This is a genomic window from Lentzea sp. CA-135723, from assembly GCF_050936595.1.
In the GTDB taxonomy this organism is placed as follows: domain Bacteria; phylum Actinomycetota; class Actinomycetes; order Mycobacteriales; family Pseudonocardiaceae; genus Lentzea.
In genome coordinates this window covers 5735671-5961072 of the sequence record NZ_JBNJMK010000001.1, presented here as the reverse complement: position 1 = coordinate 5961072, position 225402 = coordinate 5735671, and the positions used below count along the sequence as shown (strand labels likewise).

216 protein-coding genes, 4 tRNA genes and 1 pseudogene (2 of these 221 cut by a window edge) are annotated in these 225402 nt (G+C 68.7%); 120 read left to right on the top strand and 101 right to left on the bottom strand.

Annotated features, from left to right (window positions below):
* Both ACQEU1_RS27475 and ACQEU1_RS27470 read right to left on the bottom strand, forming a co-directional pair.
* A protein-coding gene (locus tag ACQEU1_RS27475) for a serine hydrolase domain-containing protein (protein ID WP_433207551.1) crosses the window boundary here: on the bottom strand, positions 1–920 show its 5' portion. Its footprint begins 49 nt before the window's first position; only the first 920 of its 969 coding nucleotides appear in the window; the start codon lies at positions 918–920; its stop codon lies off the left edge, out of view.
* Between the two features lie 58 nt (positions 921–978).
* Positions 979–2184 (bottom strand): acetyl-CoA C-acetyltransferase, encoded by a 1206-nt coding sequence (locus tag ACQEU1_RS27470; RefSeq protein ID WP_433207548.1) that lies wholly within the window; start codon positions 2182–2184, stop codon positions 979–981.
* A 53-nt stretch (positions 2185–2237) separates the two neighbouring features.
* On the opposite strand from ACQEU1_RS27470, the gene ACQEU1_RS27465 reads away from it, so the two are divergent.
* Both ACQEU1_RS27465 and ACQEU1_RS27460 read left to right on the top strand, forming a co-directional pair.
* A complete protein-coding gene (locus tag ACQEU1_RS27465) occupies positions 2238–3473 on the top strand; it encodes a 3-oxoacyl-ACP reductase (RefSeq protein ID WP_433207545.1) in 1236 nt (411 codons plus the stop codon).
* Complete coding sequence (locus ACQEU1_RS27460; RefSeq protein ID WP_433207542.1) at positions 3473–4234, top strand: MaoC family dehydratase; 762 nt, start codon at positions 3473–3475, stop codon at positions 4232–4234. The genes ACQEU1_RS27465 and ACQEU1_RS27460 overlap by 1 nt, the downstream gene beginning before the upstream one ends.
* On the opposite strand, the gene ACQEU1_RS27455 is transcribed toward ACQEU1_RS27460, so the two are convergent.
* Positions 4223–4858, bottom strand: coding sequence for a TetR/AcrR family transcriptional regulator (locus ACQEU1_RS27455; protein WP_285636962.1), 636 nt, complete (start codon positions 4856–4858; stop codon positions 4223–4225). The two genes, ACQEU1_RS27460 and ACQEU1_RS27455, sit on opposite strands and share 12 nt — an antisense overlap.
* A gap of 102 nt (positions 4859–4960) precedes the next feature.
* Between ACQEU1_RS27455 and ACQEU1_RS27450 the strand changes: the two genes are divergently transcribed.
* From ACQEU1_RS27450 to ACQEU1_RS27440, 3 genes are read left to right on the top strand one after another with little or no spacing between them, the layout of a single operon-like run.
* The gene (locus ACQEU1_RS27450; RefSeq protein WP_433207538.1) at positions 4961–5590 is read left to right on the top strand and encodes an SCP2 sterol-binding domain-containing protein; all 630 of its coding nucleotides are present in this window, start codon (positions 4961–4963) and stop codon (positions 5588–5590) included.
* Between the two features lie 19 nt (positions 5591–5609).
* Positions 5610–6824 (top strand): acyl-CoA dehydrogenase family protein, encoded by a 1215-nt coding sequence (locus ACQEU1_RS27445; protein WP_433207535.1) that lies wholly within the window; start codon positions 5610–5612, stop codon positions 6822–6824.
* 46 nt (positions 6825–6870) lie between these two features.
* Complete coding sequence (locus ACQEU1_RS27440; RefSeq protein WP_433207532.1) at positions 6871–7332, top strand: hypothetical protein; 462 nt, start codon at positions 6871–6873, stop codon at positions 7330–7332.
* Between the two features lie 7 nt (positions 7333–7339).
* Here the strand turns inward: ACQEU1_RS27440 and ACQEU1_RS27435 are convergent, their stop codons facing one another.
* Complete coding sequence (locus ACQEU1_RS27435) at positions 7340–7666, bottom strand: hypothetical protein (RefSeq protein ID WP_433207529.1); 327 nt, start codon at positions 7664–7666, stop codon at positions 7340–7342.
* A gap of 62 nt (positions 7667–7728) precedes the next feature.
* Positions 7729–8649 (bottom strand): MerR family transcriptional regulator, encoded by a 921-nt coding sequence (locus ACQEU1_RS27430; RefSeq protein ID WP_433207526.1) that lies wholly within the window; start codon positions 8647–8649, stop codon positions 7729–7731.
* Between the two features lie 192 nt (positions 8650–8841).
* On the opposite strand from ACQEU1_RS27430, the gene ACQEU1_RS27425 reads away from it, so the two are divergent.
* Complete coding sequence (locus tag ACQEU1_RS27425) at positions 8842–9468, top strand: hypothetical protein (RefSeq protein ID WP_433207523.1); 627 nt, start codon at positions 8842–8844, stop codon at positions 9466–9468.
* Between the two features lie 30 nt (positions 9469–9498).
* Here ACQEU1_RS27425 and ACQEU1_RS27420 read toward each other — a convergent pair whose 3' ends face one another.
* From ACQEU1_RS27420 to pdhA, 4 genes are all read right to left on the bottom strand, one after another.
* On the bottom strand, positions 9499–9672 hold the full coding sequence (locus ACQEU1_RS27420) for a hypothetical protein (protein ID WP_433207520.1): 174 nt from the start codon (positions 9670–9672) through the stop codon (positions 9499–9501).
* A 96-nt stretch (positions 9673–9768) separates the two neighbouring features.
* The gene (locus ACQEU1_RS27415) at positions 9769–11142 is read right to left on the bottom strand and encodes a dihydrolipoamide acetyltransferase family protein (RefSeq protein ID WP_433207517.1); all 1374 of its coding nucleotides are present in this window, start codon (positions 11140–11142) and stop codon (positions 9769–9771) included.
* Positions 11143–11156: 14 nt separating this feature from the next.
* Positions 11157–12182, bottom strand: a complete 1026-nt coding sequence (locus ACQEU1_RS27410; RefSeq protein WP_382441226.1) for an alpha-ketoacid dehydrogenase subunit beta — start codon at positions 12180–12182, stop codon at positions 11157–11159.
* Positions 12182–13378, bottom strand: a complete 1197-nt coding sequence (gene pdhA, locus ACQEU1_RS27405; protein ID WP_433207514.1) for a pyruvate dehydrogenase (acetyl-transferring) E1 component subunit alpha — start codon at positions 13376–13378, stop codon at positions 12182–12184. Before pdhA ends, ACQEU1_RS27410 begins: the two co-directional genes overlap by 1 nt.
* 354 nt (positions 13379–13732) lie before the next feature.
* Here pdhA and ACQEU1_RS27400 point away from each other — a divergent pair, with 354 nt between their 5' ends.
* Positions 13733–15151, top strand: coding sequence for a M20/M25/M40 family metallo-hydrolase (locus tag ACQEU1_RS27400; RefSeq protein WP_433207511.1), 1419 nt, complete (start codon positions 13733–13735; stop codon positions 15149–15151).
* On the opposite strand, the gene ACQEU1_RS27395 is transcribed toward ACQEU1_RS27400, so the two are convergent.
* Positions 15102–17129 carry a hypothetical protein gene (locus ACQEU1_RS27395; RefSeq protein WP_433207508.1) on the bottom strand — a complete coding sequence of 676 codons (2028 nt, stop codon included), beginning with the start codon at positions 17127–17129 and terminating at the stop codon, positions 15102–15104. The genes ACQEU1_RS27400 and ACQEU1_RS27395 overlap by 50 nt on opposite strands.
* Before the next feature lie 147 nt (positions 17130–17276).
* Here ACQEU1_RS27395 and ACQEU1_RS27390 point away from each other — a divergent pair, with 147 nt between their 5' ends.
* The 7 genes from ACQEU1_RS27390 to ACQEU1_RS27360 all read left to right on the top strand — a co-directional run bounded on the left by ACQEU1_RS27390 (position 17277) and on the right by ACQEU1_RS27360 (position 27875).
* On the top strand, positions 17277–19931 hold the full coding sequence (locus ACQEU1_RS27390) for an MGH1-like glycoside hydrolase domain-containing protein (RefSeq protein ID WP_433207505.1): 2655 nt from the start codon (positions 17277–17279) through the stop codon (positions 19929–19931).
* A gap of 241 nt (positions 19932–20172) precedes the next feature.
* Positions 20173–20985, top strand: a complete 813-nt coding sequence (locus tag ACQEU1_RS27385) for a basic amino acid ABC transporter substrate-binding protein (protein WP_433207502.1) — start codon at positions 20173–20175, stop codon at positions 20983–20985.
* A gap of 78 nt (positions 20986–21063) precedes the next feature.
* Positions 21064–21864 (top strand): amino acid ABC transporter permease, encoded by an 801-nt coding sequence (locus ACQEU1_RS27380; protein WP_433207499.1) that lies wholly within the window; start codon positions 21064–21066, stop codon positions 21862–21864.
* Entirely contained in the window at positions 21861–22628 is a 768-nt protein-coding gene (locus ACQEU1_RS27375; protein WP_433207496.1) for an amino acid ABC transporter ATP-binding protein, read from the top strand. The genes ACQEU1_RS27380 and ACQEU1_RS27375 overlap by 4 nt, the downstream gene beginning before the upstream one ends.
* A 4-nt stretch (positions 22629–22632) precedes the next feature.
* Positions 22633–24741: a hypothetical protein gene (locus tag ACQEU1_RS27370; protein WP_433207493.1), complete on the top strand. Its 2109-nt coding sequence runs from the start codon at positions 22633–22635 to the stop codon at positions 24739–24741.
* Between the two features lie 54 nt (positions 24742–24795).
* On the top strand, positions 24796–26964 hold the full coding sequence (locus ACQEU1_RS27365) for a hypothetical protein (RefSeq protein WP_433207490.1): 2169 nt from the start codon (positions 24796–24798) through the stop codon (positions 26962–26964).
* 11 nt (positions 26965–26975) lie between these two features.
* Complete coding sequence (locus ACQEU1_RS27360) at positions 26976–27875, top strand: ROK family protein (protein ID WP_433207487.1); 900 nt, start codon at positions 26976–26978, stop codon at positions 27873–27875.
* A gap of 631 nt (positions 27876–28506) precedes the next feature.
* On the opposite strand, the gene ACQEU1_RS27355 is transcribed toward ACQEU1_RS27360, so the two are convergent.
* Positions 28507–29286, bottom strand: coding sequence for a LamB/YcsF family protein (locus ACQEU1_RS27355; protein ID WP_433207484.1), 780 nt, complete (start codon positions 29284–29286; stop codon positions 28507–28509).
* A gap of 108 nt (positions 29287–29394) precedes the next feature.
* Between ACQEU1_RS27355 and ACQEU1_RS27350 the strand changes: the two genes are divergently transcribed.
* The 5 genes from ACQEU1_RS27350 to ACQEU1_RS27330 all read left to right on the top strand — a co-directional run bounded on the left by ACQEU1_RS27350 (position 29395) and on the right by ACQEU1_RS27330 (position 34245).
* Complete coding sequence (locus ACQEU1_RS27350) at positions 29395–30081, top strand: GntR family transcriptional regulator (protein ID WP_433207481.1); 687 nt, start codon at positions 29395–29397, stop codon at positions 30079–30081.
* Between the two features lie 105 nt (positions 30082–30186).
* Complete coding sequence (locus ACQEU1_RS27345) at positions 30187–30453, top strand: DUF3311 domain-containing protein (RefSeq protein ID WP_285636871.1); 267 nt, start codon at positions 30187–30189, stop codon at positions 30451–30453.
* Complete coding sequence (mctP, locus tag ACQEU1_RS27340; RefSeq protein ID WP_433207477.1) at positions 30453–32087, top strand: monocarboxylate uptake permease MctP; 1635 nt, start codon at positions 30453–30455, stop codon at positions 32085–32087. The genes ACQEU1_RS27345 and mctP overlap by 1 nt, the downstream gene beginning before the upstream one ends.
* A gap of 71 nt (positions 32088–32158) precedes the next feature.
* Positions 32159–33406: a hypothetical protein gene (locus ACQEU1_RS27335; protein ID WP_433207474.1), complete on the top strand. Its 1248-nt coding sequence runs from the start codon at positions 32159–32161 to the stop codon at positions 33404–33406.
* Entirely contained in the window at positions 33403–34245 is an 843-nt protein-coding gene (locus ACQEU1_RS27330) for a septum formation family protein (RefSeq protein ID WP_433207471.1), read from the top strand. Before ACQEU1_RS27335 ends, ACQEU1_RS27330 begins: the two co-directional genes overlap by 4 nt.
* Before the next feature lie 176 nt (positions 34246–34421).
* Here ACQEU1_RS27330 and ACQEU1_RS27325 read toward each other — a convergent pair whose 3' ends face one another.
* The 3 genes from ACQEU1_RS27325 to ACQEU1_RS27315 all read right to left on the bottom strand — a co-directional run bounded on the left by ACQEU1_RS27325 (position 34422) and on the right by ACQEU1_RS27315 (position 37512).
* Positions 34422–34628 carry a hypothetical protein gene (locus ACQEU1_RS27325; protein WP_433207468.1) on the bottom strand — a complete coding sequence of 69 codons (207 nt, stop codon included), beginning with the start codon at positions 34626–34628 and terminating at the stop codon, positions 34422–34424.
* 75 nt (positions 34629–34703) lie between these two features.
* Positions 34704–36515, bottom strand: coding sequence for a phosphoenolpyruvate carboxykinase (GTP) (locus ACQEU1_RS27320; RefSeq protein ID WP_433207465.1), 1812 nt, complete (start codon positions 36513–36515; stop codon positions 34704–34706).
* 310 nt (positions 36516–36825) lie between these two features.
* Positions 36826–37512: a hypothetical protein gene (locus ACQEU1_RS27315; RefSeq protein WP_433207462.1), complete on the bottom strand. Its 687-nt coding sequence runs from the start codon at positions 37510–37512 to the stop codon at positions 36826–36828.
* Between the two features lie 186 nt (positions 37513–37698).
* Between ACQEU1_RS27315 and ACQEU1_RS27310 the strand changes: the two genes are divergently transcribed.
* Entirely contained in the window at positions 37699–37833 is a 135-nt protein-coding gene (locus ACQEU1_RS27310; protein WP_433207459.1) for a hypothetical protein, read from the top strand.
* 97 nt (positions 37834–37930) lie between these two features.
* Positions 37931–38122 carry a hypothetical protein gene (locus ACQEU1_RS27305; protein WP_433207456.1) on the top strand — a complete coding sequence of 64 codons (192 nt, stop codon included), beginning with the start codon at positions 37931–37933 and terminating at the stop codon, positions 38120–38122.
* On the opposite strand, the gene ACQEU1_RS27300 is transcribed toward ACQEU1_RS27305, so the two are convergent.
* Genes ACQEU1_RS27300 through ACQEU1_RS27290 form a run of 3 tightly spaced genes read right to left on the bottom strand, consistent with a single transcriptional unit; the run spans position 38119 to position 41818 of the window.
* Positions 38119–39939: a dynamin family protein gene (locus ACQEU1_RS27300; protein WP_433207453.1), complete on the bottom strand. Its 1821-nt coding sequence runs from the start codon at positions 39937–39939 to the stop codon at positions 38119–38121. The genes ACQEU1_RS27305 and ACQEU1_RS27300 overlap by 4 nt on opposite strands.
* Positions 39936–40301 carry a nucleotide exchange factor GrpE gene (gene grpE, locus ACQEU1_RS27295; RefSeq protein WP_433207450.1) on the bottom strand — a complete coding sequence of 122 codons (366 nt, stop codon included), beginning with the start codon at positions 40299–40301 and terminating at the stop codon, positions 39936–39938. The genes ACQEU1_RS27300 and grpE overlap by 4 nt, the downstream gene beginning before the upstream one ends.
* Positions 40298–41818, bottom strand: a complete 1521-nt coding sequence (locus ACQEU1_RS27290; RefSeq protein WP_433207447.1) for a dynamin family protein — start codon at positions 41816–41818, stop codon at positions 40298–40300. Before ACQEU1_RS27290 ends, grpE begins: the two co-directional genes overlap by 4 nt.
* A gap of 36 nt (positions 41819–41854) precedes the next feature.
* Here ACQEU1_RS27290 and ACQEU1_RS27285 point away from each other — a divergent pair, with 36 nt between their 5' ends.
* Positions 41855–42307 (top strand): hypothetical protein, encoded by a 453-nt coding sequence (locus tag ACQEU1_RS27285; RefSeq protein WP_433207444.1) that lies wholly within the window; start codon positions 41855–41857, stop codon positions 42305–42307.
* Here the strand turns inward: ACQEU1_RS27285 and ACQEU1_RS27280 are convergent.
* Positions 42289–42660 carry a GntR family transcriptional regulator gene (locus ACQEU1_RS27280; protein ID WP_433207441.1) on the bottom strand — a complete coding sequence of 124 codons (372 nt, stop codon included), beginning with the start codon at positions 42658–42660 and terminating at the stop codon, positions 42289–42291. The genes ACQEU1_RS27285 and ACQEU1_RS27280 overlap by 19 nt on opposite strands.
* Complete coding sequence (locus tag ACQEU1_RS27275; protein ID WP_433207438.1) at positions 42657–43325, bottom strand: hypothetical protein; 669 nt, start codon at positions 43323–43325, stop codon at positions 42657–42659. The genes ACQEU1_RS27280 and ACQEU1_RS27275 overlap by 4 nt, the downstream gene beginning before the upstream one ends.
* Before the next feature lie 117 nt (positions 43326–43442).
* On the opposite strand from ACQEU1_RS27275, the gene ACQEU1_RS27270 reads away from it, so the two are divergent.
* Both ACQEU1_RS27270 and ACQEU1_RS27265 read left to right on the top strand, forming a co-directional pair.
* Positions 43443–44618 (top strand): sensor histidine kinase, encoded by a 1176-nt coding sequence (locus ACQEU1_RS27270; protein ID WP_433207434.1) that lies wholly within the window; start codon positions 43443–43445, stop codon positions 44616–44618.
* Positions 44619–44627: 9 nt separating this feature from the next.
* Positions 44628–45284, top strand: a complete 657-nt coding sequence (locus ACQEU1_RS27265) for a response regulator (RefSeq protein WP_089918409.1) — start codon at positions 44628–44630, stop codon at positions 45282–45284.
* On the opposite strand, the gene ACQEU1_RS27260 is transcribed toward ACQEU1_RS27265, so the two are convergent.
* The 3 genes from ACQEU1_RS27260 to ACQEU1_RS27250 are packed head-to-tail and all read right to left on the bottom strand — an operon-like array spanning position 45281 to position 47191.
* On the bottom strand, positions 45281–46177 hold the full coding sequence (locus ACQEU1_RS27260; protein ID WP_433211805.1) for an SDR family oxidoreductase: 897 nt from the start codon (positions 46175–46177) through the stop codon (positions 45281–45283). The two genes, ACQEU1_RS27265 and ACQEU1_RS27260, sit on opposite strands and share 4 nt — an antisense overlap.
* Before the next feature lie 7 nt (positions 46178–46184).
* The gene (locus ACQEU1_RS27255; protein WP_433207430.1) at positions 46185–46664 is read right to left on the bottom strand and encodes a pyridoxamine 5'-phosphate oxidase family protein; all 480 of its coding nucleotides are present in this window, start codon (positions 46662–46664) and stop codon (positions 46185–46187) included.
* On the bottom strand, positions 46664–47191 hold the full coding sequence (locus ACQEU1_RS27250) for a TetR/AcrR family transcriptional regulator (RefSeq protein ID WP_433207427.1): 528 nt from the start codon (positions 47189–47191) through the stop codon (positions 46664–46666). Before ACQEU1_RS27250 ends, ACQEU1_RS27255 begins: the two co-directional genes overlap by 1 nt.
* Positions 47192–47239: 48 nt before the next feature.
* Between ACQEU1_RS27250 and ACQEU1_RS27245 the strand changes: the two genes are divergently transcribed.
* Positions 47240–48025 carry an HAD family hydrolase gene (locus ACQEU1_RS27245; RefSeq protein ID WP_433207424.1) on the top strand — a complete coding sequence of 262 codons (786 nt, stop codon included), beginning with the start codon at positions 47240–47242 and terminating at the stop codon, positions 48023–48025.
* Here the strand turns inward: ACQEU1_RS27245 and ACQEU1_RS27240 are convergent.
* On the bottom strand, positions 48022–48888 hold the full coding sequence (locus ACQEU1_RS27240) for a LysR family transcriptional regulator (RefSeq protein ID WP_433207421.1): 867 nt from the start codon (positions 48886–48888) through the stop codon (positions 48022–48024). The genes ACQEU1_RS27245 and ACQEU1_RS27240 overlap by 4 nt on opposite strands.
* A gap of 74 nt (positions 48889–48962) precedes the next feature.
* Here ACQEU1_RS27240 and ACQEU1_RS27235 point away from each other — a divergent pair, with 74 nt between their 5' ends.
* The gene (locus ACQEU1_RS27235) at positions 48963–49319 is read left to right on the top strand and encodes a darcynin family protein (RefSeq protein ID WP_433207418.1); all 357 of its coding nucleotides are present in this window, start codon (positions 48963–48965) and stop codon (positions 49317–49319) included.
* Here the strand turns inward: ACQEU1_RS27235 and ACQEU1_RS27230 are convergent.
* Complete coding sequence (locus ACQEU1_RS27230) at positions 49316–50314, bottom strand: IS481 family transposase (RefSeq protein ID WP_433211802.1); 999 nt, start codon at positions 50312–50314, stop codon at positions 49316–49318. The two genes, ACQEU1_RS27235 and ACQEU1_RS27230, sit on opposite strands and share 4 nt — an antisense overlap.
* Positions 50315–50435: 121 nt before the next feature.
* Entirely contained in the window at positions 50436–50870 is a 435-nt protein-coding gene (locus ACQEU1_RS27225) for a PPOX class F420-dependent oxidoreductase (protein WP_433207415.1), read from the bottom strand.
* 131 nt (positions 50871–51001) lie between these two features.
* On the opposite strand from ACQEU1_RS27225, the gene ACQEU1_RS27220 reads away from it, so the two are divergent.
* The 3 genes from ACQEU1_RS27220 (at position 51002) to ACQEU1_RS27210 (ending at position 53662) form a co-directional block, all read left to right on the top strand.
* Entirely contained in the window at positions 51002–51913 is a 912-nt protein-coding gene (locus tag ACQEU1_RS27220; RefSeq protein WP_433207412.1) for an ABC transporter ATP-binding protein, read from the top strand.
* A gap of 5 nt (positions 51914–51918) precedes the next feature.
* Positions 51919–52668 carry a hypothetical protein gene (locus ACQEU1_RS27215; protein WP_433207409.1) on the top strand — a complete coding sequence of 250 codons (750 nt, stop codon included), beginning with the start codon at positions 51919–51921 and terminating at the stop codon, positions 52666–52668.
* Positions 52669–52759: 91 nt separating this feature from the next.
* Positions 52760–53662 (top strand): ABC transporter ATP-binding protein, encoded by a 903-nt coding sequence (locus ACQEU1_RS27210; protein WP_433207406.1) that lies wholly within the window; start codon positions 52760–52762, stop codon positions 53660–53662.
* Here the strand turns inward: ACQEU1_RS27210 and mycP are convergent.
* Complete coding sequence (gene mycP / locus ACQEU1_RS27205; protein ID WP_433207403.1) at positions 53628–54773, bottom strand: type VII secretion-associated serine protease mycosin; 1146 nt, start codon at positions 54771–54773, stop codon at positions 53628–53630. The two genes, ACQEU1_RS27210 and mycP, sit on opposite strands and share 35 nt — an antisense overlap.
* A gap of 173 nt (positions 54774–54946) precedes the next feature.
* On the opposite strand from mycP, the gene ACQEU1_RS27200 reads away from it, so the two are divergent.
* From ACQEU1_RS27200 to ACQEU1_RS27180, 5 genes are all read left to right on the top strand, one after another.
* Positions 54947–55438, top strand: coding sequence for a hypothetical protein (locus ACQEU1_RS27200; RefSeq protein WP_433207400.1), 492 nt, complete (start codon positions 54947–54949; stop codon positions 55436–55438).
* A 68-nt stretch (positions 55439–55506) separates the two neighbouring features.
* A complete protein-coding gene (trmB, locus tag ACQEU1_RS27195; RefSeq protein WP_382441367.1) occupies positions 55507–56151 on the top strand; it encodes a tRNA (guanosine(46)-N7)-methyltransferase TrmB in 645 nt (214 codons plus the stop codon).
* Positions 56152–56283: 132 nt separating this feature from the next.
* Positions 56284–57390 carry a nitric oxide synthase oxygenase gene (locus tag ACQEU1_RS27190; RefSeq protein ID WP_433207397.1) on the top strand — a complete coding sequence of 369 codons (1107 nt, stop codon included), beginning with the start codon at positions 56284–56286 and terminating at the stop codon, positions 57388–57390.
* 293 nt (positions 57391–57683) lie between these two features.
* Entirely contained in the window at positions 57684–58841 is a 1158-nt protein-coding gene (locus ACQEU1_RS27185; RefSeq protein WP_433207394.1) for a sensor histidine kinase, read from the top strand.
* A gap of 428 nt (positions 58842–59269) precedes the next feature.
* Positions 59270–60577 carry an amidohydrolase family protein gene (locus tag ACQEU1_RS27180; RefSeq protein WP_433207391.1) on the top strand — a complete coding sequence of 436 codons (1308 nt, stop codon included), beginning with the start codon at positions 59270–59272 and terminating at the stop codon, positions 60575–60577.
* A gap of 104 nt (positions 60578–60681) precedes the next feature.
* Here ACQEU1_RS27180 and ACQEU1_RS27175 read toward each other — a convergent pair whose 3' ends face one another.
* The 6 genes from ACQEU1_RS27175 to ACQEU1_RS27150 form a co-directional block, all read right to left on the bottom strand.
* The gene (locus ACQEU1_RS27175) at positions 60682–61359 is read right to left on the bottom strand and encodes an SDR family oxidoreductase (RefSeq protein ID WP_433207388.1); all 678 of its coding nucleotides are present in this window, start codon (positions 61357–61359) and stop codon (positions 60682–60684) included.
* 31 nt (positions 61360–61390) lie between these two features.
* Positions 61391–61840 carry a DUF3455 domain-containing protein gene (locus ACQEU1_RS27170; protein WP_433207385.1) on the bottom strand — a complete coding sequence of 150 codons (450 nt, stop codon included), beginning with the start codon at positions 61838–61840 and terminating at the stop codon, positions 61391–61393.
* A 139-nt stretch (positions 61841–61979) separates the two neighbouring features.
* Entirely contained in the window at positions 61980–62519 is a 540-nt protein-coding gene (locus ACQEU1_RS27165) for a DUF3455 domain-containing protein (protein ID WP_433207382.1), read from the bottom strand.
* 134 nt (positions 62520–62653) lie between these two features.
* Positions 62654–64753 carry a PhoX family protein gene (locus ACQEU1_RS27160; RefSeq protein ID WP_433207379.1) on the bottom strand — a complete coding sequence of 700 codons (2100 nt, stop codon included), beginning with the start codon at positions 64751–64753 and terminating at the stop codon, positions 62654–62656.
* A 129-nt stretch (positions 64754–64882) separates the two neighbouring features.
* Complete coding sequence (locus tag ACQEU1_RS27155) at positions 64883–66895, bottom strand: PhoX family protein (RefSeq protein ID WP_433207376.1); 2013 nt, start codon at positions 66893–66895, stop codon at positions 64883–64885.
* 57 nt (positions 66896–66952) lie between these two features.
* Positions 66953–68119 (bottom strand): MFS transporter, encoded by a 1167-nt coding sequence (locus ACQEU1_RS27150; RefSeq protein WP_433207373.1) that lies wholly within the window; start codon positions 68117–68119, stop codon positions 66953–66955.
* Between the two features lie 67 nt (positions 68120–68186).
* Here ACQEU1_RS27150 and ACQEU1_RS27145 point away from each other — a divergent pair, with 67 nt between their 5' ends.
* Positions 68187–68813, top strand: a complete 627-nt coding sequence (locus ACQEU1_RS27145; RefSeq protein ID WP_433207370.1) for an HAD family hydrolase — start codon at positions 68187–68189, stop codon at positions 68811–68813.
* Here ACQEU1_RS27145 and ACQEU1_RS27140 read toward each other — a convergent pair.
* Positions 68762–69343, bottom strand: a complete 582-nt coding sequence (locus ACQEU1_RS27140; protein ID WP_433207367.1) for a hypothetical protein — start codon at positions 69341–69343, stop codon at positions 68762–68764. The genes ACQEU1_RS27145 and ACQEU1_RS27140 overlap by 52 nt on opposite strands.
* A 94-nt stretch (positions 69344–69437) precedes the next feature.
* Here ACQEU1_RS27140 and ACQEU1_RS27135 point away from each other — a divergent pair, with 94 nt between their 5' ends.
* Positions 69438–70172 (top strand): SDR family NAD(P)-dependent oxidoreductase, encoded by a 735-nt coding sequence (locus ACQEU1_RS27135; protein WP_433207364.1) that lies wholly within the window; start codon positions 69438–69440, stop codon positions 70170–70172.
* Positions 70173–70220: 48 nt separating this feature from the next.
* Here ACQEU1_RS27135 and ACQEU1_RS27130 read toward each other — a convergent pair whose 3' ends face one another.
* Both ACQEU1_RS27130 and ACQEU1_RS27125 read right to left on the bottom strand, forming a co-directional pair.
* Entirely contained in the window at positions 70221–71306 is a 1086-nt protein-coding gene (locus ACQEU1_RS27130; protein WP_433207361.1) for an inositol-3-phosphate synthase, read from the bottom strand.
* 29 nt (positions 71307–71335) lie between these two features.
* Positions 71336–71875 carry a PadR family transcriptional regulator gene (locus ACQEU1_RS27125; RefSeq protein WP_285636748.1) on the bottom strand — a complete coding sequence of 180 codons (540 nt, stop codon included), beginning with the start codon at positions 71873–71875 and terminating at the stop codon, positions 71336–71338.
* A 164-nt stretch (positions 71876–72039) separates the two neighbouring features.
* Here ACQEU1_RS27125 and ACQEU1_RS27120 point away from each other — a divergent pair, with 164 nt between their 5' ends.
* From ACQEU1_RS27120 to ACQEU1_RS27110, 3 genes are all read left to right on the top strand, one after another.
* A complete protein-coding gene (locus ACQEU1_RS27120) occupies positions 72040–72438 on the top strand; it encodes a DUF5318 domain-containing protein (RefSeq protein WP_433207358.1) in 399 nt (132 codons plus the stop codon).
* Positions 72439–72788: 350 nt separating this feature from the next.
* Positions 72789–75317 (top strand): transglycosylase domain-containing protein, encoded by a 2529-nt coding sequence (locus ACQEU1_RS27115; RefSeq protein WP_433207355.1) that lies wholly within the window; start codon positions 72789–72791, stop codon positions 75315–75317.
* A gap of 103 nt (positions 75318–75420) precedes the next feature.
* Positions 75421–77034 carry a glycosyltransferase family 87 protein gene (locus ACQEU1_RS27110; RefSeq protein WP_433207352.1) on the top strand — a complete coding sequence of 538 codons (1614 nt, stop codon included), beginning with the start codon at positions 75421–75423 and terminating at the stop codon, positions 77032–77034.
* On the opposite strand, the gene ACQEU1_RS27105 is transcribed toward ACQEU1_RS27110, so the two are convergent.
* Genes ACQEU1_RS27105 through ACQEU1_RS27095 form a run of 3 tightly spaced genes read right to left on the bottom strand, consistent with a single transcriptional unit; the run spans position 76946 to position 80143 of the window.
* The gene (locus ACQEU1_RS27105) at positions 76946–77953 is read right to left on the bottom strand and encodes a GDSL-type esterase/lipase family protein (protein ID WP_433207349.1); all 1008 of its coding nucleotides are present in this window, start codon (positions 77951–77953) and stop codon (positions 76946–76948) included. The genes ACQEU1_RS27110 and ACQEU1_RS27105 overlap by 89 nt on opposite strands.
* 19 nt (positions 77954–77972) lie before the next feature.
* Positions 77973–79349 carry a glycosyltransferase family 87 protein gene (locus tag ACQEU1_RS27100; RefSeq protein WP_433207346.1) on the bottom strand — a complete coding sequence of 459 codons (1377 nt, stop codon included), beginning with the start codon at positions 79347–79349 and terminating at the stop codon, positions 77973–77975.
* Between the two features lie 23 nt (positions 79350–79372).
* Positions 79373–80143, bottom strand: coding sequence for a deoxyribonuclease IV (locus ACQEU1_RS27095; protein WP_433207343.1), 771 nt, complete (start codon positions 80141–80143; stop codon positions 79373–79375).
* Positions 80144–80274: 131 nt separating this feature from the next.
* On the opposite strand from ACQEU1_RS27095, the gene ACQEU1_RS27090 reads away from it, so the two are divergent.
* The 7 genes from ACQEU1_RS27090 (at position 80275) to ACQEU1_RS27060 (ending at position 86112) form a co-directional block, all read left to right on the top strand.
* The gene (locus ACQEU1_RS27090; protein WP_433207340.1) at positions 80275–81207 is read left to right on the top strand and encodes a hypothetical protein; all 933 of its coding nucleotides are present in this window, start codon (positions 80275–80277) and stop codon (positions 81205–81207) included.
* Between the two features lie 101 nt (positions 81208–81308).
* Entirely contained in the window at positions 81309–81617 is a 309-nt protein-coding gene (gene rpsF, locus ACQEU1_RS27085) for a 30S ribosomal protein S6 (RefSeq protein WP_433207337.1), read from the top strand.
* Between the two features lie 29 nt (positions 81618–81646).
* The gene (locus ACQEU1_RS27080; RefSeq protein ID WP_089918350.1) at positions 81647–82156 is read left to right on the top strand and encodes a single-stranded DNA-binding protein; all 510 of its coding nucleotides are present in this window, start codon (positions 81647–81649) and stop codon (positions 82154–82156) included.
* A gap of 59 nt (positions 82157–82215) precedes the next feature.
* Positions 82216–82455, top strand: a complete 240-nt coding sequence (gene rpsR / locus ACQEU1_RS27075; protein ID WP_030480165.1) for a 30S ribosomal protein S18 — start codon at positions 82216–82218, stop codon at positions 82453–82455.
* An 18-nt stretch (positions 82456–82473) separates the two neighbouring features.
* Positions 82474–82929, top strand: coding sequence for a 50S ribosomal protein L9 (gene rplI / locus ACQEU1_RS27070; RefSeq protein ID WP_433207333.1), 456 nt, complete (start codon positions 82474–82476; stop codon positions 82927–82929).
* A 535-nt stretch (positions 82930–83464) separates the two neighbouring features.
* Positions 83465–85492 carry a replicative DNA helicase gene (gene dnaB / locus ACQEU1_RS27065; RefSeq protein ID WP_433211799.1) on the top strand — a complete coding sequence of 676 codons (2028 nt, stop codon included), beginning with the start codon at positions 83465–83467 and terminating at the stop codon, positions 85490–85492.
* 251 nt (positions 85493–85743) lie between these two features.
* Positions 85744–86112, top strand: a complete 369-nt coding sequence (locus ACQEU1_RS27060; RefSeq protein ID WP_433207330.1) for a hypothetical protein — start codon at positions 85744–85746, stop codon at positions 86110–86112.
* An 81-nt stretch (positions 86113–86193) separates the two neighbouring features.
* Here ACQEU1_RS27060 and ACQEU1_RS27055 read toward each other — a convergent pair whose 3' ends face one another.
* The 3 genes from ACQEU1_RS27055 to ACQEU1_RS27045 form a co-directional block, all read right to left on the bottom strand.
* The gene (locus ACQEU1_RS27055) at positions 86194–89208 is read right to left on the bottom strand and encodes a beta strand repeat-containing protein (protein ID WP_433207327.1); all 3015 of its coding nucleotides are present in this window, start codon (positions 89206–89208) and stop codon (positions 86194–86196) included.
* Between the two features lie 201 nt (positions 89209–89409).
* Complete coding sequence (locus ACQEU1_RS27050; RefSeq protein ID WP_433207324.1) at positions 89410–90180, bottom strand: hypothetical protein; 771 nt, start codon at positions 90178–90180, stop codon at positions 89410–89412.
* Between the two features lie 150 nt (positions 90181–90330).
* Positions 90331–92508, bottom strand: a complete 2178-nt coding sequence (locus ACQEU1_RS27045) for a hypothetical protein (RefSeq protein ID WP_433207321.1) — start codon at positions 92506–92508, stop codon at positions 90331–90333.
* 79 nt (positions 92509–92587) lie between these two features.
* On the opposite strand from ACQEU1_RS27045, the gene ACQEU1_RS27040 reads away from it, so the two are divergent.
* Entirely contained in the window at positions 92588–93739 is a 1152-nt protein-coding gene (locus tag ACQEU1_RS27040) for an AI-2E family transporter (RefSeq protein ID WP_433207318.1), read from the top strand.
* Between the two features lie 2 nt (positions 93740–93741).
* Entirely contained in the window at positions 93742–94182 is a 441-nt protein-coding gene (locus tag ACQEU1_RS27035) for an SRPBCC family protein (RefSeq protein WP_433207315.1), read from the top strand.
* On the opposite strand, the gene ACQEU1_RS27030 is transcribed toward ACQEU1_RS27035, so the two are convergent.
* Complete coding sequence (locus tag ACQEU1_RS27030; protein ID WP_433207312.1) at positions 94179–95381, bottom strand: diguanylate cyclase; 1203 nt, start codon at positions 95379–95381, stop codon at positions 94179–94181. The two genes, ACQEU1_RS27035 and ACQEU1_RS27030, sit on opposite strands and share 4 nt — an antisense overlap.
* 117 nt (positions 95382–95498) lie before the next feature.
* Between ACQEU1_RS27030 and macS the strand changes: the two genes are divergently transcribed.
* The 11 genes from macS (at position 95499) to ACQEU1_RS26975 (ending at position 105054) form a co-directional block, all read left to right on the top strand.
* Positions 95499–96659 carry a MacS family sensor histidine kinase gene (macS, locus tag ACQEU1_RS27025; protein ID WP_433207309.1) on the top strand — a complete coding sequence of 387 codons (1161 nt, stop codon included), beginning with the start codon at positions 95499–95501 and terminating at the stop codon, positions 96657–96659.
* Positions 96656–97318: a response regulator gene (locus ACQEU1_RS27020; protein WP_382432622.1), complete on the top strand. Its 663-nt coding sequence runs from the start codon at positions 96656–96658 to the stop codon at positions 97316–97318. The genes macS and ACQEU1_RS27020 overlap by 4 nt, the downstream gene beginning before the upstream one ends.
* Positions 97319–97338: 20 nt before the next feature.
* On the top strand, positions 97339–97851 hold the full coding sequence (locus tag ACQEU1_RS27015; protein ID WP_433207306.1) for a DUF1707 SHOCT-like domain-containing protein: 513 nt from the start codon (positions 97339–97341) through the stop codon (positions 97849–97851).
* Between the two features lie 36 nt (positions 97852–97887).
* The gene (locus ACQEU1_RS27010) at positions 97888–99330 is read left to right on the top strand and encodes an SDR family oxidoreductase (RefSeq protein ID WP_433207304.1); all 1443 of its coding nucleotides are present in this window, start codon (positions 97888–97890) and stop codon (positions 99328–99330) included.
* A gap of 48 nt (positions 99331–99378) precedes the next feature.
* Entirely contained in the window at positions 99379–100410 is a 1032-nt protein-coding gene (gene tdh / locus ACQEU1_RS27005) for an L-threonine 3-dehydrogenase (RefSeq protein WP_433207301.1), read from the top strand.
* Positions 100410–101588, top strand: a complete 1179-nt coding sequence (locus ACQEU1_RS27000) for a glycine C-acetyltransferase (RefSeq protein ID WP_433207298.1) — start codon at positions 100410–100412, stop codon at positions 101586–101588. The genes tdh and ACQEU1_RS27000 overlap by 1 nt, the downstream gene beginning before the upstream one ends.
* Positions 101589–101684: 96 nt before the next feature.
* Positions 101685–102509 (top strand): Scr1 family TA system antitoxin-like transcriptional regulator, encoded by an 825-nt coding sequence (locus tag ACQEU1_RS26995; protein WP_433207295.1) that lies wholly within the window; start codon positions 101685–101687, stop codon positions 102507–102509.
* A gap of 13 nt (positions 102510–102522) precedes the next feature.
* Positions 102523–102690 carry a DUF397 domain-containing protein gene (locus ACQEU1_RS26990; protein WP_433207292.1) on the top strand — a complete coding sequence of 56 codons (168 nt, stop codon included), beginning with the start codon at positions 102523–102525 and terminating at the stop codon, positions 102688–102690.
* A 29-nt stretch (positions 102691–102719) separates the two neighbouring features.
* Positions 102720–103193: an RNA polymerase sigma factor gene (locus ACQEU1_RS26985; RefSeq protein ID WP_433207289.1), complete on the top strand. Its 474-nt coding sequence runs from the start codon at positions 102720–102722 to the stop codon at positions 103191–103193.
* Entirely contained in the window at positions 103178–104188 is a 1011-nt protein-coding gene (locus ACQEU1_RS26980) for a hypothetical protein (protein ID WP_433207286.1), read from the top strand. The genes ACQEU1_RS26985 and ACQEU1_RS26980 overlap by 16 nt, the downstream gene beginning before the upstream one ends.
* The gene (locus tag ACQEU1_RS26975) at positions 104185–105054 is read left to right on the top strand and encodes a LysR family transcriptional regulator (protein WP_433207283.1); all 870 of its coding nucleotides are present in this window, start codon (positions 104185–104187) and stop codon (positions 105052–105054) included. The genes ACQEU1_RS26980 and ACQEU1_RS26975 overlap by 4 nt, the downstream gene beginning before the upstream one ends.
* Here ACQEU1_RS26975 and ACQEU1_RS26970 read toward each other — a convergent pair.
* A complete protein-coding gene (locus tag ACQEU1_RS26970) occupies positions 105051–105500 on the bottom strand; it encodes a MarR family winged helix-turn-helix transcriptional regulator (protein WP_433207280.1) in 450 nt (149 codons plus the stop codon). The two genes, ACQEU1_RS26975 and ACQEU1_RS26970, sit on opposite strands and share 4 nt — an antisense overlap.
* A 74-nt stretch (positions 105501–105574) precedes the next feature.
* Here ACQEU1_RS26970 and ACQEU1_RS26965 point away from each other — a divergent pair, with 74 nt between their 5' ends.
* Positions 105575–105979: a RidA family protein gene (locus tag ACQEU1_RS26965; protein WP_433207277.1), complete on the top strand. Its 405-nt coding sequence runs from the start codon at positions 105575–105577 to the stop codon at positions 105977–105979.
* Here ACQEU1_RS26965 and ACQEU1_RS26960 read toward each other — a convergent pair.
* The gene (locus ACQEU1_RS26960) at positions 105976–106641 is read right to left on the bottom strand and encodes a hypothetical protein (protein WP_433207274.1); all 666 of its coding nucleotides are present in this window, start codon (positions 106639–106641) and stop codon (positions 105976–105978) included. The two genes, ACQEU1_RS26965 and ACQEU1_RS26960, sit on opposite strands and share 4 nt — an antisense overlap.
* A gap of 51 nt (positions 106642–106692) precedes the next feature.
* Entirely contained in the window at positions 106693–108324 is a 1632-nt protein-coding gene (ptsP, locus tag ACQEU1_RS26955; protein ID WP_433207271.1) for a phosphoenolpyruvate--protein phosphotransferase, read from the bottom strand.
* A gap of 159 nt (positions 108325–108483) precedes the next feature.
* Here ptsP and ACQEU1_RS26950 point away from each other — a divergent pair, with 159 nt between their 5' ends.
* Complete coding sequence (locus ACQEU1_RS26950; RefSeq protein WP_433207268.1) at positions 108484–109596, top strand: right-handed parallel beta-helix repeat-containing protein; 1113 nt, start codon at positions 108484–108486, stop codon at positions 109594–109596.
* A 4-nt stretch (positions 109597–109600) separates the two neighbouring features.
* Here ACQEU1_RS26950 and ACQEU1_RS26945 read toward each other — a convergent pair whose 3' ends face one another.
* From ACQEU1_RS26945 to ACQEU1_RS26925, 5 genes are read right to left on the bottom strand one after another with little or no spacing between them, the layout of a single operon-like run.
* A complete protein-coding gene (locus ACQEU1_RS26945; RefSeq protein ID WP_433207265.1) occupies positions 109601–110464 on the bottom strand; it encodes a ribokinase in 864 nt (287 codons plus the stop codon).
* On the bottom strand, positions 110461–111375 hold the full coding sequence (locus ACQEU1_RS26940) for a substrate-binding domain-containing protein (RefSeq protein ID WP_433207262.1): 915 nt from the start codon (positions 111373–111375) through the stop codon (positions 110461–110463). The genes ACQEU1_RS26945 and ACQEU1_RS26940 overlap by 4 nt, the downstream gene beginning before the upstream one ends.
* Positions 111376–111405: 30 nt before the next feature.
* The gene (locus ACQEU1_RS26935; RefSeq protein ID WP_433207259.1) at positions 111406–112311 is read right to left on the bottom strand and encodes an ABC transporter permease; all 906 of its coding nucleotides are present in this window, start codon (positions 112309–112311) and stop codon (positions 111406–111408) included.
* The gene (locus ACQEU1_RS26930; RefSeq protein WP_433207256.1) at positions 112308–113708 is read right to left on the bottom strand and encodes a sugar ABC transporter ATP-binding protein; all 1401 of its coding nucleotides are present in this window, start codon (positions 113706–113708) and stop codon (positions 112308–112310) included. Before ACQEU1_RS26930 ends, ACQEU1_RS26935 begins: the two co-directional genes overlap by 4 nt.
* Positions 113705–114670 carry a LacI family DNA-binding transcriptional regulator gene (locus tag ACQEU1_RS26925; RefSeq protein WP_433211796.1) on the bottom strand — a complete coding sequence of 322 codons (966 nt, stop codon included), beginning with the start codon at positions 114668–114670 and terminating at the stop codon, positions 113705–113707. Before ACQEU1_RS26925 ends, ACQEU1_RS26930 begins: the two co-directional genes overlap by 4 nt.
* Before the next feature lie 112 nt (positions 114671–114782).
* Between ACQEU1_RS26925 and ACQEU1_RS26920 the strand changes: the two genes are divergently transcribed.
* Both ACQEU1_RS26920 and ACQEU1_RS26915 read left to right on the top strand, forming a co-directional pair.
* The gene (locus ACQEU1_RS26920; protein ID WP_433207253.1) at positions 114783–116747 is read left to right on the top strand and encodes a DUF2339 domain-containing protein; all 1965 of its coding nucleotides are present in this window, start codon (positions 114783–114785) and stop codon (positions 116745–116747) included.
* 122 nt (positions 116748–116869) lie between these two features.
* A complete protein-coding gene (locus tag ACQEU1_RS26915) occupies positions 116870–117946 on the top strand; it encodes a cytochrome D1 domain-containing protein (protein WP_433207250.1) in 1077 nt (358 codons plus the stop codon).
* Here ACQEU1_RS26915 and ACQEU1_RS26910 read toward each other — a convergent pair.
* Positions 117877–120000 carry an MMPL family transporter gene (locus ACQEU1_RS26910; RefSeq protein WP_433207247.1) on the bottom strand — a complete coding sequence of 708 codons (2124 nt, stop codon included), beginning with the start codon at positions 119998–120000 and terminating at the stop codon, positions 117877–117879. The genes ACQEU1_RS26915 and ACQEU1_RS26910 overlap by 70 nt on opposite strands.
* Positions 120001–120112: 112 nt before the next feature.
* On the opposite strand from ACQEU1_RS26910, the gene ACQEU1_RS26905 reads away from it, so the two are divergent.
* Positions 120113–120823, top strand: coding sequence for a TetR/AcrR family transcriptional regulator (locus tag ACQEU1_RS26905; protein WP_433207244.1), 711 nt, complete (start codon positions 120113–120115; stop codon positions 120821–120823).
* Between the two features lie 41 nt (positions 120824–120864).
* Positions 120865–121602 carry a hypothetical protein gene (locus ACQEU1_RS26900; protein WP_433207241.1) on the top strand — a complete coding sequence of 246 codons (738 nt, stop codon included), beginning with the start codon at positions 120865–120867 and terminating at the stop codon, positions 121600–121602.
* A 52-nt stretch (positions 121603–121654) separates the two neighbouring features.
* Here the strand turns inward: ACQEU1_RS26900 and leuS are convergent, their stop codons facing one another.
* Both leuS and ACQEU1_RS26890 read right to left on the bottom strand, forming a co-directional pair.
* Positions 121655–124432 carry a leucine--tRNA ligase gene (gene leuS, locus ACQEU1_RS26895; RefSeq protein WP_433207238.1) on the bottom strand — a complete coding sequence of 926 codons (2778 nt, stop codon included), beginning with the start codon at positions 124430–124432 and terminating at the stop codon, positions 121655–121657.
* Positions 124433–124584: 152 nt separating this feature from the next.
* A complete protein-coding gene (locus ACQEU1_RS26890) occupies positions 124585–125541 on the bottom strand; it encodes an esterase-like activity of phytase family protein (protein WP_433207235.1) in 957 nt (318 codons plus the stop codon).
* A 65-nt stretch (positions 125542–125606) separates the two neighbouring features.
* Here ACQEU1_RS26890 and ACQEU1_RS26885 point away from each other — a divergent pair, with 65 nt between their 5' ends.
* Positions 125607–126011 (top strand): SdpI family protein, encoded by a 405-nt coding sequence (locus ACQEU1_RS26885; RefSeq protein WP_433207232.1) that lies wholly within the window; start codon positions 125607–125609, stop codon positions 126009–126011.
* 61 nt (positions 126012–126072) lie between these two features.
* Here the strand turns inward: ACQEU1_RS26885 and ACQEU1_RS26880 are convergent, their stop codons facing one another.
* Positions 126073–126651 carry a YqgE/AlgH family protein gene (locus ACQEU1_RS26880; RefSeq protein WP_433207229.1) on the bottom strand — a complete coding sequence of 193 codons (579 nt, stop codon included), beginning with the start codon at positions 126649–126651 and terminating at the stop codon, positions 126073–126075.
* Between the two features lie 238 nt (positions 126652–126889).
* On the opposite strand from ACQEU1_RS26880, the gene ACQEU1_RS26875 reads away from it, so the two are divergent.
* Positions 126890–128230, top strand: coding sequence for an MFS transporter (locus ACQEU1_RS26875; RefSeq protein WP_433207226.1), 1341 nt, complete (start codon positions 126890–126892; stop codon positions 128228–128230).
* Here ACQEU1_RS26875 and ACQEU1_RS26870 read toward each other — a convergent pair.
* Positions 128159–128413: a response regulator transcription factor gene (locus ACQEU1_RS26870; protein ID WP_433207223.1), complete on the bottom strand. Its 255-nt coding sequence runs from the start codon at positions 128411–128413 to the stop codon at positions 128159–128161. The genes ACQEU1_RS26875 and ACQEU1_RS26870 overlap by 72 nt on opposite strands.
* 98 nt (positions 128414–128511) lie before the next feature.
* Positions 128512–129945, bottom strand: a complete 1434-nt coding sequence (locus ACQEU1_RS26865) for a CCA tRNA nucleotidyltransferase (RefSeq protein ID WP_433207220.1) — start codon at positions 129943–129945, stop codon at positions 128512–128514.
* 42 nt (positions 129946–129987) lie between these two features.
* Between ACQEU1_RS26865 and ACQEU1_RS26860 the strand changes: the two genes are divergently transcribed.
* The 9 genes from ACQEU1_RS26860 (at position 129988) to ACQEU1_RS26820 (ending at position 140337) form a co-directional block, all read left to right on the top strand.
* Complete coding sequence (locus ACQEU1_RS26860; RefSeq protein WP_433207217.1) at positions 129988–130503, top strand: NUDIX hydrolase; 516 nt, start codon at positions 129988–129990, stop codon at positions 130501–130503.
* The gene (locus ACQEU1_RS26855; RefSeq protein ID WP_433207214.1) at positions 130500–132797 is read left to right on the top strand and encodes a DUF6049 family protein; all 2298 of its coding nucleotides are present in this window, start codon (positions 130500–130502) and stop codon (positions 132795–132797) included. The genes ACQEU1_RS26860 and ACQEU1_RS26855 overlap by 4 nt, the downstream gene beginning before the upstream one ends.
* Positions 132794–134443 carry a murein biosynthesis integral membrane protein MurJ gene (gene murJ, locus ACQEU1_RS26850; RefSeq protein WP_433207211.1) on the top strand — a complete coding sequence of 550 codons (1650 nt, stop codon included), beginning with the start codon at positions 132794–132796 and terminating at the stop codon, positions 134441–134443. Before ACQEU1_RS26855 ends, murJ begins: the two co-directional genes overlap by 4 nt.
* Positions 134444–134480: 37 nt before the next feature.
* Positions 134481–135998 carry a protein kinase family protein gene (locus ACQEU1_RS26845; RefSeq protein WP_433207208.1) on the top strand — a complete coding sequence of 506 codons (1518 nt, stop codon included), beginning with the start codon at positions 134481–134483 and terminating at the stop codon, positions 135996–135998.
* Positions 135999–136192: 194 nt separating this feature from the next.
* Entirely contained in the window at positions 136193–136810 is a 618-nt protein-coding gene (gene sigM, locus ACQEU1_RS26840) for an RNA polymerase sigma factor SigM (protein WP_065915504.1), read from the top strand.
* Positions 136807–137553: a hypothetical protein gene (locus tag ACQEU1_RS26835; protein WP_433207204.1), complete on the top strand. Its 747-nt coding sequence runs from the start codon at positions 136807–136809 to the stop codon at positions 137551–137553. The genes sigM and ACQEU1_RS26835 overlap by 4 nt, the downstream gene beginning before the upstream one ends.
* A gap of 78 nt (positions 137554–137631) precedes the next feature.
* The gene (gene trxB / locus ACQEU1_RS26830; protein ID WP_285636563.1) at positions 137632–138612 is read left to right on the top strand and encodes a thioredoxin-disulfide reductase; all 981 of its coding nucleotides are present in this window, start codon (positions 137632–137634) and stop codon (positions 138610–138612) included.
* 33 nt (positions 138613–138645) lie between these two features.
* On the top strand, positions 138646–138975 hold the full coding sequence (trxA, locus tag ACQEU1_RS26825; RefSeq protein WP_285636560.1) for a thioredoxin: 330 nt from the start codon (positions 138646–138648) through the stop codon (positions 138973–138975).
* Between the two features lie 222 nt (positions 138976–139197).
* Entirely contained in the window at positions 139198–140337 is a 1140-nt protein-coding gene (locus ACQEU1_RS26820) for an N-acetylmuramoyl-L-alanine amidase (protein ID WP_433207199.1), read from the top strand.
* A 55-nt stretch (positions 140338–140392) separates the two neighbouring features.
* On the opposite strand, the gene ACQEU1_RS26815 is transcribed toward ACQEU1_RS26820, so the two are convergent.
* A complete protein-coding gene (locus ACQEU1_RS26815; RefSeq protein ID WP_285636554.1) occupies positions 140393–141025 on the bottom strand; it encodes a GNAT family N-acetyltransferase in 633 nt (210 codons plus the stop codon).
* Between the two features lie 135 nt (positions 141026–141160).
* Between ACQEU1_RS26815 and ACQEU1_RS26810 the strand changes: the two genes are divergently transcribed.
* Both ACQEU1_RS26810 and ACQEU1_RS26805 read left to right on the top strand, forming a co-directional pair.
* The gene (locus tag ACQEU1_RS26810; protein ID WP_433207195.1) at positions 141161–142477 is read left to right on the top strand and encodes a PLP-dependent aminotransferase family protein; all 1317 of its coding nucleotides are present in this window, start codon (positions 141161–141163) and stop codon (positions 142475–142477) included.
* Between the two features lie 15 nt (positions 142478–142492).
* Positions 142493–143437 (top strand): D-alanine--D-alanine ligase family protein, encoded by a 945-nt coding sequence (locus ACQEU1_RS26805; RefSeq protein WP_433207192.1) that lies wholly within the window; start codon positions 142493–142495, stop codon positions 143435–143437.
* Between the two features lie 138 nt (positions 143438–143575).
* Here the strand turns inward: ACQEU1_RS26805 and ACQEU1_RS26800 are convergent, their stop codons facing one another.
* The 3 genes from ACQEU1_RS26800 to rsmG all read right to left on the bottom strand — a co-directional run bounded on the left by ACQEU1_RS26800 (position 143576) and on the right by rsmG (position 146177).
* Positions 143576–144544: a ParB/RepB/Spo0J family partition protein gene (locus ACQEU1_RS26800; protein WP_433207189.1), complete on the bottom strand. Its 969-nt coding sequence runs from the start codon at positions 144542–144544 to the stop codon at positions 143576–143578.
* Positions 144541–145416, bottom strand: coding sequence for a ParA family protein (locus ACQEU1_RS26795; protein WP_433207186.1), 876 nt, complete (start codon positions 145414–145416; stop codon positions 144541–144543). The genes ACQEU1_RS26800 and ACQEU1_RS26795 overlap by 4 nt, the downstream gene beginning before the upstream one ends.
* A gap of 113 nt (positions 145417–145529) precedes the next feature.
* A complete protein-coding gene (gene rsmG / locus ACQEU1_RS26790; RefSeq protein WP_433211793.1) occupies positions 145530–146177 on the bottom strand; it encodes a 16S rRNA (guanine(527)-N(7))-methyltransferase RsmG in 648 nt (215 codons plus the stop codon).
* 204 nt (positions 146178–146381) lie between these two features.
* On the opposite strand from rsmG, the gene ACQEU1_RS26785 reads away from it, so the two are divergent.
* A complete protein-coding gene (locus ACQEU1_RS26785) occupies positions 146382–146822 on the top strand; it encodes a protein-tyrosine phosphatase family protein (protein WP_433207183.1) in 441 nt (146 codons plus the stop codon).
* Between the two features lie 859 nt (positions 146823–147681).
* On the opposite strand, the gene ACQEU1_RS26780 is transcribed toward ACQEU1_RS26785, so the two are convergent.
* From ACQEU1_RS26780 to rpmH, 5 genes are all read right to left on the bottom strand, one after another.
* Positions 147682–148239 carry a protein jag gene (locus ACQEU1_RS26780; RefSeq protein WP_382441337.1) on the bottom strand — a complete coding sequence of 186 codons (558 nt, stop codon included), beginning with the start codon at positions 148237–148239 and terminating at the stop codon, positions 147682–147684.
* 29 nt (positions 148240–148268) lie between these two features.
* Positions 148269–149312 carry a membrane protein insertase YidC gene (gene yidC, locus ACQEU1_RS26775; RefSeq protein ID WP_433207179.1) on the bottom strand — a complete coding sequence of 348 codons (1044 nt, stop codon included), beginning with the start codon at positions 149310–149312 and terminating at the stop codon, positions 148269–148271.
* A gap of 5 nt (positions 149313–149317) precedes the next feature.
* On the bottom strand, positions 149318–149575 hold the full coding sequence (gene yidD / locus ACQEU1_RS26770; protein ID WP_030480223.1) for a membrane protein insertion efficiency factor YidD: 258 nt from the start codon (positions 149573–149575) through the stop codon (positions 149318–149320).
* Positions 149572–149865: a ribonuclease P protein component gene (gene rnpA, locus ACQEU1_RS26765; protein ID WP_433211790.1), complete on the bottom strand. Its 294-nt coding sequence runs from the start codon at positions 149863–149865 to the stop codon at positions 149572–149574. Before rnpA ends, yidD begins: the two co-directional genes overlap by 4 nt.
* A 74-nt stretch (positions 149866–149939) precedes the next feature.
* A complete protein-coding gene (gene rpmH, locus ACQEU1_RS26760) occupies positions 149940–150083 on the bottom strand; it encodes a 50S ribosomal protein L34 (protein ID WP_030465619.1) in 144 nt (47 codons plus the stop codon).
* 348 nt (positions 150084–150431) lie between these two features.
* Between rpmH and dnaA the strand changes: the two genes are divergently transcribed.
* The 11 genes and pseudogenes from dnaA (at position 150432) to ACQEU1_RS26705 (ending at position 163230) form a co-directional block, all read left to right on the top strand.
* Entirely contained in the window at positions 150432–152042 is a 1611-nt protein-coding gene (gene dnaA, locus ACQEU1_RS26755) for a chromosomal replication initiator protein DnaA (protein ID WP_433207174.1), read from the top strand.
* Between the two features lie 873 nt (positions 152043–152915).
* Positions 152916–154040, top strand: a complete 1125-nt coding sequence (gene dnaN / locus ACQEU1_RS26750; RefSeq protein ID WP_433207171.1) for a DNA polymerase III subunit beta — start codon at positions 152916–152918, stop codon at positions 154038–154040.
* A 44-nt stretch (positions 154041–154084) separates the two neighbouring features.
* Positions 154085–154999, top strand: a complete 915-nt coding sequence (gnd, locus tag ACQEU1_RS26745) for a phosphogluconate dehydrogenase (NAD(+)-dependent, decarboxylating) (protein ID WP_433207168.1) — start codon at positions 154085–154087, stop codon at positions 154997–154999.
* Positions 155000–155003: 4 nt separating this feature from the next.
* Entirely contained in the window at positions 155004–156110 is a 1107-nt protein-coding gene (gene recF, locus ACQEU1_RS26740; RefSeq protein ID WP_433207165.1) for a DNA replication/repair protein RecF, read from the top strand.
* 118 nt (positions 156111–156228) lie between these two features.
* Positions 156229–156762, top strand: coding sequence for a DUF721 domain-containing protein (locus ACQEU1_RS26735; RefSeq protein WP_382441344.1), 534 nt, complete (start codon positions 156229–156231; stop codon positions 156760–156762).
* 249 nt (positions 156763–157011) lie between these two features.
* Positions 157012–158982 carry a DNA topoisomerase (ATP-hydrolyzing) subunit B gene (gyrB, locus tag ACQEU1_RS26730; RefSeq protein WP_433207161.1) on the top strand — a complete coding sequence of 657 codons (1971 nt, stop codon included), beginning with the start codon at positions 157012–157014 and terminating at the stop codon, positions 158980–158982.
* 55 nt (positions 158983–159037) lie between these two features.
* The gene (gyrA, locus tag ACQEU1_RS26725) at positions 159038–161581 is read left to right on the top strand and encodes a DNA gyrase subunit A (protein WP_433207158.1); all 2544 of its coding nucleotides are present in this window, start codon (positions 159038–159040) and stop codon (positions 161579–161581) included.
* Positions 161582–162008: 427 nt separating this feature from the next.
* Positions 162009–162650: a DUF3566 domain-containing protein gene (locus tag ACQEU1_RS26720; RefSeq protein WP_433211787.1), complete on the top strand. Its 642-nt coding sequence runs from the start codon at positions 162009–162011 to the stop codon at positions 162648–162650.
* 70 nt (positions 162651–162720) lie between these two features.
* Positions 162721–162794: transfer RNA gene (locus tag ACQEU1_RS26715), tRNA-Ile, on the top strand.
* A gap of 195 nt (positions 162795–162989) precedes the next feature.
* A pseudogene (locus tag ACQEU1_RS26710) lies at positions 162990–163109 on the top strand (DLW-39 family protein); the annotation flags it as partial.
* 48 nt (positions 163110–163157) lie between these two features.
* Positions 163158–163230, top strand: a tRNA-Ala gene (locus ACQEU1_RS26705).
* 418 nt (positions 163231–163648) lie between these two features.
* On the opposite strand, the gene ACQEU1_RS26700 is transcribed toward ACQEU1_RS26705, so the two are convergent.
* Positions 163649–164041: a DoxX family protein gene (locus ACQEU1_RS26700; protein ID WP_433207155.1), complete on the bottom strand. Its 393-nt coding sequence runs from the start codon at positions 164039–164041 to the stop codon at positions 163649–163651.
* 107 nt (positions 164042–164148) lie between these two features.
* Here ACQEU1_RS26700 and ACQEU1_RS26695 point away from each other — a divergent pair, with 107 nt between their 5' ends.
* Positions 164149–164682, top strand: coding sequence for a DUF2020 domain-containing protein (locus ACQEU1_RS26695; RefSeq protein ID WP_433207152.1), 534 nt, complete (start codon positions 164149–164151; stop codon positions 164680–164682).
* 72 nt (positions 164683–164754) lie between these two features.
* Here ACQEU1_RS26695 and ACQEU1_RS26690 read toward each other — a convergent pair whose 3' ends face one another.
* Complete coding sequence (locus tag ACQEU1_RS26690) at positions 164755–165321, bottom strand: hypothetical protein (RefSeq protein WP_433207149.1); 567 nt, start codon at positions 165319–165321, stop codon at positions 164755–164757.
* Positions 165322–165414: 93 nt separating this feature from the next.
* On the opposite strand from ACQEU1_RS26690, the gene ACQEU1_RS26685 reads away from it, so the two are divergent.
* Together ACQEU1_RS26685 and ACQEU1_RS26680 are read left to right on the top strand one after the other, a co-directional pair.
* Positions 165415–165963, top strand: coding sequence for a peptidylprolyl isomerase (locus tag ACQEU1_RS26685; protein WP_433207146.1), 549 nt, complete (start codon positions 165415–165417; stop codon positions 165961–165963).
* A complete protein-coding gene (locus ACQEU1_RS26680; protein WP_433207143.1) occupies positions 165960–166874 on the top strand; it encodes a rhomboid family intramembrane serine protease in 915 nt (304 codons plus the stop codon). The genes ACQEU1_RS26685 and ACQEU1_RS26680 overlap by 4 nt, the downstream gene beginning before the upstream one ends.
* Positions 166875–166881: 7 nt before the next feature.
* Here the strand turns inward: ACQEU1_RS26680 and ACQEU1_RS26675 are convergent, their stop codons facing one another.
* Positions 166882–167277, bottom strand: coding sequence for a PH domain-containing protein (locus ACQEU1_RS26675; RefSeq protein WP_433207140.1), 396 nt, complete (start codon positions 167275–167277; stop codon positions 166882–166884).
* Positions 167278–167511: 234 nt separating this feature from the next.
* Complete coding sequence (crgA, locus tag ACQEU1_RS26670; RefSeq protein WP_030465604.1) at positions 167512–167778, bottom strand: cell division protein CrgA; 267 nt, start codon at positions 167776–167778, stop codon at positions 167512–167514.
* A gap of 238 nt (positions 167779–168016) precedes the next feature.
* On the opposite strand from crgA, the gene ACQEU1_RS26665 reads away from it, so the two are divergent.
* Together ACQEU1_RS26665 and ACQEU1_RS26660 are read left to right on the top strand one after the other, a co-directional pair.
* Entirely contained in the window at positions 168017–169141 is a 1125-nt protein-coding gene (locus tag ACQEU1_RS26665; RefSeq protein ID WP_433207135.1) for a class E sortase, read from the top strand.
* Positions 169142–169146: 5 nt separating this feature from the next.
* Entirely contained in the window at positions 169147–169302 is a 156-nt protein-coding gene (locus ACQEU1_RS26660) for a hypothetical protein (protein WP_433207132.1), read from the top strand.
* A gap of 63 nt (positions 169303–169365) precedes the next feature.
* Here the strand turns inward: ACQEU1_RS26660 and ACQEU1_RS26655 are convergent, their stop codons facing one another.
* Entirely contained in the window at positions 169366–170709 is a 1344-nt protein-coding gene (locus ACQEU1_RS26655; RefSeq protein ID WP_433207129.1) for an FAD-dependent oxidoreductase, read from the bottom strand.
* A 77-nt stretch (positions 170710–170786) separates the two neighbouring features.
* Between ACQEU1_RS26655 and ACQEU1_RS26650 the strand changes: the two genes are divergently transcribed.
* Positions 170787–171428, top strand: a complete 642-nt coding sequence (locus tag ACQEU1_RS26650) for an aminodeoxychorismate/anthranilate synthase component II (RefSeq protein ID WP_433207126.1) — start codon at positions 170787–170789, stop codon at positions 171426–171428.
* A 59-nt stretch (positions 171429–171487) separates the two neighbouring features.
* Here the strand turns inward: ACQEU1_RS26650 and pknB are convergent, their stop codons facing one another.
* Genes pknB through ACQEU1_RS26615 form a run of 7 tightly spaced genes read right to left on the bottom strand, consistent with a single transcriptional unit; the run spans position 171488 to position 181169 of the window.
* Positions 171488–173494, bottom strand: coding sequence for a Stk1 family PASTA domain-containing Ser/Thr kinase (gene pknB, locus ACQEU1_RS26645; RefSeq protein WP_433207123.1), 2007 nt, complete (start codon positions 173492–173494; stop codon positions 171488–171490).
* Between the two features lie 55 nt (positions 173495–173549).
* The gene (locus tag ACQEU1_RS26640; RefSeq protein WP_433207120.1) at positions 173550–175025 is read right to left on the bottom strand and encodes a protein kinase domain-containing protein; all 1476 of its coding nucleotides are present in this window, start codon (positions 175023–175025) and stop codon (positions 173550–173552) included.
* Positions 175025–176497 carry a peptidoglycan D,D-transpeptidase FtsI family protein gene (locus ACQEU1_RS26635; RefSeq protein ID WP_433207117.1) on the bottom strand — a complete coding sequence of 491 codons (1473 nt, stop codon included), beginning with the start codon at positions 176495–176497 and terminating at the stop codon, positions 175025–175027. Before ACQEU1_RS26635 ends, ACQEU1_RS26640 begins: the two co-directional genes overlap by 1 nt.
* A complete protein-coding gene (locus tag ACQEU1_RS26630; RefSeq protein WP_433207114.1) occupies positions 176494–177966 on the bottom strand; it encodes an FtsW/RodA/SpoVE family cell cycle protein in 1473 nt (490 codons plus the stop codon). The genes ACQEU1_RS26635 and ACQEU1_RS26630 overlap by 4 nt, the downstream gene beginning before the upstream one ends.
* Positions 177967–177969: 3 nt before the next feature.
* A complete protein-coding gene (locus ACQEU1_RS26625) occupies positions 177970–179400 on the bottom strand; it encodes a PP2C family protein-serine/threonine phosphatase (protein ID WP_433207111.1) in 1431 nt (476 codons plus the stop codon).
* Entirely contained in the window at positions 179397–179858 is a 462-nt protein-coding gene (locus tag ACQEU1_RS26620; protein WP_030480247.1) for an FHA domain-containing protein FhaB/FipA, read from the bottom strand. The genes ACQEU1_RS26625 and ACQEU1_RS26620 overlap by 4 nt, the downstream gene beginning before the upstream one ends.
* 51 nt (positions 179859–179909) lie before the next feature.
* Complete coding sequence (locus ACQEU1_RS26615; protein WP_433207107.1) at positions 179910–181169, bottom strand: DUF3662 and FHA domain-containing protein; 1260 nt, start codon at positions 181167–181169, stop codon at positions 179910–179912.
* A gap of 118 nt (positions 181170–181287) precedes the next feature.
* Here ACQEU1_RS26615 and ACQEU1_RS26610 point away from each other — a divergent pair.
* From ACQEU1_RS26610 to ACQEU1_RS26595, 4 genes are all read left to right on the top strand, one after another.
* Positions 181288–181370: transfer RNA gene (locus tag ACQEU1_RS26610), tRNA-Leu, on the top strand.
* 73 nt (positions 181371–181443) lie between these two features.
* Positions 181444–182271 carry an NADP-dependent oxidoreductase gene (locus ACQEU1_RS26605; RefSeq protein WP_433207104.1) on the top strand — a complete coding sequence of 276 codons (828 nt, stop codon included), beginning with the start codon at positions 181444–181446 and terminating at the stop codon, positions 182269–182271.
* A 315-nt stretch (positions 182272–182586) separates the two neighbouring features.
* Positions 182587–183204, top strand: a complete 618-nt coding sequence (locus tag ACQEU1_RS26600; RefSeq protein WP_433207101.1) for a hypothetical protein — start codon at positions 182587–182589, stop codon at positions 183202–183204.
* A gap of 14 nt (positions 183205–183218) precedes the next feature.
* Entirely contained in the window at positions 183219–183875 is a 657-nt protein-coding gene (locus ACQEU1_RS26595; RefSeq protein ID WP_433207098.1) for an NAD(P)H-binding protein, read from the top strand.
* Between the two features lie 388 nt (positions 183876–184263).
* Here ACQEU1_RS26595 and ACQEU1_RS26590 read toward each other — a convergent pair whose 3' ends face one another.
* Positions 184264–185544 (bottom strand): D-arabinono-1,4-lactone oxidase, encoded by a 1281-nt coding sequence (locus ACQEU1_RS26590; protein WP_433207095.1) that lies wholly within the window; start codon positions 185542–185544, stop codon positions 184264–184266.
* Positions 185545–185630: 86 nt separating this feature from the next.
* Here ACQEU1_RS26590 and ACQEU1_RS26585 point away from each other — a divergent pair, with 86 nt between their 5' ends.
* Entirely contained in the window at positions 185631–186812 is a 1182-nt protein-coding gene (locus ACQEU1_RS26585; protein WP_433207092.1) for an amino acid deaminase/aldolase, read from the top strand.
* Between the two features lie 161 nt (positions 186813–186973).
* Here ACQEU1_RS26585 and ACQEU1_RS26580 read toward each other — a convergent pair whose 3' ends face one another.
* Positions 186974–187618, bottom strand: coding sequence for a TetR family transcriptional regulator (locus tag ACQEU1_RS26580; RefSeq protein WP_394614705.1), 645 nt, complete (start codon positions 187616–187618; stop codon positions 186974–186976).
* Positions 187619–187700: 82 nt separating this feature from the next.
* On the opposite strand from ACQEU1_RS26580, the gene ACQEU1_RS26575 reads away from it, so the two are divergent.
* Genes ACQEU1_RS26575 through ACQEU1_RS26560 form a run of 4 tightly spaced genes read left to right on the top strand, consistent with a single transcriptional unit; the run spans position 187701 to position 191216 of the window.
* Positions 187701–188948 carry a GH1 family beta-glucosidase gene (locus tag ACQEU1_RS26575; RefSeq protein WP_433207087.1) on the top strand — a complete coding sequence of 416 codons (1248 nt, stop codon included), beginning with the start codon at positions 187701–187703 and terminating at the stop codon, positions 188946–188948.
* Between the two features lie 40 nt (positions 188949–188988).
* Entirely contained in the window at positions 188989–190149 is a 1161-nt protein-coding gene (locus ACQEU1_RS26570; protein WP_433211784.1) for an MFS transporter, read from the top strand.
* Positions 190149–190931 carry an SDR family NAD(P)-dependent oxidoreductase gene (locus tag ACQEU1_RS26565; RefSeq protein WP_433207084.1) on the top strand — a complete coding sequence of 261 codons (783 nt, stop codon included), beginning with the start codon at positions 190149–190151 and terminating at the stop codon, positions 190929–190931. Before ACQEU1_RS26570 ends, ACQEU1_RS26565 begins: the two co-directional genes overlap by 1 nt.
* Positions 190932–190970: 39 nt before the next feature.
* Positions 190971–191216 (top strand): three-helix bundle dimerization domain-containing protein, encoded by a 246-nt coding sequence (locus ACQEU1_RS26560; RefSeq protein ID WP_433207081.1) that lies wholly within the window; start codon positions 190971–190973, stop codon positions 191214–191216.
* A 251-nt stretch (positions 191217–191467) separates the two neighbouring features.
* Here the strand turns inward: ACQEU1_RS26560 and ACQEU1_RS26555 are convergent, their stop codons facing one another.
* The gene (locus ACQEU1_RS26555) at positions 191468–191827 is read right to left on the bottom strand and encodes a hypothetical protein (RefSeq protein WP_030480258.1); all 360 of its coding nucleotides are present in this window, start codon (positions 191825–191827) and stop codon (positions 191468–191470) included.
* Between the two features lie 13 nt (positions 191828–191840).
* Complete coding sequence (locus tag ACQEU1_RS26550; protein WP_433207077.1) at positions 191841–192131, bottom strand: hypothetical protein; 291 nt, start codon at positions 192129–192131, stop codon at positions 191841–191843.
* Positions 192132–192322: 191 nt separating this feature from the next.
* Between ACQEU1_RS26550 and ACQEU1_RS26545 the strand changes: the two genes are divergently transcribed.
* Together ACQEU1_RS26545 and ACQEU1_RS26540 are read left to right on the top strand one after the other, a co-directional pair.
* Positions 192323–193705 (top strand): helix-turn-helix domain-containing protein, encoded by a 1383-nt coding sequence (locus tag ACQEU1_RS26545; protein WP_382442200.1) that lies wholly within the window; start codon positions 192323–192325, stop codon positions 193703–193705.
* Between the two features lie 154 nt (positions 193706–193859).
* Positions 193860–194141 (top strand): hypothetical protein, encoded by a 282-nt coding sequence (locus tag ACQEU1_RS26540; protein WP_093596166.1) that lies wholly within the window; start codon positions 193860–193862, stop codon positions 194139–194141.
* Positions 194142–194226: 85 nt separating this feature from the next.
* Here ACQEU1_RS26540 and ACQEU1_RS26535 read toward each other — a convergent pair whose 3' ends face one another.
* Positions 194227–194931, bottom strand: coding sequence for an SDR family oxidoreductase (locus ACQEU1_RS26535; protein WP_433207072.1), 705 nt, complete (start codon positions 194929–194931; stop codon positions 194227–194229).
* Between the two features lie 87 nt (positions 194932–195018).
* Between ACQEU1_RS26535 and ACQEU1_RS26530 the strand changes: the two genes are divergently transcribed.
* Positions 195019–195837 (top strand): LysR family transcriptional regulator, encoded by an 819-nt coding sequence (locus tag ACQEU1_RS26530; protein ID WP_433207069.1) that lies wholly within the window; start codon positions 195019–195021, stop codon positions 195835–195837.
* On the opposite strand, the gene ACQEU1_RS26525 is transcribed toward ACQEU1_RS26530, so the two are convergent.
* From ACQEU1_RS26525 to ACQEU1_RS26510, 4 genes are read right to left on the bottom strand one after another with little or no spacing between them, the layout of a single operon-like run.
* Positions 195830–196849, bottom strand: coding sequence for a copper resistance D family protein (locus ACQEU1_RS26525; protein ID WP_433207066.1), 1020 nt, complete (start codon positions 196847–196849; stop codon positions 195830–195832). The two genes, ACQEU1_RS26530 and ACQEU1_RS26525, sit on opposite strands and share 8 nt — an antisense overlap.
* A complete protein-coding gene (locus ACQEU1_RS26520; RefSeq protein WP_433207063.1) occupies positions 196846–197370 on the bottom strand; it encodes a copper resistance CopC family protein in 525 nt (174 codons plus the stop codon). The genes ACQEU1_RS26525 and ACQEU1_RS26520 overlap by 4 nt, the downstream gene beginning before the upstream one ends.
* Positions 197367–198104, bottom strand: coding sequence for a YcnI family copper-binding membrane protein (locus ACQEU1_RS26515; RefSeq protein ID WP_433207060.1), 738 nt, complete (start codon positions 198102–198104; stop codon positions 197367–197369). The genes ACQEU1_RS26520 and ACQEU1_RS26515 overlap by 4 nt, the downstream gene beginning before the upstream one ends.
* Before the next feature lie 50 nt (positions 198105–198154).
* Positions 198155–198670: a hypothetical protein gene (locus tag ACQEU1_RS26510; RefSeq protein ID WP_433207057.1), complete on the bottom strand. Its 516-nt coding sequence runs from the start codon at positions 198668–198670 to the stop codon at positions 198155–198157.
* A gap of 59 nt (positions 198671–198729) precedes the next feature.
* Here ACQEU1_RS26510 and ACQEU1_RS26505 point away from each other — a divergent pair, with 59 nt between their 5' ends.
* Positions 198730–200379: a BCCT family transporter gene (locus ACQEU1_RS26505; protein WP_433207054.1), complete on the top strand. Its 1650-nt coding sequence runs from the start codon at positions 198730–198732 to the stop codon at positions 200377–200379.
* Here the strand turns inward: ACQEU1_RS26505 and ACQEU1_RS26500 are convergent.
* Positions 200357–200791 carry a DUF6474 family protein gene (locus ACQEU1_RS26500; RefSeq protein WP_433207051.1) on the bottom strand — a complete coding sequence of 145 codons (435 nt, stop codon included), beginning with the start codon at positions 200789–200791 and terminating at the stop codon, positions 200357–200359. The genes ACQEU1_RS26505 and ACQEU1_RS26500 overlap by 23 nt on opposite strands.
* Positions 200792–200874: 83 nt before the next feature.
* Between ACQEU1_RS26500 and ACQEU1_RS26495 the strand changes: the two genes are divergently transcribed.
* Positions 200875–202521, top strand: a complete 1647-nt coding sequence (locus ACQEU1_RS26495; RefSeq protein ID WP_433207048.1) for a TM0106 family RecB-like putative nuclease — start codon at positions 200875–200877, stop codon at positions 202519–202521.
* On the opposite strand, the gene ACQEU1_RS26490 is transcribed toward ACQEU1_RS26495, so the two are convergent.
* On the bottom strand, positions 202518–203276 hold the full coding sequence (locus tag ACQEU1_RS26490; RefSeq protein ID WP_433207045.1) for an SDR family NAD(P)-dependent oxidoreductase: 759 nt from the start codon (positions 203274–203276) through the stop codon (positions 202518–202520). The genes ACQEU1_RS26495 and ACQEU1_RS26490 overlap by 4 nt on opposite strands.
* 373 nt (positions 203277–203649) lie before the next feature.
* On the opposite strand from ACQEU1_RS26490, the gene ACQEU1_RS26485 reads away from it, so the two are divergent.
* Entirely contained in the window at positions 203650–205431 is a 1782-nt protein-coding gene (locus ACQEU1_RS26485) for a gamma-glutamyltransferase family protein (protein ID WP_433207042.1), read from the top strand.
* Here the strand turns inward: ACQEU1_RS26485 and ACQEU1_RS26480 are convergent.
* The 3 genes from ACQEU1_RS26480 to ACQEU1_RS26470 all read right to left on the bottom strand — a co-directional run bounded on the left by ACQEU1_RS26480 (position 205428) and on the right by ACQEU1_RS26470 (position 206426).
* On the bottom strand, positions 205428–205649 hold the full coding sequence (locus ACQEU1_RS26480; protein WP_433207039.1) for a hypothetical protein: 222 nt from the start codon (positions 205647–205649) through the stop codon (positions 205428–205430). The genes ACQEU1_RS26485 and ACQEU1_RS26480 overlap by 4 nt on opposite strands.
* A gap of 88 nt (positions 205650–205737) precedes the next feature.
* Positions 205738–206085, bottom strand: a complete 348-nt coding sequence (locus ACQEU1_RS26475; protein ID WP_433207036.1) for a hypothetical protein — start codon at positions 206083–206085, stop codon at positions 205738–205740.
* Positions 206086–206150: 65 nt separating this feature from the next.
* Positions 206151–206426, bottom strand: coding sequence for a hypothetical protein (locus ACQEU1_RS26470; protein ID WP_433207033.1), 276 nt, complete (start codon positions 206424–206426; stop codon positions 206151–206153).
* A 55-nt stretch (positions 206427–206481) separates the two neighbouring features.
* Here ACQEU1_RS26470 and ACQEU1_RS26465 point away from each other — a divergent pair, with 55 nt between their 5' ends.
* Both ACQEU1_RS26465 and ACQEU1_RS26460 read left to right on the top strand, forming a co-directional pair.
* On the top strand, positions 206482–207294 hold the full coding sequence (locus ACQEU1_RS26465; RefSeq protein ID WP_433207030.1) for a helix-turn-helix domain-containing protein: 813 nt from the start codon (positions 206482–206484) through the stop codon (positions 207292–207294).
* A gap of 17 nt (positions 207295–207311) precedes the next feature.
* Positions 207312–207491 (top strand): DUF397 domain-containing protein, encoded by a 180-nt coding sequence (locus tag ACQEU1_RS26460; protein ID WP_433207027.1) that lies wholly within the window; start codon positions 207312–207314, stop codon positions 207489–207491.
* Between the two features lie 9 nt (positions 207492–207500).
* Here the strand turns inward: ACQEU1_RS26460 and ACQEU1_RS26455 are convergent, their stop codons facing one another.
* On the bottom strand, positions 207501–207875 hold the full coding sequence (locus tag ACQEU1_RS26455) for a hypothetical protein (RefSeq protein WP_191302224.1): 375 nt from the start codon (positions 207873–207875) through the stop codon (positions 207501–207503).
* Between the two features lie 348 nt (positions 207876–208223).
* On the opposite strand from ACQEU1_RS26455, the gene ACQEU1_RS26450 reads away from it, so the two are divergent.
* The gene (locus tag ACQEU1_RS26450) at positions 208224–208967 is read left to right on the top strand and encodes a class I SAM-dependent methyltransferase (protein ID WP_433207023.1); all 744 of its coding nucleotides are present in this window, start codon (positions 208224–208226) and stop codon (positions 208965–208967) included.
* A 20-nt stretch (positions 208968–208987) separates the two neighbouring features.
* Positions 208988–212143 (top strand): glycosyltransferase, encoded by a 3156-nt coding sequence (locus ACQEU1_RS26445; RefSeq protein ID WP_433207020.1) that lies wholly within the window; start codon positions 208988–208990, stop codon positions 212141–212143.
* Positions 212144–212197: 54 nt separating this feature from the next.
* On the opposite strand, the gene ACQEU1_RS26440 is transcribed toward ACQEU1_RS26445, so the two are convergent.
* Together ACQEU1_RS26440 and ACQEU1_RS26435 are read right to left on the bottom strand one after the other, a co-directional pair.
* Positions 212198–213346 carry a hypothetical protein gene (locus tag ACQEU1_RS26440; RefSeq protein WP_433207017.1) on the bottom strand — a complete coding sequence of 383 codons (1149 nt, stop codon included), beginning with the start codon at positions 213344–213346 and terminating at the stop codon, positions 212198–212200.
* Between the two features lie 175 nt (positions 213347–213521).
* Positions 213522–214586 carry a DUF418 domain-containing protein gene (locus ACQEU1_RS26435; protein WP_433207014.1) on the bottom strand — a complete coding sequence of 355 codons (1065 nt, stop codon included), beginning with the start codon at positions 214584–214586 and terminating at the stop codon, positions 213522–213524.
* 367 nt (positions 214587–214953) lie between these two features.
* Here ACQEU1_RS26435 and ACQEU1_RS26430 point away from each other — a divergent pair, with 367 nt between their 5' ends.
* Entirely contained in the window at positions 214954–216840 is a 1887-nt protein-coding gene (locus ACQEU1_RS26430; protein ID WP_433207011.1) for an SdrD B-like domain-containing protein, read from the top strand.
* Positions 216841–216887: 47 nt separating this feature from the next.
* Entirely contained in the window at positions 216888–217181 is a 294-nt protein-coding gene (locus ACQEU1_RS26425) for a hypothetical protein (protein WP_433207008.1), read from the top strand.
* 145 nt (positions 217182–217326) lie between these two features.
* On the opposite strand, the gene ACQEU1_RS26420 is transcribed toward ACQEU1_RS26425, so the two are convergent.
* The 4 genes from ACQEU1_RS26420 to ACQEU1_RS26405 are packed head-to-tail and all read right to left on the bottom strand — an operon-like array spanning position 217327 to position 221608.
* Positions 217327–217683, bottom strand: coding sequence for a septal ring lytic transglycosylase RlpA family protein (locus ACQEU1_RS26420; protein WP_433207005.1), 357 nt, complete (start codon positions 217681–217683; stop codon positions 217327–217329).
* 45 nt (positions 217684–217728) lie between these two features.
* The gene (locus ACQEU1_RS26415) at positions 217729–218121 is read right to left on the bottom strand and encodes a contact-dependent growth inhibition system immunity protein (protein ID WP_433207002.1); all 393 of its coding nucleotides are present in this window, start codon (positions 218119–218121) and stop codon (positions 217729–217731) included.
* 28 nt (positions 218122–218149) lie between these two features.
* Positions 218150–218779, bottom strand: coding sequence for a hypothetical protein (locus tag ACQEU1_RS26410; RefSeq protein WP_433206999.1), 630 nt, complete (start codon positions 218777–218779; stop codon positions 218150–218152).
* Between the two features lie 39 nt (positions 218780–218818).
* Positions 218819–221608 (bottom strand): BTAD domain-containing putative transcriptional regulator, encoded by a 2790-nt coding sequence (locus ACQEU1_RS26405; RefSeq protein WP_433206996.1) that lies wholly within the window; start codon positions 221606–221608, stop codon positions 218819–218821.
* Between the two features lie 312 nt (positions 221609–221920).
* Between ACQEU1_RS26405 and ACQEU1_RS26400 the strand changes: the two genes are divergently transcribed.
* Positions 221921–222712: a cytochrome P450 gene (locus ACQEU1_RS26400; protein WP_433206993.1), complete on the top strand. Its 792-nt coding sequence runs from the start codon at positions 221921–221923 to the stop codon at positions 222710–222712.
* Here ACQEU1_RS26400 and ACQEU1_RS26395 read toward each other — a convergent pair.
* From ACQEU1_RS26395 to ACQEU1_RS26385, 3 genes are all read right to left on the bottom strand, one after another.
* Positions 222687–223115 (bottom strand): OsmC family protein, encoded by a 429-nt coding sequence (locus ACQEU1_RS26395; RefSeq protein WP_433206989.1) that lies wholly within the window; start codon positions 223113–223115, stop codon positions 222687–222689. The two genes, ACQEU1_RS26400 and ACQEU1_RS26395, sit on opposite strands and share 26 nt — an antisense overlap.
* A 165-nt stretch (positions 223116–223280) precedes the next feature.
* Positions 223281–223353, bottom strand: a tRNA-Gly gene (locus ACQEU1_RS26390).
* Positions 223354–223386: 33 nt separating this feature from the next.
* Complete coding sequence (locus ACQEU1_RS26385) at positions 223387–223785, bottom strand: DUF7674 family protein (RefSeq protein ID WP_433206986.1); 399 nt, start codon at positions 223783–223785, stop codon at positions 223387–223389.
* 159 nt (positions 223786–223944) lie between these two features.
* Here ACQEU1_RS26385 and ACQEU1_RS26380 point away from each other — a divergent pair, with 159 nt between their 5' ends.
* Positions 223945–225276, top strand: a complete 1332-nt coding sequence (locus ACQEU1_RS26380) for a sigma-70 family RNA polymerase sigma factor (protein ID WP_433206983.1) — start codon at positions 223945–223947, stop codon at positions 225274–225276.
* Positions 225277–225370: 94 nt separating this feature from the next.
* A protein-coding gene (locus ACQEU1_RS26375; RefSeq protein WP_433206980.1) for a DUF983 domain-containing protein crosses the window boundary here: on the top strand, positions 225371–225402 show its 5' portion. Its footprint extends 406 nt past the window's final position; the window shows 32 of its 438 coding nt (coding positions 1–32); its start codon is at positions 225371–225373; its stop codon lies beyond the right edge, outside the window.

The window sequence follows — 225402 nt, the reverse complement described above, 5'->3', positions numbered from 1 at the left end:
GGACTCGTCATGGCCGTGCGGGTCAGCAGGATCGTGACCGCGTTCTGGTCGGGGATGACGTGCGCCGCCGTGCCGGAGCCGCCCACCCAGCCATAGCGACCTGGGACGTTCCACGGGTCTCGCGCGGTGATGTCGACGCTGCCGCCCCAGCCCCAGCCCTGTCCCTCCAGGAAGATCTCGGCGGCTTCGCGTTCCTCGGCGGAGGTCGTGTCGGTGGTGAGTCGGGGCAGCAGGTCGCTGGTGAGCAGGTAGCGGTTGAACGCCAGCAGGTCGTCCACTGTGGACTGGAGGCCGCCCGCGCCGGACGGGAGGACGTCGCTCACGAAGCTCGTGCTCGTCATGCCGAGCGGGGTGTGGAAGCGATCTGCGAGGAACGTCGGCAGCGAGCCGGTGGCGCGGTCGATCAGGAGGCCGAGGACGTCGTACGACGTGTTGTAGAGCCAGCCCTCGCCCGGCTGGTGCAGCAGCGGGACGGTGGCGAGGCCCTTCAGCCACTCGTCCGGGGTCGGGAGATCGGGGCGGCCGTGCAGGTGGGCCTCCGCGAAGAGCTTCGTGGTGGCGGGCAACGAGAAGTCCGCCGTGAAGCCCCAGCCCGAACGCGACGTCAGCAGGTGGCGGACCGTGACCGGGCGCGCGAGCGGCACCAGGTCGTCGATCTCGCTGACCGGCGTGCGGACGACGAGCGGGGACTCCAGTTCGGGGAGCCAGCGGGCGATCGGGTCGTCCAGGCCGATGTCGCCGTCGCGCACCAGGAGTGCGGCGGCGGTGGCGACGATCGGCTTGGTGATCGAGGCGATCGGGAAGACCGCGTCCCTGGCCTCGCCGACCGCCGCGAACTCGACGTCGTCGCCTCTCGCGATCAGGGCAGCCGAGGCCGGGACGGTGTCGCGATGGGACTCGAGCACTGCCTGCAAGGTCATGGTCGCCATCCTTCTCCGGAACGGGTTCGGAGGTGCAGACCGCGCGGGCCGCCGGAACTCATCGCTCCAGGATCGCCGTGATGCCCTGACCGCCGGCGGCGCAGATGGACACGAAACCGCGGCCGCTGCCCTTCTGGTGCAGCAGTTTCGCCAAGGTCGCCACGATTCGGGCACCGGTGGCGGCGAACGGGTGGCCCGCGGCGAGCGAGGAGCCGTTGACGTTCAGCCTGGACCTGTCGATCTCGCCGAGCTCCTTCTCCCAGGCCTTCAGCGTCGCGAGCACCTGCGAGGCGAACGCCTCGTGCACCTCGTAGAAGTCGAAGTCCTGCAACGTGAGGCCCGCCTTGTCGAGCATGCGCGGCGCGGCGTGCACCGGGGCCATCAGCAGACCCTCGTCGCCGTGCACGTAGTCGACGGCGGCGGTCTCGGCGAACGTCAGGTAGGCGAGGACCGGGAGGTTGCGGGCCGCAGCCCATTCCTCGGTGGCGAGCAGGACCGCGGACGCGCCGTCGGAGAGCGGGGTCGAGTTGCCGGCGGTCATCGTGTCGCCGAAGACCGGCTTGAGCTTGGCGAGCTTCTCGGCGCTGCTGTCAGGGCGGAGGTTCTGGTCGCGGGTCAGGCCCAGGTACGGGGTGACGAGGTCGTCGAAGAAGCCCTCGTCGTAGGCGCGCGCGAGGTTGCGGTGGCTCAGCGCGGTCAGCTCGTCCTGGGACTCGCGGGTGATCTCGTACCGGGCCGCGGTGACAGCCGCGTGCTCGCCCATGGACATGCCGGTGCGCGGTTCGCCGTTGCGCGGCAGGTGCGGGACGACGTGGCTCGGGCGCAGCTTGGCGAGCACGCTGACCTTGCGGGTGCGGTTGAACTCCAGCAGGAGCTTGCGGAAGTTCTCGTTCACGCCGATCGGGGCGTCGCTGGTGGTGTCGACGCCGCCCGCGATGCCCGCCTCGATCTGGCCGAGCGCGATCTTGTTCGCCACCGCGATGATCGCCTGCAGACCGGTGCCGCACGCCTGCTGGAGGTCGTACGCGGGGGTTTCGGGGCTGAGCCTGCTGCCCAGCACCGACTCGCGAACGAGGTTGAAGTCGCGCGAGTGCTTGAGGACGGCGCCCGCGACCACCTCGCCGAGCCGTTCGCCCTGCAGGCCGAAGCGGCTGACCAGGCCGTCCAGCACCGCCGTGAACATGTCCTGGTTCGAGGCGGTGGCGTACGGGCCGTTCGAGCGGGCGAACGGGATGCGGTTGCCGCCGATGATCGCTACGCGCATGCCGTCATACTACCTACTAGCGGGTAGACTTACTAGCGAGTAGGTTGTCCGACGTGGACAGGTACCAGAAGTTCGCAACGTCGGGGCTCGGCCGCCAGCTCGTCCGCAGGCTCGGCCTGCCGAACCCCCACCCGCTGCGCCGCGACGCCGCACTCGCGACATCGGTGCTGGTCGGTGGTGCTGCCAGGCTGCCCTTCCTGAAGCAGCTCGAAACAGGCACAGCCCCGCACGGCGCGCTCGTGTTCGACGCGTCCGAGATCACGACCGTGGGCGAGCTGAAGCAGCTGCACGAGTTCTTCCACCCCACGATCGCGCAGCTCGGTCCGTGCGGCCGGGTGATCGTCATCGGCCGGTCGCCCGACTCCGTGGCACAGCGAGCGCTCGAGGGGTTCGTGCGCTCCGTCGGCAAGGAGCTGCGCCGCGGCGGCACGGCGAACCTGGTCTACGTGGCCGACGGTGCCGAGGACGGCGTCGAGTCGACGCTGCGGTTCTTCCTGTCCGGACGGTCCGCGTACGTGTCGGGCCAGGTCGTCCACGTCACCGGCGCGACGCCCGCGGGCACGTTGAAGGGCAAGGTCGCGCTGGTCACGGGCGCGTCGCGAGGTATCGGCGAGGCGATCGCGGCGACGCTGGCCCGCGACGGCGCGCACGTGGTGTGCCTGGACGTGCCCGCCGCGGGCGACGAGCTGTCGAAGGTCGCGAACGCCGCGGGCGGGTCCGCCCTGCAGCTCGACATCACCGGCGACCCCGCCCGGCTGACCTCCTACCTGCTGGAACGGCACGGTGGCGTCGACGTCGTCGTGCACAACGCGGGCATCACGCGCGACAAGACGTTGGCGCGCATGGACTCCGCGAAGTGGGACGCGGTGCTGGAGGTCAACCTCGCCTGCCAGGAGCGGGTCAACGACGCGTTGATCCACGGAGGCGTGCTGCGGGAGGGCGGGCGGATCGTCGGGGTGTCGTCGATCGCGGGCATCGCGGGCAACGTCGGCCAGACCAACTACGCCACGTCCAAGGCCGGCGTGATCGGGATGGTGCAGACGCTCGCGCCCGTGCTCGCGGCGCGCGGGGCCACGATCAACGCCGTGGCGCCCGGTTTCATCGAGACGAAGATGACCGCGGCCGTGCCGTTCGCGACGCGCGAGGTCGGGCGGCGGATGAACAGCCTGTCGCAGGGCGGGCTGCCGTCGGACGTCGCGGAGACCGTGGCGTGGTTCGCGTCGCCGGGGTCTGGTGGCGTGAACGGCAACATCGTGCGCGTGTGCGGCCAGATGCTGCTGGGGGCCTGATGCTGCTGCGTGCCGCCCTCACGTCGTTCCGGCGCGGGGAAACGCTTGCCGCCCAACCGGTTTCGGCCGCTTTGGACGTTTCGCTGAAACACCTGGCCGCCTACAACGCGGTGTGCGGGTTCGGGTTGCGCGACGCGTTGCCGCTGACGTACCCGCACGTGCTGGGCTTTCCGTTGCAGATGAAGCTGATGTCGGGTGCTGGGTTCCCGTTCCCGTTGCCCGGTCTGGTGCACGTGGCGAACCGGATCACGCAGTCGCGGCCGTTGACGTTGGACGAGCCGCTGGAGATCACGGTGTCCGCGCGCGACCTGCGGCCCCATCCGCAGGGCACCCAGGTCGACGTCGTGACGTCGGTTTCCGGGGTGTGGGAAGGGGTTTCGACCTACCTGCGGCGCTCTGGCGGTTCTGGCGGCTCGGGCGGGGAGCTGGAACGGCCGGCCGGGTCCGCGGTGTGGAAGGTGCCCGCGGACATCGGGCGGCGGTACGGCGCGGTGTCCGGTGACCGCAACCCGATCCACCTGCACCCGTTGGGCGCCAAGGTGTTCGGGTTCCCGCGGGCCATCGCCCACGGCATGTGGACGAAGGCGCGCTGCCTGGCCGCGCTGGAAGGGCGCCTGCCCGAGGCCGTGACGGTCGACGTGCGGTTCAAGAAACCGCTGTTCATCCCCGGTCGTGTCGAGTTCTCGGCCGTGGAGAACGTTCACGGCTGGGAGTTCGCCGTGTGGGGCAAGGGACCCCACCTGGTCGGCTCAACGTCGTGACGGCGGGTGCCAGACGTTCCCGTCGACGAGGTTGCCGAAGCCCATCCAGACGAGGTTCATGAGGCGGGCGGCGACGACGCCGGCGGGTTCCTCGGGGTGGTCGAGCCACCAGTCCGCGAGCGACTCGCCGGCCCCGACCAGCGCGGCGGCCAGCGACTCGGCCTCCAGCTTGGTCGCGGGCGCCTTCGTCGACTGGGTGAGCAGCGCCGCGACCAGCGACACCGCCCGGCCGCGCATGTCCGTGAGCTCGACCGCGAACGGACCGCCCTGCGCCGACGCCTGGCGGTGCAGCACCTGCCAACTCGCCCGGTTCTCCCCGACGAACCCGAAGAACGCGCGCAGACCGCTCCACAGCTGCACGTCGGGTTCCTGGTCGGGCTCCACGCCCGTCGCGATGGCCTCCATCATGCGCGTGGCCTCGCGCCGGATGCACGTCGCGAACAGCTCTTCCTTCGAGCCGAGGTACGCGTAGAGCATCGGCTTGGAGATGCCCGCGACCTCGGAGATCTCGTCCATCGAGGCCGAGTGGAAGCCGAGCCGCGAGAACACGTCCACGGCGGCGTCCATGATCTGCCGCTCACGCACGGCGCGTGGCAAGCGCTTGGCTCGACCTTCTGTGCGCATCACTACCCCTCGGTTCGGAGCAGCAAGATTATCCGATCGGCTTGCCGCCCAATCTACTGGCCAGTAGTCTTACTCGCGAGTAGGTACCAGGAGGTGTTCCGCATGACGCTCGACCTCACCACCGAGGCGATCGCGAAGCTCAGCCCGGCCGAGCTGATCAGCACGTTGCAGCAGATCTCGCCGGACGACCCGGCGCTGAAGGACGTGAACATCGACGTCATCGCCCGCGGCATCGACCCGAAGAAGCTGGGCCGCGACGACTTCGCGGCGTTGCTGAACGCCCTGGGCGCTCTGGCCGACGGCGGCGCCGACCTCGACCTGGCGAAGATGGACCCGTCCAACTTCGCCCGCATCATCTCGCGCGCCTCGAAGGACCAGATCGAAGCCGTGGTCGCGGATCCCGCTCTGCGCGTGCGGGTGCTGGACGAGGTGTTCCGCCGCATGGAGGTCCACTTCCGCGCGGACCGGGCAGGCGCCACTCGTGCCGTCGTGCACTTCCACGTGCTGGAAGACGTCTACGAGGCCATCATCGAGGACGCCACGTGCGTGATCAACAAGGGTGTGACGCGCGAGGCACGCGCCATCGTGACGCTGACGCCCGCCGACTTCCTGAAGCTCGCGACCGGCAACGCCTCCGCCCCCGTGCTGTTCATGACGGGCAAGCTGAAGGTGAAGGGCGACCTGGGCTTCGCGGCCGGGTTCATGAGCCTGTTCAACATCCCGAAGGCCTGACGGAGAAGGGTTCTGCGCTGTGGGTGGCTTCTCGCTCGAACTGAACGAAGACCAGACCGACCTGCGCGACTGGGTGCACGGCTTCGCTCGCGACGTCATCAGGCCGGCGGCCTCCGAGTGGGACGAGCGCGAGGAGACGCCGTGGCCGGTCATCCAGGAGGCGGCGAAGATCGGCCTCTACGGCTTCGAAGCCCTCGCGACCTGGTTCGCCGACCCGGTCGGACTTTCTCTGCCGATCGCCACCGAAGAGCTCTTCTGGGGTGACGCGGGAATCGCGTTGTCCTTGATGGGCACGGGTTTGGCGGTGGCGGGCATCTTCGCAGGAGGTGAGCCGGAACAGCTCGCCGAGTGGGTACCGGAGTGCTTCGGCGACGAGTCGGACCCGAAGCTGGCGGCTTTCTGTGCTTCCGAGCCGCAGGCGGGTTCCGATGTCGCCGGGTACCGGACGCGGGCTCGTTATGACGAGGCGACCGACGAGTGGGTGTTGAACGGGCAGAAGGCCTGGGCCACCAACGGCGGCATCGCGAACGTGCACGTGGTGACCGCCGTCGTAGACCCTGCTCTGGGGTCCCGCGGGCAGGCCGGGTTCATCGTTCCGCCTGGTACGCCGGGGTTGTCGTCGCCGGGGAAGATCAAGAAGCACGGGATGCGCGCTTCGCACACGGCCGACGTGTTCCTCGACGACGTCCGGGTGCCTGGCCGGTGTGTGCTGGGTGGCCGGGAGCGTCTTGAGGCTCGGCTCGCCCGTGCTCGCGAGGGGTTGAAGGCCGGCGGTCAGGCTGCGATGGCCACCTTCGAGACGACGCGTCCGACCGTTGGGGCGATGGCTGTTGGTGTTGCGCGTGCCGCCTACGACTACGCGTTGGAGTACGCGAAGGACCGCGAGGCGTTCGGGCGCAAGATCATCGAGAACCAGTCGATCGCTTTTGATCTCGCGAACATGCGGATGGAGATCGACGCCTCGCGGTTGCTGGTGTGGCGGGCGGCTTGGATGGGGCGCAACAACGTGCCGTTCACCGCCGGTGAGGGGTCGATGTCGAAGCTCAAGGCTTCCGAGGTGTCGGTGTGGGCCACCGAGCGGGCCATCCACATCCTGGGTGGGGCCGGGTACACCCGTGATCACCCTGTCGAGCGGATGCACCGGGACGCCAAGATCTTCACCATCTTCGAGGGGACTTCGGAGATTCAGCGGCTGGTGGTGTCGCGGATGATCTCCGGCATGCAGATCAAGTGAGCTGAGTGATCGAGGACAAGGGGTCTTGGCCCTAAGGTCGTGAGGCATGAGACTGGTGCCGGTGCAGTGGGCCGCGCTCGTGGTGATCTTCGTCGACGCCGTGGTCGTCTTGTCCGGGCTCGTGACCGGCAACGCGTTGCTGCCGCGGTCGGCGAACGTCGTGCTGACGGTGATCTCCGTGGCGGTTCTGCTGACGGCGACCGGGTTGATGCGGGGCGGCTACAACTTCGAGAAACCGACGTTGCCGTTGTGGGCGGTGGTGGTGGCGGTGATCGCGTTCTTCGGCGGGGCCTTCCTGTTCGCCTACCCGCTGGTGACCGGTACCTCCGCTGGGAGTTTCGAGCAGCAGAACGGGAAGTACGTCGAGTCGAAGGACGGTGTAGTCCGGGAGCTCACCGAGGAGCAGTACGACGCGGCGATGGCGGCGAACCAGCGCGGGTGGGCAGGTCTCGCCGGCGCGTTCGCGGGAGTCACCGTCCTCTACGCCGGGGTTCGCCGCCGGAAGTAGGTCCTCGTCAGAGGGGCAGGGTCAGGACTGCGCCCACTCGCTTGAGCTCGCGGCGGTGCACTGCCAGCAGCACGGTGTCGTGCGGGCGGCGGAAGTGCAGCACCACGAAGTGCGGGTGCGGCGGGTCCTGGTCGACGATCAGCTCGACGCGGCCCTCGGCGTCGCTGAAGATGATGCGTTCGTCCCAGATGATTTTGGTGGGGCCGAAGAACAGTTCGCCCTCGTGCCACTCGCCGTCGATGAAGACGTCGCCGTCGCCGCTCGTGCGGTCCTCCTCGGTCTTGCCCAGCGTCTCGCCGAGGAAGGCACCGAAGATCTCGAACAGAGCGGACATGACGAACCCCCTTCGTTGCCACGGAAACGAGCTGGGCGCCCAGCTGGTTCCCGCGGTGCTGTCTAGCCGAAGGGCTGGCCGGCTTCGCGCAGCCAGGCGCGTTCGCGCGAGTGGTCGGGCATGGCGGGCCAGCCGTTGACCTTCGCGATCAGCACCCAGTAGCGCTCGGCACGCGGGTCGGCGAAGTCGGAGAGCTCACGCAGCTTCGCGACGAGGGTCTCGTCGTTCGGCAGGTTCAGCGCCTCCGCCCAGTTGGCGTTGACGCGGTCCACCACGGCCCGTGCCTCGGCCGACTGCGGCGCGATGCCGGCGTCGAGCGCTTCCCGGGCCTGGGCGATGGCGAAGTTGAACGCCTCCATCTGCCCCTCTCCCGGCGGGCTCATGTCCGCGCCGCCACGCCGCTGCTCCTCGTGCTGCTGCGACATGCGCTTCACGACAGCGCGGAAGTCCGGGTCCTGCACGAGCTTCGCGAGCTCGACCCACGCCTCCAGCTGCTCGGTCGACGGGTCGTCCGGCAGCTCGATCCGCACGGACCGCATGTGCTGCTCGAACTGCGGATCCAGCTCGTACGGTCCGAACACCTCCTCGAAGAAGTCGTCGAGGATGCGCTGCCGCTCCTCGTCCGACATCCGTGCCAGTTCGTTCATCAGTTCCATCTCCCCTCCTTTGGCGACGGCGCGCAGCACGGCTCGCCTGAGCCGCAACGTCCTCATCTGCGCGTCGATCGCGTCCGCGTGTGCCCGCGCCACGTCCGTCACCGACACCTCCCGCGCCAGCACGCGGCCGGCAGTCGGCAGGTCCACGCCCAGATCTCGCAGCGTGCGGACCAGCTTCAGCCTCGCGACCGCGTCGGCGTCGTAGGTGCGGTAGCCACCGGTGGTCCTGTCCGCGGGCGGGATGAGGCCCGAGTCGGAGTAGAACCTGATGGTGCGGACGGTGAGTCCGGTCATCCTGGCCAGCTCACCGATCTGGTAGCGCGTCACGAGAACTACTGTGAACCCTCCAGTTGCTGGAGGGTCAACCTGAACAAGGCACGATCACCTGTGTGGGGTCGATCACCTGGCAGTACTGGGCGCTGGGGGCGCTCGTCGTGGTGTGGCTGTTGCTGCTCAACCGTCGCCTCGGCCTGCGGTTTCGCAGGCGGCGGGCTGTTGTGGTTGCTGGGCTGGCCGACGATGCCAAAGCAGGCCGCGTTCACCACGACCGAGGCGCTGGACCTGCTGAAGATCGGGCTCGCGGTGGTCGCCGGGTTCGGCGGTGTGGTGGCGCTGGCGGTGAACTACCGCAAGCAGCGCGTCACGGAGGCGGCGCACACGCACGCGCTCAACCAGGAGGAACGCGAGCGCACCAAGCTGTTCAACGAACGCTTCAAGGTCGCGGCCGAGTTGCTGGCCGGTGAGCAGGCGGGGCTGCGCATCGCGGGCGTGTCGGCGATGGCCGGTCTCGCGGACGACTGGGAAGCACAACGGCAGATGTGCGTGGACGCGTTGATCGACACGCTGAAGCTGCGGCAGGACGACACCGAGGTGGCGAACAAGATCTTCCGGACCTTGCGCGACCGGCTCGGAACGTCCAAGGAGGCCGGACTCTGGTCGAAGCTGAACTTCGACTTCACCGGCATGGGGTTCGTGGACGCCGACTTCAGCGAGCGCACGTTCGCCGGCGCTCTGATCTTCGACGGTGCCGAGTTCACCGAGGAACGCGCTGGTGAACTTCCAGGACACCTACTTCCTCCGCGGTGCCGTGGAGTTCGTCGGAGCCTCTTTTGCCGCGGCGGCTTCACCGGCGAGACATGGTCCTGAACCGCAAGGCGCTCCGCAACGACGGGGCGGTCACGCCGTCTTCGGAGGGCCCATGACGACGATCAGGAACGTCGCGATCGGACCGAGGAGCAGCGAGATCAGGAACCAGGCGAGGCCGCTGCGGCCCTTGGCCTGCGCCAGGCCGGCGTTGATCAACGTCAGCGTGCCCCAGCCGGCGAAGTACGAACCGTTCGTCTCGATCATGGCGGCAGCGTTGCACGACGTCAGGCGGGGTGCCGGGAAAGACGAAGGGTCCCTCGCCCGCTTCACGCGAACGAGGGACCCCGTACAGCACGTGCCTCAGTAGGTGATCGCGATGCCCGGCTCGGCCAGGAGTGCGCCCACGTCGGCCAGGAACTGCGAGCCCTGCTGGCCGTCGACCACGCGGTGGTCGAAGGACAGGGCGAGCTGGCAGATCTTGCGGACCTTGATCTCGCCGTCGACCACCCACGGCATGTCGCGGATCGCGCCCAGCGCGAGGATCGCGGACTCGCCCGGGTTGAGGATCGGCGTGCCGGTGTCGACGCCGAAGACGCCCACGTTGGTGATGGTGATCGTGCCGTTCATCATGTCGGCCGGGGACGTCTTGCCGTCTCGGGCGACCGTGGCGAGCTCGTCGAGTGCGACCGCGAGTTCCTTCAACGACATGCGGTCTGCGTCGCGGACCTTCGGGACCACCAGGCCGCGTGGCGTGGCCGCCGCGATGCCCAGGTGGACGTAGTCCTTGTAGACGATCTCGTTGGCGGCGCTGTCCCACGTCGCGTTGACGTCGGGCGTGCGCCTGGCCGCGAGGATGACCGCCTTGGCGCAGAACGCCAGCGGGGTCAGCTTCACGCCGCGGAACTCCGGCGCGTTCTTGAGGCGCGCGCGCAGTTCCATCATCGGGGTGACGTCCACCGTCAGGAACTCGGTGACGTGCGGTGCGGTGAACGCGCTGTCCACCATCGCCTGCGCGGTCGCCTTGCGGACGCCCTTGATGGGCACCCGGCGTTCGCGCGTGCCGTTGTCCACAGAGGACACGACAGGGGTAGCGACAGGTGCGGAGACCGCGGTTTCGACGTCCTCGCGGGTGATCACGCCGCCGGGGCCGGAGCCCGTCAGGGCGTGCAGGTCGACGCCGAGGTCCTTGGCTAGCTTGCGGACCGGCGGCTTCGCCAGCGGGACGTACCCGCCCGGCGCCTGCACCGGAGCGGCGACGACGACCGGAGCCGGAGGCGCCACAACAGGAGCAGGCGGGGCCACTACAGCAGCAGGGGCTGCGGGCGCGGCGTCCTTGCGGGCACGGCGCTTCGCGGCACCGGACTTCGGGCCGTAGCCGACGAGCGTCGCGATGCGGCCGCCCGGCATCTCCTCGCCGATCTTGCCGGACGAGGTGCCGTTCGCCTCTGCCGCAACAGGTGCAGGGGCAGCGGGTGCGGCCGCGCCACCGGGGTCGGTGTCGATGGTGATGATCGGGACGCCCACCTCAACGGTCTGGCCGGGCTCGGCCAGCAGCTCCGTCACGACGCCGGCCCACGGGCACGGCAGTTCGACGGCGGCCTTGGCCGTCTCGATCTCGACGATGATCTGGTTGACCGTGACGGTGTCACCGGGCTTGACGTGCCAGGTGAGGATGTCGGCCTCGGTCAGCCCCTCTGCCGTGTCGGGCAGGGGGAACTGCTTGTACTGCGGCATTTCCGGTTGTCCCCTTACCAGGCGAGAGAGCGGTCGACGGCGTGCAGCACCCGGTCGAGGTCGGGGAGGAACTCCTCCTCGAGCTTCGACGGCGGGTACGGGGTGTCGAAACCGGTCACCCGCAGCACCGGTGCCTGCAAGGAGTAGAAGCACTCCTGCTGGACCTTCGCTGCAATCTCGCTGCTGATCGAGGACTCGGACGGCGCCTCGGACACGACGATCAGACGGCCGGTGCGGCGCACCGAGTCGTAGACCGGAGCGAGGTCCAGCGGCGACAACGTGCGCAGGTCGATCACCTCGAGCGAGGTGCCGTCCTCCGCTGCGGCCGCGGCGGCGTCCAGCGACGTGCGGACCATCGGGCCGTACGCCACCAGCGTCGCGTCGGTGCCGGAACGCAGCACGCGCGACTCGAAGAGCTTGCCGGGCTGGGTCGTGGTGTCGACCTCGCCCTTCTCGTAGTAACGGCGCTTCGGCTCGAAGAACAGCACCGGGTCGTCGCAGTCGATCGCCTGCTGGATCATCCAGTACGCGTCGGCCGGGTTCGAGCACGAGACGACCTTGAGGCCGGCGGTGTGCGCGAAGTACGACTCCGGGGACTCCGAGTGGTGCTCGACCGCACCGATGCCGCCGCCGAACGGCACGCGGATCACGATGGGCAGCTTGATCTTGCCCTGGGTGCGGTAGTGCAGCTTCGCGACCTGCGACACGATCTGGTCGAAGCCCGGGAAGATGAAGCCGTCGAACTGGATCTCGCACACCGGGCGGTAGCCGCGGATCGCGAGGCCCACGGCGGTGCCGATGATGCCGGACTCGGCGAGCGGCGTGTCGAGCACGCGCTGCTCACCGAAGTCCTTCTGCAGGCCGTCGGTGATGCGGAAGACGCCGCCGAGCTTGCCGATGTCCTCGCCCATCATGATGACCTTGGGGTCGGCTTCCATCGCCGCCCGCAGGCCCAGGTTGAGCGCCTTGGAGATCGTGAGCGTCTGCACCGGGGACGCCGGGGCAGCGGCCGTGGAACGGTCCATGGTCGGAGCAGCCATCAGTGCTCACCTCCAGCAAAACCCGAGACGTAGTCGAGGAATTCGTCGCGCTGCGCGTCGAGGGCGGGGCTGCCCTCCGCGTAGACGTTGCTGAAGATCCGTTCAGCGGGCGGGTCGGGCATGTTCGTGCAGAACTCGCGCAACTCCTCGCCCAGCTTGTCGGCCTCGGCCTCGACGCCGTCGAAGAAGTCGTGGTCGGCCCACTGCTGGCGGACCAGGTAGACCTTCACGCGCTCGATCGGGTCCTTGAGCTTCCACATCTCCAGCTCGTCCGACAGCCGGTAGCGGCTCGGGTCGTCGGAGGTGGTGTGCGCGTCCATCCGGTAGGTGAACGCCTCGATGAGGATCGGGCCGTTGCCGTGGCGGCACTCGTCCAGCGCCCACTTCGTCACGGCGAGCGTCGCGAGGACGTCGTTGCCGTCGACGCGGATGCCGGGGAAGCCGTAGCCGCGGGCGCGCTGGTAGAGCGGCAGGCGCGACTGGCGTTCGGTGGGCTCGGAGATGGCCCACTGGTTGTTCTGGCAGAAGAAGACGAGCGGCGCGTCGTAGACCGCGGCCCACACGAAGCCCTCGTGCACGTCACCCTGGCTGGTCGCGCCGTCGCCGAAGAAGCACATGGTGGCTTCTCCCTCGTCGTCGCCGACCTTGCCGTCGAACTTCTGGCCCATCGCGTACCCGGCCGCGTTGAGGACCTGGTTGCCGATGACGATCGTGTACGGGTGGAAGCGCTTCTCGACGGGGTCCCAGGTGCCCTGGTCCGTGCCGCGGAAGATGCCGAGCAGCTCCGTCGGGTTGATCCCGCGGGTCCACGCGATGCCGTGCTCGCGGTAGCTCGGGAACGCCATGTCCGTCTGGCGCATCGCGCGGCCGGCACCGATCTGCGCGGCCTCCTGGCCGAGCAGCGGCACCCAGATGCCGAGCTGGCCCTTGCGCTGCAACGCGTTGGCCTCGCGGTCGACGCGGCGGATCAGGACCATGTCGCGGTACAGACCGCGCAGCTCCTCCGCCGTGATGTCGATGTCGAAGTCGGGGTGCAGGACCCGTTCGCCCTCGGGGGTGAGGAGCTGGACCAGGTCGGCACCGCCCTCGTCGGTCGCTCGCAAGCCTGCGATCACCTGTTCCGCCGTCGGTTTGGCGGCAGTGGCGGCCGGCGCTGCATCCGGCTCAGGGTGCGTCCATTGCTCAGGGGACGACATGCGCCTTCTCCTCTGTCTACTCCGACCGCCTGATCGCTCGTGACGACCTCGTGCGGCGACGTCGGCGGTCGCCGCCAACCCTGTGGGGCCGGAGGCAGCCGTCGACGGTGACGGTGGCTTACGACCACATCCTGACACGGCCTCACCCGAGTTGGTGAGACCCGTCCCACTTCGTAACACACGAGTCAACGTTCTGATCAGCGACAACAGTCGGAAGTTCGACCTTTTGTCCTCCGACTAGGCCGTCCGATTATCGGACGACGCTGTCCCGGTTACCGATCGTTAACTTCGTTCGAGGTCTCAGGGAAGAGGCTACGGACGCGGGCGGAGGCGGAGTCGTGACAGGATCGAGAGGTGGACCGCTCAGTTGTGACCAGCACCGTCAGGACGCTCTGGGACGACGACATCGTCCCGAGCCTGTCTCAGCTCGTCGCCGTGCCGGCGATCTCCCCCGCGTTCGATCCCGCCTGGGAGGAACACGGAGAGTTGGCGGCCGCGATCGAGCACGTGCGCCTCTGGATCGAGTCACGTTCGATCCCCGGCGTGCAGCTCGACGTCGTCCAACTGGCGGGACGCACGCCGCTCCTGCTCGTCGACGTGCCCGCGTCCGGTAACTCCTCCGACGACACGGTGTTGCTTTACGGACACCTGGACAAGCAGCCTCCGGTCGGCGGGTGGGGTGAAGGCCTCGGCCCGTGGACCCCCGTGCTGCGTGACGGACGTCTCTACGGACGTGGCGCGGCCGATGACGGCTATTCCGGTTATGCCGCAATCGCCGCGATCGAGGCCGTGCGCACGGCGGGCGGTGCGCACTCCCGGTGCGTCGTGCTGCTGGAGACCGGCGAGGAGTCGGGCTCGCCCGACCTGCCCGCGTACCTGGAGCACCTCTCGGACCGGCTGGGCCAGGTGGCGCTCGTCGTGTGCCTGGACTCCGGCGGCTCCGACTACGAACGGATGTGGCTGACGACGTCGCTGCGCGGGCTGGTGCAGGTCACGGCCACCGTGCGAGTGCTGGAGGGCGGCATGCACTCCGGCATGGCGTCCGGGATCGTGCCGTCGTCGTTCCGGATCGCGCGGATCCTGCTGGACCGCCTGGAGGACTCGGCCACCGGCGAGGTGCTCGTGCCGGAGATGCACGTCGAGATCCCGGCCGTGCGGCAGACCGAGGTGCGGGAGGCCGTCGAGGCCGCGCCCGGCGCGCTGTGGGGGTCGGTGCCGCGGGTCGGTGAGCTGCGGCCGATGTCCGACGACGAGGTCGAGCTGGCGCTCAACTCCGGGTGGCGGCCGACGTTGTCGGTGACCGGCGCCGAGGGGCTGCCGTTGCCCGACGACGCCGGCAACGTGCTGCGGCCGTTCACGACCCTCGTGCTGTCGTTCCGGCTGCCGCCGACCGCCGACGCGGCCGCCGCGCTGGAAGCCCTCCAGCAGCGGCTGACGACGGACGTGCCGTACGGCGCGACGGTCGAGCTGTCCCGGGTCGAGTACGCGGACGGGTGGAACGCGCCCGAGCTGGCGCCGTGGCTGTCGGCGGCGCTGGACGACGCCGGCAAGGAGGTGTTCGGGTCGCCGTGGCGGACGGTGTCGCTGGGCGGGTCGATCCCGTTCATGGGGCTGCTGCACGAGGCGTACCCGGACGCGCAGTTCCTGGTCACGGGCGCGGTCGGGCCGGACTCGAACTGCCACGTGCCGGACGAGTGGCTGCACCTCGCGCACGCGGCTCGGGTCACGGAGGCGGTCGCACTGGTGCTGGACGCGCAGTCCAGGCAGAGCTGAACTCCTCCAGCAGCGCAAGGCCTGTCGCCGGGTTGCTCCCCGCGTAACGGCGCGCTCTCGCGAGTGCGTCGACCTGCGCGGGGACGACCTCGGTCAGATCGTTCGTGAAGTGGTCGCGGACGACGGCGAGGAACGCGATCCGCGCGGCCGCCCTGTCCCCGAGGTCGCCGATCGCGGTGTGCTCCTTCGCGTAGGACGCCTGCACGCGGTCGCGCAGCACGTGCAGGTCAGGGCCGGGATCAGCGAGCACGCGCAGCAGTTTCGTCACGCCGTCGCGGTCGTCCAACGCGGTCAGCGCGTCGCTCGTCGTCTTGCACACGCGGTCCAGCTCGTCGGCGACCAGCTTCTCCGCGACGTCGGCCAGCGACGTGCCGCGCGGCTGCCGGACGATCGCGCGGGCCGAGCGGGTGAGCTGCCGGGCGAGTCCCCCGGAGAACGCGTAGGCGAGCGCCACGAACACCTCCGGCAACCCGTCCACCGACCTGCTGATCAGGCCGCGGGCCAGCTCGAAGTCCAGGTAGTCGACCCGGACGACCTCGTCGAACGAGCTGTCGAAGACGCTGCGCAGCCCCATCCCCGCGAGTTCGAAGTCGTGCTGGGCCTCGGTGGACACGGACATCAGGTAGTAGCAGCCTGGCACGTCGAACACGGCCTTGATCTCGTTGAGGAACTTGCGGGCGGGCTCGCCGGCGCCGATGCGGTCGATCTCGTCGATGGCGATCACCACCCGCACCGGGTCCAGCGTGCGGGCGACAGCGCGGACGAACTCGCGGAAGTCGTCCACCACCTCGGGGTACGTCGGCGGGCGGCCGGCCAGGCTGGTCGCGCGCTTGTGGGCGAGCTCGGCACCCCGGAACCCGAACTTGCCGCTGGTCTCCCGGGTGAGGGTCTGGACGTACGCGATGTCGCGCAGACCGCGCTGGGCCGACCTCGCGAGCCTGCCCCGTTCGCCTCGCCGGACCCGCCAGCGGCGCCAGACGCCCTTGCCGGCGGTCTCGCGGAGGTGGGCGAGCACCGCGTGGCAGGCCTGCGCGTAGAGGTGCAGCACGAACTCGCGCGGGACGTAGTCGACCGGTGCCGCGACCAGCACGCTCAGGTCGGCTGCCTGGTCCTGCCTGCGGTAGGCGCCTCGGCAGAACGCCCGCAACAGGTTGGTCTTGCCGGAACCGCGCGGGCCGGCGAGCGCGAAGCTGCCGCCGTCGAGCGTGTCGACCAGCTCGGCCAGCTCCCTGCCCGCGGGCACCGGCTGGTGGCTGATCAGCGACCCGCCCCGGTGCAGGCTCTTCGCGTCACCGAACGCCAGCGCGGTGCCGGGCACGATCCGGGTGCCACCCGACTCGGCCCGCAGCGCGGGCAGCACACCCTCGTTCAGCATCGCCGACCTCCACTCGTCGAGCGCGTTCCGCGCCGCGGCGGCCCTGCCGGCGATCATCGCCGGGGGCAGGAGCGCGGTGAGGGCCTCGGTCAGCCGGACCACGCCCCACAGGAGTCCGAACCCGAGCGGCACGGTGGCGAAAACCGCCGGCCAGGCGCCCGTCACCAGCACGCCGATGTTCGCGGCGACCACGGTGAGGCTGATGAAGCCCAGCCCCGCGAGCCCCCACCACCACGCGACCGTCCTTCCGATCACGTTCGTGTAGGACACCGCGAGCATCACCGCGGCGGTCCCGGCGACGGGCGCCGTGTAGCCGACGACGGGGATCGCCGGGTTGCCGTTGACGCCGTACTTGAACAACAGCACCGCGAGCACCCACTCAGTCACCGGAAGCACCACGAGCAGCAGGAAGCGCCACAGGAACGGACGCCTCGCCGCGAACCCCGATGTGCCGACGGCGAGCTTCGCGTAGCGGTCGTGCTGGACCCGCGCAGAAGCGACGATCCACGGCTTGGCCCCGCGCAGCACCGCCCGCAACGACTCCGGGTCGCCCGGCTCCAGCGCCGTCGCCACGGCCTGCTCGAAGACCTCGTCCTCGGTCACCCGTGCATCGTGCGCTCGTTCGGGCACGACCCAAATGGGCCGAACAGGTCACACCCGGCACCCATTCCAGTCGACTTTTAGTGAGGAAACACTCAGACAAGACGTGGGCCCGACCGGCCGTCCTCGCTGGTGTCCCACACTGGGGCGATGGGCGAACAAGCGGAACGGGCGCGTCTCGCGGAGTCGGATGCACCGACTTCGCCGTGGCGGCTGTGGGGGCCGTACCTGTCGGGTCGCCAGTGGGGCACGGTCCGGGAGGACTACTCGCCAGAGGGGGACGCCTGGGCGTCGTTCCCGTTCGACCACGCCCGTTCCCGTGCCTACCGCTGGGGTGAGGACGGCATCGCCGGCATCTGCGACGTGCACGGGTTCATGAACTTCGCGCTCGCCCTGTGGAACGGGAAGGACCCGATCCTCAAGGAGCGCTACTTCGGTCTCGCCAACGAAGAGGGCAACCACGGCGAGGACGTCAAGGAGCACTGGTGGATCACCGACGGGACGCCCACCCACTCGTGGATGCAGATGGTCTACCGGTATCCGCACCGGGAGTTCCCGTACGGGCAGCTGCGGGAGATGGCGCGCAACGCCGGCCGGGAGAACCGCGAGCCCGAGCTGAGCGACACCGGCGTGCTCGACGAGAACCGGTTCTTCGACGTGCAGATCACGTACGCGAAGGCCGAGACGGACGACATCTGCGTCGAGATCAGCGCCACCAACCAGGGGCCTGAGGACGCGCCGCTGCACCTGTTGCCGCAGCTGTGGTTCCGCAACACGTGGGCCTGGGGCCGCGACCAGCGGCCGTGTCAGCTCGTGGCCAGCACCACGACCGGCAGGAAGGTGACGGCGGACCACGGGAACCTGGGGCGGTACACGCTGCACCTGGGCGACTCGCCGACGATGCTGGTGACGGACAACGAGACCAACGAGATGGCGTTGTTCGGGGCCGAGCGGAACCCGTCGCCGTGGACGAAGGACGGCATCTGCGACTACGTGGTGCGCGGGAGCACGTCCACGTGCCAGGTCGTGGGGCCCGACGACGCCGGGGTGGCCGGCACGAAGTTCGCGGCCTGGTACTCGTTCGACCCGGTGGAGCCGGGCGAGACGGTGACGATCCGGCTGCGGCTGATCGGCGGGGACGGGCACCTGGACCCGTTCGGGCCGAGCTTCGAGGAGACGATGCGGCAGCGGAAAGCCGAAGCCGACGAGTTCCACGACGCGATCGCGCCGCAGACCGGCTCGGAGGAGAAGCACGTGCTGCGGCGTGCGCTCGCGGGCCTCATGTGGACCAAGCAGCACTACCGGTTCCGCACGCGCGACTGGCTGGACGGCGACCCGACGAAGCCCGAGGCGCCCAGTTCACGCCGCACCCCTGAGGCTCGCAACGTGCACTGGCGGCACCTCGACGTGGCCGACGTGATCTCCATGCCGGACGAGTGGGAGTACCCCTGGTTCGCGGCCTGGGACCTGGCGTTCCACACGATTCCGTTCACGCTCGTGGACCCGGCGTTCGCGAAGGAGCAGCTGCTGCTGTTCTGCCGCGAGTGGATGATGCACCCCAACGGGCAGATTCCGGCCTACGAGTGGGAGTTCGGGGACGTCAACCCGCCGGTGCACGCCTGGGCGGCGTTGCAGGTGTACCGGGCCGACGGGAGCAGGGACCGCGGGTTCCTCGCCAAGATCTTCCACAAGCTGCTGCTCAACTTCTCGTGGTGGGTCAACCGCAAGGACGCCGACGGCAGCTACCTGTTCGAGGGCGGGTTCCTCGGCATGGACAACATCGGGCCGGTCAACCGGTCGGAGCCGATGCTCGGCGAATGGCGGCTGGAGCAGTCGGACGCCACGTCGTGGATGGCCGCGTACAGCCTGCACCTGATGCAGATCGCGCTGGAGCTGGCGCGCGACGACGAGTCCTACGAGGACGTCGCGACGAAGTTCGTCGAGCACTTCCTGTCGATCGCGGGGGCGTTCACGCACTTCGGTTCACACGGCGGCGGGATCTGGCACGACGAGGACGGCTTCTGCTACGACCGGGTGTCCCGCCGGCACCACGACGGGTCGGTCGAGTCCGAGCCGGTGCGCGTGCGGTCGATGGTCGGGCTGATCCCGCTGCTGGCGTCCGCCGTCCTGGAGCCGTGGGTGCTGGAGGAGCTGCACGGGTTCACGAGCCGGCTCGAGCACCTGCTGAAGCGCCGGCCCGAGCTGCGGCAGTTCATCACGTTCCACTACGAGCGCGGCGCGTTCGTGTCGCTGCTGGACGACGACAAGCTCAAGCGCGTGCTGCACCGGATGCTGGACGAGCAGGAGTTCCTGTCGCCGCACGGGATCCGCTCGCTCAGCGCCGCCCACCGCGAGGGCCTCGAGGTCAAGGTCGCCGGCCAGGACCACCGCATGGGCTACGAGCCCGGCGAGTCGCACACGCCGATGTTCGGCGGCAACTCGAACTGGCGCGGGCCGATCTGGCTGCCGACCAACGCGCTGCTGGTCGAGGCGTTGCGCACGGTCTGCGCGTTCCACGACGGCATGTTCCAGGTCGAGATGCCGACGCGCTCCGGGCGCTGGGTCACCGCGGGCCAGGTCGCGGACGAGCTCTCGGATCGGCTCGTCGGACTGTTCCTGCCCGACCACGACGGGCGCAGGCCGGCGGACGGCAAACGGGTGGAGGCCTCCGAATCACCCCTTTGGCGCAAGCACGTCACCTTCAGCGAGTACTTCGACGGTGACACGGGTGAGGGTCTCGGGGCGACCCACCAGACCGGCTGGACCGCACTGGTGGCGGGTCTGATGGTCGACAGAACACGCTGACCAGCACTGTCGTGATCAAATCCTGATCAAGAAAGTACTAGCTGGTAGTAATCATTCGTGCGCAATACGTGCAGATGTTGTGTGATCTGAGCCAAATCACGCAAGATTCTGCGTCCAGAACACTCTTTTGACAGAAGATCGTTGCAAGGGAGTGGCCTGTAACACGCACGTGCTGTCCAGGGCGTCACCCGAGTGGCAGGATCCCGTTCACTCGTCCGCGACAGTTACGAGGAGTGACGCAGTGGCTCGTCGAACCAGGCAGTTGATGGCCATGATCCCGGCCTTGGGACTGGCCGTGATGGCAGCTTCAGGCTGCGCGACTCCCGTGAACCAGCCCGCTGGCGACTCGGGCGTCTCGCTGGTGCAGAGCGGCAAGCTCGTCACCTGCACCCACCTGTCCTACAAGCCGTTCCAGTTCAGCGAGGGCGACAAGACGGTCGGCTTCGACGTCGACCTCGTCGACCTGGTCGCCAAGGAGCTGGGTGTCACCCAGCAGATCTTCGACACGCCGTTCGAGACGATCACGTCCGGCACGTCGTTCAACGCGAACCAGTGCGACCTGGCCGCGGCGGGCATGACGATCACCGAAGAGCGCAAGCAGGCGATCGACTTCTCCGACCCGTACTTCGACGCCTCGCAGGCGCTGCTGGTCAAGAAGGGGTCGAACCTCAAGGCCCTGGCCGACCTCAAGGGCAAGAAGCTCGGCGTCCAGCAGGACACCACGGGTGAGAAGTACGCGAACGACAACGCGGCCGCCAACGGCTACACCGTCGTGCAGTTCGAGGACCTCCCGCTGTCGGAGACCGCCGTGCGCACCGGCGCCGTCGACGCCGTGATCAACGACAACGGCGTGCTCTACGACTACGCCAAGGAGTTCCCGGACACCGAGGTCACCACGGAGTTCGCGACCGGTGAGCAGTACGGCATCGGCATCAAGAAGGGCAACACCGCCCTGCAGACCAAGGTCAACGACGTGTTGAAGAAGGCCAAGTCCGACGGCCGCTACGACACGATCTACGAGAAGTGGTTCGGCAAGAAGCCGACGTCGAAGTAGTCGCGGTTCTGGGGGCCGGTGCGAGCTCGAACGCGCCGGCCCCGCCGCTTGTCCGAACCACCTCCGGTAGGAGCCGCAATGGCCATGTCCAAGCGCAAGCGCGCGGAGTACATCCGCTACGCGCAGTACGGACTTCTGGTAGTCATCGCCGCCCTGGTCGCCTTCCTGGCCGACTGGGGGCAGATCAAGGGCGCGTTCTTCAACACCGAGATCGCCGCCTCGATGTTCCCCAACGTCATCACCGTGGCGTTGAAGAACACCATCATCTACACCGCGCTCGGCTTCGCGTTCGGACTCGCGCTCGGCCTCGTTCTCGCGCTCATGAAGCTGTCCTCGGTCGCTCCGTACCGGTGGATCGCGACCGTCTACATCGAGTTCTTCCGCGGCGTGCCCGCGCTGCTGGTGTTCATCGGCATCTACTACGGCGTGCCGATCGCGTTCCAGATGCAGTTCCCGCCGCTGACCACGGTCATGCTGGCGCTCGGTGGCGTCGGTGCCGCGTACATGGCGGAGACGATCCGCGCCGGCATCCAGGCCGTGCCGAAGGGCCAGGTCGAGGCCGCCCGTTCGCTCGGCATGTCGCAGGGCCGCGCGATGATCACGATCGTGATCCCGCAGGCGTTCCGGATCATCCTGCCGCCGCTGACGAACGAGCTGATCCTGCTGACCAAGGACTCCTCGCTGATCTACATCCTCGGCCTGTTCCGCGAGCAGTACGAGCTGACCAAGTTCGGCCGGGAGACGCTGAGCCGCAGCCCGTCCCTCACGCCGATCCTCATCGCGGGTCTGTGTTACCTGATCATCACGCTGCCGCTCGGCTATCTTTCGCGGTACCTGGAGCGTCGTGGCACCAGCGGTAAGAAGAAGGTGTCGGCATGAGCGATGTCGCCGTCGAGATCACCGGGCTGAAGAAGTCGTTCGGCCCGCTGGAAGTCCTCAAGAACATCGACCTGCAGGTCAACCGTGGTGACGTGGTCTGCATCATCGGCCCGTCGGGTTCCGGCAAGTCGACGTTGCTGCGGTGCGTGAACATCCTCGAGGAGCCGAACGGCGGCAAGATCGTCGTCAACGGCACCGAGCTGACCGATCCGGACGTCGACATCGACAGGGCCCGGACCAAGATCGGCATGGTGTTCCAGGGCTTCAACCTGTTCTCGCACCTCAACGTCCTCGCGAACCTCACGGTGGCGCAGCGCAAGGTCCTCAAGCGCTCCGAGGAGGAGGCGAAGAAGGTCGCGCTGCACAACCTCGAACGCGTGGGGCTGAGCGAGAAGGCGCACTCGATGCCCGCGCAGCTCTCGGGCGGTCAGCAGCAGCGCGTCGCCATCGCGCGGGCGTTGTCGATGGACCCCGAGGTCATGCTGTTCGACGAGCCGACGTCGGCACTCGACCCCGAGCTCGTCGGTGACGTGCTCGGCGTCATGCGCCAGCTCGCCGACGAGGGCATGACGATGCTGGTCGTCACGCACGAGATGCAGTTCGCCCGCGAGGTCGCCGACAAGGTGATCTTCATGGACGGCGGCTACATCGTCGAGGAGGGCCCTGCGGCCGAGGTGATCGGCAACCCGCAGGAACCGCGCACCCAGGAGTTCCTGGCGCGCGTCCTGGACCCGACGCACCACGGCCCGAGCGACCCGGTCTAGTCGCGTGGCGAGGGGGAGGGTCTCCGCGGCGGACGTGCTGCGGGGGCTGTTGGGGGAGAACGACAACTCAGGTGGTGGCGGGTGGAGGTTGCCTCGGCGCAAGCCGAGCACCCCACCCGTCATCCGCGTGGTGGACCGGGTGGTCACCGACGTCCTCGACCTGCGCGCGGTCGAGGTGCCGTACGTGCTGGAGTTCGAGCGGTGCGTCTTCGAGGCGGCGCCGGACGTGCGTCAGGCGAACCTCGCGGGCATCTCGTTCACCGACTGCGACCTGCCCGGCTTCGAGGCGCGGAACCTGAGCAGCAGCAACGACGTCTCGTTGCTCGACTGCCGCGTGTCCGGCCTGACCGACCTCACCGACGCGGAGATCGCGGGCTCGGTGTTGTTGCGGGACACCAGGTTCAGCGTGCCCGGCGCGCTCTGCCTGCACGGTGACCGGCTGACGGTCGCCGGCGCGTTGCTCGGGTTCGGCATCATCACCGAGGGCGAGGTGCGGCTCGCGGGCGCGCGGATCGGCGGCAACGTCAACCTCGGCAGCGCGGTGCTGGAGAACGGCGACGGCTTCTCGTTGAACGGCAACGGGATGCAGGTCGGTGGCAACCTGCTCGGCGCGTTCACCTCGCACGGCGTGGTGTTCCTGTCCAACGCGCGGATCAGCTCGACGTTGTCGCTGAGCGGCGCGACGCTCACGCGCGGCTCGGACTTCGAGCCGACCAGCGACCCGCACGCCGACCCGTCCGCGACGCTGGTCCTCGACCGCGTGGACGTCACCGGCGACCTGGAGCTCGACCGCGGGTTCACGAGCCAGGGCACGATCCGTGCGGTCAACGCCAAGATCGGCGGCACGTTGTCGCTGGCGGAGGCCGTGCTGGACGCGGTGTCGCCCAACTCGGTCGGCACCGACCCGACCGGTTCGGGGCGCGCGTTGCACGTCGACGGCGCGGAGATCGGCGGTGACGTCGTCGGCCGCGGTGTGAAGATCAAGGGCCAGCTGCGCATGGTCGACACGCACGTGCGCGGCAGCATCACGATCGAACGGGCCGCCGTGGACAACCCGGCCGCGGACGCCGTGCTGGCCAACCGTTCCCAGATCGGCAGCAACTTCGTGGTGCGCGAGTCGGAGGTGTCCGGCGGGCTGGAGCTGCGCGGCATCACCGTCGGCGCGAACCTCGACCTGCGCGGCAGCCGGTTGATCAAGCCGGGCAAGTACCGGCACCAGCCGCGCGAGAAGCCGTCGCTCGACATCGGTGGCGCGACGATCGGCCGTGACCTCATCTGCGCGCGCGGCGACAAGGAGTTCGTCGCTCATGGCGGCGTGCGCTGCCGTCGTGCCGTGATCGGTCGCATGGCGAACTTCAACGGCGCGGTGCTCGGCTACAAGCTCGACAGCCACGCGTTGAACGCCATGGGCATGCAGGTGCAGGAGCTGATGCTCAACGTCGTGTCGCCGCCGAAGGGGCTCGTGACGTTGCGGCAGGCGCGTTGCACGTCGTTGGACGACAACGAGAACTTCTGGAACGCCACCGGTTACATCGACCTCGACGACTTCCGCTACGACTCGCTCGCGTACCCGATCGACCTGCGCGACGACGACCAGGTGCAGCAACGGCTGCGCTGGCTGCGGCAGGCGATGCGGCGCAGCTACCACCCGCGGCCGTACGACCAGTTCGCCGAGATGCTCACCGCGGCCGGCAACGAGGAGCACGCCTCGACCGTGCTGATCGAGAAGCAACGCCTGCGGTACAAGGCGGTCGCCGAGGGCATGCGGTTCTTCGGGCCGTTGGTGCTGGTGTGGAGCTTCCTGCAACGGTCGATGGTCGGCTACGGGTACCGGCCGGCACGTGCTCTCGGGTGGCTGATCGCGGCGTGGGTCGTGGGCAGCCTGTGGTTCCAGTTCAAGGGGCCGTTGATCGAGATCAACGACGACGACCACCTGCCGTGGAACGCGTGGATCTACACGATCGACCTGGTGGTGCCGATCGTCGACTTCGGCAACAAGAACCGCTGGCAGACGCCGGGCGCGTCGCAGTACATCGCGTCCGGGTTGATCGTGACCGGGTGGATCCTGGCGACGACGGTGGCGGCTGGTCTCACGCGGATGCTCAAGCGCTAGTTTCGCCACCATCGGGGAATTCCGCCCGGTGGTGATCAGTGGTGCGATTCTCCGGTGATCGTCGCCGAGTCGACCGAACTGTTCGTCGGACCTCGGACCGCGCTGCTGCAGGTGGTGCGGCTGACCTCGCCTGGGTCGGCGGGGCCGGTGCGCGCCCACGTGTCGGGGCCCGGCCTGCACTCGCCGCGGCACGGCGGGTCGTTGCGGCCGGGCCCGTTCGGGTACGAGGTCGCGGTCGACGTGTCCGAGCACCAGCCCGGCGCGGTGGTGCCGGCGGTCGCGGTCGTGCGGTCCGACGCAGGCGAGGAGTCGTGCGCGTTCTCGCTGGTCGTGGGCTCGCCGGGGTGGACGGTGCATCTCGTGGCGCACGTGGCCGGGGACGCCGCTTTCCCGGTGCTGCGGGCTCATCTGGATCTCGCGCTGACCGATCCCGCGTACCGGTTCGCGGTGACGTCGGTGGAGTTGGTGCAGCCGTACTGGGACACGTTCCCGGAGCACCGGTCGTTGTGGCTGCGGCTGATCTCGGAGGGACGGATCGAGGTCGTCGGGTCCGAGTCCAATGTGGTCGGTGTGGCGCCGGTGCTGTTCGTTCTGCCTGACGGGCCTTCGCTGGCAGCGTCTTCGTTGGGTGAGGCTTCGCGGTCGGTGTACGCCGCATTCCTGGAGATGCGGTCTGCTGCTTCGGCGCCGCACGTGATGATGCCTGTCGGTGCTGCTTCGGAGGCTCCCAGTCCGTGGGTGACTGCTCTGCACCACGACTGGAGCGCGCGCTACACGTGGCCGCGGGTCGTCTGTTCGTTGCCTCGCGACTACTACGTGCGCGGCGGTGTGCCCGTGCCTGCTGGCGTTGCTGATGACTCGCCTGCTGCCGTGTTCGCCTCGCACGCCGCACGGTTGAGCGGGGCGGCGTTTCCTGCTTCGGCGTTGGCCCGTGCTGCGGTGGCGCATCCTCGTGAAGCCTTTGACCTGCGGTCGGAGGTCGTGTCGCGGTCTCTGGCGGCGCTGACGTCCACTGTGGACTCGTCGGTTGTGGTGTGGAACCCGTTGACCGTGGCGTGCACCGACGTCGTGTCCGTTCATCTGCCGTGCGAGCGCAACGTGCACGTGGAGGTTGACGGGGTCGTGCTGCCCACGCTGGTGGATGGCGTGACGGTGACGTTCTTGGCGCGTGACGTGCCTGCGCGCGGGTGGCAGACGTTCTCGTTGGTCGAGGACTCCGTCGACCACGGCTGGAAGCGCGGCCACGGCACGGAGATCGCGTCCACTCACTACGTGCTGTCCTACGACCCGATCCCGTCGCTCGTGGCCGTGGACGGGCGCGCCGTGGAGGCACCTCGGCTGGTCGGGCCGGTTTCCGTGTGGCACAGCGAGGTCGGCGAGAAGATGGTCGGCTCCTCCACCTTCGTGCTCTGGAACTCGGTGGACCACCTCGGGCCGTCCCGGTTGTTCGCTGTTCTGGGATCGCGGTCGCCTTCGTGCGGGGTGCTGAGCGCCGTGCCCGCGCGCCGGGCGGCGGCCGGGGAACCGCTGGGACCGGTTGAGCCTGCGGTGACGCCGGTGTTCGGTCGGTACTGGCTGCACGAGCCGGCGCCGTTGGGAGGCTTGGGCGCGAACGTGCTGGTCGAGGTGCTGGGACCGGCGCGGTTGCGGGTCGTGGCGGTGTCGGACGGGGACGCTTTCTCCGGTGTCGTGCGGCTGGTGCTGCCTGCCGGCTGGTCAGCGTCGTGGGACTCGTTGCCGGTGTCGTTGCCCGCGGGTGGCCACGTCTCGGCCGAGGTCCGGCTGGCCGGACCGCTGACGCCGGGGTGCTACCCGGTGCGGGCGGTGCTGGAGGGGTTGCCGTTCGAGGTCTACGACGTGGCGTTGCTGACCGTGCCGGAGTGGGACTCGTCCGATCCCGTCGAGGTGTTGTGGGTGGCGTCCTCGCCGTCGGTCGTGTCGGTGCGGCCCGGGGAGACGGCTTCGGTGCGGGTGGTGCTGGCCTCCGGTGCGCTGGGCGACCTGCCCGTCGAGGCCAGGCTGCTGTCGCCGCGGTCGTCCTGGGAGCTGGTGGGACCGTTCCGCGTGGGCGGCCTGCTGCCGGCGCAGGGCAGGCTGCCGCTGGACTTCACGTTGTCGGCACCCGCCTGGGCTCCTGCCGGCGAGTGGACCGCCGTGGTGCGGGTGACCGCAGGGGACCTGGTTCGGACCACTGCACCCATCAGGCTCGAAGTGGCTGGTTAAGCTGGGTCACCGTGACTGATCTGGTGCTGGCACTGGACTTCGGCGGCACCAAGATCGCCGCCGCCCTGGTGGACCCCTTCGGCGCTGTCGTGCGTTCGTCGCGCGTGCCGACCCCCGCTGTTTCGCCCTGGGACGCCGTCGTGTCGGTGGTGTCGTCCGTGGTGCAGGACTCGGCGGTCGCCGGCGTCGGGATCGCGTCGGCAGGGCCGGTGGACACCGTCGCGGGCACCGTGTCGCCGATCAACGTGCCCTCGTGGCAAGCGTTCCCGCTGCGGTCGTCGGTGGCCTCGCTGTTCCCCGGCGTGCCGGTAGAACTGGCGGGCGACGGGGTGTGCATGGCGCTGGGCGAGCACTGGCGAGGGGCAGGGCAGGGCGCGCGGTACATGGTGGGGCTGGTCGTGTCGACCGGCGTCGGCGGTGGGCTGGTGCTCGACGGACGGCCGTTCGGCGGGCGGACCGGCAACGCGGGACACATCGGTCACATCGTCGTCGAGCCGGACGGGTTGGCGTGCAGCTGCGGCGGTCGCGGGTGCGCGGAGACCGTGGCCGGCGGGCCGCGGATGGTGGAGTGGGCGCGGCGGGCCGGGTGGCAGGCGCCGGACGACGCCGACGCGGCTTTGCTGGCCGCCGCTGCTCTGGCCGGGGAGGAGATTCCCCTGGAGGCGTTCGAGCGGGCCGGGCGGGCTGTGGGGATGGCGATCGCCGGGGCTGCCGCGGTGTGCGATCTCGAGCTGGCCGTGGTCGGGGGTGGGGTGGCTCAGGCCGGGGAGCTGCTGTTCGAGCCGGTTCGGCGGACTTTGAAGACGCACGCCGGGTTGTCCTACCTGGACGGGCTGGAGGTGCGGGCCGCGGAGCTGGGTGGGGAGGCCGGGCTGGTGGGGGCGGCGGCGCTGGTTCGGCCGGCGGGGTGAGCTGAGCTGCAGGTCAGGGCCTGTGGATAACTCGGGAACCAAAACCGGGGTTCGCGCGTTGCGTCATGAGGAATCGCGCGGGGGAAGCTGCGGGCTGACGGACTGGGCGGGCTGGGGCGGCGGGCTGGTTGAGCCGGTGTGCTGGAGCGGCGGGCCGGCTGGTCGGGCCGGTGTGCTGGAGCGGCGGGCTGGCTGGTCGGGCCGGTGTGCTGGAGCAGCCAGCTGACAGACCAGGACCAGCGGGCTCGAGTGGCGGGCTGGTCAGGCCGGTGTGCTGGAGCAGCAAGCCGGCTGATCAGGTCAGCGTGCTTGAGCGGCGAACTGGCTGGCCGGACGGGCGTGCTTGAGCGGCGGCCGATGGATCAGGCGGGCGTGCTTGAGCCGCGGGCTAGCGGACCAGACCGGCGGGCTGGAGCAGCGAGCCGACGGTTCAAACGGGCGCGCTGGGATGGCGGGCTGGCTGCTCAGGCGAGCGTGCTCGACCAGCGGGTCGGCTGGTCAGGGGCGTGCTCGAGCGGCAGGCTGGCCGGCCAGGCGGGTGTGGTTGAGCAGCAGGCTGGTCAGGCAGGTGGGCGTGCCTGAGCAGCAGGTCGGCTGGTCGGGCGGCTTGCTTGAGTTGCGGGCTGGCTGGTCAGGCTGGTTGGCGGGTGTGCCTTAGGGGCGACTCGACCCTTGCCACCGCCACTCCTGCCGCCTCCAGTGCCGCGCGGACCGTGCGGGCGATGTGCACGGCGCCTGGGGTGTCGCCGTGCACGCAGATCGAGTCCGCCTGGATGCGGACCGGCCTGCCCGTGACGCTGCGGACCCAGCCTTCGGTCGCCAGTTGGACGCACCTCGCGGCGATCTCGGCCGGGTCGCGCAGGACGGCGCCTGGTTCGGTGCGGGGGACCAGGGTGCCGGACGAGGTGTAGGCGCGGTCGGCGAACGCCTCGTGCCAGACGCGCAGGCCCGCTACCGCGGCTCGTTTCAGCCAGACGGCTCCTGGTGGGCCCAGGACTGCGAGGGTTGGGTCGAACATGCGGACGGCGTCCACCACGGCGTCGGCCTGGGCCTCGTGGCGGACCAGGGTGTTGTAGAGGGCGCCGTGCGGTTTTACGTAGGAGATTCGGGTGCCGGCGATCTTGGCGAACGTCGAGAGGGCGGCCAGTTGGGCCAGGACCTCGTTGGTCAGGGTGTCCGGGGCCACGTCCAGGAAGCGGCGGCCGAAGCCCGGCAGGTCGTGGTAGCCGACGTGGGCTCCTACTGCCGTGCCCGCGGAGGCGGCGGAGGCGCAGGTGGCGCGCATCGTGTCGGCGTCGCCGGCGTGGTAGCCGCAGGCGATGTTCGCGCTGGTCACCACGGAGAGCAGGGCTTGGTCGTCGCCGAGGGTCCAGTGGCCGTAGCCCTCGCCCAGGTCCGCGTTCAGGTCCATGTCGTTCTCCCCCTCCGGTGGTGCGCGGGTGGTCGATTGTTGGATCGTGGAATTGTTGAACGATTCTACGATAGGGCAATTGAACGATCCTGGGAATAGACTGCCCTGGTGACCGAGTCGTGGGTGTCGACGCTGGCCCAGAGCAAGTCCGACCTGGAGCGCGCGAGCACCGCGCAGAAGGTCGCCGACATGCTCAGGGAGCGGGTGCTCGACGGCGAGCTCGCGCCGGGGCTGCGGCTCAGCGAGGAGGCCATCGGCGGCGCGCTCGGCGTCAGCCGCAACACGCTGCGCGAGGCGTTCCGGCTGCTCACGCGCGATCGGCTGCTGGTGCACGAGCACAGCCGCGGCGTCTTCGTCCGGCGTCCCAGCGGCGACGACGTGAGGGACCTCTACGCGGCCAGGCGCGTGATCGAGTGCGGGTCGCTCCGGCTGTGGACCTCCGTCACCGAAGCGCAGCGCGAGGCGGTGCGGGCTCCGGTCCGGCAGGCGGTCGCGCGGGCCGAGAAGAACGACTGGACCAGGGCCGGGCAGGCGAACATCCAGTTCCACCGGGGCATCGTCGGCCTCGCGGGCAGCGGCCGGTTGAGCGACGAGTCCGACCGGCTCTTCGCCGAGCTCATGCTGGCGTTCCGGGTCGCGGCCGAGATCAACGACTTCTACCAGACGTACGTGCCGTGGAACCGCGAGATCGTCGAGCTGCTGAACAACGGCGAGGTCGGCCAGGCCGTCGACCAGCTCTCGGAGTACTTCGACGCGGCCGAACAGGACCTCGTCGCCCGCCTTGAGGCCTATTAGTCCAAAGGGAACGTTAAGGCGAAGGCAACGATTGCGATCACGAGGCTGACGGCGAGGACAACCAGGCCTAACATCCGCGCAACACCGCGTACACGGAGGGCCACCATGCCGTCGGATCACAAGACCGGCTTGCGCTGGAGCAACTGGAACCTGCTGCTGATACTTCCGCTGTTCATGCTCATCACGCCGTGGTTCAACATGGACGAGCCCAGGATCTTCGGGCTGCCGTTCTTCTACTGGTACCAGTTCCTGTTCGTCCCGCTCGGCGTCGCGTGCGTCGGGATCGTCTACGTCAAGACCAAGGACGAGCCCGTGGTCACCGGCAAGCCCGACAAGCTCGGCGTTGACGACCTGGACGAGGGAGCGAACTGATGCAGTGGACCGAGCTGATCGTTTTCAGCGCCCTCTTCCTGCTCGTCACGGTCATGGGCTTCGTCGCGGCGCGGTGGCAGAAGGGCGAGACCCTCGACCACCTCGACGAGTGGGGTCTCGGCGGCAGGAAGTTCGGCAGCTGGATCACGTGGTTCCTCGTCGGCGGTGACCTCTACACCGCCTACACCTTCGTCGCGGTGCCGGCGCTCATGTTCGGCGCGGGCGCGCTCGGCTTCTACGCGCTGCCGTACACGATCATCCTGTACCCGCTGGTCTTCCTGCCGCTGGTGCGGATGTGGTCGGTCAGCCGCGTGCACGGGTACGTGACGCCCGCGGACTTCGTGAAGGGCCGTTACGGCTCGCACTGGCTGGCGTTGATCATCGCGGTCACCGGCATCGTCGCGACCATGCCGTACATCGCGCTGCAGCTCGTCGGTCTCGAAGCGGTGCTGAGGTCCATGGGCCTCAACGGTTCCGGCATCCTCGGCCACCTGCCGCTGTTCATCGCGTTCCTGATCCTCGCGCTCTACACCTACCAGTCGGGTCTGCGGGCGCCGGCGCTGATCGCGTTCGTCAAGGACATCCTGATCTACCTGGTGATCCTGGTGGCGATCATCTACCTGCCGTCGAAGTTCGGTGGCTGGGGCGAGATCTTCAACGACGCGCAGGCCAAGTTCGACGCGACGCCCAGCAAGGCCGACGGCATCCTGCTGACCGGCACGAACCAGCTGCAGTACGCGACGCTGGCGCTCGGCAGCGCGCTCGCGCTGTTCCTCTACCCGCACTCGCTGACCGGCATCCTCGCGAGCCGTGGCCGCAACGTCATCAAGCGCAACATGGTGGCGCTGCCCGCGTACTCGCTGCTGCTGGGTCTGCTGGCACTGCTCGGTTTCGTCGCGATCAGCGCGGGCACCAAGCCGATCGTCAACCAGGCGACGGGCCGTCCCGACACCAACACGATCGTCCCGGAGCTCTTCGGCGCGAACTTCCCGTCGTGGTTCGCGGGCATCGCGTTCGCGGCCATCGGCATCGGCGCGCTGGTGCCGGCGGCGATCATGTCCATCGCGGCGGCGAACCTGTGGACGCGCAACGTCTACAAGGAGTACATGAAGAAGAACGCCACCCCCGCGGAGGAGGCCAAGCAGGCCAAGCTCGCTTCCCTGGTGGTGAAGTTCGGCGCCGTCGCGTTCATCGTGTTCGTCGACCCGCAGTTCTCGATCGACCTGCAGCTCATGGGTGGCGTGATGATCCTGCAGACGCTGCCGGCGGTCGCGATCGCGCTGTACACGCGCTGGTTCCACGTCTACGCCCTGGTCGCCGGCTGGATCGCGGGTATGGGCTACGGCATGTGGCTGCTCTACACGATCGGCAACCCGGCCATCGGCAAGGCGCACTTCGCCGGTTCGGCGCTGCCGCTGGGCAACATCTCGCTCCTCGGGTGGCACCCGTTCGGCGGTTCGACGACGCAGATCTACGTCGGCATCGTCGCGCTGTTCGTCAACCTGCTGGTCGCGGTGGTCGTCACGCTGATCGCCAAGAAGGCCAAGTGGTTCAACGGCACCGACCAGACGGACCCGTCCGACTACCACGTCGACGAGGACAACCCGAGGGTCAAGCCCATCGCGGCCCACTGAGACGCAGTCGGCAACACTATGGGCCACCCGTCGGTTACGGCGGGTGGCCCTTTGCGTTGAGGATCGAAGTCGTGAAAACCATCGCCGGACTGGTCGGACTGACCGCACTCGCCCTCGCCCTGAGTCCCGCCGTCGCCCACGCGCAGGACGCGAACTGCTACGACACCACCGTCCCGCTGACCGTCGAGGAGCAACGGCTCGACGACACGCTCGTCACCGGCGGCCCCGCCGTCGGGCCCTCGCTGGTGAAGCTGGCCGGGTTCGACGGCCGCGTCGCGGACTTCACCTCGAAGCTCTGCCGCCAGGTCGTGTCGAAGCAGGCGCAGCAGTTCGTGGAACGCGAAGGCAACGCGCTGTGGAAGGCCGCCGTGGCCCGCGCGCAGAGCACAGCGCCGACAGCGCACGACGCCTACGACGACCGCCCGCTCTACTGGGCTCGGCTGCAGCTCAGTTCCGCGCTGCGGCAGTGGAAGCCGCGGTTCGCGATGGCGCCGAACGACCGCGCGAAGCTGATCCAGCAGTTCGACTGGGCGTCCCGGGGGCTGAGCGACGCGAAGTTCCCTGCCAAGTCCGGCGTGCGCAAGATCGCGGTCACCGGCTTCGACCCGTTCCAGCTGCAAGGCGTGAACGTGCGCCGCGCGAACCCGGCCGGCGCGGCGGCGTTGCAGCTCGACGGACGCGAGATCACCACGCCGACCGGCAAGGTCGTGCTCCAGGCCGCTGTGCTTCCCGTGCTGTGGGGCGGTTTCGACGAGGGCGTCGTCGAGAACTTCTACGGGCAGGCGTTGCAGCAGAAGCCCGACGCGTTCGTGACGATCAGCCAGGGCAGGCCCGGCAAGTTCGACGTCGAACGGTGGGCGGCGCGCTGGCGCGGTGGCTTCGCGGACAACAACAACGTGAACTCGTACGGCAGCGTCCCGGACGCGGCGGGCTGGCCGCAGCCCACGACCGAGTTCATCGAGACGTCGCTGCCGTTCCAAAAGATGATCGACGCCGGCACCGGGCCGTTCCCGGTGAACTACAACCTGGCGTTCTGCGAATGGGTCGTCGTCGGCTCGCAGCAGTCGTGCCGCGCCGACACCCCGACGCCGGGCAGGATCGCGGCGTCCGGTGGCGGCGGTGACTACCTCTCCAACGAGAGCATGTACCGGGCGAACCGGCTGCGGATCGGTTACGGCGCAACGAACGTGCTCGGCGGACACCTGCACACGCCGGTGCTCGGGCAGCCAGCCGATCCGGCCGCGTTGACCGATCCGGCCTTCGAAAAGCAGCGTCGGGACATCGCGGATCAGGTGAAGGCCCTAGTCTCTGTGGTGTGAATCGTGTGCGGCTGGCGGTGGCAATTGTCCTGAGCGCGTTGACGCTGTCCGCGTGCGCGATTCAGGTGGGAGGGCAGGCGGTCCCCGGGCCGTTGCCCTCCACTGCTTCCGCCTCCGCGCCGACGCTGCCGAAGGCCGGGCAGTGCATGAACGCGTACGAGCTGAAGACGCTGCAGTGCACCGACTCGCACGAGGCCGAGGTCATGAGCGTCGGCGAGATGTCCGGCCTGCCGTCGACCTACCCGGACACGCAGGCGCTGCGCAAGGCCGCGCTGCCGCCGTGCCGTCAGGCGCTCGGCGACTACCTGGGCAGCGGCGACTCGGACTCGACGCGCCTGCGGGTGTGGGCGTTCTGGCCGAACGAGCAGGGCTGGAAGGACGGTCAGCGCTGGCGGCTGTGCACCGTCGTGGAGATCAGCCCGGACGAGAAGCCGTTGGCGCGCAAGGGTTCTGTGAAGGACACCCTGAAGGGCAACGGGTTCAGCACCTTCCAGACGTGCACGCAGGGGTCGCCGTCGAAGGACCAGGAGGTCAAGGTCGTCGCGTGCAACACGGCGCACCTGTCCGAGGCCGTGCCCGCAGGTGTCGTGTCGCTCGGCAAGTCGACCAACCCCGCGCCGTCCAAGGAGCAGATGAACTCCATCGCCAAGGACAAGTGCACCAAGGCCGTGCACGACTACCTGGGCTCGGAGAAGCGCAGCGACGTGTTCCCTGCGTGGCGGAACCCCGGTTCGCAGGCGTGGTCGGAGGGGTGGACGAACGCCGTCTGCTACGCCGAGGCGACCAGGGCGTTCACCGGGACGTTGCTCGGCATCAGGGAGAACCCGCTGCCTGCCTGATCCAGTCCCAGGCTGGACGTCAGCTGCCAAGAGCGTGCCGTCGACGTCGAGGAAGAGCAGCGGACGGGCGCTCACGAGTTGCCCCCAGGCTTGTCCACAACTATCCACAACATGTGCACAAAACCGTCCACACCTGTGGACAACTTCGTCTCAAGTGGACGATGAGCTGCGCGGACTCACAGAAAATTGCTGCACAGGACCACTCCGGCGACCACGCCGACGGCTAAACCCACGCCGAACACGAGCACGAACCGCCACCACGGCGTGCGGACCGGTGGGGCGGGCGGGACCGGGTAGTAGCGCACGATGCCGGTGGTCGGGCCGACCTCCACATCGCGCGTCGAACCGTCGTAGTTCAGGCCGCCCGGGAGATCGTTCGTCACACGACTAGTAGTACCTCAAAAAGATGACCCAGCGGTCGCCGTTGACCGCTGGGTCATCTCCGAAACACCTCAGATCTAGCCGAGGCGCTGCTTCAGGGCCGCCAGCTCGTCGCGGAGCGTGGTCGGGACCTTCTCACCGATCTTCGCGAACCACTCCTCGACGAGCGGGATCTCGGCACGCCACTCGTCGGCGTCGAACTCGAGCGAGGCCTCGATGTCCTCGCGCGACGCGTCCAGGCCCTCCAGGTCCAGGTCGGCCGCGGTCGGCACGTAGCCGATCGGGGTCTCCTGGGCGGCGGCCTTGCCCTCGATGCGCTCGATGGCCCACTTCAGGACGCGCGAGTTCTCGCCGAATCCGGGCCACAGGAAGCGCTTGTCGTCGCCGCGGCGGAACCAGTTGACGTAGAAGATCTTCGGCAGCTTGTCGGCGTCGGCGCGCTTGCCGAGGTCGACCCAGTGCTGGAAGTAGTCGCCGGCGTTGTAGCCGATGAACGGCAGCATCGCCATCGGGTCGCGACGAACGACGCCGGTCTTGCCGACGGCGGCGGCCGTGGTCTCCGACGACAGCGTGGCGCCCATGTAGGTGCCGTGCTGCCAGTCGCGCGACTCGGTGACCAGCGGGATCGTCGTGGCGCGGCGGCCACCGAAGAAGATCGCGCTGATCGGCACGCCCTTCGGGTCGTCCCACTCGGGCGCCTTGATGTCGCACTGCTCGATCGGCGTGCAGTATCGGGAGTTCGGGTGCGAGCTGAGCTCTTCGCTGTCCGGCGTCCAGTCCTGGTGCTTCCACGAGGTGAGGTGGGCCGGGGGCTCGCCCATGCCCTCCCACCAGATGTCGCCGTCGTCGGTCAGCGCGACGTTCGTGAACAGCGAGTTGCCCTTGGCGATGGTGCGCATCGCGTTCGGGTTGGTGTGGTAGTCGGTGCCGGGCGCGACGCCGAAGAAACCGTTCTCCGGGTTCACCGCGTACAGGCGGCCGTCCTCACCGAAGCGCATCCACGCGATGTCGTCGCCGAGCGTCTCGACCTTCCAGCCGGGGATGGTCGGCTCGAGCATGGCGAGGTTCGTCTTGCCGCAGGCCGACGGGAACGCGGCGGCGATGTAGTACGCCTTGTTCTCCGGCGAGGTGAGCTTGAGGATCAGCATGTGCTCGGCGAGCCAGCCCTCGTCGCGCGCCATCGCGGACGCGATGCGCAGCGAGAAGCACTTCTTGCCCAGCAGCGCGTTGCCGCCGTAGCCGGAGCCGAAGCTCCAGATCTCGCGGGTCTCCGGGAAGTGCGAGATGTACTTGGTGGTGTTGCACGGCCACTGCACGTCTTCCTGGCCCGGCTCCAGCGGGGCGCCGAGGGAGTGCAGCGCGGGGACGTACGAGGCGTCCTCACCGAACAGGTTGAGCGCCTTGGTGCCCATGCGGGTCATGATGTGCATGGAGACGACGACGTACTCCGAGTCGGTGATCTCGACACCGAGCATCGGCTTCTCCGCGTCCAGCGGGCCCATGCAGAACGGGATGACGTACATCGTGCGGCCACGCATGCAGCCCCGGTAGAGCTCGGTCATGATGGCCTTCATCTCGGAAGGGTCCATCCAGTTGTTCGTCGCGCCCGAGTCCTCCTCGCGCACCGAGCAGATGTAGGTGCGCTCCTCGACGCGGGCGACGTCGCTGGGGTCCGAGGCGGCCCAGAACGAGTTGGGCTTCTTCTTGAGCGGCACGAACGTGCCGGCGTCGACGAGCTTGCGCGTCAGACGGTCCCATTCACCCTGAGACCCGTCAGCCCAAACAACCTCATCAGGGCAGGTCAGCTCCGCGACTTCCTGAACCCAGGCGAGCAACTGCGCGTGGTTGGTAGGTGCCTGTTCGAGACCGGGAATGGTCACTGCCGTCATCTCGTCTCGTCTCCTGACTGAACGCCTCGGCAACCCGAGCACGTGGTGGTCCGGTGCAGGACTTCGTCGTCCTCGGGAATAGCGCCAGACGCCCGGTGGGGCCGGGCGTGCTGGGAAGGGGATGAACCGAGGTTAGCCCGGTGAATGGCAGGTAAAGCACCCCCAGCCTGTCGCTTCCCTCACAAAACCGATTCTGGAATCGATTCAGCACTCGGACGGCGTTAAGGCGCGGTTGAGGTTGGAAAAACACAAGAGGCCCCGGTGCGGTTCTCACCACACCGGGGCCTGTGACCTGCGCTTCAGTTGACGGTCAGTTCGGGCTGATCCACTGACCCGTTGTGGAATCGATTCGGACGACGCCGTCGAACCGTTCTTCCTCGAGCCAGTCGTCCGAGTCGTCCAGAATGCCGCTCTTCGAGTCGGTGACGTACCGGCCGTCCGACTCGATGTGGCCGTGCTCGACCTCCACCCAGTCGTCACCGCGGTGTTCCGACATCGTGACCTCGCCGGATCGTGTGATCTCGGTCGCCACGTCGGCCTTGCCGTCGCCGTTCGAGTCGGTGAAGAGCCACGTGTCACCGTCGTCGTCCTTGACCACCGCGGTGTCGGCCTTGCCGTCGCCGTCGGTGTCCTCGGTGGCCTGCCCGACGTTTCGTTCACCTTCACCGGTGTCGACGAGAATCGCCTGCTTGTCGGACGAATTCGTTTTTTCTTGGTGGGTGTCGTTCGGGTCGACGGCGACCCACTCACCGGAATTCTCCTCGAACCGCGCCTGGCTGAGGAGATTGCCGTCCTTGTCGAACGTGCTCATCAGATCGGCGTCACCGTCGCCGTTCGTGTCGGTGAACGCCAGATGTCCGCCGTCATCCGTGGCGACCACGGCGGAGTCGTTCACGCCGTCCTGGTCGAGGTCGAAGGTGACGTCGGCGGTGTACTCCTCGTCCTCGACGGTCACCTTCAGCTCGGCGTCGGCCGCACCGTTCTCGTCGATGTACACCGGGACACACCTCCTACTTGCTCATGTACCGGTATGACCCACGTTATGCCGGTTCGGTTCCATCTCCAAGCTCAACAACGGCATCTTGTCGAGTGTCTGGGGAGCGGGGTTCGCTTTGGTCGCGTACCTCGTGGCGCAGGCATCGTTTCGGTCACGCCTGGGTAAGCAGTGGGCCTGGGGGTGCTCATGACTGACGGGGTGGGGACCGCGGCGGGCTCACGGGTGTGGGCGCGCGTCGCGGCGGCGGGCCTGGTGCTGCTGAGCGGCGGGCTGGCGGTGTTCGGCGGCTGCTGCTGGGCAGGGAGGTCGGGGCCGGGCTGATGGTCGTGTTCATCGGGGCGATGGTCGGCCAGTGGCTGGTCTACCTGGCGGGTGGACGGTTCGTGGAGCTGAGGGAAGGCCCGGCGAGCAGCACTGGGTGGAACTGGTCGACGCCGACGGCGTCCGGCTGGTGTTGAACGACGACAGCACCCGCGAGGAGGTGCAGCGGGTGCTGGCCGCGTACGCCTCTGGTGTTCCGCGCATGTCGCGGCGCACCGCGTACCTCTTCCTGCTGCTGGAGGTGGTCGTCGCGCTGGCACTCGGTGCGGTCGGCTACCTGCTGGCTTAGGCGCGGTCTCGCACCGAGCGGATCCGGCCGAGTAGTTCCTCGGCCTTCGCGCGGCCCTGCTCCACCTCGGCGAGCTGCCGGGTCACGCCCTGCAGCTCGCGGCCTCGTTCGCCCGCCTCCATCCGCAACGCCCGGTCGACCTCGCGCAGTTCGGCCTCGATGGCCTCGATGCGTTTGGCCAGGGCCTCGTCCAACGCCAGCGAGAGGGCCTGTTCGGCCTCGATGAGCTGTTCGGCGGCCAGTTGGTCCACTGTGGAGCGGGCGTCGGCGATGGCGTCGGAGAGCCATTGTTTGACGTGTTGTTTTTCGGCTGTGTGGGTTCGGGTTCTCGCCATCCACCAGCCCGCGCCGAGGCCCAGTGCGATGGTCACCGGGAGGACGATCGGGTTCAGGACGGCTATGCCGAGGCCGGCCAGGGGCATCACGGCCAGTTTTCCCGCGCCCAGGCCGCCGGAGACGCCCATGAAGACCAGGAGTTTGTCCTCGGCTGTGGGTGGGCGCTTTTCCTTGGGGCGCAGGATCACGGGTGGTTGCTCGCCCCTGGCGAACTGGCCTCGGATCAGGGTCAGTTCTTCTGCGCTGAACAGGGTGGCGAGCACTGCGTCGGTCACCTGGGAGAGGCGGACCGAGAGGGCCGTGGAGATGCGGCCTGAGACGACCTGCAGGGCCGTGTCGACCTGTTGGGGGAGGGTGGCCAGGGCGGTGCGGTCGGCCTGGTCGATGGCCTGGCGGTACCACGTCTGGAGGTCTCGCATCTGGCGGGAGATCTCGTGGGAGTTCTCGATGCGGGCCCGTTGGACCTCGCCGCGCAGGCGGACCTGCCAGCCTCGGGTGGAGGAGCGGCGTTCGGTTTGGAGTTCTTCTCGGCGGGCGCGCAGCAGGGCTGCCTCGTCCTCGCCCACGGAGAGGGCTCGTTTTTCGTGGTCCAGGCGGATTTCCAGCTCTGCCAGGACGGTGGTGAGCGCGCGGAGGGCGTTGGCCTCGGCGAGCATGCCCGCGCGGCCCGTCACCAGTTCCTGCAGGGCCGTCTGCAACGTGGAGATGCCCGAACGTTCGCGGAGCATGGCGGCGGCGTCCGGGTTCGGGGCCTGGGCGGCCATGCCGAACATGCGCGAGGACACCGGGTGCCAGGTGGCGTCGGCGAAGCGGGGGGCGTGCTGGGTGAGCAGGGCCTGGTTCGCTTCCAGGACCTGGCGCCAGCCCCGGTACTGGTCGGTCTTGGTGAGGGCGAAGACGACGGTCTCGACCCGGTCGCCCACGCGTTTCAGGAAGTCGAGCTCTCCCCTGGTGAACGGGGACGAGGCGTCCACCGCGAAGACGAGGGCGGTGGCCGAGGTGACGGCTTCCAGGGCCAGTTCGCCGTGCACGGACTCGAGGCCGCCCACCCCTGGGGTGTCGACGATCGACATGCGTTCCAGGAGCGGGATCGGGGCGTCCACCTCGACGTAGCGCGGGGGGAGTTCGCCTTCCGGGAGGTCGTGGGCGGCGGAGACCCAGTTGATCAGGGCCGGTAGCGGGAAGCTGACCGGGGCCAGCAGGCCGGGATAGCAGGCTCTGGCCGCCCACGCAGGGCCGTGCTGGAAGACGAGGTAGGTCGAGGTGGCCACGTCGGCGTCCACCGGGGAAAGTCCAGGGGCCGAGAGCAGGGCGTTGACCAGGGAGGACTTGCCCCGGTTGGTCTCGCCGACGATCACGACCGAGGAGACCTCGGGGGTGGCGCGGCGGGTCACCCAGTCGGCCATCGACGGGTCGAGGTCGCGGACGAGGGCGGTGAGGCGCTCGCGCGTCTGGCGGACCGTCTGGGAGAGGTTGCTCATCGGGCCGTGTAGACCGTGACTATCGGGGCGCGCAGGACTCGGCCCCGGTCGCAGAAGCCGGGGACCTCGGTCTCGGCCACCAGGCCCTGCAACGAGAGGTCGTCGGTCGGAACGGCGCCGCCCGCCTCGTGCTGGGACGGGTCGAAGCGCTGGCCGTCGGCGCGGACCGCGGTCACGCCGATGGACGACAGGCCTTCCTCGATGCGTTCGACCACGCCGGCACTGGCGCGGTCCAGCGCGTACAGGCACAGCTGGACCAGGGCGCGGCGTTCGGCCAGCGCCTGGTCGAGCAGCTCGTCGGCAATGGTCTCCACACCGTCGTCCGACGCCAGTTCCGCCGATTCGGTTCCGTTCGCGCTCATCGGTGCCCCCCAGCACGTAGTTGCTGCCACATGAGGAAATACGCCCGGTGGACGACGTGCGCCACCCGGGACTGCGCCGGCGTCGCGCCGAAGGAGGCGAACGAACGCCACCAGCCGGCCCGTTCCAGCGCGTACGCGACCAGTTCCGCCACCGGTCGGCCGGGAAGACCCAGCTGGGCCGCGATGTTCGGGGTGCTGCCGACGCGCAGCACCTCCTCGGTGAGGTCGGGGGCCAGCTCGACCGTGCCGGACGAGACCAGCGTCAACGCCTCCAGCAGCCGCAGCTGGTGCGCTTCCGGACGGGCCAGCAGGACCTCGATCGCGTCGTGCACGCGCTGCCGTTCGCCGGGGTCGGCCGAGGCCAGCGACGTGATCGACGCCAGCGCGGCGGCGGCCTTGATGCCATCGGCACGGGACCGGAAGACCGCGTCGAGACGGCCGCGGACGGCGGCGAACCCGGACGCGTCGAACAGGACGCGCCGCAACGCGCCGGCGGTCAACGCGGGTTCGGCGTCCAAAGCCGCAAGTGCCTGGCCGATGCCGTAGAGGTCGAGCTTCTCCAGCAACCGGGACCGGACGCCGGCCGCGACGTCGCACTCCCACGACGTGAAGAGGTCGCCGGACATCAGCATCATCGTGCGGATGTCGGCGTCCAGGGCGGCCAGTGCGCGCAACGCCTCGGCGTCGGCGGACGTGAACTCGCCGGTCTCCGCGGACTCGGCGAGCAGGCTGATCACCGGCAGCACGTCCGCCACCCGCGGCTTGAGCAGCGCGGCCTGCTTCGCGGCGAGGATCTGCGCGGCCCGCCACACGTCACCTTCCGAGCCCTCAACGGTTTCCGGCGCCACGGCGTCGACCTTGTTCAACGCGGCGATGGCGTTGACCGGCCCGGCCTCGCGTGAGGCGGTGGCCGCCGTGAACGCGGCCAGCGTCGAGTGGTCGTCCGCGCGCACACCCTGCGTCACGACGTAGAGCACGGCCTCGGCACCCGCGACCGCGTTGCGCGACACGGGATCCAGCAGTTCTTCGGTGCGTGCGACCGAGTCGGCGTCCAACGACCCGAGACCCGGTGTGTCGATGACGGTGATGTCCCGCAACACGGCGTTCGTCAGATACGCCTCGATGTGCGAAACGCCTTGTACGCCAAGAGAAGCGGGAATCATGCCGTGGGCGTCGAACGGCAGCACCTGCCGCCGGCCGTCACGCAGCACGACTTCGATGCGGTCGACCGTGCCGTACTGGTACCGCGTCACGAGCCGGGTGCACTCACCGACGTCCGTGGGCGCGACGCGACGGCCGATCAACGCGTTCACCAACGTCGACTTGCCCGACTTGATCCGGCCGGCGACCGCGACCTGCAACGGCGCGTGCAGCCGCCGCAGCACCTCCTGGAACCCGGCGGCGGTCTGCGGGGAGACCTGCGGTTGCAGCGCACCGCACAGGTTGGCCACTGCCGCGCACAGCGGACCGGCCAGCTGTTGTCCCTGCAACGCCGTCACGAGCACTGATCGTGCCACGGTTTGTGCGCGTGCGTGCGCGGGTAGCCACAGCGCATGGGTGACAGCTACGTGACGTTCCTAGTGCTGGGGATCGTCCTGGTCGTCGTGGACGGCCAGCTGATCTACCACAGCGGCAAGGGATACCTCCGGCGCGCTGCGTACGACGACGAGCAGGCCAGCGGCATGATGAAGCTGACGGCCGTGCTGTTCCACCTCGTCGTGCTCGGCCTGCTCGCGATCGTCTCGATCATCGAGGTCGAGACGGGCGACGCGGTGAAGAACGTGGTCGTGAAGCTCGGCGTGGTGCTCCTGCTGCTGGCACTGGCTCACGGCGCGACCATGGCGATCCTGGCCAGGATCCGGGACCGCCAGATGCAGCAGCAACTCGCTGACCAGATGGCCGAGGAGCACCGCATCTACGAGGAGCGCCAGGAAGAACGTCAGGCGCACATCGGCGAACCGCGGCCCGCGCCCAAGATCGAGTCGCCTTACTCACCCAACAAGTAGTGGGCTCGCACGGCGTCCAGCGCCTCCCCCTCGCCGGCGCCGAGTGACCGAGCTACGGCGACGAACTCCGCCGCGGCGGCGGAGAGCGGGTCCGGATTATGCGAAGGCAGGGCAGCCACCACGGTGCCCTGCCTTCGTCCTGTCGTGATCACGCCCGTCACCTCCAGCTCCCGGTACGCCCGCGCGACGGTGCCGGCGGCGAGACCGAGGTCCGCGGCGAGCTGGCGGATCGTCGGCAACCGCGACCCGACCGGCAGCACTCCTCCGCTGATCAACCTCACCAGCTGGTCGCGCACCTGACGCCAGGGCGGGACACCGTTCTCGACGTCGACGACGATTCGGGGACCTGTCACCAGAAGATCTTCTTGGACACGTGGTGCGTGTTCGCCATCGCTATCCACGCGAGGACGCAGAAGAGCCCGAACCCTCCGCCCACCAGCGCTCCGACCACGGCCGCGCCGAGGCCCGCCGACACGTGCACGCTGCGGGTGCGCAGGGCCCGGTCGACCTGCTCGTCCCCGTCGGCCGGGCGGGCCACGGCCGCCCACGTGATCACCGCGACGGCGGCGACGGACACCACGAGCACGGGCAGCTGTTCGATGCGGAGAGTGACCAGGAGCACGGTCACGCCGATCGCCACGATCGCCGCGTAGGCGATCAGCACGTACTGCGAGGCGATGTCGAACAGGCCGCGCGGCGTGAGCGAGGCGACCCGCCGGGGCCCTTCGCGGTGCAGCTGCGTCGCGATCAGCTCGGCGAGCAGCGTGCCGCCGAGAACGGTCGCCGCGAGCGACCCCACGCCCCGGCCGGACGCGATCGGCAGGAACGACAACCCCACGTAGAGCCAGGGGTAGAGCAACCGCCGCCGCTTCAGGTACCGGACGGCGTCGTCGATCTGCGCGGGTGTCGGGTCCGGCACCTCCCAGCTCCGCAGCAAACGCTTGCCGGTCGACTGCGTCGGCCACAGCAGGAGCAGCAGGAAGAGGCCGACGCCGGCCGCCCACAGGACGTCGTACATGGCGAACCCCCGAACTTTTGTATCAACCCCTCGACACAATAACTCACACTGAAGTCGTACGGAGAGTCAACCCGTGGCGCGACGCGCGGAAGTTCGACCCGCACCTAACCTTGTGCGGTGCGGAGGTTCAGCCTGTGGATGAAGGCTCATCCGGCGTTCGGGGACTCCCTGATCGCCGGGCTCTTGCTGGTCTTCGACCTGGGCTTCGGGATCTCCGCGGCCAGCAGGGGCCTGTCGTTCTCGGCGTTCCTCGCCGTGACGCTGCTGATGCTCGGGCCGCTGCCGTTCCGCCGCTACCACCCGCTGGGCACGAGCTACCTGATCCTCGCGGGCGGGTTCCTCCAGCTGTTCACGCACGGCGGCGCCGAGGGCCTGCCGATCCGCATGTCGGACTTCGCGCTGGCCGTCGCGCTGTACACGCTCGTCGCGTACACCACCCGCAAGACGGCGTTGATCTACACGGGCTGGCTGCTCGCGGGCACGCTGCTGTGGGCGGTCTTCCGGGTCGGCGACATCGAGGCCGTCTTCTTCGTCTTCCTGATCCTGGTGATCTTCGGGTTCAGCTGGGCGATGGGCGAGTTCATCGGCGCCCGCCGCGCCTACCAACGCGAGATGGAGCAACGGTTGGCGCTCTTGGAGACCGAACGCGACCAGCAGGCCAGGATCGCGGTGGGCGAGGAACGCTCGCGCATCGCCCGTGAGCTGCACGACGTCGTGGCGCACGCGGTGAGCGTGATGATCGTCCACGCGGACGGTGCCGCCTACGCGATCAGGTCGCAGCCGGAGATGGCGGAGAACGCGGTCCGCACGATCGCCGACACCGGACGCCTGGCGCTCACCGAGATGCGCCGCCTGCTGGGCGTGCTGCGCAGCGAGGACGCCGAGACGCAGTGGGCGCCGCAGCCGGACGCGCGCGGCGTGGTCGAGCTCGCGGAGAACGCCCGTGCCGCCGGCGTCCCGGTGCAGCTGGAGATCACCGGTGACGTGGACGACCTGCCGGTCGGCGTGGGCCTGAGCGTCTACCGGATCGTGCAGGAAGCGCTGACGAACGTGTTGAAGCACGCGGGTTCCGACACCACCGCCCTGGTGCGGCTGGCGCGGACCCCGGAGGAACTGCGGCTGGAAGTGACCGACAACGGCTTCGGCACGCCCCACGACGTGGTCAAGGTGTCCGGCGGCAACGGGCTGATCGGCATGAGGGAAAGGGCTGCGGTGCTGGGCGGCGAGTTCGAGGCGGGCCCCAACCCCGGTGGGGGCTGGCGCGTCCGCGCGACTTTCCCGCTGGCCGCATAGGGTGATCATGTGATCCGGGTGCTGCTCGTAGACGACCAGGAACTCATGCGGATGGGTTTCCGCATGGTGCTGGGCGCGCAGGAAGACATCGACGTGATCGGCGAGGCGGCCGACGGCCTCGACGCCGTGCAGATGGCCGACAAGCTGCGGCCCGACGTGGTGTTGATGGACGTCCGCATGCCCGTGATGGACGGCGTGGAGGCCACCAAGCGGATCGCCGAGGCCGACACGGCCAAGGTGCTGGTCATGACGACGTTCGACATGGACGAGTACGCGTTGTCGGCGTTGCGCAACGGCGCCAGCGGCTTCCTGCTGAAGGACACGCCGCCGTCCGACCTGGTGTCGGCCCTGCGCGCGGTGGCCTCCGGCGACGCGGTGGTCTCACCTTCGGTGACCAAGCGGCTGCTCGGCCGGTTCCTCGGCGACGGCGGCGGTGAGCTGCGCGACGCCTCGATGCTCGACGTGCTGACCGAACGCGAGCGCGAGGTGCTCGTGCTGATCGCGAAGGGCCTGTCGAACACCGAGATCGCCCGCAAGCTGTTCCTGTCGGAGGCGACGGTGAAGACGCACGTCGGCAGGATCCTGGCCAAGCTGGAGCTGCGAGACCGGGTGCAGGCCGTGGTGCTGGCCTACGAGACCGGTCTCGTCCGCCCCGGCGACGCCTAGCGGTACTTCGCCGGGTCGGCCTCCACGGTCTGGCCCGCCATCCGCGGCTTCACCACGTCGTCCCACCAGTGACCCCAGTCGGGCTGCGAACCGTCGAGGTCGGTGAAGCCGTACTCGCGCTTGAGCTTCCACGACGACAGGCACTGGCCCGCAAAGCGCTTGCGGTCCTTGTCGGCCGCGAGGTGCGCGATGCCGCGGCCGAGGTAGTGCGGCGTCTCGGAGATCGCGTAGTCCGGCACCTTCTCGATCGCGTCCCGCCAGGTCGCCTCGGTGACGCCGAACGTCTCCAGCATCTGCTCGGACCGCAGGAATCCCGGGGTGACCGCCATCGCCGTCACGTTCGGGTGGTCCTTCAGGTCCTTCGCGAGCACCTCGCCGAACCGCCGCACGGAGTTCTTCACCGCGTCGTACGGGAGGTTCACGAAGTACGCCTCGCCGTCCTCGCCGTCGGTCACCTCGACGACCAGGCCGTCGTCGGACTTCAGCAACAACGGCATCAGCTTGTGGATGGCGATCAGGTGCGTCTCGACGCCGTTGCGCCACATGTGCAACTGCCGGTCGAGGTCGTGCTCCCAGAACTTGCCCCACTCGACGAGGTTCTCGCCGCCCCACGCGTTGTCGACGAAGACGTCGAGCTTCCCGATGCGCGCGGCGAGAGCGTCCACATCGGACGGAACGGTGAGGTCGCAGCGGACCGCGATCCCCTTGCCCCCGGCCGCGTCCACGAGCTCGGCGGTCTCCTCGATCGTCTCCGCCCTGCCGACCTCGGACTGCTGTTCGCGCGTGGTGCGGCCGGCGACGAACACCGTCGCGCCCGCGGCACCCAGTTCGATCGCGATCGCTCGTCCCGCACCGCGCGTGGCGCCGGTGACGACGGCGACCTTCCCCCTCAGATCAGGCTCACTTCTTGGTGACACGCCTGACTCCCCTTCCTTCTCCCCAGGACAGGACGACCATCTCGTCTCCCTCGACCAAGAGCTGCACGACCTCGGTGACGGCGAAGCGGAAGAGGTCGATCTCCTCCGGCTTCGGCTGCCAGCCGGTGCGGTCGAAGAGGTCCTTCAGGTAGACCTCCTTGTCCGTCCAGAACTCGGCGGTGCCGCTGATCTTCGCGTCGCCCGCCTCCGTCATGGACGCGGTCGTGGTCATGCAGTGCAACGCGAACCTCGGGTCGCGCCGCAGGTCCTTCGACTTCAAGGAACCGGGCATCATGCCCGCCCACAGGTGACCGTGCGCGAAGTCCGGTTCCACGCCGCTGATCCGCGGCGACCCGTCCCTGCGCAGCGTCGCGACCAACGCGTGCCGGTCCGCCGCGAACCGGCTCTCGACGAACGCGGCCATCTCGGGCTGCTCCGCCGTGAACTCCGCCCAGGTAGCCATCAACGCATTCCCTTCAACACCAGGTCGACGTCCTCACTCGTGCGCGCCAGCAGGTCTCCGCGCGGGCGCACGGACCAGTCCATCGAGATCCCGTAGATCAACGCGGCGAGGACCCGCGCCGCGTTCGGCGGCAGCTCCTCGGCTGCGCACAGGACTTCGAGTTCCTCTTCGAGCGCCGCGTAGTGCCTGGCCAGCAGCGCGCGCAGCTCCGGGTCGATCAGGTCGACGCCGAGCTGCGCCAGGTTGTTCGTGGCCACGACCGGGTCGGCGAGCCGGTCGAACCAGGTCAGCAGCGCGTCGCGGACGTTGCCCGCCTCGCGCATCCGCCGCACGACCTCCTCGGTGCCCGCCTTCGTCAGCGCCTGCAGCAGCCCGCTCTTGGACCCGAACCGCTTGGCCACCGCGCCGACCGACACCCCGGCCTCCGCCGCCACGTCCGCGACGGTGAACTCCGGCCCGCGCCGGTCGATGACGGCCGCGACGGCGTTCAGGATCCGTTCGTCGGTGATGGTGCGGGGTCGTGCCACGCGGTTAGTGAACCACAGTTCACTAACCTTCGCCTAGTGTGGCGTCACGTGACCTGGAGACCGCGTTTGATCGCTCTGGACATCGACGGAACCCTGACCCCGGTCGGCTCGAACGACATGGCTCCCGCCGTGAAAGCGGCCATCGCCCGGGCCGCTGACCACAGCACTCACGTCGTGCTGTGCACCGGTCGCAGCCTCATCGGCACCACCCCGATCGCGGCCCAGCTGCCGGTGAAGCGCACCCTCTGCTCGAACGGCGCGGTGTGGTGGGACCCGATCGCGAACGAGGTGACCAAGCGCACGACGTTCGATCCCGGGCCGACGATCAAGGCCTTGCAGGCGTTGCTGACCGACGTGGTGTTCGCGGTCGAGCAGACCGGCGTCGGCAACCTGTCGCTGGGCTCGTTCCTGCCGGGCGACCTGTGGGGCGTGACCTCGGAGGTCACCTTCGAGGAGATGGCGGCGACGCCGACGCCCCGGCTGGTCATGCGCTGGCTCGACCACACGCCGGCCGAGCTGTCGTTCGCCGTGCGGGAGCTGGAGCTGCCGGGCGTCGAGTGGTCCGTCGACCACACCGAGGCGTGGCTGACGGCGGTGCCCGCCGACATCTCCAAGGGCGCTGAGCTCGACGAGCTCGCGGCACAGCTGGGAGTTCCTCCCGAGGACGCGCTCGCGATCGGTGACGGGGCGAACGACGTCGAGATGCTGCGGTGGGCCGGGCTCGGTGTCGCGATGGGACAGGCGCCGGAGCACGTGAAGGCAGCGGCGGACGAGGTGGCGCCGACCGTGTTGGAGGACGGTGCCGCCGTCGTGCTGAACCGCTACTTCCCTTAGACGCAGCCCTGGACGGTCTCGCGAAGCCAGCGCTGCGCCGGGTCGGCGTCCAGCCTCGCGTGCCACGACATGCGGACCTCGACGCCGGGCAGACCGACGTCGACCGGGAACCAGCGCAGGCCTCCGGGGTACTGCGCGGCGAGGCGTCGCGGCACCAGTCCCACGTGGTCGCTCGACGCCACGAGCTGGGCGGCGGCGCTGAAGAACGGGACGACGGCGGTGACGTGGCGTTGCAGGCCCTTGGCTTGCAACGCCGTGTCGAGCGGTCCTCGGGTGCGGCCTCGCCGGGACACCGAGACGTGCGGGTGGCGGCACAGCTGCCGGAGCGTCGGCCGGGTGCCGAGCGGGTGCCCGGTGCGGACGATGCCGACCATCTGCTCGGTGAACAGCACGACGGACCGCATGTCGGTCTCGGTGTCGTCGCCCGCGCCGATGTCCAGGTCGACCGACCCGTTCCGCAACGCCTCGGCGCTGTCGTCGCCTTCGGGCACGAACCGCAGCACCACGCCGGGAGCCTGCGCCGCCACGGCGTTGACCAGCGGAGCCAGCACACCGTCCGCGACGCGGATCGTGAACGTCCGGCGCAGCTCGGCCAGGTCGGGTTCCCTGGCGTGGATCAGCGCGGAAGCCTCGTCCAGCAGCGTCCGGACCCGCGGCGCGATCCGCAGCGCGAACGGCGTCGGCACCAGCCCGCGACCCGCCCGGACCAGGACGGGGTCGCCCATCGCCCGGCGCAACCGCGCCAGCGCCCTGCTGGTGGCGGGGACGGACAGGTGCAGCCGCTCGGCCGCCGCGGTGACGCTGCCGTCCTGCAGCAGTGCGTCGAAGACGCGCAGGAGGTTCAGATCCAGCTGATCAGGCACCTTTGCATCGTATGCAACTCTGCCTTGCCAAAGTTGCGTGGCGAGCAAGGGTCGTCGGTTTCTAGCGTCGTGGCATGACAACCTTCGAGGCCGAAGTGACCGCGTTCATGCTCGTCAAGACCATGCCGAAGTGGCTGGCGCTGACCGTTCCGCAGCGGATCGAGGTGATGGAGACCCACGTGCTGCCCGCCATCAAAGCGAAGGCCGACGGCGTGCGGTCGCGCTTCTACGACACCGAGTTCTACTCGGCGCGCGTGACGGACATCTGGGTGTGGGAGGCGCGCGACCACGAGTCGTACCAGCAACTCGTGGACGCGCTGCGCGACACCCCGTTCTGGGACGACTACTTCCAGGTCGTGGAGCTGTTGGTAGGGGTGGAGAACGGGTACGCGCGCAACCACGGCGTGGACCCGGTCGCCACCGTCGGCTAGTTGTAGTGCCCTGACAGGTTAGGAACGCGGCTGGCGGGTGGCTTGCCTGCGAGTGCGGTGTGACCGCGGTGGTGATTGTAGAGATGCAACCACCGCGGGAGCGCTTCGCGGCGTTCGTTCTCGGTGCGGTAGGGGCGGGCGTAGGCCCATTCGTCGAGCAGGGTGCGGTTGAAGCGTTCGACTTTGCCGTTGGTCTGTGGCCGGCGTGGTCGTGTGCGTTTGTGGGTGATCCCGGCTGTGGTGAAGGCGTCGTGCCAGAGCCGGGATCGGTAGCAGGATTCGTTGTCGGTAAGAACTCGATGAACGGTGATCCCGTTGGTGTGAAAGAAAGTCTGCGCGCGTGACCAGAACGCGATGGCGGTTTCCTTGGTCTCGTCGGTGAGGATCTCGGTGTAGGCGAGGCGGCTGTGGTCGTCGACGGCGTTGTGCAGGTAGCTGTAGCCGAGGTTGGCGCGGCTGCTGTTCCTGCGTGGCCGGGCGGGATCGCGGTGGGCGGAGCTGTTGCGTGTGCCGATGGTCCGGCCGTGGACTTTGTGGCCGCCGCCGTCGGGGATGTTGCCCAGTTTCTTGATGTCGACGTGCACGAGATCGCCAGGGGCGGCGTGCTCGTAGCGGCGGATGGGCTGGCCGGTGGCCCGGTCCAGGTGCCGCAGCCGGGCCAGTTGGTAGCGGCGCAGGACCCGGTGCACGGTCGACGGGTTCAGGTCGAGCAGGTAGGCGATGCGGGCGGGTCCCCACCGCCGGTCCAGTCTGACCTTGATGATCCGGCGTTCCTGGCGGGTGTGGGTGCGAGCAGGGCTGGAATGCGGGCGTGAGGATCGGTCGGCCATGCCCGCGAGGCCTTCGGCGCGGTAGCGGTCGGCCCAGCGTTTCGCGGTGCTGACCGAGACCTGGAACCGCTCTGCGGCTCGTCGAAGCGGCCATCCGTCATCGACGACACACCGGGCCAGCCGCAGCCGGCCCAGCTCGGTCAGCGGTGCGTTAGCGTGAGTAATCGAGGGCCTCCTGGCTAGCCGGTGCAGATGTCGCAATCCACACCGAACCCGGAGGCCCTCCCTCATTCCAAGATCATCCGATCACGTGTCGGACCGTTCGCAACGTCTCGGGTCAGTACAGCTAGTCGGACACGTTCTGCACGGCGACGACCTTGTCGACCTTCACCCGCACGACCATCTCGCCCGGCACGCCGTTGCGGTCGGCGTACTCGTCGGCGCGGTCGTCGCCCATGTAGCGCGCGGCGGTGCGGCCCGCCCAGTACTTGAGCTGGTCCGGGTCCTCGTCGACGACGGCCTGGCCGGTGATCGTCACGAAGTTGAACGGCGGGGTCTCGTCGTCGAAGCAGATGGCCACCCGGCCGTCCCGCAGGATCGACTTGCCCTTGATCGTGTCGCGCGCGGTCAGGAAGACGACGTCGGGGCCGTCGAGGTCCACCCAGACCGGCGCGACGTGCGGTGATCCGTCCTTGCGGGTGACCGCGAGCTTGCCGGTGCGGGCGGGTTTGGCCAGGACGAACTCGCGCCACCAGCCGTCCGGGGCTTCCGTGTATCCCATGTGGCTCATTCAACTACGACGGAGGTAGCGGCACCGGACGACGGAAGTTGACGGCTTTCGCAGACCGCAGGGCGATGTGGTCTCACCCCTCGAAGCGGGAAGGTATTCCCATCACCGAGAGGGGAAAGCCAATGATCGAGGCAGTCGGCCTCACCAAGAGATACGGCAGGACGGTCGCGGTCGACGACCTGTCGTTCACCGTCCAACCTGGACGGGTGACCGGGTTCCTCGGTCCGAACGGCGCGGGCAAGTCCACGACGATGCGGATGATCCTGGGGCTCGACCGTCCGACGGCAGGCCGCGTGCTGATCGACGGCAAGCCCTACACCGAACTGAGCCGTCCACTGAGGACGGTCGGCGCGCTGCTCGACGCCAAGTGGGTGCACCCGAACCGCTCCGCCCGCGCTCACCTGCGCTGGCTCGCGAAGTCCAACGGGCTGCCGAACAACCGCGTCGACGCCGTGCTCGAGTCCGTCGGCCTCACCGGGGTCGCCGGCAAGAACGCCGGCGGGTTCTCGCTCGGCATGTCGCAGCGGCTGGGGATCGCCGCGGCACTGCTGGGTGACCCGAAGGTGCTGCTGTTCGACGAGCCGGTGAACGGCCTGGACCCCGAGGGCATCCTCTGGATCCGCACGTTCATGCAGAACCTCGCCGCGGAGGGCCGCACGGTCCTGGTGTCGAGCCACCTGCTGTCGGAGATGGCGCTCACGGCCAGCGAGCTCGTGGTGATCGGCAAGGGGAAGCTGATCACGCAGAGCACGACGCAGGAGTTCATCGACCGCTCAACGGGTAACTCCGTTCTCGTGCGCAGCCCTCACCTCTTCAAGCTCGGCCCGTTGCTCGTCGACAAGGGCTTCACGGTGCGTGACAGCGCGGACGGCGCGTTGTCCGTATCGGGTGCCACCAGTGACCAGATCGGGGACATCGCCGCTGCGAACGGTGTCGTCCTGCACGAGCTGAGCCCCCAGCGCGGTTCGCTCGAAGAGGCGTTCATGCAGCTGACCGGCGATGCTGTCGAGTACCACGCAGAGATCGGGAAGTGAGTCTGATGACCCTGTTGGCAGTTGAGAGAATCAAGCTCTTCTCGACCCGTTCGCCCTACTGGTGCAGCGCGCTCGCCATCGTCCTGGGCGTCGGCCTCACCGCGATCTTCGCGGCGGCCACCGACGGTCCCGTGCCGCTCGGCCTCACCCAGATCGGCAGCAGCCAGCTCGCCATCGCGGTCGTGCTGGTGATGGCGGCGATCGCGGTCACCACCGAGTACCGCTTCAACACCATCCGCTCCACGTTCCTCGCGGTGCCGAACCGCACGTCCGCGCTGGTCGCGAAGACCGCCGTGGTCGCCTTCATCGCCGGTGTGCTCGGCGAGATCATCGCGTTCGGTTCGTGGGGCGTCGCCAAGGTGATCTCGCCCAGCTCGGACCTCGCGATCAACACGTCGGCCGAGTGGCGGCACGTCGCGGGCGTCGGCCTGATCTACGCGGTGGGCGCGATCATCGCGGTCGCCATCGGCATCCTGGTCCGCCAGACCGCGGGCGCCGTCGCGATCCTGCTCGTCTGGCAGATGCTCGCCGAGAGCCTGGTCGGGATCATCCCGAAGGCCGGCGTGAAGATCCAGGCGTGGTTGCCGTTCCAGAACGCCAACCACTTCCTCTCGATGGGCGCGGACAGCCCTGAGGCGGGCGGTGCGGGCATCGACTTCAAGCTGAGCGAATGGGGTTCGCTCGGTTACTTCGCCGGAGTCGCGGTCGCGCTCCTGGTGGTCGCGCTGGTCGTCGCGAAGCGGCGGGACGCGTGACCCGTTCCGAATAAGGGGGAGAGGGACCTGGGTCATCCGTCGGGGGGTGACCCAGGTCCCTGTCAGTTTCTCGAGCGAACCGGGAGAGGCCATGATCGAAGCAGTGCGGTTGAGCAAGCACTACGGCCGGACCAAGGCCGTCGACGACCTGTCGTTCACCGTCCGGCCCGGCCGGGTCACGGGCTTCCTCGGCCCGAACGGCGCCGGCAAGTCCACGACGATGCGGATGATCCTCGGCCTCGACACCCCCACCGGTGGCGACGTCCGGATCGACGGGCAGCACTACGCCCAGCTCAAGCGGCCGCTGACCAAGGTCGGCGCGCTGCTCGACGCGAAGTGGGTGCACCCCAACCGGTCGGCGCGCTCGCACCTCAAGTGGCTCGCGGCGTCCAACAGCATCCCGGCCGGCCGGGTGAACCAGGTGCTGGAGATCGTCGGCCTGACCGAAGTCGCGCACAAGAACGCCGGCGGGTTCTCGCTCGGCATGTCGCAGCGGCTCGGCATCGCGGGCGCGTTGCTCGGCGACCCCGAGGTGCTGCTGTTCGACGAGCCGGTGAACGGCCTCGACCCCGAGGGCATCCTCTGGATCAGGCAGTTCATGCACCGGCTCGCGGACGAGGGCCGCACGGTGTTCGTGTCGAGCCACCTGCTGTCCGAGATGTCGCAGACCGCGCAGGACCTGATCGTGATCGGCAAGGGCCAGCTGATCGCGCAGACGTCCACCGAGCAGTTCATCGCCGACGCCACTCAGGACACCGTCCGGGTCAGGTCGCCGCACGCCGCGAAGCTGCGCGAGATCCTCGCGGCGCACGCGACCGTGACGGACGACTCGGTGAGCGGATCACTCGTCGTGCAGGGGATCTCCTCGCAGCAGATCGGTGAGCTCGCGGCGGAGAACCAGATCGTGCTGCACGAGCTCAGCCCTCAGCGCGGGTCGCTGGAGGAGGCGTTCATGCAGCTCACGAGGGAGTCGGTGGAGTATCAGGCGCACTGATCACCCTGGGCCGCCGCGACCTGACGGCGGGCAGGACGATCAGCAACGCCGTCAGCACCGCGGTGCCGCCCGCGACCGCCGCGACGAACGGCATCCGGGCGGCGACGTCGACCGGCTCGCGCTGCTTCCCGGCCGCGAGCGTCGGCGCCGGCTGCGTCGTCGAGGGCTTCGGCTCCGGCAGCAGCGGGTTGCGGTCCACCGGCGGGAGCTGCGCGGCCAGTGCGGCCGTCGGGTTGACCATGCCGAACCCGGTCGTGACGTCACGGCCGGGTTCCGCCATGTCGGTCGCGGTCCTGATCAACGCGTTGACGACGTCCTTCGCCGCCATCTGCGGGTGCTTCGCCCTGACCAGCGCGGCGGCCCCGGACACGATGGCCGACGCGGCGCTCGTGCCGTCCATCTCGGCGTACCCGCTGGCGTAGACGCTCTCGGGCGCGACCGTCACGATGCCCACGGCGGGTGCCGCGAGCACGGTGTCCGCGCCGACGTTGGACGACGCCCACGGCTTGCCGTCCTTGGTGGTGCCCGCCACCGCGATGACCCCGCTGATGTTGGCGGGCGCGGAGACCTCGGCGCCCTCGTTGCCGGTGGCGGCGACCAGGACGACGTCCTTCTCGATCGCGTAATTCACAGCTTTCACCAGCGACGGCGTCATCGAGCTGGAGAAGCCGAGCGACAGGTTGATGACCTTGGCGCCGTGGTCGGCGGCCCACCTGATGCTCTCGCCGATGATGTCGAGGCCGAACTGCTCCTTCTCGTCGGCGCTCGCGATCGGCAGGATCTTGGCGCCGGGCGCGATGCCGAGCGCACCGCCGCCGCGGCCGGTCGCCGCGATGATCCCGGCCATGCCCGTGCCGTGGCCGTCGGTGTCGGTCGTGCCGTCCGCGCCCTTCGACCTGCCGAAACCCGTTCCCGGGAGGACCTGGCCGGCGAGATCGGGGTGCTTGGCGTCGACGCCGGAGTCGATCACCGCGACCACCACGCCGTCGCCGCGCGTCTGCTCCTGCGCGGCGTAGACGCCGAGAGCTTCGAGGTGCCACTCCTGCTCCTCGATCGACTGCGCGGCGAGCAGCAACGGCAGCGCGACGGCGAGCGCGGGGAGCAGAGGCACGTCAGCTACATCGTGTTTCCAGGTCAGGACGCAACGTGCCTGGCGTCACACGTTGCGTAAGAGCACTGTTAACAAGCCGTGAAAAACGGCATTTTGGACATCATCGACGTTTGGCTTCACGTTCAATGGGGTTATCCCCGCCGCGGAGGTGGCCAGTGGTCCGTGTGGAAGCAATGCTCGGTCTCGAGTGGTCCAGTGCACTAGAAGCCCCCAACCCTTCCGAAATCGCCCTCACCCCGGCCGACGCGCGTCGTTCGTGGGTCAACCGGGCGCCCGAGTCCGAGGTCCTGGCGATGTACCGCTCGGTGCGGTCCGTCGAGGACGCGCCCGCGCCGTGGTGGCTGCGCGCGCTGGACAGAGGCAGACTCCGCTCCCGTGCCGAAGGGCATGCCGTCGAGGACGCGGTGAGCGAACTGCTCTCGGCCCGTCCCGGCTGGGTGTTCGTGCCGTGGGTCGACCTCGGCGAGGTCGGGTACTGGGAGTTCGTGCCGTCCGAAAGCGGTGTGTACGGCCCTGCCACGCCCACAACAGTGCAGTTCACCGACTCGCACCGCGGGTTCGTGCACCTCGTGGCCGCGCACCGCGGGCCCGGTCGTCCGCAGGCCATCGACTTCACCGTGGCTGACCTGCGTGCTCAGATCGAGGACATCGAACTGATTGCCTAAGATGTCTCGTCGTGACCAGCCCTGAGTTCCCCCGTTCCATCGTCAGCTTCGTCCAGCGCGGCGAGCGCATGACCGTGGGGCAGGAACGCGCCTGGGACACGTACTGGGAGAAGATGGGCAACGACGTGAAGTCGTTGCCCGAGGGGCCGTTGGACTTCGACTCGTGGTTCGGCCGTTCCGCGCCGGTGCTGCTGGAGATCGGGTCCGGCATGGGCGAGACCACCTCGCAGCTCGTGGCCGCCGCGCCCGAGCTCAACTACGTCGCCGCCGAGGTCTACAAGCCAGGGCTCGCCCAGCTGCTGCTGCGCGCCGAGCACCTCGGTGGGCTCGACAACCTGCGCGTGCTGCGCGGTGACGCCGTCGTGCTGCTGACCGACCACATCGCGCCCGCGTCGTTGCACGGCGTGCGGATCTTCTTCCCGGACCCGTGGCCGAAGAAGAAGCACCACAAGCGCCGGCTCGTGCAGCCGGAGTTCGTGTCGCTGATCGCGTCACGGCTGGAGCCCGGTGGCGTGCTGCACCTCGCGACGGACTGGGAGCACTACGCCGAGCAGATGCTGGAGGTCTGTTCCGGCGAGCGGCTGCTGACCAACGTCTACGACGGCTGGGCGCCGCGGCCGGACTGGCGGCCCGTCACCAAGTTCGAGCAGCGCGCGGTGAACGAGGACCGGGTGTCGCACGACCTGATGTTCAGGCGGAACGACCTCACCTGATCGAGGTCTCAAGCCGTTCGAGTGAACACCTTGGGTCTACCGTTCACTCGTTGGAGTGGCCGGTGTTGATCACCCGAAATGCCCCGAGTGGCAGTGACGCGTGAGGCCGCTCCGGGCTTAGCGTCTCGCTCCGTGACCCCCGACGTCCTCCCCGTCGCGGAGGAGTTCGTCCGCATGTTCCACGCGGCGCACTCCGACGCAGGCTCGCTGACCGCCCGCATCGCCCAGGTGCGCGCCGAGATCGCCGAGACCGGAACCTACCGCCACACCACCAACGAGCTCGCGTACGGCGCGCGGATCGCGTTGCGCGATTCCGGTTGGTGCACCTCGGGTCTGCCCTGGCGGCGCCTGAAGGTCCGCGATCTGCGCGGGTACCGCAACGCGGCCGCGGTGGCCGGCGAGTGCGTGGAGCACCTGCGGCTGGCGACCAACGGCGGTGAGATCCGGCCGCTGGTAACGGTTTTCGCGCCGGACGCGCCCGGTGCGCCCGGGCCGGTGATCTGGAACGAGCAGCTGATCCGCTACGCCGGGTACGCCGACGGGATGGGCGACCGCCGGTACGCGGGGTTCACCGAGACCATGCAGGGCATGGGATGGCGTCCGCCCGTGCGTCGCACACGGTTCGACCTGCTGCCGTTGGTGGTGGAGACGCAGCACGAAGGGCCGCGGCTGTTCACGTTGCCGTCCGAGATCGTGCACGAGGTGCCGTTGGAGCACCCGACGTTGCCGTGGTTCGGCGAGATGGGGCTGCGCTGGCACGCGGTGCCGGTGATCGCGAACATGAAGCTGTCGATCGGTGGCGTGAACTACCCGGCCGCGCCGTTCAACTCGTGGTTCGTCGGCGCCGAGATCGGTACGCGTTCGCTGGCCGAGGAAGGCGCGTACGGAGTGGCCCGCGAGGTCGCAGAGGCGTTGGGTCTGGACACTTCGTCCGAACGCACTCTGTGGCGGGACTTCGCGACCGTTCACCTGAACGCGGCAGTGCTGCACTCGTTCGACAAAGCGGCCGTCACCATCACGGACCACCACGCGGAGGCGTTGCACCGCCTCGCCTGGCTGCGTTCGCGGCAACGGCCGTCCGCCGCACGTCCCGCGTTCCGGCTCGACAGCGCAGCCGCGGCGCGCGCACGGAACGGTGCTCCGGCGCGCTTCACGGCCGCGTTGGACGAGACCCGTCCTCAACCGACGAGCAGGCTGGCGGAGCTGCTCCGCCAGCAGAACTCCCTGACCAGCGTCTGACTTCCCCATCACACGCTGGTTCGGCAGCTACTTCGAGTCGATCATCACGCCTGAGAGAGCCATCAGCGCAAGGACCAACAGGCCCACCACAGCGGCGGCCCAAGTGAACACAACTGACAACATGGCGTCCTCCGTTTCCCCGACTTCCGCCCTTCCAGAGTCCGTGACCGGGGCGTGATCCGGCATCCGCCGGGAGGGTGTTTCCGCAGGTCGCCACCTCAGCCTTCTGGCTGATGCCGGAGTCGGCCCCCGGTCGGACGCGAGATCAGCCTTCCGGCCATAGGGTTGCTCAGGTGGAGAGCACGGACTTGAACTGGTGGCTGCTCGCCAAACGCCAGTGGCCGCTGGCCGTCTCGCTGGCCTTCATCGCGGGGATCGAACTCTTCACCGCGGGCTTCGCGAACCCGTGGTGGCAGGCGCCCGGTGTCGTGGTGATCTGCGCGATCGCGGTGCTGGCGCCCCGGCGTCCGTTCGACGCGACCCTGGCGTTGGCGGCGGCGATCGTGTTCACCGCCATCTACCTGCGCTTTCTGGGCGTGTCGATGCAGCCGCACTTCTGGATCAGCGGCGCGACGATCTCCGTGACGGGCGCGGCGATGGCGACCATCGCGATCGTCACGCGGGAGGCTTCGCGCTGGTACGCGGTCTCCGGCACCGTGCTGATCGTGGCCGCGATGGTCGCCGCCGAGGTCATCGGCTATCCGCTCGTGGCCGCGGACTACTACCGGTCGTACGCGCCCGACCCCACGAGCTACCTGTTCGGCGCGGTGCTGATGCTGGTGATCTCCGTCGGCACCGGGCTCTACTTCCGGGCCCGGGACAACGAACGCAGGTCGCAGCTCGCTGCTTCCGTTGCGGCGGCCCAGAACGCGGAGCGCATGGCGTTGGCGCGCGAACTGCACGACGTGGTGGCGCACTACGTGACGGCGATCGTCGTGCACGCGCAGGCCGGTCAGCTCAACCGCTCCGTGGATGTGCTGCCGTCGATCGCCGCGTCCGGGAACGAGGCCCTGACCGCGATGCGGCGGCTCGTGGGAACGTTGCGGGACGGCGAATCCTCAGGCCCGGCTGCGTCTTCGTCACTGGTGGACGACGTGCGCGCGCTGGCGGAGGAGTCGGAGCTGCCGGTGCGGTTGTCGTTCGACCTGGAGGACGCCGTACCGCAGGAGCTGGCCCGTTCGGTGCTGCGGCTGGTGCAGGAATCGTTGACCAACACCTCGAAGCACGCTTTCGCAGTGTCCTCAGTGGACGTATCACTGTCCTCAGCGGACGGTGTGCTGCACCTGGCCGTGCTCGACGACGGGGTGGCGTCCGGCGTTCCCGTGGGCGGCTCGGGAGGCTACGGCCTGGTCGGCATGCGCGAGCGCGTGGAACTGCTCGGCGGCACGTTCTCGGCGGGCCGGCGCGAACCGACCGGGTGGACGGTCCGCGCCGATCTGCCGATCGCTTAGCTCACATGTCGTCGCGGATGACTTCGAACTCCTGAGTCATCTCGACATCGCTGAACTGGTCGTCGTTCTGAGGGTCGAGGTCGGCCACTGATGCCTCCACATGATCACGCCCGTACCGTGAGTGTGATCATGCCAACTCAGCGCCGGGTCGGCGGCTTGGGGGTGGCGGGCTTCTGCGCGCGACGGAACTGCCCGGCGGACGTGCACGACTTCTTCGACATGATCTTGGGACGCCCCTGTCCTGCCCGTGGTTGCTCATGGATGCACAAAGGGCCCGTCGCTCACGCGTGACGGGCCCCTTGGATGGGGAAGAGTTTTAGGCCGGGGCGGACCCTGGGGGTCGGCCCGCGCCCGACACAACGAGGATTCCCATGCGCTTCGGAAGTATGCGGCGTTGTGATCGGCATCACAGTGGCAGGATTCGGCGCATGTCACTGCGTCTGCACGCCCCGGTGGTCCTGCCCTGCGACCCGTCCTGCGCCGTGTTGCGCGACGCGGTCGTGGACGTCGTCGACGGCCGGATCGCCTTCGTCGGTCCCGTTTCCGAGGCGCCGGACTTCTCCGGCGAGGTCCGTCAGCTGTCGGGAATCCTGCTGCCCGGCCTGGTCAACACCCACGCGCACAGCCCGATGACCGTGCTGCGCGGCCTGGGCTCCGACCTGCCGTTGCTGCGGTGGCTGCAGGAGGCGATGTGGCCGAACGAGGCGCAGATGACGCCGGCCGACATCCGGACGGGCATGCTGCTGGGCGCCGTCGAGATGCTGCGGCACGGCGTGACCACCTCCGCCGAGATGTACTTCCACGGCCCCGAACTGACCTCGGCCGTCCTGGACGCGGGCTCGCGGGTGGTGTTCGGCGGCGCGATCCTCGACGTGCCGGGCATGGACTGGAAGTCGCAGACCGACGAGATCTCGTCGTGGATCGACTCCGACGGCCTGCGGTTCGGACCCGGTGAGCGGGTCGAGCTGGCGTACGGGCCGCACTCGGCCTACACGTTGTCGGCTCCGCAGCTGACGGCTGTCGCTGTCGAGGCTCGGGCCCGCGGGGCGTTGTTCATGGTGCACGTGGCGGAGTCGCCCTTCGAGGACGAGGCCGCCCGCGCCGAGTTCGGCTCCGTGCCGGCGCTGATGAAGGCCTCGGACGTGCTTGGCGGCCGCGTGCTGTCCGCGCACTCCGTGCACCTGTCCGACGACGACATCGCGCTGTACGCGTCGTACGGCGTCGGCGTGGCGCACTGCCCAGGGTCGAACACCAAGCTCGCGTCCGGGATCGCACGGGTGCCGGAGATGCTGGCCGCCGGGGTGTCCGTCGGGCTCGGGACCGACGGGCCCGCCTCCAACGACGACCTCGACCTGTTCGAGGAGGCTCGGCTGGCCGGGCTGCTGGCTCGGGTGTCGCGGATGGACGCGACCGTGCTCGGGGCGGCGCAGGCGTTGCTGATGGCCACTCGCGGTGGGGCGGACGCGCTCGGACGCGACGACATCGGGGCGTTGGAGGCAGGGCGGTGGGGCGACGTCGTGCACATCGCCGCTGATGACCCCGCGTTCGCCACGGGGCTGGACGCGCCGGACGCGCAGCTGCTGGCGAACCTGGTGTGGGGGTCGGGGTCGCGGCGGGTCACCGACGTGTGGGTGGCGGGGGACCACGTCGTGGCCGGCGGGGAGTCGACTCGGGTGGATCGGCAGGAAGCGCAGGCCGAAGTCGCCGCTGTGGCACGACGACTGCGAAGCGCATAGGGGCCGTGCGCGGCGCGCAGCAGCACGTGCGCGCCGGGCTCCCCCATTTCGACATTACCGTCCGTCAACCTCTAGCCACAGGTTGTTGACAAGCCTGTGGACAACTAGTGCGGGCGTGACCTCACGTTGATCTCGGTGATGTGCGCGTCGGGCGTCGCCAGCACCGCCGACGCCACGGCGCGGCCCACCGAGGCCGGGTCGATGTACTGGGACGGGTCGTAGTCGCCGCCCTCCTGGCGGCGCACGTCCTGCTGCATCGGCGTGGCGGTGCGGCCCGGGTAGACCGTGGTCACGCGCAACGCCGTCTCGTCGCCTCGGAGGGCGTCGGCGTAGGCGCGGAGGGCGAACTTCGAGGCCGCGTAGACGCCCCAGCCCGGGTTGGCGGCCAGGCCGGCGCCTGAGTTGATCAGGACGACGTGGCCACCTGCGGCGCGGAGCTGCGGCAGGACCAGGTTGGTGAGCTCGGCTACGGCGAAGACGTTGACGTCAAAGGTTCGGCGCCAGTCGTCCTGGGTGGCCTCGCCCAGGGGGCCGAGCAGGGCGATGCCCGCGCTGTGGACCAGGACGTCGAGACGGGAGGCTGCGGCGAGGTCGGCGGAGGCCACGTTCGTCAGGTCGAACGGCCAGGGCTGGGCCCCTGGGAGTTCGGCTGCCAGCACGGACAGGGCGTCCTCGTCGCGGCCGCCGAGCAGGAGGTCGTGGGTGGGGGCCAGGCTGCGGGCGATGGCCGCGCCGATTCCGCTGGATGCCCCGGTGACGAGGGCGACCGGACGATCAGTCATGGCTGAACTGTAGTTCGGTCGCCCCCTCGCCTCAGAGGGCCGGGACGGAGAAGGTGTAGAGGGCTTCGTAGCGGACGGAGGTCTGGGCGCCTTCGGTGCAGCCGCCGGTCGGGGCGACGCCGCCCTTGGTGTTGAGGCGCTGCACGTAGCTGACGCCGGCGAACACCCCGGAACCCCTGGTGGACTTGGCCTTCAGCAGGAGTTCCGGAACGGCGCCGGGCACCTCGTTGCGGGCTCCGTCGACCGGGGCGGCCTCGACCGCGCTGCCGTCGACGGTGGAGACCCAGATCGGGCCGCGGGAGTGCAGTCCGACCGCGCGCCCGAGCCGGTCCGCCAGGGTGGCGGCGGGTTCCAGGCTCTTCCAGGCGCCGGACGTGCACGTGTAGGTCTGCACGCCCTTGGCGTAGAACTTCTCGACGAGCTTGTTGCCGGGCGGCACCTGCACCGCGGGTGCGACCCTCGCGGCGGCGGTGTCGCTCATGGCATCCGGCGTCGGCGCCGCGGTGGAGCCGACACCTCCTGCGAGGATGCCCAGGAGCGTTGATGAGACCAGGACCAAGCCAGCACGTTTCATCACGCCAGGTCGTACGGACCGAAATCCGGACCGGTTCAGTGCCGTCTCAGTTGGCGGGCGCGTAGAACGTGTAGAGGGCCTTGTAGGCGACGGAGGTCTGCGCGCCGGCCTTGCAGCCACCGGCAGGGGCGACGCCGCCCTCGGTCGCGAGGCGCTGCACGTAGGAGACCTTGCCGAACAGGCCGTCGCCGCGGGCGACCTTGGTCTTGAGCAGGAGTTCCGGCACCGCGTTCTTGACGTCGTTCTTGGCGCCGTCGACCGGGGTGGCCTCGACCGCGCTGCCGTCCACGGTGGAGATCCAGACGGGGCCGCGGGAGTGGATGATGATCGGCTTGTCGTCCTTGTCCGCCAACGTCGCGGTGGGCTCTAGACCCTTCCACGCGTTGCCCTGGCACGAGTACGTCTGGACGCCCGTGGCCTGGTATTTGCCGACCAGCTTCTGGCCTGACGGGACCTGGACCGCCGCGGCGACGGGAACGTCCTGGGCCGCAGCGACGGGAGTGGGGGTCGCGGTGCCGGCCGTGGGGGTGCCACACGCAGCAAGACCCAGAAGAGCAGCAGCACCAACGAGAAGACGAACATTCACGATTCACTCCAAAATGGACAGCCAAAGTGGACTTTTGGGGTTTTGGCTGTCCGCGGTGCAGCCACCCACAACACGGGCGGGTGGCTGCACCGGTTCACATGATCAGAGTGAGCCAGGACACACGATCAGAACGATCAGTCGCAGATCTTCCTGCGGTCCTTGCGCCACACCACCGCGACGGACGGACGCGGCTGCGAGGTGCCACCGTCCGGCCAGTGCGACAGCGGGTTGTTGGCCGACGCGCCGTCGATCTCACCGGGGTGCTGCACGGACACCAGCACGAAGTCCTCGGTGATGACGGGACCACAGGTCTCGGCACCCTTCGGCACGGTCAGGAACTGCTTGACCTGGCCGCGCTTCGGGCCCTCGACCGGCACCGCGAACAGGCCGTCGTTGGACGCCAGCGCGTTGCCGTCCGTGGAGATCCACAGGTTGCCGTGCGTGTCGAACGCGACGTTGTCCGGGCACGAGATCGCGCTGACCTGCGACTTGTCGAAGCCGCCGAAGTACGTGCCGGGGTCCGTCGGGTCGCCGCAGACGAGCAGCAGCTTCCACGAGAACGTCAGCGCCGTGTTGTCGCTGCGGCGCTCCTCGATCTCCAGGACGTGGCCGTGCTTGTTGCCGTTGCGCGGGTTGATCTCGGTCGGGCCTTCCTTGCCCGCCTTGCCGCGGTCGGTGTTGTTCGTCAGCGCGGCGTAGATCCGGCGGTTGTGCGTCGAGGGCTCGACGTCCTCGGGGCGGTCCATCTTGGTGGCGCCCACGGTGTCCGCGGCGAGGCGGGTGAAGACGTAGACCTCTTCGGCGGAGAAGCCCGGCACGAACGACTTGTCGTTGTGCGCCAACGCGATCCACTCGCCGGAGCCGTCGAACTCGCCGTCGGCGGGAAGCTTGCCGGTGCCGTCGATCTCGGCGGCCGGGCTGTCACCCGTGAAGCGCGCGACGTACAGCGTGCCCTTGTCCAGCAGCTGCTTGTTGTGCTCGCGAGCGCGCTTCGAGTCGCCCTTCTGCATCTTCTCGTCGGAGACGAACTTGTACATGTAGTCGAAGCGCTCGTCGTCGCCCATGTACGCGACCACGCGGCCGTCCTTGGCGACGATGATGTTCGCGCCCTCGTGCTTGAAGCGGCCGAGTGCGGTGTGCTTGACCGGCGTCGAGTTCTTGTCGAGCGGGTCGATCTCGACGATCCAGCCGAAGCGGTTGGCCTCGTTGGGCTCCTGGGCCAGGTCGAAGCGCTTGTCGAAGCGCTCCCACTGGCGCAGGGTCGCGCCGCCGCTGATGCCGTAGCGGGCGAACTTGGCCTTCGTGTCCGGGTCGGTCACGTTGCCGCCGTTGGCGAAGTACTGGTTGAAGTTCTCCTCGCCGGACAGGATCGTGCCCCACGGCGTGACGCCACCGGCGCAGTTGTTCTGCGTGCCGAGCACGCGGCGGCCCGTCGGGTCGGCCGAGGTCTTGAGGAACTTCGAGCCGGCGGCCGGGCCCTTCACCTCGAACGGCGTGGTGAGGGTGATGCGGCGGTTGTACTTGCGCTTGTCGTCCGGGCAGACGAAGAGCTTGCCGGTGCGCGGGTCGCGGTCGACCATCACGACCGACAGGCCGTGCGCGGCCCACGCGATCTTGGCGTGCTTCTCGGTGATCGTGGTGGGCGTCCAGTCCTTGAACATGAAGGACTCGGTCGTGTACTCGTGGTTGCTCACCATGAGCCAGCTGTCGTGGTAGCCCGGAACCGGGACCAGACCGCAGAAGTCGTTGTTGAAGCCGAACTGCTTGGCCTGCGCCTCAGGCGTCTGGTTGTCGAAGTCGAACTTCGGCGAGTCGTCGAAGATCCCGTCACCCCAGCGGATGACGACGTCCTGCTGGAAACCCTTGGGCACGGTGATCTGGTCGAGGGTGTTGGGCGCCACCGGCTCGAAGTTCAGGCCACCAGGGTCCTTGCTGCCGCCGCGGCCGAGGGCCGAGGCGTCGTGCTGCTGCGCCGGAGCGGCGGCGGCGGAACCGGAGAACGCGAGCGCGCCGGCACCGGCGGCCGCGACGACGGCACCGGCCTTCAGCATGCCGCGGCGGCTCACGACCTCCTTCACGACGTCGCCGAAGTACGCGTTCTGCGTCGTGTTGGGCGCCTCGTGGGCACAGGCGTTGCCGCAGCGGAACTCGCAGGTGACAGCCTGACGCCCGAGCGGGTGGTTGGTCGGGAGCAGGGGCAGCAGGCGACGGCCCCGATCGGTGGGTGAGGACACGCAGGCCTCCGAGATCGGTCAGTGTGGGAACTGGCCGAACCTAAGAGCCGAACGAGTTCGCCCGCTGTCCAGGAGGTGAACGGCGAGCGAACTCGTACTACGCCCGAACGATCTCTGCACGCGCCGTGATCATCCGATTTCTCCCAGTTGACGTCGGCCCTGGCGCCACACCGCGACGACCGACGGCCTGGGGCGCGCGTTGCCCCGGTCAGGCCAGTTGGACGCCGGCTTGTCCGCGCTCGCCCCGTCGACCTCGCCGGGGTGCTGGACGCAGACCGTGATGACCCGTTCGCCGATCACCGGGCCGCACGTCTCGCCGCCGCGCGGGACCGTGAGGAACAGCTTGAGGTGACCGCGTTCCGGGCCTTCCAGCGGCACACCGTAGAGGCCGTCGTTCAGGCCGTCGAGCTTGCCGTCGGCGTCGGTCGAGATCCACAGGTTGCCGTGCCGGTCGAACGCCACGTTGTCCGGGCTGGAGATCGGGCTGACCTGCGACTTGTCGTAACCGCCGAAGTAGGTGTTCGGGTCATCCGGGAAGCCGCAAACCAGGAACAGGCCCCAGTCGAACGTCAGCGCGAGCGCGTCGCTGCGGCGTTCCTGCAGCTCCAGGACCTGGCCGTGGCGGTTGTTGACGCGCGGGTTCGGCTCGGTCGGACCCTCCTTGCCCGCCGTGACGCCGCGTTCGACGTTGTTGCTGAGCGCGCAGTAGACCGTGCCGGTGCGCGGGTGGCACTCGATGTCCTCCGGGCGGTCCATCTTCGTCGCGCCGACCTTGTCCGCGGCCTCGCGCGTGAAGACGTAGACCTCCTCGGCGGTCATGCCCGGCACGAACGACTTCTTGCCCGCCGCCAACGGGATCCACTCACCGGTGCCGTCGAACCTGCCGTCGCTGGGCAGCTTTCCGGTGCCGTCGATCTCGGACGCCGGGCTGTCGCCCCTGAACCGCGCGACGTAGAGCGTGCCGTCGTCGAGCAACGTCATGTTGTGGCGGCGCGCGGATTTGCTGTTGCCGCGCTTCATCTTCCCGGTGGAGATGAACTTGTAGATGTACTCGAACCGTTCGTCGTCACCGGAGTACGCGACGACGCGACCGTCCTGCGCGACGCGGATGTTCGCGGTCTCGTGCTTGAAGCGGCCGAGGTGCGTGTGCTTGACCGGCGTGGAGTCCGGGTCGTGCGGGTCGAGCTCGATGACCCAGCCGAACCTGTTGACCTCGTTGGGTTCCTTCGCCAGGTCCCAGCGCTGGTCGAAGCGCTCCCACTTGCGGGTCGTGGCGTTTCCCGTGACGCCGTACCGGGTCAGGCGCGGGTCGTTGCGGGTGGCGGCGTTGGCGAAGTACTGGTTGAAGTTCTCCTCGCCGGACAGGATCGTGCCCCACGGCGTGACGCCGCCGGAGCAGTTGTTGATCGTGCCGAAGACCTTCTTACCGGTGGGATCGGCCTTGGTCTTGAGGAAGTCGCTACCGGCTGCCGGGCCGCGCACCTCGAACGGCGTGTTGAGCGTGATGCGGCGGTTGTACCTGCTGAAACGCGGCCGGTAATGGCCGGAGAACAGCGAGCGCTTGATCATGAACACCGAGAGGCCGTGCGCGGCCCAGGCGATCCTGACCTGCTCCTCGGTGGGGTTGTTCGCGTCGTAGCCGCTGAACATGAACGGCTCGCTGGTGTACTCGTGGTTCGTGACCATGATCCCGCTGAGCTCCAACGGGTCCAGCGGCAGGATGGCGGCGAAGTCGCAGTTGAAGCCGAACTGCTTCTCCTGCTTGGCCGCGGTCTGGTCGTCGAAGTCGAACTCGGGGACGCCGGGGAAGAGCGGGTCACCCCAGCGGATCACGACCCCCTGCTCGTACCCCTCGGGGATGACGACCTCGTCCTTGGTGTTGACCTGGACGGGCTTGAAGTCGAGACCCCGTGGTGGGCGGCCCTGGGGTTCCGCGGCGGCTGCCGTCGCCGGTGCCGCGATGGCGGCGGCGGCCGCGACGACCGCGCCGGCCTTGAGCGCCGTGCGCCGGCTGACCAGGTCGCCGAAGTACGGGTTGCCCGACGTGTTCGGCACGTCGTGGAAGCACGCGTCGCCACAGCGGTACTCGCAGGTCACCGCTGCTCTGCCGACGCGGTGGTTGACGAGTGGCAGGGGGATCATGTGGTGGGCCTCCTACGGTCGGTGCGGGAACCGACACCGACCGTAGTTCACCTTCTGTTAACCCACTAGCTGCTCGCTCGCGATCACGACTTCCGCAGGTACCTCGCGCGTGTCAGTTCGGTTGAACGCGAGCAGCACGGCCGCCACCGCACACAGGACCGCCGCGACGACGAACGGCTGGGCGAGGTGGCTCACGAACGTCGCCGCCAGCGCGCCGCCGAGCCAGCGCAGGAAGTTGTAGCCGGCGCTCGCCACCGGCCGCGGCGCGTCGCTGACGCTCATCGCGGTGCCGGTGAACAGGGTGTTGAGCAGACCGCTGACCAGGCCGCTCACGATGATCGCGGTCACCAGCAACGGCTTGCTGGGCAACGCCATCAGCAGCATCAGCACGGCGAACCCGAGCACCGACGCGATGATCGCGCGCTTCTCGCCGATGGCGTCCGCGAGCCGTGGCGCCAGTAAGACGCTGGAGACCGCGACGCACACGCCCCAGCCGAAGAAGATCAGTCCGATCTCGACCGCGCCGAACTGGAGGACGAACGGCGACCAGGCCAGCACGGTGAAGAACGCGGCCGTGTAGAGCGCCGCTCCAACACTGGTGCGGAAGAGCGTCGGGTTCTTCAGAGCTTTCAGCGGATCGGCGAGACCGATCTTCGGACGTTCCTGGTGCGAGTCCTTGGCCAGGAACGTTGCACAAAGGACCAACGCGGCCGCCATCAGGATCGCGGTGCCGAGGAACGGCCCGCGCCACGAGATGCTGCCCAGCAGCGCGCCGAGCAGCGGCCCGACGCTCAGCCCGAGACCGAGCGCGGCCTCGTAGAGCAGGATCGCGGCCTTCTGCCCGCCGCTCGCCGCGCCGACGATGACGCTGAGCGCGGTGGCGATGAAGAACGCGTTGCCGAGCCCCCAGACGGCCCGCAGTCCGACCAGCTGCCCGATGCTCCCTGCCGCCGAGCACAGCAGCGTGGCGATGACGATCAGCGCGAGCCCGCCGACGAGCGTGCGCTTGGCCCCGAACCGCGCCGTGGCCGCGCCCGTGAAGAGCATCGCCACGACCTGGACGCCGAGGTAGGACGAGAAGAGCAGGGTGACCTGCGCGGGTGTTGCGTGCAGACCCTCTGCGATGGACAACAGGATCGGGTCCACGAGCCCGATCCCCATGAAGGCGATCACGGCCGCGAAGGCGGTGATCCAGACCTGTTTGGGCTGAGCCTTGAAATTCACTTAGCTATCCTAACTGATTTTGCTTAGCATAGCGAAGTATCATCCGCCACAGGGTACGGTTCGGGGCGTGGATGCGGTGATCTTCGACCTCGACGGCGTGCTGATCGATTCCGAGCAGGTGTGGGACGAGGTGCGCCAGTCGTTCGCCGCCGCCCACGGCGGGGTGTGGACGCCGGAGGCGACCAGGGCGATGCAGGGGATGTCGACGCCCGAGTGGGCCGCGTACCTGGTGTCTTTGGGCGTGCGGCTGTCTCCCGAAGAAGTCTCCGCCGGGGTGATCGCCGAGATGCAGAAGGCCTACGCCGAACACCTGCCGGTGCTGCCCGGCGCTCTCGAGGCGGTTCGGGCGGTGGCTGCGCGCTTTCCGGTCGCGATCGCGTCGTCCGCGCCGTTGGTGCTGATCAGGGTGTTCCTGGACGTGACCGGCCTGCCGGTGCCCGTGGCGGTGTCGTCGGAGTCGTGCGCGGCCGGCAAGCCCTCACCGGACGTGTACCTCGCGGCGGCTGCCGAGCTGGGGGTTGAGGCAGCTTCTTGTTATGCCGTCGAGGATTCGACGAACGGGTTGAAGGCGGCGTTGGCGGCGGGGATGACCGTGCTGGCCGTGCCGAACCCGCACTTCCCGCCCGCCGCGGACGTGCTGGCTCAGGTGCGGGTGCTGGGCTCGATCGCCGACCTGCCGGACGCGCTGGCGTAGCTGATCGCGGCCATGCCGATGGCGATGCAGGTGCAGGCGATGACGCCCTTGGGCCAGTAGATGTGGCTGCTGAGGAACAGGTAGCTGCCCGCCATCAGGAAGAGCGCGCCGGGGATCGCCTTGAGGCGGTTCTTGAGGAGCGCGCACACGGCGATCGCGAGGCTGGCGGCGAAGAAGCACCACGCGCCAACGGTGCCGAGCTGGTTGCCGATCCGGAAGACGGCCTCGTCACCGGGCGTGCGGCCGCCGTTCTGCAGGACCAGCGCGCCACCGCCGATGCCCGCCAACGCGTCGAGGGCGCCGTAGAAGACGACGTAACCGAACGCGGCGAGGCGGGCCGGGTAGCGGACGTAGCGCGGACTGTCGTCGAGCAGGACCCATTGCGCGGCACCGAGGAGCGGGAAGACCGCCGCCAGGATGATGTGCATGTTCTGCCACCACTGGGCGGTCGACGCGTCCAGGTGGTGGGGGTGGGTCAGGCCGATGCCGGCGAGGACCAGGCCGGGGAGGGCGACGAGCAGCGTGCGCACGGGCCTGAAGTTAGCGGAAGCGCGGCTTTCGCTGAGACTCCGAACACACGAACGTGTCTGTCGCCGTCCGGTCGCTCGTCCTTAGCGTGGCGGTATGACGCAACGAGTTGCCGTGGTCACCGGCACGGCGCAGGGCATGGGGCTGCGGATCGCCGAGGTGCTGCGCGAGGACGGGTACGCCGTCGTCGGCTTCGACCTGCAGGAGAGCAAGGACGGGATCGTCGGCAACGTCGCCAGCGCCGCTGACGTCCAAAGGCTCGCCGAGCACGTCCTGAGCACCCATCAACGGGTGGACGTGCTGGTCAACAACGCCGGGATCGCGGGCATCGTGCCGTTCGAGGACACGAGCCTTGAGCAATGGGAACGGATCATGGCGGTCAACCTGACCGGGCCGTTCCTGCTCACGCAGGCGCTCGGGAAGATCATGCTGGCACAGCACAGCGGCAGCGTCGTCAACATCGCGTCCGTCGCCGGGTTGCAGGGCGTTGCGGATCGGGCCGCCTACAACACGACCAAGCACGGGTTGATCGGCCTCACCCGCACCCTGGCCGTCGAGTGGGGCGGGAGGGGCGTGCGGGTCAACGCAGTGTGTCCCGGGTGGGTCAAGACCGAGATGGACGTCGAGTCGCAGGCCGGCGGGTACTACGTGGACGACGACATCACCGAGCACGTGCCGATGGGGCGGTTCGCGGCGCCGGACGACATCGCGCAGGCCGTGCGGTTCCTGGCCAGTGACAACGCGAAGTACGTCAACGGGGTCGCGTTGCCCGTCGACGGCGGGTGGACGGCGGACGGCAGCTGGCAGAAGCTCAGGCTGTCGAAGCGCTGACCAAAAAAAATGGGGCCGCCCCTACGAGAGAGGCGGCCCCAACAACAACTACGCCTCGCCGCGGATGAACTTCTCCACGGCCTCGTGCGCCTCGGAGTCCGAGTACTGCACGGGCGGGGACTTCATGAAGTACGAGGAGGCCGAGAGGATCGGGCCGCCGATGCCGCGGTCCAGGGCGATCTTCGCCGCGCGGACCGCGTCGATGATGATGCCCGCGGAGTTCGGCGAGTCCCAGACCTCCAGCTTGTACTCGAGGTTCAGCGGCACGTCGCCGAACGCGCGACCCTCCAGGCGGACGTAGGCCCACTTGCGGTCGTCGAGCCACGCGACGTAGTCGGACGGGCCGATGTGGACGTTGCGCTTGCCCATCTCGCGGTCCACCTGGGACGTGACGGCCTGGGTCTTGGAGACCTTCTTGGACTCCAGGCGCTCCAGTTCCTTCATGTTCAGGAAGTCCATGTTGCCGCCGACGTTCAGCTGCATGGTGCGGTCGAGCTGGACACCGCGGTCCTCGAACAGCTTCGCCAGCACGCGGTGCGTGATGGTGGCGCCGACCTGGGACTTGATGTCGTCACCGACGATCGGGACGCCGGCGGCGCGGAACTTCTCCGCCCACTCCGGGTCCGACGCGATGAAGACCGGCAGGGCGTTGACGAACGCCACACCGGCGTCGATGGCGCACTGGGCGTAGAAGCGGTCCGCGTCCTCGGAACCCACGGGCAGGTACGAGACCAGCACGTCGACCTGAGCCTCGCGCAACGCGGCAACCACGTCGACCGGCGACGCGTCCGACTCCTCGATCGTCTCCCGGTAGAAGCGACCGAGACCGTCGTAGGTGTGGCCGCGCTGCACGACCACGCCGAGCGGCGGGACGTCCGCGATCTTGATGGTGTTGTTCTCGCTGGCCCCGATGGCCTCGGAGAGGTCGACACCCACCTTCTTCGCGTCCACGTCGAACGCGGCGACGAACTCGACATCGCGCACGTGGTAGTCACCGAACTGCACGTGCATCAGACCGGGCACGCGGGTGCTCGGGTCGGCGTCACGGTAGTAGTGGACGCCCTGCACCAGCGACGCCGCGCAGTTGCCAACCCCGACGATGGCCACTCGAACGGTGCGGCGGTTTTCGCCCATTGCCGAGTCCTCCTTGATCAACATGTGAGTTACTGCTCGTCCTGCTCGGACTTCTCGTGCGCGATGAGCTCGTTGAGCCACCGCACCTCGCGCTCCGTGCTCTCCAGGCCCTGGCTGTGCAGCTCACGGGTGTAGCGGTCGATCTGCTCACCCGTGCGCGTGAGTCGCTCGCGCAGGCCCTCCCTGCGTTCTTCGACACACCGCCGGCGGCCTTCCAGGATGCGCATCCTGACGTCGGCCGGCGTGCGCGAGAAGAACGCCAGGTGGACCCCGAACGAGTCGTCGTCCCAGGTCTGCGGACCCGCATTGGCGAGGAGGTCGGCGAACCGCTCCTTGCCGTCCGGGGTCAGCTTGTAGACCTTGCGAGCCCGACGTCCCCAAGAAAGAGCCGACTCCTCCGGCCCCTCCTCCACGATCAGGCCCGCCCGCTGGAGTCGCCGCAGTGTTGGGTACAGCGATCCGTAGGAGAACGCGCGAAACGCTCCGAGCAGGTCATGCAAGCGCTTGCGCAGCTCGTAGCCGTGCATGGGCGCCTCGTGCAGCAGGCCGAGCAGCGCGAACTCGAACACGAGTCACCTCCCCGCACCTGCACCGATAGGTGAGGTGATTATATCGGCGCGATACATCGTGTGCTCCTCGGAACTGTGGGATGTGGCACACCGTGATACCGCGTCGCCGGTCGCTGCCCTGAACGGCCCATCATCGAAAAGCGCCCGGCACGTACTCTTGTCTCGTGTTGACCCAACGACAGGTGGTGGACTACTCGCTGCAGCGCCGTGCGCTGCTGGCGGAGGTCCATGCCGGTCGCACGGGCACCATGGAGGTCTGCGACGCGTCCCCGTACCTGCTGCGAGCTGCGAAGTTCCACGGAACGGCGACCGAGGTGCCCTGTCCGGTGTGCCGGAAGGAACCGCTGACCCACGTGTCGTGGGTCTACGGTGACGAGCTCAAGCACGCGGCCGGCTCAGCGCGCACACCTGAAGAACTGGTGAAGATGGCGAACCTGTTCGACGAGTTCTCCGTGTACGTAGTTGAAGTTTGCCGCACGTGCAGTTGGAACCACCTGGTGCAGTCATACGTCCTGGGGAAGCGTGGGCTGGAAAAGCCACGCAGGAGGACTGCGGCCGAATGACCGTCAGGTGACACTGCTCCGAACGAAGTACGACCACCGAACCGTGTGCTGTTGCACGCCGGTCTGGGAGGCCTTTTCACGTGAACGACCAGCATGATGACCGGCAGCGCGGAGGCGAGCCGCAGTGGCCGACCGGGGACGACCCGGACGGCGGCGGCACGAGGCGCGATGTCCCGAATCAGCCGCGACCGGGCACCCCGCCCGGCGGTTTCGCGCGCCCTCCTCAGGGTGGCACGCCGCCCGGTGGTTTCCCACAGCAGCAGCCCCCGCGCCGCCCGATCGGACCAGGCGGTCCGCAGGGTGGGCCGCCGCAGGGCGGTCCCGGCGGACCTGGCGGTCCCGGCCGTCCGATGAACGGTCCCGGCGCGCCCGGCGGCCCGCAGAGCGGTGGCCCCGGTGGTCCCCAGGGCGGTCCCGGCGGCAACCGCCCGCCGACGCCTCCCGGTGGCATGCCGATCGCGCCGCCGCCCGGTGGCCGTCGCCCCGGTGGACCTGGCGGGCCCGGTGGCCCCGGTCCGCAGGGTGGCCCCGGCCGTCCCGGGATGCCTCCGCGCAACCCCGGCGAGGAGCGCACCACGCAGATGCCGCCGGTCAACCGGCCGACGCAGCGCGAGCCCGAGCTCATCACCCACCGCGAGCCTGACGACGAGTTCCTCATGGCCGGCGCGGTGGACGACGATGACGAGTACTACGACGACGAGCCGGAGCTCACCGAAGAGGAGGAGCGTCGGCTGCGCAAGAAGAAGATCTGGAAGCGCGTCCGCATCGGCGCGTTCGTCGCCATCGGCCTGATGATCCTGGGTCCGGTGATCGCCATCGCGGTCGCGTACCCGCTGGTCGACTGGCCGCGCCCGAACGAGATCGCGGACGCCCAGGACAAGACGATCACGCTGCTCTACGCGGACGGCAGCGAGATGGGCAAGATCACCTCGCCGGGCCAGAACCGCACGCTGCTCACCTACGAGGAGCTCCCGGACAACGTCAAGAACGCGGTCATGGCCGCGGAGGACGCGAACTTCTACGACAACCCCGGCTTCGACGCCAAGGCCATCGTGCGCGCCGTCTGGATCCAGGCGACGGGCGGCAGCTCGGGTGGTTCGGGTCTGACCCAGCAGTACATCAAGAAGGCCACGGGCAACGAGGAAGCGACGCTGACTCGCAAGTTCACCGAGCTCGTCAAGGCCTACAAGATGAGCAACGAGTCGGACCACAACACGATCCTCACCGCGTACATGAACACGGTGTACTTCGGTCGTGGCGCGAACGGCATGAAGGCCGCGGCGCAGGTCTACTACAACAAGCCGATGGCGGAGCTGACGCCGTCCGAGGCGGCCTTCATCGCCGGCATGATCCAGATCCCTTCGTGGTCCGAGGACGAGGAGCACGCGAAGGGCCGCTGGGAGTTCGTGATGAAGCAGATGCGCGAGAAGGGCTGGGTCAGCCAGGCCGACTACGACGCGCGCAAGTACCCGACGCCGCTGCCGTTCGAGCAGACGCAGCCCGCGAGCCTCGACGGCCCGCTCGCCCGCGTCAGCCAGCAGGTCCAGAACGAGCTCGACAGCGAGACTGTCGGGATCACGATGGAACGCGCGCAGAAGGTCGGCGTCACGATCACCACGACGATCGACCCGAAGATGCAGCAGGCAGCGCTCGACGCGGTCAACTCCGTGATGGAGGGCCAGGACCCGGAGCTGCGCACGTCGCTCAGCGCGATCGAGCCGCAGTCCGGCGCGGTCAGGGCCTACTACCCCGGCAAGGACGGCCTGAAGGGCATCGACTACGCCAAGGGCACGATCCAGGAGGCCGGCTCGTCGTTCAAGCCGTTCGACCTGGTCGCCGCCCTGAAGATGGGCAAGGGCATCGGTGACACCTACGACGGCACCTCGCCCCGCAAGATCGCCGGCGTCGAGATCCGCAACGCGGGTGCGAGCCAGTGCGGCAAGCAGTGCCCGATCAAGCAGGCCATGAAGGAGTCGCTCAACACCGTGTTCTACGACATGGTGGCGAACGACACGGGCACCGTGGCCGTGGCGGACGCGGCTCACCAGGCCGGCATCCCGAAGGTCGTGCGGGTCGGTGGCCAGGAGAAGCAGACCCTGGTCGGTGAGGGTGGCGGCAAGCCCAACGCCGGTATCTCCATCGGCGCCGACAACGCGCAGGTGCGGCCGTTCGACATGGCAGCGGCCTACGCGACCTTCGCCGCGCGCGGCATGTACCGCGAACCGTTCTTCGTGACGAAGGTTGTCGGCCCGACCGGTGACGTGCTCTACCAGCACGTCGACAAGGCGGTCCCGGCGTTCGACCCGGTCGAGACGAAGAGCCGCGACATCGCCGACAACGTCACCGAGACGTTGAAGGAGATCCCGACCGGTGCCATCGCGTGTGCGGGCGGCCGCCCGTGCGCCGGCAAGACCGGTACGCACGAGCTCCCTGGCAGCCTCGACCAGAACTCGAAGGCCTGGATGGTCGGCTACACGCCGCAGCTGTCCGCCTCCGTGTGGGTCGGCAAGGACCAGGGCAACGTGGCCATCAAGGACAAGAACGGCAGGGCCGTCTTCGGTTCCGGTCTTCCTGGCCTGATGTGGAAGAAGTTCATGGACGCGGCACTCGCGGGCGCGCAGAAGGAAGCGTTCGCGAAGCCGAACCCGATCGGCAACTTCAACCCGCCGAGGAAGTCGGACCCGCCGTCTATCCCGCAGAGCAACAACCAGCCGTCGAGCAACCCCGACAAGCCGTCGCAGACGTCGGAACCCGGCAAGCCGTCGCAGACGAAGCCGTCGAACCCCGGCTGCATCCCCGGCATCACCTGCGAGGACCCGTCGGGCAACCCGCCGGACCCGTCGCAGACGGGGCGGCCGAGGGGTAACCCAGGAGGCTGACCAGTGGAGGGGCCCGGTGCACAGCGCACCGGGCCCCTTCGCTTTGTGCCGTTACCTGGGATGTTGACCACGGCGAAACGGTCTTGGCCGTAACATCCGCCCCGTGCCCAGCAGCCCTGCCGAGCTTCCCGCCGAGTCCTCCGAGAAGGACCTCGCCGAGGACACCGTCTCGCTCACGCCAGAGGAGCGCGTCGCACCGACGTGGACCGAGTCGCTCGCGCGCGGCCTGAGCAGACCGTTCGGCGGTCCGCTGGGCGAGCACGCGCTGGTCGGCAGGAACTACTTCTGGACGGCCGTGCGGGTGATCCTGATGCTCGCCGTGGTCACGTTGCTGCTGGGGTGGGTGCAGAAGTCGCCGTGCGTCCAGCAGTACGTGGACGACAAGGGCGTCGTGCAGCTCGACTGGCGGGGGAGCCGTCAGTTCGTCGCGCTCTGCTACTCCGACACCGTGCCGCTCTACACGGCGGAACGGCTCGACCAGCAGGGGTCCTTCCCGTACATCACGTCGTGGAAGGACGACGAGGGCAAGCCGACCGAGCACGTCCGGTACATGGAGTACCCGGTGGTCACCGGCTTGTTCATGTGGCTCAACGCGCGCGTTGCGCAGGGCCTCGTCGCGTTGGTGCCCGGTCTACCGATGACGGTCATCGTGTTCTTCAACGTCACGGCGTTCTGGCTCGCGGTGGCGTGGCTGGTGACCGTGTTCTCGGTGGCCAGGATCGCGCGGCGCCGGACGTGGGACGCGGCGATAGTCGCTGTGTCGCCGTTGGTCATCGTGCACGCGTTCACGAACTTCGACACGATCGCGACGGCGTTCGCCACGGCCGGTCTGCTGGCGTGGGCACGGAAGAAACCCGTGCTCGCCGGTGTGTTGCTGGGGCTCGGTGGTGCGGCGAAGCTCTATCCGTTGTTCCTGCTGGGACCGTTGCTGTTGTTGTGTTGGCGGTCCAACAGACTCAAGGTCGGTCTCACCACCACTGCCGCTGCCATAGGCGCGTGGGCGTTGGTGAACGCTCCGCTGGCGTTGAACCCGGCGTCGCACACGGGCTGGAGAGAGTTCTTCAGGCTCAACACCGAACGCAACGCGGACCCGGACACGCTCTACAACGTCCTCGTGCAGTGGACGGGCTGGCAGGGCTTCGATCCCGGACTCACCCAGGGACAGCCACCGACGGTGTTGAACACGGTCAGCATGGTGCTGTTCCTGGTCTGCTGCGCCGGAATCGCATACGTGGCCCTGTCGGCGCCGACCCGGCCGCGGCTGGCCCAGCTCGGGTTCCTCGTCGTGGCGGCGTTCCTGCTGACGAACAAGGTGTGGAGCCCGCAGTACTCGCTGTGGCTGGTGCCGCTGGCCGTGCTCGCGTTGCCGCGCTGGAAGCTGTTGCTGGCGTGGATGACCGTGGACGCGCTGGTGTGGGTGCCGCGCATGTACTTCTACCTCGGCACCGACCACAAGGGACTGCCGATCGACTGGTTCCTCGGCGCCGTGCTGCTGCGGGACGCGGCCGTCATCGCGTTGTGCGTGCTGATCCTCAAGGAGATCTACCACCCGGAACGCGACCTGGTGCGGAAGGCGGGCGACGACCCGTTGGCGGGCGTGCTGGCCGACGCGCCGGACCGTCAGCTGGTCAGACCCGCACGAGGCGAGCCATTGCACCGAATGCGGTCCCGTTCGGGTGCAGGTGATCACCGGAGTCGAACTCCGGACGCAGTCTGAGCGGGTCGGCGGGGTCGCGCACGGCCGCGTCGAAGTCGATGGCGCCGGGGAAGGTGGCGCGGATCCACGCGTTCACCTCCTGGCGCTGCTGCTCGCGTTCCTCGGTCCAGTTGACCCAGCCGCGCCACGGCGTGATGGTGCCCACGCGCAGCTCCACGCCCGCGGTGCGACAGCGCGACTGAATGGTCTGGATGCCCGCGATGACGTTCTCGGCGCTGACGCTGCTCTGGATGTCGTTGATGCCGCCGAGCAGCACGACCTTGCGCACTTCCTTGCTGTAGAGGACATCGCGGTGGATGCGGGTGACCATCGGCGCGTTGCCCAGCACCACGCCGTTGCCGTTGATGCCCGCGTTGAGCACCGCGTAGTCAGTCTCGACCAGCGACGGCCAGGTGTTCTCGTACCAGCCTTCGGTGATCGAGTCGCCGAACATCACCACGGCGCCCGGCGCGGTGAAGCCCGCGACCTCGACAGCCGAGACGAGGCAGATCTGCTCCCGTGTCGAGGTGATCGTGCGGTGCGCACGGGCCTGGCACGGTGTTCCGGCCGGTGTGTACGTGTTGATGTCGAGCGTGTCAGTGACCTTGAGCTGCACTGCGTCGCTGTAGACCTCACCGCGCGCACGGATGGTCACGGCTGTGGACCTGTCGAACGTGAGCCGGCGCGACTCGCCGTCCGCCGTCACGACGACCTGCTGCACGCGGACGGGCTTGGTGCCGAGGAGGTTCGACAGCCGCACGCGCACCGACGTGCCGCCCGCCGCGAGGTCGACGGTGGTGCGCACGGTCTGGTCCGGCACCGCGCCTGCCTGCGTCGGCACGGCCTGCCACACGGGCAGCCAGCGGATCACCTCCGACCGCACCGGCACGCCGGAGGCACCGCAGACCAGCAGCAACGCCAGCGCGAAGATCACCCTCACGCCTGCAGTCTGCGTCGGATCAGGCTCTGGTGGCTACAGCCCCGCGGACGAACTTCAGATCTTCGTGGTCGTCCTCGGTGACGTCCTTCGACTTCAGGAACACCACGAACAACGCCACGAGCAACGCGGCCCGCCCCCACACGCCGATCATCACGGCCTGGGCGGAGAAGCTGTCGTAGATCCCCGCCGGCTGACCGAACTCGATCGCCCAGAACCAGCGGAAGATGCCGATGCCCATGGCGAGGTCGACGACGTAGTACGCGAACGCCCACATCAGCCGCACGCGCAGCAGCACGAGGAACGGCACCAGCCACAGCGTGTACTGCGGCGAGTGGACCTTGTGCAGCAGCATGAAGCCGCACAGCATCGCGCCGGACACCGCGATCCACGGGTAGCTGCCCTCACGCCGGAAGCGCACCCAGCCGTAGCCCGCGGCGATCGCGAACGAGACCAGGATCGCGATCGGCGAGATCACGCCGACGACCGACTGCATCGGGTCGTCGCCGATGAACGGCCGCAGGCCCCAGTACCAGATCGAGTTCGTGGTGATGTCGACCCGGCGGAGCTGCTGGAACTCGAACGACGCCGCCCAGCCGTCGTACCCGGCGATCGCGAACGGCAGGTTGACCAGCACGACCGTGACGATCGAGGCGAGGCCGACCTTGACCGCGCCGGCGACGTCGACCTTCTTGCCGTTCGGTATCTCCTGGCCGCGCCAGCCACCGGTGGCGACGAAGAGCATCAGCGGCAGCACGAAGGCAGCCGGGTAGACCTTGAACGCGAACCCGAGGCCGAGCAGGACGGACGCGACCGTCGCTCTCTCGACCAGCGGCCGGTTCCAGCGGTGCACCACGAAGACCGCGGCGACCGAGCAGAGCACGACCGGCAGGTCCCAGTTGTGGAACGCGTACAGGATCAGCGGTGGACCGATCGCCCACAGCAGGGCGCGCCAGCGGGCGAGCTTGCCCAGCAGCCAGCCCGTGAGCAGGCCGAACGGCGCCATCAGCAGCGACGAGAAGAGCAGGTACTGCGCGTCGTTGTGCGCGAAGATCGCGCCCGCCCAGATCAGCAGGCCGGACAGCACCGGGTACTCGACCGTGCCCCCGATGAGGGTGCCCTTGTCGTTGATGCCGCCGTCGACGTACGGGAAGACGTGGCGGTCGATGTCGCGCCCGATCCAGAGGTGCTGGATGTCGGAGTAGCAGACGTCTTCCTTGTTGCGCTCGTCGTAGTCGGGCTGCGTGCGGCCCCACTGGTCGAACGCGGGACCCGTGCAGCGGTCCTTGTTGATGAAGCCCAGCAGCAGCGTGAGCCCGCACAACAACACGAGCACGACGGCGGCGGGCCTGCCGAAGCGGTTCGCGAAACGCCCGCCGTCGCCTCGCTCGGGCGTCACGCTCACCACCTCGTGCACGGTGTTCACCGGCCGGCGCGGTCGCGCAGGAAGGCGATGTCTTCCGCCTGGCCCTCGTCCGGTGTCTCCACCACCACGGGGCACCCGGCGGTGGCGACCACGGCCGCCAGCTGGTCGGCGTCGATGGTGCCAGTCTTGATGTTGTCGTGCCGGTCGCGCGCGGAACCGAACTCGTCGCGCGAGCTGTTGAGGTGCACGAGGTCGATGCGGCCGGTGATGGCTTTCACCCGATCGACGATGCCGACCAGGTCCTCGCCCGCCGCGAACGCGTGGCAGGTGTCGAGGCAGAAGCCGGAGCCGAACTCGCCGACCGCGTCCCAGAGGCGCTTGAGGTTGTCGAACGAGCGCGCCATCGCGTTGTCGCCGCCCGCGGTGTTCTCGATCAGCACCGGGACCGCGAAGCCGCCGTCGGCGACCTGCCGTTCGAAGAACTTGCGCCAGTTCGCGAAGCCCTCCGCAGGGTCCTCGCCCTTGGTCACGTGGCCGCCGTGCACGATCAGGCCCTTGGCGCCGACGGTCGCGGCCGCCTCCGCGTGCTGGATCACGTTCTTCCTGGACGGAATCCGGATCTTGTTGTTCAGCGACGCGATGTTGATCATGTACGGGGCGTGGACGAACACCTCGAGGTCGGAGGCGAGCAGGGCCTCCGTCTGCGGGTGGGGTTTGGGCTTCTTCCAGCCCTGGGGATCCGACAGGAAGAACTGGACGACCTCGGCCCCGCGTTCGGCCGCGGCGCCGACCGGGTCGTCGTCGCGTACATGGGCCCCGATGCGCATACGCAGGAGGGTAGTCGGCGTCCATAACGCGATCGCAGCCGCCGCCGATAGGAGTAACTGGAAAAACTGGGGGTGGCTCGCGTCACCACCAGGACCTACGGTCGTTACTTGAGAGTAGGAAAGGGGTTCGCATGAGGCTGTTGAGCGTCGCCGCCACGGCGCTGCTGGCCCTGGCGTCCGCTTCGGTGGGCGGGGTCGCGCACGCGGCAGATCCCATCGTGGTCGGGAGCTGTGCCACGTCCGTGCAGGGTGCGCCCGGCACGCCCGTCGCTCTCAGCCCGGCCGCCGTGACGCAGCCGATCACCGATCTCATCCGCGCCGTGCCGTTGCTCGGGCCGCCGCTCGCCGAACCGTTCAAGCAGGCGTTCACGCAGGCCAAGCCCATGCCGCTCGGTGCCGTTCAGGTCGGGACGACGACGATCTCCGGCGCCACGATCGCCAACGCGGTGATGGCGGAGGTCAACAAGATCCCGCTGCTCGGGCCGATCCTGGGCCAGCTCGACAAGTCCGTGCGGCAGACCCTGACCTCGGGCTGCCAGATCGTCGTGACCGGCGTGAACCAGGTCGCGGCGCCGATCCAGGACGGGTCGAAGGCGATCGCCGACCAGTCGCAGGCGTTGACGCCGCAGCTGCCCGGCCAGCCGAAACCGCCTGGTCAGCAGCCTCCTCCCGCCGGTCAGCCCGGGACCCAGCCGCAGCAGCCCGGTGTTCCCGGCGTTCCCGGTGTGGGTGCGGGCGCGCCGAGCAACCGCGACTTCTCGCTGTACCCGATCGGTTCGAACTTCGGCCGCGTGCCGCTGTTCAGCTACGGCTCGCTGCCGTTCGCGATGCCCGGCCTGTACTCGCCGTCGCCCGGCGTCCGGTACGGCTCGCAGGTGCCGCGCGCGTCCAACGGCGTCGGCGTCGCGGGCGACTCGATCCAGGCCGCCGGTCGCGCGACGGCGTTGCCACGGCTCTCCGGTCCTGGCGGGGTCGGCGCTCCGGTGCTGGTCGCGGTGCTGATGCTGGCCCTGGTCACGGGCGCGCTGGTGCGGACCTGGGTGCTCCGCCGCACCCCTGCGTAGTCGCCGGACGCGCTCTGTTAACCTTTGTCAGTTGCTGACGCGACGACCCTCCTGCCACGGAAAGCCCGTGGCCGCGAGTCCACAGGAGGTGAGTGGTCCTCATGCGTCATTACGAAGTGATGGTCATCCTCGACCCCAGCCTTGACGAGCGCACGATCGCGCCGTCTCTCGACACGTTCCTCAACGTCATCCGCACCACGGGCGGAAACGTTGAGAAGGTCGAGGTGTGGGGCAAGCGCCGGTTGAGCTTCGAGATCAACAAGAACAGCGAGGGCATCTACGCGGTGCTCGACCTGACCTCGACGCCTGACGCGGTGAAGGAACTGGACCGCCAGCTCGGTCTGCAGGAGACGGTGCTCCGGACGAAGGTCCTGCGCCGCGAGCCCGCCAAGTCGGCCGCCAAGGCCTGACGAACCTGAACTAGGGGAGCTCCCAAGACATGGCTGGTGAGACGACGATCACGGTGGTCGGGAACCTGACTGCCGACCCCGAACTCCGCTTCACCCAGAGCGGTGCCGCGGTGGCCTCCTTCACGGTGGCCTCCACGCCCCGCACCTTCGACCGCCAGTCCGGCGAGTGGAAGGACGGCGAAGCGCTGTTCCTGCGGTGCAACGTGTGGCGGCAGGTCGCCGAGAACGTGGCCGAGTCGCTCACCCGCGGTTCGCGAGTGCTCGTCTCCGGACGGCTGCGCCAGCGTTCCTTCGAGACGAAGGAAGGCGAGAAGCGCACCGTCGTGGAGCTCGAGGTCGACGAGATCGGCCCCTCGCTGCGCTACGCGACCGCGAAGGTCAACAAGGTCAGCCGTGGAGACGGCGGCGGTGGCGGCGGCTTCGGCGGCGGCGGCGGTCAGCAGTCTCGCGGCGGTGGCGGCGGCGCGCCGGCAGACGACCCGTGGGGTTCCGCCCCGCCGGCCGGCTCCGGTGGCTTTGCCGACGAGCCCCCCTTCTAGACCGAACCGCACCGGTCATCCAGTACTTCATTCACTGCGTATCCAGGAGTTAGAGACACATGGCCAAGCCGCCTGTGCGCAAGCCCAAGAAGAAGGTCTGCGCCTTCTGCAAGGACAAGAGCGCGTCCCTGATCGACTACAAGGACACGACGCTGCTCCGCAAGTTCATCTCGGACCGCGGCAAGATCCGTGCCCGCCGCGTCACGGGCAACTGCTCGCAGCACCAGCGCGACGTCGCTGTTGCCGTGAAGAACGCCCGTGAGATGGCCCTGCTGCCCTACACCTCGACCGCCCGCTAAGAGAAGGGAACATTCGCGATGAAGCTCATCCTCACCGCTGACGTTTCCGGCCTTGGCGCTCCCGGCGACATCGTCGAGGTCAAGGACGGCTACGGCCGCAACTACCTGCTCCCGCGTGGTCTCGCGATCGTCGCGACCCGTGGCGCGCAGAAGCAGATCCAGGTCATCACCCGCGCGCAGGACACCCGCCGCGTGCGCGACCTGGACCACGCCAAGGAGATCAAGACCGCGCTCGAGGGTCTGGGTGGCGTCACCCTGACCGCGAAGGCGGCCTCGGGCTCCAAGAAGCTGTTCGGCTCGGTCACCAACGCGGACGTGGCGGCTGCCGTCAAGTCCGCCGGTGGTCCGGTGCTGGACAAGCGCGCCATCGAGCTGCCGGGTCACATCAAGACGACCGGCAAGCACTCGGTGACGGTTCGCCTCCACCCCGAGGTCACCGTCGCCCTGCCCCTGGTCGTGACCGCGGGCGAGTAAGTGCTCCTTGGGTCATGATCACCACCCTTTGGTGGGGATCACCCATGGTTGGGTTTGCTGAAGCGCCGCCTACCCGGAATGCTCCGGGTGGGTGGCGCTTCGCTCGTTCGGACCAGTGCGTGTCTGTCCACGTCCTGTGGATAAACCGAGGGTTTACCGGGGCCGCGACACGCCGACGATGGTGTTTTTCGCGACACGCCGACGGTGTGGCGCACAACTTCTTCCACAACTTGTACACAGCCTTTGAGCTGGGGTTATTTCTGTCACTCCACCGGTTGTCAACAGGTTGTCCCCAGCGCTCCGAGCCCTGTGAGCAACCATCCACAGGTTGTCCCCCAGTTGTCCACAGGGCGATCCACACGCTGGTTTGCTTGCTCCGGACGGGTCCCTCTAGCGTCGCCACCAGGGCGACCCCATCGCACAGCGTGGCCGCCCGAAATTGTCGGTGCCGCGCGGTACAACTAGGGGACTCAGGCACCGGCTCTCGACTCTTCGCAGGGGTGATTCAGCAGTGGCGCTCGTGGACGACCGGGGCATGGCGGAACCCGCTTTCGAGCGCCAGCCGCCGCAGGACCTGGCCGCGGAGCAGTCCGTCCTGGGCGGCATGTTGCTGTCGAAGGACGCCATCGCGGACGTCATCGAGGCCCTCGCCCCCAACGACTTCTACCGCCCGGCCCACCAGGCGATCTACGACTGCATCCTCGACCTCTACGGCCGGGGCGAGCCGGCGGACCCGATCACCATCTCCGCCGAGCTCGAACGCCGCGGCGAACTGCTGCGCGTCGGCGGCGCCCCGTACCTGCACACGCTGATCGCCACCGTCCCGACGGCCGCGAACGCCGGCTACTACGCCGAGATCGTCGCCGAGAAGGCGGTGCTGCGCCGCCTGGTCGAAGCCGGCACCCGAATCGTGCAGCTCGGCTACAACGGAGCAGAGGGCGCGGACGTCGACGAGGTGGTGGACCGCGCGCAGGCCGCGATCTACGAGGTCACCGACCGCCGCACGACCGAGGACTACGTGGCCCTCGAAGACCTGCTCCAGCCGACGATGGACGAGATCGACGCCATCGCGTCCCGAGGCGGCATCTCCCAGGGCATCCCGACGGGCTTCGCTGACCTCGACGCCCTGACCAACGGCCTGCACGGCGGCCAGATGATCATCGTCGCCGCCCGCCCCGGCGTCGGCAAGGCGCTGGCCCTGGACACCCCGCTCCCCACCCCGTCCGGCTGGACGACGATGGGTTCCGTCACGGTCGGCTCGTACCTGATGGGCGCGGACGGCCGCCCGACCCGCGTCGTGGCCGCGACCGAGGTGATGACGGGCCGCCCGTGCTTCGAGGTGGAGTTCTCCGACGGCACCGTGATCGTCGCCGACGCCGAACACCAGTGGCTGACCGAGTCGTGCAGCGAGACGGGCGGCTTCTGGGCGATCCGCACCACCGCACAACTCTTCGACCGAGCGGGCCTCTGCCGCCAGTACGTGCGCCTGTCGTCAGCCTGGGAACTCCCGCCGACGTCGCTGCCGCTCTCCCCGCGCGCGCTGGGCCTGTTCCTCTCGGGCCTGGGCGACCTGGAACTGACCGACGAAGAACTGCGCGTGGCCAAGGACCTCGACCTGGCCGACGACCCGCACATCCCGGCCACGTACCTGCGCGCCTCGCACAAGCAGCGGGCCGAACTCCTGGCCGCCCTCCAGATCGACGGCCGCTTCGCCCGCCTCCGCCGAGACGTGGACGAACTGGCAGCCAGCCTCGGCAAGCACGACCAGGTGGAGATCCTCGCCGTCCGCCCGATCGCCTCGGTCCCTGTCCGCTGCGTGGAGGTCGACAACCACGACCACCTCTACCTGGCCGGCAAGACCATGATCCCCACCCACAACTCGACCCTGGGCCTCGACTTCGCCAGGTCGTGCTCCGTCAAGCACGGCATGACCAGCGCGATCTTCAGCCTGGAAATGAGCCGCACCGAAATCGTCATGCGCATGCTCTCCGCCGAGGCCCGCATCCGCCTCAGCGACATGCGAGGCGGCACCATGAGCGACGACGACTGGACCCGCCTGGCCCGCAGGATGAGCGAGATCAGCGAGGCCCCCCTCTTCGTGGACGACAGCCCCAACCTCACGATGATGGAAATCCGAGCCAAGGCCCGCCGCCTCAAGCAACGCCACGACCTCAAGCTCGTAGTGGTCGACTACCTCCAGCTGATGTCGTCGGGCAAGAAGACCGAGTCGCGCCAGCAGGAAGTCTCGGAGTTCTCCCGAAACCTGAAGCTGATCGCCAAGGAGCTCCACGTCCCGGTCATCGCGATCTCGCAGCTGAACCGAGGCCCCGAACAGCGAACCGACAAGCGCCCGATGCTGTCCGACCTCCGCGAGTCCGGCTCCCTCGAGCAGGACGCCGACATGGTCATCCTGGTGAACCGCCCGGACGCCTGGGAGCGCGACGACCCGCGGGCGGGCGAGGCCGACCTGATCATCGCCAAGCACCGCGCCGGGCCCACGGCCACGATCACGGTGGCGCACCAGCTGCACTACTCGCGCTTCACGGACCTGGCCCAAACCTGATCTGTCCACCACTTGCTGGGCGTACTCGCTGGTCAGCGGCTCGGTCCGGTGCAGCCAGCGGTTGAGGATCGGGCCCCAGATCAGGTCCACCGCCACTCCAGGTCCAGGTCCGCGTCATCGACGATCTCGCGGGCCGCTTGGGAGGAGACGAGTCGGGCCGCGGAGAAGGCCACCGCGAACCCCAACGCGTGACTCACCCGTCGTGGTGGTGGTGCTGGTCAAGCGGTACAGGGCTCGGCTAGAACCGGAGGGTGCTGCACGACCCGCTCACGGGGCTGCCCGGACACGCGTTGCTGCTCGACCGACTGGAGCAGGCGCTCATCAGGGCGCGCACGCGGGGCACGCTCGTCACGTTGGTTCTCGTTCAGGAACCCGAGGACGTGATCGAAGCGGCCAGGCACCTGAGGCGTGGGCTTCGGCCCGACTTCACGGTGGCGCGGTTCAGCGACTCGACGCTGGCGGTGCTGGCCGAGCACGACTTCGGGGACGGCGCGCCGATCGCCGAGTTGGTCAGGCAGTTCGCCGGCGGCACACCGACGGTTCACTGGGTGACCAGTGACGGGGACGCCGGGCCGGACGACGTCATCGCGACAGCGCGGAAGCCCCCGGAACGGCACTGAGCCCCAGCGACACCGTCGTGTCGCTGGGGCTCAGTTTCTTACCGGAGGAGGGTGTTGCGGTCTAGCGGTACTTCGAGGGTGTTACAGCACGCCGGACACGGTCTGGAAGACCTTGGCCGTGTCGAGCGCCGACAGCGCCGGGGCGTTGAACGGCAGCTGCGGCAGCGCGCGCTCGTCGGCCTGCGGGGCCAGGCCCTGGGTCGGGTTCAGGTTCAGACCCGAGAGGGAGGCCGGGCCGTCGACCGGGAGGCTCGGCAGCGAGCGCTCGGTCGGCAGGGCGGGCAGCTGGACCGGCACCGGCAGGGCCGGGGCGGTCACGGGCAGGGACGGCAGCGAACGCTCGGTGGCGCCGGCCGGCACGAGGCCCTTGGCGGCGTCGAGGACGGTGCCGAGCGGCAGGCCCTGGACGTTCGGGGACAGGCTCGCGAGGCCACCGTTCACGGGCAGCGCGGTGCGCTCCTGCGCCACACCGGGCAGCGCCGGGGTGGGCAGCTGGCCGGCCAGCGACGCGAGGTCAGCCGGGTTCGGGAACTGGTTGACCGGCAGCTTGCTGTCGAGGCCGTGGAAGGTCGGAACCTGGTTGGCCTTCAGCAGGCTGTCGACGCCCTTGGGGAGCTCGAGGCCCTTGAGCTGCGCGGCGCGCAGGGTGCCGTCGGTGTCCTCGCCGGTGAGCTGCGTGTCGTCGCTCGTGCCCAGCGTGGTCGCCTGGCCGACGACCTCGACGGGGATGCGCGCGACCTTGGCCGCCGCCTCGACCGGAACGGTCATCTCGCGGGCGGTCAGCGGGCCGGAGCCCTCGGTCAGCATCTCGCCGCCGGCGGAGGTGTACGACGACTTGTCGGTGACGGTCGTCGCGTTGCCCGCAGCCGCGACCGCGTCCGCGTACACGCCGGCGAAGGCGTTGGCGGGGACGTGGATCAGGTTGCCGGAGACCGAGGCGTCCTCGGCCGTGGCGTAGCTGTCGGCACCCGAGATGACGTTGGTGTCGGACACCACGTCGGAGTTGGTGATGCCCGCGGCGGCGACCGAGTTGCCCGGGACGGCCGGGAGAACGGCCGGCTGCGCACCGATCAGGTTGCCGGAGACGGCACCGCCGTCGCCCTTGCTGTTGACGTCGCCACCGGCGACGGACGACAGGGCGTTGGTGGAGAACGCGTCGACGTTGCTGCCGCCGCCGACCGACCAGCCGAGCACCTGCGTGCCGGTGGCGACCGGAGCCGACACGACGTTGCCCGCGATGGAGCCCTTCTCACCGGTGGTGAGCGCGTCGCCGCCGGCCTTCATGTCGGTGGCGTTGTCGCCCGTGGTCTTGTTGTTGCCGACCAGGGTGGCGCCGTCGGCGAAGACCTGGGCCGGCGTCGAGGTCGGGACCTGGACGATGTTGCCGGAGACCGAGGACTTCTTGCCGTAGGCCTTCGGGTCCTTGCCCGCGATGACCGTGGTGTCGTTCGCCGTGTCGGACACGGTGTTGCCCACCAGGCCGGCGGTGACGGCGAAGACCTGCGGCGCGACGGCCGTGGGGGCGGTCACGATGTTGCTGGAGACCGTGCCGTGGTCGTCCTGCGTGTTCGGCTGACCGCTGGAACGCACCAGCTTGGTCTCGTCGGCCGAGCCGGCCGCCTGGCCACCGAGGGTCGCGGCGAGGCCGTAGACCTCGGCCGGAGCGGCGACGGGGGTCTGCGCGATGTTGCCGGAGATGACCGAGTCGTTGCCGGTCGTGCCCTGGTAACCGTTGGTGGTCGACTTGACGTCGTTCTCGCAGGTGCCCACGGCCTGACCCGCGAGGGTGGCACCGTTGCCGCACACGTCCACGGCCGTGGCCGGGGGAACGTCGGCGATGTTGCCGGACAGGACCGACTTGTCGGCCTGCGTGTAGGTCTCGCCGCCCGCGTTCGAGGTCGCCTCGTTCGCGTGGTCGGTGAGGGCGTTGCCCACGAGGGACGCGCCGTTGCCACCCGCGGCGGTGGGGAGCGAGATCGGCGCGCCGGCCACGTTGCCCGACGCGGTCGAGCCGGTGCCGGTCGTGTGCTTGGTGCCACCGGCGTTCGACCAGTTGGACGTGTCGCTGACGGCGCCGGCGTTGCCACCGACGGCCGCGGCGTTGTCGTCGACCGTGACCGGGCCGGCGAGGGCGGGCTCGACGATGTTGCCGGCCAGCGTGGCCGGGTCGCCGTTGGTGTCGACGTCGCCACCGGCGATCGCGGTGCCGGTCTGCACCGAGTCGGTGCCGGAGTTGCCCGCACCCGCGGCGGAGTTGCCGTTGACCTCGGCCAGCGGGGCCAGCGGGATCGGCACGGCGTTGCCGGAGATGGAGCTGCTCTTGCCGCTCGTCAGGACGTCGCCCTCGGAGGACGCGAACGTGTCGGCGGTCGAGTTGGCCTGCGCGATGCCGGCCGCGCCCACACCGTTGCCGGTGATCTGGACGGGGGTCGCGCCCTGCTCGGCGACGACGTTGCCGGAGATGGCGCCGCGGTCACCGTTGGTGGTGATGTCGCCGCCGGTCGTCGAGACCTGCTCGGCGGCCGTGTTGGTGGTGGCGTTGCCACCCGCCGCGATGGCGTTGCCGGTGATCTGGACCGGCAGGATGTGGTTGACGGCGACGACGTTGCCGGCCAGGGCCTGGCCCGCGCCGTCCGTGACGATCGTGCCGTCGCGGTGCGTGGTCTGCGAGCAGTCGGCGGTCGCGTCGGTGTTCGCGAGGACCGCGATCGCGTTGCCGCAGATGTTGATCGGCACATCGACGTGCGCCTGGATCGTGTTGCCGCGGACGAGGTTCTGCAAGGGCGTGCCCTGCAGGCGCTCGCCGGCCTGGCGGACCAGCGGGTTCGCGACGGGCGCAGCCGTGCGGGTGGGCACCGCGCTGGTGACGCGGTCCGTGCTGATCGTGCGGTCCACCTTGGGGACCGTGATCTCCTTGACCGGAGTGGCCAGCTTGTTCTGGTCCGCCTTGAGCGGAACCGAAGCGGCGACGTCGACGGCCGGCGGGGCGGCGTCCGGGTCGACGTTCTCCTGGGCAGAAGCGATGCCCGTACCGAGCATCAGCAAACCACCAGTGACAAACGCGGTCTGAAGTCCGCGCTTTGCCCAGGTCTGCATTAGATCTCCTTATTTCCAGATTTCCCGTTCAGCGGAACGGGGGTTCATGGGAGGTGGGGCCGAGAACGCGCAGGGGAAGGCGCGTCTTTCACCGGGGGAGTCGCACGCGGTGATCGACCTGAAGGAGCGCAAGAAAAAAGCGCGTCGGTCGAATTCCGGACAGCCGTGGGGAGGAGGGCTGTCGCGGACCGCGCGCTGTGATCAGTCGGGGTTGATACCGGGCTGCTTGCCCGGCGTCACGGTGACCTCGTCGGTGGACGGCGCGAGAGCGCGCGTCGACGAGATGCCGTGAGCGTTGCCGGACGCAGCGAGGGCAGCGATCGCGATGCCCTTGGCAGAGCCAGAACCGTCGTGGCACGAAGAGCACTGCACCGGCGCGGGGGCCGGGACGGGCAGCTTCGGCATCGGGTTGCCTGGCAGGGACGGGCTCTGTTCGGAGGGCACGACGAAGTCGTTGTGCTCCACCAGATCCGTCCACGACGCACCGGAAGGTGCGGTGTACTGCGAGACCACCGGGGCCGCGGGCTGCGCGGCTTCGATGGCGGGAGCCGGGGCCTCCGGGAACGTCACGTCGAGCATCCGCGCTTCGGCGGGTGCCTGCGTCTGACCGATCCTGGTGACCTGCGGCAGGATTCGCTCGGCGATCTGCTCGACCGCCTTCTGGACCTGCACGTCCGGCAGGGCGGCGCGAGCCTTCTCCTGCTCGGCGCGCAAGGTCTCGTCGATCTTGTGCACTGCCTTGGCAGCGGGAACGACGACGACCGGCAGCTTCTCGTCGCTGGAAGCGACGACCTTGCTGATGACGTCGAACTGCTGCGTGTCGGCACCTTCGGCCGCGTGGGCCGAGGCCGTGCCGAGTGCCCAGGCAACGGCCGTTCCCGCGATCGCCCCACCGACGGCGAGCAGCGCACGGGTGGCGAACCGGCGCATGCCGGACGCTCCCGTCTTCGCTCGCAGATCAGCGGAGAACAACGCAGGAAACCTCGCTACTCGGTGGCACTCAAGGGATTCGCCGACGATCATGCTGATCAAGTCGACGTCGGCGACTCTGCCAGTCCATCCACCCCGAATGCACGCTCTGAGCGCCCGGTTAACTACATCGTGTGAACGCCCCGCCTGGAATCACATGCGTTTCAACACGCGTGCGGCTCCCGCAGCAGCAGTAGAAGCGAGTACCCATCCAACGGCTACAAGCACGGCCGCAATCCATTGCGACGCACCGGTGAACTGCCATTTCCCGTCGTGACCGAAGTCGATGATCGGGATCAACAGGTCCAGCGCGAGCAACGCCGCGTTCCAGACCGGGTCCTCGTCCTTGTTGAGCTTGACCATCGGGTGCCAGTGGAACCACAACGCGCCCGCCAGCCAGAAGACCGCGAGCCAGCAGATCGCGAGCCACGGCCGGTACCCGTACCCGACGGTGAACCGCTGCACCGCGCCCCAGACCCGCCCGGCACGACCGAGCTCCGAGTAACGGCGGCGCTGCTTCTCCAGCTGCACCTTCTGCGCGAGTTCCTCCTCACCGCCCTGCTGGTACACGGCGGCGAGCTGTTCGTAGGGCCCCGGCGCGAAGTCCGGCTGGACCTTCAGCAACCACTTCAGCCGCGTCTGCACCGGAACGTCCGGGTCGGCGGTGATGCCGGCGAACTCGAAGTCGTCCACGGCGACGCCGCCCCTGGCGTCCCACAACCCCGGCCCGTCGGTCACCGACACGGCTTTCAACCGGCTCAGCACGACCTTGCCCATGGGCTCCTGGCCCTCGGGGATGTGCAGCCGGAACTGGTGCACGGTGAGGCCGTAGGCGTTCAGCGCGATGTCGGCGGCGGTCGAGCCGAGGTGCGAGTCGCTGAACGTGGCCATCTTGCCGACCTCGCCCAGCCGGATGCGGACGCCGCCGACCGCCTTGAACCCGCGGCTGCACAGCAGGTCCTTGCCGATCGTGATGGCGCGGGCGTCGAGCGACGGCTTCTGCGTGCCGTTGGGACGCAGCCGCGGCAACGTCAACTCGGCGCCGGACAGGTCGAGCGTGGAGCCGATGTTCGCGTTCTGCAGGCGGATCGAGCCCTTGGCCTTCAGCTCGCGCAGGAAGAGCGTGCCGCCGATCTGGAGGCGGTCGGCGAACAGGACGTCGATGCCCGGCCCGTGCAACGAGACGCCGGACATGCTGGCGCTGCCCATAATGGTCGCGTTGGACAGCCGGACCTGGCCGTAGGTCTGCAGTGCGGGGCAACGGGTGCCCGCGCCGTTGACCGCGCTGCGGGCCTCGACGTCGCCGCGCACCTGCATGCCGTCCGCGTGCAGCGCGACGGGGATGCGGTTGGTGACGTCACCGGCGAGCTCCTCCGCGACCTCGCGCGGCCCGATCACCGCGCCGGACAGCCGCAGGTACCCGCCGACGCTCGCGTTGGGCAGCCGGACGGTGCCGGTGCTGGTGAAGCCGTCGTCGAGCTCGACGTTGCCCTCGACCCGGATGCGGTCGGCCACCAGCGTCGCGGCCTCGTCGGCCGACCCGTGCGGCAGGACCAGGACCTGGTTGTCGATGCGGTGGGTGGAGTTGAGGCGGGCGCCGGTGAACTCGACGTTGCCGCCGACCCGCGCGCCGTCGAAGAGGACGCGGCCGTCCGCGGTGAAGCGGCCGCCCTCCGCGTTGCAGAAGACGTTGCCGGCGACGACGAGCCCGGACGCGTCGAGCGCGTCCTTGCCGGTGTTGATCAGGCGGGCGCCGCCGAGGTGGACGCTGCCGCCGACGTTCGCGCCGCGCAGCCTGACCTCTCCTTGCGCGCGCATCGCGATGCCCTGCACCGAACCGCTGACGCGCAGCCGTGCGCCGAGCAGGGCGTGGTGGGTGTTGGACCGCAGCACGGCGCCGGCCAGCCGGAGCGTGCCGTCGACGGCGGCGTCGGTGAGGTCGACGGTGCCGGTGCAGGTGAAGCCGGCTTCGAGGACCAGGTCGCTGAACACGCGGAGGTTGCGGCCCTGGAGGCCGGGGACGCGGGTGCCGCGGAGCCGCAGCCCGATCAGCCGGGCCATGCGGAGGTCAAGCGACTCCTCGAACGTGCAGTGCGTGAGGTCGATGACCCTCGTGACGCGCGTGCCTTCCAGTTCGAACTTCCCGGTGATTCGCGCGTTGCGGAGCCGAAGAGCGGGTAGTCCCTTGCGCGGAACGCGGTACATACCGGTCAACAGGCCGGTGAGCACCTCGCCGCGGGCGCTCTGTCCGGTCAGGTCGATCTCGGTGCCACCGGCGTAGGCTCCCGCGACCTGGCGCTCGACTTCGGTCAAGTCTTCCGGCTTGATCACTTCGTCCTCCCCTGACGAGTCGGATCATCCCTGGTGGAGTTCCGGCTTGGCGAGGGTCCGAACAGTTAAGTTGAGGTCCATGAGCACGCCGGAGTCGGAGATCAGCAACCGCGTTCCGAAGCTGCTGCGGGTGAGCGCCGCGCTGAGCTGGCGGTTCGTGGTGGTCGTCGCCGCGCTGTACGTCGTCGCGTACGCGTTCGGCTTCCTCGCGTCGATAGTGATCCCGGTCGCTATCGCCCTGCTGCTGGCCGCGCTGCTGTCGCCGGGGGTGACGAAGCTGGTCGAGTGGCGGGTGCCGCGCGGGGTCGCCACCACGGTGATGATGATCCTGGGCATCGGCGTGCTCGGTGGCGTGCTGACGTTCGTGATCAGCGAGTTCTCCCGCGGTCTGCCGGAGTTGCAGACCCAGGTGGCGGCATCGCTCGACACCATCCAGAAGTGGCTGAAGGACGGGCCCGCGCACCTGTCGGACCAGCAGCTCCAGGGTTACGTCAACGACATCGTGAAGACGATCAAGGAGAACCAGGCGGAGATCACGTCCGGTGCTCTCACCACCGCGGCCACCCTGGGCGAGTTGCTGACCGGGTTGTTGCTGGCGCTGTTCACGCTGATCTTCTTCTTGCACGACGGTGACGGCATCTGGCGGTTCGTCACCCGTGCGGTGCCTCGGGACGTGCGTCAGCGTGTGGACGTGGCTGGCCGTCGCGGGTTCGGGTCGCTCGTCTCCTATGTGCGCGCCACGGCCGTGGTCGCCATCGTGGACGCCGTCGGCGTTGGTATCGGATTGGCGATCATCGGGGTGCCGCTCGTGGTGCCGCTTTCCGCGTTGGTGTTCCTCGGCGCGTTCATCCCCATCATCGGTGCGGTGTTCACGGGTGCTGTGGCTGTGTTGATCGCGTTGGTGACCAACGGGCCCATCGCTGCGCTTGTGGTGCTGGCTGTGCTGATCGGCGTGATGCAGCTGGAGTCGCACGTGCTGCAGCCGTTGTTGTTGGGGCGCGCGGTCAAGCTGCACCCGTTGGCTGTGGTGCTCGCGATCGCCGGCGGGTTGGTGACCGGTGGCATCGCCGGTGCCCTGCTGGCCGTACCGTTGCTGGCGGTGCTGAACTCCGGGATCCGGTCGCTGGTGTCCGATGCGGACGCCGCTCAGGAGCCGGAGCAGGTGGACGTGCTGAACCCGCAGGACACCGCACCCAAGGACGACAAGAGCGAACGGATCAAGGAGCTCTGAGCGTGCGGACGGGAACGTTCGACTACACGATCGACGGCAGGGGCACCGTCGCGTCAGCGGTGGACCTGATGGCTGACGTACCGCGGCTGGTGACCATGCACCCGCTGGCTGTCTCGACCGCGTCCGTGCCGCCGGGGCCGGGGGTGCTGCGCAGCACCGCCGTGACGTCACGGCTGAAGTTCGGCCCGGTGGGCATGCACATCACCTACCGCGCCGACCTGGTCCTGCACGGCGAGGACGAGGTGGTCACGGTGGCGCACCAGCAGCCCCGGACGACCTTGCGCAGCCACGTGAAGGTGGCGGAGGCGGGGGACGGCCGGGTGCGGATCGGGGTGGGCATCACGTTCGAGTCGCCGAGCCTGCTGTTCTCGTACGGCTTCGGGAAGGCCCGGTTCGCGCACGAGCACATGCGCGCGGAGATCACGAAGTACCTGAACTCCTAGGCCATCGACACGAGGTTGCGGCCGTACGCCTTCGCCGCGAGCAACGCCGCGTCGGCCGCCACCAGGAGGTCCGGCAGCTCGTACCCGAACCGGATCGTCGTCGACACCCCGATCGACACGGTCAGCCCCTGCAGCTCGTGCGGCTTGCCGTCGTACGCCATCGTCGGCACCCGCAACGCCGCCACGGCCTTGCGCACCCGTTCCGCCACGGACTCCGCCTCGTCCGGTGTGGCCTCGGGCAGCAGCACGACGAACTCCTCACCGCCGAACCGCCCGACGAGGTCGCCACGGCGAACCGTGCCGCGCAGCAGCAGTGAGATGGCCGCCAACGCTGCATCACCGGCCAGGTGCCCGACCTCGTCGTTGACCTTCTTGAAGTGGTCGAGGTCCAGGAGCATCACGGCCATGGGGCGGGTGCGGCCGGAGCCCTTGGTCAGTTCGTAGCGGGCACGGCTGTCCCAGTGGACGGCGTTGGCCAGGCCGGTCTTCGCGTCGCGTTGGGCCGAGCGGCGCCATTGGGGGAGTTGGGCCGCTCGTTCCAGCAACGCCAGGGGCGGGCCGGCGATCAGGGCGTGGACGGCGTTGGAGGCGGCGACGCACCCCATCAGGCCGCCGATCGACACGGCCACTATCCCCAGCACCGCGTCGATGGGTTCGCCGACGTTCTCCTCGAAGGTGGCGGTGGGACGGCGGAGCTTCAGGCCGAACGCGATCAGTGCCGCGCGCAGCACCAGCAGCACGCTGGCGCCCAGGGTCATGACCAGCAGGTTGCCGTCGACGTCGACCCAGCCGAGGAGGTAGCGGGTGGCGAAGACGGCCAGGGTGGTGGCGCTCAGGGTGAAGAGCCAGCGGTGCGTTTCCGGGCGTTGGGCCAGCAGGCAGTGCAGCGCGGGGCCGAAGAGCAGCAGCACCATCAGGTTCGGCGGGAGCGCCAGGATCCCGGCGGTCAGGTAGGAGAGGTGCGCGGCCCACGGGTTGCGCTCGGTCTCGCCGAGGCGGTGGCTGTAGATGGAGCTGGCGATGATGACGGCGCCCGCGGTGCCGGCGATGGCGGCGAACCTGGCGATTTCGGAGGGTGACGGCGTTTCGGAAGAAACGATCGCGTAGGTGACGGTCGCGAGGGCGCACACGTCGATGAACAGCCAGTAGCAGAGCGCGGGCCGCCGCAGTGTCCACACCGGCCAATCGCGCACCCGCATCGCCCCTCCCCCGAACCCGGAGAGCGTCGCACATTCCTCCGTTCGGCAGAAGACGGCCACCTGGGGGTTAGCCAGCACACGTTCACCCGGCAGGATGGTGGCTGAAAGGAGCACAGCGTGCCCAAAGAGCCTGCCGAACGTGTGACGAAGGTGATCGACGACCCGGCCACGCCCCTGTGGCGCGGGACGATTGCGCTACGCATAGTCACATTCCTCTTCGCGACGGCGAACGTCCTCGCGAACCAGCACGACTACGTGCGGCCGTGGCTCGCGTGGACGACGCTCGGGGTGATGGCGCTGTGGTCCGGCTTCACCAGCCGCGCGTACAGCACGACGTGGGGCAGGCGGTGGCCGTTGGTGCTGACTGACCTGGTCCTGACCTGCGGCCTCATGGCGCTGTCCCAGCTGATCATGACCGACCACCAGCTGCTGACCCTGAACGTCCCGCTGATCACGACGATCTGGGCGTGCGTTCCGGCGGTCGCGCTGGGTGCGTTGGGCGGTGCTTACGCGGGCCTGGCGGGCGGGCTGGTCGTCGGCCTCTCCACGTACCTGACCAAGGGCGTGCCGAGCCTCGACCTGCTGCGCGACGTCGTGCTGCTGGCCGGTGCGGGCATGGTCGTCGGCATGGCCTCGGCCACGGCACGCCGAAGTGCCGTCCTGCTCGCCCAGGCGTTGCGAGCGGAAGCGGCGACGGCGGAACGCGAGCGGCTCGCCCGCTCGATCCACGACAGCGTGCTCCAGGTGCTCGCCCGCGTGCGCAAGCGCGGCCTCGAGGTCGGTGGTGAGGCCGCCGAACTGGCGAAGATGGCCGGTGAGCAGGAAGTGGCGCTGAGGAACCTCGTGGCCGCGGCACCCGTCGACTCCACTGTGGATGGCGACATCGACCTGCGGCCGGGGTTGCAGGTCCTCGCCACACCGCGCATCCAGGTCTCCACGCCCGCCACCCAGGTCATGTTCAGGGCAGGCGCCGCGAACGAGCTGACGTCACTGGTCCGGGAGGCGCTGTCCAACGTGGACAAGCACGCCGGCGAGGACGCGCGGGCGTGGGTGCTGCTCGAAGACCTCGGCGAGGAGATCGTGCTCAGCGTCAGGGACGATGGGCCCGGCATCCCGGAAGGCCGGATCGCGCTGGCCGCCGCGGAAGGCAGGATGGGGATCGCGAAGTCGATCAAAGGCCGGGTGGAGTCGCTCGGCGGCACGCTCGAGCTCCAGACCGGGCCGGGGGAGGGCACGGAGTGGGAGGTTCGGGTGTTCAGGAAGGGGGCGGCAAGATGACGGTCTCGGTGATGGTCGTGGACGACCACCCGATGTGGCGCGAGGGCGTGGCTCGCGACCTGCAGGAACGCGGCTTCGAGATCGTGGCGACGGCGGGCGACGCGCCCTCGGCGGTGCGCATCGCGAAGGCCGTGCGTCCCAACGTGGTCCTGATGGACCTCAACCTCGGCGAGCTGTCCGGCGTCGACGCCACCGCGATGATCACCAGCGAGCTGCCGGAGACGCGCGTGCTGGTGCTGTCCGCGTCCGGCGAGCACGACGACGTGCTGCAGGCCGTGAAGGCGGGCGCGTCGGGGTACCTCGTGAAGTCCGCGTCGTCGGAGGAACTGGTCGAGGCCGTGTCCCGCACGGCCGCGGGCGACGCGGTGTTCACGGCGGGCCTCGCGGGCCTGGTCCTGGGCGAGTACCGGCGGATGGCGGCGGCCCCGGACGACTCGGAGGAGAAGCCTCAGCTCACCGACCGGGAAACCGAGGTGCTGCGGCTCGTCGCCAAGGGCCTCACCGCGCGGCAGATCGCGAACCGCCTGGTCATCTCCCACCGCACGGTCGAGAACCACGTCCAGTCGACTTTGCGGAAACTCCAACTGCACAACCGGGTGGAGCTCGCGCGTTATGCCATCGAGCACGGTCTCGACGCCGAACCGGAGGCAGAGAAATGACAGACCCGAGAGACTTACGCGTGTCCGACGCGGAACGCGAGCACGTCGTCAGCCTGCTGAACAAGGCGGTGGGCCGCGGCATGATCACGCTGGACGAGTTCACCGTCCGCACGGACACCGCTCTCGCCGCGAAGACCAGGGCCGACCTGAACGGGGTGCTGGTCGACCTGCCGGGCATGGTCAACAACGAGCTTGCGCACGCCCGCACGGAGCTCAAGAACACGATGAGCACCACGACCCGCAAGGGCCACTGGGTCGTGCCGCAGGAGCTCGTCATCCGCAACACGCTCGGCACCACGAACCTCGACTTCACCGCCGCCGAGGTGCCGCCGGTCGTCAACGTCGACCTGGACGTGTCGCTCGGCACGGTGAAGATGCTGCTGCCGGCCGGGTCGTCGGTGAACTTCGACGCCGTCGAAATCACGGCAGGAGAGCTGAAGGACAAGGTCCGCAACTCGATGGGCAACCCGCACTTCCAGCTCAAGGGCGCGGTCAGGGGCGGCACGGTGGTGATCAAGCGCTCCAAGCGCTGATCTGCGCACCGACCCGGCAACCCGCAGGATCGAGGCATGCGGTGTCTCGTGACCGGTGCGACCGGGTACCTCGGCGGACGACTCGTGCCCAGGCTGTTGGCCGAAGGGCACGAGGTCCGCTGCCTGGTGCGCTCGCCGGAGAAGCTGCGCGACGTCCCGTGGGCGGCTGACGTCGAGATCGTGCGCGGCGACGTGCTCGGTGACCTCGACGAAGCGCTCAAGGACATCGACGTCGTCCACTACCTCGTGCACTCGTTGCACTCGAAGGACTTCGCGGACGCCGACCGCAAGGCCGCGCAGAACACGGCCTGCGCCGCCGAACGCGCCGGCGTGCGGCGGATCGTCTACCTGGGCGGACTGCACCCCGAGGGCACTGAGCTGTCGCCGCACCTCGCCTCGCGCAAGGAGGTCGGCGAGGTCTTCCTGCGGTCGAGCGTCCAGGCCGTGGTGCTGCAGGCCGCGGTGATCATCGGATCCGGGTCGGCCAGCTTCGAGATGCTGCGCTACCTGACCGAACGGCTGCCCGTCATGGTCACGCCTCGCTGGGTGCACAACCGGATCCAGCCGATCGCCGTGCGGGACGTGCTGCGCTACCTGGTCGACGCCACGACCCTCGAAGACCAGAACCGGACGTTCGACATCGGTGGCCCGGACGTCCTGACCTACCTCGAGATGATGATGAGGTACGCCAAGGTCGCGGGGTTGCCACGACGGCGGGTGCTGCCGGTGCCGCTGCTGACGCCGGGGCTGTCGTCGCACTGGGTCAACGTCGTGACGCCGGTGCCGCGGTCGATCGCCAAGCCGTTGATCGAGTCGCTGGTGCACGAGGTGGTGTGCCGCGAGAACGACATCGAGACGGTGCTGCCCGGCGAGAACATCGGCTACGACAAGGCCGTGGAGCTGGCCCTCGACAAGATCCGTGACGCGGACGTCGAAACGCGCTGGTCAGGGGCTTCCACGCCGGGTGCGCCGAGCGAGCCGCTGCCGAGCGACCCCGACTGGTCCGGCGGGTCCACCTACGTCGACGAACGCGAGCGCAAGACCAACGCCTCCCCCGAACGGCTGTGGGCGGTGGTCGAGGGCATCGGCGGCGAACGCGGCTGGTACTCGTTCCCGCTGGCATGGGCGGTGCGCGGCTGGATGGACCGGGCCGTCGGCGGGGTCGGGCTGCGCCGCGGCCGCCGTGACGCGAACCGGCTCTACACCGGCGAGGCGCTCGACTGGTGGCGCGTCGAGGAGATCGACCGTGGTCGGCTGCTGCGCCTGCGGGCCGAGATGAAGGTGCCGGGCAAGGCCTGGCTGGAACTTCGAGTGGCGGCCAACGAGGGACACGGGTCCACTTACCGCCAACGTGCCGTGTTCGTACCCAAAGGGCTCGCCGGACACCTCTACTGGGCGGCGGTCTACCCCTTCCACGGCATCGTGTTCGGCGGCATGGTGCGCAACATCGCCAATGCAGCTGAGCTTCACAAGAAATGAAGAAAGTCCTGATGGACTGCACAAGCAGCAAAGGGTGAGACTTCCCGCATGAAGGCTCTCGTCAAGGTCGCCGCTGGGCCTGGACTCGAACTGACCGACGTCCCCGACCCCACCCCGGGTCCGACGGACGTGCTGGTCAAGGTGTTGCGCACCGGCATCTGCGGCACCGATCTGCACATCGACTCGTGGGACGACTGGGCCGCGGCCAACATCAAGGCGCCGCTGGTCCTCGGGCACGAGTTCGTCGGCGAGGTGGTCGAGGTCGGCGCCTCCGTCACCGGCGTCAAAGTCGGCGACCTGGTCAGCGGCGAGGGCCACCTCGTCTGCGGGACCTGCCGCAACTGCAAGGCCGGCCGCCGCCACCTCTGCGCCAACACGCGCGGCCTCGGCGTGCACTCCAACGGCGCGTTCGCGCAGTACGTCGTGCTGCCCGAGCAGAACGCCTGGGTGCACCGCACGAAGGTCGACCTGGACGTCGCCGCGATCTTCGACCCGTTCGGCAACGCCGTGCACACCGCGCTCAGCTTCCCGGTCATCGGCGAGGACGTGATCATCACGGGCGCCGGTCCGATCGGCATCATGGCCGCCGCCGTCGCGAAGCACGCGGGCGCGCGCAACGTCGTCATCACCGACATCTCCGAGCACCGCCTGGAGCTGGCCCGCAAGGTCGGCGTCGACCTGGCCGTGAACGTCTCCGAGAAGTCCATCGCGGACGCCCAGCGCGAGCTCGGCATGGCCGAGGGCTTCGACGTCGGCATGGAGATGTCCGGCAAGCCAGTGGCGATGCGCGACATGATCGCGAACATGGCCCACGGCGGCCGCATCGCGATGCTCGGCCTCCCGTCGGACGAGTTCGCCGTCGACTGGAGCAGCGTCGTGCTGAAGATGCTGCACATCAAGGGGATCTACGGCCGCGAGATGTTCGAGACCTGGTACTCGATGACCGTGCTGCTGCAGCGCGGCCTCGACCTCGCACCGGTCATCACGCACCGGTACGACCACACGCAGCACGCGGAGGCGTTCGCCACCGCGCGCGAAGGCAAGTGCGGCAAGGTCATTCTCGACTGGACGGGAGCCTGATGTACGGCGAGCTGAAGACCGACCTCCTCAAGACCATCGAGGAGATCAGGGAGGCCGGGCTCTACAAGTCCGAACGCGTCATCGCCACCCCGCAGAACGCCAGCGTCAGGGTCGGTTCCGGCGACGACGTGCTCAACTTCTGCGCCAACAACTACCTCGGCCTCGCCGACCACCCGACGTTGGTCGAGGCAGCCAAGAAGGCCCTCGACGACTGGGGCTTCGGCATGGCCTCGGTGCGGTTCATCTGCGGCACCCAGGAACCGCACAAGGAACTGGAGCGCAAGCTCTCCGAGTTCCTCGGCACCGAGGACACGATCCTCTACAGCTCCTGCTTCGACGCCAACGGCGGCCTCTTCGAGACGCTGCTCGGCGCCGAGGACGCGATCATCTCCGACGAGCTGAACCACGCCTCGATCATCGACGGCGTGCGCCTCTCGAAGGCTCGTCGGTTCCGCTACAAGAACCGCGACATGGACGACCTGGAGCGCCAGCTCAAGGACGCCGCCGACGCTCGTTATCGCCTGATCGCCACCGACGGCGTCTTCTCCATGGACGGCTACCTCGCGCCGCTGGACGAAATCTGCGACCTGGCCGAGCGCTACAACGCCCTGGTCATGGTCGACGACTCGCACGCCGTCGGCTTCACCGGCCCGACCGGCCGCGGCACGCCGGAGCTGTTCGGCGTCCAGGACCGCGTCGACATCGTCACCGGCACCCTGGGCAAGGCCCTCGGTGGTGCGTCCGGCGGTTACACCTCGGGCCGCGCCGAGATCATCGAACTGCTGCGCCAGCGCTCCCGGCCGTACCTCTTCTCGAACTCGCTCGCGCCGTCCATCACGGCCGCCGCCATCGCGACGCTCGACCTGCTGTCGAGCTCGTCTGAGCTGCTCACCCAGCTGCGGGCGAACACCGAGCTGTTCCGGCGGCGGATGACCGAGGCCGGCTTCGACCTGCTGCCGGGCGAGCACCCGATCATCCCGGTGATGATCGGCGACGCGGCCGAGGCGGCTCGGTTGGCCGATCTGTTGTTGGAGCAGGGCGTGTACGTGATCGGATTCTCGTACCCGGTGGTGCCGCACGGCAAGGCGCGCATTCGCACGCAGATGTCGGCTTCACACACGACCGAGGACGTTAACCGCGCTGTCGACGCGTTTATCGCCGCACGCGCAAAGATGTAAACGTCGGACTTGTACCGGCTCCAAAAACTACTTCCTTCGGGGATATTCGGAAGGAAACAATGGAGCCGGTACAGGTCCAGCTCTAGTTTCGTCTGCATGCCAAGACGAAAGTCCAGCGTGGTGGGCCGCGAGTTCGGCGAAGGCGTTCGCAACGTCATCGAGCGAGCCGGACTCACCCACCGCAAGCTCGCCGAAAAGATGGGCTGGGACGAAGCAAAGCTCTCTGACATGGTCCGCGGCAAAGGCGGCGTGACCGAGGCGGACCTCATGCTGCTCCTGGGTTTCTGCCAGGCCACGCCACTGGAGATCCAGTACCTCCTCGCGCTCTTCCGCGAGACGCGGGAGACCGCCTACCTGAAGTTCTCCGACGAGCCGCTGGACCAGCTACCTGTCCTGCTCAACCAGGAGCGGCTCGCCAACGAGCTCACCATCTGGTCGCTGAGCCTCGTACCTGGACATCTGCAAACGACCGACTACATGCGTGCACTCATCCCGGCAGCGCGCGACGAGTCAATCGACTACGAGAAGGTCATCGAGGCGAAGCTCGAACGTCGCAAGCTCTTCCACTGGAGCCGCACGTTCGTGTTCTACATTCACGAACAAGCGCTGCGAGTACCGGTCGGCGGGCCGGATGTGATGAAGGATCAGTACATCCACCTGCTGGGAATGGCGGAACGTTCGTACATCACGCTGCGGGTCGTGCCGATCGACATCGGCGCGTATGCCGGCACCACCGGTTCTTTTATCCAGCTTGGCTATGAGAAGTTCGAGACGGTCGTCTTTCTCGAAGGCGAGGGCTCCGGGCTGTTCATCGAGGAGCCGAAGCCTCTCGCGAGGTACGCCAGGGTGTTGAAGTTGCTCGACGTTCAAGCCCTTGATCCGGAAGAATCGAAGGGGCTGATCAACGGCATCCTGTTCTGAGGAGGCGCTCCACATGTCGATCTGGCGCAAGAGTTCGTACAGCGCAAACTCCAGCGACTGCGTGGAGGTCGGGCGCGGGGTCGGCGTCCGGGACAGCAAGGCGCCCGCCACCTACCTGCCCGTCTCAGCTGAGGCGTGGTCGGCGCTCCTCCGCGATGTGACCCGAGTCACACAGCGGTAAGAATCGGGGCGGTCGGCACACTTCCTCACGTGGAGGAATTCTCGGCCGTCTACCGCGAGTGCTACCCGCGGGTGCTCGCCTATGCCGCGAGCCATGCGGGGGCGCGGCTCGCCGAGGACATCACCAGCGAGACCTTCACGATCGCGTGGCGCAAGTCCGCGCAGATGCCGTCGAACGCACTGCCGTGGCTGCTGGGCATCGCACGCAACCTCGTGCGTGCGGCGGTCAGGCAGACCACGCACTACGAGCTGACCGACTTCCCCGCCGACGACGACTTCGCGGTGATCGAGCTGCGGGCGGCGTTGTCGACGTTGTCGGAGGCCGACCAGGAGGTTCTCACGCTGGTCGCGTGGCACGGGCTCGCGGCCGCCGAGGCGGCGCAGGTGCTCGGGTGCACGACGGCGACGTTCTTCGTGCGGCTGCACCGGGCTCGGCGGCGGTTGCAGGCTGCCCTCTGGACACCGAAGTTCGACCGTGCGAGGGAGTCATGGAAGACCTCATGAAGAGCCTGGCCGAGGCCAGGCCGCCCGCACCCGAGGTCAGCCGGGACCGGATGGAACGCGACCTCGCGCGGATCGTCGCGTTGCCGCGGGAGAAGCCGACGCGCAAGGCGCTCGTGCGGCGGTTTGCGCCGTTGGCCGTGGTTGCGGCCGTGATCGCGCTTGCGGTCGTGGTGCTGCCTGAGCCTTCTCAGCCCGTGCAGCCTGCCGCGCCGAGTCAGTGGTGGCGGGTGTTGCGGCAGGAGTCGTCGTTGATGGTGGTCGGGGACCCGTCGAAGCCGTACCTCGTGCGGTTTGACTCCAAGAACGATCAGTGGCTGGCCGGGAACCGCGAGGTCGCGGTGGTGCAGAAGGACGGCCAGGTCGCGCCGCTCTCGTCGAACGACGACGCCGCGTGGGAGGCCGCCGGCCGGCCCGAGGTCGTGCCTCAACTCGGTGGCAGCCGGTCCGTGCGCATCGGTCCGATGGCGCCGGGGGTGAAGGAGTCCTACGTCAGCGGGCTGTCGCTGACCTCGATGTACTGGGACAGGCTGGAGTCGTTCGACGACCTGCCCGCGGACCCGGCTGGCATGCTGGAGATGCTGAAGCCCGAGGGCAAGAGCACCTACCAGCTCGCGGAACTCGTCATGGCGGTGCTGATCGCGGACGTGCGCGACGACCAGCGGCGGGCGGCGTTCGAGCTGCTCAGGTCGTTCGACGGGGCGCGGTACCTCGACCGCGTGCAGCTGCGCAACGAGCGGGTGGGCGTCGGGGTGGCGATTCCCGCGCCGCCGCAGTTCCAATTCGGCGACGTCGAGACCCAGTTCGTGATCAACCCCGACACCGGCAAGCCCATCGTGCGGCGCAACATCATCACCAGGCCCCAGCACGGCCTGCCCGCGAACATGTCGATCTTCGAGGAGGAGTACCTCCTGCTGGAGCGCACGACCATCGAGCCCATCCTCCCGCTGGGCGTCGCCGTGAACGGCGAAGTGGAATCCCCCATCATTGAGCGGTGATCGACCCACGACGGTTGCGCGTGCTGCGCGCGTTGGCTGACCACGGCACCGTGACGGCCGCAGCAGCCGCACTGCACCTCACGCCGTCAGCGGTGTCGCAGCAGCTGGCGGCGTTGGAGTCAGAGGCCGGGCATCCGTTGCTGGTGCGCAAGGGCCGGCGGGTGTCGCTGACGCCGGCTGGTTCGTTGTTGGTGGAGCACGCGCACGTCGTCGCCGCCGAACTGGAACGCGCGCAGGCCACTTTGGACGGTCTCGCGTCCGGTTCGGCGGGGCGGGTGGCGGTGGCGGCGTTCGCGTCGGCCATCACGCAGGTCGTCGCGCCTGCCCTCGTGGCCTTGAAGGAACGCTCGATCGAACTGTCGGTGCGCGACGCCGAGGGCCACGAGAGCGTGCGGCTGCTGCTGGACGGCGAGATCGACGTGGCGATCACCGAGGAACGCCGCGCCACGGAACGGGTCACGCGCTTCCCGCTCTACACCGAGCCGTTCGACGTCCTGCTGCCGCCAGGGCACGCGGTGAGCGGACCGGTCGACCTGGCGACGCTGGCCGACGAGGACTGGGTGGTGACGCTGCCCGGCAACCCGTTGCGCGACGTCGTCGAGATGGCGTGCGCGCAGGCCGGGTTCACGCCCAGGATCAGGCACAACTCCGACGACTTCCGTGCGATCGAGGCCCTGGTCGCTGCGGGTGCCGGGGTCGCGCTGGCACCGCGCAACGCCGTGGGCGGGGTGCAGGTCGCGGGTTCGGTGGCGGTGCGCCGGGCCGTGGCGGGCGTGGCGCCGTTGCGGCGAGTCGTGGCGGCGGTCCGGCGGGGCTCCGAGGACCACCCGTTGATCAAGGCGGTCCTCGACGAGCTGCGGCGCTAGGGCGGCGGGATCGTCAGGCTCAGCTTGGCGGCGATGCGCGTCAACGCCTGGCGGTCGGCGGCGGTGAGCGGGTCGAGCACGCACTCCCGGACCGCGCGCAGGTGCGTGGGCGCGGCGGCCCTGACCACCTCGAACCCCTCGTCGGTGAGGGTGGCGATCGTGTAGCGGCCGTCGTCGGGATCGGGCGAGCGCACGACCCAGCCGCGTTGCTCGAAGCGCTTGACCACGTTCGACAGGCGCGACAGCGAGCCGTTCGCGAGGTGGGCGAGGTCGCTCATGCGCATGCGGCGGTCGCGCGCCTCGGAGACGTGGCTCAGCACCAGGTAGTCGAACAGGCTGAGGCCCGCCTCCTGCTGCAACGGCGCCTCCAGCCGGCCGGGCAACAACAGCAGCATCGAGACGAGGCCGGTCCAGGCCTCCTTCTCGTCGGCGTTCAGCCACTCCATGCCGCGCAGCTTACTTCATGCTTGAAGTCATGCTACGTTTGACTTCAAGCATGAAGTCATCGAGAGGACAGACCATGAGCAAGCCGGAGTTCTTCGCCACCCCCGGATACGGCGACACGCAGCTGAAGAACATGCGCTACAGCCAGGCCGTGCGGATCGGCGACCGGGTCGAGATCTCGGGTCAGGGCGGCTGGGACGACGAGTTCGAGTTCCCCGAGACGCTCGAGGCCGAGATCGTGCGGGCGTTCGACAACGTCGAGCGCACCCTCGCGACCGCGGGCTCGTCGTGGGCCGACGTCGTGCACGTGAACTCGTACCACGTGCTCGGCGACGACTCGTTCGACGACCACAACCGCGTGATGGTCGAGCAGTTCCGCAAGTGGATGGGCGAGCGCGCGCCGATCTGGACCGAGAGCGGGGTCACCGCCCTCGGTCACCCGAAGATGCGCATCGAGATCCGCGTGACGGCGGTCGGCTAGACCCGCGGCAGGTGGGCGGCGACCTCGGCGAGGGCGTCCAGGGTGTCGTGGTCGACCTGGCCGGTCGCGGTCTCGGCCTCCGCGACGGTCACGGTCTTGCCGTCGCGCTCGCTGCCGTAGCGCAGGCCGGTGAAGCGGATGTCGCCCAGGTCGAGCAGGTGGCTGCCGAGCGGGTGGATGTCACCGCTGCCGTGCCGCGTCATGACGGACTCGAACCTGCGGGCGTCGCCGGCCGTGGGCAGGCCGACCCACACCACGGAGATCACCGCCGTGTTGCCGGCGCCGTCGGTGACCGCGAACAGGACCCGGTCGAGCGAGGTGCAGCGGGTTCTGGTGAAGAACTCGCGGATCTCGCCGAACGACACCGCCACGCACTCCGCCTGCTGACGCGCCGTGCGTCTGAGTTGTCTCATCCCCATGCGCTGCCAGGCCGCGTCGGGGTCGCCCATGCGGGCAGCCTGCTGACCTTCGGCTTTGCGTGGTCCGAGACGGAGTGACGACGCCGTCTCGGGCGCGCCGAGGCCGCTGATCGACGTGACGCCGCCGGTGCCCATGGCCAGCGCCACCGCTCCCGCCACCACCACTCCGGCGCTCTTCCTGCCACCGCCGCGTCCGTTGCGCAGCGGGATGACTTTGCCGTTCTTGGTGATGAAGTCGGTCATGCGATCAGAACGCGGGGGACGAGCCCCCGCGTTGATCACACGATCGGGTGGCTAGTGCGGGGCCTTGGCCGCGAGCTTGGCCGAGGCCGGGTCGCCCGCCGCCAGCGCGCCGCGGGCGGCGAGCTGGCAGATGTCGACGCTCGTGGTCGCGAGCTTCGCGCCGACGCCGGTCAACGCCGTGTGGTTCATCGACAGCGACGTGATGCCGAGGCCGATGAGCACGCACGCCAGCAGCGGGTCGGCCGCTGCCTCGCCGCAGACGCCGACGGGCTTGCCGGTGGCGGTGGCCGCCTCGCCGACCTGCGCGATCAGGCGCAGCAGCGCCGGCTGCCACGGGTCGTTCAGGGCAGCGACGCCGCCGAGCTGGCGGTCGGCCGCGAAGACGTACTGGGCCAGGTCGTTGGTGCCGATCGAGATGAAGTCGACGACCTGGAGGATCTCGCGGGCTGACAGCGCGGCGGACGGGACCTCGACCATGACGCCGGCGCGGTCGATGCCGGCGGCGCGGGCGCGTTCGACGAACCACGCGGCCTCGGCGGCGGTGGCGACCATCGGGGCCATGACGCTGACCTCGGCGCCCGTGGACGCGGCGGCCGCGGCGATGGCTTCGAGCTGGCGGTCCAGGATCTCCGGGCGGTCGAAGGCGACGCGCAGGCCGCGGACGCCCAGGGCCGGGTTGGGCTCGGGGTCCGGGTTCAGAAACGCCAGCGGCTTGTCCGCGCCCGCGTCGAGGGTGCGCACCACAACGGGCTTGCCCGCAAACGGCGCCAGCACAGCCTCGTAAGCAGCAGTCTGCTCAGCAACGGTCGGTTCCTCAGCTGCGTCCAGGAAGCAGAACTCCGTGCGGAAGAGGCCGACGCCCTCCGCACCCGCGGCTGCTGCGGCTGCCGCGTCGGCGGGCGAGCCGACGTTGCCGAGGACCTTCACGCGGTGGCCGTCCTTGAGGACGCCGACGCCGTTCCACTCCGCCTTCTTGCCCGTGCCGGCGGTGCGGACCTTGCCGTCCGACTCGCGGACCTGGCCCGTGTCGCCGTCGACGTCGAGAGAGGTGCCCTCGAACGCGAGGATGCCGCGGCACGCGACGACGGCCGGGATGCCCAGCGAACGGGCGAGGATCGCGGTGTGCGAGGTGGGCCCGCCCTCCTCCGTGACCAGGGCGAGGACCTTCGACGGGTCGAGGCCCGCGGTGTCGGCGGGCGCGAGGTCGCGGGCCACCAGCACGGACGGGGAGGCCAGGTCGGGGACTCCGGGGGCGGGCAGGCCGAGCAGTTCGGCCACCACGCGGTCGCGGACGTCCTGGACGTCGCGGGCCCGTTCGGCCATGTAGCCACCGGCGGCCTGAAGTGCGGAGATGAACTTCTGGGCTGCCTCGTGCACGGCACGGGCGGCGGTCAGCGACTGGTCGACGACGAGCTTCTCGGCGGCCTTGATCAGGGACGGGTCACCCGCCATCGCCGCCGTGGTCTCCAGCACGGCGCGGGCGTCGCCCTCGACCGTCTTCGCGCGCTCCATCAGGCGCTGCGCCACGACCTCCGTGGCGGGGCGGATCAGGGAGGCTTCCATCTTCGTATCCGCTGTTCGCGAGCCCGCAGGAGGTTCCGGCAGGGCCTCGGCGACCCTGACGACGGGACCGGTTGCCCGGCCGCTGCTCACACCGACACCGCTCAGCCGCGCGCTCGACATGGTCTAGACCATACCCTCCAACCGGGAACCCAGGACAGTTCAGTGTGACCAATGGGTCCGCACCTCGCGGGGCGACGCGAAGCTCGTCTTCATGGCGTAACACGAACGAAAAGAGGGGCAGTGCTCCACTAGACCGAACAGAGCAGTACGGTGCCAGCCGTGCGCGCCCCGTACGCCTTCACCGCCGTGCTCCTCCTCGCCGGCTGCTCGCCGACCACCCCCGACCTGGGTGCGGAGATCAACGTCCCGGCCCAGTTCGGCACGATCCAGGCCGCGGTGGACGCGGCGCGGGAGGGCGCGACCGTCGTCGTGTCGCCCGGCGTCTACAAGGAGTCGGTGGAGGTCAGGACCAGGTCGCTGACGATCAGGGGGCTCCAGCGCGGCAGCGTGATCATCGACGGCGAGGTCGAACGCGACAACGGCATCGTCGTGGCCGCGCCGGAGGTGTCGGTGCAGAACCTGACGGTCCGCAACCACCTGCAGAGCGGTGTGGCGGTGACGCGGTCGCGGGGGTTCCGCGTCTCGTACGTCACTGCCAGCAACAACGCGCGGCACGGCGTCCAGGCGTCCGAGGCGCAGCACGGCGTGATCGAGCAGAGCTACGCCAGCGGTAGTGCGGATGCCGGTTTCTCGGTGGGCCGGTGCGCGCCGTGCGACGTCGTGGTCCGCGGCAACGTCGCCGAGCGCAACGCCGTCGGCTACGCCGCCGCTGACGCGTCCGGGCGGATGTTCGTGCTGGGCAACAGGTTCAGCGGCAACCGCGTCGGCATGACGACGAACTCGGAGGACGCCTCGTTCGTCGGCAACCTGGTCTCGGACAACTCCGAGGCGCTGTCGCCCGCGCAGGCCGACGGCGCGTTCGGGTTCGGGTTCGGCATCGCCGGTGGCTCGAAGAACCTGGTGGCGCGCAACCTGATCAGCAACAACCCCGGCGCCGGCGTCGCGCTGGGGTCGAGCGGGAACGTTCCGCCCGCCGACAACCGCTTCTCCGACAACATGATCACCGGCAACGGCGAGGACGTGCTGTACGCGGCCTCGCGCCAGGCCCCCGGCCGGAACAACTGCTTCGACCGCGAACGCTGCTACGACGGCGTCGGTGATCCGCTGCCGAAGTCGTCGGCGCCGCGCGGGATCCCGTTCAACCAGGTCGCCGCGCCGCCGTTGCAGCCGGAGATGCCGGAAGGGCCGTTGCCGGACGGGACGCCGAACGCCGACAGGTACGTGCTGCCGAGCGAGGACCTGTTCGACGACCGGGCGGCGGTGCGGGCGTGACGGGTCAGCCGACCTCGGCGGCGGTCGGGTAGGACGGCTGCGCGCCCGCCTTCGTGACGGACAGCGCGGCGACCTTCGCGGCATAACGCGCGGCCTGCACCAGGTCGTCGCCCTCGGCCATTCGCGCGGACAACGCCCCGGCGAACGCGTCACCGGCGCCGGTCGTGTCGACCACCTCGGCGACCTCGATCGACGGCACCTCGGTGATGCCGGAACCCTCGACCACGGCCGCACCGCGCGCGCCGAGCGTGACGATGGCGGACGACGGACCGAGGTCGAGCAGGCCCTTCCAGTCCGACGCCAGTTGCGCGGCCTCGTGCTCGTTCACGATCAGGACGCTGAGCTGCCGCAACGTGTCCGCGGGCAGGTCGGCGACCGGCGACAGGTTGAGCACCGTCCGGACACCGTGACCTGAGGCCACTCCGATCGCGTGGATCACCGTCTCCAGCGGCACTTCCAGCGAGCACGTCAGCACCGCGACGCCGTCGAACGCCAGACCGTCCACATCGGACTTGAGGACGTCGGAGTTGGCGCCGGGGGAGACGACGATCGAGTTCTCGCCGTCCGGAGTCACGGTGATGTAGGCGATCCCGGTGGGGCGCCCGGAAGTCTTGACCAGGTCCGTGCCGACGCCGGACGACTCCAGCGACTCGCGCAGCAACGACCCGTACCCGTCGCCACCGACCGCGCCGACCAGCGAGACGGCGGCACCGACCCGTGCGGCGGCGACGGCGGTGTTCGCGCCCTTGCCGCCGGGCAGCACGACGGTGTCGCCGCCGAGCACGGTCTCACCGCTGGCGGGCCGCCTGCCGACCTCGACCACGAGGTCGGCGTTGGCGGACCCGAGAACGAGCAGAGTCTGTGTCACTTGACGAACTCTGCCACGTTCTTCTGGTTGATGACCTTGACCTCGACGTCCACGACCTGCTGAACCGGTTCGTTCTTGGTGGCGTGCACGGCCTGCTCGACGGCCTTGGAGCCGAGGAGCTTCGGCTGCTGCGCGACGGTCGCCGCGAGGGTGCCGTCCTGGATCGCCTTCAGGCCGTCCGGGGTGCCGTCGAAGCCGACGACCATGACGTCCTTGCCGGCACGGGCGCCGAGCGCCTTGATCGCGCCGAGCGCCATCTCGTCGTTCTCGGCGAAGATGCCCTTGAGGCCGGGGTTGCCCTGCAACAGGTTCGTGGTCTCGTTGAGGCCCTTGGCGCGGTCGAAGTCGGCGACGGCCGAGGCGGTGACCTTGATGTTGCCGCTGTTCAGGCCCTGCTCGAAGCCCTGGCCGCGGTCACGCGACGCCGACGCGCCGGGGATGCCCTTGAGGTGCGCGACGTCGCCGGAGGTGGCGCGGCCGAGCTCGATGGCCGCGAGGCTGCCACCGGAGACGTTGTTGGACGCGACCTCGGCGGCGACCTTGCCCTCGACGGCGCGGTCGACCGAGATCAACGGGATGTTCGCGGTCTCGGCGGCCTTCGCGGCGGGCGCGGACTGCTTGGTGTCGACCGGGTTCAGGATGATCGCCTTGACGCCCTGCGTGACGAGCGTCTGCACCTGGTTGACCTGGTTCGTGGCGTCGTTCTGCGCGTCCACCACGGTCAGCTTGGCGCCGAGCTTGTCGGCCATCTCCTGCGCGCCCTGCTGGAGCTCCACGAAGAACGGGTTGTTCAGGGTGGACACGGCGAGGCCGATGGTGATGTCGCCTCCGGACGCCCCAGTTCCGCTGCACCCCGTGGCCACAAGTGCTGCGGCACCGAGCGTCAACGCGATCCGTCGGGTCACCTTCATTGGTGTCTTCCTTACCTGTTGCGGGTTTTCTCAGCGACGGCGAAGTGAGTCGAGCAGCGCGGCGAGAGCGATCACCGCGCCGATGACGACCTGCTGCCAGAACGGCGGGACCTGCAGCAGGTTGAGGCCGTTGCGCAGGACGGCGAGCACAAGTGCGCCGACCAACGTCCCGGTGGCGCGGCCAACGCCACCGGACAACGACGCACCACCGATGACGACGGCGGCGATGGCGTCGAGCTCGTAGCCGACCGCTGCCTGCGGACCGGCGGACCCTAGCCGTCCCGCGAGCACGAGGCCCGCGGCGGCGGCGAACAGGCCGGAGAGCGCGTAGATCCAGAGCTTGTTGCGGCGCACGTCGATGCCGCTGAGCTTCGCGGCCTCCTCGTTGCCGCCGATCGCGTACATGCGACGGCCGAGGTTCGTGCGCGTGAGGACCAGGCCGGTGATGCCGAAGAACGCGAGCATCAGCAGCAGTGGCAACGGGAGCATCGGCGCGAGGTTCGAGCCGAGGAACGTCACCAGGGCGTCGGTCTCGTGCGGCTGCCCCTCGGACAGCACCAGCGTGAGACCGCGCGCGACGCTCAGCATGGCCAGCGTCGCGATGAACGGCGGCAGCTTGCCGTAGCTGATCAACGCGCCGTTCACCAAGCCGCACAACGCACCCACGACGAGTCCGAGCGGGCCCGCGGTGAGGGCGCCGACCATCGCGGCCAGTGCGGCGATGCTGCCGACGGACAGGTCGATCCCGCCCGCCACCACCACGAACGTCATGCCGAACGCCATGATCGCGATGACCGCGGCCTGCACGCCGACGTTCAGGAGGTTCTGCGCGTTGAGGAACGCCGGCTGCATGATCGCGATGGCCAGCGCCAGGATCACGAGACCTGCCAGAGCGCCGTTCTCACTGGCGTACTTGCGAATGCTGATCGTGCTCACGCTGAGATCTCCTGCACGGCGAGTGCCATCACCTGGTCTTGGGTCGCGCCCCTGGGCAGCTCACCGGCCACCCGGCCGTGGGCCATGACGACGACGCGGTCGCTCATCCCGATCACCTCGGGGAGGTCGCTGGACACGAGCAGCACGGCCCTGCCCTGCGCGGTCATGCGGTTGATCAGCTCGTAGATCTCGACCTTGGCGCCGACGTCGACACCTCGCGTCGGTTCGTCGAGGATCAGCACCTTCGGGTCGGCCAGCAGCCACTTGCCGATGACGACCTTCTGCTGGTTGCCGCCGGAGAGTTCCTTGACCGGCTGCTCGACGCGGCCCTTGATGCGGAGCTTGCCCGCGATGTCGTGCAGGCGCTTCTGGTCGCGGTTGTCGAGGGTGACCAGTTCGAGGTTCTGGCCGACGGTCGCGGTGAGGACGAGGCCCTGGCCCTTGCGGTCCTCCGGGACCAGCCCGAGGCCCGCGTTGATCGCGGCCTGGACGTTGTGGCGGGGCAACGGTTTTCCGTCGACCTCGACCGTGCCGTGGTCGTAGGCGTCCACGCCGAACGCCGCCCGCGCGACCTCCGTGCGTCCGGCGCCGACCAGGCCCGCGATGCCGACGACCTCGCCCGCGTGCACCTCGATCGTGATGTTCTCGAACGCTCCGCGCCTGGTCAGACCCTGGATGTTCAGCAGCGGCTGCCCTGGGCGTTGCTGGGCGCGCGGGTACTGCTCGTCGATCGGGCGGCCGACCATCAGCTCGATCATGTGCTGGGTGGTGGCGTTCGGGCCGAGGACGCCGACGCTGCGGCCGTCGCGCAGAACCGTGATGCGGTCGGCGACGCGCTGGATCTCGTCCAGGTGGTGGGTGATGAAGACCAGGCCCACGCCGTTGTCGCGCAGCTGAGCCATGATCTCCAGCAGGCGGTCGGTCTCGGTCTCGGTGAGCACGGCCGTGGGCTCGTCCAGGATCAGCACGCCGGCGTTCTTGTCGAGAGCCCGCGCGATCTCGATCATCTGCTGCTGGGCGATGCCGAGGTCCTTGACCTTGGCGTCCGGGTCGACGGTCAGGCCGACGCGGTTCAGCAGTTCCGGTGCCCTGCGGCGCATCTCGGCCCGGTCCACGAAGCCGTACTTGCGCGGAAGCCGGTTCAGGAACAGGTTTTCCGCGACGGACAGCTCGGGGACCAGGGCGAGTTCCTGGTGGATCACGGCGAGGCTGGCGTGGCCCTCGATGGTGCCCGCGTCCTGGCGGTGGATGCCCGCGAGGACCTTGACCAGCGTGGACTTGCCCGCGCCGTTCTCGCCGAGCAGGACGTGCACCTCACCGGCGTTGATGTCCAGGTCGACGCCGTCCAACGCCTTGGTGGCGCCGAAGTGCTTGGTGATGCCACGGGCCGTGATCACAGCTCGGCCTCCCCGAGCGAGCCGCGCAGCACGAGCTTCGCGGTGAGCCGCACGTCGTCGGGCTGGCGGCCGTCGATCAGGGCGAGGAGGCTGCGCGCGGCGGCCCTGCCCATCTCGACGGTCGGCTGCGCGATGACCGTGATCGGCGGGTCCAGCAGCGGGAACCACGGCTGGTCGTCGAACACCGCGAACGCGATGTCGTGCGGGATCTGCAGGCCGCGGGCCCTGATCTCGCCGAGCGCGCCGAGGCCCATCAGGTTGTCCATCGCGACCAGCGCCGTGACGCCGTCGTCGATGAGCTTGGCCGCGGCCTGACTGCCGCTCTCCTGCCGGAAGTCGCCGTGCACGACCTGCGCGAGGCCGCCGAGCGAGCCGGTCAGGACGTCCGTGCGTTCTCTTCCAGTGGAGGTGTTCGGCGGTCCCGCGATCACTCCGATGCGGGTGTGGCCGGCGCCGACGAGCCGCCGGGCGAGCGCGGTCAACGCCTCGCTGCCGTCGGCACGGACGACGGGGCATGTGGCGCCCCTGACCGTCCGGTCCAGCAGAACGACGGGCACGCCGCCTGCGCTCACTTCGCGAACCAGACTCGGGTCGTCGGTCGCGGGGCACAGCAGGAGGCCGTCCACCCGGCGGTCGAGCAGGGTGCGCACGTACGTCGCCTCCTGCTCGGTGTTCTCGTCGGCGTTCCCGATCACGACGCAGTAGCCGTGTGACCGGGCTTCGTCCTCGACCGCTCGGGCGATCTCGGCGAAGAACGGGTTCAGCAGATCGCTGATGACCAGACCGAGGGTCTGGGTGCTGGTGGTCCTGAGGGATCGCGCCAGGGCGTTGGGCCGGTAGCCGAGCTCCTCGATCGCGGCGAGCACCCGTTCGCGGGTCTCGGGCGTCGGCGCGGCGTGGCCGTTGAGCACTCGCGACACGGTGGCCGTGGAGACTCCGGCGTGCTGGGCGACATCCTTCATGGTCGTCACGAGGCCGTAGTTAATCGATTACACATGGATGTAGTCAAGCCGAGACCATTGGATGAGTAGGTGTACGGATGTCACTCGGCGTGCGCTGCCTCACTCTGATGCCATGGACGGACAGGATCGCCTCGGGTACGAGCAGCGCCTCGCACTGGAGCTCGCGGCCATCGGGCAGCGGCTCTCGACGATCAGCGCGGAGATGCGCGAGCACTCCGGCGCGACCGCGACCGCGGTGGTCGAGGCACCTGAGGTGGCACGGCCCGTCGAGGTGCCGCAGCCGCCGGTGACCGCCGTCCCGACTCCGCCCACCGGGGTGCCGCAGCAGCCGGTCGGCGTGCCGCAGCAGTCCAACCCCTGGTCGCAGCAGGCCTCGCCGGCCGCCGCCCCGCCGTTCGCGGCGCCCGGACCGCAGCTCCCGCCGCCTCCCGGCCAGCAGTGGCCGCCGCCTCCGCAGCAGCAGCCGTGGGGTCCACCTCCGCCGCCGCGCGAGTCGTTGTTCGAGAAGCTCGGCAAGGACGGCGCCGGCTCGAAGCTGCTGGCCTGGGTCGGTGGCGCGATCACCGTGCTCGGGTTCGTGTTGTTGCTGGTCCTGGCCGTGCAACGCGGCTGGCTCGGCCCTCTGCCGCGGGTGATCGGCGGTGCCGTGTTCAGCGGCGCGCTGGTCGGCATCGGCATGTGGCTGCACCGCAACCCTGCCGGGCGCACCGGGGCGATGGCCCTCGCGTTCACCGGGTTCGCGGGCCTCTACCTGGACGTCATCGCGGCCACGAGCCTGTACGGGTTCCTGCCGGAGAGCGTCGGCCTGCTGGTCGGGCTCGGCGTGGCCGCCGCCGGTGTCGTGCTCGCGGTGAAGTGGGAGTCGCAAGCGCTCGCGGTCACCGTCGTCGCAGCCTGCGCGGTGTGCTCGCCGATCATCACCGAGGGCTTCACGGTCCTGCTCGTCGGCTTCCTGCTGGTGCTCAAGATGGCCAGCACGCCCGTGCACATCCGCCGCAACTGGCCGGGACTGGCGATCGCCGGTGGCTTCCCGCCGATCATCGCCTCGCTGCTCGCCACCGCGAACGCCATCCCGCGCTCGTACGAGTGGACCGTTGTCGGCGTTGCCGCCGCCACGACCGTCGTCGGCATCGCCGTGGCGTTCCTCACGATCCGCAAGCGTCCCGACGACGCCGTGGCCGTCGCGTTGATCGCGGGTTCGGCGCTGCCGTCGCTGTTCGCCACGACGTTGCTGAACGCTCCCGCCAACTCGATCCTCGCCGGTGTGGTCGCGGCGGTGCTGCTGGCGATCTGGATGGTCCCGGACCTGCCGCGCGGCTTCTCGCTCTCGGCCGGCGCGATGGGCATGCTCGCGTTGTTCCAGACCACGGTCATGGCGCTCGACGGCAACATCCGCACGGCGATCGTGCTGGCCGAGGCCGTGCTGCTGGCGTTCCTCGCGGCCCGGTTGAACAAGAAGGCCGCTCTGGTGGGCTCGATCGCGTTCGGCTTCCTCGGGTTCGTCATGACGATCGGGATCGCCGTGCCGATCACGTGGCTGCTGGAGGAGCCGCGGTTCTTCAGCGACGTCCGGCCCGGCGACTACGCGGCCGGTCTGGTGACGTCGGTCGTGCTGGGCGTGTTCGCGGCCGTGCTGCCGTGGGCCGCGCTGAAGATGCAGGTGCTGCGCCAGCCGGCCAAGCACCCGGTGCCGTGGATCGCCGCCGGACTGGTGCTGCTCTACGGCGCGGCGGGCCTGGTGCTGTGCGCGGCGCTGCTCGTCTCGCCGGACGAGACCGGGTTCCTCTTCGGACACTCGGTGGTCACCGTGTCGTGGACGATCGCCGCGTTGTTCCTGCTGGTCAAGGGGATCAACAACAAGGCGCTGCGGATCTCGGGCCTGATCCTGGTGGCCGCGGCGGTCGTGAAGCTGGTGCTGTTCGACCTCTCGGCGCTGGACGGGATCGCGCGCGTGCTGGCGTTCCTCGGCGCCGGTCTGGTCCTGCTCACCGCGGGCACCCGTTACGCCAAACTGGTGACATCGGCGAAGAATCCCGAGTCATACGTATCCAAACCAGCCGCACCGCACTCTCACTAGATGTGTGGCCGTGGCCCGCACCGCCGTCGCGGGCCACGGTCGTACTACATCCAGGCAAAGATTTCCCTCGGTCGAGTGACTGAAGTGGATCGAAAGCACCCGGAAGTGTTCCCATCGGGCGTATGGCAAAGCCACGCCTCGTGGCCGCGGTTCTAGCGCTCTCAGCGGCCTTCGCGGCGATGGGTGTCCATCAAGGACACGAGTACACGACCACTTCTTCCTCGTCGATCGCACCGCTCGCCTACGTGGTGGGCAAGACCGGTCTCGTGCAGGTCATCGACACCAGCACAGGTGCCGTTCTCGTGCAGACCGACACGGGCGGCCGGGCGACGGGTCTCGCGGTGTCGCCCGACGGGCGACGGCTCTACGTGATCAACGGGTGGACCGGCACGATCACCGCGGTCGACCCCCGCACCGGCGAGATCGTCGACCGGATCTTCACCCAGGTCACGCTCTCGCACGCGGCGATGCGCCCGGACGGCCAGCGGCTCTACGTCTCGGCCAGCGGCGGCGTGGCGGTGGTGAACCCCGAGAACTTCGAGCTCGTGGCCGTGGTCAAGGCAGGCGGGCAGCCGCAGGGGCTCGCCGTGCACCCGGACAACCGGATCCTCTACGTCGCGAACTCGCAGGACGGCACGGTCGGTCTGATCGACACCGCGACGGCGTTCCAGACGGCGACGGTGCAGGTCGGCGGGTTGCCGCAGCACCTGGCGATCTCGCCGGACGGCAAGCGCCTGTACGTGAGCAGCATGCAGCTCGGGGACAGGACCCCCGGCACGTTGACGGTGATCGACACGACCACGAACCAGGTGGTCGGCGCGCTTCCGGTCGGCAGGGGGGCGGGCAGCATCGCCGTCACCGCGGACGGCTCGACGGTCTACCTGACGTTGCCGAAGGAGCGGTCCGTCGTGGTGGTGGACGCGGCTTCTCTGACCGTGCGCGAACGTTTGCCCATCGACACGCCGAACGTCGCCATCGCGCCGGGGGACACGAGGGTGTTCCTCGCGACCGGCGCGACGACGACGGTGCTGGACAGCACGAACGCGGTGCTCACGACGTACCTGATGAAGACGGGCGACCTGGAGGCGAGGCCGCGCCAGTTCGACGCGGCCATGATCGCCTTCCCGCCTCAGCCCACCGGGACGGGCCTGCGGACCTCGTCGTCGAAGTCGTCCAGGTCGTCCACCGGCTCGTCGTGAAGCGCGAGGCGTTCCTGGATGCGCTTGAGCGGACCCGGTGACCACCACGCGGCGTTGCCGAGGAGCTTGAGCACGGCCGGCACGAGCAGCATCCGGACCACGGTGGCGTCGAGCGCCAGGGCCAGGATCATGCCGACGCCGACGAACCGCATCATCGCGACCTGCGAGAACGCGAACGCACCGGTCACCACGATCAGCAGCAACGCGGCCGAGGTGATCACCCGGCCGGTCTTCGCGAGGCCCGTCGTCACGGCTTCTTCCGTCGTGGCGCCCTGGCCGCGGGCCTCGACCATCCTGCTGAGCAGGAAGACCTCGTAGTCCGTCGACAGACCGAACACGATGGCCGCCATCAGCACGACGATGCCGGACTCCAGCGGTCCCGGCGTGACGCCGAGCCAGTCGGCGCCGTGGCCGTCCTGGAAGATCCAGACCAGCACGCCGAACGTGGCCGACAACGACAGCGCGCTCATCAGCACGGCCTTGATCGGCAGCACGACCGAGCCGAACGCCAGGAACATCAGGATCAGCGTCGCGCCGACGAGCAGCGTGACCATCAGCGGCAGGCCGTCCGCGATGGCGTCGAGCGAGTCGCTCACGATCGCGGTGTTGCCGCCGACCAGCACCTCGGCGCCTTGTGGGGCCTGCAGTGCGCGGACGTCCTTGAGCGCCTGCTTCGACTCCTCGCTCAGCGCGTCGTGCTCGAGCCCGGCGGACGCGGCCGTGACGCCGTTGCCCTGGCCGGTCGGCTGGACCTCGCCGATGCCCGGGACGTCCTTGACCTTGGCCAGGTACTGCTGGACCTCGGCGTCCTGGCCGCCCTGGACGACGATCTTGAAGCCGGTGTTGGAGAGCGCCGAGAAGTTCTGGTTGATGTTCTCGGTGGCGGCCCGGATGGCGTTGCCCTCCGGCAGCACCTTCTCGGTGACCTGGCCGAACTGGACACCGAGGAACGGCGAGCCGAGCGCGACCAGCACACCGATGATCGGCAGCGCGATCAGCACCGGCCGCTTCATGACCGCGCCGCTGAGCTTGCGCCAGCCGCGTTCGCTCGGCTCCTTCTTGCGCCACGGCATCGCGAGCTTGTCGACCCGCTTGCCGAGCACGCCGAGCAACGCGGGCAGCAGCGTGACCGACACCAGTGCCGCGATCGCGACCGAGCTCACGCCGCCGTACGCGAGGGACTTGAGGAAGCCGTGCGGGAAGAGCAGGAGGCCCGCGAGTGCGATGACCAGCAGCGTCGCGCTGAACACGACCGTGCGGCCTGCGCTCGCCACGGTGCGGCCGACCGCCTGTTCGGTGGTGCGGCCCTGGGCGAGTTCCTCGCGGAACCTGCCGACCATGAAGAGGCCGTAGTCGATCGCCATGCCCAGGCCGAGCAACGAGGCGACGTTGACCGCGAACGAGTTGACGTCGGTGAACAGAGCGACGGCGTGCAGCACGCCGAGCGCGCCCATGATCGCGAGACCGCCGACCACGACCGGGAGGGACGCGGCCACGAGACCACCGAAGATGATCACGAGCAGCAGCAGGACCAGCGGCAGCGAGAACATCTCCGCGCGCGTCAGGTCCTCCTGGGACATGTCGTTGATGGCCTTCTGGGTCGGCACGAGCCCGCCGACCTGGTTGTCGAAGCCGTCGATCTCGAGCTGCGACTGGATGTCCTGGAACTGCTTGATCTGCTCGTTCGAGTCACCGCTGCTGAGCGTGATGGCGACGAGTGCCTGCTGCTTGTCGTCCGAAGGCACCGGCCCGACGGCCTTGAGCACGTCGTCCTTCGGGAAGCCGCTGATGTGGTCGGCGACCTTCTTGAGCTCGAGCGGGTTCGCGAAATCGCCGCGATAAATGACGATCACGTCACCGTTCTGCCGCCCGAACGCCTGCTCGGCTACCTTGTCGGCCCGCGCAGCCTCACTGGAAGGAGCCTCGTAGCCGCCCTGGCTGAGCTTGTCGAAGACCCCCAGCCCCCACACGCCACCCAGCACGGCGAGCAACACCGTCGCGACCAAGACCACCCACCGGCGGCGATATGCGATCGAGCCCCACTTCGCGAACATCGACGACGGCCTCCTGGGTTACCGTGCTGTAAATCCCGTGAACTCTTGTAAACACCGTTCACTGAAACCGTACGGGGACGTGACCGGGGTCTACAACCCGATGGAGTGACATATGACCGAGGCCACTCGCCGAGAACGACTCCGCGCCGAGACCGAGCGTGAGATTCGGCAAGCGGCCCGCGCCCTTTTGGTGGAAAGCGGCCGCGACGCGGTTACCCTGCGTGCCATCGCCCGCAAACTAGGCATCACCGCACCAGCGCTCTACCGCTACTACGACTCCCACGACGCCCTGCTGCGCCAACTCTGCGACGACATCTGCGCGGACATGGCCGGCGCTTTGCACGCGGACCTCGCCGCGGAGCCGTCAGGTCACGTGGGCTGCAAGGTGCGCACCGTGTGCCACGCGTTTCGCCGCTGGGCGCTCGCCCACCCGCAGGAGTTCGCGCTGGTATTCGCCTCGCCGCGCGATCCCATCGGCGCGGACCAGTTCGGTGCGGTGTTCCTGCAGCTGGCCGGGCCGCTGATCGCGTCCAACCCGGCGGCGAACCACGTGGACGAGCCGGTGCCCGCGGTGCTGCACGAGGACCTGGTGCGGTTCCAGCAGGTGCTGCGGGACGCGGTGGCCGAGCACGGCGTGACGCTGCCGGTCGACGCGCTCAACCTCGGGAAGATCTACCACGTGGTGCAGTCGTGGGTTCGGCTGTACGGGCACGTGGCTTTGGAGGTGTTCGGGCGGTTCCCGTTCGCGGTGAGCAACCCGGAGCCGATGTTCGACTCGATGCTGGACCAGATGCTGACGGACATCGGCTTCGTCGAGAGCTGAGTGCTTGTAGCGCTGGTCGGGTGTTCGGCGACATACGACCCGTGGTCGACGCCAACAACGCGGCAGAGTCCGTTGACCTGCCTGCTCCTGAAGAACCCGTCCCGTCTTCGGGTGGCCCTGGCCAGGCCATCCTCGACCTGGTCGACAAGGCCATCGGCCTCCAGTCGTCCTTGGTGCGCAAGAACATCGCCCGCGCTCGGCAGCGCAACCCCTCGGCTACGCCGGAAGAGGTCATCGGGGTTCTGGAGAAGATGTACGTCAGCGCTCTCGCCGGCACTGGGGCCGCGGTTGGAGGTGCTGCTGCCGCGCCTGGAGTCGGCACCGGGATCTCGCTGGCCTTGTCGGCCGGGGAAGCGCTGTCCTCGCTGGAGTTGAGCACCCTGTTCGTGCTGTCGGTCGCTGAGGTGCACGGTGTTCCGCTCGACGAGATCGAACGGCGGCGGACTCTGGTGCTGGGAATTCTGCTGGGGGAGTCCGGATCCAAGAGCATCGGGAAGATCGCTGAGCGGACTGGTCAGCATTGGGCTCGGCAGCTGGTGAGTGCGGTGCCGCTGTCGACTTTGAAGCAGATCAACAAGGTGCTGGGCAGGAACTTCGTCACGAAGTACGGGACCAAGCAGGGGATCATCGTGCTTGGGCGAGCGGTTCCGTTCGGGATCGGCGCCCTCATCGGGGGCGCTGCCAATGCCACCGTCGCCACGCTGGCGGTTCGGGCTGCTCGGCGCGCGTTCGGGCCAGCGCCTGAGGCGTGGGCCGAGATCGATCCGGCGTTGCCGTAGAAAAGAGCCGATGCCGCCCTTCGTGCGGGCGGCACCGGCTCTCTCTTTGGTGCTACAGAACGATGTTCACCAGGCGGCCTGGGACCACGATGACCTTGCGGGGTTCGCCGCCTGCCACCAGTTCTGCGATCTTCTCCTCGGCCAGGGCCGCTGCCTTGATCTCGTCCTGGGCTGCGGAGGCCGACACGACCACGCGCGAGCGGACCTTGCCGTTGACCTGGATCGGGTATTCGACCGTGTCCTCGACCAGGTACTGCTCGTCTGCTGCCGGGAACGGGCCGTGGGCCAGGGACGTTTCGTTGCCCAGCTTCGACCACAGTTCCTCGGCCACGTGCGGGGCCTGCGGGGCCAGCATCAGGACCAAGGCCTCGGCCAGGGCCCGCGGAGTGCCGGACGCGTAGTGCTTGGTGACGTAGTTGTTCAGTTCGATCAGCTTCGCGCCTGCGGTGTTGTAGCGCAGGTTGGCGTAGTCGTCGTGCACGCCGGCGATCGTCTTGTGCAGCAGGCGCAGGGCTTCTGCTGACGGCTCCTCGGAGGACACGCGCAGGGAACCGTCGGTCTCGTCGACCAGGTTGCGCCACAGGCGCTGCATGAAGCGTTGGGCGCCTACTACGTCCTTGGTCGCCCACGGGCGGGAGACGTCCATCGGGCCCATGGACATCTCGTAGAACCTGAAGGTGTCTGCGCCGTAGCGCTCGCACATTTCGTCCGGGGTTACGACGTTCTTCAGGCTCTTGCCCATTTTGCCGTATTCGCGGCGTACTTCTTCGCCGTTGTAGGTGAACTTGCCGTCCTGCTCGACGACCTCGTCGGCCGGGACGTAGACGCCGCGCGGGTCCACGTAGGCGTACGCCTGGATGTAGCCCTGGTTGAACAGGCGGCGGTACGGCTCGTCGCCGGACAGGTGGCCCAGGTCGAACAGGACCTTCTGCCAGAAGCGGGAGTACAGCAGGTGCAGGACGGCGTGCTCGACGCCGCCGATGTACAGGTCCACGCCGCCCGGGTCGTTGACGCCGTGTTCCGCGGTGCGCGGGCCCAGCCAGTACTTCTCGTTCTCCGGGTTGACGAACCGCTCGGTCTCGACCGGGTCGACGTAGCGCAGCTGGTACCAGCAGGAGCCTGCCCAGTTGGGCATGGTGTTGGTGTCGCGGCGGTAGGTCTTCATGCCGTCGCCCAGGTCCAGTTCGACCGTGGTCCACTCGGTGGCGCGCGACAGCGGCGGGGACGGCTCGGTGTTCGCGTCCTCCGGGTCGAAGGTGCGCGGCGAGTAGTCGTCGACCTCGGGCAGTTCGATGGGCAGCATCGACTCGGGCAGCGCGATGGCGGTGCCGTGCTCGTCGTAGACGACCGGGAAGGGCTCGCCCCAGTAGCGCTGGCGGCTGAACAGCCAGTCGCGCAGCTTGAACTGGACGGTGCCGTGGCCGGCGCCGTTCTCCTCCAGCCAGCCGATCATGGTCTTCTTGGCGTTGTCGATCGCCATGCCGTCCAGGAAGCCGCTGTTCACGGCCGGGCCGTCGCCGGTGTAGGCGTCGCCCTCGAAGCCCTCCGACGGCTGGACCGTGCGGATGATCGGCAGGTCGAACTTGACCGCGAAGTCCCAGTCGCGCTGGTCCTGGCCGGGGACGGCCATGATCGCGCCGGTGCCGTAGCCCATCAGGACGTAGTCGGCGATGTAGACGGGGATTTCCTTGCCGTTCACCGGGTTTTTGGCGTACGCCCCGATGAAGACGCCGGTCTTCTCCTTGTTCTCCTGACGGTCCAGTTCGGACTTCAGGGACGCTGCGCGCCGGTACGCGGCGATGTCTGCCACGCGATCGGGCGTCGCAATCTGGTCCACCAGCTCGTGTTCCGGTGCCAGGACCATGTAGGTCGCGCCGAACAGCGTGTCCGGACGGGTCGTGAAGACCTCAATGTTCTCGCTTCCCACCGCAAATCGGACTCGGGCACCGTGCGAGCGCCCGATCCAGTTGCGCTGCATGGCTTTGACCTTGTCCGGCCAGTCCAGCCGGTCCAGGTCGTCGATCAGCCGGTCCGAGTACGCGGTGATGCGCATCATCCACTGGCGCAGGGATTTCCTGAACACCGGGAAGTTGCCACGCTCACTGCGACCGTCCGCGGTGACCTCTTCGTTCGCCAAGACAGTACCCAGTCCGGGACACCAGTTGACGGGCGCCTCCGACATGTAGGCCAGGCGGAAATCGCCCAAGATCCTTTGCTGGTCGGCAAAAGACAGCTCAGACCACGTCTGGCCACCGGGAACGTCCCGCTCGCCAGACTCGAACTGCGAGATCAACTCCGTGATGGGACGGGCTTTCCGCGCGTCCGCGTCGTACCAGGAGTTGAAGATCTGCAAGAAGATCCACTGGGTCCACTTGTAGTACTCGGGGTCGATGGTCGAGATGCGCCGGCGCTCGTCGTGCCCCAGACCCAGCCTGCGGATCTGGCGCAGGTAGGTGTTGATGTTGTCCTCGGTGGTCTTGCGCGGGTGCTGGCCCGTCTGCACCGCGTACTGCTCGGCCGGCAGGCCGAACGCGTCGAAACCCATGGTGTGCAGCACGTTGCGGCCGTTCATGCGGTGGTACCGCGCGAAGACGTCCGTGCCGATGAAGCCCAGCGGGTGCCCGACGTGCAGGCCCGCGCCGCTGGGGTACGGGAACATGTCCTGCACGAACAGCTTGTCCGCGGGCACGTCACCCTTGAGCGCGCCGACGGGGTTGGGCGCGTAGTAGGTGCCGTGGTCCTCCCAGTACCGCTGCCACCGCTCCTCGATCTGGTTCGCCAGCTCGGCGGTGTAGCGGTAGGCGGGGATCTCCGCCGCGTCCGTGCTCATCTCAACGTCCCTCTCACGTCTGTTCCTGCCCCTGACATGACGAAACCCCCCAGCCCAGAAGGGCATGGAGGGTGGCCGCGCCGACCGTCTTTCGAGCGGGTCGTCGCGGCTAGATAAGGAGCAGGCGGGCCGTGCTCATGTCGTCAACGGTATCAGCGCAGGGCAAGCGCGATGAACTGGGTGACCTGGGACGCGCTGAAGTTGTCGTCCGAGACCAGCCACAACGTGCCGTCCGGGCCCCAGGCCATGCCTTCGAGGTTGTCCGGCTTGGTGAAGGTGCCGATGTCGGCCAGGAACCGCTTCTTGTTCTGCAGCGGCCGGTACTCGAAGAGGCGGACCTTGTTGCCGAGCGTCGGGCTGAACGACCGCTCCAGGACGAGGTAGACACCGGGGGAGCGCTCCAGGATCGCCGTCACGCCCGTGCTCGCGTCCGCCGCGAACAACGGCTCCTGCTGGTAGCGGTAGGTCGCGACCGGCCGGCCCGTGCGGGTCTGCACGAAGACGCGGCTGACGGCGCCCTTCTCGACCGTCGCCGGAGGTTCCGTGACGAGAGGACCTTCGAGCGCGGTGACGACGAGGGTGCCGCCGAGCGCGAACGTGAGGCCTTCGAACGCCTGGTTCTGCCGCGGCCCGGACTCGGGCTTCATCTTGAGCGACTCCGGCGTCGGCAGCGCCTGCTTGAAGCTGCCGTCCTTGCGGCTGAACTGCACGGACGGGTCGATGAGCGTGGTCGGCGTGCGGTCGCCCTCCTGGCTCCACAGGAGGTCGCCGGTCCACGAGTCGACGCGGACGTCCTCCGGGTCGACGGTGCCGGGCGCGTACGGACCGTTCGGGCCGGTCAGGGAGCGCGCGGCGGTGAACTCGACCTTCGACCGGTCGAGCCTGCCCTCGTAGAACCGGGGCGCGACCCGGTCGTCGCTGATCAGGATCCACTTCCTGGAACGCGGGTCGTAGTCGAGACCGGAGATGCCGCCGACCGTCGTACCGTCCACGACCAGGCCTTTCGGCAGCACGTGCTGGCCGAGGAACCGGACTTCGGGGCCGTGCGCCTGCGCCGGAACGGCGAACAGACCGAGCATCACGGGGACGAGCAGGAGTCGTCTGAACATGGCGCTCAGCACACCTGACCGGGGTGACTGGAGGGTGAACTGAGGATTCGCCTTACCCTCATGGGGTGAACATCGTGCTGTCGGTCGTCCTGGGTGTGCTCGGCGTCGCTCTCGGCGCGGTCGGTCTGCTGGGTCTGCAGGGCAAGCTGCGCCGCAACCGCTACGTCGGCGTGCGCACCGCCGCCGCCGTGCGTGACGAGGAGACGTTCGCTCTGGCCAACCGCGTCGCCGGCGTGCCGAACGTCGCGGCGGGTGTCGTCGCGGTCGTGTCCGGCGCCATGGCGTTCGTGATGGCGGACCTGGCGGTGACGGCAGGGATCATCGGGCTGGTCGGCGCGCTGGTGATCGCGTTCGCCGGTGGCGTGATGGGCAGCAAGGCCGCGGCCATGGTGCCGGAGCCGGTCCAGCCGAAGGGCTGCGGCGGGTGCGCCTGCGGTGGCGGCGGCTGCTCGCCCCTCGCTGGGCTCTAGAAACCTTCCGAACAGGCCGGATCACTCGATGATCCGGCCTTTTTCGCACGTTTCACGTGAATCAGTTGTCCCGGACGTCCTTCGGGTAGGTCGCGAGCAACGCCAGCGGCATGCCCTGGCGGCGCAGCACGCGGCCCCACAGGTCGACGTTCGCGCCCACCAGCACGTCGTCGGCCAGGCCGGTGACGACCATCCAGTCACCGCGGTCGATCTCGCCCTGCAGCTGCCCCTCGCCCCAGCCGCTGTACCCCGCGAACACCCGCAGGCCGCGCACCAACGGCATCAGGTCGTCCGGGTCGGCGTCGAGGTCCACCAGCGCCACCGGGCCCTGCACGCTGACGAGGCCTTCGACGGTCGACGGGTCGGTGCCGGGCTTCAGCGCGGCCAGGCACAGCGCGGTCTTCTGCTCCACCGGGCCGCCGATGTGGATGGCCTGCGGCTTGGTGACGTGCTCGCCCCACGGCGGGAGCACGTCGTGGACGGCCACCTCGGACGGTCGGTTCAGCACGACGCCGAGGGTTCCCTCGGGGCGTTGGTCGATGATGTAGACGACGGTGCGTGTGAAGTTCGGGTCGTTCAGGCTCGGAGCGGCCACCAAGAGGGAGCCTGGCTCGACTTCGACTTCGTCATCGGGACGCACGTCACCATGAAATCACCCGTGATCGCCGGAACAACTCAGGGCCGCGCCCCGTTAGACTGAGGTGTCGGATGTCTTTGTGTCCCCCGGGCTCAACAGACAACCGCCTTCGCGGAATACCGTTCGGCTGGAGCCGCGTAGTGCAACGCGCCGTGAGGCGACCTGGCATCCGGCACCAGGGGAGCCGGACCGTGAGGTCCGGCTTTCGTGGTTTTCACCACCACGCGCATAGAGTGCAACGGTGACAACGCTTGCGGTGGAGAAGCACCACTGGGGATCACGCCGGTTCCTCGGCATCCCCGCCTACCGCAGACTCCTCGCCACCAGACTCGCCTCGCAGTGGGGCGACGGGCTCTTCCAGGCCGGACTCGCCGGGGCCGTGCTCTTCAACCCCGAGCGGCAGGCCGATCCGCTGGCCATCGCGACCGGGTTCGCCGTCTTGCTGCTGCCGTACTCGGTCATCGGGCCGTTCGCCGGCGCGTTGCTCGACCGGTGGGACCGCAAGAAGGTCATCGTCGCCGCGAACATCACGCGGGCCGTGTTCGTGCTGCTCACGGCCGGTGCGGTCGGGGCGGGGCTGAGCGACCTGCCGTTGTACGTCTCCGCGCTCATCGTCATGGGCATCGGGCGGTTCGTCGGGGCGGGGCTGAGCGCGTCGCTGCCGCACGTCGTGCCGGAAGACCACCTGGTCGAGGCGAACGCGCTGGCCACGACGGCCGGCGCGATCATGGCCGTGGTCGGTGCCTCGTGCGCGATCGGGTTCCGGACGATCCTCGGCGCCGGTGACGGCGGGTCCGGGTGGACCACCAGCATCGCCGTGGTCGGGCTCCTGACCAGCGCGTTCATCGCCAGCCGGTTCAAGCCCGGGGTGCTCGGGCCGGACGAGGTCGACGAGCCGAACAACGCGTTCATGGCCGTCGCGCGCGGTCTGCTGGACGGCGCCAAGGCCACCTGGCGGACGCCGAGCGTCACGGCAGCGCTCGCCGCCGTGCTGGCTCACCGGGCCGCGTTCGGCATCAGCCTGATGATCACGTTGCTGCTGATGCGCTACAGCCTCGAGGACGTCGGCATCCTCAAGGCGGGCATCGGCGGGCTGGGCGAGGTCGCGGTCGCCGGCGGTGCCGGTGTGCTGCTCGCCGGCATCCTCACCGACCGGATCGTCGACAGGTTCGGCGTGACGCGCACGGTCTGCGGAGCGTTGCTGCTGAGCGCCGCCGCCCAGGTCGGCCTCGGGCTGCCGATGACGCTGCCGACCATCCTCGCGGCCAGCTTCTTCGTCATCTTCGCCGGTCAGATCGTCAAGCTGTGCGTGGACACCGCCGTGCAGCACGACATCCCCGACGAGGTGCGCGGCCGCGTGTTCGCCCTCTACGACACGCTGTTCAACGTCGCCCAGGTCACCGCGGTGACCATCACGGCGATGGTCGTCCCGCTCAACGGCCGCGCCCCCGTGCTCATGCTCGCGGCCGCCGCGCTCTACTTCGTCGGCCTGGCCGGCTTCCTCACGTTGTCAGCGCGGAAACGGCAGGTGCAGCATCCCGGCCTCGTGCGCGAAAACGACAGCAGCCACTCGATCGGGTAGATCCAGGCGACGCAGGATCTCCGCCACCTCGTCGAGCACCCGTCGCTGCGCGAGACCCAGCACGCGCGCGATCTCGTGGTCGGCGTGACCGCGCGCGATGCACCTCAGCACCGCGCGCTGGTCGTCGGTCAGGACGGCCAGGTCGTACACCGCCGGACCTGCGAAAAGTCGTTGAGAAGACATCTGCACCACCCCCATGCGCCCCCTGGCGCACTTCACATGGTGCCGCGCCCCGCTGACACTTCGCTAACGCGGGGATTGCATTCACTCACGATGAGTAACTAGGCCGGAGGGGTGATCCCCTGTTCGCGCGCCCAGTCGAGTAGCGCGGCCTCCGCCTCGTCGCGCTCCAGCGGCCCGCGGTCCAGCCGCAGCTCCTTGAGGAACTTCCACGCGGCACCGACCTCGCGGCCCGGCGGCAGGCCGAGCAGCTTCATGATCTCGTTGCCGTCGAGGTCCGGACGCACGCGCGCCAGGTCCTCTTCGGCCGCGATGCGCGCGATGCGTTCCTCGAGAGAGTCGTACGTCCGGCGCAGCAGGTTCGCCTTGCGCTTGTTGCGGGTCGTGCAGTCCGCACGGACGAGCTTGTGCAGCCGGGTCAGCAGGTCACCGGCGTCGGTCACGTACCGGCGCACGGCCGAGTCGGTCCACTCGCCACCGCCGTACCCGTGGAACCGCAGGTGCAGGTAGACGAGCTTGGCGACGTCCTCGGTGATCTCCTTCGAGTACCGCAACGCCCGCAAGCGCTTGCGGACCATCTTCGCGCCCACGACCTCGTGGTGGTGGAACGAGACCCCGCCGCCGGACTCGAACTTCCGGGTCGCCGGCTTGCCGATGTCGTGCAGCAACGCGGCGATCCTCAGCACCAGATCGGGTGACTGATCAACATCTTCAAGATCAATTGCCTGTTCCAGCACAACCAGCGAGTGGTCGAAGACGTCCTTGTGCTGATGATGTTCGTCGATTTCCAGCTTCATGGCCGTGAGCTCTGGCAACACGATGTCCGCCAGACCCGTCTCGACCATGAGCTCGATGCCGCGGCGGGGGTGCGCCCCGCACAGGAGCTTCGACAGCTCCACCTGCACGCGCTCCGGCGTGATGCGGGTGAGCTCGGCTGCCATCGACCGCATCGCCTCGACGACGCGCGGCGCCGCCGTGAAGCCGAGCTGGGAGACGAACCGGGCCGCGCGCAGCATGCGCAACGGGTCGTCGCCGAACGACTCCTGCGGGGTCGCCGGGGTGTCCAGCACGCCCTCGCGCGCCGCCTGCAGGCCGCCTGTCGGGTCGACGAACTCGGAGGCCGCGATGTCGAACGCCATCGCGTTCACGGTGAAGTCGCGCCGGACCAGGTCGCCGTCGATCGAGTCGCCGAACGTGACCTCGGGGTTGCGGGTCACGCCGTCGTAGACGTCCGCGCGGAAGGTCGTGATCTCGATGATCTCGCCGTGCTTGGACGCCCCGACCGTGCCGAACGCGATGCCGGTGTCCCACTGCGCGTCGGCCCAGCCCTTCAGCAGCCGCTGGATCTCGGCGGGCCGGGCGTCCGTGGTGAAGTCGAAGTCGTTCGTCGGGCGCGCCAGCACGGCGTCGCGCACACTTCCACCCACGAGGTAGAGGCGCTTGCCGTCGGCGGCGAACCGGGCGGCGAGTTCGGCGACGACAGGTGTGATGGCGGGCTTTTCCACCACCGCATTCTGCTGGAGCGATCGAGACACGAGAAACCAGCGTACTTAAGCTTCGTAAGTACGATCGGCCGTATGCCCCCGTCAGCCGCACGTTCCGGAGGATCCAAGCCGGGGCGCCGCAAGAGGCGCCGGGGCCGGAGGCTCAAGACCGTCGACGAGACGTCGGCGGGTGGCCTGGTGCTCGACGGCGAGCAACGGGCCGCGGTGATCGGCAGACTTGACCGGCGAGGCCGGTTGCTGTGGTCTTTGCCCAAGGGTCACATCGAGGCCGGCGAGACCGCGGAGCAGACCGCGGTGCGCGAGGTCGCCGAGGAGACCGGTATTCATAGCAGGGTGCTGCGCCCGTTGGGGTCGATCGACTACTGGTTCGTCGCGGACGACCGCCGGGTGCACAAGACGGTTCACCACTTCCTCCTCGAAGCGACGGGGGGAGAGCTTTCCGACGAAGACGTGGAGGTCACCGAGGTGGCGTGGGTGCCACTCGGCGAGCTGGACGGGCGGTTGGCGCATGCCGACGAACGCCGTCTGGTGCGCCGAGCCGCCGAACTGCTCGCCGACCGCTGCCGCAACGGGGCGGGGCCGGCGTGAGCCTGAGGAAGCTCGTCTGCACAGCCGCCGCAGTCGCGTTCGTGGTGATCACGGCACCCCCAGCGGGTGCCCAGCAGTCACAACCGGACGAGATCGACGCGCTGCCGTTCATGCCCGCGCCCGCCACCCAGGTGTGGGCGACCAGATCTCTCTCCGCCCAGCCGGGCACGGCGTCGCCGCAGTTCGTGCGGCTCGACATCGACCAGCTCACCCCGCGGTTCGTCACGAGCGACTCGCCGGGCACCGTCAAGATCACCGGCAAGATCGTCAACGTCGGCGACCGCAAGGTGTTCGACATCGTGCTGCGGCTCGAACGCGGTGAGCCGCTCGGCTCCGAGGACGACCTGCGCAAGGCGTTGCGCGAACCGGCAGCCGCCGAGGCCGTGCAACCGAAGTTCACCCCGATCACGAGCGAGCTCGACGCCGGCGCCCAGAAGGACTTCACGCTGGAGGTGCCGCTGCGCGGTACCGAGCCGACCTCGCTCGAGGTCGAGCAGCCCGGCATCTACCCGATCCTCGCGAACGTCAACGGCAGGCCGGACTTCGGCGGCCAGGCGCGGCTCGCGGCGCTCTCCACGCTGCTGCCCGTGCTCGGCGTGCCCGGCGGCGAGACCAAGGCCAAGCCGGGCGCGGGCGCGAAGCTCACGATGCTGTGGCCCATCGCGGACCGCCCGCGGCTCGTCCGGCTGGGCGAGGAGGGCGAGTCCGAGCTGATCGACGACGAGCTCGCGACGTCGCTCTCGGTCAACGGCAGGCTGTACGGCCTGTTGCAGGCCTACGAGCAGTCGATCTCGCAGATGAGCACGGCGATGTGCCTCGCCATCGACCCCGACCTGCTGCGCACCGTCCAGGCCATGAGCACCGGGTACAAGGTGCGCGGCGGCGAGGACGGCAAGGGCAGGTCCGAGGCCAAGCTGTGGCTCGACCGGCTCAAGCTCGCCGTCTCGGGCCGGTGCGTCGTGGCCCTGCCGTACGCCGACGCCGACCTCGTGGCGTTGAACAGGGCGAAGCTCGCCACGATGCGCACGCTCGCGGTGACCGACGGCCCGAAGCTCATCCAGGACGTCCTGTCCGTGCAGCCGCTGCCCGACCTGGTGTGGCCCGAGGACGGGGTGCTCGACCAGTCGACGTTCGACGAGCTGGTCACCCCGCAGCCGGACAAGAAGTACCCCGGCGCGAAGTCGTTGCTGCTCGACCCGACCGGTGTCTCCGACGCTCCGGGCACCGCGCCCGCGGGCATCGCCGGCAAGAACCCGGTCACCGCCGTCCGGATCGACTCGATGGTCTCCGACGCGCTGCTGGGCAGCGAGTCCCGTCCGCGCACGCTGTCCGGGGCGGCCGCGCCCTTCGAGAGCCAGCCGGTGTCCGTGCAGAACGCGCTGGCGGTGCTGGTGTTCCGCGCCGGGTGGCAGGGCGACGGCCGCAACGTGCTGATCGCGCCGCCGCGCCGGTGGCAGGCGCCGATGTCGGAGATGACCGAGTTCCTGACGACCGCGCAGAAGCTGCTGACCGGCGGATACGCGACGCAGACCGGCCTGTCCGAGCTCACCTCCGCCATCCCGGAGACGACCACCGCGAAGATCACCTACCCGGCCGAGGCCGGTGCGCGGGAGGTCTCGCCGACCATCACCGACTCCGTGACGGACCAGAGCATCGAGCTCAACGGCCTGGTCGCGGCCATGCAGCAGGAGGACAGCGCGCACGCGTCGCCGTCCGACCTCGCCGACCCGCTGTGGCTCGGGCTGCTGCGGGTGATGTCGGGCGCGTGGCGGGGCAACGAGCAGGGCGCGCAGGCAGCGGCCCAGGTCAGCCAGGGCGAGCTGAACGCGTTGACCGGCATGGTCGGCGTGACCCAGCCGAACAGCCCGATCCTGCTCGGCTCCGGCGACAGCCCGATCCCCGTCACGATCACGAACAAGCTCGACGTGCGCGTGACGGTCCGGATCAACCTCGCCGACACCCCCGGCATCCGCAAGCTCGACCTCGCCGACCAGGTGCTTCCCGCCCGCGGCGAACGCGTGGTGCGGGTGCCCGTCGAGGTGCTGCGGTCCGGCCGGTTCCCGGTCAACGTCCGGCTGACGACACCCGAGGGCGTTCCGCTGGGCGACACTGTCAAGCTGGAGGTCTCGTCGTCCGCGTACGGCACGATCACGGTGATCATCACGATGATCGCCGGCGTCGCGCTCGTGCTGCTCTCCGGACGCCGGATCTACAAGCGGGTCCGCGCTCGCAACGGCGAGAACGGCGAAGCACCGTCCATCGAGAACGTCACACCGGAGAAGTCGAGCGCGTGAGCGAGACAGCCACGACCACCCAGCCGGAACAGCAGAAGCAGGAACCATCGGTCGCGCGAGCCAGCGGATCGATGGCGATCGCGACGATCGTCAGCCGTGCCACGGGCCTGCTGTCGAAGGTGCTGCTGATCGCGGTGATCGGCGCCGAGACACTCGGTGACTCGTACCAGGCGGCCTCCACGCTGCCGACCATGATCAACGAGCTGCTCCTCGGCGGCGTGCTGACCAGCGTGGCGATCCCGCTGCTGGTCCGCGCCGAGAAGGAGGACGGCGACGGCGGCGAGTCGTACGCCCAGTGGCTGATCTCGATGGGCACGCTGATCCTCGGGATCGGCACGGTGCTCGCGATGGCCTGCGCGCCGTTGCTCACCGACATCTACGTCTCCGACTCACCGGAGGCGAACCCCGAGCTCGTCACGGCGTTCGCGTACCTGGTGCTGCCGGGCATCGTGTTCTACGGCCTGACGGCGCTCCTCAGCGCCGTGCTGAACGCACGGCACGTCTTCGGCATCCCCACGTGGGCGCCGGTGCTGAACAACGTCGTCGTGATCGGCGTCCTCGGTGTCTACGCGTTGCTGCCGGGCGAGCTCACGCTCAACCCGGTCCGGATGACCGACACGCACCTGCTGGTCCTCGGCCTCGGCACCGCGCTCGGCGTGCTCGTGCAGGCGTCCGTGCTGTTCCCGGCGCTGAAGAAGACCGGCTTCAAGTTCAAGTGGCGGTTCGGCTGGGACTCGCGGCTGTCGGAGTTCGGCAGCCTCGCGTTCTGGGTGCTGCTCTACGTCGGCCTCGGCCTCGCCAGCATGACCGTGCTGACGAACGTGGCGACGAGCGCGAAGGGTGCGCTCGTCGCGTTCAACTACCAGTGGCTGATCGCCCAGGTGCCCTACGGCGTTCTCGGCGTCTCGCTGCTGACCGCGTTGATGCCGAAGATGTCGCGGGCCGCGGCGCACGGGGACAACGAGTCGATCGTGCGCGACCTGCTGTTCGGCAACCGCATGTCGGCGATCCTGCTGATGCCGTTCAGCGCGTTGCTGACGGTGTCCGGCCTGGCGGTCGGTCTCGGCGTGTTCGCCCTGGGCGCCTCCGGCGTCGACGGCGGCACGAGGATCGGGCTCTCGCTGGCGCTCTCGGCGTTCGGCCTCGTGCCGTACGCGATCACGCTGCTCCAGCTGCGGGTCTTCTACGCGATGAAGGACGCCCGCACGCCGACGCTGATCCAGGCGTTGATCGTGGCGGTGCGCATCGGGCTGCTCTACCTGTTCCTCGGCATCTCCACGCCGGGCGACGCCTCGCAGCTCGCCGTCGGTGTGTCGCTCGCCATGTCGCTGAGCTTCGTCTTCGGTGCGATCGTCGGCCAGGTCTGGCTGCGGATCCGGCTCGGCCGGCTGCGCACCGGGTTCACGATCTGGACCGTCTGCCTGACCGTCGTGGCCTCGTCGCTGGCCTTCGGCGTGGCCAAGGGCGTGAACTGGCTGGTCCAGGACCTGGTCGGCTTCTCGAACGTCATCGTGTCGAGCTGGGTCGAGCTGGTGCTGGTGACGGTGATCGGGCTGCCGCTCGCGTTCGGCCTTTTGGCGGCGTTCCGGGTACCCGAGATGCAGCCGGCCATCGCGAAGATCAACCGTTTGGTGCGGCGACGGTGACCCCGGTCCGTGAGCGCCGTCCCGTACCCTCGTTTCCGTGAGTAGCGGAGTCCACGCCGCCCTGGTCCCCGGCGGCGTCATCGGCAACGGCCGCTACCGGCTGCTCGCCAAGTCCGGAGCAGACGCCCGGTCGAACGCCGAACTGTGGCGCGCGCGGGACGGTCAGCTCAACCGGGACGTGGCGCTGACGGTCCTGGTGGGCAACCTCGCGGACAACGAGGCAGCCGCCCGTGCCCGCCGGACGGTCGAACGCGCGATGCACGCGTCGTCGTTCACGCACCCCGGCGTCTCGCGGGTGATCGACGTGCTCACGCCCGGCACCGGCATCCGTCCCGACGAGGGCATCCTCGGCATCGTCATCGCCGAGTGGACCCAGGGCACCGACCTGATGGACCTCATCGCGGAGGGCCCGCTGCCGGCGGGCGCCGCGACCCGCCTGCTCGAACCGCTGGGCGCCGCCATCGAGGGCGCGCACCACGCCGGGCTCGTGCTGGGTGCCGACCACCCGCAGCGCATCCGGGTCACCTCGGACGGCCGGCTGCGCCTCGCGTTCCCCGGTCCGCGGCCGGACGCGATCGCGCGCGACGACGTCAAGGGCCTCGGCGCGATCCTGTACCTGCTGCTCACCGGCCGGTGGGCGCTGCCGAACGGTCCGCAGGGCGTGCCGATCGCGCCGACCGGGCCGGACGGGTCCGTGGTCGCGCCGAACGCGTTGCACCCGTACCTGCCGCACGACCTGTCGTCCGTCGCGGTCCGTTCGCTGGAGGACACCTCCGTGGGCGGCATCCGGACGTCGGCGGCGATCCTGCAGGTCCTCGACCAGATCGCGGCCGAAGAGGCCCAGACGTCGCTGATCCCGGCCGTGTCGTCACGCGACGATGACGACGACCAGGTCGTGTGGACGACGCAGAAGCCACGGCAGGACAAGCAGCAGAAGAAGAAGCTGTGGATCAGCGTCGCGGTCCTGGCCGTGGCCACGCTGACCGTGATCGTCTGGCTGAGCGTGCAGATCGTCGGCTTCTTCAGCGACGAGCCGTCCAGGGGCGGCGGCCCGACCGTGGTGATCAACCAGCCCGGTTCGAACGGCCAGACCGCGCCACCGCCCGCACCGGCGGGCCCGGTGCAGCCCGCGGCGCTCGGCGTCTACGACGTGACGAACCAGCCCGACAACGCGAACCAGGCGAGCAGGGCGGCGGACAACAACGCCGGCACGTTCTGGCGGACGGACAACTACTTCCAGCCGTTCCCGGCACTCAAGCCCGGCATCGGCCTGATGGCGTCGTTCGCGGAGCCGGTGAAGCTGGCGTCGGTCACGATCACCTCGCCGAGCAAGGGCACGAAGGTCGAGATCCGGGTGGCGTCCGCGCTGGACTCGCCGCTGGAGGAGACCAAGGTCATCGGCGTCGCGGACCTGTCCGACGGGCAGACGCAGATCCAGCTGAACGAGCACGAGCCGACCGGGCACGTGCTGATCTGGATCACGCAGCTGGCTAGTTCGGGCGGCGGCAAGAACCAGTCGGAGATCCGCGAGGTCCTGTACACGAGGGCGCAGTGACGTCGGCCGCTGAGCAGGCCTGATCGAGTGACGCGAGGTCGTGTCGGTCGTCCGGTCAACCGCTCGTGCCGAAATCGGCGAAGCCCATTTCGGCACGAGCGATTCGGGCGGACGACCGACTTTTCGACGACCTCGCCGCCGTCTCCGGAGGAGCGGCCGACAACACTGTGATCAGCCTCGCTAAGGTTCCACTCGTGACCGCCGCAGCCAGCTCGGACGCCGATCTCATCTCGGCCCACGCCGCAGGTGACCCCTACGCGTTCTCGGAGCTGGTCAAACGGCACCGGGACCGGATGTGGGCGGTGGCGTTGCGCACGCTGCGCGACCCCGAAGAGGCCGCGGACGCGCTGCAGGAGGCGTTCATCTCGGCTTTCCGCGCCGCCTCGTCGTTCCGCGCGGAGTCACAGGTCACCACCTGGCTTCACCGGATCGTGGTCAACGCGTGCCTCGATCGGATGAGACGCCGACAAACAAGACCGACAGTGCCGTTGCCCGAGGCCGGTCCTGGCGAGCCCGTCGCGCCCCGGGACGCGATGAGCGACCGCGAGACCAGCCTGATCGTGCAGCAGGCGTTGATGGAGCTGCCGGAAGAGCAGCGGGCGCCCATCGTGCTCGTCGACGTCGAGGGCTACTCGGTCGCGGAGACCGCGAAGCTCCTCGGCATCGCGGAGGGCACGGTCAAGAGCAGGTGTGCGCGAGGTCGTGCCAAGCTCGCCAAAGTTCTCGGGCACCTCAGGAACCGAATCGCAGATGCGAACGTCCCAGCTGACGGTGTGAATGTGCAAGAGCAACGTCAGTGGGAGGGCCGATGACCGGCATGGAGCGCGTGCCGATGGGTCCGCCGTGGTCGGTTGACCTCATCGCGGACCTGCACGCGGGCGTGCTGCCCCCTGAGGTCGCCGCACAGCTGCGCCCGAGGGTCGAAGCGGATGCCGAGGCCAGCGAGATCCTGCGGGCGCTCGACGCCACGCTGGAGGACCTGCAGGCGCTGCCCCCCATCCCGATGCCCGACCACGTGGCCGCGCGGATCGACGCCGCGCTGGCCGCTGAGGCACGTCCGGGGATCGCCCCGGTCGTGTCGTTGAACGACGCTCGCAAGCGCCGCAACCGCAGGCTGGGCCTCGGCGGTGGCGTGCTGGTGGCCGCCGCTGCCGCGTTCGGCATCGTGCTCGCCGTCGCCCCCAACGGGCAGCAGGCGGACACGCCCGGTGACGCCGCGCCCGCGCCCACCACCCAGACCGCATCCGCGCAGCCGCCGTTGTCGTTGAAGCGCGACGAGCTCGGGTCCGCGGTCGGCGAGGTGCTCAAGGCCCAGAACTACGGCCCGCTGGAGTCACCCGACCGGCTGGCGGGCTGTCTGCAGGGCGGTGGCATCACCAGCACGGCCAAGCCGCTCGGCATCAGCCCGATCAACCTGGAGGGCAAGGACGCCGTGATGGCGATCCTGCCTGGTGGCGCACCCGGTCAGATCAGGCTGGTCGTGCTCGATCCCAAGACCTGCGGCCCGGACGCTCCCGGGGGCGTTCTCGCGAACGAGCTGATCGCACCGAGGTAGTCGCTCAAGTCACGGAATTAGCTGCACCTACGATCCGTTGAGCCAGTCAGACGACGAGATCGAGGAGTTGCATCAGCCGTGAGCGTGCGCAACGTGATCATCATTGGATCGGGACCGGCGGGTTACACCGCTGCGGTCTACGCGGCACGTGCGCAGCTGGAGCCCCTGGTCTTCGAGGGGTCGCAGTACGGCGGCGCCCTCATGACGACGACCGAGGTCGAGAACTACCCCGGCTTCCGCGACGGCATCATGGGCCCCGAGCTCATGGAGCAGATGCGCGAGCAGGCCACCCGCTTCGGCGCCGAGCTGCGCGCCGAGGACGTCGAGTCGGTCGAGCTGACCGGGGAGATCAAGAAGGTCGTCGCGAACGGCGTCACCTACGAGGCCAAGGCCGTCATCCTCGCGATGGGCGCCGCGGCCCGTTACCTCGACATCCCCGGCGAGCAGGAGCTGCTCGGCCGCGGTGTGTCCGCCTGTGCGACCTGCGACGGGTTCTTCTTCCGCGACCACGACATCGCGGTCGTCGGCGGCGGTGACACGGCGATGGAGGAGGCGACGTTCCTCACCCGGTTCGCCAAGTCCGTGACGGTCATCCACCGCCGCGAGGAGTTCCGCGCCTCGAAGGTCATGCTGGAGCGCGCCCGCGCCAACGAGAAGATCAAGTGGCAGCTGAACACGCAGGTCACCGACGTGCTGGGTGACGGCACCGTGTCGTCCATCAAGATCAAGGACACGAAGACCGGCGCCGAGTCCGAGATGCCCGTCACCGGCTTCTTCCTGGCGATCGGCCACGACCCGCGCTCGGCGCTGGTCAAGGGCCAGGTCGACCTGGACGCCGAGGGGTACGTCCTGACGAAGGACAAGTCCTCGTACACGAACTTGGACGGCGTCTTCGCCGCCGGTGACCTCGTCGACCACGAGTACCGCCAGGCGATCACCGCCGCCGGCTCCGGTTGCAGCGCCGCGATCGACGCGGAACGGTGGCTGGCCGAGCACGGCACCGAGCAGGCCGAGATCGCCGCCGAGGCCGTCGGCGGCGGCTACGGCAAGAGCAACTGAAGTTCCTTCTGCGAGATCTTTGAGGAGAGCAACATGGCAGGCGCCACCATCACGGTGACCGACAAGTCGTTCGCGGACGACGTGCTGACCAGCGAGAAGCCCGTGCTGGTCGACTTCTGGGCGACCTGGTGCGGCCCGTGCAAGATGGTCGCCCCCGTTCTCGAGGAGATCGCCGCCGAGCACGGTGACAAGCTCACCATCGCGAAGGTCGACATCGACGCCAACCAGGCGATCGCCCGCGACTACCAGATCATGTCCGTGCCGACGCTGATCCTGTTCCAGGGCGGCCGCCCGGTGAAGCAGATCGTCGGCGCGAAGCCCAAGGCCGCTCTGCTGAACGACCTGCAGGACGTCCTGGCCTGAGCCACAAAAAAGTTGCATTGGCTACGAAGTCCTTTGCAACGAGCAACGTGACCCGCCCGTCTATCGATAAGACGAGCGGGTCACGTTCGTTTTGGTGCCGAGGCGGTGACCTCGGTACGACTGTGAGTAGCCCTGCATCGATCACTGAGCGCAGCAGGGCACAATGAGGACTTCCCAACTGACGCGCCGACCAGGATCGGCGCCCTAGTCGAGCGAGGGTGCATGCAGCTGCTCCGCCGCGGGGACGTCGGAAGTGATGTTGCCGAGATCCGGTCGACCCTGACCAGGCTCGGACTGCTTCCGCCGGCCGACCCACAGGCGCCGCCGGTGTTCGACCAGCAGGTCGAGCACGCAGTGCGCGCGTTCCAGCAGCAGCGGGGGCTGATCATCGATGGCATCGTCGGCCCGGCGACCTACCGTTCGCTGCGCGACGCGACGTTCCGGTTGGGGGACCGGCCGCTCGCCTATCTGATGTCGCAGCCGACGACCGGTGACGACGTGCTGATGCTGCAGGAACGCATGCTGGAGCTCGGCTACGACGCCGGGCGCGCGAACGGCGTGTTCGGCCAGCAGACCGAGCAGGCGCTGCGGAACTTCCAGCGCGACTACGGGCTGATCGTGGACGGCATGTGCGGTCCCGACACCGTGCGCGCGTTGCGGCAGCTCCAGCCGAAGGTCCGCGGTGGCCGTCCCCAGTTGCTGCGCGAGCAGGAACGGCTGCGCGGTGCCGGTTCCCGTCTGTCCGGCAAGCGGATCGTCATCGACCCCGGTCACGGCGGCCAGGACCGCGGCGTGGTGGTGGACGGGCTGTCCGAGGCCGACCTGATGCTGGACCTGGCCCGCCGCCTCGAGGGCAAGATGGCCGCGACCGGCATGGAGGCCCTGCTCACGCGCGGTCCCGACAACTGCCCGGACGAGGGCGAGCGCGCCCGGTTCGCGAACGAGGCGGGTGCCGACCTGATCCTGTCGCTGCACAGCGACGGCAACTCGTCGCCGAACGCGCAGGGCGTGGCGACGTTCCACTACGGCACCGGCAACGGCACGTCGTCGACGGTCGGTGAGGCGCTCGCGGGGTTCATCCAGCGCGAGGTCACCGCCCGCACGTCGATGTCGAACTGCGGGTCGCACCCCAAGTCGTGGGACCTGCTGCGGCTCACCCGCTGCACGGCCGTCCGCGTTGAGGTGGGCTACCTGACGAACGCCGAGGACCGCGCACGGCTGGCGACCCCCGGGTTCCGCGACATCGTGGCCGAGGGCATCCTCGTGGCCGTGAAGCGGCTCTACCTGCTCGGCAAGGACGACCAGCCGACGGGCACGTTCACGTTCAACGACCTGCTGCGGTACGAGATGTCGAAGAGCTGACGCACTGACGAAAAGGGCCCCCTCGCTGCGTGCGAGGGGGCCCTTTTCGTTGGTCTCAGACGGGGCGGAAGCTGGGTTCCGCGGTGGAGACGGTGACGCTGTTGAGGAGGCGTTCGAGGGCTGCCTCGACGTCTTCCTTCCAGGTGATGGAGCTGCGGAGCTCCATCCGCAACCGGGGCCAGCGCGGGTGAGGCCGCACGGTCTTGAAGCCGACGCTCGTCAGGAAGTCCGCCGGCGTGACGCAACTGGGCTCGGAGTCGTCCGGGCGCATGTCGCCGAACGCCTCGATGGCCTTCACGCCACGACGCGTCAGATCCTTCGCCACGGCCTGCACGAGCACGCGCGCGAGTCCTCCCCCTCGGAACTCCGGGAGGACGTCCAGCGACGTCATGAGGACCGCGTCCGGGCTCACCGGCGAGGTGGGGAAGGCGGCGCTGCGCGGCACGGCTGCCGGTGGTGCGTAGAACACCGAACCGGCGGGGATGCCGTCGCAGTAGATGAGGCGACCGCACGAACCCCATTCGAGCAGGACGCTGGAGACCCAGGCTTCCTTCTCGAACTCGGTGTCACCGTATTCCTCAGCCTGTTCTCGCAGGTGAGGAGCAAGTTCCCAGAAGACGCACGTCCTGCTGTGCTTGGACAGATGTTCCAGGTTGTCCAACGTGACGCCCACGACGCGTCGCGACACCCCGACCTCCACCCCTTGGCACACACACAGTGAACCCATACGAGGGTAGGCGAATGTGACGGAACCCGGAAGGCGCGTGCCCTGAACGGGACGACGGTTACACTCGCTCGGGACATTTCCCATACAGGAGTCCCCATGACAATGCCCGGTCAGCCCGCCAAGCAGGGCCCCAGAAGCCTTGACCCCCACCTCCGCCGCTACGCAGCGCGCACGGCAGGGATGACGGCATCGGAGATCCGGGCACTCTTCGCAGTGGCGTCCAGGCCTGAGGTCGTGTCGCTGGCCGGCGGCATGCCGCACCTGGCCGCGTTGCCGCTGGAGTCGCTGTCCGCGGAGATCGGCCAGCTGGTGGCGTCCGAGGGGCTCGTGGCCCTGCAGTACGGCTCGGCGCACGGTGTGCCGTTGCTGCGCGAGCAGATCTGCGACGTCATGGCGTTGGAAGGCATCAACGGCCACCCGGACGACGTGGTGGTGACCGTGGGCTCGCAGATGGGCCTCGACATGGTCACCCGGATCTTCTGCGACCCCGGTGACGTGGTGATCGCCGAGGGGCCTTCGTACGTGGGTGCTCTCGGGTCGTTCACCGCGTACCAGGCGCAGGTCGTGCACGTCGCGATGGACGCTGACGGGCTCGTGCCGTCGTTGCTGCGAGAGGCGCTGGAAGCTTGTAAGCGCGCTGGACAGCGCGTGAAGTTCCTCTACACGATCCCGAACTTCCACAACCCGGCCGGCGTGACGCTGGCGGTGTCGCGGCGGGCCGAGATCCTGGAGATCTGCCGGTCGTACGGCGTGCTGGTGGTGGAGGACAACCCGTACGGGCTGTTGGGCTTCGACGGGCAGACGTACCCGGCGCTGCGTTCGCTCGACCCCGACAACGTGGTGTACCTCGGGTCGTTCTCGAAGACGTTCGCGGCCGGGCTGCGGGTCGGCTGGGTGCTGGCGCCGCACGCCGTGCGCGAGAAGCTGGTCCTGGCCGCCGAGTCGGCCACGCTGTGCCCGCCGACGCTGAACCAGATGATCGTCTCCCGGTACCTGTCGACGCAGGACTGGAAGGGGCAGATCAAGACGTACCGCGAGGCGTACCGGGATCGGCGGGATGCGGCGATCTCGGCGCTGGAGCAGCACATGCCGCAAGGTTCCACGTGGAACATCCCGGATGGCGGCTTCTACGTCTGGGTGACGGTTCCGGAGGGCATCGACACGAAGGCGATGCTGCCCCGTGCCGTGACGGCTCGGGTGGCGTACGCGTCCGGTACCGGGTTCTACGCGGACGGCTTCGGCTCGCGGCAGTTGCGGATCTCGTACTGCTACCCGACGCCGGAACGCATCCGCGAGGGCGTGCGCCGCCTGGCGAACGTCATCGAGGAAGAGATGCAGCTGCACGCGACGTTCGGGGCGACGCCGGGCCGTCAGCTGTCCGGCCCGCAGACCCCGTCGCCTGACACCGCCTGATTCTTGGAGTTTGTTGTGGCTGACCGCATGGTCGCTGTGTTGTCCGGTGGGCTCTCCCACGAACGCGAGGTCTCGATCCGCTCGGGTCGCCGACTGTCGGCCGCCCTGCGGTCGGTGGGCGTGACGGTGGAGGAGTGGGACGCGGACGCGTCGTTGGTCTCCCGGCTCGGTTCGTCGCGGCCGGATGCCGTCGTCGTCGCGTTGCACGGCGGCGAGGGCGAGAACGGGTCCGTGCAGACGATCCTGGAGATGTTCGGGGTGCCGTACGTCGGGACGGACTCGCGGGCGTGCCGCCGGGCGTGGGACAAGCCGACCGCGAAGGCGGAGCTGGCTCGTGCCGGGCTCGCGACGCCGGAGTGGGTCGTGCTGCCGCACGCCACGTTCCGGGAGCTCGGCGCTCGTCCGGTGCTGGACGCGATGGTCTCGACGCTGGGGCTGCCGTTGATGCTGAAGCCGGACCAGGGCGGGTCGGCGTTGGGCGCTCAGGTCGTGCGGGATGCCGCGGAGCTGCCGCCGGCGATGGTCGGGTGCCTGGCGTACGGCGACACCGTGTTGGCCGAGCAGTTCATCTCCGGGGTCGAGGTGGCGGTGTCGGTCGTCGACGGGCCGGAGGGTCCGTACGCGCTGCCGGCCGTGGAGATCGTTCCGGAGAGCGGGGTGTACGACTACACCGCTCGGTACACGGCGGGGCTGACGGACTTCCACGCGCCGGCTCGGCTGGACGCGGCCGCGGCCAAGTCGGTGGGGGAGCTGGCGGTCGCGGCGCACCGGTTGCTCGGGCTGCGGGACGTGTCGCGGACCGACGCGGTGGTGGCCGCGGACGGGACGGTCTACTTCCTCGAAGTGAACGTGTCGCCGGGGCTGACCGAGACGTCGTTGTTGCCGATGGCCGTCGAGGCGGCGGGGCAGTCGCTCGGTGAGATCTACGCCGGACTGATCGAGCGCGCTGTCGCTCGTTGATTTTTCTGGTTGTTGGGGCGGTGCCGACGCTGTCGGTGCCGCCCTTTTTGTTCTTGCTCATAGGTGACGCCCCGTATCCTTGCGGATGCGGGGCGTCATCGTCACCGTGACATAAGGCCCGTGGGTGATCCTATGGGCCTACTCCGATGTCCGAATTGTCGTGTTCGGGCTGATCATGCCGACGATGCGTTCAAGATCGTCAACTGACCCGAATTCGACGACGATCCGGCCTTTCCGCTGCCCGAGTTCGACCTTCACGCGGGTGTCGAAGTTGTCGGAGAGGCGCTCGGCGAGCTCCTGCAGACCCGGCGCGTGCAGCTGCTTGCGCGGGGCCGCCTTCTCCTTCTTCGGCTTCTCGTTCTTGGCGATCGTGACGGCTTCTTCGGTCGCGCGGACCGACATGCCCTCGGCGACGATCCGTGCCGCGAGGTCTTCCTGCGTGCCGGGGTCGTCCAAGCCGAGCAACGCCCGCGCGTGGCCGGCGCTGAGCACGCCGGCCGCGACCCGCCGTTGGACGGGGAGGGGGAGCTTCAGCAGCCGGATGGTGTTCGTGACGACGGGGCGGCTGCGGCCGATGCGGTCGGCGAGCTCCTCGTGCGTGACGCCGAACTCCTCGAGCAGCTGCTGGTAGGCCGCCGCCTCTTCGAGCGGGTTCAGCTGGACGCGGTGGATGTTCTCCAGCAGTGCGTCGCGCAGCATGACGTCGTCGGCGGTCTGCCGGACGATGGCCGGGATCGTCTTGAGCCCGGCCTGCTGCGTGGCGCGCCACCGGCGTTCGCCCATGACGAGTTCGAACGTGTCCGCGGTGAGCTCGCGGACCACGATCGGCTGCATGAGCCCGAACTCCTTGATGGAGAACGAGAGCTCGTCGATCGCTTCCTGGTCGAAGACCTGACGCGGCTGCTTGGCGTTCGTGCGGATCGCGGTGACCGCGATCTCGCGGTACACCGCCCCCGCGACCTCACCGGCAGGCTGCTGCTGGGTCTTCGTGGTTGTCCCGTTCCCGACCGCGGCGGGCCGGATCGTGCTGGGCGCGCCTGCCGGCGGCCCCTGCGGAATGAGCGCGGCCAAGCCGCGCCCGAGTCCACCCTTGCGCTGCTCCGTCATGCGCCCTCCCTCTTGGCCCCGCGGATCGCGATCTCCTTGGCGGCGTCGAGGTAGCTCATCGATCCGCGCGAACCCGGGTCGTACGTCAACACCGTCTGCCCGAATCCTGGTGCCTCGGAGACCTTCACGCTGCGTGGAATCACGGTCTTGAGGGCGACGTCGCCGAAGTGACCCCGGACCTCACTGGTCACCTGGTCCGCGAGCTTCGTGCGGCCGTCGTACATCGTGAGGAGGATCGTGGAGATCGACAGGTCGGGGTTGAGGTGCTGCTGCACGAGCTCGATGTTGCGCAGCAGCTGGCTCAGACCCTCCAGCGCGTAGTACTCGCACTGGATGGGGATCAGCACCTCCTGCGCGGCGACCATCGCGTTGACCGTCAGCAGGCCGAGGCTCGGCGGGCAGTCGATGAACACGTAGTCGGGCTGCAGCTGGTCGAGCGCCTCGGGGGAGAGGGCTTCCTTGAGGCGCGACTCGCGGGCCACCATCGAGACGAGCTCGATCTCGGCGCCGGCGAGGTCGATCGTCGCGGGCACGCAGTAGAGGTTCGGGGACGTCGGGCTGACCTGAGCCGCCTCGGCGATCGAGATCTCGCCGATGAGCACCTCGTAGACGGACGGCGTGCCGGACCGGTGCTCGACCGCGAGCGCCGTGCTGGCGTTGCCCTGCGGGTCGAGGTCGATCACGAGCACCTTGAGCCCGTGGATGGCGAGGGCCGCGGCGAGGTTCACCGTGCTCGTCGTCTTGCCGACGCCACCCTTCTGGTTGGCGACGGTCATCACCCGGCGATGGGTCGGGCGGGGGAGCAGCGACTCGTCGGGGTGCAGCACACTTGCCGCACGAGCCGCCTCTTCTGCAATCGGGGTCCACACCACGGCGCTGTCATCTCCGTTGTTGGTCGGCTTGGCTTTGGGTTTGGAGGGCGCAGTTTCACGTGGAACATCGGCAGCCCTGGCAGCGTCAGCAGCCTGAAACTCCGGGTACACGCTCACCGATCCCTCCTCGTCTGGCGCTCGATGATGAGCACCGTCGTAGGCACCTCAAGTACGTCAGCTCCGACGACGACAACCTCGGCATTGGCGCCCCCAGCCTTGGCCACAGCCGCGCCGTCGCGTTCCAGCTCTTCCTCAGCGCGCTCGCCCTTGAGCGCCACCATCCGCCCGCCGCCCTTCAGCAACGGCAGGCACCACCGCGCCAACTTCTCCAACGGCGCCACGGCCCGAGCGGTGACCGCGTCGCAGTTGAGCAACTGCTTGCGAATCGGCCCTTCCTCCGCCCGGCCGCGCAACACCGTCACGTTGTCGAGCGCGAGCCGTTCCTTCACCTCTTCAAGCCAGGCGATGCGACGCGCCATCGGCTCGAGAAGCGTGATCCGCAGATCGGGCCGCGCGATGGCGAGCGGCACCCCAGGCAGTCCAGCGCCGGAGCCCACGTCCACCACCCGCTCGTTCGGCTTGAAGAGCTCCTCGATCACCGCCGAGTTGAGCACGTGCCGATCCCAGATCTTCTCGACCTCCCGAGGACCGATGAGCCCACGCTCAACGCCATGGTCCTCCAGCAGCCTGACAAACTCAGCGGCACGATCCACATGCTCACCAAAAACGAGCTTCGCGTTCTCCGGCAACTCCCCGGCCATGTTCTCCATCCGCGTTTCACGTGAAACCACGCGGCGGCAGTGTCCAGCGGCCGGTGGAAAAGCTGGCGAATGCCAGAGCACCATCATGACGGATCGACCGTCCACGACGCCAAATCCTGAGCGCCGTTTCACGTGAAACTTGGGGGAAAGTTGCAGCCGCGCCTCTACACCGTCGCCCACCCGGCGCCCGGCACCCTCTCAACGATGGCGCATCCCGCCGGCGGCTCGCTCCTCGTGTCGAAGATTCGCGCGCTGAGTGCTGCCGGGGTGGATGTCCTCGTGTCTCTGCAGACCCACTCGGAGCGGGTCGAGTGCGATCTGCTGGATGAGGAGCGAGTGGTGGTTGCCGCCGGCATCCAGTACTTGTGCTTCCCGATTCCTGATCGGGCCGTGCCTGAGGTGTCGGCTGCGGTTGCTTTCGTGCGGCCGGTCTATGAGGCGTATCGGGGTGGGGCGCATGTGGTGTTCCACTGCTGGGCCGGGGTTGGGCGGTCTTCGTTGTTGGCTGGGTTGTTGTTGGGGATGGATGGGGTGCCGCCGGGGGAGGCGTGGCGGTTGATCGCTTCGGCTCGGGGGCGAGCGGTGCCTGATACGGAGGAGCAGGCGTCCTGGCTCGATAGCTGGTGGGTTTCACGTGGAACATGAGCTGTTGCGCTTTTGGGGTTGGGCTGTGGTTGTGTTCGCTTGGTTCGGCTTGCGGTTGCGTTCGCTTGGTTTGGGTGGCGGGTTGCGTTCGCTTGGTCGGGCTGCGGTTACGAGGGTGTTTGCGTGGGTCCTGCCGAAGTGCGGGGTGGCGATTGGGGCTTGACCTTGAGCCTCTGGCGGGATGCATTCGCGGCCTCAAAGCCGGGGTGATAGAGCGCCCCGGCCGGACCGGACAGGTTGGCATCCCGCCCCCTCAAGGTAAAGCCCCAATCGCAGTCGGTGGGTTCGACCGCTGACCGGAGTGGGATCAGCCCGTTCGGGCTCGCCTTCGGCTTCGCCACGCCAGGACTCGTACGTGGTTGAGGTGCGTTGACGGCTGTCCGGTTGGGTGCGCGCGCCGGGCCAAGACGGTGGTCGCCTTGCGTTGGCGACTGCGGCTGGAAGACCGCATCGCACGTCCGCTCAACGCACGCGAGACGCGTCGGCCGCCCCTGGGTTTCTCCATCCGCGCTGCCTCTGCATCGCGCGCTCCGCGTCCCCCTTTCGGCTTCGCGCCTGCCGCCTCCGCTCTCGGACTCTCGCCCCGCCTTCCGCATCTCGCCCGCCCGCTCGCTCGCCATCTCGCCCCTCTTGCCTCGCTCTCTCACCCCGCCACCTCTGTCCCGGCGCCCCCTCCCTCACGGCCCTCTCGCCGCCCTTGCTCTCCCTCTCGCCTCGCCTTCGCCCTCCGCTCCCTCTCGTCTCTCCTTCCCTTGGCGCTCCCGGCCCCTCCCTCCGTGCCCTCCCTCCGCACCTTTCTGCGGACAGCAAACGGCCCCTGGTTCCGGTTGGAACCAGGGGCCGTTGTGGGCTTGGGGCGTTAGGGCTTCGGGAAGATGATTACCCGGCGCTGCGGCTCTTCGCCTTCGCTTTCGCTGTGCACTCCCGCCACCGAGGCGACGGCGTCGTGGACCACCTTGCGCTCGAAGGGGGTCATGGGGTGGAGGCGGGCTCGTTCGCCTGAGGCCGCCACCTTCTCTGCGGTGGTGCGGCCCATCTCTGCCAGTTCTGCTCGGCGGCCTGCTCGCCACTGGGCGATGTCCAGCATGAGGCGGGAGCGGACTCCCGTTTCCTGCTGGACTGCGAGGCGGGTGAGTTCCTGGAGGGACTCGAGGACGTTGCCTCGGGGGCCGACCAGCTTGGCGAGGTCTTCGCCGCCGTCGATGCTGACGATGGCTCGGCCGCTCTCGACGTCGAGGTCGATGTCGCCGTCGTAGTCGAGCAGGTCGAGCAGGCGCTCCAGGTAGTCGCCTGCGATGTCGCCTTCCTGGACGAGCAGGTCTTCGGTCTTGCTCTGCGACTGCGGCTCTGCCGTGGTCTCGGCCGAGGCCTCCGACGACGCCTCGACGTCGTCGGTCGCCTGCAAGGTCTCCGACACGATTTCTCCTCTCCGGGCTGCGCCCGAAATCAGCGGCGCTTCTTGCTGCCCGGCTTCTTGCTGGTGGATCGGCCTGGGGTCAGGCCGGGGATCTCGGTGTTGCCGTTGGTGCCTGCGGAGTCCGAAGAAGGCGAGGAAGGCTTGGACTTCGCGGGGCCGGTCGGGCCCGCGGTCGGCATGCGCTTCGCGCCGTTGGCCGGCTTGGCGCCGGGGGCGGGCTTCTTCGGGTTGACCGGCTTGGCGCCCGGCTTGGGGGCGAGGGCCTGGCGGGTTTCGACGACCGTGGCCTTCTTCTCTTCCTCTTCGGCGTCGATGCGCTTGTAGACGAAGTGCTGCTGGCCGAGCGTCCACGCGTTGTTGGACAGCCAGTAGAGGAGGATGGCGACGGGGAAGAAGAAGCCGCCGGCGAGGACGCCCAGGGGGAAGATCCAGAGCGTCAGCTTGTTCATGATGGCGGTCTGGGGGTTGTCCAGCGCGGCCTGGTTCTGGCGGGCGACCGAGTGGCGGGCCGTGAAGTGGGTGGCGATGGACGCCACGATCATCAGCGGCACCGACAGCAGGATGACGTTCAGGCGCTCGGTGCCGTACTGCTGGAGCTGCTCGGCCGGCATCGTGATGAACGTCGAGAGGTTCGTGCCGAAGAGCTTGGCGTTGACGAACGAGTCGACGCCCTGCTTGTCGAAGAAGTAGACCTCGCCCCAGCCGGGCTTGAACGAGCGCAGCACGTGGAACAGACCGATGAACACCGGGATCTGCACCAGCATCGGCAGGCAGCCGCCGAGCGGGTTGACGCCGTGCTCGGACTGCAGCTTCTGCATCTCCTGAGCCTGGCGCTGGCGGTCGTTCGGGTACTTCTTCTTGATCTTCTGCATCTCCGGGGCGAACTCCTGCATCCGCCGCATGGAGCGCACCTGGCCGACGAACGGCTTGAAGAGGATGGCGCGGAGGGTGAAGACCAGGAAGATCACGGCCAGCGCCCAGGCGAACCCGCTCGCTTCACCGAAGACCTTGCCGAACACCCAGTGCCAACACCACAAGATGAAGGACACCGGGTAGTAGATGAAGTTGAGCACGGGAGCTACTCCTCGGTGGATACGTCGGGGACCTGCCGCCTCGGCGGAACGGGGTCCAGGCCTCCAGGGTGCCAGGGTCCGCAGCGCAGCAACCGGCGGATGGTCAGCCAGGTTCCTCGCAACGCACCGTGGACGGTCAACGCCTCCACCGCGTACGCGCTGCAGCTCGGGTAGAAGCGACAGGTCGGCGGCAGCAGCGGCGAGATGAACTTCCGGTAGAAGTGCACCGGCAGCAGCGCGACCTTCGCGGGCAACGTGGTCATCGCAGCACCTTGCGCAGAGCGGAAGAGAAGTCAGCGGCGAGCTCCGAGCTCGTCGCTTCGGCTGCTGGTGCCAACGCGCGCACCACGACGAGAGTTCCCGGCGGCATCTCTGCCAACGACGGGCGCACGACGTGGCGCAGGCGGCGGTACACGCGGTGGCGGACCACCGAGTTGCCAACTGCCTTGCTCACGACGAAGCCCACCTTGGACGAATCCAAGGTGGGCACGTCGGGCTTCAAGACGTGGACGACCAACCGGGGTCGTCCGGCGCGGCGGCCTCGGCGGACCACCAGGCCGAAGTCCTGGCTGCGGGTGAGCCGGGCGGCCGGTGGGAGCACGACGACGCTGCGCTTACCAGCCGCTGTCAGGCGGACAGAGTGGCACGGCCCTTGCTGCGGCGCGCGGCCAGAATGGCGCGGCCGGCGCGGGTCCGCATGCGCAGCCGGAAGCCGTGCGTCTTCGCGCGGCGGCGGTTGTTGGGCTGGAAGGTGCGCTTACCCTTGCTCACGGTCGGTCTCCCGGTGCTTCACTGCTGACAAAGCCTGTGTGGTCGTCCCCGACGGCAGTGGACGTAGGCGCGCGAAAGGCGCCCGTCGCAAGCGGGAGACTCCTCTGAGGGTACGCACGCCCGGGTGCCGGAACCAAATCGGGGTGCCCCAGGCCACGTCTTGTGAGGCGTGCCGGGCCTTGTTACCGTTCTCCCCTCGCGCGTGCCGGGCCGGCGTGGGAGCCGCCATCGCACCGGCAACACAACGCACCTTTTAGTGCACAGTTGTGGATAACTCTGTGGATACCTCTATTCTCCGTGTCCACATGTGGAGTCTTGGGCTCCGGCGGAGGGGAGGGGAGCGCGGAGGTGTCGAACCAGCAGGTCGATCTTGGTCTCGTGTGGGCCGAGGTGGTGCAGGAGTTGGCGACCAGCCACCTGTCCCCTCAGCAGCGCGCGTGGATGAGGGTCACCCGTCCGATCGGTTTGCTGGATGGAACGGCACTGCTCGCTGCTCCGAGCGACTTCGCGAAGGAAGCGATCGAACGTGCGTTGCGCGATCCGATCACCGACGCGCTGTCCCGCAGGCTCGGCCGGTCCGTCTCGCTGGCGGTGAAGGTCGACTCCCCGGAACCGCCGGCGGCGCCGATCAGCCCGCCGACCACGCCGATCTCCGTGCAGGCGATCCAGCAGCAGGTCATCCCGCCCGTCGCACCGGTCATGCCGGTGATCCCGAACGGCGACACGCCCGGCCCCGTGATCACGGACGAGCAGGTCGCGACGACCGCGGAAACCGCTGAAGAAGAGGTGGACGAGGCCGGCGACGCGCTCGCCGCCGTCTCCGAGATCTGGCCCACGTACAACGCCGCGAGCACAGCGACCGCGGTGACGCCGAACGCGAACCTGCCGTACACGCGGCCCGCGAACCCGTCGCCGTCGCAGACGCGCCTGAACGAGAAGTACAACTTCGACACGTTCGTCATCGGCGCCTCGAACCGGTTCGCGCACGCCGCGGCCGTCGCGGTGGCCGAGGCTCCTGCCCGCGCGTACAACCCGCTCTTCATCTGGGGTGAGAGCGGCCTCGGCAAGACGCACCTGCTGCACGCCGTCGGGCACTACGCCCAGCGCCTGTTCCCCGGCATGCGCGTGCGGTACGTGTCGACCGAGGAGTTCACCAACGACTTCATCAACTCGCTGCGCGACGACCGCAAGGTCGCCTTCCAGCGCCGCTACCGGGACATCGACGTGCTGCTCGTCGACGACATCCAGTTCCTGGAGGGCAAGGAAGGTACGCAGGAGGAGTTCTTCCACACGTTCAACACGCTCCACAACACGAACAAGCAGATCGTGGTGTCGAGCGACCGGCCGCCCAAGCGGCTGGAGACGCTGGAAGACCGCCTGCGCACGCGGTTCGAGTGGGGCCTGATCACGGACATCCAGCCGCCTGAGCTGGAGACGCGGATCGCGATCCTGCGCAAGAAGGCGGCCCAGGACCGGCTCGCGGCTCCCGCCGACGTGCTGGAGTTCATCGCCTCCCGGATAGAGCGGAACATCCGCGAGCTCGAAGGCGCGCTCATCCGCGTCACGGCGTTCGCGTCGCTCAACCGCCAGCCGGTCGACATCCAGCTCGCCGAGATCGTGCTGCGCGACCTGATCCCCGACTCGCACGCGCCGGAGATCACCGCTCCGACGATCATGGCGGTCACCGCGGAGTTCTTCGGCGTCTCGATCGACGACCTGTGCGGCCCCGGCAAGACGAAGGCGCTCGCCCAGGCCCGGCAGATCTCCATGTACCTGTGCCGCGAGCTGACCGACCTGTCGCTGCCGAAGATCGGCCAGACGTTCGGCGGCCGCGACCACACGACCGTCATGCACGCGGACAAGAAGATCCGCAAGGAGATGGCGGAGCGCCGGCGGATCTACGACCAGGTCCAGGAACTGACGTCGCGGATCAAGCAGCGCGCTCGCCACGCTCCCTGATCCACCCGGGTAGCCACGAAGGGGTCCTCCACCGCGGAGGGCCCCTTTTTCGTTCGCACCCGGGGACGGCGAACGGAGCCGGCCGGCCCGCCGGACGCGACCGGGCGGCGCGACGGCGAACACCCGGGGAGACGCCACGACCCGCCGACGGTCGTCCTGCGGCGAAGAACCGGCCGACGACGGCCACCCGGGGACGGCGGCGCGGGCCGACGGCGAGCACCCGGGGACGCGACCACGACCCGACCGGCCACCACCTCGCTACGACTTGGCCGTACTTATGGGAGTGCATCGGTACGTGCGTGCCCAACCACCACCACGAGCGCCGCACGGACCCAGGTGAACGACGCCGGATCGGCCACGCGGCGAGGCTTTCTGTTCACCCCCTGCACTCGAAGGGGTGGGGACAACTGGAAAAGTCTGTGGCCCCGGCCACGATCTGGCCACGGAAGCCTGTTGAACACCCGGGTACAACTGGCCCGCACCCGGGGACGCACCCGGGGACAACTGTGGACGATCTGTGGATCGAGAGCTGTGCACAACTGGCTGTCCCCGGGTGCGTCGATCTGTCCCCGGGTGCCATCCCCCCTTAGTCCACATGGTGGGTGACACCTTGACCTGGGCGTTTAACACCTGTCCCCACAATCCACAGCCCTTACTGTTACTGCTGTTGGATCTCTTCAAGGAAGATCTTCAAAAGCAAAACAGCGTGGATGGTTCCCGGGGATCGGTGCCCGAACCCCGAAGTGACGGGAAGGGCCAGGACGCTCTAACGTGGTTGCTCCGCACCTCGGGCAGCCGAGGGTCGAGGCTCCCTAACCCCCACTGGCACGTTGTCGTGGTTGGGCTTGTCGACTGTCGAGGAAAGGACGCCTCATGAAGATCCGCGTCGAACGCGACGGCCTGGCCGACGCTGTCGCCTGGGTCGCTCGCAGCCTTCCGTCCCGTCCGCCGGTTCCCGTGCTGGGCGGCGTGCTGCTCGACGCGGAGTCGGACGATTCGCTGACGGTCTCCGGGTTCGACTACGAGGTCTCGGCTCAGGTCGGTGTTCCCGCGACGATCGCCGACGGGGGCCGCGCTCTGGTCTCCGGGCGTCTTCTCGCCGACATCACCAAGGCGCTCCCGAACCACCCCGTCGAGATCGCGGTCGACGGCGCTCGCATGATGATCAGCTGTGGCAGCGCCAGGTTCAGCCTCCCGACCATGCCGGTCGAGGACTACCCGGCTCTCCCGTCCATGCCGCAGTTGATCGGTGAGCTGCCCGGCGAGATCTTCGGCGAGGCCGTCAGCCAGGTCGCCGTCGCGGCCGGCAAGGACGACACGCTGCCGATGCTGACCGGCGTCCGCGTCGAGATCGGCGAGGGCAAGCTGACGCTCGTCGCCACCGACCGCTTCCGCCTCGCGATGCGCGAGTTCCCGTGGGAGCCCGACGCCTCCCTCGGCGAGGTCGCCGTCCTCGTCCCGGCCCGCACGCTCGGCGACGCGGCCAAGACGCTCGGCTCGTCCGGCGGCAAGGTCGAGATGTCGCTCGCCGCCAACGACGGACTGCTCGGTCTCTCCGGTTCCGGCAAGCGCACGACGACCCGCCTGCTCGACGCGGACTTCCCGAAGTACCGCCAGTTGTTGCCCTCCGAGCACAGCGCCGCGGCCATCATGGACATCGACGCGCTGCAGCAGGCGATCAAGCGCGTGTCGCTCGTCGCCGAGCGCGGCACGCAGGTGCGCCTCGAGTTCGTCGACGGCGGGCTGCGCCTCTCTGCCGGTGGCGACGACGAAGGCTCTGCGGAGGAAGAACTTCCGGTCGAGTACACCGGCGAGGCCGTCACCATCGCGTTCAACCCGGGCTACCTGCTCGACGGCCTCGGTGCCGTCCGCACGCAGAAAGTCCACTTGTCCTTCACCACACCCAGCCGACCGGCATTGCTGAAGCCGGTGGACGAGGATGGGAACGTGGCGCCGGGCTACCTGTACCTGCTCATGCCCGTTCGCCTTCCCGGCTGAGAAAACCCTTACCGGGGAACAGAAACGTAGTAGGGGAGAACACCGTGCAGCTCGGACTCGTCGGCCTCGGCAAGATGGGTTTCAACATGCGCGAGCGGGTGCGCCGGGCCGGTCACGAGGTGATCGGCTACGACCGCAACCCCGAGGTCAGCGACTCGGAGTCGTTGGCGGACATGGTGTCCAAGCTCCAGACGCCGCGCGTCGTGTGGGTCATGGTGCCGGCGGGCGACATCACCCGTAACACGGTGAAGGAGCTGTCCGAGCTGCTGGAGGAGGGCGACCTCGTCGTCGACGGTGGCAACTCCAAGTTCACCGACGACCGCATCCACGCGGACCTGTTGGCGGAGAAGGGGATCGGCTACGCCGACTGCGGTGTGTCCGGTGGCGTGTGGGGCCTCGAGAACGGCTACGCGCTCATGGTCGGCGGCGACGCCGCGCACGTGGAGCAGGCCATGCCGATCTTCGACGCGCTCCGTCCGGAAGGTCCGCGCGAGGAAGGCTTCGCGCACGCGGGCAAGGTCGGCGCCGGCCACTACTCGAAGATGGTCCACAACGGCATCGAGTACGGCCTGATGCAGGCGTACGCCGAGGGCTTCGAGCTCCTCGACAAGACCGACGTCGTGGACAACGTGCCGGCGGTCATCTCGGCGTGGCAGCGGGGAACCGTCGTCCGGTCGTGGTTGCTCGACCTGCTGGTGCGCGCGCTGGAGTCCGACCCCGAGCTCGACGACCTGCGCGGGTACGTCGAGGACTCGGGCGAGGGCCGGTGGACCGTCGAGGAGGGCATCAACAACGCGGTGCCGCTCCCGGTGATCTCCGCGGCGCTCTTCGCGCGGTTCCAGTCGCGGCAGGAGGACTCGCCCGCGATGCGTGCCGTCGCCGCGCTGCGCAACCAGTTCGGTGGTCACGCGGTGCACCTCGCCGGGCCGTCGTCCGGCGGCGGCAGCACCCAGGGCTGACGAGTTGCACGTCAGACACCTCCAGGTCAGCGACTTCCGCTCGTGGCAGCTCGCTGACCTGGAGCTCGACCCCGGCGCGTCGGTGCTCGTCGGCCGCAACGGCCAGGGCAAGACGAACCTGGTCGAGGCGATCGGGTACGTGGCGACGCTGGGTTCGCACCGCGTGTCCAGCGACGCACCCCTGATCCGGCACGGCGCCCAGCGCGCCGTGGTGCGGGCGGCCGTGGTCAACGAGGACCGCGAGCTGCTCGTGGAACTGGAGATCACGGCCGGCAAGTCGAACCGGGCGCGGATCAACCGGGGTCCCGTGCCACGTCCGCGCGACGTGCTGGGGATTCTTCGCACGGTGTTGTTCGCGCCGGAGGACCTCTCTCTCGTGAGAGGCGATCCGAGCGACCGACGCAGGTTCCTCGACGAGATGCTCGTGCTGCGCGCACCGCGTTATGCGGGTGTTCGCAGCGACTACGACCGTGTCCTCAAGCAGCGCAGCGCGTTGTTGAAGACGGTGAAGCATTCACGGTCGGCGGACCTCTCGACGCTCGACGTCTGGGACGGGCACCTCGCCAAGCACGGCGCGGAGCTGCTGGCCGCGCGGTTGAAGCTGGTCCGCGACATGGCGGACCACGTGACCTCGGCGTACGCGGAGGTCGCGCCGGAGTCACGTCCGGCGCTCATCTCGTACCGGTCGAGCGTCGGCGACCTGCCGGAGGACAGGGAGAGCATCGAGGACCTGCTGCTGGCCGAGCTCGACCGGGTGCGCAAGCAGGAGATCGAACGCGGCGTGTGCCTCGTCGGTCCCCACCGGGACGACCTCGACCTGACGCTCGGCGAACTCCCCGCGAAGGGCTACGCCAGTCACGGAGAGTCATGGTCGTTCGCGCTCGCCCTGAGGCTCGGAGGGTACGAGCTGATGCGTGTCGACGGCATCGAACCGGTGCTCGTGCTGGACGATGTGTTCGCGGAGCTCGACCGCGGCCGGCGTCAGCAGCTGGCCAAGGTGGCGGCCGCCGCCGAGCAGGTGCTGATCACCGCGGCGGTGGCGGAGGACGTGCCGGACGAGCTGACCGGTGCCCGGTTCGAGGTCCACGGCGGGGAGGTGCGGCGTGTCTGACTCGGAGGCTGACTCTGGGGGTTCGAAGCCCCCACATGTAGCTCGATCGGGTGTGTCCGCCCACACATCTGGGGACAAGTCTGTGGATGGTGTGGATAACTCCGTCACAAATCCGGACTTGTCCACAGGTTCATTCACACCTGAGGGTGAGCCACTGAAGGGTTCGGACCTCGCGCGGGCGGCTCTGGAGGCGGCGAAAGCGGCCGCGAAGGCCCGCGGGCGGGTGCCGGGGAGCAAGGCGAAGGGCCGTCCGGTCCAGCGCCGGCGCCGCCGTTGGTCGGGTCCGGGACCCGACGACCGCGACCCCCAGCCGCTCGGCCGGATCGCGTCCAGGATCGCGGCGGACCGCGGCTGGGTGGAGCAGCTGCAGGGTGGCCAGGTCTTCGGTCGTTGGGCAAAATTGGTGGGTGAGGACGTCGCCGAGCACGCGAAACCGATCGCGCTCAGTGACGGGGAACTGACGGTCCAGGCGTCGTCGACGGCGTGGGCCACCCAGCTGCGCCTCCTGCAACGCGAGCTGATCAAGCGGATCGCCGCGGGTGTGGGCAACGGCGTCGTCAAACGGCTCAAGATCAAGGGACCGGACGCTCCCAGCTGGCGACACGGCCCCAGGCACGCGCCTGGGCGCGGTCCGCGTGACACCTACGGGTGAGGTCGCGCGAGGCGCTCAGCGGCCGTTCTGTGGCTCAATGAGCGTTCACCTGGGGATTTAAACCCCCGTTTCAGCCGTCCTGACCCGTCCGGCGCCGCTTGAGGCGCTCTGTGACCGATTCAAAGGTGTCCTTGACCCCGTTCTGTCGGGGTGCCCCGGTAGAATCAACGGGAGAGCTTCAACCCCAATCCCAGCAGTCGGGGAACATCGTGCGGGTCCTGCCCGCATCAGCGAGGAGACTCCAGGCCCGTGTCAGCTCAGAAGAACCAGTACGACGCGTCCTCGATCACCGTCCTCGAAGGCCTTGAGGCAGTGCGCAAGAGGCCGGGCATGTACATCGGCTCCACCGGTGAACGCGGTCTGCACCACCTGGTCCAGGAGGTTGTGGACAACTCGGTCGACGAGGCGATGGCGGGCTACGCGACGACGGTCGACGTGACCCTGCTGGCCAACGGCGGTGTCCGGGTGATCGACGACGGCCGCGGCATCCCGACGGGCATCCACCCGGTCGAGGGCGTCCCGACCGTCGAGGTCGTCATGACCAAGCTGCACGCGGGCGGCAAGTTCGACAGCGACTCCTACGCGGTGTCCGGCGGTCTGCACGGCGTCGGCATCTCCGTGGTGAACGCGCTGTCCACGGCCGTCGACCTGGAGATCAAGAACGCCGGCTACGTCTGGTCGCAGCGCTACGAGGCCTCGAAGCCCGCGCACGCGTTGAAGCAGATCGAGCCGACCGAGGAGACCGGCACGTCCGTCACGTTCTGGGCGGACCCGGAGATCTTCGAGACCACCGAGTACAACGTCGAGACGATCGCGCGCCGGCTGCAGGAGATGGCGTTCCTCAACAAGGGGATCACGATCATCCTGCGCGACGAGCGGGTCTCGCCGGAGGACGAGGAGGCCGACGCCGAGGGCCACAAGGCGGGCGTCAAGGAGCGCACGTTCCACTACCCCGGTGGTCTGGAGGACTTCGTCCGCCACATCAACCACACGCGCGAGGCCGTGCACCAGAAGGTGATCGGCTTCGAGGCGCAGGGGGAGGACCTCCAGGTCGAGGTCGCGATGCAGTGGAACACCGGCTACACCGCGTCGGTCTACACGTTCGCGAACACGATCAACACGCACGAGGGCGGTACCCACGAGGAGGGCTTCCGCGCCGCGCTGACCCGTGTCGTCAACGAGTACGCGCGCGAGAAGAAGCTGCTCAAGGAGAAGGACGCCAACCTCACCGGTGACGACATCCGCGAGGGTCTCGCCGCGATCATCTCGGTGAAGTTGAAGGAGCCCCAGTTCGAGGGCCAGACGAAGACCAAGCTGGGCAACAGCGAGGCCAAGTCGTTCGTGCAGAAGTCGACGAACGAGCACCTGGCCGACTGGTTCGAGCGCCACCCCAACGAGGCCAAGACGATCGTCACCAAGTCGGTGTCGTCGGCGCAGGCCCGCATCGCCGCCCGCAAGGCCCGCGAACTGGTGCGCCGCAAGGGTGCGCTCGACATCGGCGGCCTGCCCGGCAAGCTGAAGGACTGCCGCTCCACCGAACCGGAGCGCTGCGAGCTCTACATCGTCGAGGGTGACTCGGCAGGCGGCTCGGCCAAGGAGGGCCGGGACTCCATGTACCAGGCCATCCTCCCGATCCGCGGCAAGATCATCAACGTGGAGAAGGCGCGCATCGACCGCGTCCTCAAGAACACCGAGGTCCAGTCGCTGATCACGGCGCTCGGCACCGGCATCCACGACGAGTTCGACCTGACGAAGCTGCGCTATCACAAGATCGTGCTGATGGCCGACGCCGACGTCGACGGCCAGCACATCCGCACTCTGTTGCTGACGCTGCTGTTCCGCTTCATGCAGCCGCTCATCGAGCACAACCACGTCTACCTCGCGCAGCCGCCGCTCTACAAGATCAAGTGGCAGCGCACGGACCCGGAGTACGCCTACTCCGACCGCGAGCGCGACGCCGTGATCAAGGACGGCATCGCGTCCGGCAAGAAGCTCGGCAAGGACGACAACATCCAGCGGTACAAGGGTCTCGGTGAGATGAACGCCGAGGAGCTGTGGGAGACCACGATGGACCCGGCGAACCGGATCCTGCGCCAGGTCACCATGGACGACGCGGCCACCGCCGACGAGCTGTTCAGCGTGCTCATGGGCGAGGACGTCGAAGCACGCCGCTCGTTCATCACCCGCAACGCCAAGAGCATCAAGTTCCTGGACATCTGAGTCCGGTCCCGCTTCTTAGGCACCCTGGCGTTTCTGGCGAGAAGGAAAGAGAACAGTGAGCGAGACGACTCTGCCGCCGGACCACGACCGCATCGAGCCGGTCGAGATCCAGCAGGAGATGCAGAACTCGTACATCAACTACGCGATGTCCGTGATCGTCGGACGCGCGTTGCCGGACGTGCGCGACGGGCTCAAGCCCGTGCACGTCCGCGTGCTGTACTCGATGTTCGACTCCGGCTTCCGCCCCGACCGCGGCTTCAACAAGTGCGCGCGCGTCGTCGGCGACGTGATGGGCAACTACCACCCCCACGGTGACTCGGCGATCTACGACGCGCTGGTGCGTCTCGCCCAGCCGTGGGCGCTGCGCTACCCGTTGATCCAGGGCCAGGGCAACTTCGGCTCGGTCGGCAACGATCCCGCCGCCGCCATGCGGTACACGGAGTGCCGGCTCTCGCCGTTGGCCATGCAGATGCTGGCCGACATCGAGGAAGACACCGTCGACTTCCGCGACAACTACGACGGTCGCATCCAGGAGCCGACCGTCCTGCCGTCGCGCATCCCGAACCTGCTGATCAACGGCAGCTCCGGCATCGCCGTCGGCATGGCGACGAACATCCCGCCGCACAACCTCCGCGAGGTCGCGGACGGCGTCGTGTGGGCGCTGGACAACTACGAGGCCTCCGACGAGGAGACCCTCGAAGCGATGATCGCGCGGATCAAGGGCCCGGACTTCCCGACGTACGGCCAGATCCTCGGCACGTCCGGCATCGAGGACGCGTACCGCACCGGTCGTGGCTCGGTCCGCATGCGCGCGGTCGTCGAGATGGACGAGGACGCCAAGGGCCGCACGATCCTGGTCGTCACCGAGCTGCCGTACCAGGTCAACCCGGACAACCTGGTCGAGAACATCGCCTCGCTGGTGCGCGACGCCAAGCTCACCGGCATCGCGAACATCGCCGACGAGTCGAACCGCCGCATCGGCATGCGCATCGTGATCACGCTCAAGCGCGACGCGGTGGCGAAGGTCGTGCTGAACAACCTCTACAAGCACACCCAGCTGCAGTACTCGTTCGGCGTGAACATGCTGTCGCTGGTCGACGGCGTGCCGCGGACGTTGCGGATCGACCAGATGATCCGCCACTACGTGAAGCACCAGATCGAGGTCATCCAGCGCCGGACCAGGTTCCGCCTGCGCAAGGCCGAAGAGCGCGCGCACATCCTGCGCGGACTGGTGAAGGCGCTCGACCAGCTCGACGCCGTCATCGCGTTGATCCGCCGGTCCGAGACGCCGGACATCGCGCGCCAGGGCCTGATGGACCTCCTCGACGTCGACGAGGTCCAGGCCAACGCGATCCTGGAGATGCAGCTCCGCCGCCTGGCCGCCCTGGAGCGCCAGAAGATCATCGACCAGTTGGCCGAGATCGAGCTGGAGATCGCCGACCTCAAGGACATCCTCGAGAAGCCGGAGCGGCAGCGCGCCATCGTGCGCGAGGAGCTGCTGGCCATCGTGGACAAGTACGGCGACGACCGCCGCACGAAGATCATCCCGTTCGACGGCGACGTGTCCATGGAGGACCTGATCGCGGTCGAGGACGTGGTCGTCACGATCACCCGCACCGGCTACGCGAAGCGCACCAAGACCGACCTCTACCGGGCGCAGAAGCGCGGCGGCAAGGGCGTCCAGGGCGCACAGCTCAAGCAGGACGACATCGTCGCGCACTTCTTCGTGTGCTCGACGCACGACTGGATCCTGTTCTTCACGAACAAGGGCCGGGTGTACCGCACGAAGGCGTACGAGCTGCCAGAGGCGAACCGCAACGCGCGCGGCCAGCACGTCGCGAACCTCCTCGCGTTCCAGCCGGACGAGGAGATCGCGCAGGTCATCCAGATCAAGAACTACGAGGTGTCGCCGTACCTCGTGCTCGCCACCCGCAAGGGCCTGGTCAAGAAGTCGAAGCTGGTCGACTTCGATTCCAACCGATCGGGTGGTCTTATCGGCATCAACCTGCGCGAGGACGACGAGCTGGTCGGAGCGGTGCTCTGCTCGGCCGACGACGACCTGCTGATGGTGTCCGCCGACGGCCAGTCGATCCGCTTCCACGCGACCGACGACGTGCTGCGCCCGATGGGTCGCGCCACGTCAGGTGTGCAGGGCATGCGGTTCAACGCCGATGACGAGCTGCTTTCCGTGGGCGTCGTCCAGGAGGGCCTGTTCGTTTTGGTCGCGACGGACGGTGGGTACTCGAAGCGAACGCCGATCGAGGACTACCCGGTCCAGGGTCGCGGTGGCAAGGGTGTGCTGACCATCCAGCACGACCGCCGACGTGGGAGGCTGGTGGGCGCGCTCATCGTCGACGTCGACGACGAGCTCTACGCCATCACCTCGACCGGCGGGGTCATCAGGACCAAGGCCGAGCAGGTGCGCAAGGCTGGACGGCAGACGAAGGGCGTGCGGCTGATGAACCTCGGCGAGAGCACCACTTTGATCGCCGTCGCACGCAACGCGGACGAGCCCAGCGACGTCACTATCAGTGAGACGTCTGCCGCGGAGGACTCTGCCGCTGACCAGGCAGCCACCCCCACCGACTCGGCTGAGTAGTCGGAATCGTTAGCGAGAGGTCAAGGACAAGCTCGTGACTCCACCCGAGAACCGCGAAGGTCGGGACGCGGACAAGACCGCGGTCATCACCAAGCCGACTCCGCAGAACTCCGCGCAGAAGCCGGCGGAGAAGAAGGCGGACTCGGCCGCGGCACCCGCCTCCGGTTCCTCGGGTGGAACCGCGCAGGACAAGACCAAGCCGGTGTCGGCGGAGAAGGCCAAGGAGGCCGTCGCCGCCGCACCCGCCGCTGCGGAAAAGCCCGCCGCGGAAAAGCCTGCTGAGAAGCCGGCCGAGAAGCCCGTCGAGAAGGCAGCTGCTCCCGTCGAGCAGAAGACGGTCTCCCTCAGCACTCCGGCGGCCACCCCGGCTCCGGCTTCGGCGCCCGCGCCGGCTCCGGCCGCCCCGGCGCCCGTCGCCGACGAGCCGGTGGTCGTCTCGGCCCCGCCGCCCTGGCAGCGAGTGACGAACGACACGGAAGCCGCCACGCACGACGCGACCGAGACCTACACGGCCCCGGCCGCACCCCCGGTCCCGGAACCGGCGCCTGCCTTCCCGTCCACCGACCCGGACACCGTGAAGGTGCAGAAGCCCGTGGTCACGGGCTCGGCCGTGCCGGTGGGCCTGGGCAGCAGCCGCACGTCGGTGAACATGGGCAGCAGCGCCTCGCGCCCCGCCGCCTCCGCCCCGTCGGCCCGCCGCCCCGGCCGAGGCCCCCGCCGCGCCTCGCTCCAGGTGAAGCGCGTCGACCCGTGGTCGGTCCTCAAGCTCGCCCTGGTGCTGGGCGTCGCGTTGTTCTTCGTCTGGCTCGTCGCGGTGGGCGTCCTCTACGGCGTCCTGCACGGCATGGGCGTCTGGGACAAGATCAACAGCACCGCGAACGACCTGCTCCAGGCCAACGAGCCGGGCGAACCGCTGATCAGCGCGGGCCGCGTCTTCGGCGTCTCGGCGATCATCGGCGCGGTCAACATCGTCCTGTTCACGGCCCTCGCGACCGTTGGCGCGTTCGTCTACAACGTGTCCGCGGACCTGGCCGGCGGCCTCGAACTGACGTTGTCCGAACGAGAGTGACCCCCTGATTTGGGGCAGCGAAGGACGATCCTGTAAGGTTCTCCTCGTTGCCCCAAGGGGTGATGATCGAGGGCCTATAGCTCAGGCGGTTAGAGCGCTTCACTGATAATGAAGAGGTCGGAGGTTCAAGTCCTCCTAGGCCCACTCGATTCGGGCATATCTATGTAGGCGGAATACGCCTACCTGATCCGAATCATCGTCTCTTTTTCTGGGGGCCAAGCCCCCAAGCCCCAGCCGGGGGACACCCCCGGACCCCCATCACACTTGACCGGCCGCCACCAGCTGGCTTGGGGTAATGTGGTGGGGTCGCTTACTTTTTGGTCTTGGGAGGGATTCGAAGTGGCTAAGAAGATCATCGCACTCGTCGTGGTCGCCGGTGCGGTCCTGTTCTTCGTGAAGCGCAGCCGTTCGGCCAAGGCCGACGCGGACCTGTGGCGCGAGGCCACCGCTCCCACCGACTGATCTTTTGATCTTTGCCTTGACGGGCGGCCTGCCGCCCTCAGGCGCGGGGACGTAGCTCAATTGGCAGAGCACCGCCTTTGCAAGGCGGGGGTTAGGGGTTCGATTCCCCTCGTCTCCATTCGTTCCTCGGGTCGAGGAGTGTCTGCGGAAAGCGCAGACCTCCTCGGCCCGAAGTGTTTTCTGGGGGCCGAGCCCCCAGACCCCACGCCGGGGGCAAGCCCCCGGACCCCCGGCCGCTTCGCCTTCGGCGTCAGCAGGCCTCATCGGGCGGTTTGGTCGAGATCGGCTAGGACGGTCGGGCGGCCTGGGTGCGGCGGGCTTGTCTCCAGCCGCCCCTCCTGCTTCTCACGCCTGCGGCTCTCGCTTCCCAGCCGCGCCTTCCCGCCTCCAACTCCGGGCTCTTGCCTCTCGGCCTCGACCTTCGCTCCTGGCTCTCCGTTGGGCCTTCTCGGCCTCTCCTCTCAACACGTGCGGAAGCCCCGTTCGCGTCGTTGGGAACGGGGCTTCAGTGCGGTTCGGGCGCGGCGATCATGTCGTCACGCTGCGGCCAGGGTTTTCTTCGACGACTTGCGGATCGTGTCGATGCTCCAGGCGCCGGCGCCTGTGAAGACCAGCAGCAGGAAGGCCCAGGCGTAGACGGCTGCCAGTTCGCCGCCGTTCTCGATCGGCAGCAGGGCCTTGGGCTGGTGCACCACGAAGTAGGCGTAGGCCATGGCGCCGGAGCTGATCAGGGCGGCCCAGCGCGTCCACAGGCCGATGAGGATGAGGCCGCCGCCGATCAGTTCGATCAGGGTGACGGGGCCGGACGGCCAGGCGAGGAGGTCGACTCCCTTGCCCAGTTTCTGCACCCCGTGGAACACGAAGAACAGACCGATGATGATGCGGAAGAGCGCCAGAGCGTGCTCTCGTCGTTGCTCCAAGAACTCCATGTCAGGGGTCCTTCCAGGGCGTAGGCGGGGGCAGGGCACAAAAGGTATGGACCAATTTAGAGTGTGCCGGTTGAGGCGCTTTTGGTATCTGGTTGACTGTTGCCCCTATGAAACGAGCACTGTTGCTGCCCCTGCTCGGCGTTCTCGCCGCGTGCGGTTCCCAGACCGCTCAGAACGTGCCGGTGCCGACGACCCAGACGCAGCAGGTCACCACGACGACCAGCGCTGCTCCGACCGTGCCGCCCGCGCCCCAGCCCGCGAGTGACGGCACCTGCCCCTACCTGGCGACCGGATTCGTCGCGGAGGCCAACGGGCAGCGTGTACCCAAAGTGAAACTGTCAACGGATCAGCCTCACCCTGCGTGCTTTTTCTACGCGAATGCAACTGAGATCCAGTTGACCGTGCGCGTCTACGTGGGGGACGAGCGCGTGGCCAAGCTGATCGTGAACGACGCGGCGCCGGACGGTTCGCAGCCCGCCACCGCGCCCACCGGGTGGACCGGAGGGTACGTCAGCAACGACACCGGTGTCGTCTACGCGGTGGGCAAGGGCGAGGCGGCCGTGGTGGTCACGAGCAACCAGAAGCAGTCGATCAAGGCCCGGCGCATCGCCGAAGAGGCCATCAAGGGCCTGCAGCTCTGACGGTTCTGACTGTTCTGACGAACGGCGAAAGCCCCCGCGACACGGAGTCGCGGGGGCTTTCGCGCAGCACACCTACTTGATGGGCTCCTTCTGGGACGGCACCTGGCCGTTGAGAACGGGCTCCGCGTGCGGAACCTGCTCTTCCTCCTGCAGGTGGACCTCCTGCGGCCGGCGCGTCATCGCGACGTAACCCGCCGCCGCGGCCGCGATCAGCAGACCCAGCACCCACGGCCAGCGGCGGCGCTTCGGCGCGTCCGCACCGAGCTGGGCCGCGGCCTTGCGGATCTCCTTGGCGCGCACCTTCGCGTCCTTGCGCGCGTGCTTCGCCGCCTTCTTCACTTCCTTGCGCACGACCTCCGCCTTGCCGATGAGGTCGGCGCGCGTCTGGGCGCTCTTCTTCGCGAGCCGCTTGCGCTGGCGCCGCGTCTGCTTCTCCCAGTCCTCGGCCTTGCCCATGAGCGCGTCGGCACGCTCCACGAGTGCGCCGCGGACCTGGTCAGTGGTGATGCCGCGGTCGGCCAGCTTGGCCTCAGCAGCGTGACCAGCGCGAACGACACCCTGACGCGCGGCCTTCAGACCGGTGCCGACAGCCTTGCCAACGTTCTCGCCGGCGCGGGTCATGACGTCCACCTCGTCCATCCTGTGCTCCACACGTTGTCGTCCGGTGATGTCATAGAGATACCCATCGTGCCCGTTTCTGAACATCTCCGCCTGTGATGGCACGATGGGGTGGTGGCTGACAGCAACGAATCCCTCGTCGGGACCAAGGTGACGGCGACCCTGCACACCACGCAGGGCGACATCCGGATCAACCTGCTCCCCGACCACGCCCCCAAGACGGTGGCGAACTTCGTCGGGCTCGCCGAGGGCACCAAGGACTACACCGAGGCGAACGCGAGCGGCACGAAATCGGGTCCGTTCTACAACGGCACCCTGTTCCACCGCGTCATCGCCGGCTTCATGCTCCAGACCGGTGACCCGACGGGCACCGGCCGCGGCGGCCCCGGCTACCGCTTCGCCGACGAGTTCCACTCCGAACTCCAGTTCAACAAGCCCTACCTCCTCGCGATGGCGAACGCCGGGCCCAACACCAACGGCTCCCAGTTCTTCGTCACCGTGGCGCCGACGACGTGGCTGAACTTCAAGCACACGATCTTCGGCGAGGTCGCCGACCAGGAGTCGCGCGACGTCGTCGACGCGATCGGCAACACCACGACCGGCGCGGGCGACCGTCCGGTCAACGACATCAAGATCGAGCGGATCACGATCGAACGCGCGTGAGCAACGCATCCGTGCCACCGGAGGGGCCGATCGGAGCGGAGCCGGAAACCCCGGTCTGCGCACGTCATTCCGATCGGCCCACCCGGCTGCGCTGCACCAGGTGCGACCGTCCGATGTGCCCGGAGTGCCTGCGTGACGCCTCGGTCGGCATGCAATGCGTCGACTGCGTGAACGAAGGCTCGCGCTCCGTCCGTCAGGCGCGCACGTCCGCAGGGGCCGTGGCCTCCGGCGGCCGGCCGATCATCACCCAGCTGATGATCGCGGTGAACGTCCTGGCGTACATCGCCACGGTCGTCCAGTCCGGCAGCCCGATGAACAACAGCAGGTCGAGCATCTTCGTCGAGACCGCGATGATCCCCGGCCTCACCGCGAGCGGTGAGTGGTGGCGGGTCCTCACGTCCGGCTTCATGCACTTCGGCCTGATCCACCTGGCGCTCAACATGGCCGCGCTGTTCGTGGTCGGCCCGGTGATCGAGCAGGAGCTCGGCAAGCTGCGGTACAGCGCCGTCTACTTCCTGTCGCTGCTCGGCGGCAGTGCGTCGGCGTTCCTCTTCGGCAGCGTCTGCCCGACGTACGCCGGCGCGTCCGGCGCGGTGTTCGGCCTGATGGGCGCGCTGCTGATCGTGTTCAAGCGGCAGCAGCGGGACATCTCGACCATCGTCGTGATCGTCGTGCTCAACCTGGTGTCGAACCTCTTCACCAACGCGTCACTGCTCGGGCACCTCGGCGGCCTCGTGATCGGCGGCCTGCTGACGCTCGCGATGGTCAAGGCGCCGCGGCAGAACCGCAACGCCTACCAGGCCGGTGCCGTGGTGGCGGCCGCCGTGCTGCTCGTCGGCATGTTCGCGTTGCGCGCCGCGCAGCTGGACACGGCCGCGGAGTTCCTCCTGGAGTACAACACCTGCCGTTAGCAGTGCTTCACGGCCGCAGTGCGTGCAGCACTCCGGCCACCTCTTCGGGATCGGCGCCGAGGTCCAGCCTCGTGAGCACCACGAGACGGTCTTCGGCGTCGAGCTCCAACGTCTGCTGCTCCCGCCCCAGCCTGCGCGTGGTCTGCAGCTTGACCTTCACCTCGTGCCACGGCAGCTGCGTCCTGCTCGCGAACCCGCGCACGACCAGACCGTTCGCGTCGGCGGTGAGCCGCGGCCGGGCCAGCGAGGCGAACGCCGCGAGATAGGCGACCAGCAGCGTCGCCAGGCCGATGAGCAGACGTCCTGCGTTGTCGTCGGCGACGAGCGTCGCGACGGCGAGCGCGGCGGCCGCCATCCACCCGAGGAGGACGACAGGGGCCGGCGTGGACCAGGTGCGAGTCACACTGTCGAGTGTGCCGCATGAAATGTGGACAACTGAACGGGTCCGCATGAGGGAAAACCGTCGCTTGTGCATTTTGGTGCAAAGTTGTCCACAGGACTTGTCCCCAATGGGGATGACTTACAGCCGTGTGCTTCGGTGACGCTCGGATGAACCAGGTGAACCCGAAGCGAACAAAGGTCGGCCCGGACGTGTGACGTCCGGGCCGACCTGTGCGAACTGTGAGCGGCTGTGCGCCTAGCGCCAGCGCATCGTCATCAGCAGACCGATGATCATGAGCGCGAAGCCGATGGCGAAGTTCCACGCCCCGAGCTCCAGCATGAACGGGATCTTCTCGGCCGCGATGTAGTTGACGACCAGCCACGCGAGGCCGAGCAGCATGAAGCCGAGCATGACAACGACGTAGACCGGGTGAGACGGCCCCGCTGCCTTGACCTTGACCGGCGTGCGGCGGTCAGTGGGTGCGGTGTAGACCGCCTTCTTCCGGACCTTCGACTTGGGCATGCTGTCCTCGCCTGACGTGGATATCCGTGAGTGACGCGAGTTTACGTGCACTACTCAGGAGACACGTTAACGTAGCGGCGGTGGTCAGCGAACCACCTTGCAGACGCAGTTGTTTTCAGTTCACAGTCCGCGCGGAGGTTCTCAGGTGAACTCGGGACCGCAGCAGCCGCCTCCACGGCGCCCTGCACCCCGTCGTGATGACCTTCAGCACGTGCGGCCGACGCCCTCTCCGCGGCCCATGCCTCCACCGGACGCAACCCAGTTCACCAGCGCTTTCTCCGGAAGCCTGCCCCCGAACACGCAACAGCGGCCGATCTTCCCGCCGCCCGGCACCCCGGCCAGGGGCATGCCGCACCCCGGCCGTCCCGGTCCGCCGCCCGGCACCCCGCCGAGGGGAATGCCGCCGCGTCAGATGCCCCCACGCCCACGCCCGGTGGACCCGCCCACCGAGGTGATCCCGCGCGTCGAGGACGACTACGACGACGATTACTACGACGAGGACGACTACTACGACGACGAGGCCCCGAAGAAGGCGGAGCTGCCGCCGGAGAGCCTCGCCCGCAAAGCGGTCCGAGGCGTGGGCGAGGCCCTCATCACCATGGGCCTGGTGGTTCTGCTGTTCGTCGTCTACGAGGTCTACGTCACCGATCTGCTCTCCGCGGAGAAGCAGCAGGACGCGACCGCGGCCCTCGACAACGAATGGAACTCGAACGTCGTCACGCCCCCGCCGGCGGACCCGAACCGCCAGTCGAAGCTGAACCTGATCGAAGGCAAGGCCTTCGCGAAGATGTACATCCCGGTCTTCGGCAACGACTGGAAGTTCTCCGTGGTGGAAGGCACGACCGACAAGCACCTGGAAATCGGTCCCGGCCACTACAAGGACACCGCCCAGCCGGGCGAGGCGGGCAACTTCGCCATCGCGGGCCACCGGGTGGGCAAGGGCGCGCCCTTCAACGACCTGGACCTGCTCGAGTCCTGCAACGCGGTGGTCGTCCAGACCCAGACCCAGTGGTTCGTCTACCGGGTGCTCCCGATGAGCAGCGAGGTCCAGGGCTGGGCCAGCAACCCGAAGTCGAAAGAGGCCGCCTGCGCCGGCGTTGCCCCGCTCTCCACCACGCTGGGCGACGCGTACGGCAAGACCGTGGGCCAGGAGATCGTCGCCCCCACCCAGGGCGAGGTGATCGCGCCGGTCCCGCACCAGGTGGGCACCGCCGTCCCGGAGGACAAGCTGGCGCGCCTGCTCACCCTGACGACGTGCCACCCGCGCTTCTCCGACAAGCAGCGCCTGATCGTGCACGCGATCGAAACGAAGAGCTACCCGGTGGCCGACGGCTTCGTGCCGCCAGAGATGACGGGGGCCTGAGTCCGATGTACAGCTGGATCTGGCGCCACCTGCCGGGCCCGACCGCCGTGCGCGTGCTGGAGGCCGTGGTCCTGGTCGTGGGCATCGTCGCGTTGCTGATGTTCGTCGTGTTCCCCTGGGCGGAGCCGAAGCTGCCGTTCAACAACGTCACCACGCAGTGACCTCGAAACAAGTGAAACCGCCACCGCGCAAATGCGCGATGGCGGCCTCATCGAGGAACGGCGTCAGCCGTTCGAGACAGAAGTCATCTCCTCACGAGAAACGACCTTGATCCGCTCGCGTCCGTGAGCGGCCCCCAGCGCGATCTCGTGGGCATCAAGCCGGCCCCACCCGTCATTGGTGACGAACGGGACCCCGCGAGCGGCGAGGAACTCGACCACCGCCCCGGCGGCAGGCGAAGCGGCACGAGGCAACGAGTCGGCGTCCACCAGCAAACTGGTGATGGTCTCCAACGCGTCGCCCTTGGTGTGCCCGATCAACCCGATGGGCCCGCGCTTGATCCAGCCGGTCGTGTAAACGCCGGGCATGGGCACCTCGTCCAGGTCCAGAACGCGCCCCGCCTCGTGCGGAATGGTCCCGGAAACGTGGTCGAACGGAATGTCGACCAAATGCGTCGACAGATATCCGACGGCCCGATAAACGGCCTGGACGTCCCAGTCGGTGAACACCCCGGTACCGCGCACGTTGCCGTCGCCGGTCAGTTCCTGGGTCTCGGTCCGCAACCCGCTCACGCACGAGTCCCCGAGCACCTCGACCGGCGCTTCCAGGAAGTGCAGGTGCAGTCGTCGAGGGCGGGAGCCGACGTCGCGAATCGCCCACTCCTGCAACGTCTTCACGATCATCTCGACCTGCTTGTTGGTCCGGATCGCGTGCATCGACGCCTCGTCGAACTCGATGCCCTCCGCGTGCACGATGACCTCGACGTTGGGGGAGTGGTCGAGCTCCCGCAGCTCCAGCGGCGTGAACTTCGCCTGCGCCGGACCGCGACGCCCGAAGACGTGCACGTCGGTGACGGGCGAGGCGGCCAGGCCCTCGTAGACGTTCACCGGGATCTCGGTGACCAGCAGCTCGTCCGCGGTCTTGGCGAGCACCCGAGCCACGTCGAGAGCGACGTTGCCGACGCCGAGCACGGCGACGGAAGTCGCGGTCAGCGGCCACGAGCGCGGCACGTCGGGGTGGCCGTCGTACCAGGACACGAAGTCCGCCGCGCCGAAGCTGCCGGGCAGGTCGATGCCGGGGATGTCCATCGCGCGGTCGGCGGAGGCGCCCGTGGAGAAGATCACCGCGTCGTAGAACTGGCGCAGGTCGTCGAGCTTGATGTCGACGCCGTACTCGACGTTGCCGAAGAACCGGACCGATGGCCGGTCGAGCACCTTCTGCAACGCACCCACGATGCCCTTGATGCGGGGGTGGTCCGGTGCGACGCCGTAGCGGACCAGGCCGTACGGGGCCGGCAGCTTCTCGAAGAGGTCGATCTGCGCGTCGACGTCGGACTTGGTCAGGATGTCGGCGGCGTAGACGCCGGCCGGTCCGGCGCCGACGATCGCGACGCGCAAGGGGCGACTCATGACACCTATTTTAGGGTAGCCTAACCTCAACGCAGACGAGAGCTAACTCACTCGCGCCGACCAACTAAGCTCTCTCCATGCGCGTGCTCGTGGTCGACAACTACGACAGCTTCGTCTACAACCTGGTCCAGTACCTCGCCCAGCTCGGGGCCGAGTGCGTCGTGCGGCGCAACGACGAGGTGGACCTCGACGAGATCGACGAGGTCGACGGTGTGCTCGTCAGCCCGGGGCCCGGCACGCCGGAGCGTGCCGGTGCGAGCATCGACGTCATCAAGAAGTGCGCGGACATCGGCAAGCCGGTGTTCGGCGTGTGTCTCGGCCATCAGGCGATCGGTGTCGTGTGGGGTGGCACGGTCGATCGCGCGCCCGAGTTGCTGCACGGCAAGACGAGCATCGTTTTTCACGAGGGTCGCGGTGTGCTCAAGGGGGTGCCGCAGCCGTTCATCGCCACGCGGTACCACTCGCTGACGGTGCTGCCGGAGACGATCCCCGCGGAGTTCGAGGTCACCGGCAAGACGGAGACCGGCATCGTCATGGGCATGCGGCACCGGGAGCTGCCGGTCGAGGGCGTGCAGTTCCACCCCGAGTCCGTGCTGACCGACGGCGGTCATCGCATGCTCGCCAACTGGCTGAAGGTCTGCGGCTTCGAGGTTCCCGAGGCCACGGTCGCGCAGCTGGAGAACGGCATGCGCACGCTCGCCGCGGCCGCCCGGCTCTGACCAGCAAAAAAAGGGGCGGCTTCCTCAAGCAGGAAGCCGCCCCCTTTGCGCGTGAAGACCTAACTACCGCCGGCGCCCAGCGTGGCGACCGTGACGGTCACCGCGGTGCCCTTGGTGATCAGCGTGCCCTTCGTCGGCTGCTGCGAGAGCACCTGGTCCCGCTTCGACGGGTCGAGGACCTGCTGGTTCTGGACGTTGAAGGAGGCGTTCCAGCCCAGCGCGCGCAGCTTCTGCTCCGCTTCCTTCTTGTCCAGGTTGACGAGGTCCGGCATCTCGAACTGGTTGCCCTTCGAGACCTTCAGCGTGACGGTGGTGTTCTTGTCCACCTTGCTGTTGGCGGCCGGGGTCTGCTGGATCACGGTGCCCTCGGGCTTGGGGCTGTCGACCGTCTCGATGACGACCTTGAAGCCGGAGCCCTCGAGCGTCTGCTGCGCGTCGTCCTTGTCGCTGTTGACGACACCCGGCACGTTCACCTTGTCCGGCGCCTTGCCGAGCTGGATGGTGATCGTGCCGCCCTTCTTCAGCTTCAGGCCGACGGCGGGGTTCTGCTGCGCGATCTTGCCGGCCTTGGACGCGTCGTCGACCTCGACGGTCTGGTCGCTCTGCTGCAGCTTGAAGCCGTTGGGGTCCTTGTCGAGGATGCCCTGGGCCTCGGCAGGGGTCTTGCCGGCGAGGTCCGGCACGGTGCCCTCGCCCGGCGGCGTGCCGATGGAGAACTTCACCGTGGTGCCCTTGGCGACCGAGGTGCCCTCCGGCGGGTCCGTGTTGACGACCTTGTTGATCTGGTCGGCGGTGCACGTCGCGGGGGCGCCTGCCGCACCGGGCTCGCAGGCGATCTCCTGCTGGGAACCCTGCAGACCGGCCTTGGTCAGCTTCTCCCTGGCGTCGACCGCGCTCAGCCCCACGATCGACGGCACCGCGACCTTCTCGGCCGACGTGCCGCTGCTCTGGTTCATCAGGCTGTTGGTGATCCACGCGGCGAGACCGAGCACGGCCAGGCAGAGGATCACCACCAGCGTCACCATGATCGCCTTCTTGCGGCGGGCGCGCCGTTCCTCTTCCTCGTCGGCGATCGGGTCGTAGTCGTCCGGCTCCGACTTCAACGCCGCCGGCCGGTGCCTGCCGCCGCCACCGCTGGAGACGACCTGCGTGCGCGGGGCGCGCGCCTGCTCGTTCATCACGGCGGTGCGGTCCTCGGCCGTCATCACGGCCGGGGCGGACGGACGCTGGCCGGACAGCACGCGGACCAGGTCGGCACGCATCTCCGCGGCCGACTGGTAGCGGTTGGCCGGGCCCTTCGACATCGCCTTCAGCACGATCGCGTCGAGCTGCGGCGACACCTTCGGGTTGAGCTGCGACGGCGCCTTCGGGTCTTCCCTGACGTGCTGGTACGCCACGGCCACCGGCGAGTCACCGGTGAACGGCGGCTCGCCCGTCAGCAGTTCGAACAGCACACAGCCGGCCGCGTACACGTCCGAACGGGCGTCGACGGACTCGCCGCGCGCCTGCTCAGGCGACAGGTACTGGGCCGTGCCGATGACCGCCGCGGTCTGGGTGACCGCGGCCTGGCCGTCGTGCAGCGCGCGGGCGATGCCGAAGTCCATCACCTTGACGGCGCCGGACTTCGTGATCATCACGTTGGCGGGCTTCACGTCGCGGTGCACGATGCCGTGGCGGTGGCTGAAGTCGAGCGCGGCCGAGACGTCGGCCATGACCTCCATCGCGCGCTTGCCCGACAGCGGACCCTGGGTCTTCACGATGTCGCGCAGCGTCCGTCCGTCGACGAACTCCATCACGATGTACGGCAGCGGGCCGTACTCGGTCTGCGTCTCACCTGTGTCGTAGACGGCGACGATCGCCGGGTGGTTCAGAGCGGCGGAGTTCTGCGCCTCACGCCGGAAGCGTTCCTGGAACTGGGAGTCACGAGCGAGGTCGGCCCTCAGCACCTTGATCGCCACGTCTCTGCCGAGGCGGACGTCCCGCCCCTTGTGGACCTCGGACATGCCGCCGTACCCGAGAGTCTCACCCAGTTCGTAGCGGTTTGAGAGCAGTCGCGGAGTGCTCATCGGTGCTTCGTCCCGCTCCTAGTCGACGGTGTTCCGAACTCGGTTCTGGTCTTGCTCATGGCGCGCACGTCACCCTCACCTTCGAGCCGACCGGCACCTCGCCCGTGGGCGCGATGGCGGTGACCCGGCACTTCTTCAAGTCGCCCGGTGCCGTGCCCTGCGCGCTGCGCACGTCGGGTTCCAGGCCGTGGCCGATCAGGTCGATGCTGACCTCGTCGCCGGAACGACCGATGTAGTCGTCCTCGTCGATCCGCTGCGGCGAACTGCCCGGTATCCGGTCGGCGGAGTCGGGCTTCGCCTGACCGTTCGCCGGAGCGTTCGGGTTCGCCGTGCTGGACGACGTCGTCCGGCTGCCCTGCCCGCTGCTGCCGTCGTTCTGCTTGACGGTGAACTTCCACAGGAGGACCACGCCGAGCACGAGCAGCACTGCCACCAGAAAAGCGACCATAACCCAGACCGCGGTCCGGTTTCTCCCCGGTGGCGTCGGCATGGGGGTGAACGTTCCCGTCTGGTGCACCGGTTGCATGCCGGTCTGGTGCGCCGGATGGGTGCCGGCACGCACCGGACCGCTCGGGTGGTGCGGCATCTGGGGCGCGACCTGCGGCGGGATCGGCAGCGGCTGCGACACCTGCGGCGGCTGCGTGACCTGCTGCGGGATCGGTGGGGGCATCGTGAAACCGGAGGGCGTCGGCAACGGCTGGCCCACCCGCACGGCGCTGACGGCCGCGGCGAACTCGCCACCGGTCCGGTAGCGCTGCCTCGGGTCCTTGACCAGCGTCGCCTCGATCAACGCCCGCGCACCCGGCGGAACGTCGCGCGGCAACGGCGGCGCGATGTCGCGGATGTGCATCATCGCGACGGTCACCGCGTTGTCGGACAGGAACGGCCGGTGACCGGCCATGCACTCGTAGCCACACACCGCCAACGAGTAGACGTCGCTCGCCGGTTCGGCTTCGCCGCCAAGAGCTTGTTCGGGTGCGATGTAGTGCGCGGTGCCCATCACCATGCCGGATCGCGTCACGGGTGCCGCGTCCACGGCCTTCGCGATGCCGAAGTCGGTGATCTTCACCTTGCCCGAAGGGGTCACCATGATGTTGCCGGGCTTCACGTCCCGGTGCACGAGCCCGCGTTCGTGGGCCGCCTGCAACGCGTTCCCGGTCTGCTCCAGCAGGTCCAGCGTCACCTCGGCGGTCAGCCGGCCGCGGGAGATGATCGTCGCGAGCGGTTCGCCCTCGACGAGCTCCATCACCAGGTACGCCGTGTCCTCCGGCCCGTCGCTGACGGACGCGGTCTCGCCGTAGTCGTGCACCGACGCGATGCCGGGGTGGTTCAGCGACGCGGTCATCCGCGCCTCGACGCGGAAGCGGTGCAGGAACTCGGGATCTCCTGAGAGCTCCGCCTTGAGCACCTTCACAGCGACGCGGCGGTCGAGCCGGTCGTCCGCCGCTTCCCAGACCTCGCCCATGCCACCGACCGCTATCCGCCTGGTCAGGCGGTAGCGGTCGGCGAGGAGCTGGCCCTTGGTGAGCATCAGCGGCCTGCCAGGTACGCGTTCATCACGGCGCGCCCGATCGGCGCGGCGACCTTGCCGCCGGTGGCGCCCAGGCCGCGGTCGCCGCCGTCCTCCACGATGACCGCGATCGCGATCTCCGGCTTCTGCGCCGGCGCGAAGGCGATGTACCAGGCGTGCGGGTTGTTCTTCGTGACGTCGGCGCCGTGCTCGGCGGTACCGGTCTTCGACGCCACCTGCACGTTCTGCAGACGGCCCTCGCCACCGGTGCTGATCTCCGACTGGATCATCATGTCCCGCAACGTGTTGGCGTTCGCCGTGCTCATCGCGGTCTCGACCTCGTCGGGCTCGGTGTCGTCGATCGACTTCAGGTCCGGCCCGAGGATCTTCGACACCAGGTACGGCTGCATGCGCTTGCCGTTGTTCGCGATCGTCGCCGCGATCACCGCGTTCTCCAGCGGCGTGATCTGCACGTCGCGCTGGCCGATGCCGGTCTGGTACAGCGACGCGTCGTCGGGGATCGGGCCGAGCGTCGAGGTCTCGACGGGCAGCGGCACGGTGAGGTCCGTGTCGTTGAACCCGAACTTCTCGGCCTGGCGGCGCAGCTTGTTCGCGCCGAGCTGGCCCGCCATCTCACCGAACGCCGTGTTGCACGACTTCGCGAGCGCGGTCTCCATCGACACCGTCTCGCCGGGGCCGCACGGGGTGCCGTTGAAGTTCGGCAGCTGCGTCTGGCTGCCCGGCAGCGTGATCGAGCCCTTGGCGGTGTACTGCGTGTCCTTGTTCTTGCCGTCGGCGAGCGCGGCCGCCGCGACGACGACCTTCAACGTCGACCCCGCCGGGTAGAGCGCCTGCGTCGCGCGGTTGAGCAGCGGGTCGCCGGAGTCCTCCGCGTTGAGCTGCTTCCACGCCGACGCCTGCTCGTTCGAGTCGTGGCTCGCGAGCAGGTTCGGGTTGTAGGACGGGGTGCTCGCCATCGCGAGGATCTCACCGGTGTCCGGCTTGATCGCGACGACGGAACCCGTGTAGCCCTTGGCGGTCAGCTGGTCGAACGCGGTCTGCTGCAGCTTGGCGTTCAGCGTGAGCTGCACGTTGCCGCCGACCGGGTCGCGACCGGTGATCAACGCCGAGACGCGGCGGGTGAACAGCCGGTCGTCCGAGCCGTTGAGCAGGTCGTTCTCGGCGCGTTCCATGCCGGACGTGCCGTAGGTGACCGACAGGTACCCCGTCACCGGCGCGTAGACCGGGCCGTTGCTGTAGGTGCGCAGGAACCGGAGACGGTCGGTCGTCTCCTTCACGTCCGCGATCGTGGTGCCGTCCGCGGCGATGATCAGCCCGCGCTTGCGGGCGTACTCGTCGAGCAGCACCCGGCGGTTGTACGCGTTCTTGCGCCACTCGTCGGCGTTGATCACCTGGACCCACGTGGCGTTGCCCAGCAGGAGCACGATCATGACCATCATGGCCATGCCGACGCGGCGGAGCGGTGTGTTCATTTGGGACGCTCCACCATCACAGTGTGCTGGTCGGCGATAGCCGGTTGTTGCGGTTTCGGCTTCGCGACCCGCTGCGGGGCCCTCGCCGCCGCAGAAATTCGCAGTAGCAACGCGACCAGGATGTAGTTCGCGAGCAGCGACGAACCGCCGTAGGACAGGAACGGCGCGGTGATACCCGTCATCGGGATCAGCTTGGTGATACCGCCGACGACGATGAACACCTGGAAGCAGACCGCGAACGCGAGACCGCCGCCCAGGAGCTTGCCGAAGCTGTCGCGCACCGAGATGGCGCCGCGCAGGCCGCGCAACGCGAAGATCATGTAGACCAGGAGCAGGGCCGCGAAGCCGACGAACCCGAGCTCCTCGCCGATCACGGCGGTGATGAAGTCGGTGTTGGACTCCGGGATCATCTCCGGCCGGCCGGCGCCGAGCCCGGCACCGCCGATGCCGCCGGTCGCGAGCGCGAACAGCGACTGCGAGATCTGGTAGCCGCCGCCGACCACGTCGTAGCGGGCGATCGGGTCCTGCCAGTTCGCCACGCGCTGCTGCACGTGCGTGAAGAGCTTCCACGCGACGATCGCACCGCCGGAGAACAGGCCGAGGCCGAGCACGACCCAGGCTGCGCGTTCGGTGGCGACGTAGAGCAGCACGAGCACGATGCCGAAGAACAGCAGCGAGGACCCGAGGTCCTTCTGCAGCACCATGACCGCGACCGTGACGCCCCAGGCCGCGAACAGCGGGCCGAGGTCGCGGGCGCGGGGCAGGTCCATGCCGAGGAACCGGCGGCCCGCCACGGTGAACAGGTCCCGCTTCGACACCAGGAACGCGGCGAAGAAGACCATCAAGAGGATCTTGGCGAACTCACCCGGCTGGATCGACAACGGGCCGAGGCGCAGCCAGATCTTCGCGCCGTTGATCTCGGGCGCGATGAAGCCCGGCAGCACACCGGGGAGCATCAGCGCGACGAGACCGACGAGGCCGAACGTGTAGCCGAACCGCGCGAGCATGCGGTGGTCCGGCAGGAACTTCAGCGTCGCCGCGAACAGCAACAACCCGATGGCGGTCCAGATGACCTGCTTGAACGCCACCGGGTCCCACGTCGAGCCGTCGGGGAAGACGGTGCCCTCGAGCGCCAGGTCGATCCGGTGGATGGTCACCAGTCCGAGCCCGTTCAGCAACGCGACGCACGGCAGGATCGCCGGGTCCGCGTACGGCGCCCACCTGCGGACGGCGAGGTGAGCGCACGCGAAGAGGCCGAGGTACGCGAGACCCAGGTACAGGATGCGCAGGCTCAGCGAGCGCTCCTGGTTCAGTTCGACCAGGATCAGTGCCAGCGTCACGAGACCGGCGGCGAACGAGAGCATCACCAGTTCGGTGCCGCGTCGCGTCGGCGCCTTCAGTCCTGGCGACGTGCTCGTCGCCAGCGACGCGCCTGGTGAGCCTTCCCCGGTGGGGGCGGGCGAGCCCATCAACTACGGACCCTCCCGGCATTCCACACCGACCTGCTGCTGGGACGGGGTGAGTGAGGGCTCCGACGCACCGGTCGACGGCGCGACCGAACCGTTGGCGGACGGCGTGCCGGTACCGGACGGAGTGCTGCTCGGGGTGGACGGCGTCGTCGAGGGCGTCGACGGGGTGGTCGGCGTCGACGACGTGTCCTTGCACAGCGGCAGCATGTGTTCGGTGCGCAGCAACCGGACCGCGGCGCGCGCGCCGTCCAGGCCGTTGTCGCTGCGGATGCCCGCGGTGATCGTCTTGCGGCCGGCTTCCTGCAGGTCCTTCAGCGTGATCGGGGTGCAGCCCGTGGATCCGGGCGGGCACGAGTCCTCGATCTTGGACGACAGCTTGAAGCCGAGCACCGAGCCGTTGAGGCCGCGGAAGATCGCGACCTGGCCGTCCTCGGTGGCGCCGACGTAGTACTGGGTGTTGATCCACAGCTTGCCGCCGACCGCCACGACCGCCGCGAGCAGCACCAGCACGAAGACGATCGCGAACGCCTTGATGGCGTTGCGCTTCTTGCGCTTCGGGTCGGGCGGCGGAGGCGGCGGTGCGTCCATGCGCTGCGGCATGGGCGGACGCTGCTGCGTGAGCGTCGCCGCCCGCGAGGCCGCCGAGTCCGGGGGAGTGTTGTGCTCGTCGCTGCCGTCACCGGCCGCGCCACCGACGATCGGGTAGTTGTCGCCGAAGTCGACGTCCTCGACGTCCGCCACGATCACCGTGACGTTGTCGGGACCGCCGCCCTTGAGCGCCAGCTCGATCATCCGGTCCGCGCAGGCCTGCGGGTCGGGGATGCGGATCGCCTCGTCGAGCGTCTCCAGGCTCACGACGCCGGACAGACCGTCCGAGCAGAGCAGGAACCGGTCGCCGGCGCGCGCCTCGCGCACCGTGAGACTGGGCTCGAAGTCGTGCCCCGTGAGGGCGCGCAGCAGCAGCGAGCGTTGCGGGTGCGTGGCGGCCTCGTCCGGGGTGATCCGGCCCTCGTCGATCAACGACTGGACGAACGTGTCGTCGTGCGTGATCTGCGCGAAGGAGCCCTCCCTCAGGAGGTACGCGCGCGAGTCGCCGATGTGCACGAGCCCGAGGCGGTTGCCCGCGAACAGGATGGCCGTGAGCGTGGTGCCCATGCCCTCCAGGTCCGGGTCGCTCGTCACGAGCTCGGAGATGGCGCCGTTGCCACTCGCGACCGCGTCGCGCAGCTTGCCGAGGAGGTCGTCGCCCGGCTCGTCGTCGTCGACGTGGGCCAGCGAGGCGATGACCACCTTGCTCGCGACCTCACCGGCGGCGTGGCCACCCATGCCGTCGGCTACTGCGAGCAGGCGGGGGCCCGCGTACACGGAGTCCTGGTTGTTGGAACGAACCAGGCCCCTGTCGCTGCGGGCCGCGTATCGAAGAACCAAGGTCATGAGCGCAGCTCGATCACCGTTTTGCCAATGCGGATCGGGGTGCCGAGAGGTACGCGCAGGGGTGCGGTGACCTTGGCTCGGTCCAGGTAGGTGCCGTTCGTGGAGCCGAGGTCCTCCACGTACCAGTCGGTACCGCGCATGGACAGCCGCGCGTGCCTGGTCGACGCGAAGTCGTCGTCCAGGACCAGGGTGGAGTCGTCAGCGCGGCCGATCAGGATCGGCCTGCCGTCGAGCGAGATGCGGGTACCGGTCAGCGCCCCGTGGGTGACCACGAGTTGCCGAGGTGCCTTGCTTCCCCTCGCCGACTTCTCGGACCTCCGGAATCCGGGCAGACCTGACGCCCGGAGCCCTGAGGCTGCGTATAGATCAGAGCGGACCACACGTAGGGCGGCCAGCACAAAGAGCCAGAGGAGCACGAGAAAGCCCGCTCTGGTCAGCTGCATCACCAGCTCTTGCACCGGTTGTAACCGCTCCTGCCTTGAGTTGCTTACCGATGCCCGTATCGACCACTAGCCCGCGGTGCGGAAGACCAGAGACGAGTGGCCGATGCGGACGACGTCGCCTTCCGCGAGCTGCCAAGTCTGCACTGGCGTCCCGTTCACCGTGGTGCCGTTGGTCGAACCGAGATCAGCGAGCATCGCATTCTGCCCGTCCCAGGAGATTTCCAGGTGGCGCCTGGAGACACCCGTGTCCGGGAGGCGGAAGTCGGCTTCCTGCCCACGTCCTACGACGTTTCCACCCTGCTTCAGGTTGTACGTCCGGTTCGATCCGTCGTCGAGGTGCAGCGTCGCGTTGAGCTGACGGTTGCCGCCCTGGGTGGCCGGCGGGGCGTATCCGCCCTGGTTGTAGCCCTGGTCGTAGCCACCTTGCTGGCCGTAACCCTGGTCGTAACCGCCGCCCTGCTGCTGGCCGTAGCCCTGGTCGTAGCCGCCGCCCTGCTGGCCGCCGCCGTAGCCCTGGTCGTAGCCCTGCTGGCCGTAGCCCTGCTGCTGGCCGTAACCCTGGTCCTGGCCGTAGCCCTGCTGGCCGCCGCCGTAACCCTGGTCGTAGCCCTGCTGCTGCTGGCCGTAACCCTGGTCGTAGCCGCCGCCCTGCTGGCCGCCGCCATATCCCTGGTCGTAGCCCTGCTGGCCGTAGCCCTGCTGCTGGCCATAGCCCTGGTCCTGGCCGTAGCCGCCGCCTTGCTGCTGGCCGTAGCCCTGGTCCTGGCCGTAGCCCTGTTGCTGCTGCTGGCCGTAGCCCTGCTGGTCGTAGCCCTGCTGGCCGTAGCCGCCCTGACCATAAGGGTCCTGGCCGGGCTGGCCCTGTCCTTGTCCGTAGCCGGGTGGCTGGCTCATGGGTCGGTCTCCTGCGGTGCGAGGTTGTGCTGACCGTCGGCTGGCCGCTTTCACGTCGGGGTCGACGGACGAGCTGGTTCGGAACTGTCCGGTGTGCAGCGCCTCGGAGCGCTCCAGGGAGACTACGACGTCACCATAGGTATCCCATCCGGACTCGGCCAGGTGCTCTCGCAGGCCCTCTGCGAGAAGCTGTGTGATGCGTAGTTCATCCTGCTCGTCGCCCGCAAGACGTTCGTGGTCCTGAGGTCCGAGGAGCACCTTGTAGTGGTTGGGGGCTAGCAGTCTGCCACCCGCGAGCTCGCGGATGTTGCCGTCACCCTCCCGATGCAGTGCCTGTGCCACCTCTTGGGGCACCACGCTGCCGCCGAACACCCGCGCGAAGGTGTTGCCGACGAGACCTTCGAGCTTGCGCTCGAAGCGTTGCAGGCCCATGTCGACTCCTTCCACGCGGACGGGCTCCCACCCCGATCGTATCCGGGTACGACGGCGCTTACAGGGGGGCGATTAGGAAGCTGGTTTGGGCGCGTGCTAGTGTTTCCAACGTCTCCAGGGGCAAGTGGCGGAATGGCAGACGCGCACGGTTCAGGTCCGTGTGTCCGAAAGGACGTGGGGGTTCAACTCCCCCCTTGCCCATCGAAAGACAGATGGAACCCCCCTCGCGGAATCGCGAGGGGGGTTCTTTCGTTGATCGGCAGGATCGGATTCCTTGATCCAACAGGTGATGTCTGTCACTCGTTCGGGGGCCAGCATGTGGGCGATAGCGGCAGCCGAGTTCGGCGCGGAACTGGGCCTCGTGGAGGTTCCCGAGCCGCAGGCGGGTCCGAACGAGCTCAAGGTGCGGTTGTTCGCGGCGAGCGTCAACCCGTTCGACCGCAAAGTCGTGAACGGGATGCTGCGCGACTCGGCTCCTCATCGGTTCCCGCTGGTTCCCGGAACTGATGGTGCGGGTGAGGTCGTCGGTTCCGGAGAGAGGATTTTCGGCACCTTCTTCCGGCGCCCGGTCGGCGAGGGAACATACGCCGAGTACGTCACAGTTCCGGCCGGGAACGCGTTGGCTCCGTTGCCGGAAGACCTCGATCCTGCGGTCGCCGCCGCATTGCCCACTGCGGGCATGACGGCATTGCAGTTGGTCGAGGCGCTCGGCACTGCGGAATCCGTGTTGGTCGTCGGTGCGACGGGTGGCGTCGGGTCGTTCGCCGTCCAGATCGCGCGTGCGGCGGGCAAGCGCGTGATTCCCGTGGGGCGTGGCGACTCGCTTGTGGAAGCTGATGCGCTCATCGACCTCGTGAGCGCCGACCGTTCGTCGTTCGAGGCGAACGCGCGCTACGCGCCGTTGGCGTTCAACACGAACTTCGTTTCTGCTGATGCCGCACAGAACTTCAGCATGAAGGGCTCGCGGGAGACGTTGGTGCGCTTGGCGTCCATGGTCCAGGCCGGCGACCTCGAAGTGCCGATCGCCCGACGTGTGCCTTTGCGTGAAGCATTCGATGTTTTCGCAGGTCACAGTCGCGGCAAGACCGTGATCATCATGTAGGTGGTCGTTCTGGAGCGGTGAACGGTCGGCGGACGGTGACCGGCACCGCTGGGCGGAAATTTGCCGCCACGCCTGACGCGCCCACCCTGAGCAGGTCTTTTGGTGCGTCCATACGGATTAACGTCACCCAGACGGCAGCACCGTAGGACCGAATTCGCCACACCACTCTTCGACCGGTCACCGACCGGTCGGCGCCGTCGATCGCAGGGGGTGCGCTGACCTGGGGGCGGGCCGGGGGCTTGCTGCTAATTCTTATGCAGAGCACGAGTCGAAACGCGGCGGATCTCCCGCCGCGGGTGACGAGGAGGCACTGGCGTGAGCAGCACCCCAGCAAGGATCGCGGCACTCGACAGCTCGAACGGTCTGTCGACCACCCCGGTCCCGGTTCCGGAACTGCCCGCGTCCGTCGAGGAGTTGGCAGCCGCTGCGGCGATCCGCCTCGGCTGGCACGGAGTCGTTCTCCCGGAAATGGTCCTGATGGGCCGCAAGGTCGTCGTGGTGGCCGAACTCCTGGCCGACGCCCACGCCGAGCGCGTCTGCGTCGGCGCGGCCCCCGAGGCCGACAAGACCACCGTCTCCACCTGGGTGTGGCCGGAGATGGAAGGCCGCGTCCCGCCGGCCGCCGTCCGCATCGTCGGCGTCCTCGCCGTCGCCCGCCACTGGCGCACCGCCCTCGCCTCCGCGGTCCCCTTCGCCCGCTACGGCAACGCCGCGGTCGTCCTCCCCGAGTCGGTCGCGTTCTCGCACGACTACCTCGCCAACTGCCTGCCGCGCGTCCGCCGCTACGGCGTCTCCGTCCTGCTGGCGGACGACGAGAAGGACCTCTCGGTCGACGTCTCCGGCCGCCAGGAAATGGTCCCCGCCGAGGACACTGCCATCACCCGCTGGGTCAACGAGCTCGTCTACGAGCAGGTGCTCGCCACCGCGTCCTGATCTACGGTCGGCCTATGCGAGTAGTCATAGCCGGCGGACACGGGCAGATCGCGCTGCTTCTCGAGCAGCAGCTGGCCACCCGTGGACACGCCGCCACCGCGTTGGTCCGAAACCCCGATCATTTTGGTGATGTGCAGGAAGCCGGAGCCGTTCCGGTGTTGTGCGACCTGGAGTCCGCCTCTCTGGACTCGGTCGCCGCGTATTTGAACGGTGCAGACGCGGCAGTGTTCGCCGCTGGTGCGGGCGCCGGATCCGGCGCCGCCCGGAAGGACACCGTGGACTACGGGGCCGCTGCGCTCTTCGCCTCCGCTGCTGTCGAGGCCGGGGTGCGGCGGTTCCTCCAGGTGTCCACGGTGGGGATCGAGTCCGCTGACTCGCCCTCGGTGGATCCCGAGTTCGCCGTGTACCTCAAGGCGAAGAAGCTCGCCGAAGAGGACCTGAAGCCGCGTGATCTGGAGTGGACGATCTTGCGGCCTGGGCCGTTGGTGAACGATCCGGCTACCGGGCTGGTCACGCTTGGGGCGCCTCGGTTGCCTCGGTCTCCGGTCACACGGGCGGACGTCGCCGCCGTGCTGGCGGAGTTGCTCGACGCTCGCAACACGATCGGCAAGACGATCGAGCTGGTGAACGGCGAGACGCCGGTCGCTGAGGCGGTTCGCGCCGTTTCGTAGGGTTCCCCTGTTGCGTTTGCGGGTTCGCCTTGCGTGCTTCCCTCCGGGGGCTCTGCCCCCAGACCCCCGGCAATCTGATCGGGGGGCACCGCGCGATGAGCGGGTTGATGGCACGCCTGTTTGTGTTGGGCGGCTGCCTGTTTCGTAGTGTGGTTGCGTTGGCGGTGGGGTCCCGTCACAAGTCGAGCCAAGAGCGGGCCACACCAGAGCAGGGGTGTCAAACGGACGAAGAGCGTGTCCGTTTGACACCCCTGCTCTGGTGCAGCAAGAGCTGTGGCGCGCCTCGTGACGGGACCCCACCGCCGGGCCCTCTTGGCTAAGGGCAAAAGCAAAAGCCAACCGCCTCGGCTACGCCGTCGGGTCGGCTCGCCTTCGGCTTCGCGTTTGGTCAGGTGCCTAGGACGCGGTCCAGGTAGGCGTTCGTGAACGTCCTGCCCGGGTCGACCTCGTCCCGCACCTTCAGGAAGTCGTCGAAGTGCGGGTACAGCGGGCGCAGGTCCGCGGCGGTGAGGTCGTGCAACTTGCCCCAGTGCGGGCGGCCGCCCACGGACGCCGCGATGCGTGCGTACGCGTCGAAGAACGCCTTGTACTGCATGCCGAGTGCCTGGTGCATCGAGATGTACGCGGTGTCGCGGCCGTTCGCCGTGGACAGCCAGATGTCGTCGGCCTGGGCCACGCGCACCTCGCACGGGACGATCAGGTGGTCGCGGGCGTCCAGTTTCCTGGCCACCGCGCGGAGTTCGCCGATCACGTCCATCAGGGTCTCGCGGGGGATCGAGAACTCGGTCTCCACGAAGCGGACTCGGCGCGGGGTCACGAAGACGTTGTGCGAGTAGTCCGAATAGGACCGTTCGGAGATGAGCGAGCCGCAGAGTTCGTTGAGGCGCTGGGTGTAGCGGGGGAAGGTCTTCGCCACCTTGGTGACGGCGCCGAACGCGGCGTTCTCCATCACCTCGTACTCCCAGGTCTGGCGGAGCTTCGAGAGCGGGCGGGCCTGGGTGGTGATCCTGTTGTTGCGCTTGAGGATCACGCGGTCCGAGTGCGTGAACCAGTGGAACTCGACGTGGTCCTCGACTGCGCAGAGGTCGTCGAACTGCTCCAGCACGGCGTCGAGGCGGCCGGGGGATTCGGAGGCCTGCAGGACGAACGACGGGACGCACTGCAGGGTCAGGGTGCTGATGACGCCGAGTGCGCCCAGGCCCACGCGGGCGGCGTTGAACAGGTCCGGGCGTTCGTCGCGCGAGCACTGCACGACCGAGCCGTCGGCGAGGACCAGTTCCAGCGAGTGGATCGCGGTGGCCAGGACGCCGAGTTTGCCGCCGGTGCCGTGGGTCGAGGTGGAGACCGCGCCGGCCACGGTTTGCGCGTCGATGTCGCCCAGGTTCGGCATGGCCAGGCCGAGGCGGTGCAGGTCTGCGTTGAACGCCCAGAGCGGGGTGCCGGAGCGGACGGTGACCAGGCCGGTTTCCGTGTCCGCGCGGACGATGCCGGTCCAGCGGTCCAGGTCCAGCGCGACCTCGGAGGCCACGGCGATGTCGTTGAACGAGTGGCCGCTGCCTCGGGCGCGCACGCGGGAACCGGAGAGGACCGCTGTCACGATCTCGTCGGTGCTGGCCGGGTGGACGATGCGCGCTGAGCACGACGCCGTTTTAGCCCAGTTCGTCCACACGCGAACCTCCACGAGAGAGTGTGACCTGCGAGTAACGTAAGTGAAAGCTCTTCACGTTTCAAGGGTTGAGGACGTACCGTCAGGGCATGCGCAGAACTCGACTCGATGCCGCGACGAAGGATCTGGATCCTCCGTTCGCGATCGTCGACCTGGATGCCTTCGACCACAACGCGGCGGACCTCGCCCGTCGCGCTGCCGGTCATCCGATCCGGGTGGCGAGCAAGTCGATCCGCGTGCGCGACCTGGTGAGCCGGGTGCTCGAACGGCCCGGTTTCGCCGGGGTCATGTGCTACTCGCTGGCCGAGGCGTTGTGGCTGTCCGAGCAGAACGTCAGCGAAGACCTGCTCGTCGCCTACCCGACCGCGGACCGGGCGTCCCTGCAGAAGCTCGCGGCCAACGAAACGGCACGTCAGCGCGTCACGATCATGGTCGACTCGGTGGAGTCGCTCGACTTCGTGGACTCGGCCATCGGGCCGCACGCGGACATCCGGGTCTGCCTGGAGCTCGACGTCTCGTGGAAGCCGCTGCCCGGTGTCCACATCGGAGTCCGCCGCTCGCCGGTCTTCACCCCGCAGCAGGCGGGGGCGCTCGCGGCGAAGATCGTGCGGCGCAACGGGTTCAAGCTCGTCGGGATCATGGCGTACGAAGGGCAGATCGCGGGACTCGGCGACAACCCGCCCGGTCAGCCGCTGCGGGCGCTCGGCATCCGGTTCATCCAGTCGAAGTCCGGGCCCGAGCTGATCGGGCGCCGGACGGCGGTGGTCAACGCTGTCAGGCAGGTCGCGGAGCTCGAGTTCGTGAACGGCGGTGGCACCGGCAGCCTGGAGCTCACCGGCACCGACCCGTCCGTCACGGAGCTCGCGGCGGGATCCGGGCTCTTCGGGCCGACGCTCTTCGACGGCTACCAGGCCTTCAAGCCCGAACCGTCGGCGCTCTTCGCGTTGTCGGTGGTGCGCAAGCCGACCAGGCGGGTCGCGACGCTGTTCGCCGGCGGGTACATCGCGTCCGGCACGTCGACGCCCGACCGCCAGCCGTCGCCGTACCTGCCGGAGGGGCTGAAGACGCTCGGCCTCGAAGGCGCCGGCGAGGTGCAGACGCCGGTCACCGGCAAGGCCGCCGAGCAGTTGAAGATCGGCGACCGGGTCTGGATGCGGCACGCCAAGGCCGGTGAGCTGTTCGAGCGGTTCGACGAGGTGCACCTGGTGCACGGCGACAGCATCGAGCGCACCGTGCCCACGTACCGCGGCGAGCGCAGGAACTTCGGCTAGAGGCCCTGTCCTGCAAGTTCGTCGGGCGACAGTGGCAGCCGAGGGACCCGGAGACGGCACCGCCGCGATGCCCGTATACCTCCGGTATGAGGGCATCGCGGCGGCACCGTCTCCGGGTCGCTCGCCCGCGCCTCTCACCTGACGAACTTGCAGGACAGGGCCTAGGCGGGCAGGCGCGACGACAGGTAACCCCTGACCAGCGCCTTCGCCTCGATCAAGATCGCCTGATCGCCCGTCGGGTTGTTGCGGAACGCCATCTTCAGCACGGCGTCCGCGGCCTCGACGGCGATCGCGATCGGCAGGCCGACCTCGCCGAACGGGATGCTGAACTTGCCGGCGATCAGCTCCGAGATCTTGTCGGAGATGACGGCGTTGTTGTCACGGCGGTCGTCCAGCAGGCGCATGTCCACGACGTCACCGAAGTGCAGCTTGCCGAACGCCGGGATCTCGCGGTGCATCGTCACGTAGACGTCGAACACCGTGTCCACGGCGTCCCACCAGTGCTCGAGCGTCGCCTGCTCGAGCCGTTCGGTGATGCCCTGGGAGAACTTGTCGACGTTGCGCAGGGTCAGCGCCTGCACGACGGCTCTCTTGTCGGGGAAGAACTGGTAGAGCGAGCCGACCGCGACGCCCGCTCTCTCCGCGATCAGCGTCGTGGTGACGCCGTCGTAGCCCACCTCGTCGATCAGGGTGGCGCAGGCTTCGAGCATCCGCTCGACTCTTTTGGCGCTGCGCTGCTGGACGGGCTGGCGGCGAAGCGGGGTGGTGCTCGTCACGGCGACTCCCAGTAGTTCGGGTACTTCCATCTTGCCTGTTGTACGGCTCTTTCACTTCCCTGAACCTGTCAACACGCCTACGATCCGAACAAGTTTCACATTTGGAGGATCGATGAGCGACTTCCTGTGGGGAGTGTCGACGTCCGCGTTCCAGATCGAGGGCGCGTTCGATGCCGGCGGTCGGGGTCCCTCGGTGTGGGACGCCTTCTCCCCGGTACACGAGAACCAGAACGCTTCCGTTGCGTGCGACCACTACCACCGGTGGCGCGAGGACGTTGCGCTCATGACGCAGCTCGGCGTGAACGCGTATCGGTTCTCGATCGCGTGGCCGCGCATCCAGCCCACCGGCAAGGGACCTGTCAACGCCGAGGGACTCGACTTCTACGACCGCCTGGTCGACGCGCTCGTCGACGTCGGTATCGCCCCAGTGGTGACGTTGTACCACTGGGACACCCCCACGGCTTTGGAAGACGAGGGAGGTTGGCTGAACCGGGACATCGCCGACCGGTTCGCCGACTACACCGCACTCGTCGCGGACCGCCTCGCCGACCGGGTCAGGATGTGGATCCCGGTCAACGAACCCGCGATGGTGACGTTGCAGGGTTATGCGATCGGTGAGCATGCCCCTGGCAAGACGATGCTCTTCGACGCGTTGCCGACCGCCCACCACCTCAACCTCGCGCACGGCCGTGCGGTCGAAGTACTCCGTTCGGCGGGCGCGCAAGCGGTTGGCACGGCGAACAACCACACGCCGGCCTGGCCCGTGGGGCCCGAGGACGTAGCAGCTGCCGAGGCGTACAGCGAAATCCACAACTGGTTGTACGCGGATCCGATGCTGTCGGGCCGATATCCCGACGCAGTCGCCGAAATGCTGCCCGTTCAGGACGGTGACCTGCGCACGATCAACCAGCCGCTCGACTTCTACGGCGTGAACTACTACAACCCGACGCGGCTGCGGTCGCCGTCCGAGGGCAACCCGCTGCCGTTCGAACTGGTGGAGATCGACGAGTTCGAGCGCACCGGGTTCGGCTGGCCGATCGTGCCGTCAGGGCTGACCGAGATGATCACGACCCTGCGCGAACGGCACCCTGGGCTGCCGCCGGTGCACGTCACCGAGAGCGGGTGCAGCTTCCCCGCCGGGATCGCGGACACCGACCGGGTCGCCTACCTCGACGGGCACCTCAAGGCTGCTCAGGCGGCCGACGTCTCCGGCTACTTCGTGTGGTCGTTGATCGACAACTTCGAGTGGGAGGCCGGGTACTCGCAGCGGTTCGGCCTGGTCGAGGTCGACTTCGAGACGCAGGTCCGCACGCCGCGCGACTCGTTCCACTGGTACCGCGGGGTGATCAGCGGTGAGTGAGGCGCTCGCCGAACCGGTGGTCCCGGTTCGAAGAGGCTGGATGGCCTGGCTCTTCGCGGCGAACCTCGGCCTGTGGCTCGCGATCTACGCACCGATCCAGGTGCTGTTGCCGCAGCAGGCAGAGCTGCTCGACAAGGCGAACAAGGAGTTCGTCTTCGGCATCGTCACCGGTGTCGGTGCGCTGGTGTCGTTGCTGGTCGTGCCGCTCATCGGGTTCTTGAGCGACCGCACGACCTCACGGTTCGGTCGTCGTCATCCGTGGACGTTGGCCGGTGCCGCTCTTGGTGCCGTCGGTCTGGCCGTGTTGGCGAACGCGCCGTCGGTGTTCGTCATGACCGTGGGCTGGTGTCTGGTGCAGGCGGGGATCGGCGGCATGCTCGCCGCGTTGACCTCCGCCGTGCCGGACCGGGTGCCCGTCGCGCAACGGGCGCAGGTCGGCGGGCTCATCGGTATCAGCCAGATGCTCGGCACGGTGCTGGGCGCGGTCGTGGTGACGTTGCTGGTCAGCGGACTGACGAACGGCTACCTGGCGTGCGCGGTCATCGTGGTGGTGGGAGCCATCTTCTTCGTGTGGCGCACACCGGACACGCAGCTCATCGCGAAGCCGGTGAAGCCGACGTTCTGGATCTCGCCGAAGGAACACCCCGACTTCGCATGGGCGTGGCTCGGCCACCTGATGATCAACCTCGGCAACGCGTTCGGCACCCTCTACCTCCTCTACTTCCTCGGCGACGTCGTCCACCACCCGTCCCCGGAAGACGGTCTGCTGGTGCTGATGGCGCTCTACGGGGTGGCGCTCGCCGCAGGAGCGGTGCTGTTCGGCGCACGGAGTGATCGTTCTGGCCACCGCAAGCCGTACGTCTACCTCGCCTCGGTCGTCATGGCCATCGCGGCGCTGCTGCTGGTCGCTTTTCCCACGTGGGAGGCCGCGCTCGTCGCCGCCCCGCTGCTCGGCGTCGGCTTCGGCACGTACTGGGCCGTCGCGATCGCGCTGCTCACCCAGGTGCTGCCGGCCGCCTCCGACCGGGCCAAGGACCTCGGCGTGCTGAACGTCGCCAACGCGTTGCCGCAGGTCATCGCCCCGTTGCTGACGGCGATGATCCTCGCGAACCTCGGTGGGTACAGGGGCCTGTTCGCGGTCTCCGCGCTGGCGACCACGCTGGCCGCGGTGTTGATGAGTCGAGTGCGATCGGTGGTCTGATGCAGGTCTCGGGCAAGACGGTTCTGGTCACGGGCGCGTCCCAGGGAATCGGCGCGGAAGCGGCGTTCCGGTTCGCCGGCCGCGGCGCGCACGTCCACCTTGTGGCCCGCAGCGCCGAACTGCTCGATCAACAGGTCAAGCGGATCACGGAGTTCGGCGGCTCGGCGACCGCTCATCAGGCCGATCTGGCGGACGGCGACCAGATCCGCGCGCTCGCCGAGGCCGTTCCCACGCCTGACGTGCTGGTCAACAACGCGGGTGTGGGCCGCTGGCTGTTCCTCGACGACACCGAGCCGGACGAGCTCCTCACGATGACCGCCGTGCCGTACCTGGCCGCGTTGCTGCTGACCAGGGAGTACCTGGCCGCGATGCGGGCCCGTGGCTCCGGCTGGATCGTCAACGTGAACTCGCCGGTCTCCCGCGTCCCGATCCCCGGCTGCGTGGGCTACCAGTCGGCGCGGTGGGCGTTGCGCGGCTTGACCGCGTCACTGCGCCTCGACCTGCGCGGCACCGGCATCGGCGTCAGCGAGGTCATCCCCGGCAAGGTGAGCAGCGAGTACTTCGTCAACAACCCCGGCGCCGAAGAGCGGATTCCGGGCGCGGCCCGGCTGATGATCCCGTCCGTGACGCCGGACCGGGTGGCGAAGGAGATCGTCGCCGCGGTGGAGAAGGAACGCGCTGAGCACCTGTTCCCGTGGCAGCTCAAGGCGTTCGAGATCTCCGGCCGGCTCTTCCCGAACCTGACCGGCTACCTGGCCTGGAAGACGGGTACGCACCGCTGAAAGTGGGAACTCACTGGCCACAAGCCTAGGGAGGACACCATGAGCGAGACAATCGACGGCCACCTCGTCCGCGACCCGCACAACCTCCACGCCGAGTCGGAGGACCAGCTGCGCCAGGCGGCGTCCGAGGTGCAGCGCCGCGTCGGCGACGACTACGACGACCAGGCCGTTCAGGGCGCGGTGCGCGAGGCCTACGACGAGATCGCGGACCAGGCGAAGGTCGAGTCGTTCCTGCCGATCCTGGTCGCACGCTCGGCCGAGCAGAAGCTGGCCGAGCAGGACTGACAACGTGGAAACGGCCCCCTTACCTGCGCGGGAGGTGCAGGCAAGGGGGCCGATGTTTGGTGACCGCGGGCCGACGACGGTCGGGGAGGGTGGGTGCACGTCACCGGCCCGCGGGAATCTGTGGAGTTGTGAAAGCTGACCGGGGCCCGCGATGTAGCGGTCGGGGGTTCGCACATCGCGGACCACCGGTCAGTAGGCGGTTTGCAGACCTGGTCGTGTCGGGGGGACGCCAGGTCAGTCGCAAACGCCCGTTAGTGGGCTCGAGCCACCGCGCGGCGGGACCGGGTGACAGGAGGAGTCACCGGGGCCTCGCGCAGGTGGCGAGCCGGGCGCGGGGCGAGTCCGCCCGCAACCAGGTGTTCGTACGCGGCGCGCCACACCGAGCAAGGTGACTTCTGCTGGCGCCAACGGCCGGAGCACTCAGGGCAGTTGCCCTTCTCGTCCGGCTCGTGCGCTGCCAGCAGAGCACGCCATCCCTCGGTCAGCCGAGGGAGCTCGGATCGAGCCACCGACAGGAGGGACGGGGCGTCAGCGCGGCTCGCCAGCTCCGTGAGCAGGTCGAGGCGTTCCCACACAGCGTTGCGAAGAACCTGTCCGAGGATCGCGTCCATCGAAACGTCACCGTCACCTTTCCGCCTGGTCGGCGGCTTCGCGTAGCGCGGCCCTGAGCTGTACGAGCTGGTCGTAGGACAAGACTGCCGTCTCTCCGGGAGGTCCCACCAGAACCACTTGGCCCTGGACGACCTTCACGGTGAGCTGGCGGTCCCGGTCGACCACGTCGCCGCAGCTGATCTGCCACGTCCGACGTTGCCCGGTCATGCCGCGCCATGTGGAGTCGGTGTCACCCGTCTCCACAATGGAGGTGGAGCCTGAGGAGGAGCTGTCCACTATTAGGTCGTTCCTCTCCGTGCTCACTCGCTTACCGGAATCTAGATTGCGATGATTCATGCCGGAACGGGACGTCACAGCGCCCACCGGTGGAAGTCTTACGGTGAGCGGTAAGCGGTTATCGGTAGGGCCGATCAGCTCCGCCGAAGAGGACTTCTCGGGCTCGGGGACCTGCCCCTAGTCTGCCGATGACGCCCAACGGACTGTGAGGGTGCGCGATGAACACCATGAGTTCCCAGGGCTCTCCTATCCCCGCCGAGGTGTGGGACAACCAGGAGATGCGGGACGCACTTGCCCGACGAGAGATCAGCTCGGTCTACCGGCTGCTCCGAAGGCACGGCGTGTCCCAGCGCCAGATCGCGGCGCTCACTGGGCAGTCGCAGTCCGAGGTCTCGGAGATCCTCAAGGGACGCCAGGTGATGGCATATGACGTCCTGACCAGGATCGCCGTGGGCCTGGGTGTCCCACGTGGATACATGGGTCTCGCCTACGACGAGACAACGGCAGTACGGGTGGCCGCAACCGCGGACTCACCCCATCCTGAGGAGGACGAGTCGGTGAAGCGTCGGAAGTTCCTCGCGCACGCCGCCGCCGTGACAGTGGGCGCGGCCGTGTTCGGAGCGGACTCCGGGTCGTGGGTCTCACACCCCACACAGACTCCGGCTCCGGGACGCATCGGCATGACCGATGTGCGCCAGGTCGAAGCGGCCACTCGCGCGTTGCGCGCCCTGGACTACCAGTACGGCGGCGGTTCCTGCCGCGACGCGGTGGTCGCGCAGCTGTCCTGGGGACAGCAGATGCTCGGTGCGAGCTCTACGGACATCGTCCGCCAGCGACTCTTCGTCGCACTGGCGGACCTGCACAACCTCGCCGGCTGGACGTCGTTCGACACGGGCCTGATGGACTCCGCCCGCAACCACTTCGGTCAGGCGCTCGACCTCGCCAAGCAGGGCGAGAACGAGGCGCTGATGGCGAACATCCTGTACCGCATGGGCCGCGTGTACTTGCACCAGAACGCCCCTGACGACGCGCTCAAGGTGTTCCAGCTCGGCCAGCTGGCCGCGCAGAACTCCGGTTCCGAGCTCGCGGTGGGCATTCTCTGCGCGAACGAGGCCTGGGCCTACGCCAAGATGGGCTCCGACGAGCAGGCTCTGAAGCTGCTCGGCCGTGCGCGGGACGAGTTCTCCCGCTCGAACATCGCGGAAGCCCCCGCCTGGGCGCGGTTCTTCAACGAGATCGACCTCTCGTCCATGATCGGCACGGTGCACACGGAGCTGGCCCAGACGGTGGACGCCAAGTACACGAGGACCGCGATCCCCGCGCTGTCCAAGGCGATCAACAACTTCGGTGACGAGTACGCCCGCAGCCGCTCGTTCAACCTGACGTCGATGGCGATCAACCACCTGCTCGAAGGCGACATCGACCACGGCGCCAAGATCGGTCGCCAGGCCGTTGACCTGTCGGAAAGCCTGAAGTCCGTGCGCACCAAGCAGCGCATGGAGCCGCTCCGCCAGGAAGCCGACAAGCGCCGCAACAACCCAGAGGCCCGCGAGCTCGCGGACCGCGTCGCACGCTTCACGGGCACCGAGTCGGCCGCCTGACCTGCGAACTCGTTTGGGTCCTATAGCACCACGATTGGATGGTGTGGGACACGAACCGGTAACGCCAGAGCCTTCTCCCACGAATGCAGCATCGACGGGCGAGAAATCCACGCCTAAGGTGCGGCAGGTCGGGGCGAAGGACGAGGTGCGGCGCGTGAGCCTTACTCGGAGGTGGCGTTCCAGGAGAGCGCTGCGATCCGCGCAGTTGCTCGACGAGGTGGTGGACACCCAGCTACCGCTGTTGGCGGGCTTTGACGAGGAGCGCCGGCGACGTTCCGCCGACTACCTCGCCGAGCTCGTGGCGTTGGCCCAGGACTACCGCTACTACGCCAACGGCTGGATCGACAGCCGTGAGCTGGACCGTCGCGGTCAGCGGACGATGAACCGGCTCGCCCGTATGCGTGAAGAATCTTCGGCGCGACTGATCACCGATTAGTCCGTTCGTGCGCAGCTCGTCGCGCCGATCGGACCACTCGCCGAGTCCGCTGGATTCCGTGGATGTTTCACGTTGAACATCCTCGTCACCACGGCACGGGCCCGGCGTGGTCGAACAAACCGCCGGTCGGGCCGTCGTCGGGCAACTTCGCCAGCCTGATCGCGATCCTGGCTCCCTCAGCAGGGGTGTCCCTGCCCTGGAATCCGTTGAGGTCGGTCGCCACGTAACCGGGGCACGCGCCGTTGACCTTGATGTTCTCCAGTTCCTTGGCGTACTGGACGGTGATGGCGTTCAGGAACGTCTTCGACGGCGAGTAGGTCCCGCTGACCCCGCCCAGGTCCTGCGTGCTCTGCAAGGTCAGTGACGCGACGTGGCTCGACAGGTTCACGATCCGCGGCCTCGCCGACCGGTTCAGCAACGGCAGCATCGCGTTCGTGACCCGGACGACGCCGATCACGTTGGTCTCCACCACCGCCCTGATGCCCTCCGGCGTGGCCGTCGACGGCGAGTCCGGCCACCCTCCGGCGACCGCGGCGTTGTTCACCAGCACGTCCAGGCGGCCGTACCGCTCCTCGACCAGCTTCGCCGCCGCGGCCACGCTCTCGTCGTCGGTCACGTCCAGCGGCACCAAGAACGCGTCCACGCCCGCCGCCTGGAGCTTCGCCGTCGCCTCCTCGCCACGCCGGGCGTCCCTCGCGCCGATCCCGACGGTCATGCCGAGCCCCGCCGCGATCTCGTACCCGATGCCCTTGTTCGCGCCCGTGACCAGCGCAATCGTCTGTTCGCTCATGCATTTGATCGTGGTCGTGAACGCCTCCGGGACCAACATCACTTCGGTGTGGCAGCGATACCCGCGCGGTATGGATACCGTGGCGGGGTGGAGACGCGGGAGCTTCGCTACTTCGTCGCGGTCGCCGAGGAACTGCACTTCGGCCGTGCCGCCGACCGTCTCGGCATCGCGCAGCCGCCGTTGTCGCGGACCATCGCCCAGCTCGAACACCGGCTCGGCGTCGCGTTGCTGACCCGCACCAGCCGCAAGGTCTCGCTCACCGACGCGGGCGCGGTGCTGTTGACCGAGGCCAGGACGATCCTCGGGGCGGTGGTCGCTGCCGAGCGACGGACCAGGACGGTCGAGCGGCCGTCACTGGTGCTGGCCGCGAAGGCAGGTGGTTCCGGGGAACTGCTGGCGAAGCTGCTCGACGCCTACGCCGCCGAACCCGGTGCGGTCGCCGTCGACCTGCTGCTGTGCGAGGCGCACACCTGGCAACCGCTGCTCGACGGACGGGCGGACGTGGCGATCCTGCACGAGCCGTTCGACTCGACGGCCGGCCTCGAGGTCGAACCGCTGCACGCCGAGAACCAGTACGCGATCCTGCCGGCCTCGCACCCGCTGGCACGGGAGGCGCAGGTGCGGATGGCCGACCTGCCCGACCTCGCCCGCTGGCCGGAGCCCGACGGCAGCTACCTGCCGGGACCCGGCGTGGAGGTGCACAACCTGACGCAGCTGTTCCAGATGATCGCGCTCGGCCGTGCCGCCGCGGTCATGCCGGAGGTCGTCCGGGTCGGCCTGCCGGAAGGCCTCGTCGCGGTGCCGGTGGTGGACGCGCCGAAGGTCACCACGGTGATCGCGTGGCCGCCGCACACCAGGTCGCAAGCGGTTGCGGCGCTGGTCAGGGTGGCGACGGGCTTCAGCTGACGGGTGCGCGGCTCAGCACGACGGCGAGCCCGAACGCGATGCCCATGATCGTCACTTCGAGGACCGCCCACTGGACGATCGCGGTGACCTTGTGCTGGGAGATCTTCGGCAGCAGCCGCCACCGGATGTGCGCGCCGAGCAACGCGATCAGCCCCGCGCACACGAACTTGCCCATGAACAACAGGCCGTAGCCGGTGGTGAAGAGCGACTGCGGGAACGGCACCACGGGGTTGAGGGCCAGCTCCAGCAACCCGTTGAACAGGCCCGTCACCGCGACGACGACCAGGCTGACGGTCGCGATCTTCGAGAACCGCGGCAGCGCGATCGCCAGCAGTCCCTTGCGGTAGGCCACGAGCGCCATCAACGCGCCGAGCCCGCCGGTCCACGCGGCCGCGCCCAGCACGTGCAGCTCCATGGAGACCATCGAGTAGTCGTGGTACTTCCAGTTGGAGGCGTGCCCGGTCACCGGGATCGGCAGCAGTCCGAACATCGAGACGAGAATCCGCAGCTCAGCGGGCACGGACTCGCCGCTGCGCACCGCCATCACGCCGATGATCAGGTAGACGAACGCGCAGGCCGCGCTGAACAGCAGGCCCTTGCCTGCGCCCACGTTCGCGATGTAGTCGATCGCGTTGCCGATGCTGACGTTGCTGCCCGGCCGCAGCTCGGCGGCCTGGAGCACGATCGCCGTCAGCGCCGTGGCCACCCAGACCGCGGCGGCGATGACGGCGGCGGGCCTGGCCAGCCGCATGACGGGTTCGGTGTGCGTGGGCCGGTCGAAGCCGAGCAGCTTCGGCAGGATCGAGAGCCCGACGACGATCGTCGCCGAGACGTCGAGCAGAACGCGCGTGACGGGGAGCCCGTACCGGACCGCCGCCCCCGCATCGGTGACCCCGGCGACCACCACGGGTGGTGCCAGCACGAGGCCGAGCGCGATGCCTCCGAGTGCGCCGAACAGCAGGCCGGCGAGCACGCGGTAGTGGGTGGGGGCGGCGGTCCGGACGTCGCTCATGCCTTCGCGCCCCCGCCACCGCGCAGGGCGAAGAACACGCCACCGCCCAGCAGCACGACGGCGCCGACGATCCACACCCAGATGGGCAGGCCGCTGTCGGAGTCCTTCGGTGCCTCCGAGCTCACCGCGGCGGTCGCCGTGCCGGTGCCGTCCTTGGTCAGCGTGAACGTCAGCTCGCCGTTCACCGGGTGCCCGTCCGCGGACAGGATCCGGTAGCCGATCTTGTACTCGCCGGCCTTGCCGAGGGCGTTGACCTTCTGCGTGACCGCGGTGTCCTTGATCGTCGGGTCGCCGTCGACCTCGTAGTGGCCGCCGCTCGCGTCGGTCACCGTGATCTCGTTGATGCCCTGACCACCCTGGACGTCCTGGTCGAACGTCAGCGTGACGGTCGTCGGACCGACCTCCAGCGAGGTCTTGTCCTTGGGGTCGCTGCCGATGAGTGCGTTGTGCGCCGCCGCGGGGGCGGCCGTGGCGAGCACGGCCGCACCGGCGAACAGGAACGCGATCAGCGCGCGCTTCATGCCTTGCGCCGCGAACGCAGGATGGCGCCGACGCCGAAGCCCAGGCCGAGCGCGCCGATGGCGAGACCGGCACCGCCGAGGTAGCGGGCGGTGTTGTCGGCGCCCGCCGCGGACGCCTCGTGCGTGTCACCCTCGGCCGTGGCGTTGGTCGCCGAGCCGTGGCTGCTGCCGTGGCCGTCGTCGCCCGCCTTCTTCGGGGCGAGCTTCAGCGCGGGCGCCGGGTGCTCCGGCTCCTTGCCGTCAGCGCCGGCGGGCTGCGCCCAGTCGACGACCTCGCCGTTCTCGTAGGTCTGCTTGACCGGCAGGAGCAGCGTGTCCTTCTCCGGCAGCGTGCCGAGGGCGACCTGGAAGTCCTCGTACTGGTTGACGCCGATCTTCACACCGGCGTCCGCAGTCCAGGTGATGGACGTGAACGCCTCGGTGACCTCCTTGCCGGCGATCGTCACGGGCTTGTCGAGCTTGCCCTTGACGGCCTCAGCCTTCCAGCCGGTCAGCGGCTTGGTGCGGACCGAGGTGAGCGGCGTGTCCTGCGGCAGCGTCACCTCGATCTTGGTGGTGCCGGCGTTGTCCCGCTCGTTCGGGACGCGGAACGCGAACGTGGCGCGGCCGCCCTGGGTGAACTCGGCGGGCTGGGCGCTGACGTGGGCGGAGGCGATGGTCGGGGTGCCGAGCACGGCGAGTCCGGCAACGGCGAGAACGGCGAGCGTGCGCACGCCAAATCGATTGGTCGACATGAAGTTGTGGCTCCTGATGCCAAAGGGGGCTTGCAAGGGGATACGGATGATCAGGAGCCGATGGGTGGGCCGCGCCGCCGATTTGCCCGCACGAGGTCCAGTTGGTGCGCGCTCCGGACGTGCGGCGTGCCGGTGAACGTCCGTGCCGGCGTGGTGACCGGCAGCGGCGTGAGCCTGCGGGGGATCAGGCGGCGGACCGCGGCGAACAGCCTGAACAGGGCGTTCTCCGCGTGGAACAGGAGGATGCCGGTCAGCGTCGCGGCGACGAGGTGCGCCACGAACATCTGGCCGGTCAGCGTGTTCGTGTGCTCGTGGTTGACCCAGGTCAGCAGCAGGTGCTGGGCGAGCTGGGCCGTGCCGAGGCCGGCGATGACCGAGAGCTTCCCCGAGCGCTTGTCGGCGAGCGACGACGCGGCGAACGCGATCAGCACCACCAGCGGAAGCGCGTGGATGAACTCGGACAGCTCGCCGCCGCCCAGGCCGTGAGCGGTGATCGTGAGCGCGGCAGACGTCAGCGCAAGCGCGGCACCGCGTGCGGTGCGCAACTCACTCGTCCGGGTGCTCACGAGACTTGAGGGTAATCGGAGGAGTTTGGCCAGGTCTATCAGCGGGTAACCGCCGCCGCATGACCGTTCAATGCGACAAGCCGGGACGTACCGACCGGGTTGTTTTCGGCGTTGCCGCAGGTCTCACGCTTGCGTTCGTGACCTGGGGGATCGTCGGTACAGACTCTTTGGCGTCGGCTTCGAAGGCCGCGCTCGGCTGGATCATCCAGCACCTGGGCTGGGCTTTTGTGCTCTCCGCCACTGGCTTCGTGGTGTTCGCGCTGTGGCTCGCGTTCAGCCGCTACGGCAAGATCCCGCTCGGTCAGGACGACGAGAAACCCGAGTTCAAGACCGTGTCCTGGGTCGCGATGATGTTCAGCGCCGGCATGGGCATCGGCCTCATGTTCTACGGCGTCAACGAGCCGCTGACCCACTTCGTGAAGCCGCCGCCCGGCACCGATGGCGATCCGCTGGAAACCGCGATGGCCACCACGCTGTTCCACTGGACGCTCCACCCGTGGGCGATCTACGCCATCGTCGGCATCGCGATCGCGTACTCGAGCTTCCGCCGCGGCCGTTCGTCGCTGATCAGCTCGGCGTTCGCGCCGCTGCTCGGCAAGCGTGCGGCTTCCGGCTGGGGTCGCGCCATCGACGTCATGGCGATCTTCGCGACCCTCTTCGGCTCGGCCGCCTCCCTCGGTCTCGGCGCCCTGCAGATCGGGAGCGGGCTGGAGGCGGCCGGTTGGGGCGGTGAGGTCGGCAAGGGCGCGCTGGTCGCGATCATCGCGATCCTGACCGTCGCGTTCGTGGCGTCCGCCGTCTCGGGTGTCGCCAAGGGCATCCAGTGGCTGTCCAACACCAACATGGTGCTGGCCGTCGTGCTGGCGCTGTTCCTGTTCGTGGTCGGCCCCACGGTCTTCATCCTGAACCTGGTGCCCACGGCGATCGGTGACTACTTCCGCGAGCTCGCGACGATGGCGGGCCGCACCGCCGCGTCCGGTGGCGACGCGACCGAGACGTGGCTGTCCGGCTGGACCATCTTCTACTGGGCGTGGTGGATCTCGTGGACGCCGTTCGTCGGCATGTTCATCGCCCGCATCTCGCGCGGCCGCACGATCAAGCAGTTCGTGGCCGGCGTGATCCTGGTGCCGTCCGCGGTGTCGCTGGTGTGGTTCGCGATCCTTGGTGGCACGGCGATCTTCGAACAGCGGTCCGGCGTGGACATCGCCGGCCAGTCGACGCCGGAGTCGCAGCTCTTCACGCTGCTCGACCAGTTCCCGCTCGCGGCCGTCGCCGGGGTGATCGTCATGATCCTGGTGGCGATCTTCTTCGTGTCCGGCGCGGACGCGGCGTCGATCGTGATGGGAACGCTCTCGCAGGAGGGGACCATCGAGCCGAAGAAGCCGGTGGTGATCTTCTGGGGTGTGCTGACCGGCGCCGTCGCCGCGGTGATGTTGCTGGTCGGCGGGTCGAACGCGCTGACAGGCCTGCAGAACCTCACCATCATCGTCGCGTTGCCGTTCATGGTCGTGATGGTCGGTCTCTGCGTCTCGCTCGCGAAGGACCTGCGCTCCGACCCGATGATCCGGCGCGAGGAACGCGTCGCCGAGGTGATGGAGGAGGTCACCGCGCACCTCGACCCCGGTCAGGTGGTCGAGGAGGCGGCGGTGAAGGCGGTCGCGGAGGTGACCGGCAAGGTGCCGAACGTCAGCGAACGTTCAAACGCCTGAGCAGTTCCTGCTCCAGCACGTCCAGATCAGTCCCGACGGCCCGGTGCGCTGCTTTGCGCCGGGCCGTCGGCATGCGTTCGGAAGCGCGAACGGCCGCGAGCAGCTGAGCGAGTCGCGTCTCCGTCTTCGAAACCCAATCGGAATCTGCGGCCCGCAATGTCTCCAACGACTCCGAAAAGCCGACAATTCGCGCGTGCAGGCGGGCGCCGTAGCCCGAGTACCTGCCGATGTCGGCGACGTCGATGCCGAGCCTGCGGGCGCGATAGCGGTCGTACTGCTCGCTCAAAACCCCAGCTCCGCGCGCGATCACCGGGGCCAGCACCGGAATGAGGGCGGGTCCCACCACCTTCGCGATGCCGACCAGGTTCTTCGCTCGGCCGGGCGTGAAGCCGGACTTCGCTTTGCGCGCCATTCGGGTACTCCTCCTCCGTCACGTGAAACTTACTGCCCAGGTTGCTGACACATCAGGTAGGCGCGCGACATACCCTGCATCCTGTGACTTCCCAGGTGCAGCTAGACGCCGGCGTGGTCACTCGTTGTCGGCGGCGGGTGCACCTCGAAAACGATCCGGAGATGCGCGACGCTCCCAAGGCGGCGCCGGATCCGGCTTCGGAGCAACGGAAAGCGGACGCGACGAACCACCGTCGTGCGGTGGCGGACGCGCTCGGCAGAATCGTCGGCTCGAATCTCTTCGAGGTGCCGAGCGGACCCGACGTGCGCAGTGCCGACCGCGAACGGGTGACGCTCGCGGCGATGGAGATGGGCACGCCGTACATCTGGGGTGCCGCGCTGCCCCGTGATCCGCGCGGTGGCCGGCGGGGGTCGATCGACCTGCTGGTCAAGGACTCCACGGGCTACGTGCCGGTGCTGGTGGTGCGGCACAAGATCACCGACCCTGGTCAGGGCGCGAAGACCTCGCCGCTGAGCATCCCGTTGCCCGACGGCAGCCGCACGGACCCGCACCGCAAGGTCCGGCCGCAGCCCCGCGACCAGCTCAGGCTCGCCCACGCGCAACGGCAGCTGCAGGCCGCCGGGTACGCGCGCAACGGCAGGGCCACCGGCGGCGTGATCGGCATGGACGCCGACGTGGTGCTGTGGCACGACCTGGAGGCGCCGACCTGGCCGGGCGGCCGCAACGCGCTGGCCGAGTACGACGCGCGGTTCAGCGACCGGCTGTCCGTGGCGCTGGCGGCGGCGAACCAGAACGAACCGCTGGCGCGGCCGTCGCGGATCGTCGACTGCAAGACGTGCCCGTGGTGGCCCACCTGCGACACGGACCTCAAGCAGGGCAGGGACGTCAGCCTCGTCGTGCGCGGCGAGGACGCGGCGGCGTTGCGGAAGATCGGTCTGTCCACTGTGGACAAGCTGGCCGAGCTCGACCCCGCGGCGGAGGTCCCGATCCAGCTCGTCGGCATGCCGTTCGGCGACGCCGTGGTGCTGGCGCGGGCGTGGCTGCGCGACCTCACGCTGGTGCGCCGCGTGCCCGAGATGAACGTGCCGCGCGCGGACGTCGAGGTCGACGTCGACATGGAGAGCTTCGGCGACCTCGGCGCGTACATGTGGGGCTGCCTGTTGTCCGGCAAGGACATCGACGAGCCGCAGGGCTACCGCGCGTTCGTCACGTGGGACGCGCTGCCGTGCGACGACGAGGCCCGCTCGTTCGCCGAGTTCTGGACCTGGCTGACCGGCATTCGCCTGCGCGCCAAGGCACGCGGGCTCTCGTTCCGCGCCTACTGCTACAACGAGCTGGCCGAGAACCGCTGGCTGCTGGCGTCGGCGGAGCGGTTCGCGGGCAAGCCCGGCATCCCGACCGTCGCGCAGATCAAGGAGTTCATCGAGTCGGACTCCTGGGTCGACCTCTTCGGCATCGTCCGCGAGCAGTTCCTCTGCGCGCACGGCAAGGGCCTCAAGGTCATCGCGCCGGTCGCCGGGTTCTCGTGGCGCGACCCCGAGGCCGGTGGCGAGAACTCGATGCGCTGGTACCGGGCCGCGGTCGGGCTGAACGAGGGTGACGAGCTCGACCTGGCTCAGCGGCAGCGGCTGCTGGAGTACAACGAGGACGACGTCCTGGCCACCCACCGCCTGCGCGAGTGGATGACCTCGGACGCCATGCAACGCCTGCCGTACGCGGGAGATCTCTAGCGGGGAGCCATGCGGAGGGCGCCGTCCATGCGGATGACCTCCGCGTTCAGGTAGTCGTGCTCGATGATCGACAGCGCGAGCTGCGCGTACTCGGACGGCTGTGCCAGGCGCTTCGGGAACGGCACGCCGGCGGCGAGGCCCGCGCGGAACTCGTCGGAGACCGTGGCGAGCATCGGGGTGTCGACGATGCCGGGTGCGATGGTCAGCACGCGGATGCCGACGTTGCTGAGGTCGCGTGCGGCCGGGAGGGTCATGCCGACGACGCCGCCCTTGGAGGAGGCGTAGGCGACCTGGCCGATCTGGCCGTCGAACGCGGCGATCGACGCGGTGTTGATGATGACGCCGCGCGCGCCGTGCTCGAGCTCCTCGGTCTTGCCCATGGCCGCGGCGGCCAGGCGCAGGACGTTGAACGTGCCGATGAGGTTGACCTCGATGATCTTGCGGTAGAGGTCGAGGTCGTGCGGGCCGGACTTGCCGACGGTGCGCGACGACGGGCCGATGCCCGCGCAGTTGACCGTGATGCGCAGCGGGGACCCCGAGCCCGCCGCGGTGTCGACGGCGGCCTGGACCTCTTCGCCCGAGGTCACGTCGGCGGCCAGGTAGGTGACGTTCTCGATCGCCTCTGCCTGCTCGACGGCGCTCGGCAGGTCGAGCGCGAACACCTGCGCTCCACGCGCGGCCAGCGCACGTGCGGTGGCGCCGCCGAGACCGGACGCGCCACCGGTGACGATGGCCGCGGTACCCGAGATCTCCATGCCTTCATCCTCCTCGAAGCGAAGTGCTCGCGAGGAGGTTAACGGTCGTTACCTCGACATCAGCGGTCGGACCAGTGGAGCAGCGCCACCAACGGCACCGCTGCCAGGAACGCGAGGCCGATGAAGATCGTCGCGATGGTCAGAATTCCCATACCTGGAAGTGTGCAGTTCGATCTTGTTCGAAACATCGGCCGCGCCGGTAGACCTCTGGTAGGAGATCTGTGACCGTCGGCTACGACCAAAGTCGTACGAGGTCAGGGTCTGCCGCCATTCGGGATTCTTGACCCGCCGATCAGGCGACTGCTCCATTCGGGGGTGGGGTGTGCGTCACTCGGAGTCACGCAAGATAGTTAGCGTCGCATACCTTTAACACGTGTTCACCACGCGCCCCGAACTCGTCGGCACCTTCGGCATGGTCGCTTCGACCCACTGGCTGGCCTCGGCCTCCGCCATGGCCGTTCTGGAGGACGGCGGCAACGCCTTCGACGCCGCGGTCACCGCCGGATTCGTGTTGCAGGTGGTGGAGCCGCACCTCAACGGCCCAGGCGGCGAGGTGCCGATCATCTTCTCGGCGGCAGGGGAGGCCCCGCGCGTGCTCTGCGGGCAGGGAGTCGCGCCGGCAGGAGCGTCCATCGAGCACTACACCGGCCTCGGCCTGGACCTCGTCCCCGGCAGCGGCCTGCTGTCCGCGACGGTGCCCGGCGCGTGGGACGGCTGGCTCACTCTTCTGCGTGACCACGGCACCAAGTCGTTGCGCGACGTGCTCGATCGGGCAATCGGCTACGCGCGCGAGGGCTTTCCTCTCGTCGAACGCGCGGTGCACACGATCTCGATGGTCTCGGACCTCTTCCGCGACCACTGGCCCACCTCGGCCGCGCAGTGGATGCCCGACGGCGTCCTGCCCGCGCCCGGCGGCCGGTTCCGCAACCCGAAGCTCGCCGACACCTGGGAGTGGCTGCTCGCCGCCGCCGAGGCCGCGGGCTCCGACCGCGAGGCGCAGATCGAGGCCGCGCGCAGGGCCTGGTCGCAGGGGTTCGTGGCCGCGCAGATCGACGAGTTCTGCCGTTCGGAGTTCCGCGACGACTCCGGCCGCGACCACGCGGGCGTGCTGACCGGTGCCGACATGGCGTCGTGGGAGGCCTCCTACGAGGACGCCGTCGTGGCGGACTTCGGCGAGTGGTCGCTCGTGAAGGCCGGCGCGTGGACGCAGGGACCCGTGCTGGCGCAACAGCTCCGGCTGCTGGAGGGCTACGACCTGTCCTACGTGGACGGCAGGCCGACCGCGGAGACCCTGCACCTCGCCGTCGAGGCGGCGAAGCTCGCGTTCGCGGACCGGGAGGCCTGGTACGGCGACGCCCCGGACGTGCCGCTGGAGACCTTGCTGTCGCGTTCGTACGCCTCCGAGCGCCGCGCGTTGATCGGCGACACCGCGTCGTTCGAACTCCGGCCCGGCTCACCCGACGGCCGGAACCCGTTGCTGCCCAAGCACATCACCAGCGGACCGTCCCAGCTGGTCTCCGACCCGACCGGTGCGATCGGGGAGCCGACGGTGGAACGCTCCGGCGTGACGCGGGGCGACACGGTGCACGTGGACGTCGTGGACCGCTGGGGCAACATGGTCTCGGCGACGCCGTCCGGCGGCTGGTTGCAGTCCTCGCCGACGATCCCGTCGCTCGGCTTCTGCCTGGGCAGCCGTGCCCAGATGTTCTGGCTGGACAGGGATCTGCCGAACTCGCTCGCCCCTGGCAAGCGCCCGCGGATCACGCTGTCGCCGTCGATGGCCCTGCGCGACGGCCGGCCGGCCCTGGCGTTCGGCACGCCCGGTGGCGACCAGCAGGACCAGTGGCAGCTCGGCTTCTGGCTCGCGCACCAGGCGGGGCTGAACCTGCAGGAGGCGATCGACTCGCCGATGTGGCACTCGAACGCGTTCCCGAGCTCGTTCTACCCGAGGGCCTGGACGCCGGGAGAACTCGTCATCGAGTCCCGCGCCGGCGCGGACGTCCTGGCAGCGCTGCGCGAGCGGGGCCACCAGGTCGTGGACGCGGGCGAGTGGACGCTCGGCCGGATGTCCGCCGTGGCAAGGGATGCCGCGGACGGACTGCTGCGCGCCGGTGCGAATCCACGCGGCGCGCAGGGGTACGCGGCAGGCCGTTAGGGACGGCTGTCGACGACCTTGGAACCGTCGTGGATCATCTCCACGTTGGCGCCACCGAAGTTGTGCAGCGTGGACACACCGGCGCTGTCGCCGAGCTCGCTGATCTTGCCGACCGGGTCGACGTCGGGCAGCTGCGGTGCGGCGTGCGCGGTACCGGCCAGCGCGGCGAGCGCACCTGCGGCGATACCGGCGGAAGCGACGATCTTCTTGATGCCCAAGGCGTTCCGCTCCTAGAAAAGTGGAACGGCGCCCGATTCGAGGGGGAGGGAATCGGGCGCCGCCCCGGCCAGGAAAGTTCTGGTCGGATCAGATGTCGAGGTGCGCGAAGCCGTGCGGGTTGCCCTGCGGCTCGTTGAGGCCGAGCAGCGTCGCGGCCGGCAGACCGGTCGCACCGGCGTCGACGTTCTCGACGATCGCGTCGAGGTTGGCGTCCTCGGCGTTGATCGCCTGGATCTTGCCGGCGGCGTCGGCGGTGTCGACGGACGCGAGGTTGCCGACCTGGGCGACGTCGCCCAGCTGACCACCGAGGTCGGGCTGCGTGTTGGCGGTGACGTCCGCGTGGTCGGCGGCGTGCGCGGTACCACCCAGGCCGAGCATGAGCGCGGTGCTGCCGAGGGCGACAGCGGCCCCCGCGACGGTCTTCCTGAGGTTCATGGGCGCGAACGTTTCGTGTCCGGGCCCCCTACATCAAGCTGCGTAACTCAGGAGAGGGAAGTTCTTCATCCTTTCAGGGGCAGCCAGCGCAATGCGGCCGTGCAAACCCGCTCCTCGCCCCGCCACACCGATATCGCGTACAGGCCCGGTTTCGTTCCGGCCCGCGACATGAAGTCGTGCGCGCACTCCCGCGTGTACTGCCGCCTCCACGCGTCGCCTTTCTTTATGTACCAACCGTGGTCGACGACCTCTTCGGTGTGCTCGTGCACCAGCGCGCCGTCAGGCAGCCGGCGGTGGTACTCGATGCGGTGGAGGTGGTCCATGACCAGTACGTTCCTCACCGCACCCAGCGAGTGAGAATCTCAAATTCCGGATCTTGCCCGTAACGTTCGGGCCGTGGCTGAACCCACGTTCCGGCAAAGGCGCCTCGGTGAGGCGTTGAAACTGCTGCGCGAGCGCTCGGGCCTGAGCCAGCGGGAAGCGGCAGAGCGGATCGACTACAACGTCCCGAAGCTCAGCCGCATCGAGAACGGCCAGGTGCCGGACATCCACGCCTTGCGGGCCATGCTCGACATCTACGGCGTGATCGGAGCCGAGGAAGAGCCATTTCTGGAGATGTGGCGCCGTGCGACCGAGAAGGGGTGGTGGAAGCCCCATCGCCCGGAGGACCTCGACTTCATCGACCTGGAGCAGGACGCCTCCGTCATCAAGACCTTCCAATCGGGATACATCCCAGGCATGGTGCAGTCCCGCGGATACATGCGCGCGGTCTTCGCCAGCTCACGATCACAACGATCGAAGGTGTGGGTGGACGGTCAGATCGCGGTTCGAACGCGGCGACAGGATCGACTCACCGGGGACAACCCGGTTCGATACCACGCGATCATCGCCGAGTCCGCGCTCAAGCACGCGGATCGCCAGCAGTTGTTGCACATCAACCAGGTCGGACTGCTACCCAACGTCACCGTTCAGGTCGTATTGGACATGGCCGGGCTGCACGACGGGCACAACGGTCCATTCACCCTGCTGGAGTTTCCGTACGCAGGAGACCCCAAGGTGCTCTACGTCGGGCACGCCGCTGGATCGTTGCAAATCGAAGATCCCGAACGTGTGAAGGCCAGTACCCTTACCTTCAAGCACCTCTCGACGCTGGCGTTGAACCCCGATGAGTCCGCCGCGTGGATCGAGAGGTTGGCTGCCGAGAGGTAGGGATCGAAGTGTCTGTTGTGTGGCGCAAGAGCAGCCGCAGCAGCAATCAGGAGAACGCCGACTGTGTCGAAGTCGCGCTGAACGGCCAGGTCGCGCGCGTGCGCGACTCCAAGAGCCGGGTGAGTTCGGAAGTCGCCGCGCCCCACTGGGCGTCGTTCATCAGCGCCGTGAAGCGCGGCGAGTTCGAAAAGGACTGACGGGCCGGGCTAGGCGATGGCCCCCGGCGGCAACTTCAGCTTGAACGGCAGCGTCGTCACGACGGCGAGATCCGATGCCGTCGCCTTCATCAGCGTGGGAGCGTTGCGCGCGCCGGGTTCAGGCAGGTCCAGCAGCCTGTCCACGGCCTCGACCAACGGGCCCTCGTAGATCCACACGGCCTGAGCCGGACGAGCGGAGTCGCGTACCGCGGGAAGTCGTCCCGCGCGCGCCTCGGTCTCCGACCAGAACAGGATCGAGTCGATGAAGCCTCTGCGCTGCTTGAACGCCATGATCCGGTCGAGCTGCCCGGCGTCGTCCCTCAGGTGGAGGAACTGGAAGCCACTCTCGCGCAGCTCGATGACCTTGTTCAGTGCGTGGTCCATGGCGCACCTACCCCTGTGAGGTCCCCTTCGGGTGACGATCAGTCATACGACCCGAAAGGATCGTACGGTAAGTCAACGTTCCGCCGTAAGACGTACTCCGAACGAGTATCTCAATTGGTGGACGTTTGTGGCGCAGGGTAATCGTTGGCCTTCTTGGAAGAGGAAACGGCCAGGAGGACCGCTACGGTTCGCACCAAGAACGCCAAACCGCCCAATGTGACTAATGTCACGGTGATCAACATGTGTCGCCTCCGGGATGGGTGACCTACACAGGTAGACGTGTAGCACCGCGGGGAGGTTGTACGTACCCGCCACGCCGACAGCGGGCGGTCGGGCAGAATCCCAGGCGTGGACTTCGAGGTCGTCAAGAAGCAGGCTCTGGACTTCAGGCAGGAGCTGCTCACGCGCAAGGAACAGCTCCAGGTCGACTTCGCCTGGTACCCGTACGACACGATGGCGAACATCTACCACCTCGACGCGCTGCTGACCGGCGCTCGCAGAGACCTCTTCACGCAGGTCGCGGGTGGCACGGTCGCGGACATCGGGGCGGCCGACGGCGACTTCGCCTTCTTCCTGGAGCAGCGGCTCGGGTGCGCTGTCGACCTGATCGACAACCCTCCGACCAACTTCAACGCGGTGCGCGGTGCGCGGCGGATGCGCGAGGAGCTCGCGTCCGAGGTGCAGATCCACGAGATCGACCTCGACACCCAGTTCCGGCTGCCGCGCGACCACTACGACCTGGTCTTCTTCCTGGGCATCCTCTACCACCTGAAGAACCCGTACTACGTGCTCGAGGAACTGGCCAAGCGGGTCGACCGGCTGGTGGTCTCGACGAGGATCGCGCAGCTCTCCCCTGACCACGGGACCGACTTCGCGCACCTGCCGGTGGCCTACCTGCTGCACCCGACCGAGGCCAACAACGACTCCACCAACTTCTGGATCTTCTCCGAGGCCGGGCTCCGCCGGATCTTCGACCGGACCGGGTGGGCGGTCGAGGACTACGTCAGCGTGGGTGTCACGGAAGGTTCCGACCCCGCGCACGCCGACCGCGACGAACGCGCGTTCGCCCTGCTGCGCAGCACCCGCCGATGAACAGCGCTGGAGACGGATTCATGGAGTTGGACCGCCGGATCGAGTGGACCGGGGAACGCTGCGTCCCGTGGACCGAGGACACGCAGGTCGTCTACGAGCACTACCACCGCTACGCGCTCGCGAGGGATCTCGTCGCGGGCAAGCGGGTCCTCGACCTCGCCAGTGGTGAGGGCTACGGCTCGGCCATGCTCGCCGAGGTGGCCGCGGAGGTCGTCGGGGTCGACATCGACGAGCCGTCGGTCGAGCACGCGCAGCTGAACTACGGCGGCGCCGCGCTGAGGTTCGTCGTCGGGTCCATCACCGACCCCTCGGTGCTGGCCGACGCCGGGTCGTTCGACGTGATCACCTGCTTCGAGGCGATCGAGCACGTCACGGACCACGCCGGGCTGATGGAACTGGTCCGCGCGCGGCTGGCGCCCGGCGGTCTCCTGCTGATCAGCACGCCGGACACCGAGGTCTACAGCCACCAGCACGACAACTGCAACGAGTTCCACCTCAAGGAGCTCACCGAGCGCGAGTTCGGCGACCTGCTGGACGCGGAGTTCGCCAACGTCGCGATGTTCCGGCAGAACGTCGCCGTCGGCTCGGTCATCACGGCGACCAGCACCGGCGAGGGCTCGGTCAGCACGCACACGGCGAGGGCGAACGGCGACACGTGGTCGGTCGAGCGCGGTCTGCCGCACACCTACCTGTTCGCGGTGGCCTCGCAGGGCTCGCTGCCGGCGCTGCCCGCGGCCGCGATCATGCTCGACCCCGAGCTGAACCTGGTGCAACGCAGCGTCGGTCAGCTGCGCGCGCTGTACGAGGACAACAGGGCTGAGGTCGAGCAGCTCAAGTCGACGATCCAGAACCTGGAGCAGCACCGCCAGACCGAGGAGCGGGACAAGCTGTCCGCGCTGGAGTCGGTGCGGGCGTCGCACGCCGAACGCGAGCGGCTCTCGGCCGAGCTGCACCAGGCGGTGCGCACCGCCGACCGGTCGGCGGCCGTCGTCGAGTGGATGCAGGACTCGGCCACCGTGCTCGAGCAGCGCGCGATTCGGGCAGAGGCCGAGGTGCAGCGGCTGCGCAAGCAGGTCGACGAGCAGAACGCGCTGGTGCAGCGCGCACTCGGCAAGTACCGCAGCGTCGTCGAGAAGGTGGCACCGCGCGGCGGCCCGTTGCGCGACACCTACGAGAGGGCGCTCGGGCGGCAGCCCGGCGTCGTGCCGGAGACGCCTGCCGAGCCGCGGACGCCCGTCGCCGTCCACACCAGTGACAAGCCGCTCGTCAGCATCATCATCCCGGTGCACGGCAAGTGGACGTACACGCGTCAGTGCCTGCTGAGCATCAACGCCGTGCACTCCACCGTGCCGTTCGAGGTCATCGTGGTCGACGACGCCTCGCCGGACGACAGCGCGGAGAAGCTCGCGGCGTGCACCGGCGTCCGGCTGGTCCGCACACCGCGCAACCTGGGCTTCATCGGCGCCTGCAACCTCGGCGCGGAGAAGGCGCGCTCCGAGCTGCTGCTCTTCCTCAACAACGACACCGAGGTGACGCCCGGCTGGCTGGAGGCGCTGGTCGAGACCGTGAACTCGGACGACAGGATCGGCCTCGTCGGCGCCAAGCTGGTCTACCCGGACGGCACCCTGCAGGAGGCCGGCGGCATCATCTGGTCCGACGCGACGGGCTGGAACTACGGCCGCAACGGCGATCCGAACGACCAGGCCGTCAACGTCGTGCGGGACGTCGACTACTGCTCGGGCGCGGCGATCCTGGTCCGGCGCGACCTCTTCGAACGGGTCGGCAGGTTCGACACGCGGTTCGCGCCCGCCTACTACGAGGACACCGACCTGGCGTTCGCGATCAGGGACTCCGGGTACCGCGTCGTCGTGCAGCCGAAGTCCGTGGTGGTGCACCACGAGGGCATCTCGCACGGCAAGGACGTCAGCAGCGGTGTGAAGCGGCACCAGGAGCTCAACCGCACGGTGTTCGCGGAGAAGTGGGCCGACGCGCTCAGCCGCCAGCTGCCCGGCCCGAGCGAGGTGAACCTGTGGCTCGGCCGCCAGCGCGCCCCCTTCGAGGGCGGTGGTCCGCTGGTGCTGGTGATGGACCACCAGGTGCCGCTCACCAGGATGGACTCCGGGTCCGTGCGCATGCGCGCGGTGCTGGAGCAGCTGGTCGGACTCGGCTGCCGGGTCGTGTTCTTCCCCGCCAACGGCAGCGAGCCGCAGCCGGACACCGACGAGCTCCGCAAGCTCGGCATCACGGTGCTGACCCAGAACGAGCGGCAGTGGCAGTTCCTGCGCGAGGCGGCCTCCGCGCTGTCGTTCGCGTTGCTGTCCCGGCCCAACGTCGCCTGGATCATGCTCGAGGAGCTGCGCACGCGGGCTCCGCAGTGCGTCATCGCCTACGACACCGTCGATCTGCACTTCCTCCGCCTGGAGCGGCAGGCGGCGGTGACCGAGCTCGACGGGAACGCCGAGGAGGCGCTCGGGTTGCGCCGCAAGGCCGACGCCGTGCGGGAGCTGGAGCTCGGCCTGGCGCGGGCGACCGACGTGACGTTCGTGGTGTCCGAGGCGGAGCAGGCCCTGCTGGCGCAGCTGGTGCCGACCGCGGACGTGCGGGTGCTGTCCAACGTCCACACCGTCGACTGGGCACCGGCCACTGTGGACGGTCGCACCGACCTGGTGTTCATCGGGGGGTACGACCACCTGCCGAACCGGGACGCGGCGCAGTGGCTGGCCAAGTCCATCATGCCGTTGGTGCGCAAGGAGATCCCGGACGCGACGTTGCGCATCGTCGGTTCCAACCCGACGAAGGACGTGCAGGCCCTGCACGACGAGGACGCCGGTGTGGACGTCGTCGGGTTCGTCGACGACCTCGGTCCGGTGTACGCGCGGGCGCGGATCACCGTGGCGCCGTTGCGCTACGGCGCCGGGGTGAAGGGCAAGATCGGGCAGAGCGTCAGCGAGGGCGTTCCGGTGGTGGGCACGGCCCTGGCGCTGGAAGGCATGTACCTCGTGCCGGAGCAGGACGTGCTCGTCGGTGACACCGAGGAGGAGATCGCCGCCGCGATCGTGCGGCTGATGCGGGACGACGACCTCTGGTACCGGCTTTCCGCTTCCGCCAAGGAGAAGGTCGCGGAGCAGTTCGGCCCGCAGGTCGCCCGCACGGTGCTGGAAGGCTTGCTCAAGTAGCAGAACGCGAAAGGGCCCCGAGTCGCCTCGGGGCCCTTTCTGCTGTCGCGCCGACTACCGCACGGTCGGGGGAGCGAACGCGAGCTGGTCCTTCAGCAACTGCTTGAACTGGGTCTCCGCCTCGGTACCCGTGTCGGCGGAGGTGAAGACCTCCACGACGACCGCCTTGTTGTAGTAGACGTACACGCCGCGCAGGACCTTCTTGGCGGGGTCGGTGACGACCTTGACGCCCTTGTAGGCGAGGTCCTTGTTCTCCTTCAGCGCGGACTGGTCCTCCAGGTAGCCCGCCACCACCTTGCTCGCCGCGGCCTGGTCCGAGACCGCCATGACGATGACGCTCAGGGTGTTCTTGCCGTCGGTCGTGGTGCTCAGCGTCGCCTCGGTCATCCCGCCGGCGATGAGCGCGTCGGTGGTCTTGCCGACGAGCAGCTTCTGCGCCGCCATCTTCGGCAGGTCGAACTGCCCGCCGCCAGGCCGTTCGGTGCCGGGCAGCGGACCGAACGCCGAGTCGGCGCTGGCGCCCGCGTCCGGCTTCTGCGCGGGGGGCTCGGGGAGCGGCTTGCTCGTGGGGGCGGCCGACGTCGAGCCCGTGTCCACGGGCGGCTGCGCCTGGTCGTCCTTCCTGCTGTTGAAGAAGAAGTAGCCGCCGACGCCGAGACCGGCCACCAGCAGCACGATGATCACGATGCCGACGATCTTCTTGCCCTTGCCGGACGACTTGCCTGCCGAGTCGAAGACCTCGGGGCCCTGGTTCCACGACGGCGGCGCGAAGGAGTCCTGGTCGCCGCTCAGCCACGGCGGCGGTGCGCCGGTCTGACCGCCCTGCCCGCCCTGCCAGCCGCCCTGGGAGAACTGCTGCGGCTGCCCGTAGTTCGGCTGCGGGAACCCGCCGCTGCCCGGCACCACCTGGGTGGCGTCCGGGTTGTGGCCGCCGCCGTTGACGGACACGACCTGGGTCTTGTCCGAGTTCTGCTGGGGCGCCTGCTGAACGGGCTGGGGACCGCTCACCGGCTGGATGTACTGGGTCTTCTCCGACGGGGGCGCCGTCTGCCACCGCGTCTGAGGCGCGGGCGAGCCGCCGTCGGACTGCACACCGGTGCTGCCCGCCAAGATGGCGTCACGGCGCTGCCGGTAGTCATCGGCGGACACGCGGCCGCTCGCCAACTCGGCGTCGAGCTTCTGCAACTCGTCCTGCCAACTCACAGTGGCCCCCTGCCGATGCGCTCATCCTGAAACCGCGCCATTGTCGCACCTGTTCACGACTGACTTCGGGTTGAGGGTAGTTGCTCGCGACGACTCGTTCCGGAGGGGTGACCGCTCCAGTTATCGACTCGTAGTGATGGCGGCGCACGGGTGTTCCGGACGGACCGATCGGGCGTTACCGGAACTGTTCGGCCATCACGGGTGCAGGCGGCGCCACAGGGCGTTTCTGCTTGCGCCGCCCGTACGTGAGGAAGCGCAGAAGTACTTCCAGGGGGCCGCGAATGCCCGCGAGGTGCATGCCCAGCGCCAGCACGACGGTGGCGAGCCAGGTGAGAATGCCGATGAGCGACGCCTGCGCGACGCCGATCTCGTAACCGAGGCCGCCGATGGTGAACAAGGCGGTCCACGAGACGGACTGCAGGACGTAGCACGTCAGCGAACGCTCGCCGGCCGCGGCGATCGCCACCATCAGCAGGTTCGGTGTCTTCACCCGCGCCGCGATCCACCCCATCAACGCGGCGTAGCCGAGACCGCCGGGCAACATGCTGACGGTGTGCATGATGGCGAGCGGCCTCGGCACGTAGTCCACCACCTGCGCGACCTTCAGCGCGAGCGGCAGACAGCCGACGATCATGAACCCGATGCCCGCGATCGCGGTGTTGCGCAGGAACCGCACGTGCCGCTCGGGTTCCGTGAGCATCCGGTGCCGCGCGGCCCACATGCCCAGCACCATCGGCACCAGCACGGCCGCCGGCCACACCACGGTGTGCAGCGCCCAGGTCGCGATCCCCTCCGGCAGCACGCCGTCGACCCTGATGACCCCGAACGCGGACAGGAGGATGTAGCCGAGGTGCACGACCATCCACCCGCCGGCGAGCGCGAGCAGCGACTGGTCGCGCCAGACCATGGTGCTGACCAGGATCAGTCCGAGCACGCCGTAGGTGCCGAGGATGTCGGCCTCGAACAGGAAGTACGCGTGGAGGCCGCCGAGCACGATCATCCAGAAGCAGCGCTTGATGACGACCCAGCGCGCCACGGGCCAGGTGGCCTGCCGGCTGGCCATCTGCACCAGCCCGTAGCCGAACAGCGCCGCGAACAGCGGGAGCGGCTGCCCGTCGACGAAGACCATCTGCACACCGGCGATCGCCTTGTCGAGCGAGGTGCCGTCCGTCGGGTAGTAGCGGTGGGTCGTGGGGTGGCCGCGGATGAACGAGTGCGCGTGCGAGAGTGCGATCAACATCAACATCAAGCCGCGCGCAAGGTCGGGCGCGAGCGACCGCTTGCTCACTGTGTGCATCTGATTCCCCAGCGTCTCCCCGCACTACTGTGGTGCGTGACCTGGGAATATACTTGGCGAAAGCGTCGCTTTCAGCGGTTTGCGCTCCACCGGTGCGAAGTGTGGCCGGCTCGTCACGGTGGCTCCCCGTGTTCGCCTTGATCTACGAATGGCGCATTCCGGCGACCGTGAACCAAATGGGACTTGTTTTCCCTGGTGGGTGGCCTTAGCGTCCGTGGGCGAAGCCATGCACACCGCGCGGCGGGGGAATCGCGGTACGTCGGGGGTCGTGTCGCGTCGCTGCGGTGGCCTATCACTGGGGAGATTCGACTTGTACGCACCACGTGCGCGTGGTGCCGCGCGCAGATCGGCCGTGTTCGCGGCCGTTCTGGCGTTGACGGCCACCACCACTTTCACCGCGTCCGCGCAGGAGGACCCGGTCACGCCGGGCACGGAGGTCACGGCTCCGAGCACGCCGGCGTCGACCGAGAACCCGCCACCGTCCACTCCGGACCAGCCACCCGTGACCGAGACGCCGGTCTCCGAGACCCCGGTCAGCGAGACCCCGGCCGGCAAGCCAGAGGAGAAGCCGGCGGACCAGCCCGCCGACAAGCCGGAGGAGAAGGCCGCCGAGAAGCCGGCCGAGCAGGAGCAGAAGCAGGACGAGCCCGTCGCCCGCGCGGACGTGAAGGCCACGGCAGAGGTCGTCGGGTCCGGGCCGTTCCTCATCGGTCAGACCGTGACGGTCAAGCTCACCGTCACGAACACCTCCGCGGTCGAGGCGACCGGCGTCTACGCGTACCAGGAGCACGTGTCGGGGCCGTACTACTCCGTCGACCTGGACGGCTGGGGCGACCTGAGGCCGCCGTTCGGCCAGCCGTCGACGACGAAGTTCGCCGCGGGCGAATCGCGGACCTACACCCTCACGGGCAAGGCGTACTCGGGGTTCGGCGTCTCGAAGTCCACCTTCCGCGTCTACGCCGCGAACGACGCCAGCCCGTACGACGGCCACGCGAGCGTCGAGTTCACGGTCAGGGAGCCCGTCAAGACCGGCACCATCAGCGGCGTCCTCTGGGGCGACGCGAACGGCAACGGCGTGCAGGACGCGGGTGAGGGCCTCGTCGGCGCCACGGCGTACCTGTACGGCGGTGGCGACCCGAACGTGACCCCGAAGACCCGCACGGACGCCAACGGCCGCTTCACCTTCACCGGACTCGAACTGCGGACCTGGGGGCTCAACTTCAACGAGCTGCCGGGCGGCTGGGTCGCCTACTACAGCAACGAGAACCTCCAGGTGGACGGCAGCGACTCCACCTCGAACCTGAGCTACCGGGCCGTCCGGCCGCTGACCGACCAGCTGAGCGCGTCGGCGCGCTTCACCTCCACCGACCACGTGGCCGGTGGACCCGCGACCGTGGAGATCACCCTGACCAACCGGGGCGGCGCCGACATCACCGACGTCGTCGAGGGCTGCAACCGCGCGGGGATGGGCCCGCACGTCGGGTTCCCGAACGGGCTCGGTGACCTCGACTGGACCAAGGGGGCGACGATCCCGGCCGGCCAGAGCCGGGTGTTCACCGCCGCCGCGACGATCCCGGCCGACGCCGAGAACTACGGCTACGCGTTCATCGGCTGCGACTTCGGTCCGCGCGACGGCATCATCCACGGCTTCCCCGGCGTGTTCGAGTACGTCAAGATCGGCGACCGCCGTTCGGACGCCTACGGCTCGATCTACGTGGACCGCGACGACAACGGCTGGGCGAACGGCGACGAGCACCTGAACGGCGTCCCGTTCAGCCTCGTCGACCCGAGGACCGGTGCCGTGGTGTCGACCGCGAGCGGTTCGGGCGAGTACGGCTACGCGCACTTCAACGACATCCCGGTCGGTCTGTACCGGATCGTCGTCAACGGGCCGTGGAAGCTGAAACACCCGGAGGGGTACGTCGGCGTCCAGGACTGCGCCGTGTGGTGCCAGAACGGCTGGGCGATCGAGGTCGTTCCCGCCGACGAGCCTGGTGGCACGCCGGGTGGTGGCGAGCCGCAGCCCGAGACGCCCGCGCCTCCGAGGGTCGTGCAGGCGGACATGTTCCGCCCGGTGGCGGCCGCGAGCCCGCTCGCTGACACCGGTGCGAGCGTCGAGGGCCTGGCCCTCGTGGGAGCGCTGACGCTGCTGCTCGGTGGCGCGTCGTTCTTCCTCGCGCGCCGCAGGACGGCCTAGGACAGGGGCTAGCTCAGCAGAAGATCAGTCCGCACGGCCTCGTGGTCGTGGTCGTCGTCACCGGCGGCCGCGGCCTCGTGGTCGTCGTGGTCACGGGCGGCGGCTGGGTCGTCGTGACGACGACGCTCGACTGCGGGGTGGTGGTCTTCGGCGTCGAGGAAGGCGCGGAGGACCGGGACGAGGAGGACGACGACGGTGCGGAGGATGAGCTCGACGCCACTGTCTGTGACGGAAGCTCGGAAACCGTCGGCAGCAGCGAAGGCGTGTTGATGAGTGAGACACGCGCCGGTCTGTCGCTGTCGGGACCCTCCGGCTCGGCCTCGATCAGGCCTCCGGCATAGGTCCCGAGCACGCCAAACGCGGCGACGACCACGCCGACCACAGCTCCGGTGAGGAGCCGCGTCGGCCCACTTTTCGCCCCGAACACCCAGATTGGGTATCGCGTTCACTCGATTGGGTCAAGAAGACCGGTCTTTTTCTACTCGTTCACACCTTGGTGACCGTCACGCCGACCACTCCCTGTGACAGGGGTGCGATCGTCTTGAACGCCTTGGGCGTCAGGTCGACGCAGCGGCCGGTGATGAACGGGCCGCGGTCGTTGATCCGCACGGTCACCGTCTTGCCGTTGGAGTTGTTCTTCACCTTCACGCGAGTGCCGAACGGCAGGGTCTTGTGCGCGGCGGTGAGCTTGTTGGGGTCGAAGCGCTCGCCGCTCGCGGTCGTGCCGCCGCCCGAGTAGTAGGAAGCCTTGCAGGTCTCGGCGGAGGCCACGGGGGAGAAGAGCACGGCGGAGGTGGCGAGCGAGGCCAGCGTGAGGCCGGCGGCCGCGAGGATCTTTGTCATGGTGCAAGCAACTCACCCCGCGGCAAAGGGACGCCTAAAGCGCGCCTAACCGGGGAACTGCTCGGCCGCGGACACCAGGAGGTGCCAGTCGCCGTCCGGCAGAGTCCGCAGCCGGTCGAGCAAAGCGGACATCCTGGACAGCAACGCTGGGTGATCGCCCCAGAAGGAATGATCTACTCTCAGTAGAGCGGCGAGCAGGTCGCCGGGGTACAGGGACACGGCTCGCAGCGGGTCCCGTTCGACCTCCTCCAACGCCAGCAGCGCCGTCACGTCGAGCCCCACCTGGTGCGTGACCAGCAGGTGCAGCGACGTCGGGGTCAGCTGGCCCACCGGTAGGTCGCGCAACGCGCAGAGGTCCCGGTAGAGCTGGGTCGACGACGCGTCGGGTCTGCGCCAGTCGTCTTCGCTGAGGTGCGCCAGCGTCCTGTCCCGGTCCACGCACCCATGGTCCTCGCAAACCGGCTCGCTAGCGGGCCGACTGAGGCAACGGTTCGGCATTGGGCGACTGCCAACCCACCCGGACGAGCACCTCGCCCTCGTGCAGCAGCGGTTGCGACGCAAGTCCCCACACGGTCGATGCGAGCACCACGGCACTCACGGCCTCGCCGACGCTCAGCCAGTCCTCGCCGAGCATGCGCAGGAGAACGCCGTTGCGCCGCGCGACGAGCTCCATCTCGCAGTTCTCGGCGCGGGCCGCGTGCAGCAGCCACGTCAGCGCCGAGTCCGGCACCTCGTCGGGCAGGTAGGGGCGCGGATCGGCTCTGCGCAAGGAGATCGCGGCGGCGGAGGCGACCTCGCAGGAGAACGGGTCGAGCTCCCAGCGCGGGTGCACCGACGCCACCTGGCCGTCCTCGTGCGGCGCGCGCAGCACGTGGCAGTCCCAGCCCATCGCGGACAACGCCACCCGCACGTGGTGCAGAACCGCACCACACGCGAGCAACGCCGTCTGGTCCGCGCGTGTCGTCACCAGCTCAAGACACTCGTTGCCGTTGCGCCATCGCCACGGCGGAACGATGCCGAACGACGGCGCCCGCGCCGCGAGCTTCAGGACTTCCTCGACGGTTCCCGCGTCTGGTGTGCGCACGCTGGTCCTCATCCCGCCAGCATCCCGAAGCTCGGCTGCACGGAACCTGCGTCACGACTGCGCGGCCGCGACCACCGAGGCCACGGTCATGGCGGCACCGCGGGCGAAGTGCTCGTCGTACTCCTCGGGTCCCAACGCCTGACGGCACAAGGCGACGCACTGGTCGTGTGAGGCGGCGAAGTTGGCCGACCCGAACAAGGGCAGCCCAACGGACTGCCACACCCGGTCAGCGCCTCCCAACAACAACGCGGCGTGTGCGGCCGAACCGGTGATGACCGAGATCAGCGCCAGCAGCTCCACGGACACCGCGATGCCCAGCAGGTCGTGGAAGCTCTCCTTGATGCGCAACGACGTCGTGGCCAGCTCACGGGCCTCGGCGACGTCCCCGCGTCCCATCGCCACGAACGCCAGGACGTACAACGCGAACGCGCGCGCCCACAGCTCACCGTTCTCCTCGCACACAGCGCGCGCTGCAGAACAGATCTCCGTCGCACGGTCGAGTTCGCCACCGAACGCCACGGTGATCGCCAACGCCACCCGCGCCATCACGACGTTGCTGTCCATGTGCCCCAACTCGGCGTGCCTGCGATCGGCCTCGGCCAGCAGGGTCGCGCCCAGCGGCAGGTCGTCGTCGAACACCGCCGCCGCGCCCTGCACGTACGTCGCGTAGACGTCGGCGTCCTCGTCGCCCAACGCCGCCGCCTCGGTCCGGCAGGCCTCCAGCAGCGCCGGCACCGCGGCGGTGTTGCCCTGCAGGGTCGCCAGATATCCGGTGACCCACAACGCCTTGCAGCGTGCACGAGACGGCTCGGTCTCCAACGACAAAGCCCAGTTCAGCCAGTGCCGCCCCTCGGCGAACCGCCCGCAGCCCACCCAGTAGAACCACAGCGTCGCCGCCAGCCGCAGCCCCGAGTCGGCCTCGCCGGGCGTCGTCAGCGAGTACTCCAGAGCCGCGCGCAGGTTGCCGCGTTCCGCCGCCATCGCACCGACCGTCGCGGCCTGCCGCGGCGTGAACCAGGCCCGTTCCCCTTGCAGCGCAATGCCTGTGTACCAGTCACGATGGCGCGCCTTCAGCCGTGACTCCTCATCGCTCGCACGCAGTCGCGTCTGCCCGTACTGGCGCATGGTCTCCAGCAACCGATAGCGCGCCACGCCCGCGTGTTCCTCGCGTTGCAGCACGGACTTGTCGACCAGCCCGTCGACCGCGTCGAACATGAAGTCCGCAGTCAGCGCGTCGTCCGAGCACACGGCCTCCGCCGCGGTGAGGTCGAAACTGCCGGCGAAGACCGATGCCCGCGCCCACAGCAGCTGTTCGCGCGGCGAACAGAGGTCGAAGCTCCACTCCATGGTCGCCAGCAGGGTCTGGTGCTGGGGCAACGCCGTGCGGCCCCCGTCGGTCAGCACCCGGAACCTGTCGTCGAGGCGTTCCAGCAACTGCGCGGGTGTCAGCGCACGCACGCGCAACGCGGCCATCTCGATCGCCAGCGGAATGCCGTCCAAACGGCGGCACAGGTCCGTCACGGCTCGCTCGTTCTCCGCCGTGATGACGAACGAACCGGGAATCGCCGCATCGGCGCGTTGGGCGAACAACGTCGCTGCCGGATAAGGCACGGACAACGGCGCGACGGACATGACTTGCTCGCCATAGACCCGTAGCGCGCGCCGGGACGTGGCGATCACACGGAGCTTCGGCGCGACGCGCAGCAGCGTGTCCACCAAGACCGCACAGTGGTCCACGACGTGCTCGCAGTTGTCCAGCACCAGCAACGCTTCTTTGCCCTCCAGGAACTCCGTGAGGACGCTCAACCGGCCGCGCCCGGTCTGGTCCACCACCCCGAGCGCTTCGGCGACGGTGTGGGGCACCAGGGCCCGGTCGCGCAACGCCGCGAGCTCGACCAGCCACACGCCGTCCGGCGGCTGCTCGCCGCGCGCCACGTGGATCGCGAGCCGCGTCTTGCCCACCCCTCCGACGCCGATCAGCGTCACCAGCCGGTGCTCGCGGATCAGGTTCGCGACGTGCTCGGTCTCCGGCCGGTCGACGAAGCTCGACCTGTCGGCCGGGAGGTTGCCGCGCACCGGCACCGGGACGTGTTCGGCCAGGTCGAGGCGGGGATCGGCGGTCAGCACGGCCTGTTCCAGATCGCGCAGCCGGGTGCCGGGTTCGATGCCGAGCTCGTCGACCAGCACGCCGCGCGCCCGGTGGAACGCGGCCAGCGACTCGGCCTGCCGCCCGCACCGGTACAGCGCGATCATCAGCTGCTCCCACAGCCGTTCCCGAAACGGGTGCTGCTCGACCAGCGAGTTGACCAGCGGCGCCACCGCGGCGTGCTCGCCCAGCGCCAGCGACGCGTCCATCAGGTCCTCGGTCGCGTCCATCCGCAGGTCGGTGAGCCGCGCCGACTCCTGCCGCGTCCACTCGCCCGGCCGGCAGTCCGCCAGCGGGTCGCCGTTCCACAACGCCAGCGCCTCGCGCAGCATCTTGGCGCTCTCCAACGGCTCGGCGCTCTGCCGTGCTGCTGCGACGAGCGCTTCGAACCGTGCGACGTCCACGGTGTCCGCGGACGCGTTGAACACATAACCCGGCTCACGGGTCATGATCAGCTCACCCAGTCCGGCGTCGCGGATCTGCCCCCGCAGGCGCGCCAGCAGGCTGTGCAAGGTCTTCGTGGCGGTCGCCGGTGCCTCGTCCGACCAGAGCGCGTCCACGAGCGCGCTCCTCGGCACCGTCTCTCCCGGGTTCAACGCGAGCCGTGCGACCAAGGTCCGCTGACCGGCACTGCTGAGTTGAACTGCTCCGTTCGGACCGGTGAGTTCGAGCGGTCCGAGCAGCCGGATGATCACGTTATTCGTCCTGTCGTCAGCCCCCGACAAAGGCCGGAACCGCGCAAAGATATCGCAATGGAATTCGACCCGAGAATCAACGCCCAGCGGGTGACCGCATACGCCGACCTGCGTGCCGTGCTGGCTGATCCGGTGACGTTCTCCTCCCGGAACATGACTGGTCCGCAGGTCGCGGCCGTGGCGGCGATGATGCCACCGGAGCAGCGGCGATTGCTCGAATTGATGTCCTCGCTCAACGCGGCGGACGGAACCAGGCACGCCCGAATTCGTGCGGCGGCGAATCAGAAATTCACCCCAACGGCCGTGCGCCGAATGGCTGACTCATTAGGGGAACGCGCGAGGACACTTTTGGACGAACTGCCGGAAGAAGCCGACTTCGTCAGCGAGTTCGCCGCCCCGTTCGCGCTGGGCGTCGTCGGTGACGTGCTCGGCGTGCCCGAAGCGGACTTCCCGTTGTTCCGCGAGTTCGTGGCACCGGTGCTCGAACTGACGAGCGGCGACGAGGTCAGCGAACGCGTGCTCGGCTCGTACTTCGCCGGGATGAACGAGTTCTGCGCCTACTTCGGCCGCTCCGACGCGTTCCGCGGCGGCCAGCTCTCCGAACAGGAACGCCTCTCGCTGTGCCTCGCGATCGTCGTCGCCGGCACCGACTCCACGACGAACATGCTCGCCAGCACGTTCCTGCGACTCGACGCGGAGGAACGCCGGCTGGGCGGTGTGGTCGAGGAGGTCGTGCGCCTCGACGCCCCGTTCACGGGCTTCTTCCGCACGGCGACCTGCCCGGTGACGATGGCCGGCGTGAAGATCGCCGAGGGCGAGCACCTGTTCCTCGACTACGCGGCCGGCAACCGCGACCGGAAGGTGTTCACCGAGGACTTCGACCCCGGCAGGCCGTCCGTGCCCGCTCACCTGGGCTTCGGGCACGGACCGCACTACTGCCTCGGAGCCGGGCTCGCCCGGCTGGAGGGCCGCGTCGTCGCCGAGGAGCTGCTCGGCCGCTCGGCCGAGGTGGCCGAGCGACCGGGCGACGTCCGCTACCGCAGGCACCTCATCAGTCACGGGCCCGCGGCGCTGCGGTTCAGACCAGGGCGGCGTCGAGCGTGATGTTCTCGACGGCGGCGAGCGCCTTCGAGACCGGGCAGTTCGCCTTGGCGCCCTCGGCGGCCGCGACGAAGTCCTCCTGCGACAGGCCCGGCACGTTGGCGCGCACGGTGATGTGGATGCCGGTGATGCCCACGCCCGCCTGGAAGCTGACCTCGGCCTTGGTGTCGATCGAGGTGGGCGGCGTGCCCGCACCGGTCAGGCCGTGCGACAGCGCCATCGAGTAGCAGGCGGAGTGCGCCGCGGCGATGAGCTCCTCGGGGCTGGTCTTGCCGCCCGCCTCCTCGGCGCGCGCCTTCCAGTCGATGTCGAAGCTGCCGCTGTTGGAGGTGGCGAGGCTGACGTTTCCCTTGCCCTCGACGAGGGAGCCTTCCCAGTGCGCGTTTGCCGTCTGCTTGATGGCCATGGTCTCCAGGTCCTTTGCCGAGCGGGCTCGATCGGGGTGAGCGAGCTGTCTGGGACCACCCTTTCACGGGTGGGCCAGGAGATCACCTCGAGAACCACTGGACGGGATCCGCGACAGGAAAAACGAAAGAAGCCGGCGTCCTGGTGGACACCGGCTTCTTTCGAGAGCGGATGACGAGACTCGAACTCGCGACCCTCACCTTGGCAAGGTGATGCGCTACCAACTGCGCTACATCCGCACTGCCTTACAGGGGAGAACTATACAACAGGGGTCAGACGGCATCTTGCGAGGGGGGTGCCAAACCGGCCAGCAGTTGATCTACCTCGTCCAACTGCTCCTTCGGCCAGCGCCACTCCCACAGCGCCCGCACCTTCGCCAGCACGTCGACCGGCAGCCAGGCCGCCACCTCCTCGCGGAGGTCCCAGTCGTCGAACACGTGCTCGTAGAAGCTCACCAGCGCGGCGTTCTCCAGGAACTGCTCCGGCTGGTGGAAGCACCAGTGCGCGAACCCGTACGCCCTGCGCAGCACGTCGTCTGCCTGCTCGCGGTGCGCCTCCTGGGCCAGCTGCGACAGCTCCGAGAAGAAGACGTGGCAGGACCACTCCTCGGTCTCGGCGACAGCACGAAGTTCCGGCACGAGGGCCGAAGCGCGTTCTCGCCAGTCCACCACGGGCGTGACGATAGTCGCTCGATCTTGTCCGGCCGATCCTCCGACGCCCACCTGTGACCGTCCTGTCACCGATCGCGTTGCGCTGATCAGCTCACTACTAACGGATGGTCTTGTGTATCGACCTGTTCTCGGCGAGGAGCAGGTCTGGCCCCTTGTGGCATGTTGAGGCCTGTGATGGTCGACGAGAACGAGGTCGACCGGGACCTGCTCGCCAGAGTGCGCGAGGGAGACGACTCGGCCTACGGCGAACTGTTCTCCCGGCATGCGGACGCGATCCGCCGTTTTTCTCTCAGGCACGTCCGGGAGGCGGCCGAGGCCGACGACCTCACCGCGGAGGCCTTCTTCCGCATGCTGCAGGCGATCCGCCGCGGCAGCGGGCCCACCGACCACGTCCGCACGTACCTGCTGACCGTCGCGCGCCGGGTGGCGTGGGAGTGGAGCGGGAGGCGGCGGGACGTGCCGGTGGAGGACGAGGAGCTGGGCAGGCGCGTCGAGCCGGTCAGCGACAACGCGAACAAGCGGGCCGAGCACAACCTCATCACCAGGGCTTTCTCCAGCCTGCCGGAACGCTGGCGGGTCGTGCTGTGGCGCGTCGAGGTGGAGGGCGAACGCCCCGCCTCCGTGGCACCGCACTTCGGGCTCTCGCCGAACGCCATGTCGGCGTTGGCCCGCCGCGCGCGTGAGGGACTGCGTGCGGCGTACCTCCAGGCGCACCTCGCCGCCGACGACGGGCGTTCGTCGTGCGCGGCGATCCGGTCGAAGCTCGGCACCTACACCGCCGGCGGGGTCCAGGGCGTGGAGGAACGCCGGATCGCCGCCCACCTCGACACCTGCGCGGCGTGCACGCAGCTCTACACCGAGCTGAACGAGGTCTGCGCGACGCTGCGCGCCAACGCGGCGTTCCTGATCGTGCCGTCCACGCTCGGGCTCGCGTTCGCCGGCAAGGTGCTGCTCACGAAGGCGAAGCTCGCGTTCGCGGCGGCCAGCGTCGCGACCGTCGGCCTGGTCGGGACGATGGCCGCGGTGTTCACCGGCGGTCCCGGTGTCGCCGTGCTGCAGCCGGACCAGAACCCCGTGATCGCCATGAACACGTCGGGGACGGCGAGCTCGCAGCTCAGCCAGGAGCTCGTGGTCGCCCCGCCGCCGCCCGTGGAGCAGCAGGTGAAGCCGCAGGCGAACGTGGCCAACCCCGGCGCGCCGAGGCAGCAGCAGGAGACCGTGCGCAGGACGTCGTCGTCCGTCGTGCCGCCGCCCGCGCAGGAGCAGCGGGACGAGCCGGTCGAACGGGCGGAGACGCCGCTGGAGACCGCGGAGAAGACCGGCGGCGTCAGCACGGCGCAGACCTCGACGACGTCGCGGGAGATCAACTCCCTCAACACGCCGTCGTCACCCACTGAGACGCCGACGCCTCCCACCTCGGAGCCGTGCTCGTCGCCGCAGACCACGACCACGACGATCACGCTCTACCCGCGTCCGGCCCTCGAAAACTGACGGTGACGATCAAGCCCGGCCGAGTTCACCCACAAGGCTCTGCCCTCGCCAGGTACGGTTTGTCCAAGACCGACCGAACGTGGGAGACGGGTACATGACGCGGCTGGTGCGCGGTGCTGACGGGCG

What these genes read in the sequence shown, in the direction of transcription:
- ACQEU1_RS27460 (WP_433207542.1), top strand. Translation starts at nt 3,473, where the DNA reads ATGCTGCTGCGTGCCGCCCTCACGTCGTTCCGGCGCGGGGAAACGCTT.
- ACQEU1_RS27220 (WP_433207412.1), top strand. Translation starts at nt 51,002, where the DNA reads ATGATCGAGGCAGTCGGCCTCACCAAGAGATACGGCAGGACGGTCGCG.
- ACQEU1_RS26925 (WP_433211796.1), bottom strand. Translation starts at nt 114,670, where the DNA reads ATGAAGGATGTCGCCCAGCACGCCGGAGTCTCCACGGCCACCGTGTCG.
- ACQEU1_RS27175 (WP_433207388.1), bottom strand. Translation starts at nt 61,359, where the DNA reads ATGACTGATCGTCCGGTCGCCCTCGTCACCGGGGCATCCAGCGGAATC.
- ACQEU1_RS26650 (WP_433207126.1), top strand. Translation starts at nt 170,787, where the DNA reads ATGCGCGTGCTCGTGGTCGACAACTACGACAGCTTCGTCTACAACCTG.
- ACQEU1_RS27000 (WP_433207298.1), top strand. Translation starts at nt 100,410, where the DNA reads ATGTACGGCGAGCTGAAGACCGACCTCCTCAAGACCATCGAGGAGATC.
- ACQEU1_RS27135 (WP_433207364.1), top strand. Translation starts at nt 69,438, where the DNA reads ATGACGCAACGAGTTGCCGTGGTCACCGGCACGGCGCAGGGCATGGGG.
- ACQEU1_RS26435 (WP_433207014.1), bottom strand. Translation starts at nt 214,586, where the DNA reads ATGTTGATCGCACTCTCGCACGCGCACTCGTTCATCCGCGGCCACCCC.
- ACQEU1_RS27040 (WP_433207318.1), top strand. Translation starts at nt 92,588, where the DNA reads ATGAGCACGCCGGAGTCGGAGATCAGCAACCGCGTTCCGAAGCTGCTG.
- ACQEU1_RS27010 (WP_433207304.1), top strand. Translation starts at nt 97,888, where the DNA reads ATGCGGTGTCTCGTGACCGGTGCGACCGGGTACCTCGGCGGACGACTC.
- crgA (WP_030465604.1), bottom strand. Translation starts at nt 167,778, where the DNA reads ATGCCCAAGTCGAAGGTCCGGAAGAAGGCGGTCTACACCGCACCCACT.
- dnaB (WP_433211799.1), top strand. Translation starts at nt 83,465, where the DNA reads ATGGCGGAACCCGCTTTCGAGCGCCAGCCGCCGCAGGACCTGGCCGCG.
- ACQEU1_RS27095 (WP_433207343.1), bottom strand. Translation starts at nt 80,143, where the DNA reads ATGCGCATCGGGGCCCATGTACGCGACGACGACCCGGTCGGCGCCGCG.
- ACQEU1_RS26870 (WP_433207223.1), bottom strand. Translation starts at nt 128,413, where the DNA reads ATGTCTTCTCAACGACTTTTCGCAGGTCCGGCGGTGTACGACCTGGCC.
- ACQEU1_RS27435 (WP_433207529.1), bottom strand. Translation starts at nt 7,666, where the DNA reads ATGTCCGCTCTGTTCGAGATCTTCGGTGCCTTCCTCGGCGAGACGCTG.
- ptsP (WP_433207271.1), bottom strand. Translation starts at nt 108,324, where the DNA reads ATGTCGAGCGCGCGGCTGAGCGGTGTCGGTGTGAGCAGCGGCCGGGCA.
- ACQEU1_RS27255 (WP_433207430.1), bottom strand. Translation starts at nt 46,664, where the DNA reads ATGGCTACCTGGGCGGAGTTCACGGCGGAGCAGCCCGAGATGGCCGCG.
- pknB (WP_433207123.1), bottom strand. Translation starts at nt 173,494, where the DNA reads ATGAGCACTCCGCGACTGCTCTCAAACCGCTACGAACTGGGTGAGACT.
- ACQEU1_RS26515 (WP_433207060.1), bottom strand. Translation starts at nt 198,104, where the DNA reads ATGTCGACCAATCGATTTGGCGTGCGCACGCTCGCCGTTCTCGCCGTT.
- ACQEU1_RS27300 (WP_433207453.1), bottom strand. Translation starts at nt 39,939, where the DNA reads ATGAGCAACCTCTCCCAGACGGTCCGCCAGACGCGCGAGCGCCTCACC.
- ACQEU1_RS26555 (WP_030480258.1), bottom strand. Translation starts at nt 191,827, where the DNA reads ATGGACGCGATCCTCGGACAGGTTCTTCGCAACGCTGTGTGGGAACGC.
- ACQEU1_RS26660 (WP_433207132.1), top strand. Translation starts at nt 169,147, where the DNA reads ATGTACAGCTGGATCTGGCGCCACCTGCCGGGCCCGACCGCCGTGCGC.
- ACQEU1_RS26980 (WP_433207286.1), top strand. Translation starts at nt 103,178, where the DNA reads ATGGAAGACCTCATGAAGAGCCTGGCCGAGGCCAGGCCGCCCGCACCC.
- ACQEU1_RS27345 (WP_285636871.1), top strand. Translation starts at nt 30,187, where the DNA reads ATGCCGTCGGATCACAAGACCGGCTTGCGCTGGAGCAACTGGAACCTG.
- ACQEU1_RS27470 (WP_433207548.1), bottom strand. Translation starts at nt 2,184, where the DNA reads ATGCGCGTAGCGATCATCGGCGGCAACCGCATCCCGTTCGCCCGCTCG.
- pdhA (WP_433207514.1), bottom strand. Translation starts at nt 13,378, where the DNA reads ATGTCGTCCCCTGAGCAATGGACGCACCCTGAGCCGGATGCAGCGCCG.
- ACQEU1_RS26395 (WP_433206989.1), bottom strand. Translation starts at nt 223,115, where the DNA reads ATGGCCATCAAGCAGACGGCAAACGCGCACTGGGAAGGCTCCCTCGTC.
- trxA (WP_285636560.1), top strand. Translation starts at nt 138,646, where the DNA reads ATGGCAGGCGCCACCATCACGGTGACCGACAAGTCGTTCGCGGACGAC.
- ACQEU1_RS27355 (WP_433207484.1), bottom strand. Translation starts at nt 29,286, where the DNA reads ATGGACCTGAACGCGGACCTGGGCGAGGGCTACGGCCACTGGACCCTC.
- ACQEU1_RS26525 (WP_433207066.1), bottom strand. Translation starts at nt 196,849, where the DNA reads ATGAGCGACGTCCGGACCGCCGCCCCCACCCACTACCGCGTGCTCGCC.
- ACQEU1_RS26560 (WP_433207081.1), top strand. Translation starts at nt 190,971, where the DNA reads ATGAGCGAGACAATCGACGGCCACCTCGTCCGCGACCCGCACAACCTC.
- ACQEU1_RS26420 (WP_433207005.1), bottom strand. Translation starts at nt 217,683, where the DNA reads ATGACAAAGATCCTCGCGGCCGCCGGCCTCACGCTGGCCTCGCTCGCC.
- ACQEU1_RS26940 (WP_433207262.1), bottom strand. Translation starts at nt 111,375, where the DNA reads ATGAAGGTGACCCGACGGATCGCGTTGACGCTCGGTGCCGCAGCACTT.
- ACQEU1_RS26570 (WP_433211784.1), top strand. Translation starts at nt 188,989, where the DNA reads ATGGCCTGGCTCTTCGCGGCGAACCTCGGCCTGTGGCTCGCGATCTAC.
- ACQEU1_RS27420 (WP_433207520.1), bottom strand. Translation starts at nt 9,672, where the DNA reads ATGATCGAGACGAACGGTTCGTACTTCGCCGGCTGGGGCACGCTGACG.
- ACQEU1_RS26490 (WP_433207045.1), bottom strand. Translation starts at nt 203,276, where the DNA reads ATGGAGATCTCGGGTACCGCGGCCATCGTCACCGGTGGCGCGTCCGGT.
- ACQEU1_RS26990 (WP_433207292.1), top strand. Translation starts at nt 102,523, where the DNA reads ATGTCGATCTGGCGCAAGAGTTCGTACAGCGCAAACTCCAGCGACTGC.
- rsmG (WP_433211793.1), bottom strand. Translation starts at nt 146,177, where the DNA reads ATGGCCGGGGAGTTGCCGGAGAACGCGAAGCTCGTTTTTGGTGAGCAT.
- ACQEU1_RS26970 (WP_433207280.1), bottom strand. Translation starts at nt 105,500, where the DNA reads ATGGAGTGGCTGAACGCCGACGAGAAGGAGGCCTGGACCGGCCTCGTC.
- ACQEU1_RS27115 (WP_433207355.1), top strand. Translation starts at nt 72,789, where the DNA reads ATGAACGGTCCCGGCGCGCCCGGCGGCCCGCAGAGCGGTGGCCCCGGT.
- ACQEU1_RS26965 (WP_433207277.1), top strand. Translation starts at nt 105,575, where the DNA reads ATGAGCAAGCCGGAGTTCTTCGCCACCCCCGGATACGGCGACACGCAG.
- ACQEU1_RS26835 (WP_433207204.1), top strand. Translation starts at nt 136,807, where the DNA reads ATGACCGGCATGGAGCGCGTGCCGATGGGTCCGCCGTGGTCGGTTGAC.
- ACQEU1_RS26800 (WP_433207189.1), bottom strand. Translation starts at nt 144,544, where the DNA reads ATGACGGAGCAGCGCAAGGGTGGACTCGGGCGCGGCTTGGCCGCGCTC.
- ACQEU1_RS27200 (WP_433207400.1), top strand. Translation starts at nt 54,947, where the DNA reads ATGCTCGGTCTCGAGTGGTCCAGTGCACTAGAAGCCCCCAACCCTTCC.
- ACQEU1_RS26655 (WP_433207129.1), bottom strand. Translation starts at nt 170,709, where the DNA reads ATGAGTCGCCCCTTGCGCGTCGCGATCGTCGGCGCCGGACCGGCCGGC.
- ACQEU1_RS27180 (WP_433207391.1), top strand. Translation starts at nt 59,270, where the DNA reads ATGTCACTGCGTCTGCACGCCCCGGTGGTCCTGCCCTGCGACCCGTCC.
- ACQEU1_RS27320 (WP_433207465.1), bottom strand. Translation starts at nt 36,515, where the DNA reads ATGACGGCAGTGACCATTCCCGGTCTCGAACAGGCACCTACCAACCAC.
- ACQEU1_RS26640 (WP_433207120.1), bottom strand. Translation starts at nt 175,025, where the DNA reads ATGCTCACCAAGGGCCAGCTCCTCGCCGACCGCTACCGCCTGACCAGG.
- leuS (WP_433207238.1), bottom strand. Translation starts at nt 124,432, where the DNA reads ATGAGCACGGACGCGGCGGAGATCCCCGCCTACCGCTACACCGCCGAG.
- ACQEU1_RS26890 (WP_433207235.1), bottom strand. Translation starts at nt 125,541, where the DNA reads ATGTTCAGACGACTCCTGCTCGTCCCCGTGATGCTCGGTCTGTTCGCC.
- ACQEU1_RS26520 (WP_433207063.1), bottom strand. Translation starts at nt 197,370, where the DNA reads ATGAAGCGCGCGCTGATCGCGTTCCTGTTCGCCGGTGCGGCCGTGCTC.
- ACQEU1_RS26455 (WP_191302224.1), bottom strand. Translation starts at nt 207,875, where the DNA reads ATGGACCACGCACTGAACAAGGTCATCGAGCTGCGCGAGAGTGGCTTC.
- ACQEU1_RS27425 (WP_433207523.1), top strand. Translation starts at nt 8,842, where the DNA reads ATGCCAAAGCAGGCCGCGTTCACCACGACCGAGGCGCTGGACCTGCTG.
- ACQEU1_RS27215 (WP_433207409.1), top strand. Translation starts at nt 51,919, where the DNA reads ATGACCCTGTTGGCAGTTGAGAGAATCAAGCTCTTCTCGACCCGTTCG.
- ACQEU1_RS27455 (WP_285636962.1), bottom strand. Translation starts at nt 4,858, where the DNA reads ATGCGCACAGAAGGTCGAGCCAAGCGCTTGCCACGCGCCGTGCGTGAG.
- ACQEU1_RS27450 (WP_433207538.1), top strand. Translation starts at nt 4,961, where the DNA reads ATGACGCTCGACCTCACCACCGAGGCGATCGCGAAGCTCAGCCCGGCC.
- ACQEU1_RS26500 (WP_433207051.1), bottom strand. Translation starts at nt 200,791, where the DNA reads ATGGCGCGCAAAGCGAAGTCCGGCTTCACGCCCGGCCGAGCGAAGAAC.
- ACQEU1_RS26630 (WP_433207114.1), bottom strand. Translation starts at nt 177,966, where the DNA reads ATGGGCTCGCCCGCCCCCACCGGGGAAGGCTCACCAGGCGCGTCGCTG.
- ACQEU1_RS26635 (WP_433207117.1), bottom strand. Translation starts at nt 176,497, where the DNA reads ATGAACACACCGCTCCGCCGCGTCGGCATGGCCATGATGGTCATGATC.
- ACQEU1_RS27130 (WP_433207361.1), bottom strand. Translation starts at nt 71,306, where the DNA reads ATGGGCGAAAACCGCCGCACCGTTCGAGTGGCCATCGTCGGGGTTGGC.
- ACQEU1_RS27410 (WP_382441226.1), bottom strand. Translation starts at nt 12,182, where the DNA reads ATGGCTGCTCCGACCATGGACCGTTCCACGGCCGCTGCCCCGGCGTCC.
- ACQEU1_RS26665 (WP_433207135.1), top strand. Translation starts at nt 168,017, where the DNA reads ATGCCTCCACCGGACGCAACCCAGTTCACCAGCGCTTTCTCCGGAAGC.
- ACQEU1_RS26585 (WP_433207092.1), top strand. Translation starts at nt 185,631, where the DNA reads ATGCGCAGAACTCGACTCGATGCCGCGACGAAGGATCTGGATCCTCCG.
- ACQEU1_RS27155 (WP_433207376.1), bottom strand. Translation starts at nt 66,895, where the DNA reads ATGATCCCCCTGCCACTCGTCAACCACCGCGTCGGCAGAGCAGCGGTG.
- ACQEU1_RS27375 (WP_433207496.1), top strand. Translation starts at nt 21,861, where the DNA reads ATGAGCGATGTCGCCGTCGAGATCACCGGGCTGAAGAAGTCGTTCGGC.
- ACQEU1_RS26915 (WP_433207250.1), top strand. Translation starts at nt 116,870, where the DNA reads ATGGCAAAGCCACGCCTCGTGGCCGCGGTTCTAGCGCTCTCAGCGGCC.
- ACQEU1_RS27170 (WP_433207385.1), bottom strand. Translation starts at nt 61,840, where the DNA reads ATGAGCGACACCGCCGCCGCGAGGGTCGCACCCGCGGTGCAGGTGCCG.
- ACQEU1_RS27440 (WP_433207532.1), top strand. Translation starts at nt 6,871, where the DNA reads ATGAGACTGGTGCCGGTGCAGTGGGCCGCGCTCGTGGTGATCTTCGTC.
- ACQEU1_RS27310 (WP_433207459.1), top strand. Translation starts at nt 37,699, where the DNA reads ATGACTGACGGGGTGGGGACCGCGGCGGGCTCACGGGTGTGGGCGCGC.
- trmB (WP_382441367.1), top strand. Translation starts at nt 55,507, where the DNA reads ATGACCGTGGGGCAGGAACGCGCCTGGGACACGTACTGGGAGAAGATG.
- ACQEU1_RS26905 (WP_433207244.1), top strand. Translation starts at nt 120,113, where the DNA reads ATGACCGAGGCCACTCGCCGAGAACGACTCCGCGCCGAGACCGAGCGT.
- ACQEU1_RS26535 (WP_433207072.1), bottom strand. Translation starts at nt 194,931, where the DNA reads ATGAGCGAACAGACGATTGCGCTGGTCACGGGCGCGAACAAGGGCATC.
- ACQEU1_RS26565 (WP_433207084.1), top strand. Translation starts at nt 190,149, where the DNA reads ATGCAGGTCTCGGGCAAGACGGTTCTGGTCACGGGCGCGTCCCAGGGA.
- ACQEU1_RS26820 (WP_433207199.1), top strand. Translation starts at nt 139,198, where the DNA reads ATGCAGCTGCTCCGCCGCGGGGACGTCGGAAGTGATGTTGCCGAGATC.
- ACQEU1_RS27020 (WP_382432622.1), top strand. Translation starts at nt 96,656, where the DNA reads ATGACGGTCTCGGTGATGGTCGTGGACGACCACCCGATGTGGCGCGAG.
- ACQEU1_RS26960 (WP_433207274.1), bottom strand. Translation starts at nt 106,641, where the DNA reads ATGACCGACTTCATCACCAAGAACGGCAAAGTCATCCCGCTGCGCAAC.
- ACQEU1_RS27390 (WP_433207505.1), top strand. Translation starts at nt 17,277, where the DNA reads ATGGGCGAACAAGCGGAACGGGCGCGTCTCGCGGAGTCGGATGCACCG.
- yidD (WP_030480223.1), bottom strand. Translation starts at nt 149,575, where the DNA reads ATGACCACGTTGCCCGCGAAGGTCGCGCTGCTGCCGGTGCACTTCTAC.
- ACQEU1_RS27285 (WP_433207444.1), top strand. Translation starts at nt 41,855, where the DNA reads ATGGGTGACAGCTACGTGACGTTCCTAGTGCTGGGGATCGTCCTGGTC.
- ACQEU1_RS26410 (WP_433206999.1), bottom strand. Translation starts at nt 218,779, where the DNA reads ATGAGGACCAGCGTGCGCACACCAGACGCGGGAACCGTCGAGGAAGTC.
- ACQEU1_RS26505 (WP_433207054.1), top strand. Translation starts at nt 198,730, where the DNA reads ATGACCGTTCAATGCGACAAGCCGGGACGTACCGACCGGGTTGTTTTC.
- grpE (WP_433207450.1), bottom strand. Translation starts at nt 40,301, where the DNA reads ATGAGCGCGAACGGAACCGAATCGGCGGAACTGGCGTCGGACGACGGT.
- dnaN (WP_433207171.1), top strand. Translation starts at nt 152,916, where the DNA reads ATGAAGATCCGCGTCGAACGCGACGGCCTGGCCGACGCTGTCGCCTGG.
- mctP (WP_433207477.1), top strand. Translation starts at nt 30,453, where the DNA reads ATGCAGTGGACCGAGCTGATCGTTTTCAGCGCCCTCTTCCTGCTCGTC.
- ACQEU1_RS27055 (WP_433207327.1), bottom strand. Translation starts at nt 89,208, where the DNA reads ATGCAGACCTGGGCAAAGCGCGGACTTCAGACCGCGTTTGTCACTGGT.
- ACQEU1_RS26700 (WP_433207155.1), bottom strand. Translation starts at nt 164,041, where the DNA reads ATGGAGTTCTTGGAGCAACGACGAGAGCACGCTCTGGCGCTCTTCCGC.
- ACQEU1_RS27090 (WP_433207340.1), top strand. Translation starts at nt 80,275, where the DNA reads ATGAGGCTGTTGAGCGTCGCCGCCACGGCGCTGCTGGCCCTGGCGTCC.
- ACQEU1_RS26575 (WP_433207087.1), top strand. Translation starts at nt 187,701, where the DNA reads ATGAGCGACTTCCTGTGGGGAGTGTCGACGTCCGCGTTCCAGATCGAG.
- ACQEU1_RS26995 (WP_433207295.1), top strand. Translation starts at nt 101,685, where the DNA reads ATGCCAAGACGAAAGTCCAGCGTGGTGGGCCGCGAGTTCGGCGAAGGC.
- ACQEU1_RS26920 (WP_433207253.1), top strand. Translation starts at nt 114,783, where the DNA reads ATGGACGGACAGGATCGCCTCGGGTACGAGCAGCGCCTCGCACTGGAG.
- ACQEU1_RS27210 (WP_433207406.1), top strand. Translation starts at nt 52,760, where the DNA reads ATGATCGAAGCAGTGCGGTTGAGCAAGCACTACGGCCGGACCAAGGCC.
- ACQEU1_RS27030 (WP_433207312.1), bottom strand. Translation starts at nt 95,381, where the DNA reads ATGCGGGTGCGCGATTGGCCGGTGTGGACACTGCGGCGGCCCGCGCTC.
- ACQEU1_RS26615 (WP_433207107.1), bottom strand. Translation starts at nt 181,169, where the DNA reads ATGGGCCTGCAACGCTTCGAGCGCAAGCTCGAAGGTCTCGTCGGCAAC.
- ACQEU1_RS26580 (WP_394614705.1), bottom strand. Translation starts at nt 187,618, where the DNA reads ATGGAAGTACCCGAACTACTGGGAGTCGCCGTGACGAGCACCACCCCG.
- ACQEU1_RS26910 (WP_433207247.1), bottom strand. Translation starts at nt 120,000, where the DNA reads ATGTTCGCGAAGTGGGGCTCGATCGCATATCGCCGCCGGTGGGTGGTC.
- ACQEU1_RS26810 (WP_433207195.1), top strand. Translation starts at nt 141,161, where the DNA reads ATGACAATGCCCGGTCAGCCCGCCAAGCAGGGCCCCAGAAGCCTTGAC.
- rpsR (WP_030480165.1), top strand. Translation starts at nt 82,216, where the DNA reads ATGGCCAAGCCGCCTGTGCGCAAGCCCAAGAAGAAGGTCTGCGCCTTC.
- rpsF (WP_433207337.1), top strand. Translation starts at nt 81,309, where the DNA reads ATGCGTCATTACGAAGTGATGGTCATCCTCGACCCCAGCCTTGACGAG.
- ACQEU1_RS27275 (WP_433207438.1), bottom strand. Translation starts at nt 43,325, where the DNA reads ATGTACGACGTCCTGTGGGCGGCCGGCGTCGGCCTCTTCCTGCTGCTC.
- ACQEU1_RS26785 (WP_433207183.1), top strand. Translation starts at nt 146,382, where the DNA reads ATGGCGCATCCCGCCGGCGGCTCGCTCCTCGTGTCGAAGATTCGCGCG.
- ACQEU1_RS26860 (WP_433207217.1), top strand. Translation starts at nt 129,988, where the DNA reads ATGCCCCCGTCAGCCGCACGTTCCGGAGGATCCAAGCCGGGGCGCCGC.
- ACQEU1_RS26695 (WP_433207152.1), top strand. Translation starts at nt 164,149, where the DNA reads ATGAAACGAGCACTGTTGCTGCCCCTGCTCGGCGTTCTCGCCGCGTGC.
- ACQEU1_RS27415 (WP_433207517.1), bottom strand. Translation starts at nt 11,142, where the DNA reads ATGCCGCAGTACAAGCAGTTCCCCCTGCCCGACACGGCAGAGGGGCTG.
- ACQEU1_RS26625 (WP_433207111.1), bottom strand. Translation starts at nt 179,400, where the DNA reads ATGACCTTGGTTCTTCGATACGCGGCCCGCAGCGACAGGGGCCTGGTT.
- ACQEU1_RS27225 (WP_433207415.1), bottom strand. Translation starts at nt 50,870, where the DNA reads ATGGGATACACGGAAGCCCCGGACGGCTGGTGGCGCGAGTTCGTCCTG.
- ACQEU1_RS26690 (WP_433207149.1), bottom strand. Translation starts at nt 165,321, where the DNA reads ATGGACGAGGTGGACGTCATGACCCGCGCCGGCGAGAACGTTGGCAAG.
- tdh (WP_433207301.1), top strand. Translation starts at nt 99,379, where the DNA reads ATGAAGGCTCTCGTCAAGGTCGCCGCTGGGCCTGGACTCGAACTGACC.
- ACQEU1_RS26475 (WP_433207036.1), bottom strand. Translation starts at nt 206,085, where the DNA reads ATGAACCTCAGGAAGACCGTCGCGGGGGCCGCTGTCGCCCTCGGCAGC.
- rplI (WP_433207333.1), top strand. Translation starts at nt 82,474, where the DNA reads ATGAAGCTCATCCTCACCGCTGACGTTTCCGGCCTTGGCGCTCCCGGC.
- ACQEU1_RS26545 (WP_382442200.1), top strand. Translation starts at nt 192,323, where the DNA reads ATGAACACCATGAGTTCCCAGGGCTCTCCTATCCCCGCCGAGGTGTGG.
- ACQEU1_RS26400 (WP_433206993.1), top strand. Translation starts at nt 221,921, where the DNA reads ATGGCTGACTCATTAGGGGAACGCGCGAGGACACTTTTGGACGAACTG.
- ACQEU1_RS27080 (WP_089918350.1), top strand. Translation starts at nt 81,647, where the DNA reads ATGGCTGGTGAGACGACGATCACGGTGGTCGGGAACCTGACTGCCGAC.
- ACQEU1_RS27380 (WP_433207499.1), top strand. Translation starts at nt 21,064, where the DNA reads ATGGCCATGTCCAAGCGCAAGCGCGCGGAGTACATCCGCTACGCGCAG.
- ACQEU1_RS26380 (WP_433206983.1), top strand. Translation starts at nt 223,945, where the DNA reads ATGTTGAGGCCTGTGATGGTCGACGAGAACGAGGTCGACCGGGACCTG.
- ACQEU1_RS27235 (WP_433207418.1), top strand. Translation starts at nt 48,963, where the DNA reads ATGACAACCTTCGAGGCCGAAGTGACCGCGTTCATGCTCGTCAAGACC.
- ACQEU1_RS26595 (WP_433207098.1), top strand. Translation starts at nt 183,219, where the DNA reads ATGCGAGTAGTCATAGCCGGCGGACACGGGCAGATCGCGCTGCTTCTC.
- ACQEU1_RS26445 (WP_433207020.1), top strand. Translation starts at nt 208,988, where the DNA reads ATGGAGTTGGACCGCCGGATCGAGTGGACCGGGGAACGCTGCGTCCCG.